Annotated in this window: 196 protein-coding genes, 6 pseudogenes and 2 riboswitches (1 of these 204 only partly in view); of the genes and pseudogenes, 121 read left to right on the forward strand and 81 right to left on the reverse strand. The window is 71.4% G+C overall.

The genetic code is table 11. The features are described 5' to 3' along the window. Positions 1–17: 17 nt before the first annotated feature. Positions 18–518 carry an ATP-binding protein gene (locus ABR737_RS27615; protein ID WP_350253115.1) on the reverse strand — a complete coding sequence of 167 codons (501 nt, stop codon included), beginning with the start codon at positions 516–518 and terminating at the stop codon, positions 18–20. 205 nt (positions 519–723) lie between these two features. On the opposite strand from ABR737_RS27615, the gene ABR737_RS27620 reads away from it, so the two are divergent. After that, positions 724–1608: a helix-turn-helix domain-containing protein gene (locus ABR737_RS27620; protein ID WP_350253117.1), complete on the forward strand. Its 885-nt coding sequence runs from the start codon at positions 724–726 to the stop codon at positions 1606–1608. After that, entirely contained in the window at positions 1605–1799 is a 195-nt protein-coding gene (locus ABR737_RS27625; RefSeq protein WP_350253118.1) for a DUF397 domain-containing protein, read from the forward strand. The genes ABR737_RS27620 and ABR737_RS27625 overlap by 4 nt, the downstream gene beginning before the upstream one ends. A gap of 96 nt (positions 1800–1895) precedes the next feature. Here ABR737_RS27625 and ABR737_RS27630 read toward each other — a convergent pair whose 3' ends face one another. The 3 genes from ABR737_RS27630 to ABR737_RS27640 are packed head-to-tail and all read right to left on the reverse strand — an operon-like array spanning position 1896 to position 3861. Beyond that, positions 1896–2747 (reverse strand): helix-turn-helix domain-containing protein, encoded by an 852-nt coding sequence (locus tag ABR737_RS27630; RefSeq protein WP_350253120.1) that lies wholly within the window; start codon positions 2745–2747, stop codon positions 1896–1898. A gap of 24 nt (positions 2748–2771) precedes the next feature. Continuing rightward, the gene (locus tag ABR737_RS27635; protein ID WP_350253122.1) at positions 2772–3302 is read right to left on the reverse strand and encodes a DUF6879 family protein; all 531 of its coding nucleotides are present in this window, start codon (positions 3300–3302) and stop codon (positions 2772–2774) included. 25 nt (positions 3303–3327) lie between these two features. Then, positions 3328–3861 (reverse strand): DUF6879 family protein, encoded by a 534-nt coding sequence (locus tag ABR737_RS27640; RefSeq protein ID WP_350253123.1) that lies wholly within the window; start codon positions 3859–3861, stop codon positions 3328–3330. A gap of 467 nt (positions 3862–4328) precedes the next feature. Between ABR737_RS27640 and ABR737_RS27645 the strand changes: the two genes are divergently transcribed. Together ABR737_RS27645 and ABR737_RS27650 are read left to right on the forward strand one after the other, a co-directional pair. Further along, entirely contained in the window at positions 4329–4499 is a 171-nt protein-coding gene (locus ABR737_RS27645; RefSeq protein WP_350253125.1) for a hypothetical protein, read from the forward strand. Between the two features lie 372 nt (positions 4500–4871). Next, a complete protein-coding gene (locus ABR737_RS27650) occupies positions 4872–5279 on the forward strand; it encodes a hypothetical protein (RefSeq protein WP_350253127.1) in 408 nt (135 codons plus the stop codon). Positions 5280–5360: 81 nt separating this feature from the next. Here the strand turns inward: ABR737_RS27650 and ABR737_RS27655 are convergent, their stop codons facing one another. Continuing rightward, positions 5361–5978, reverse strand: a complete 618-nt coding sequence (locus ABR737_RS27655; protein ID WP_350253128.1) for a GOLPH3/VPS74 family protein — start codon at positions 5976–5978, stop codon at positions 5361–5363. Between the two features lie 232 nt (positions 5979–6210). Further along, positions 6211–7137, reverse strand: coding sequence for a LysR family transcriptional regulator (locus tag ABR737_RS27660; protein ID WP_350253130.1), 927 nt, complete (start codon positions 7135–7137; stop codon positions 6211–6213). 180 nt (positions 7138–7317) lie between these two features. Here ABR737_RS27660 and ABR737_RS27665 point away from each other — a divergent pair, with 180 nt between their 5' ends. Further along, positions 7318–8220, forward strand: coding sequence for an EamA family transporter (locus tag ABR737_RS27665; RefSeq protein WP_350256940.1), 903 nt, complete (start codon positions 7318–7320; stop codon positions 8218–8220). Positions 8221–8410: 190 nt separating this feature from the next. After that, the gene (locus ABR737_RS27670) at positions 8411–9520 is read left to right on the forward strand and encodes an NAD(P)/FAD-dependent oxidoreductase (protein ID WP_350253132.1); all 1110 of its coding nucleotides are present in this window, start codon (positions 8411–8413) and stop codon (positions 9518–9520) included. Here ABR737_RS27670 and ABR737_RS27675 read toward each other — a convergent pair. Beyond that, positions 9462–9740: a Tn3 family transposase gene (locus ABR737_RS27675; RefSeq protein ID WP_350253133.1), complete on the reverse strand. Its 279-nt coding sequence runs from the start codon at positions 9738–9740 to the stop codon at positions 9462–9464. The two genes, ABR737_RS27670 and ABR737_RS27675, sit on opposite strands and share 59 nt — an antisense overlap. Before the next feature lie 210 nt (positions 9741–9950). Here ABR737_RS27675 and ABR737_RS27680 point away from each other — a divergent pair, with 210 nt between their 5' ends. From ABR737_RS27680 to ABR737_RS27700, 5 genes are all read left to right on the forward strand, one after another. Beyond that, complete coding sequence (locus tag ABR737_RS27680) at positions 9951–10778, forward strand: TIGR03084 family metal-binding protein (protein WP_350253134.1); 828 nt, start codon at positions 9951–9953, stop codon at positions 10776–10778. Positions 10779–10969: 191 nt separating this feature from the next. Continuing rightward, positions 10970–12646: an acyclic terpene utilization AtuA family protein gene (locus ABR737_RS27685; RefSeq protein WP_350256941.1), complete on the forward strand. Its 1677-nt coding sequence runs from the start codon at positions 10970–10972 to the stop codon at positions 12644–12646. Next, positions 12643–14241, forward strand: coding sequence for an acyl-CoA carboxylase subunit beta (locus tag ABR737_RS27690; RefSeq protein ID WP_350253135.1), 1599 nt, complete (start codon positions 12643–12645; stop codon positions 14239–14241). The genes ABR737_RS27685 and ABR737_RS27690 overlap by 4 nt, the downstream gene beginning before the upstream one ends. A 7-nt stretch (positions 14242–14248) precedes the next feature. Then, complete coding sequence (locus ABR737_RS27695; protein ID WP_350253137.1) at positions 14249–16291, forward strand: acetyl/propionyl/methylcrotonyl-CoA carboxylase subunit alpha; 2043 nt, start codon at positions 14249–14251, stop codon at positions 16289–16291. A 131-nt stretch (positions 16292–16422) separates the two neighbouring features. Beyond that, positions 16423–17586 carry an acyl-CoA dehydrogenase family protein gene (locus ABR737_RS27700; RefSeq protein ID WP_502964512.1) on the forward strand — a complete coding sequence of 388 codons (1164 nt, stop codon included), beginning with the start codon at positions 16423–16425 and terminating at the stop codon, positions 17584–17586. 33 nt (positions 17587–17619) lie between these two features. Here ABR737_RS27700 and ABR737_RS27705 read toward each other — a convergent pair whose 3' ends face one another. The 3 genes from ABR737_RS27705 to ABR737_RS27715 all read right to left on the reverse strand — a co-directional run bounded on the left by ABR737_RS27705 (position 17620) and on the right by ABR737_RS27715 (position 19171). Further along, positions 17620–18102: a hypothetical protein gene (locus ABR737_RS27705; RefSeq protein WP_350253140.1), complete on the reverse strand. Its 483-nt coding sequence runs from the start codon at positions 18100–18102 to the stop codon at positions 17620–17622. Between the two features lie 209 nt (positions 18103–18311). Next, positions 18312–18809, reverse strand: a complete 498-nt coding sequence (locus ABR737_RS27710) for a hypothetical protein (RefSeq protein ID WP_350253142.1) — start codon at positions 18807–18809, stop codon at positions 18312–18314. Next, complete coding sequence (locus tag ABR737_RS27715) at positions 18803–19171, reverse strand: ATP-binding protein (protein ID WP_350253143.1); 369 nt, start codon at positions 19169–19171, stop codon at positions 18803–18805. The genes ABR737_RS27710 and ABR737_RS27715 overlap by 7 nt, the downstream gene beginning before the upstream one ends. Positions 19172–19481: 310 nt before the next feature. Here ABR737_RS27715 and ABR737_RS27720 point away from each other — a divergent pair, with 310 nt between their 5' ends. The 5 genes from ABR737_RS27720 (at position 19482) to ABR737_RS27740 (ending at position 24032) form a co-directional block, all read left to right on the forward strand. Continuing rightward, entirely contained in the window at positions 19482–20339 is an 858-nt protein-coding gene (locus tag ABR737_RS27720) for a helix-turn-helix domain-containing protein (RefSeq protein WP_350253145.1), read from the forward strand. After that, entirely contained in the window at positions 20336–20551 is a 216-nt protein-coding gene (locus ABR737_RS27725; RefSeq protein ID WP_350253146.1) for a DUF397 domain-containing protein, read from the forward strand. Before ABR737_RS27720 ends, ABR737_RS27725 begins: the two co-directional genes overlap by 4 nt. 471 nt (positions 20552–21022) lie before the next feature. Beyond that, the gene (locus ABR737_RS27730) at positions 21023–22648 is read left to right on the forward strand and encodes a 4-coumarate--CoA ligase family protein (protein WP_350253147.1); all 1626 of its coding nucleotides are present in this window, start codon (positions 21023–21025) and stop codon (positions 22646–22648) included. Next, a complete protein-coding gene (locus ABR737_RS27735; protein ID WP_350253148.1) occupies positions 22645–23415 on the forward strand; it encodes an enoyl-CoA hydratase family protein in 771 nt (256 codons plus the stop codon). Before ABR737_RS27730 ends, ABR737_RS27735 begins: the two co-directional genes overlap by 4 nt. Beyond that, a complete protein-coding gene (locus ABR737_RS27740; RefSeq protein WP_350253150.1) occupies positions 23403–24032 on the forward strand; it encodes a TetR/AcrR family transcriptional regulator in 630 nt (209 codons plus the stop codon). The genes ABR737_RS27735 and ABR737_RS27740 overlap by 13 nt, the downstream gene beginning before the upstream one ends. A 339-nt stretch (positions 24033–24371) precedes the next feature. Here the strand turns inward: ABR737_RS27740 and ABR737_RS27745 are convergent, their stop codons facing one another. Next, positions 24372–24908 (reverse strand): allene oxide cyclase barrel-like domain-containing protein, encoded by a 537-nt coding sequence (locus ABR737_RS27745; protein WP_350253151.1) that lies wholly within the window; start codon positions 24906–24908, stop codon positions 24372–24374. A 107-nt stretch (positions 24909–25015) separates the two neighbouring features. Between ABR737_RS27745 and ABR737_RS27750 the strand changes: the two genes are divergently transcribed. Continuing rightward, positions 25016–25915 (forward strand): LysR family transcriptional regulator, encoded by a 900-nt coding sequence (locus ABR737_RS27750; protein WP_350253152.1) that lies wholly within the window; start codon positions 25016–25018, stop codon positions 25913–25915. Positions 25916–25968: 53 nt separating this feature from the next. Next, positions 25969–26118, forward strand: coding sequence for a hypothetical protein (locus ABR737_RS27755; RefSeq protein ID WP_350257164.1), 150 nt, complete (start codon positions 25969–25971; stop codon positions 26116–26118). Positions 26119–26151: 33 nt separating this feature from the next. Here ABR737_RS27755 and ABR737_RS27760 read toward each other — a convergent pair whose 3' ends face one another. After that, the gene (locus ABR737_RS27760; RefSeq protein ID WP_350253153.1) at positions 26152–26601 is read right to left on the reverse strand and encodes a hypothetical protein; all 450 of its coding nucleotides are present in this window, start codon (positions 26599–26601) and stop codon (positions 26152–26154) included. A gap of 302 nt (positions 26602–26903) precedes the next feature. Further along, positions 26904–28007: a citrate synthase 2 gene (locus tag ABR737_RS27765; RefSeq protein ID WP_350253154.1), complete on the reverse strand. Its 1104-nt coding sequence runs from the start codon at positions 28005–28007 to the stop codon at positions 26904–26906. Positions 28008–28420: 413 nt separating this feature from the next. On the opposite strand from ABR737_RS27765, the gene pdxH reads away from it, so the two are divergent. Both pdxH and ABR737_RS27775 read left to right on the forward strand, forming a co-directional pair. Continuing rightward, positions 28421–29110: a pyridoxamine 5'-phosphate oxidase gene (gene pdxH / locus ABR737_RS27770; protein WP_502964383.1), complete on the forward strand. Its 690-nt coding sequence runs from the start codon at positions 28421–28423 to the stop codon at positions 29108–29110. Between the two features lie 577 nt (positions 29111–29687). Further along, entirely contained in the window at positions 29688–31166 is a 1479-nt protein-coding gene (locus ABR737_RS27775; RefSeq protein ID WP_502964513.1) for a PAS domain-containing protein, read from the forward strand. A 13-nt stretch (positions 31167–31179) separates the two neighbouring features. On the opposite strand, the gene ABR737_RS27780 is transcribed toward ABR737_RS27775, so the two are convergent. Beyond that, a complete protein-coding gene (locus tag ABR737_RS27780; RefSeq protein WP_350253157.1) occupies positions 31180–31947 on the reverse strand; it encodes an SIS domain-containing protein in 768 nt (255 codons plus the stop codon). Positions 31948–32166: 219 nt separating this feature from the next. Here ABR737_RS27780 and ABR737_RS27785 point away from each other — a divergent pair, with 219 nt between their 5' ends. Together ABR737_RS27785 and ABR737_RS27790 are read left to right on the forward strand one after the other, a co-directional pair. Then, positions 32167–32859: an iron-dependent transcriptional repressor DtxR gene (locus tag ABR737_RS27785; RefSeq protein ID WP_350253159.1), complete on the forward strand. Its 693-nt coding sequence runs from the start codon at positions 32167–32169 to the stop codon at positions 32857–32859. A gap of 496 nt (positions 32860–33355) precedes the next feature. Beyond that, positions 33356–34231: an alpha/beta fold hydrolase gene (locus tag ABR737_RS27790; protein WP_350253161.1), complete on the forward strand. Its 876-nt coding sequence runs from the start codon at positions 33356–33358 to the stop codon at positions 34229–34231. A gap of 160 nt (positions 34232–34391) precedes the next feature. On the opposite strand, the gene ABR737_RS27795 is transcribed toward ABR737_RS27790, so the two are convergent. The 3 genes from ABR737_RS27795 to ABR737_RS27805 all read right to left on the reverse strand — a co-directional run bounded on the left by ABR737_RS27795 (position 34392) and on the right by ABR737_RS27805 (position 37809). Next, positions 34392–36035: a GumC domain-containing protein gene (locus ABR737_RS27795; RefSeq protein ID WP_350253163.1), complete on the reverse strand. Its 1644-nt coding sequence runs from the start codon at positions 36033–36035 to the stop codon at positions 34392–34394. Next, a complete protein-coding gene (locus ABR737_RS27800; RefSeq protein ID WP_350256943.1) occupies positions 36032–36811 on the reverse strand; it encodes an ABC transporter ATP-binding protein in 780 nt (259 codons plus the stop codon). The genes ABR737_RS27795 and ABR737_RS27800 overlap by 4 nt, the downstream gene beginning before the upstream one ends. Positions 36812–37125: 314 nt before the next feature. Next, on the reverse strand, positions 37126–37809 hold the full coding sequence (locus ABR737_RS27805; RefSeq protein ID WP_350253165.1) for a bifunctional DNA primase/polymerase: 684 nt from the start codon (positions 37807–37809) through the stop codon (positions 37126–37128). Positions 37810–38258: 449 nt separating this feature from the next. Here ABR737_RS27805 and ABR737_RS27810 point away from each other — a divergent pair, with 449 nt between their 5' ends. Continuing rightward, on the forward strand, positions 38259–39653 hold the full coding sequence (locus tag ABR737_RS27810) for an NsdA family TPR-like regulatory protein (protein WP_350253166.1): 1395 nt from the start codon (positions 38259–38261) through the stop codon (positions 39651–39653). A 326-nt stretch (positions 39654–39979) separates the two neighbouring features. Continuing rightward, entirely contained in the window at positions 39980–41770 is a 1791-nt protein-coding gene (locus ABR737_RS27815) for a hypothetical protein (protein WP_350253168.1), read from the forward strand. Positions 41771–41839: 69 nt separating this feature from the next. Here the strand turns inward: ABR737_RS27815 and ABR737_RS27820 are convergent, their stop codons facing one another. Beyond that, positions 41840–43192 (reverse strand): ABC transporter substrate-binding protein, encoded by a 1353-nt coding sequence (locus ABR737_RS27820; protein ID WP_350253169.1) that lies wholly within the window; start codon positions 43190–43192, stop codon positions 41840–41842. 117 nt (positions 43193–43309) lie between these two features. Between ABR737_RS27820 and ABR737_RS27825 the strand changes: the two genes are divergently transcribed. Continuing rightward, on the forward strand, positions 43310–43822 hold the full coding sequence (locus ABR737_RS27825; RefSeq protein ID WP_502964514.1) for an SCO4402 family protein: 513 nt from the start codon (positions 43310–43312) through the stop codon (positions 43820–43822). 32 nt (positions 43823–43854) lie between these two features. Further along, positions 43855–44736: a formyltetrahydrofolate deformylase gene (gene purU, locus ABR737_RS27830; protein ID WP_350253171.1), complete on the forward strand. Its 882-nt coding sequence runs from the start codon at positions 43855–43857 to the stop codon at positions 44734–44736. Positions 44737–45052: 316 nt separating this feature from the next. On the opposite strand, the gene ABR737_RS27835 is transcribed toward purU, so the two are convergent. Beyond that, entirely contained in the window at positions 45053–46390 is a 1338-nt protein-coding gene (locus ABR737_RS27835; protein WP_350253173.1) for a zf-HC2 domain-containing protein, read from the reverse strand. A gap of 137 nt (positions 46391–46527) precedes the next feature. After that, positions 46528–47103 (reverse strand): annotated as a pseudogene (locus ABR737_RS27840) (sigma-70 family RNA polymerase sigma factor); the annotation flags it as partial. 463 nt (positions 47104–47566) lie between these two features. Between ABR737_RS27840 and ABR737_RS27845 the strand changes: the two are divergent. Further along, positions 47567–47941: an STAS domain-containing protein gene (locus ABR737_RS27845; protein ID WP_159471014.1), complete on the forward strand. Its 375-nt coding sequence runs from the start codon at positions 47567–47569 to the stop codon at positions 47939–47941. 13 nt (positions 47942–47954) lie between these two features. Here the strand turns inward: ABR737_RS27845 and ABR737_RS27850 are convergent, their stop codons facing one another. The 4 genes from ABR737_RS27850 to ABR737_RS27865 all read right to left on the reverse strand — a co-directional run bounded on the left by ABR737_RS27850 (position 47955) and on the right by ABR737_RS27865 (position 52167). Further along, positions 47955–49310 carry a sensor histidine kinase gene (locus tag ABR737_RS27850; RefSeq protein WP_502964384.1) on the reverse strand — a complete coding sequence of 452 codons (1356 nt, stop codon included), beginning with the start codon at positions 49308–49310 and terminating at the stop codon, positions 47955–47957. 95 nt (positions 49311–49405) lie between these two features. Then, complete coding sequence (locus ABR737_RS27855) at positions 49406–50068, reverse strand: response regulator (protein WP_350253175.1); 663 nt, start codon at positions 50066–50068, stop codon at positions 49406–49408. 336 nt (positions 50069–50404) lie between these two features. Then, a complete protein-coding gene (locus ABR737_RS27860; protein WP_350253176.1) occupies positions 50405–50716 on the reverse strand; it encodes a hypothetical protein in 312 nt (103 codons plus the stop codon). Positions 50717–50952: 236 nt separating this feature from the next. Continuing rightward, positions 50953–52167 (reverse strand): helix-turn-helix domain-containing protein, encoded by a 1215-nt coding sequence (locus ABR737_RS27865; protein ID WP_350253178.1) that lies wholly within the window; start codon positions 52165–52167, stop codon positions 50953–50955. 240 nt (positions 52168–52407) lie between these two features. Between ABR737_RS27865 and ABR737_RS27870 the strand changes: the two genes are divergently transcribed. Beyond that, positions 52408–53100 (forward strand): HAD family hydrolase, encoded by a 693-nt coding sequence (locus ABR737_RS27870; protein WP_350253180.1) that lies wholly within the window; start codon positions 52408–52410, stop codon positions 53098–53100. Positions 53101–53206: 106 nt separating this feature from the next. Here ABR737_RS27870 and ABR737_RS27875 read toward each other — a convergent pair whose 3' ends face one another. Beyond that, positions 53207–54253 carry a hypothetical protein gene (locus ABR737_RS27875; protein ID WP_350253181.1) on the reverse strand — a complete coding sequence of 349 codons (1047 nt, stop codon included), beginning with the start codon at positions 54251–54253 and terminating at the stop codon, positions 53207–53209. A gap of 307 nt (positions 54254–54560) precedes the next feature. On the opposite strand from ABR737_RS27875, the gene ABR737_RS27880 reads away from it, so the two are divergent. The 3 genes from ABR737_RS27880 (at position 54561) to ABR737_RS27890 (ending at position 60592) form a co-directional block, all read left to right on the forward strand. Further along, the gene (locus tag ABR737_RS27880; protein WP_350253183.1) at positions 54561–56747 is read left to right on the forward strand and encodes a serine/threonine-protein kinase; all 2187 of its coding nucleotides are present in this window, start codon (positions 54561–54563) and stop codon (positions 56745–56747) included. 172 nt (positions 56748–56919) lie between these two features. Further along, entirely contained in the window at positions 56920–58668 is a 1749-nt protein-coding gene (locus ABR737_RS27885) for a succinic semialdehyde dehydrogenase (protein ID WP_350253184.1), read from the forward strand. Positions 58669–58816: 148 nt separating this feature from the next. After that, positions 58817–60592, forward strand: coding sequence for a GMC oxidoreductase (locus ABR737_RS27890; protein WP_502964515.1), 1776 nt, complete (start codon positions 58817–58819; stop codon positions 60590–60592). A 1182-nt stretch (positions 60593–61774) separates the two neighbouring features. On the opposite strand, the gene ABR737_RS27895 is transcribed toward ABR737_RS27890, so the two are convergent. Further along, positions 61775–62092 (reverse strand): chorismate mutase, encoded by a 318-nt coding sequence (locus ABR737_RS27895; RefSeq protein ID WP_350253187.1) that lies wholly within the window; start codon positions 62090–62092, stop codon positions 61775–61777. Between the two features lie 251 nt (positions 62093–62343). On the opposite strand from ABR737_RS27895, the gene guaA reads away from it, so the two are divergent. Together guaA and ABR737_RS27905 are read left to right on the forward strand one after the other, a co-directional pair. After that, entirely contained in the window at positions 62344–63930 is a 1587-nt protein-coding gene (gene guaA, locus ABR737_RS27900) for a glutamine-hydrolyzing GMP synthase (protein WP_350253189.1), read from the forward strand. A gap of 235 nt (positions 63931–64165) precedes the next feature. Then, a pseudogene (locus ABR737_RS27905) lies at positions 64166–64957 on the forward strand (class II aldolase/adducin family protein); the annotation flags it as partial. A gap of 122 nt (positions 64958–65079) precedes the next feature. On the opposite strand, the gene ABR737_RS27910 reads toward ABR737_RS27905, so the two are convergent. Next, on the reverse strand, positions 65080–65835 hold the full coding sequence (locus ABR737_RS27910; RefSeq protein ID WP_350253190.1) for a bestrophin-like domain: 756 nt from the start codon (positions 65833–65835) through the stop codon (positions 65080–65082). Here ABR737_RS27910 and ABR737_RS27915 point away from each other — a divergent pair. From ABR737_RS27915 to ABR737_RS27925, 3 genes are all read left to right on the forward strand, one after another. After that, on the forward strand, positions 65834–65989 hold the full coding sequence (locus ABR737_RS27915) for a hypothetical protein (RefSeq protein ID WP_350253192.1): 156 nt from the start codon (positions 65834–65836) through the stop codon (positions 65987–65989). The genes ABR737_RS27910 and ABR737_RS27915 overlap by 2 nt on opposite strands. A gap of 873 nt (positions 65990–66862) precedes the next feature. Next, positions 66863–68140: a hypothetical protein gene (locus ABR737_RS27920; RefSeq protein ID WP_350253193.1), complete on the forward strand. Its 1278-nt coding sequence runs from the start codon at positions 66863–66865 to the stop codon at positions 68138–68140. A 350-nt stretch (positions 68141–68490) separates the two neighbouring features. Beyond that, positions 68491–69039, forward strand: coding sequence for a TQO small subunit DoxD (locus tag ABR737_RS27925; protein ID WP_350253194.1), 549 nt, complete (start codon positions 68491–68493; stop codon positions 69037–69039). Between the two features lie 56 nt (positions 69040–69095). On the opposite strand, the gene ABR737_RS27930 is transcribed toward ABR737_RS27925, so the two are convergent. Further along, the gene (locus ABR737_RS27930; RefSeq protein ID WP_350253195.1) at positions 69096–70316 is read right to left on the reverse strand and encodes an alpha/beta hydrolase family protein; all 1221 of its coding nucleotides are present in this window, start codon (positions 70314–70316) and stop codon (positions 69096–69098) included. Positions 70317–70441: 125 nt separating this feature from the next. Between ABR737_RS27930 and ABR737_RS27935 the strand changes: the two genes are divergently transcribed. After that, the gene (locus ABR737_RS27935) at positions 70442–71830 is read left to right on the forward strand and encodes an ArsR/SmtB family transcription factor (protein WP_350253196.1); all 1389 of its coding nucleotides are present in this window, start codon (positions 70442–70444) and stop codon (positions 71828–71830) included. Here the strand turns inward: ABR737_RS27935 and ABR737_RS27940 are convergent. Together ABR737_RS27940 and ABR737_RS27945 are read right to left on the reverse strand one after the other, a co-directional pair. Continuing rightward, positions 71757–71984 carry a hypothetical protein gene (locus ABR737_RS27940; RefSeq protein ID WP_350253197.1) on the reverse strand — a complete coding sequence of 76 codons (228 nt, stop codon included), beginning with the start codon at positions 71982–71984 and terminating at the stop codon, positions 71757–71759. The two genes, ABR737_RS27935 and ABR737_RS27940, sit on opposite strands and share 74 nt — an antisense overlap. Further along, positions 71981–73564 (reverse strand): PspC domain-containing protein, encoded by a 1584-nt coding sequence (locus ABR737_RS27945; RefSeq protein WP_350253199.1) that lies wholly within the window; start codon positions 73562–73564, stop codon positions 71981–71983. Before ABR737_RS27945 ends, ABR737_RS27940 begins: the two co-directional genes overlap by 4 nt. A 250-nt stretch (positions 73565–73814) precedes the next feature. Here ABR737_RS27945 and ABR737_RS27950 point away from each other — a divergent pair, with 250 nt between their 5' ends. From ABR737_RS27950 to ABR737_RS27965, 4 genes are all read left to right on the forward strand, one after another. Further along, on the forward strand, positions 73815–75764 hold the full coding sequence (locus ABR737_RS27950) for a serine/threonine-protein kinase (protein WP_350253201.1): 1950 nt from the start codon (positions 73815–73817) through the stop codon (positions 75762–75764). A gap of 110 nt (positions 75765–75874) precedes the next feature. Continuing rightward, positions 75875–77176, forward strand: a complete 1302-nt coding sequence (locus tag ABR737_RS27955; RefSeq protein WP_350253202.1) for an ATP-binding protein — start codon at positions 75875–75877, stop codon at positions 77174–77176. A gap of 197 nt (positions 77177–77373) precedes the next feature. Continuing rightward, entirely contained in the window at positions 77374–78087 is a 714-nt protein-coding gene (locus ABR737_RS27960) for a LuxR C-terminal-related transcriptional regulator (RefSeq protein WP_350253204.1), read from the forward strand. Between the two features lie 183 nt (positions 78088–78270). Then, positions 78271–79395, forward strand: a complete 1125-nt coding sequence (locus ABR737_RS27965; RefSeq protein WP_350253205.1) for an alpha/beta hydrolase — start codon at positions 78271–78273, stop codon at positions 79393–79395. A gap of 38 nt (positions 79396–79433) precedes the next feature. Here ABR737_RS27965 and ABR737_RS27970 read toward each other — a convergent pair whose 3' ends face one another. Beyond that, positions 79434–80633, reverse strand: coding sequence for a C40 family peptidase (locus ABR737_RS27970; protein ID WP_350253207.1), 1200 nt, complete (start codon positions 80631–80633; stop codon positions 79434–79436). Between the two features lie 325 nt (positions 80634–80958). Here ABR737_RS27970 and ABR737_RS27975 point away from each other — a divergent pair, with 325 nt between their 5' ends. After that, a complete protein-coding gene (locus ABR737_RS27975; protein WP_328385051.1) occupies positions 80959–81312 on the forward strand; it encodes a hypothetical protein in 354 nt (117 codons plus the stop codon). A gap of 261 nt (positions 81313–81573) precedes the next feature. On the opposite strand, the gene ABR737_RS27980 is transcribed toward ABR737_RS27975, so the two are convergent. Continuing rightward, positions 81574–82725: a C40 family peptidase gene (locus tag ABR737_RS27980; protein ID WP_350253208.1), complete on the reverse strand. Its 1152-nt coding sequence runs from the start codon at positions 82723–82725 to the stop codon at positions 81574–81576. A gap of 8 nt (positions 82726–82733) precedes the next feature. After that, a riboswitch (cyclic di-AMP (ydaO/yuaA leader) is annotated at positions 82734–82917 on the reverse strand. 290 nt (positions 82918–83207) lie between these two features. Between ABR737_RS27980 and pcrA the strand changes: the two genes are divergently transcribed. Continuing rightward, on the forward strand, positions 83208–85670 hold the full coding sequence (gene pcrA, locus ABR737_RS27985) for a DNA helicase PcrA (RefSeq protein WP_350253210.1): 2463 nt from the start codon (positions 83208–83210) through the stop codon (positions 85668–85670). 162 nt (positions 85671–85832) lie between these two features. Here the strand turns inward: pcrA and ABR737_RS27990 are convergent, their stop codons facing one another. Then, a complete protein-coding gene (locus tag ABR737_RS27990; RefSeq protein ID WP_350253211.1) occupies positions 85833–87782 on the reverse strand; it encodes a peptidoglycan DD-metalloendopeptidase family protein in 1950 nt (649 codons plus the stop codon). A gap of 249 nt (positions 87783–88031) precedes the next feature. Further along, positions 88032–89084: an esterase/lipase family protein gene (locus tag ABR737_RS27995; protein WP_502964385.1), complete on the reverse strand. Its 1053-nt coding sequence runs from the start codon at positions 89082–89084 to the stop codon at positions 88032–88034. A gap of 375 nt (positions 89085–89459) precedes the next feature. Here ABR737_RS27995 and ABR737_RS28000 point away from each other — a divergent pair, with 375 nt between their 5' ends. Then, a complete protein-coding gene (locus ABR737_RS28000) occupies positions 89460–89918 on the forward strand; it encodes a cobalamin B12-binding domain-containing protein (protein WP_350253213.1) in 459 nt (152 codons plus the stop codon). Between the two features lie 215 nt (positions 89919–90133). On the opposite strand, the gene ABR737_RS28005 is transcribed toward ABR737_RS28000, so the two are convergent. Both ABR737_RS28005 and ABR737_RS28010 read right to left on the reverse strand, forming a co-directional pair. Then, positions 90134–91900: a DUF5691 domain-containing protein gene (locus tag ABR737_RS28005; RefSeq protein WP_502964386.1), complete on the reverse strand. Its 1767-nt coding sequence runs from the start codon at positions 91898–91900 to the stop codon at positions 90134–90136. Positions 91901–92177: 277 nt separating this feature from the next. Beyond that, a complete protein-coding gene (locus ABR737_RS28010; protein ID WP_350253216.1) occupies positions 92178–93572 on the reverse strand; it encodes an SWIM zinc finger family protein in 1395 nt (464 codons plus the stop codon). A gap of 167 nt (positions 93573–93739) precedes the next feature. On the opposite strand from ABR737_RS28010, the gene ABR737_RS28015 reads away from it, so the two are divergent. The 5 genes from ABR737_RS28015 (at position 93740) to ABR737_RS28035 (ending at position 101461) form a co-directional block, all read left to right on the forward strand. Continuing rightward, positions 93740–94894 carry an ATP-binding protein gene (locus tag ABR737_RS28015; RefSeq protein ID WP_350253217.1) on the forward strand — a complete coding sequence of 385 codons (1155 nt, stop codon included), beginning with the start codon at positions 93740–93742 and terminating at the stop codon, positions 94892–94894. Then, the gene (locus tag ABR737_RS28020) at positions 94891–97539 is read left to right on the forward strand and encodes a DUF5682 family protein (RefSeq protein WP_350253218.1); all 2649 of its coding nucleotides are present in this window, start codon (positions 94891–94893) and stop codon (positions 97537–97539) included. The genes ABR737_RS28015 and ABR737_RS28020 overlap by 4 nt, the downstream gene beginning before the upstream one ends. Continuing rightward, complete coding sequence (locus ABR737_RS28025; protein WP_350253220.1) at positions 97536–98840, forward strand: VWA domain-containing protein; 1305 nt, start codon at positions 97536–97538, stop codon at positions 98838–98840. Before ABR737_RS28020 ends, ABR737_RS28025 begins: the two co-directional genes overlap by 4 nt. Before the next feature lie 134 nt (positions 98841–98974). Next, entirely contained in the window at positions 98975–99850 is an 876-nt protein-coding gene (locus tag ABR737_RS28030) for a hypothetical protein (RefSeq protein WP_350253221.1), read from the forward strand. A 93-nt stretch (positions 99851–99943) separates the two neighbouring features. Then, entirely contained in the window at positions 99944–101461 is a 1518-nt protein-coding gene (locus tag ABR737_RS28035; protein ID WP_350253223.1) for a hypothetical protein, read from the forward strand. A gap of 309 nt (positions 101462–101770) precedes the next feature. On the opposite strand, the gene ABR737_RS28040 is transcribed toward ABR737_RS28035, so the two are convergent. Beyond that, the gene (locus tag ABR737_RS28040; protein WP_350253225.1) at positions 101771–102646 is read right to left on the reverse strand and encodes a peptidoglycan-binding protein; all 876 of its coding nucleotides are present in this window, start codon (positions 102644–102646) and stop codon (positions 101771–101773) included. An 857-nt stretch (positions 102647–103503) separates the two neighbouring features. Here ABR737_RS28040 and sucC point away from each other — a divergent pair. Beyond that, the gene (gene sucC / locus ABR737_RS28045; RefSeq protein ID WP_350253226.1) at positions 103504–104679 is read left to right on the forward strand and encodes an ADP-forming succinate--CoA ligase subunit beta; all 1176 of its coding nucleotides are present in this window, start codon (positions 103504–103506) and stop codon (positions 104677–104679) included. A gap of 20 nt (positions 104680–104699) precedes the next feature. After that, positions 104700–105584: a succinate--CoA ligase subunit alpha gene (gene sucD / locus ABR737_RS28050; RefSeq protein WP_350253227.1), complete on the forward strand. Its 885-nt coding sequence runs from the start codon at positions 104700–104702 to the stop codon at positions 105582–105584. Between the two features lie 181 nt (positions 105585–105765). Here sucD and ABR737_RS28055 read toward each other — a convergent pair whose 3' ends face one another. After that, positions 105766–106863: an RNA polymerase sigma factor gene (locus ABR737_RS28055; protein ID WP_350253228.1), complete on the reverse strand. Its 1098-nt coding sequence runs from the start codon at positions 106861–106863 to the stop codon at positions 105766–105768. 123 nt (positions 106864–106986) lie between these two features. Between ABR737_RS28055 and ABR737_RS28060 the strand changes: the two genes are divergently transcribed. Beyond that, positions 106987–108654, forward strand: a complete 1668-nt coding sequence (locus ABR737_RS28060; RefSeq protein ID WP_350253229.1) for a cell division protein PerM — start codon at positions 106987–106989, stop codon at positions 108652–108654. A 39-nt stretch (positions 108655–108693) separates the two neighbouring features. Here ABR737_RS28060 and ABR737_RS28065 read toward each other — a convergent pair whose 3' ends face one another. Next, a complete protein-coding gene (locus ABR737_RS28065) occupies positions 108694–109608 on the reverse strand; it encodes a hypothetical protein (protein ID WP_350253231.1) in 915 nt (304 codons plus the stop codon). 245 nt (positions 109609–109853) lie between these two features. Between ABR737_RS28065 and purN the strand changes: the two genes are divergently transcribed. Then, the gene (gene purN / locus ABR737_RS28070) at positions 109854–110510 is read left to right on the forward strand and encodes a phosphoribosylglycinamide formyltransferase (RefSeq protein WP_350253232.1); all 657 of its coding nucleotides are present in this window, start codon (positions 109854–109856) and stop codon (positions 110508–110510) included. Next, positions 110507–112096 carry a bifunctional phosphoribosylaminoimidazolecarboxamide formyltransferase/IMP cyclohydrolase gene (purH, locus tag ABR737_RS28075; RefSeq protein WP_350253233.1) on the forward strand — a complete coding sequence of 530 codons (1590 nt, stop codon included), beginning with the start codon at positions 110507–110509 and terminating at the stop codon, positions 112094–112096. The genes purN and purH overlap by 4 nt, the downstream gene beginning before the upstream one ends. Positions 112097–112284: 188 nt before the next feature. Here purH and ABR737_RS28080 read toward each other — a convergent pair whose 3' ends face one another. Next, the gene (locus tag ABR737_RS28080) at positions 112285–112857 is read right to left on the reverse strand and encodes a hypothetical protein (RefSeq protein ID WP_350253234.1); all 573 of its coding nucleotides are present in this window, start codon (positions 112855–112857) and stop codon (positions 112285–112287) included. A gap of 111 nt (positions 112858–112968) precedes the next feature. Then, a complete protein-coding gene (locus tag ABR737_RS28085) occupies positions 112969–113733 on the reverse strand; it encodes an RDD family protein (RefSeq protein ID WP_350253236.1) in 765 nt (254 codons plus the stop codon). Positions 113734–113974: 241 nt separating this feature from the next. Here ABR737_RS28085 and ABR737_RS28090 point away from each other — a divergent pair, with 241 nt between their 5' ends. The 6 genes from ABR737_RS28090 (at position 113975) to ABR737_RS28115 (ending at position 120754) form a co-directional block, all read left to right on the forward strand. Next, positions 113975–114829, forward strand: a complete 855-nt coding sequence (locus ABR737_RS28090; RefSeq protein WP_350253237.1) for a bifunctional methylenetetrahydrofolate dehydrogenase/methenyltetrahydrofolate cyclohydrolase — start codon at positions 113975–113977, stop codon at positions 114827–114829. An 89-nt stretch (positions 114830–114918) separates the two neighbouring features. Beyond that, on the forward strand, positions 114919–115347 hold the full coding sequence (locus ABR737_RS28095; protein WP_350253238.1) for a DUF3017 domain-containing protein: 429 nt from the start codon (positions 114919–114921) through the stop codon (positions 115345–115347). A 555-nt stretch (positions 115348–115902) separates the two neighbouring features. Beyond that, positions 115903–116817 carry a helix-turn-helix domain-containing protein gene (locus tag ABR737_RS28100; RefSeq protein ID WP_350253239.1) on the forward strand — a complete coding sequence of 305 codons (915 nt, stop codon included), beginning with the start codon at positions 115903–115905 and terminating at the stop codon, positions 116815–116817. After that, positions 116814–117788 (forward strand): helix-turn-helix domain-containing protein, encoded by a 975-nt coding sequence (locus ABR737_RS28105; RefSeq protein WP_350253240.1) that lies wholly within the window; start codon positions 116814–116816, stop codon positions 117786–117788. Before ABR737_RS28100 ends, ABR737_RS28105 begins: the two co-directional genes overlap by 4 nt. 240 nt (positions 117789–118028) lie before the next feature. Beyond that, entirely contained in the window at positions 118029–119216 is a 1188-nt protein-coding gene (locus ABR737_RS28110) for a helix-turn-helix domain-containing protein (RefSeq protein WP_350253242.1), read from the forward strand. 545 nt (positions 119217–119761) lie between these two features. Next, positions 119762–120754 carry a malate dehydrogenase gene (locus ABR737_RS28115; RefSeq protein WP_129294595.1) on the forward strand — a complete coding sequence of 331 codons (993 nt, stop codon included), beginning with the start codon at positions 119762–119764 and terminating at the stop codon, positions 120752–120754. Between the two features lie 125 nt (positions 120755–120879). Here ABR737_RS28115 and ABR737_RS28120 read toward each other — a convergent pair whose 3' ends face one another. Further along, positions 120880–121209 carry a hypothetical protein gene (locus ABR737_RS28120; RefSeq protein ID WP_350253244.1) on the reverse strand — a complete coding sequence of 110 codons (330 nt, stop codon included), beginning with the start codon at positions 121207–121209 and terminating at the stop codon, positions 120880–120882. A gap of 39 nt (positions 121210–121248) precedes the next feature. On the opposite strand from ABR737_RS28120, the pseudogene ABR737_RS43990 reads away from it, so the two are divergent. The 6 genes and pseudogenes from ABR737_RS43990 to ABR737_RS28145 all read left to right on the forward strand — a co-directional run. Beyond that, positions 121249–121380, forward strand: a pseudogene (locus tag ABR737_RS43990) (helix-turn-helix domain-containing protein); the annotation flags it as partial. Between the two features lie 39 nt (positions 121381–121419). Continuing rightward, the gene (locus tag ABR737_RS28125) at positions 121420–122166 is read left to right on the forward strand and encodes a DUF5753 domain-containing protein (RefSeq protein ID WP_502964516.1); all 747 of its coding nucleotides are present in this window, start codon (positions 121420–121422) and stop codon (positions 122164–122166) included. Continuing rightward, positions 122084–122266: a DUF397 domain-containing protein gene (locus ABR737_RS28130; protein ID WP_350253247.1), complete on the forward strand. Its 183-nt coding sequence runs from the start codon at positions 122084–122086 to the stop codon at positions 122264–122266. The genes ABR737_RS28125 and ABR737_RS28130 overlap by 83 nt, the downstream gene beginning before the upstream one ends. Positions 122267–122413: 147 nt before the next feature. Continuing rightward, complete coding sequence (locus ABR737_RS28135; protein WP_350253248.1) at positions 122414–124264, forward strand: AbeC-like domain-containing protein; 1851 nt, start codon at positions 122414–122416, stop codon at positions 124262–124264. Next, on the forward strand, positions 124251–124625 hold the full coding sequence (locus tag ABR737_RS28140; RefSeq protein WP_350253250.1) for a hypothetical protein: 375 nt from the start codon (positions 124251–124253) through the stop codon (positions 124623–124625). Before ABR737_RS28135 ends, ABR737_RS28140 begins: the two co-directional genes overlap by 14 nt. Positions 124626–124627: 2 nt before the next feature. After that, complete coding sequence (locus ABR737_RS28145; RefSeq protein ID WP_350253251.1) at positions 124628–125611, forward strand: serine/threonine kinase C-terminal domain-containing protein; 984 nt, start codon at positions 124628–124630, stop codon at positions 125609–125611. Between the two features lie 34 nt (positions 125612–125645). Here the strand turns inward: ABR737_RS28145 and ABR737_RS28150 are convergent, their stop codons facing one another. The 3 genes from ABR737_RS28150 to ABR737_RS28160 form a co-directional block, all read right to left on the reverse strand. Further along, positions 125646–125855: a DUF5988 family protein gene (locus ABR737_RS28150; protein WP_164992965.1), complete on the reverse strand. Its 210-nt coding sequence runs from the start codon at positions 125853–125855 to the stop codon at positions 125646–125648. 80 nt (positions 125856–125935) lie between these two features. Beyond that, positions 125936–126490, reverse strand: a complete 555-nt coding sequence (locus ABR737_RS28155; RefSeq protein ID WP_502964517.1) for a Uma2 family endonuclease — start codon at positions 126488–126490, stop codon at positions 125936–125938. A gap of 136 nt (positions 126491–126626) precedes the next feature. Further along, positions 126627–127457 (reverse strand): hypothetical protein, encoded by an 831-nt coding sequence (locus ABR737_RS28160; protein WP_350253255.1) that lies wholly within the window; start codon positions 127455–127457, stop codon positions 126627–126629. A 213-nt stretch (positions 127458–127670) separates the two neighbouring features. Here ABR737_RS28160 and ABR737_RS28165 point away from each other — a divergent pair, with 213 nt between their 5' ends. From ABR737_RS28165 to ABR737_RS28190, 6 genes are read left to right on the forward strand one after another with little or no spacing between them, the layout of a single operon-like run. Continuing rightward, the gene (locus tag ABR737_RS28165; RefSeq protein WP_350253256.1) at positions 127671–129179 is read left to right on the forward strand and encodes an aldehyde dehydrogenase family protein; all 1509 of its coding nucleotides are present in this window, start codon (positions 127671–127673) and stop codon (positions 129177–129179) included. Positions 129180–129238: 59 nt separating this feature from the next. Continuing rightward, the gene (locus ABR737_RS28170) at positions 129239–130780 is read left to right on the forward strand and encodes a GMC family oxidoreductase (protein ID WP_350253258.1); all 1542 of its coding nucleotides are present in this window, start codon (positions 129239–129241) and stop codon (positions 130778–130780) included. Then, positions 130780–131907: a quaternary amine ABC transporter ATP-binding protein gene (locus ABR737_RS28175; protein ID WP_350253259.1), complete on the forward strand. Its 1128-nt coding sequence runs from the start codon at positions 130780–130782 to the stop codon at positions 131905–131907. The genes ABR737_RS28170 and ABR737_RS28175 overlap by 1 nt, the downstream gene beginning before the upstream one ends. Next, entirely contained in the window at positions 131907–132077 is a 171-nt protein-coding gene (locus ABR737_RS28180) for a hypothetical protein (protein ID WP_350253260.1), read from the forward strand. The genes ABR737_RS28175 and ABR737_RS28180 overlap by 1 nt, the downstream gene beginning before the upstream one ends. Further along, a complete protein-coding gene (locus ABR737_RS28185) occupies positions 132074–134071 on the forward strand; it encodes an ABC transporter permease (protein ID WP_350253261.1) in 1998 nt (665 codons plus the stop codon). The genes ABR737_RS28180 and ABR737_RS28185 overlap by 4 nt, the downstream gene beginning before the upstream one ends. A gap of 2 nt (positions 134072–134073) precedes the next feature. After that, positions 134074–135066, forward strand: a complete 993-nt coding sequence (locus ABR737_RS28190) for an ABC transporter substrate-binding protein (protein WP_350253263.1) — start codon at positions 134074–134076, stop codon at positions 135064–135066. 646 nt (positions 135067–135712) lie between these two features. Here the strand turns inward: ABR737_RS28190 and ABR737_RS28195 are convergent. Beyond that, positions 135713–136687, reverse strand: a complete 975-nt coding sequence (locus tag ABR737_RS28195) for a quinone oxidoreductase family protein (RefSeq protein ID WP_350253264.1) — start codon at positions 136685–136687, stop codon at positions 135713–135715. 166 nt (positions 136688–136853) lie between these two features. On the opposite strand from ABR737_RS28195, the gene ABR737_RS28200 reads away from it, so the two are divergent. Then, a complete protein-coding gene (locus ABR737_RS28200; protein ID WP_350253265.1) occupies positions 136854–137183 on the forward strand; it encodes an ArsR/SmtB family transcription factor in 330 nt (109 codons plus the stop codon). Positions 137184–137267: 84 nt separating this feature from the next. Here the strand turns inward: ABR737_RS28200 and ABR737_RS28205 are convergent, their stop codons facing one another. Continuing rightward, positions 137268–138605, reverse strand: coding sequence for an MFS transporter (locus ABR737_RS28205; RefSeq protein ID WP_350256946.1), 1338 nt, complete (start codon positions 138603–138605; stop codon positions 137268–137270). Between the two features lie 189 nt (positions 138606–138794). Further along, positions 138795–139643, reverse strand: coding sequence for an oxidoreductase (locus tag ABR737_RS28210; RefSeq protein ID WP_350253266.1), 849 nt, complete (start codon positions 139641–139643; stop codon positions 138795–138797). Between the two features lie 116 nt (positions 139644–139759). On the opposite strand from ABR737_RS28210, the gene ABR737_RS28215 reads away from it, so the two are divergent. Then, entirely contained in the window at positions 139760–140674 is a 915-nt protein-coding gene (locus ABR737_RS28215; protein WP_350253268.1) for a LysR family transcriptional regulator, read from the forward strand. Positions 140675–140691: 17 nt separating this feature from the next. Here the strand turns inward: ABR737_RS28215 and ABR737_RS28220 are convergent, their stop codons facing one another. After that, positions 140692–141801, reverse strand: a complete 1110-nt coding sequence (locus tag ABR737_RS28220) for an aminotransferase class V-fold PLP-dependent enzyme (protein ID WP_350253270.1) — start codon at positions 141799–141801, stop codon at positions 140692–140694. A 127-nt stretch (positions 141802–141928) separates the two neighbouring features. Next, a complete protein-coding gene (locus tag ABR737_RS28225; RefSeq protein WP_350253271.1) occupies positions 141929–142942 on the reverse strand; it encodes an NADP-dependent oxidoreductase in 1014 nt (337 codons plus the stop codon). Positions 142943–143054: 112 nt separating this feature from the next. Between ABR737_RS28225 and ABR737_RS28230 the strand changes: the two genes are divergently transcribed. Both ABR737_RS28230 and ABR737_RS28235 read left to right on the forward strand, forming a co-directional pair. Beyond that, on the forward strand, positions 143055–143642 hold the full coding sequence (locus ABR737_RS28230) for a TetR/AcrR family transcriptional regulator (RefSeq protein WP_350256947.1): 588 nt from the start codon (positions 143055–143057) through the stop codon (positions 143640–143642). A 942-nt stretch (positions 143643–144584) separates the two neighbouring features. Further along, positions 144585–144830: a hypothetical protein gene (locus ABR737_RS28235; protein WP_350253273.1), complete on the forward strand. Its 246-nt coding sequence runs from the start codon at positions 144585–144587 to the stop codon at positions 144828–144830. A gap of 224 nt (positions 144831–145054) precedes the next feature. On the opposite strand, the gene ABR737_RS28240 is transcribed toward ABR737_RS28235, so the two are convergent. Together ABR737_RS28240 and ABR737_RS28245 are read right to left on the reverse strand one after the other, a co-directional pair. Then, positions 145055–145291, reverse strand: a complete 237-nt coding sequence (locus ABR737_RS28240; RefSeq protein WP_350253275.1) for a hypothetical protein — start codon at positions 145289–145291, stop codon at positions 145055–145057. Between the two features lie 323 nt (positions 145292–145614). Next, positions 145615–146493, reverse strand: a complete 879-nt coding sequence (locus ABR737_RS28245; RefSeq protein ID WP_350253276.1) for an NAD-dependent epimerase/dehydratase family protein — start codon at positions 146491–146493, stop codon at positions 145615–145617. 212 nt (positions 146494–146705) lie between these two features. On the opposite strand from ABR737_RS28245, the pseudogene ABR737_RS28250 reads away from it, so the two are divergent. Continuing rightward, a pseudogene (locus tag ABR737_RS28250) lies at positions 146706–146802 on the forward strand (IS5 family transposase); the annotation flags it as partial. A gap of 23 nt (positions 146803–146825) precedes the next feature. Here ABR737_RS28250 and ABR737_RS28255 read toward each other — a convergent pair. Together ABR737_RS28255 and ABR737_RS28260 are read right to left on the reverse strand one after the other, a co-directional pair. Beyond that, positions 146826–146993, reverse strand: coding sequence for a hypothetical protein (locus ABR737_RS28255; protein WP_350253278.1), 168 nt, complete (start codon positions 146991–146993; stop codon positions 146826–146828). Between the two features lie 50 nt (positions 146994–147043). Continuing rightward, entirely contained in the window at positions 147044–147697 is a 654-nt protein-coding gene (locus ABR737_RS28260) for a TetR/AcrR family transcriptional regulator (RefSeq protein WP_350253279.1), read from the reverse strand. A gap of 211 nt (positions 147698–147908) precedes the next feature. Between ABR737_RS28260 and ABR737_RS28265 the strand changes: the two genes are divergently transcribed. Continuing rightward, a complete protein-coding gene (locus ABR737_RS28265; RefSeq protein ID WP_350253281.1) occupies positions 147909–148676 on the forward strand; it encodes an SRPBCC family protein in 768 nt (255 codons plus the stop codon). Positions 148677–148722: 46 nt separating this feature from the next. On the opposite strand, the gene ABR737_RS28270 is transcribed toward ABR737_RS28265, so the two are convergent. Together ABR737_RS28270 and ABR737_RS28275 are read right to left on the reverse strand one after the other, a co-directional pair. Further along, positions 148723–149982: an MFS transporter gene (locus ABR737_RS28270; protein ID WP_350253282.1), complete on the reverse strand. Its 1260-nt coding sequence runs from the start codon at positions 149980–149982 to the stop codon at positions 148723–148725. A gap of 62 nt (positions 149983–150044) precedes the next feature. After that, positions 150045–150308 carry a GNAT family N-acetyltransferase gene (locus ABR737_RS28275; RefSeq protein WP_350253283.1) on the reverse strand — a complete coding sequence of 88 codons (264 nt, stop codon included), beginning with the start codon at positions 150306–150308 and terminating at the stop codon, positions 150045–150047. Between the two features lie 194 nt (positions 150309–150502). Here ABR737_RS28275 and ABR737_RS28280 point away from each other — a divergent pair, with 194 nt between their 5' ends. Then, complete coding sequence (locus tag ABR737_RS28280; protein WP_350253284.1) at positions 150503–151663, forward strand: trypsin-like serine peptidase; 1161 nt, start codon at positions 150503–150505, stop codon at positions 151661–151663. A gap of 109 nt (positions 151664–151772) precedes the next feature. Here ABR737_RS28280 and ABR737_RS28285 read toward each other — a convergent pair whose 3' ends face one another. Beyond that, positions 151773–152288, reverse strand: coding sequence for a putative immunity protein (locus ABR737_RS28285; RefSeq protein ID WP_350253285.1), 516 nt, complete (start codon positions 152286–152288; stop codon positions 151773–151775). A 66-nt stretch (positions 152289–152354) separates the two neighbouring features. Here ABR737_RS28285 and ABR737_RS28290 point away from each other — a divergent pair, with 66 nt between their 5' ends. After that, positions 152355–152684 (forward strand): hypothetical protein, encoded by a 330-nt coding sequence (locus ABR737_RS28290; RefSeq protein ID WP_350253286.1) that lies wholly within the window; start codon positions 152355–152357, stop codon positions 152682–152684. 9 nt (positions 152685–152693) lie between these two features. On the opposite strand, the gene pdxR (ABR737_RS28295) is transcribed toward ABR737_RS28290, so the two are convergent. Next, positions 152694–154148 carry a MocR-like pyridoxine biosynthesis transcription factor PdxR gene (gene pdxR / locus ABR737_RS28295; RefSeq protein ID WP_350253287.1) on the reverse strand — a complete coding sequence of 485 codons (1455 nt, stop codon included), beginning with the start codon at positions 154146–154148 and terminating at the stop codon, positions 152694–152696. 46 nt (positions 154149–154194) lie between these two features. Between pdxR (ABR737_RS28295) and ABR737_RS28300 the strand changes: the two genes are divergently transcribed. Then, complete coding sequence (locus tag ABR737_RS28300; RefSeq protein ID WP_350253288.1) at positions 154195–154743, forward strand: carboxymuconolactone decarboxylase family protein; 549 nt, start codon at positions 154195–154197, stop codon at positions 154741–154743. 166 nt (positions 154744–154909) lie between these two features. Here the strand turns inward: ABR737_RS28300 and ABR737_RS28305 are convergent, their stop codons facing one another. Further along, entirely contained in the window at positions 154910–155641 is a 732-nt protein-coding gene (locus ABR737_RS28305) for an isocitrate lyase/PEP mutase family protein (RefSeq protein WP_350253289.1), read from the reverse strand. Positions 155642–155658: 17 nt separating this feature from the next. Next, positions 155659–156201, reverse strand: coding sequence for a carboxymuconolactone decarboxylase family protein (locus tag ABR737_RS28310; protein ID WP_350253290.1), 543 nt, complete (start codon positions 156199–156201; stop codon positions 155659–155661). A 47-nt stretch (positions 156202–156248) separates the two neighbouring features. On the opposite strand from ABR737_RS28310, the gene pdxR (ABR737_RS28315) reads away from it, so the two are divergent. After that, positions 156249–157703, forward strand: coding sequence for a MocR-like pyridoxine biosynthesis transcription factor PdxR (gene pdxR, locus ABR737_RS28315; protein WP_350253292.1), 1455 nt, complete (start codon positions 156249–156251; stop codon positions 157701–157703). A 130-nt stretch (positions 157704–157833) separates the two neighbouring features. On the opposite strand, the gene ABR737_RS28320 is transcribed toward pdxR (ABR737_RS28315), so the two are convergent. Then, entirely contained in the window at positions 157834–158379 is a 546-nt protein-coding gene (locus ABR737_RS28320; protein WP_350253293.1) for a GNAT family N-acetyltransferase, read from the reverse strand. A gap of 426 nt (positions 158380–158805) precedes the next feature. Here ABR737_RS28320 and ABR737_RS28325 point away from each other — a divergent pair, with 426 nt between their 5' ends. The 3 genes from ABR737_RS28325 (at position 158806) to ABR737_RS28335 (ending at position 167351) form a co-directional block, all read left to right on the forward strand. After that, positions 158806–165540, forward strand: a complete 6735-nt coding sequence (locus tag ABR737_RS28325; RefSeq protein WP_350253295.1) for an Ig-like domain repeat protein — start codon at positions 158806–158808, stop codon at positions 165538–165540. Positions 165541–165728: 188 nt separating this feature from the next. Further along, entirely contained in the window at positions 165729–166145 is a 417-nt protein-coding gene (locus tag ABR737_RS28330; RefSeq protein WP_350253297.1) for a hypothetical protein, read from the forward strand. Positions 166146–166160: 15 nt separating this feature from the next. After that, entirely contained in the window at positions 166161–167351 is a 1191-nt protein-coding gene (locus ABR737_RS28335) for a glutathionylspermidine synthase family protein (protein ID WP_350253298.1), read from the forward strand. A 91-nt stretch (positions 167352–167442) separates the two neighbouring features. Here the strand turns inward: ABR737_RS28335 and ABR737_RS28340 are convergent, their stop codons facing one another. Beyond that, positions 167443–168783 carry an FAD-dependent oxidoreductase gene (locus ABR737_RS28340; protein ID WP_350253300.1) on the reverse strand — a complete coding sequence of 447 codons (1341 nt, stop codon included), beginning with the start codon at positions 168781–168783 and terminating at the stop codon, positions 167443–167445. A gap of 136 nt (positions 168784–168919) precedes the next feature. Between ABR737_RS28340 and ABR737_RS28345 the strand changes: the two genes are divergently transcribed. The 3 genes and pseudogenes from ABR737_RS28345 (at position 168920) to ABR737_RS28355 (ending at position 170489) form a co-directional block, all read left to right on the forward strand. Beyond that, positions 168920–169636, forward strand: coding sequence for a PadR family transcriptional regulator (locus tag ABR737_RS28345; RefSeq protein ID WP_350253302.1), 717 nt, complete (start codon positions 168920–168922; stop codon positions 169634–169636). Between the two features lie 193 nt (positions 169637–169829). Further along, entirely contained in the window at positions 169830–169985 is a 156-nt protein-coding gene (locus tag ABR737_RS28350) for a hypothetical protein (RefSeq protein ID WP_350253303.1), read from the forward strand. Between the two features lie 43 nt (positions 169986–170028). Continuing rightward, positions 170029–170489, forward strand: a pseudogene (locus tag ABR737_RS28355) (DUF6879 family protein). A gap of 139 nt (positions 170490–170628) precedes the next feature. Here ABR737_RS28355 and ABR737_RS28360 read toward each other — a convergent pair. Further along, positions 170629–171141 carry a DUF6879 family protein gene (locus ABR737_RS28360; protein ID WP_350253304.1) on the reverse strand — a complete coding sequence of 171 codons (513 nt, stop codon included), beginning with the start codon at positions 171139–171141 and terminating at the stop codon, positions 170629–170631. Positions 171142–171293: 152 nt separating this feature from the next. After that, positions 171294–171650 (reverse strand): hypothetical protein, encoded by a 357-nt coding sequence (locus ABR737_RS28365; protein WP_350253306.1) that lies wholly within the window; start codon positions 171648–171650, stop codon positions 171294–171296. Positions 171651–171921: 271 nt separating this feature from the next. Between ABR737_RS28365 and ABR737_RS43995 the strand changes: the two are divergent. Both ABR737_RS43995 and ABR737_RS28370 read left to right on the forward strand, forming a co-directional pair. Continuing rightward, a pseudogene (locus tag ABR737_RS43995) lies at positions 171922–172014 on the forward strand (hypothetical protein); the annotation flags it as partial. Next, complete coding sequence (locus ABR737_RS28370; RefSeq protein WP_502964387.1) at positions 171987–173180, forward strand: NsdA family TPR-like regulatory protein; 1194 nt, start codon at positions 171987–171989, stop codon at positions 173178–173180. The pseudogene ABR737_RS43995 and the gene ABR737_RS28370, both read left to right, overlap by 28 nt. Before the next feature lie 54 nt (positions 173181–173234). Here ABR737_RS28370 and rocD read toward each other — a convergent pair whose 3' ends face one another. Beyond that, complete coding sequence (gene rocD / locus ABR737_RS28375) at positions 173235–174440, reverse strand: ornithine--oxo-acid transaminase (RefSeq protein WP_350253308.1); 1206 nt, start codon at positions 174438–174440, stop codon at positions 173235–173237. A gap of 130 nt (positions 174441–174570) precedes the next feature. After that, positions 174571–174662: riboswitch (ZMP/ZTP riboswitch) on the forward strand. Between the two features lie 41 nt (positions 174663–174703). Here rocD and glyA point away from each other — a divergent pair. Beyond that, positions 174704–176005, forward strand: a complete 1302-nt coding sequence (gene glyA, locus ABR737_RS28380) for a serine hydroxymethyltransferase (protein ID WP_350253309.1) — start codon at positions 174704–174706, stop codon at positions 176003–176005. Between the two features lie 148 nt (positions 176006–176153). Here glyA and ABR737_RS28385 read toward each other — a convergent pair whose 3' ends face one another. Continuing rightward, positions 176154–177479, reverse strand: a complete 1326-nt coding sequence (locus ABR737_RS28385; protein ID WP_350253311.1) for a cytochrome P450 family protein — start codon at positions 177477–177479, stop codon at positions 176154–176156. Between the two features lie 247 nt (positions 177480–177726). Between ABR737_RS28385 and trpS the strand changes: the two genes are divergently transcribed. From trpS to ABR737_RS28400, 3 genes are all read left to right on the forward strand, one after another. Beyond that, positions 177727–178737: a tryptophan--tRNA ligase gene (gene trpS, locus ABR737_RS28390; RefSeq protein WP_350256948.1), complete on the forward strand. Its 1011-nt coding sequence runs from the start codon at positions 177727–177729 to the stop codon at positions 178735–178737. 205 nt (positions 178738–178942) lie between these two features. After that, the gene (locus tag ABR737_RS28395) at positions 178943–179527 is read left to right on the forward strand and encodes a 2'-5' RNA ligase family protein (protein ID WP_350253313.1); all 585 of its coding nucleotides are present in this window, start codon (positions 178943–178945) and stop codon (positions 179525–179527) included. A gap of 370 nt (positions 179528–179897) precedes the next feature. Continuing rightward, positions 179898–180941 carry a YihY/virulence factor BrkB family protein gene (locus ABR737_RS28400; RefSeq protein WP_350253314.1) on the forward strand — a complete coding sequence of 348 codons (1044 nt, stop codon included), beginning with the start codon at positions 179898–179900 and terminating at the stop codon, positions 180939–180941. A 135-nt stretch (positions 180942–181076) separates the two neighbouring features. Here the strand turns inward: ABR737_RS28400 and ABR737_RS28405 are convergent, their stop codons facing one another. Then, positions 181077–182546: a D-alanyl-D-alanine carboxypeptidase family protein gene (locus tag ABR737_RS28405; protein WP_350253315.1), complete on the reverse strand. Its 1470-nt coding sequence runs from the start codon at positions 182544–182546 to the stop codon at positions 181077–181079. Between the two features lie 10 nt (positions 182547–182556). On the opposite strand from ABR737_RS28405, the gene ABR737_RS28410 reads away from it, so the two are divergent. From ABR737_RS28410 to ABR737_RS28450, 9 genes are all read left to right on the forward strand, one after another. Continuing rightward, entirely contained in the window at positions 182557–182847 is a 291-nt protein-coding gene (locus ABR737_RS28410; protein ID WP_350253316.1) for an SCO4848 family membrane protein, read from the forward strand. Positions 182848–182869: 22 nt separating this feature from the next. Further along, a complete protein-coding gene (locus ABR737_RS28415) occupies positions 182870–184390 on the forward strand; it encodes a metallophosphoesterase (RefSeq protein WP_350253318.1) in 1521 nt (506 codons plus the stop codon). Between the two features lie 267 nt (positions 184391–184657). After that, a complete protein-coding gene (locus tag ABR737_RS28420; RefSeq protein WP_350253319.1) occupies positions 184658–184969 on the forward strand; it encodes a hypothetical protein in 312 nt (103 codons plus the stop codon). A 56-nt stretch (positions 184970–185025) separates the two neighbouring features. Continuing rightward, a complete protein-coding gene (locus ABR737_RS28425; protein ID WP_350253320.1) occupies positions 185026–186453 on the forward strand; it encodes a hypothetical protein in 1428 nt (475 codons plus the stop codon). A 117-nt stretch (positions 186454–186570) separates the two neighbouring features. Beyond that, positions 186571–187755: a S8 family peptidase gene (locus tag ABR737_RS28430; RefSeq protein ID WP_350253322.1), complete on the forward strand. Its 1185-nt coding sequence runs from the start codon at positions 186571–186573 to the stop codon at positions 187753–187755. 290 nt (positions 187756–188045) lie between these two features. Beyond that, complete coding sequence (locus ABR737_RS28435; protein WP_350253324.1) at positions 188046–189242, forward strand: S8 family peptidase; 1197 nt, start codon at positions 188046–188048, stop codon at positions 189240–189242. A 266-nt stretch (positions 189243–189508) separates the two neighbouring features. Continuing rightward, positions 189509–190063: a hypothetical protein gene (locus tag ABR737_RS28440; RefSeq protein WP_350253325.1), complete on the forward strand. Its 555-nt coding sequence runs from the start codon at positions 189509–189511 to the stop codon at positions 190061–190063. 253 nt (positions 190064–190316) lie between these two features. Beyond that, positions 190317–190838: an FBP domain-containing protein gene (locus ABR737_RS28445; protein ID WP_350253327.1), complete on the forward strand. Its 522-nt coding sequence runs from the start codon at positions 190317–190319 to the stop codon at positions 190836–190838. A gap of 176 nt (positions 190839–191014) precedes the next feature. Further along, entirely contained in the window at positions 191015–191854 is an 840-nt protein-coding gene (locus ABR737_RS28450; RefSeq protein WP_350253329.1) for a hypothetical protein, read from the forward strand. Between the two features lie 25 nt (positions 191855–191879). Here the strand turns inward: ABR737_RS28450 and ABR737_RS28455 are convergent, their stop codons facing one another. The 5 genes from ABR737_RS28455 to ABR737_RS28475 form a co-directional block, all read right to left on the reverse strand. Next, positions 191880–192653 (reverse strand): succinate dehydrogenase iron-sulfur subunit, encoded by a 774-nt coding sequence (locus ABR737_RS28455; RefSeq protein WP_129294548.1) that lies wholly within the window; start codon positions 192651–192653, stop codon positions 191880–191882. After that, positions 192653–194407, reverse strand: coding sequence for a succinate dehydrogenase flavoprotein subunit (gene sdhA, locus ABR737_RS28460; RefSeq protein ID WP_350253331.1), 1755 nt, complete (start codon positions 194405–194407; stop codon positions 192653–192655). Before sdhA ends, ABR737_RS28455 begins: the two co-directional genes overlap by 1 nt. A 20-nt stretch (positions 194408–194427) precedes the next feature. Beyond that, complete coding sequence (locus tag ABR737_RS28465) at positions 194428–194913, reverse strand: succinate dehydrogenase hydrophobic membrane anchor subunit (RefSeq protein WP_350253332.1); 486 nt, start codon at positions 194911–194913, stop codon at positions 194428–194430. Between the two features lie 6 nt (positions 194914–194919). Next, positions 194920–195300, reverse strand: coding sequence for a succinate dehydrogenase, cytochrome b556 subunit (gene sdhC / locus ABR737_RS28470; protein ID WP_030066793.1), 381 nt, complete (start codon positions 195298–195300; stop codon positions 194920–194922). A 216-nt stretch (positions 195301–195516) separates the two neighbouring features. Continuing rightward, positions 195517–196065, reverse strand: coding sequence for a 2-oxo-4-hydroxy-4-carboxy-5-ureidoimidazoline decarboxylase (locus ABR737_RS28475; RefSeq protein WP_502964388.1), 549 nt, complete (start codon positions 196063–196065; stop codon positions 195517–195519). Between the two features lie 379 nt (positions 196066–196444). Here ABR737_RS28475 and ABR737_RS28480 point away from each other — a divergent pair, with 379 nt between their 5' ends. The 3 genes from ABR737_RS28480 to ABR737_RS28490 all read left to right on the forward strand — a co-directional run bounded on the left by ABR737_RS28480 (position 196445) and on the right by ABR737_RS28490 (position 200877). After that, positions 196445–198157, forward strand: coding sequence for a beta-N-acetylhexosaminidase (locus tag ABR737_RS28480; protein WP_350253333.1), 1713 nt, complete (start codon positions 196445–196447; stop codon positions 198155–198157). An 819-nt stretch (positions 198158–198976) separates the two neighbouring features. Beyond that, positions 198977–199825, forward strand: coding sequence for an RNA polymerase sigma factor (locus ABR737_RS28485; RefSeq protein ID WP_350253335.1), 849 nt, complete (start codon positions 198977–198979; stop codon positions 199823–199825). Further along, complete coding sequence (locus tag ABR737_RS28490) at positions 199825–200877, forward strand: hypothetical protein (protein WP_350253336.1); 1053 nt, start codon at positions 199825–199827, stop codon at positions 200875–200877. The genes ABR737_RS28485 and ABR737_RS28490 overlap by 1 nt, the downstream gene beginning before the upstream one ends. Before the next feature lie 287 nt (positions 200878–201164). Here the strand turns inward: ABR737_RS28490 and ABR737_RS28495 are convergent, their stop codons facing one another. After that, positions 201165–202040 (reverse strand): L,D-transpeptidase family protein, encoded by an 876-nt coding sequence (locus tag ABR737_RS28495; RefSeq protein ID WP_350253338.1) that lies wholly within the window; start codon positions 202038–202040, stop codon positions 201165–201167. 134 nt (positions 202041–202174) lie between these two features. On the opposite strand from ABR737_RS28495, the gene ABR737_RS28500 reads away from it, so the two are divergent. Next, a complete protein-coding gene (locus tag ABR737_RS28500) occupies positions 202175–203773 on the forward strand; it encodes an acyl-CoA mutase large subunit family protein (protein WP_350253340.1) in 1599 nt (532 codons plus the stop codon). A 57-nt stretch (positions 203774–203830) separates the two neighbouring features. On the opposite strand, the gene ABR737_RS28505 is transcribed toward ABR737_RS28500, so the two are convergent. Continuing rightward, the gene (locus ABR737_RS28505) at positions 203831–204499 is read right to left on the reverse strand and encodes a YdcF family protein (RefSeq protein WP_350253341.1); all 669 of its coding nucleotides are present in this window, start codon (positions 204497–204499) and stop codon (positions 203831–203833) included. Positions 204500–204515: 16 nt separating this feature from the next. Further along, entirely contained in the window at positions 204516–205616 is a 1101-nt protein-coding gene (locus ABR737_RS28510) for a hypothetical protein (protein WP_350253343.1), read from the reverse strand. Positions 205617–205810: 194 nt separating this feature from the next. Between ABR737_RS28510 and ABR737_RS28515 the strand changes: the two genes are divergently transcribed. Beyond that, positions 205811–206023 carry a hypothetical protein gene (locus ABR737_RS28515; RefSeq protein WP_350253344.1) on the forward strand — a complete coding sequence of 71 codons (213 nt, stop codon included), beginning with the start codon at positions 205811–205813 and terminating at the stop codon, positions 206021–206023. Between the two features lie 51 nt (positions 206024–206074). Here the strand turns inward: ABR737_RS28515 and ABR737_RS28520 are convergent, their stop codons facing one another. Further along, complete coding sequence (locus ABR737_RS28520) at positions 206075–206776, reverse strand: FadR/GntR family transcriptional regulator (RefSeq protein ID WP_350253345.1); 702 nt, start codon at positions 206774–206776, stop codon at positions 206075–206077. A 132-nt stretch (positions 206777–206908) separates the two neighbouring features. Here ABR737_RS28520 and ABR737_RS28525 point away from each other — a divergent pair, with 132 nt between their 5' ends. Both ABR737_RS28525 and ABR737_RS28530 read left to right on the forward strand, forming a co-directional pair. Next, on the forward strand, positions 206909–207430 hold the full coding sequence (locus ABR737_RS28525; protein ID WP_350253347.1) for a gluconokinase: 522 nt from the start codon (positions 206909–206911) through the stop codon (positions 207428–207430). 55 nt (positions 207431–207485) lie between these two features. Next, positions 207486–208883, forward strand: a complete 1398-nt coding sequence (locus ABR737_RS28530; protein WP_350253349.1) for a GntT/GntP/DsdX family permease — start codon at positions 207486–207488, stop codon at positions 208881–208883. 51 nt (positions 208884–208934) lie between these two features. Here ABR737_RS28530 and ABR737_RS28535 read toward each other — a convergent pair whose 3' ends face one another. Beyond that, entirely contained in the window at positions 208935–209924 is a 990-nt protein-coding gene (locus tag ABR737_RS28535) for a DMT family transporter (RefSeq protein ID WP_350253350.1), read from the reverse strand. Positions 209925–209993: 69 nt separating this feature from the next. On the opposite strand from ABR737_RS28535, the gene ABR737_RS28540 reads away from it, so the two are divergent. Then, a complete protein-coding gene (locus ABR737_RS28540; protein WP_350253352.1) occupies positions 209994–210614 on the forward strand; it encodes a TetR/AcrR family transcriptional regulator in 621 nt (206 codons plus the stop codon). A gap of 62 nt (positions 210615–210676) precedes the next feature. Here the strand turns inward: ABR737_RS28540 and ABR737_RS28545 are convergent, their stop codons facing one another. Beyond that, positions 210677–212257, reverse strand: coding sequence for an FAD-dependent monooxygenase (locus tag ABR737_RS28545; RefSeq protein WP_350253353.1), 1581 nt, complete (start codon positions 212255–212257; stop codon positions 210677–210679). 37 nt (positions 212258–212294) lie between these two features. Here ABR737_RS28545 and ABR737_RS28550 point away from each other — a divergent pair, with 37 nt between their 5' ends. Next, entirely contained in the window at positions 212295–212969 is a 675-nt protein-coding gene (locus ABR737_RS28550) for a TetR/AcrR family transcriptional regulator C-terminal domain-containing protein (RefSeq protein WP_350253355.1), read from the forward strand. Positions 212970–213049: 80 nt separating this feature from the next. Here the strand turns inward: ABR737_RS28550 and ABR737_RS28555 are convergent, their stop codons facing one another. Genes ABR737_RS28555 through ABR737_RS28565 form a run of 3 tightly spaced genes read right to left on the reverse strand, consistent with a single transcriptional unit; the run spans position 213050 to position 216560 of the window. Then, positions 213050–214231, reverse strand: coding sequence for an acyltransferase family protein (locus tag ABR737_RS28555; protein ID WP_350253356.1), 1182 nt, complete (start codon positions 214229–214231; stop codon positions 213050–213052). After that, complete coding sequence (locus ABR737_RS28560) at positions 214228–215583, reverse strand: polysialyltransferase family glycosyltransferase (protein ID WP_350253357.1); 1356 nt, start codon at positions 215581–215583, stop codon at positions 214228–214230. Before ABR737_RS28560 ends, ABR737_RS28555 begins: the two co-directional genes overlap by 4 nt. Further along, positions 215583–216560, reverse strand: coding sequence for a glycosyltransferase family 2 protein (locus ABR737_RS28565; protein WP_350253359.1), 978 nt, complete (start codon positions 216558–216560; stop codon positions 215583–215585). Before ABR737_RS28565 ends, ABR737_RS28560 begins: the two co-directional genes overlap by 1 nt. A gap of 187 nt (positions 216561–216747) precedes the next feature. Here ABR737_RS28565 and ABR737_RS28570 point away from each other — a divergent pair, with 187 nt between their 5' ends. From ABR737_RS28570 to ABR737_RS28610, 9 genes are all read left to right on the forward strand, one after another. Continuing rightward, complete coding sequence (locus tag ABR737_RS28570; RefSeq protein WP_350253361.1) at positions 216748–218082, forward strand: DUF6716 putative glycosyltransferase; 1335 nt, start codon at positions 216748–216750, stop codon at positions 218080–218082. 56 nt (positions 218083–218138) lie between these two features. Then, positions 218139–219362, forward strand: coding sequence for a cytidylyltransferase domain-containing protein (locus ABR737_RS28575; protein ID WP_350253362.1), 1224 nt, complete (start codon positions 218139–218141; stop codon positions 219360–219362). A gap of 89 nt (positions 219363–219451) precedes the next feature. Continuing rightward, positions 219452–220381 (forward strand): N-acetylneuraminate synthase family protein, encoded by a 930-nt coding sequence (locus tag ABR737_RS28580; RefSeq protein WP_350253364.1) that lies wholly within the window; start codon positions 219452–219454, stop codon positions 220379–220381. A gap of 30 nt (positions 220382–220411) precedes the next feature. Continuing rightward, complete coding sequence (locus tag ABR737_RS28585; RefSeq protein ID WP_350253365.1) at positions 220412–221623, forward strand: hypothetical protein; 1212 nt, start codon at positions 220412–220414, stop codon at positions 221621–221623. Between the two features lie 149 nt (positions 221624–221772). Continuing rightward, on the forward strand, positions 221773–223044 hold the full coding sequence (locus ABR737_RS28590; RefSeq protein WP_350253366.1) for an amidohydrolase: 1272 nt from the start codon (positions 221773–221775) through the stop codon (positions 223042–223044). Between the two features lie 277 nt (positions 223045–223321). After that, positions 223322–224353 carry a BMP family lipoprotein gene (locus tag ABR737_RS28595; RefSeq protein ID WP_350253367.1) on the forward strand — a complete coding sequence of 344 codons (1032 nt, stop codon included), beginning with the start codon at positions 223322–223324 and terminating at the stop codon, positions 224351–224353. Positions 224354–224613: 260 nt separating this feature from the next. After that, a complete protein-coding gene (locus ABR737_RS28600; protein ID WP_350253368.1) occupies positions 224614–226233 on the forward strand; it encodes an ABC transporter ATP-binding protein in 1620 nt (539 codons plus the stop codon). A gap of 56 nt (positions 226234–226289) precedes the next feature. Beyond that, positions 226290–227423 (forward strand): ABC transporter permease, encoded by a 1134-nt coding sequence (locus ABR737_RS28605; protein ID WP_350256950.1) that lies wholly within the window; start codon positions 226290–226292, stop codon positions 227421–227423. Continuing rightward, positions 227420–228183, forward strand: partial view of an ABC transporter permease gene (locus ABR737_RS28610; RefSeq protein ID WP_350253369.1) — the 5' portion only. The gene runs 517 nt beyond the window's last position; the window shows 764 of its 1281 coding nt (coding positions 1–764); the start codon lies at positions 227420–227422; the stop codon falls past the right edge of the window. The genes ABR737_RS28605 and ABR737_RS28610 overlap by 4 nt, the downstream gene beginning before the upstream one ends.

Genomic DNA, 228183 nt, shown 5'->3' on the forward strand with positions numbered 1-228183 from the left:
AGCCGTGCCGGTTCCGGTTACGGTGCCGGTGCCGGGCACGGTGCCGAGGTATCGCCTGCCGCCAACTCGGCGGCCAAGGCAGCCGACTCGGCCAACTCGACCCACACGGTCTTTCCGGTGTCGTCCCGGTCGACGCCCCAGCCACTTGCCAAGGCGTCCACCAGCACTAATCCACGCCCACATTCCTCGTCCTCCTTGGCCTCGTTCATCACGGGCAGTTCGTCGCTCGCGTCCCGCACCTCCAGCCGGAGGCGGCCGCCCGTCCAGGCGAACCGGACGCCGACCTCCGAGGCGGCGGGCGCCTGTGCCTGTGCCCGTACGGCATTGGTGACCAGCTCGGACAGCAACAGCTCAGCGGAGTCGGCCAGTTCGCCACTGATACGCCAGCTCCGAAGCTGGCGGCGTAGCGCTGCCCGGGCGCGGGCGGCACTTCGGTCATTTCCGGGTAACAGGTGGGCCGCGGCAGCCGCCGGGACGGGTGTGAGCCGTGTTGCTGCTGGTCGGGCGCGTGTGGACATAGCTATCCCCTGGGGAGCGCGACTAGAGAGCCCGCAGCATGGAACAGCGCAGCGTGACGGGCTGGCACTTACCGTGACAGTCGGGGCGGCCCCGCTGCAAGAAGTTCTCGGGAATTAATTCCCACGAGGGACAGCCTCAAGATCGAGGTTGCAGGGCGGAGTGGGGCAACTGGAGACTGGGCCCACCGTCTACAGGAGGCCAGGGGTGACGAGTCAACGAGTGGGCGAGGGACGAAAATCCACCGTCCTTGGCAGGAAGCTCGGCGGGGAACTGCTGAAGCTCCGTGACGCGAAGGGGTTGACTCAACCTCAGGCCGCACGGCATCTCACGGCTACACAAACGAAGATTGCCAAGATGGAGCGCGGATTCTCGCCCGTGCGCGATCCCGACCTACACGCTTTGTGCGACCTGTACGGACTGGATCGGGTCGGTCTCGAGAGAGAACGCCTGATCGCGCTAGCCAAGACGGACCGTGAACGCCGTCGGGCAAAAGGCTGGTGGGAGGAGTACACGGACCTGGGCGACCTGCTGGAGTACATCCAGCTTGAGGCCGGGGCATCCAGGATCCGGACGTTCCAGAACCAACTGGTTCCAGGCCTGCTGCAAACGCCGGAGTACGCCCGTGCGGTGGCCGTGGCGGACGACGCATGGGAAGACCCCGACGAAGTCGACCAGTTCGTTGCTGCGCGGATCAGTAGACAAGCCCGGCTTACCAACGACAGGCCGCTGGAACTGTGGGCGGTGCTCTCCGAAGCCGTCCTGCGCCAGCAGGTCGGGGGAGCGGCGGTCATGCGGGGTCAGCTGGAGCGTCTTCTTGAGGTGTCCGCCATGCCCAACGTCAAGCTTCAGGTGTGGCCGTTCGAGGCGGCCGCGCATGCAGCGATGAGCGGTCCCTTCGTGATTGTTGGCTTCGAAGAACCGGCTTCTCTGGACGTTGTCTACCTGGAGACTGCTGGATCTCGGCTGTGGCTGGAGCGCGAAGAGGACGCGCACAGGCATCGAGGGCTGTTCGATAGCGTACGAAGAATCGCGCTGTCTCCTGAAGACACCCGTGTACGGCTCACCAGCTTGCTGAAGGAGAACCGGTGACCACATTCAGGTTTTATAAGTCCAGCTACAGCGGTTCGCAGGGTGAGTGCGTGGAAGTGGCCCGCAACGTCCCGCAGCTCATGGCCATACGCGACAGCAAAAACCCCGCTGGCCCGTGCCTCATAGTGGGTGCCAGCGCTTGGGCCTCGTTCATGGAAACGCTCAAGACGGGCGACTCGACGGTCCTCTGAGGCTTTCGCCGAGCCCCTGGCGGGCACGAGCACACGCAAATGATGCAATTGCTCCGGACCAAGCTCTTGGCCCGCCACTTGCCGTCGTTTGAGGCCTCAGCGCAAGGCCTCAAGCGCCTTCAAAATGAGCTCCCGTGCCTCCGCGCCATACACGGCCATGCAGCGTAGCTGCTCGAAGGCCTTCAGGTAGAGGGCGATTTCGGAGGGCTGGGTGATGTTCACCTGTGCGGACATCAGCTCGACCGATACAAGGGTGTCGTCATAAACGCTGAACAACTCTTGTGGCCACAGAACTCGTTCACTCGTCGCCATGGGTATGACGCCGAGTGACACAGACGGCAGTGCGCCGGCAGTGAGCAGGTAGCCCAACTGCGCGGCCATCGCGTCAGGAACCCCAAGTTGGTAGTAGAGGACCGCCTCTTCGACCAGCAGCACGAAACGATGCCCCGGCTCGTGGATGATCTGCGAGCGTTCCAAGCGTGCTGCCGCTGCTTCGTCGGCATCATCGGGAACTTCGAGAAGACGGGCGTTGGTGCTGAGTACGGCCCGCGCGTACCCCTCTGTCTGTAGCAGTCCGGGTACCAATGTCGGAGAGTAGACACGGAACAGGGCTGTTGACCGGAACAGCTGTACGTAGCTGTCCTGCAGCTGCCGCAGTCCGGTGCGCACCCGGTGTCGCCACTCTGTGTACAGGGACTCGGCATGTATGGACGCCGCTATCAGGTCCGGAGCCTGGTCGACGGCGTCACAGGCGCGACACCACAGCCGAATGTCCGTCGGCGAGGGGGGCGTCTTGGCGTTTTCAATACGGGAGGTCTTGGAGTGGTGCCAGCCACACCGGTCAGCCAGCTCGGTGACCGTTAGCCCTGACTCCTTCCGGAGGTCGCGTAGCTTCCGCGAGACCGTTTGGCGCGCGGCTTGGGCTGAGGAGGAGGGGGATGTGGGCATGAGCTGGCTCGTCCGGTGCTTCCTTTAGCCGATCTCGTATTGGTCGTGCGGTATGGCTCTTGCCCACACCGTTTCGAAGGCATCGGCGCAGAGCTTGGCAGCTGCTGCGTCGTTGGACTCCTCGTGGACCGTCACGTCACCATCCCCAGCGAAGTGGTTCCAGCGGATCAGGTGGTCGTCGAAGAGCCAGAAGTCGTTGCCCGGCAGGGCGATGTCGGAGGCGCGGCGGCGAGGCAGCCACCGAACCTGCTCGCCGGCATTGATGTTGACGGTGGCCCCGGCGTGCATGTACCGAATGGAGTCGGATACGGGTTCGGATACGATGCGCGCTCTCCGGATCGTGACGCCGCGCGCAACGGCCTGGGAGACCACGTCGACCCAGGACTTCCAGTATTCCGATCCGGGGTCCATCTCTCGCTGGCCTGTGCGCTGCCAAGTGGCGAAGCCTTCCGTCTCTCCGCTCACATTGTAGAAATCCCGCATCTGCAGGAATACGGCGGAGTGCTGCGCGGACTCCATGAGTTCGCTAAAGCTTGGCACCTTCACGTCCTCCAACGACGGTTGTGCAGTGCTCTGGAAGTTAGTGAATCGCGTATTCGTCGTGAGGAATGGCTCGGTCCCACACTGTCTCGAAGGCGTCACTGCACTGCTTGACGATTCCGGGCTCGGTGCGGAGTTCCATCGGCGGCTCAGCCCAAACTCCATCGCCGCTGAAGTGGTTGAACAGAACCGACTCCCCATCGAAGATCCACAGGTCGCAGCCGGGCAGCATCAGGTCGACTGCGCGGCGGCGGGGCAGCCAACGGACCAGCTCGCCGGCGTGCACGTTGACGCTCGCCCCGGCGTGCTCGTAGCGGATGTAGTCGGTGACGGGCTCGGACACGATGCGGGCTCGGCGTACGGTGACGCCGCGCGCGGTGGCTCGCGAGACCAGATCGACCCAGGGTGCCCAGTAGGCAGAGCCGGGATCGGCATCGCGCATACCGGTGGCTTTCCAGTGGTTGAAGTCGTCGGCCTCGTCGCCCACTCCGTAGACATCCCGCATCTCAAGATGCATGGCGGAGTGCTGCGTGTCTTCCATGAGGTCTTTAAAGCTTGGCTCGTTCTGCGGCATCGCAGGCCTCCCTCAGTGTGGGCACGAGGCGTACGGGGATACGGATCACCGTCTCGTGCGCAGGAACTCCCTTGACGTGCCCCGGCGCGGAATGCTCCACGCACTGGGCTCGTGTCTCGTCGTCAGCGATGTAGCTCTGAAGCACGATGTCGGCGTTCGCTAGGTCGACCCAAGCTGTGGGCGAGCCGTTAGTCCCCGTATTGGGGTCAATGCCGATGAACTGTAAGGCCATTACCGTCCTCCGCTCCCAGCTGTGCGCTGATGTGCATCACGATTGCGAGCTGCGCGCGTCTGGTCAAGACCGAAAAGTAGCCAACTCACCTGTAGGAGTGGCTGTATGCACATCTGTGCACATTGATGGCGAGGTGTACGCGAAATCTCTAGCGTCGTCATCCGGCGCAGCCTTACCCCTTGGCCGGATGTGTGAGCCGCGCTTGGTCTCAACGACGCCCGATGGAGGCATCTGCATGCGCACCCCTGGATCTCCGACCACGCCCGCGGCGACGCAGAAGTGCAGCGAGTGCCGGGAGCTTGAACGCGGCTGGAGGCAGGCCGAAGCGGCGCGGGATCTCAGCAGGGTGACCGACTTCAACGTCCTGATCGTCCGGCACCGGATGTCGCACCGGGCGGAGCCGTAAACGGGAGCGGGCAGCTGTGAAAACTCCCGCCCCGGCCGCCATTCCCTGGCAGGACACGGCCGGAGCGGGTGGGCCCACGAGGGGCCCTCGCAAGTGCACGACGGCGTGCGGACCGACCGCGCGGCGACTTGGCACCTGAGGAGAGCACCATGCGATACCGCCTCGATCCGGTCAAGTACGGCGGCGATGAGGACGACAACCAGGGCGGCAACCCCAACGGGGGTTGTGGCGACGGGCAAGGCTGCGGCCGCCAGTAGCTAGTGGGATCGGGTGGCCCTCGTCCCGTGAACCGGGCGAGGGCTGCCCGTTCGGACCAGTCAGTGCAAGTTCGGACCAGTCAGTGCAGGTAAGGCGTTCGCAGCAGGGAGAGAGATGCCCGGACCTCATCACCACGCCTATGTCTGGCTCGGCAGCGGCGATGTGCTCGTGAAGCCGGGCGACGCGCACCGGCGCCCCGGCCACCCGGAATTCCGTTCCGCCCAGGTGATGCCGCTGGAGTGCGCGGACTGGCTGCTGAAGCCGGCCTCCCGGATCGAGGCGACGTTCGACGAGCCGAAGGAGGGGGCCGACTGGTATGCGGATCAACTCGCTCGGTACGCCGTCCTTTTCGTCGGCTCGTACCCGGAGGGGTTGTCGCACGAGGAGACCGTGCGGGCGCTGGCGGCCGGTGAGGACCGGGTCGGTGGGTGGTGGGTGTCCGGCGGCCGATTTCTCTCGGTCAATCTGATCGCGTGCAGTCCGCATAGGGTACGGCCGGATTATGGATGCCCGGGGCGGTAGGTGGTAGTGGGAAGGGGGCAGTTCGGCAGGCCGTTCGTGCGCCGGTGCGGCTGACCGGGCACGGCGTTCGTGCGGTCGTCGTCAGCCGCCCGGGCCGCGCCAGATGTTGCTGAAGGCCTCTTCGTCGATGGCTCGTCGTTGGCGTTCGAATTCCAGCTCGTTCACGGCGTCGGCGACGGTGGCGAGCACGGTCTCCACCGCGGCGTCGTCCACGTTCCCGGGTTCCTCCGTCCACTCTCCGCGGATTTTGAGGGTCGCCGCGAGGCCGGCGAGGACGGGCTCGCCCGCGGTCCAGCGGCTTGCCGCGCCGCGGCGTGCGGGCGTGTCGGCCAGTGTCATCCGGCCGCCGGAGCGGAAGGGGATCCAACGGCTGCGGGGCTGCCGAGTGAGCTGGCCTTCGGCCTCAAAGGCGGTCAGGTAGGCCGTGGACAGGCCGCGGCCTCTGCGCCACAGCCAGTCTTCGACGGACTCGTACGGCGGTTGTTGGTCGAGTGATGACGCGGCCTCGTCCATGAGGCGGTCGGCCACGGCCGGCCGGTAGCCCGGCACGATGCGGTCGACGTCCAGGCTGATGGCTTGCGCCTCCAGGAGGTCGATCAGCTCGGCGCCCGCGAGCGCGAGCGACAGATTGCCGCGCTCCAGAGTGCGACTGGATTCCATGTCCATGGCGACGAACATGAGGTCTCGCGGTGTGGTCATGAAGGGCTCCACGTCAGGGCATCAGGAGCATGCGCACGAGCAGGTGCAGGAACTCGCTTCGGCATCAGGAGTGGCGCGTCGCTCGACGACGGGCCCCGGCATCCGGTGCGGCGCCGGGTGGGTCCCTCAGCCCGCCGGTGAGCGTTCCTCTTCCTACGAGCTTATGGAGCGAAGGCGGTAGCTGCATCCCACGGGGATCGGGATTCGGGCCGCGGGGAGGGGCGGCGGCTCCTCAGTCGGTGCCGGTGCCGGTGCCGGTGCCCGTGCCCGTGCCGGTGCCTGCGCGCCGCGCGTCTCCGCCCGCCATCCTCCCCATGACCTCGTGGGCCAGCCTGACCAGGTCCGGGATCCGCGGGTGCCCCGGGCCGTCGCGCCAGGCGATGACCACCGGGACGGGCGGGGCGTCGGTCAGGGGGACGTAGGCCATGGACGGGTGGGGGTGCATTTCGGCGGTGGCGGAGGTGGTGACGCCCACGGCGCGGCCGCCGGTGATGGCGGCCAGCCAGTCGTCGGTGTTGCCGATGGTGATCGTGGAGGCGGGGCGGGCCGCTGCGGGCCACAGGTCGAGGGTGGTGGTGCCGGAGACGGTGTTGAGGGCGATGGTGCGGTCCGTCAGCTCGGTGAGAGAGAGGGCGGTGCGGTGGGCCAGCGGGTCGTCGGCGGGGAGGCCGGCGACCCTGGGCTCGGTGGTGAGCTGGTCGGTGATCAGGCCGGGGGCGCGGACCTCGCCGCGCAGCAGGGCCGCGTCCACATCGCCGCGGGCGAGACCGGCCGTGCGGTCGTCGATGCGGAGGAGTTCGAGCGGGGTTCCCGGGTGCTCCTCGTGCCAGCGGCGCAGCAGTGCGGTGGTGTCCGTACCGGCGGCCGACCAGGCGTGGCCCAGGCGCAGCGGCCAGGCGGTGTGGGGTGCGTGGCCGAGGGCCCGGTCGAAGGCGGTCACCGCGATCGCGGCCTGGTCGCGGAAGGAGACGCCGTCGGGGGTGAGCGCGAGGTGGTGGGTGGAGCGGTCGACGAGGTGGAGGCCCAGTTCCTGTTCCAGCTGGCGCAGGGTGCGGGAGACGGCCGGCTGGGTCAGGTGCAGGCGCTCGGCGGCACGGGTGATGCTCAGGGTGTCGGCGATGGCGAGAAAGCAGCGGAAATGACGCAGCTCGATGCTCATGCGTGCGGAGCATAACAACAGGGGAAAAGGCATTTCACGGACCGGAAGAAGGCCCCGTAGCGTGGTGGCGTGAATGCATCGCCCGAGAGCCCCGATGGCCGTACCCCCGCCTCTCCCGTCCACACCGTGTCCGCCGGTGACGACGGGGGGATTCCGCACCCCGTGCCGCCCTCGCCCGAGGTGCTGACGGCGGAGGCCCAGGCCCAGGCGCAGGCCGGGGCCGCCGGGGCGTCGGGTGCGCGCGGGCGGCTCGTGTCGGTGGCGCTGGTCATCGGCGGGATCGTCTCGCTGCAGTTCGGCTCGTCGGTGGCGGTGCTGCTCTTCCCGCGGGCCGGTGCGCTGGGCGTGGTCACCCTGCGGCTGGTCGTCGCCTCGCTGGTGCTGCTGGTCGTCTGCCGTCCCAAGGTGCGCGGCCACTCGCGGGGGGACTGGGCCACGGTGCTCGCCTTCGGCGTCGCACTGGTCGGGATGAACTCGCTCTTCTACCAGGCGATCGACCGCATCCCCCTGGGGGCCGCGGTCACCCTGGAGTTCCTTGGGCCGCTGGTCCTGTCGGTGGCGACCTCCCGCAGGCTGCTGAGCCTGGTGTGGGCGGCGCTGGCGCTCGGCGGTGTGGTGCTGCTGGGACGCGAGGGTTTCGACGGACTCAACCTCACCGGCGCGGCGTGCGCGCTGGCGGCCGGCGGCCTGTGGGCCGCCTACATCCTGCTGTCCGCCCGTACGGGACAGCGCTTCCCGCAGGCGGACGGGCTGGCGCTGGCGATGACCGTTGCGGCGCTGCTCAGCCTGCCGTTCGGCATCGTCAGCGCGGGCGCCGCCCTGCTGAACCCGGTCACGGTGGGGCTGGGCGCCGCCGTCGCCCTGATGTCCTCCGTCATGCCCTACACCCTGGAACTGCTCGCCCTGCGCAAGCTCCCGGCCTCCGGCTTCGCCGTGATGATGAGCCTGGAGCCGGCCGCCGCGGCCACCGCCGGGTTCCTCGTACTGCACCAGGCGCTGGGCTGGGCCGAGGTACTGGCGATCGGGCTGGTCGTGGTCGCGAGTGTGGGGGCGGTGCGGAGCGCGGGGGCGGGCTCGCACTGAGCGCGCCCGCCTGCGAGGACACGTACGAGGACACGTACGAGGACACGTACGAGGTCGCCGCGGACGAGCGCGGGCTGCTCATCCTTGACTGCCTGTCCCGTTCGTAGCGCTACCCGTTCCCCATGCTTGGGTGCTAGACACGGGAGTTCACCCGTGATCTGGGAAAGGGGCGTTCGTGAGGAACGAGTCCGTGAAGCCGCCTGAACGTGTTGCTGTCATCGGAGTGGGAATCCTCGGAGCCTGCGTGGGCTGGAACCTGTCCCGGCACGGCGCCAAGGTGGTCTTCATCGACGCGGGCCAGCCAGGCGAAGGCGTCACCAACTGGTCTTTCTCGTGGGTCAACGCCAGCAACAAGACCGAGCGCACGTCCTACTTCGCCCTGAACGTCGCGGGCATGGCAGCGCACCGTGAGCTTGTCAGGACCATCGGGCCGGACTCCTGGTGGTATCCCAACGGCCACCTGCGCTGGGCAGACGATCCCGCGGCGCAGGCGAAGCTCCTGAAAACAGCCGAACTGCTGGCCGGCTGGAACTACCGGGCCGAGGTGTACACGGGGGCCGAGGTGCGCCGCCGCCTCGAACCTGCTCTCACGATGCCCGGCGAGGTTCCCGTCGTGTTCTACCCCGACGAAGCCTGGGTGCACGGACGTCATCTCGTCAGCCGCCTGGTCGGCCAGGCCGTTGCGTCCGGTGCCGAGCTGCGGTCCGGTGCCACCGTCTGTGACATCGGCACCGGTGCCGACGGGAGCATCCGGACAGTTGCGCTGTCCGATGGGAGCCGTCTCGACGTCAACACCGTCGTGAACGCGGCAGGACCCAGCGCCTCCCACGTCGCCGGGCTCATCGGACGGCACTTGCCGATGCGCCGGGAACCCGGCGTCGTCACCCGGATCGGCTGTGCTCAGGTCCCGGTTCGCCGGGCCATGCACGCTCCTCACATCGAGATCCGGCCTGACGGAGACGCTTCGGTGGTCCTCCACAGCCGCGAGATCGACGCGCTCATCGACTCAGGTGAAGAGCCGGCGCAACTCGCGCGGATGCTCCACGAATCGGCGCGGCACGTCGTTCCCGAGCTCGGCAACTCCCGCATCGCACAGACACGGGTAGCGGACCGGCCCCTCCCGGCCGACGCATTCCCCTCGGTGGGAGCGGTGCCGTCTGTACCGGGCTATTACGAGGCCGTTTCCCACAGCGGCATCACGCTCGGGCCGGTAATCGGCCGGCTGCTTGCTTCGGAGATCCTCAGCGGGAAGAGCGACGAGTTGCTTGCGGACTTCCGCCCGGAGCGGTTCCCTGGGTGACAGTTCGGGCAACGCCCCCGCCCGGTCGGCGTCCGCCCCGGGCGGCGAAGGCGGCATGCACCAGCTTGGTGACGGCGACCCGCAGGTTGTCGACGGTGATGAAGTGCCGGCGCACGCGCCGCAGCGCCGCCTCGCTCTCTCCGTGCTCGCCGGTCGCCACGATCGCGCGGATGCCCAGGTTCGTGCCGAGCCCGAAGAGCGCGAGCAGCAGACCTCGCACCGTGGGTCAGAGAGAGGAGATCGGGGCCTCGAAGGCGTTGATGTAACAGAAAATCATGCAGGCGTGCTTGATTGTTTCTGTCGGCGCTGCCACGCTCGGAGCGCACCGCACCCGCACCACACCGACGGGCCGCTGCCCTGTGCCGCGGCCGTCGTCGCATGCCAACACGCCCTGCTGTTACGGCAGTCGCGTCGATGAGGGGAGTGTCGCGTGTCCGATCCCGGCGCCGTACTGGCCGATCTCAGGGCGGAGAGCGAGGAGTTGGACGCGCTGGTCGCCGGGCTGCCGGCGGAGCGCTGGGCGGCCCCGACGCCCGCCGAGGGGTGGACCGTCGCCCATCAGATCGCCCATCTCGCCTGGACCGACCGGCAGGCCCTGCTGTCGGCCACCGACCCGGAGGGGTTCGCACGGGCCGCGCGGGACGCGCTCGCCTCGCCGCTGACCTTCGTCGACGAGGCTGCCGAGGCAGGGGCGAAGGTGCCGCCCGCGGAGTTGCTTGCCGGCTGGCGCGGCGGCCGCGAAGAGCTGCTGCGGGCGCTGGCCGCCCGTCCGACGGGCGAGAAGCTGCCCTGGTACGGCCCGCCGATGAGCGTCGCCTCGATGGCCACCGCCCGGCTGATGGAGACCTGGGCGCACGGCCAGGACGTGGTCGATGCGCTGGGTGTCACCCGGCGGCCCACCGCCCGGCTGCGGCATATCGCCCGGATCGGGGTGCGGACCCGTAACTTCGCCTATGCGACGCATCAACTCACCCCGCCCGACGAGGAGTTCCGGGTCGAGCTGCGGGGGTCGGACGGCACGGTGTGGGAGTACGGGCCTGCGGACGCCGGGCAGCGGGTGACCGGGGACGCGCTGGAGTTCTGTCTGCTGGTGACCCAGCGGGCGCACCGTGCCGATCTGCCGTCCCTGCGGGCCGAAGGAGCGGACGCGGAACGATGGCTGGAGATCGCCCAGGCCTTCGCGGGCCCGCCGGGCAAGGGCCGGGAGCCGTCCGGGGAGGACCATCAGGGGACATCCGGGAAGGGCGCCACCTCGTGAGCGACGGCAGCCCCGCACGCGGCCCGCACCCCACCGCAAACACCCCACACCTCACCGCAAGCACCGAACCCCCCACCGCAAACACCCCACACCTCACCGCAAGCACCGAACCCCCCACCGCAAACACCCCGCACCCCACCGCACATACCCCGCCCCCCTGCCCCCTCGGCGCCGACCCCGCCACCCTCCGCATCGGCAACGCCTCCGGTTTCTACGGCGACCGCTTCGATGCGCTGCGCGAGATGCTGACCGGCGGCCCCCTGGATGTCCTGACCGGCGACTATCTCGCCGAGCTGACCATGCTGATCCTCGGCCGGGACCGTCTGAAGGACCCCACGCGCGGCTACGCCAAGACCTTCCTGCGGCAGTTGGAGGACGGGCTCGGGCTGGCCGTCGAGCGCGGGGTGCGGATCGTCGCCAACGCGGGCGGGCTGAATCCGGCCGGACTCGCCGATGCCGTACGGGAGTTGGCGGACAAGGTGGGGGTGTCCGTCCGTGTGGCGCATGTGGAGGGTGATGATCTGCTGGCGCGCGGGGGATGGGGCGAAGGGGTGCTGACCGCCAACGCCTACCTGGGCGGCGGGGGGATCGCGGCGTGTCTGCGGGCCGGTGCTGATGTGGTGGTGACCGGGCGGGTCACCGATGCCGCGCTGGTCAGCGGCGCGGCCCAGGCGCACTTCGGCTGGCGGCCCGGGGATCTGGACCGGCTGGCCGGGGCGGTGGTCGCCGGGCACGTCCTCGAATGCGGTGCCCAGGCCACCGGCGGCAACTACTCCTTCTTCGGCGCCCATGACCTGCTGCGGCCCGGCTTCCCGCTGGCCGAGATCGCCGCCGACGGCAGCGCGGTGATCACCAAGCACCCGGGGACCGGCGGCGCGGTCACCACCGGCACGGTCACCGCCCAACTGCTGTACGAGACTTCCGGCGCCCGCTACGCCGGGCCCGATGTGACGGCGCGGCTGGACACCGTGCGGCTGACGGAGGACGGGGCGGACCGGGTCCGGATCAGCGGGGTGCGCGGCGAGGCGCCGCCGCCGACCCTCAAGACCGGGCTGACCCGCCTCGGCGGCTGGCGCAACGAGGTCACCTTCGTCCTGACCGGGCTCGACGTGACGGCCAAGGCCGTGCTGGTCCGCCGGCAGATGGAGGCGGCCTTCGACGCGGCGGGCAACCGGCCCGCCGAGGTGCGCTGGACGCTGGCCCGCACCGACCACGAGGACGCGGAGGTCCAGGAGGAGGCGAGCGCCCTGCTGCGGCTGGCGGTGCGGGACGCCGACCAGGACGCGGTGGGACGGGTGGTCAGCGGCGCCGCGGTCGAGCTGGCGCTGGCCAGTTACCCCGGCTTCCATGTCACCGCGCCGCCCGGTAAGGGCACCCCGTACGGGGTTTTCGAGGCGGTGGCGGTGGATGCGGCCGGGGTGGGGCACGTGGCCGTACTGGCGGACGGCACCCGGGTCGCCGTCCCACCGGCCTCCGCAACGCGGGAGGTGGAGAGACCGCCCGATGCCCGGCTCCCCGAGCCGCTGCCCGCCGGGGCTACCCGGCGCGGGCCCCTCGGGCTGGTCGCCGGTGCCCGCAGCGGTGACAAGGGCGGCTCGGCGAACGTCGGCGTGTGGGCCCGCACCGACGAGGCCTGGCGGTGGCTGGCGCACGAACTGACCGTCGAGCGGTTCCGGCAGCTGCTGCCGGAGGCCGCCGAGCTGCCGGTCGACCGGCACGTACTGCCGAATCTGCGAGCGCTCAACTTCGTCGTCGACGGGCTGCTCGGCGAGGGCGTCGCGGCCCAGGCCCGGTTCGATCCGCAGGCCAAGGCCGTGGGGGAGTGGCTGCGCGCGCGGCACATGGACATACCGGAGGTGTTGTTTTGACCGTGCTCGCAACCGGGCTCGACACGGCGGGAGACGAGTACGCGGAGCGCCGCGAGGCGATGCTCGCGAAGCTCGCGGACGTCGAGGCCGAACATGCCAAGGCGACCGCGGGCGGCGGCGAGAAGTACGTCGCCCGGCACCAAAAGCGCGGCAAGCTGCTCGCCCGGGAGCGGATCGAGCTGCTGCTCGACCCCGATACGCCGTTCCTGGAGCTGTCGCCGCTCGCGGCCTGGGGCAGCGACTACCAGGTCGGCGCCTCGGTGGTCACCGGCATCGGCACCGTCGAGGGCGTGGAGTGCCTGATCACCGCCAACGACCCGACGGTGCGCGGCGGCGCCAGCAACCCCTGGTCGCTGAAGAAGGCGCTGCGGGCCAACGAGATCGCCTCCGCCAACCGGCTGCCGGTGATCTCGCTGGTCGAGTCCGGCGGTGCCGATCTGCCCAGCCAGAAGGAGATCTTCATCCCGGGCGGGGCGCTCTTCCGTGACCTCACCCGGCTGTCGGCGGCCGGCATCCCGACCGTCGCCGTCGTCTTCGGCAACTCCACCGCCGGCGGCGCCTACGTCCCCGGCATGTCTGACCACGTCATCATGGTCAAGGAACGCGCCAAGGTGTTCCTGGGCGGCCCACCGCTGGTCAAGATGGCGACCGGCGAGGAGAGCGACGACGAGTCGCTGGGCGGAGCCGAGATGCACGCCCGCACCTCCGGGCTCGCGGACTACTTCGCGGTGGACGAGCCGGACGCGCTGCGCCAGGCCCGGCGGGTGGTCGCCCGCCTCAACTGGCGCAAGCCGCAGCCCGATCCAGGACCCGCGGCGCCACCCGCGTACGACGAGGAAGAGCTGCTGGGCATCGTCCCCGGCGACCTCAAGGCCCCCTTCGACCCCCGTGAGGTCATCGCCCGGATCGTGGACGGCTCGGACTTCGACGAGTTCAAGCCGCTCTACGGGCCGAGCCTGGCGACCGGCTGGGCCGAGCTGCACGGCTACCCGGTCGGCATCCTCGCCAACGCCCAGGGCGTGCTCTTCAGCGCGGAGTCCCAGAAAGCCGCCCAGTTCATCCAGCTGGCCAACCAGCGCGACATCCCCCTCCTCTTCCTCCACAACACCACCGGCTACATGGTCGGCAAGGAGTACGAGCAGGGCGGCATCATCAAACACGGCGCGATGATGATCAACGCGGTGTCGAACTCGAAGGTCCCGCACCTGTCCGTCCTCATGGGCGCCTCGTACGGCGCCGGGCACTACGGCATGTGCGGCCGCGCCTTCGACCCCCGGTTCCTGTTCGCCTGGCCGAGCGCCAAGTCCGCCGTCATGGGACCCCAGCAACTGGCCGGCGTGCTCTCGATCGTCGCCCGCGCCTCGGCCGCGGCCAAGGGGCAGCCCTACGACGACGAGGCGGACGCCGGCCTGCGCGCCATGGTCGAGCAGCAGATCGAGTCGGAGTCGCTGCCGATGTTCCTGTCGGGGCGGCTCTACGACGACGGTGTCATCGACCCGCGCGACACCCGGACCGTCCTCGGCCTGTGTCTGTCCGCCCTCCACAACGCGCCGGTCGAGGGCGCGCGGGGCGGCTTCGGCGTCTTCCGGATGTGAGGCAGAAGTGATCCGTTCCCTCCTTGTCGCCAACCGCGGCGAAATAGTCCGGCGGGTCTTCCGCACCTGCCGTGAGCTGGGCGTCTCCACCGTCGCCGTGCACTCGGACGCGGACGCGGACGCCCCGCACGTCCGCGAGGCGGACACCGCCGTACGGCTCCCGGGCGACGCCCCGGCCGACACCTATCTGCGGGGCGATCTGCTGGTGCGGGCCGCGCGGTCCGCGGGCGCCGACGCGGTCCACCCCGGCTATGGCTTCCTCTCCGAGAACGCCGCCTTCGCCGCCGCGGTGACCGAAGCCGGCCTGGTCTGGATCGGGCCGCCACCCGCCGCCATCGAGGCCATGGCGTCCAAGACGCGGGCCAAGGAGCTGATGGCCGGGGCCGGGGTGCCGCTGCTGGCCCCCGTCGAGCCCGCACAGGCCACCGAGGCCGATCTGCCGCTGCTGGTGAAGGCGGCGGCGGGCGGTGGCGGCCGCGGTATGCGCGTGGTCACCGAACTGGCGGCACTGGAAGAGGAGTTGAAGGCTGCCGCTGCCGAAGCGGCATCCGCGTTCGGCGACGGGGAGGTGTTCGTCGAGCCGTATGTGGTGGGCGGGCGCCACGTCGAGGTGCAGATCCTCGCCGATGCGCACGGGACGGTCTGGACGCTCGGCACCCGCGACTGCTCCCTCCAGCGCCGCCACCAGAAGGTCATCGAGGAGGCCCCGGCCCCCGGGCTGTCCGACGAGCTGCGCACCACCCTCCATCAAGCGGCGGAACAGGCCGCCCGCGCCATCGCCTACCGGGGCGCGGGCACCGTGGAGTTCCTGGTCTCCGCGGACGGACGCGCGTACTTCCTGGAGATGAACACCCGCCTCCAGGTCGAACACCCGGTCACCGAGGCGGTCCACGGCCTCGACCTCGTCGCCCTCCAACTGCGCATAGCCGAGGGCCGCCCCCTGGACGCCGAACCGCCGCGCCCGCACGGACACGCAGTGGAGGCACGGCTGTACGCGGAGGACCCGGCGGCCGGCTGGCAGCCGCAGACCGGCACCCTGCACCGCCTGGAGCTGCCGGAAGGCGTCCGCCTGGACTCCGGGGTGACCGACGGCGACACCATCGGCGTCCACTACGACCCGATGCTCGCCAAGGTCATCGCCTGGGCGCCCAGCCGGGACGAGGCCGTGCGGAAACTCGCGGGCGCCCTGGAGCGGGCCCGTATTCATGGCCCCGTCACCAACCGCGACCTGCTCGTACGCTCCCTGCGCCACCCGGAGTTCACCGACCCCGCGGCGCTGGACACCGGCTTCTACGACCGCAACCTCCCCGCACTGACCAAGGCCGCCGACACCGGGGCGGACATCTTCGCGCTCGCCGCGGCCCTCGCCGACGCCCACGGCCGCTCCCGCTTCGGGGGCTTCCGCAACGTCCCCTCCGGCCCGCAGGTCAAGACCTACGCCTGCGCGGGCACCGGCACCACCGCCGGCACAGGCGCCGGATCCGGCACCGGCACCGCGTACGAGATCCGCTACCGGCTCGGCCGCGACGGGCTGTCGGCCGAGGACTTCCCCGGCGTCCGGCTGCTCGCCCTGGGGCCGGACGAGGTGGTGCTCGAAGTCGACGGCCTGAGAAGGCCGTTCGCGGTCGTCCGTTACGGCGACCGGGTCCACGTCGACGCGCCCCCCGCTCCCGGCGGGTCCGCCACCGCGCCCGCCTCCTACGCCTTCACCGCCTTGTCCCGCTTCCCCGACCCCACGGCCCGTACGGAGCCGGGATCTCTGCTGGCACCGATGCCCGGCACGGTCGTACGGATCGCGGAAGGCCTCACCGAGGGCGACCGGGTCGAGGAGGGCCGGCCCCTCCTCTGGCTGGAGGCGATGAAGATGGAACACAAGATCACCGCCCCGGCCGCCGGCACCCTCACCGCACTGCCCGTGCGTACCGGGCAACAGGTCGAGGTCGGAGCCCTGCTGGCGGTCGTGGCCGAGACGACGGAGACGACGGAGACGGCCGAGACGGCCGAGGCGGCCGAGACGGCCGAGGCGGCCGAGACGGCCGAGGCGGGCTGACCCACCGCACCGCATCGCACCGCACCTTCCGACCTCCCCCCGACATCCCCCCCCGGGCATCCCCCGGACCTCCCCCCGACCTCCCCCCCGACCTCACCCACCGCACACAAGGAGCCGTCATGAGCAGTGCCATGAGCAACCCTGTGATCGAGACCGAGGAACAGCGCGCCCTGCGCGACGCCGTCGCCGCGCTCGGCAAGCGCTACGGCCGCGACTACGTCACCCGCGTCGTGGCCGAGGGCACGCACACCGACGAACTCTGGGCGGAGGCCGCCAAGCTGGGCTACCTCGGCGTCAACCTCCCCGAGGCGTACGGCGGGGGAGGCGGCGGCATCGTAGAACTCTCCCTCGTCCTGGAGGAGTTGGGCGCCGCCGGCTGTCCACTCCTGATGCTGGTCGTCTCGCCCGCCATCTGCGGCACGGTCATCGCCCGCTTCGGCACCGAGGAGCAGAAGCGGACCTGGCTGCCCGGCCTCGCCGACGGCTCCCGCAAGATGGCCTTCGGCATCACCGAGCCGGACGCCGGGTCCAACTCGCACCGCATCACGACCACCGCCCGCAAGGACGGCACGGACTGGGTCCTCAACGGCCGCAAGGTCTTCATCTCGGGCGTCGACATCGCCGATGCGACCCTGATCGTCGGCCGCACCGAGGACGCCCGCACCGGCCGCCTCAAGCCAAGCCTGTTCATCGTGCCGCGCGAGACCCCCGGCTTCGGCCGCAGCCCGATCGCGATGGAACTCGCCGCCCCGGAGAAGCAGTTCGCACTGACCCTGGACGAGGTCCGGCTGCCCGCCGAGGCGCTGGTCGGCGACGAGGACGCCGGACTCCTCCAGCTCTTCGCGGGACTCAACCCGGAGCGGATCATGACCGCCGCTTTCGCCCTGGGAATGGGCCGATACGCCCTCGGCCGGGCCCTCGACTACGCCCGTACCCGCCAGGTGTGGAAGGAGCCCATCGGTGCCCACCAGGCCCTCGCCCACCCTCTCGCCCAGGCCCATATCGAGCTGGAACTCGCCCGGTTGATGATGCAGAAGGCGGCGCACCTCTACGACGCGGGCGACGACATGGGCGCGGGCGAGGCCGCCAACATGGCCAAGTACGCGGCAGCCGAGGCCGCCGTCCACGCCGTCGACCAGGCCGTCCACACCCTCGGCGGCAACGGCCTCACCCAGGAGTACGGCCTCGCCTCCCTGATCACCGCCGCCCGGGTGGCGCGAATCGCCCCGGTCAGCCGCGAAATGATCCTCAACTACATCTCGCACCAGTCACTGGGCCTGCCCAAGTCGTACTGAGTACGCCATGCTGCCGGTGCCGGGCCGGCGCCCTCAGACACCGCGCTCCGCCCCACCCGGCCATACGACATCAACCGGCAGCCCGGCATCGCGGGCCAGCTCCACGGTGTCGGCGGTGCCGCCCTTCCCCGTGGAGGGCACGCCGTCCCACACCGCCACAAGCCGGTCGGCCCGCTTGAGCAGTTCGCTGTTGGCCGCTCCGTACGCTTCCCGGTTCGCCGTGTCGTACGGCATGGTCACCACGTCGGCAGCAGCGGCCAATCGGTCAAAGGCAGCGGCATGATCGGGCTTGACCTTCGCCTGCCGGTAGTCCAGCGAGGGCAGGACGACGACCAGACGCCCGCCGGCTTCGACGACCGCCTCGGCGAACAGGGTGTCGGAGCCGCGTGCCAGGCAGGTGACCCCGGTCAACTCGCCCGCGCGGTGCTCACGCAGCAGTTTCCGCAGTGCCTCCTGCACCAGGGGCACAGTGCTCTCGGTGAGGTCCATGTGGCCGGTAACGGCGATGGTGGTCATGCTCTCCGTGTCTCCCTACGTTGCCAGCAGCTCGCGGATGCGATCCCGGGCCTCGCGGAGCGGTCCGGTGGCGTCCCTGCCGACCGTATCTGGGGAAGGGGTGTCGGGGCCGTTTGCGTTTCAAGCATGGGGAGGCCCCGGCCAACCCGGGGGTGGCCGGGGCCGGAGGCCGCGGAAGGTGGAACGTTGGCGTCGCTGACCCGGCCGGTCTAGGGCCGACTACCGACGCGCGCGGATGCGGCACCCATGAGGGCCCGCCCGTTAGCCATCGAGCGCGAGAGGCACGCCTCGACGGCATCCCGGCCGACGCCTGCCGGGATCGGGTCGAGGCAGAGCGTCACGCACGCGTGCCCACCGCGGGCGACCAGCTCGCGCCACTGCGCCGATGGTTTGGGCACTTCGAGTACGAACATCGGGTGACCGTAGTCAAGGGCTGTGATGCGCCCGCCGATCAGCAGGCGATCACCGATGTCCGGTACGAGTTCGTCGAGGTGCGACAGCTCCATCGCATCGGCCATACCCAAGAGGCCGTCCTCGACGGTCTCGCGCGTCTCGACCAGAGGCCGCGGGGAGGGATGGCCAATCAGCAGCCATGGAACGGCATCCTCGACATTTCGCACGCACTCGATCCACGTCGACACGACAACGCGGGCGATGAACCCGGGGCCCGGTATGGCCCGGACGGGGCGTGGAGTGACGGTCAACACGCCACCTCCGCCCACACGATTTTGCCGAACGGCCGGTCGTCGACACCCCACCGCTTTGCAAGGGCGTCCAGGATGAATAGGCCACGACCGCGGGCCCGAGTGACGGACTCGGGCTTGTACTCGGGGCGTTTGCGGCGCGGGTCGTGGACCTCGACCCGCACCAGTTCGATCGTGGGCACGATGACGACGAGTACGGAGTCGCCCGGTTCGGTCCCGTAGCGGTAGGCGTTCGTCACCATCTCGGAGGTGATGAGCCGTACGTCGTCGACTGTCGACTCGGCGAGGTTCGGGGTGTGTTGCGCCAGGACCTCGGAGACGAAGCGACGGGCCGCGGTGGGTGCTTCTGGGCTACTGGGGATCACCGCCTGTCTCGGCACCTCGGACGGCGGGTGACAGCACGCTTCCTGTAATGCATAAGGCCGCATGGTCGCCATGCAAACTCCCTACAGGCAGTGCCAAGCAGCGCAGCGCTTCGTGACGCCAACGGCTGGCACGGTCACTTTTCGTCAGATCAGAGTGCTCTCCTTCACATCTGATGTGCAACCCCCTCAAGGGTGAAATGAGAATTTGCATATGGCCGCGAGATTGCCCGTCGTACTGGGGGTTTGCCAGGTGACATGGTTGGAGTCCAAGCGGCAGACTGTCGGCCAGGACTCAGGAATGGAGGGGTACGTGAGCGCACCAACGGTCCGCCGACGCAGGCTCGGCACCAAGCTGCGCGCGTTGCGGGACGCCCTCGACCTCAAGCTCGAAGAGGTCGCCGAGAAGTCGGCCGGCCGCATCAACGTTCCCAAGCTGTCTCGCATCGAGACTGCCCGGAGCGCGGCCAAGCCGGCCGACGTTGAGATGTTGCTCGATCTGTACGGCATGGACGACGAGGAGTTGCGCGCCGCCCTGCTCGCCCTCACGCGCGAGGGCGCACGGCGCGGGTGGTGGCACAGCTACCGCGGCGTAGTGTCTCCGGTCTATGAAGACTTGATCAGCCTCGAGGCTGAGGCGACGAACATTCGTACATGGCAGATGGGTGCCATTCCCGGGCTGTTGCACACGGGCGAATACGCTCGGGAGATCATCACGGCAACGGCGATGTCGGCCGCTGTCGAGGGCAGAATCGATGCTCTGGTCGAGGTGCGTCTCGCACGCCAAAGCGTGCTGACTCGTGAACAGCCGCTCGATCTGTGGGCGATCATCGCCGAGGGCGCGCTACGTACGCGTGGCAACGGCGAGGGTGTGATGCACGATCAGCTGTCGCGTCTGCACTCACTGAGCAGGCGACCCAACATCAACATTCAGATTCTGCCGACGGACTCGCCACCCCACGTTGGGCAACTGGGGTCGTTTTCGGTCCTCGGATTCGAGGGGCATCCAGACCTCGATGTCGTCCACACGGAAAGCCTGACCTCTGCCCTCTACGTGGAGGAACGGGAACAGGTGGGCGTCTACCAGGACGCTTTCGAGCGACTGCGCGCAGCAGCGTTGCCGGTCGAGGCATCCGCCGATCGCATCGCAGAGATAAGGGATCAAGTATGAGCCACATTGACGACGCCTCGACGCTTGCCGTGGACTGGTGGAAGTCGTCGCGGTCCGACACCGGTGCACAGTGCGTCGAGTTCGGCATCGTCGACGGCGAGTCGGTCGCGGTGCGGGACAGCAAGAACCCGAACGGGCCCGCGCTGCTGCTGAGCCGCACTCAGGTGGCCGGCTTCGTTGACGCGGTCAGCGAGGGCCGGTTCAAGCAGTAGTCGAACAGCAGTGATGGAACGGCCTGTCCCGGGGTATTCGGGGCGGGCCGTTTGCCGTACTGGTGCCGTGGAGCCTACGGGACGGGATGGCCGTCTGGAACGTGATGGGGCGGGACCTTGGCGTGCGCGGCAAATTATGCAAGCACGCTTGATTGTTCTTGGTGTCGCTGTCACTCTCTGAAGGCCGCTAGTGCAGTGCCGCGAGGGGATGGAACTCATGTGCGCAGGAGTCCCTTTAGAGACGCCGAACCACATCCGGTGCGGAACCGCGTCGGTCAGCCGCGAGACGGTTCTCCCTCACGTCTCGCACCGGTCACTGGGACTGCCCAAGTCGTACTGAGTGCGCCATGCTGCTGCTCGTGCCGGCCGGCAGCCGAAGACCGTCCGAGCGGCCGACGGGGCGGACCTGTACCGCCCCGCCCGTACCCGCCCCGCCCCGCCGCACCCACCCTCGAAGGGAAAGGCCCCGGCATGGTGTCCCACGCGTCCCACGCTTCCCACGCGTCCCCCGCGTCCCACGTGTTCCGCAGCGAGTACGCCGACGTCGCGCCCGTAGAGCTGCCGATCCACGAGGCCGTCCTCGGGCGGGCGGCGGAGTACGGCGACCGGCCCGCCCTGATCGACGGCCTCGACGGCACCACCCTCGGCTACGACCGGCTGGACCACTTCACCCGCAGGCTCGCGGCCGCCCTCGCCGCGGCCGGGGTCCGCAAGGGCGAGGTGCTGGCCCTGCACAGCCCGAACAGCGTGCTCTTCCCCGTCGTCTTCTACGCCGCCTCGCGCTGCGGGGCGGCGGTCACCACCGTCCATCCGCTGGCCACCGAGGGCGAGTTCGCCAAGCAGCTCGGCGACTCCGGAGCCCGCTGGATCGTGACCGTATCGGGGCTGCTGGACACCGCGCGCGCCGCCGCACAGCAGGCCGGCGGGATCGCCGAGATCTTCGTCTGCGACCGGGCCGAGGGCCACCGCTCCGTACAGGACCTCGTCGCCTGCACCGACCCGGAACCGTCCGTCATCCTCGACCCGGCCGACGACCTGGCCGTCCTGCCCTACTCCTCCGGCACCACCGGCACCCCCAAGGGCGTGATGCTCACCCACCGCAGCATCGCCACCAACCTCGCCCAGCTCACCCCGCTGGTCTCCAGCGGCCCGGGCGACCGGGTGCTGGCGGTGCTGCCCTTCTTCCACATCTACGGGCTGACCGCCCTGATGAACGCCCCGCTGCGCAACGGCGCCACCGTCGTGGTGCTGCCCCGATTCGACCTGCGGCAGTTCCTCGCCGCGATCGAGAAGCACCGCATCACGGCCGTCTACGTCGCGCCCCCGATCGTCCTCGCCCTCGCCAAACACCCGCTGGTCGCCGACTACGACCTCTCCTCCCTGCGCTACCTCGTCTCCGCCGCGGCGCCCCTGGACGCCGAGCTGGCGGCGGCCTGCTCCCGGCGGCTCGGCCTGCCGCCGGTCCTGCAGGCGTACGGCATGACCGAGTTGTCGCCGGGCACGCACTGCGTCCCTCTCGACGCACCGAACCCGCCGCCCGGCGCCGTCGGCAAGCTGATCCCCAACACCGAGATGCGCCTGGTGTCCCTGGCGACCGGCGAGGACGTGCCGCCGGGGGAGAGCGGCGAGGTCCTGATCCGCGGCCCGCAGGTGATGAAGGGCTATCTGGGGCGGCCGGCCGAAACCGACGCGATGATCGATCCCGACGGCTGGCTGCACACCGGAGACGTCGGGCGGACGGACGACGACGGCTGGCTGTATGTCGTCGACCGCGTCAAGGAGTTGATCAAATACAAGGGCTACCAGGTCGCCCCCGCCGATCTCGAAGCGCTGCTGCTCGGGCATGACGCCATCGCCGACGCGGCGGTCATCGGCGTCGTGGACGCGGACGGCAACGAGGTGCCCAAGGCGTTCGTGGTCCGGCAGCGGGGGGCCAGCCTGAGCGAGGACGAGGTCATCGCGTACGTTGCCGATCAGGTCGCCCCCTACAAGAAAGTGCGCCGCGTGGAATTCCTGGAGAGCGTGCCGCGCGCCACCACCGGAAAGATCCTGCGGCGCGAACTGCGCGCCAGGGAAAGGAGTTCGACGCCCCGATGACCGACGCACCCGCCACGCCCCTGATCCCGCGCTCCCACGAGCACGGCATCACCACCCTCACCCTGGACTCCCCGCACAACCGCAACGCCCTCTCCACCCGCCTGGTCGCCGAACTCGGCCAGGCCCTCGCCGACGCCGCCGCCGACGACGCCACCCGCGCCGTCGTGCTCACCCACACCGGCGGCACGTTCTGCGCCGGCGCGGACCTCTCCGAGGCCACCGCGGGCGCCGCGACGGACGGGCCGCTCGGCCTGGCCCGGCTGCTGCGCAGCATCGTGGCGCTGCCCAAACCGGTCGTCGCCCGGGTCACCGGACACGCCCGGGCCGGGGGCCTCGGCCTGCTCGGCGCCTGCGACATCTCCGTGGCGGGCCCGGACACCACCTTCGCGTTCACCGAGGCCCGACTCGGCCTCGCCCCCGCCGTCATCTCCCTGCCGCTGCTGCCGCGGCTCGACCCGCGCGCCGCGGGCCGCTACTACCTGACCGGCGAGAAGTTCGGCGCGGCGGAGGCGGCCAGGATCGGCCTGGTCACCCTCGCGGCCGACGATGTCGACAGCGGCCTCGCCCCCGTACTGGACGGGCTGCGCAAGGGCTCACCACAGGGCCTGGCCGAGTCGAAGAAGCTGGTCACCGCCGAAGTGCTGGCCGCCTTCGACCGCGACACCGAAGCGCTCGCCGAACAGTCCGCGCGGCTCTTCGGCTCCGCCGAGGCCCGCGAGGGCATGACCGCCTTCCTGGAACGGCGGGCCCCGGCATGGGCGCGGTGACCCCGGCCCGCGGCCCCAAACAGCCCCAGCAGGAACGCAGCCGCGCCACCCGCCTCAAACTGCTGGAGGCCGCCGTCTCCTGCCTCGCTGAGCGCGGCTGGAGCGGCAGCACGGTCTCCGTGGTCGCCGAGCGCGCGGGCGTCTCGCGGGGCGCGGCGCAGCACCACTTCCGCACCCGCGAAGACCTCTTCACGGCGGCCGTCGAACACGTCGCGGAGAAGCGGCAGGGCGCGGTCAAGGCCGTCGCCCGCAATCTGCCGCCGGCCGGCTCCGTGGCCCGCACCTGGATCATCGTCGAGGAGCTGGTCGGCCTCTACACGGGCCCGCTGTTCCGCGCCGCGCTGCACCTGTGGGTCGCCGCCTCCGACGAGGAGCAGCTACGCGACCGGGTCACCGCCCTGGAGGCCAAGGTCGGCCGCGAGGCGCACCGCACGGCGGTGGCCCTGCTCGACGCCGACGAGACCGTGCCCGGCGTACGGGAAACCGTCCAGGGCCTGCTCGACATGGCCCGCGGCCTGGGCCTCGCCAACCTGCTGACCGATGACAAGACCCGTCGCGACCGGGTCGTCGAGCAGTGGGCGAAGATCATTGACGCCGTGCTTGCCCCTGCCGGGTAGGGCGCCTTCCCCCGTTGGCGTCTCGCCGTTGCTCCCCCACTGCCTAAAGGGCGTGGGAGGTACCCCCAACGGCGGCCGGGCCCGTCGCGCGGGGCCGTACGTGGCGACGGCTCCGGTGCGTCTTCGGCCCGTGCCGGCAGACGGGCCACCGGCACTTCGCCCGGTGGAGCCGGGACCGAGCCCGGCTCCACCGCGTCCCCCTCGACGCGGTCGGCACCCGCGGAAGATATCCGTGTCCTGGCCGGCGCATTCGTCGGCATCGCTGTGGCAGAGATCAAACCAGTCATCGCCCGACGCGGCTCGCCTCACGGCTCCGGGCTCGGGAATTCGCTGCACATATCAGTGCAAGATTTCGGCCCGCAACCTCTCATTCGGCGTCGCGATGTCCCAGTAGCGAGCTGTACCCCGCGCATTGCTGTAGATGCCCGTGCCGCCGGTGATGGCCATGTCCAGCGAGCTTTTTCCGCTGCCCCAGAGCGACTGCATTGTCAGAGAGCCGCGCTCAAGTTCTATCGTGATCAAGCACTGCATCGTGAGGTCTTTGCCATTGATGTGAACGACCTGACACGACCCGCCTCCACGTCCGACTCTGCGGCCGTTCCTTATGACGGTGCCGGAGTAGACGTCCATATCGCCCAAGCTTGGCCCTGCCGGGCCGAGATCAGTAGTCGCGTGCTGATCGTTCTGAATCTTGAGTTCGAGGACATCGGCTTGTCCCCCTTCCGGGGTATCGGCGTCTGCGCTGCCAACAGCACAGACGCCGACCAGAGCGGTGACCAGCGATACCGCAAAGAGCTTTATGAGCGCCGCTCTTGGGTTGCTGTTCCCCCGCTCCCCCCGACGCACGCCAGCGGTTCCCGGACTGCTGGTAACCATGGTGGTTTCTCCTCGCTGTGATCTCTGTATGCGAACACCTCGACGCTATGACTGGTGAGTTATCTTGTCTAAGATCAATATCGCTATGGCGGCATAGTTTCGGAGGTATGGTGGAGCTGAACTCGCTCAGGCAATTCCTGGCGGTGGCCCGGCTGGAACACCTCAGCCGGGCAGCCGACGAACTGCACGTCGCGCAGCCGTCGCTGAGTCGCACCATCGCCCGGCTGGAGAGCGAATTGGGTGCACCGCTTTTCGACCGGAGCAATCGGCTCCGGCTGAACGACGCGGGCAAGCTCTTCCGTGATCACGTCGAACGCGCTCTCGGTGAACTCCAGGCCGGACAACGCGCCGTCGCCGAGGCCACCAGCGACGGCCTGGGCACCGTGAGACTGGCGTCGGAAACCTTCCTCACCCTCACCGGCCCACTGGCGGCCTACAAGCGCGCCCATCCCGCTGTCGAAGTCGAGCTCCACTGGTCGCCGGCCGAGGACATGGCCCGCCGCCTGCGGGGCCAGGATGTCGACCTGTGTGTCGCTTCGCAGCCGATCCACGCCGAGGGCCTGGAAACAGTGCCACTGTTCGACGAGGCAGTGGGGGTGGGCATGCCACTCGATCATCCACTTGCAGGCCGTACGTCCGTGAGCATCCACGAACTCGCCGACCAGCCCTTCGTCACCGCCCGCGAGGGACACTGGCTACGCCGACTGCTCGATCAGCTCTTCGCCGCCCGAGGCCTCACCCCGAAGATCGTCTGCGAAAGCGACGAGCACAGCGCTATCGCGGACCTGATCAGCGCGGGACTCGGCATCGCTCTCGTTCCCTCGTTCGCCCGCCCCAAGGCCACACGTACTGCCCTCGCCTGGATACCCGTCGACAGCCCCGACTGCCGTCGCACGGTAACCCTGTGCTGGGGCGCAGGCAGCCACCTGCCGACCGCCGCCCGGCTGATGCGCACCACCCTCACCAGCTGGAACTGGAGTACCGGCAAGCCCGAGGAAAAGCGCTGAAGACCCGTTCCGGCCTCAGTTGCCCACGACGGCTTCCCGCTCGGGTCGCAGTCGTGAAGGCCTGTGAGACGGTCGGCAAGAGCAGCCGCAGCTGTGGAGCGGGCAAGGAGATCAACGGCCGCAAACGGCATCTGGTTCTGGTCGCCCGCCACCAGTCCCATGCTGCCGCGTACATCAAGGCGCTCCCCCCAGGCAACGGTTAGCTGCTCTTGGGCGTGACCGGGCTGAAGAGGGTGCTACCGGCGATCCCACCAGGCGGGCAGCTCCGGGACGTCGAGCAAGAACCCGCGCCGCCGACCGGGCAGCACGCCGATCGCCGACTCGGCGCGGTGGCGACGCTGGAAGTCGCGGGCGCCCTCGCCGTTCCGCTCGGAGAACCGAAAGGCCTTGCTTGCCTCGTGTGTGCGTCCGTTGCTGGGCTCCGTCCAGGCCACCTTGAGCCGCACCGTCCAGTGGCCCGGGCCCCGCGGGTTCTTGGCAAACGAGGTGCGCGCCGCGACGACCCTCCCCTCCAGGGCCGGGCCGGAGCGGCGCAGCCGTCGCAGGTGCCGGTGGTGCGCGAGGTGCAGCAGCCTGGTCCAGCCGATGACGGCGGCAGCAGCTCCGCCGATGCCGACCAGCGGGATCGCCGTGTCCACGGCGGCCGGGTCACCGGTCAGTGACCTTGCGAGGACGGCGGCAGCCATCGCGCCGAGAACAAACCCGACGAAGGGCGCGACAACCGCTCCCACCACCAGGAGCGCGATCCGGACGATCCGCAGGAGAGGCGATCCTAGTTCTCGCCCTCCCCGGCCGACTCCCGCCCGAGCAGCCACGTTCGCCCCCCCCACCAGCCTTTCCCGTCCCTCACCGGCACCCGACAGCCCCGCGCAGCGGACCCGCCCGCCGCTGGGGGTACCTCCCACGCCCTTTAGGCAGTGGGGGAACAACGGCGAGCCCAACCACGGCGAGACAGCCGACAACGTGGGACAACAGCCAAGCGCAGCGGTCAGCGAGGGGCGATGTCCCCGAACCCCGCGATCTCCTCCGGGCCGCGCGCCGCCGGCCCCACATACCGGGCCGACGGCCGGACCAGTCGGCCCGTCCGCTTCTGCTCCAGGATGTGCGCGCTCCAGCCGGCCGTACGGGCGCAGGTGAACATCGAGGTGAACATGTGCGCCGGGACCTCGGCGAAGTCCAGGACGATGGCCGCCCAGAACTCGACGTTGGTGGCCAGCACCCGGTCGGGGCGGCGGCTGCGCAGCTCCTCCAGCGCGGCCTTCTCCAGGGCCTCGGCGACCTCGAAGCGCGGGGCGTTCAGGTCCTTGGCGGTCCGCCGCAGCACCCGCGCCCGCGGGTCCTCGGCGCGGTAGACGCGGTGGCCGAAGCCCATCAGCCGCTCGCCCGCGTCCAGCGCCCGCCGGACGTACGCGGAGGCGTCGCCGGACCGTTCGATCTCCTCGATCATGCCGAGGACCCGGGACGGCGCGCCGCCGTGCAGCGGACCCGACATCGCGCCGACCGCGCCGGACAGCGCGGCCGCCACATCCGCGCCCGTGGAGGCGATGGACCGGGCGGTGAAGGTGGAGGGGTTCATGCCGTGCTCGGCGGCCGAGGTCCAGTAGGCGTCGACGGCCTTGACGTGCTGGGGGTCGGGCTCCCCGCGCCAGCGCTTCATGAAGCGCTCCACGACGGTCTCCGCCGTGTCGATCTCCTTCTGCGGCACCATCGGCAGGCCCGGCCCGCGCGCCGACTGGGCCACGTACGACAGGGCCATCACCGCGGCGCGGGCAAGGTTGTCACGGGCCGTCGCCTCGTCGATGTCCAGCAGCGGCTTCAGGCCCCACACGGGCGCGAGCATGGCGAGCGCCGACTGCACATCGACCCGGATGTCACCGGAGTGCACGGGAATCGGGAACGGCTCGGCGGGCGGCAGACCCGGGTTGAAGGCCCCGTCGACCAGCAGCCCCCAGACATTTCCGAAGGACACCTTCCCGACGAGATCTTCGATGTCGACCCCGCGATAGCGGAGCGAGCCGCCTTCCTTATCCGGTTCGGCGATCTCCGTCTCGAACGCGATGATTCCCTCGAGTCCGGGTACGAAGTCGGACATCAGGCAGCTCCTCAAAATGGGGACGGCAAACGGTCCGTGACCGGCTGCCGTGCGGTCGAGTCTTAGGCGTGCGGTGCGGTGCCGGCGCGGTTACGCGGCTGCGCCGGGCAGCTCGCGGTCCGTACCGGTCACGCCGGTGATGCCCCGCCAGGGCGTGGGTCACGCGGCGGTCTTGCCCGCAGTGGGTCGGACCGCGGGCGGGCAGGTGCGGTGTGGTGCGTCCCATCGGGCCGGACGGACACGATAGCTCTCCCCGTCCGGAGGCCACAGTGGGGCGCTCCCTCATTCTGGGGGGTCTCCCACCTGTCAGGAGGGGTGAGACTCGGCACAACGGTCGATCCGCCGACGGGAGGGTTACGCCAGGTCGACGAGGGGCAGACTTCCGCCCTTCCCGGCTGACCGCGCCGGATCCGATGCTGCAAGATGAGGCCGTGCACCCAGCCGACGCGCCTCATGCCGAGACCCCCGATCCCTCCTCCATGCGTGCGCACTACCGCGCCGAGGGACTGGTCGAGTCCGACCTCGCCGCCAGCCCTTACAACCAGTTCGCACGCTGGTTCAAGGACGCGACGGTGGCCGGTCTGCACGAGCCGAATGCGATGGTCGTCTCCACGGCGGACGCCGACGGCCGGCCGAGTTCACGGACCGTGCTCCTCAAGGCATTCGACGACCGCGGCTTTGTGTTCTTCACGAACTACAACAGCCGGAAGGGGCGCGAACTGGCCGAAAATCCAGCCATTTCGCTGCTGTTTCCGTGGCACCCGCTCGCCCGCCAGGTCGTGGTGACCGGCGTCGCGGAACGCATCGGCCGGGACGAGACCGCCGCCTACTTCCGCACCCGCCCGCACGGCTCCCAGCTCGGCGCCTGGGCCAGCGACCAGTCCGCCCCCGTCGCCTCGCGCGCGGAACTGGAGCGGGCCTACGAGGAATTGGCGGCCCGCTACCCGGAGGGCGAGCAGGTGCCGGCGCCCCCGCACTGGGGCGGCTACCGGATCGCCGCGGAAACGGTCGAATTCTGGCAGGGCCGGCTCAACCGTCTGCACGACCGGCTGCGGTATGTGCGCGAGCACGAGTCCTGGCGGGTGGAGCGCCTGGCGCCCTGACGCCGGGGCCCGGGGCCCGAGCCCCGGGGCGCAGGCCCTGGAGGGCCTGGACGACCTGGGGACCTGAGGGGCCTTGAGGACGCGGCGAGCGGGGGGAACGGCGTGGGGAACGCAGACGACCCGCGGGCTGTTTCCTCCGCGCTCGGTGGCGCAGAGGGCCGGTCGGACGAACCGGCAGCCCGCGGGTCGGGTGACTGCTTGGGATTGGCCGGCTGCGCATCTGCAGTATGCGCTGGTCCGGCGCTGCACTTCGGGTGAAGCGACGGGCCGCTAGCCCGCAGCCACCTCACGCGTCCGGTGCGAAATCATTGGCCGAACCACCTCCCTTCTCGTGTGCTCCACACATTAGGAAGACGGTCGGCCGCACACAAGGGAATTTCCCGTTAGCAACGATTTCCGCAAACCGGCTGTGGGGTGTGTCACGTTCCAGTTGAATGTTCCCAGGTGGAGCACGTGCGGCCGGGTTTCGTAAGGGGTGCCAGTGACTGCTTCGTCAGCTTCTTCCGCCTCGTCGGCGGCCCGCTGGTCCGCCGACGAGGCCGATGACTCGGGTCTGCTCGCCGCGCTCCTGGACGGGATGGACGCCGCCCTGGTCGCCTTCGCCGCGGACGGCACGGTCACCCACTGGAACCACGAAGCCGAACGCATCCTGGGGTGGACCACCACCGAAGCCGTCGGCCGTACGGGTCTGGCCGGCTGGGCGGTCCGCAAGGAGGACGCCGACGGGATCGACGCCGCACTCACGGCCGCCATGCGCTCCCCGGGCCGCCAGGTGCAGGAGTTCGCCCTGCTGACCAAGGACGGCCACCGCGTGCTCGTCCGCACCCAGGCCTCCGCGGTCCGCGGGCCCGACGGCCGGGTCGCGGGGGTGTACTGCGCCTTCAGCGAGGTGCACACCCAGATGGACCTGGAGCGGTCCATCGCGCTCAGCGAGGCGCTGTTCGAGGACGCGTCGTGGGGCGTGGTGCTGATCGACGCCGATCTGCGGCCCGCGGTCGTCAACGCACACGCCGCCCGCGCCCTGGGGGTGGGGCGCACCGCCCTGCTGGGGCGTCCCCTGGGCGAGCTGCTGGCACAGGGCGTCGAGGAGCTGGAGTGCGCCCTGCAGCACGTCCTCGCCGAGGGCGCGCCGCCGGCCGTCGCCGAGCTGTGGGTGACGCTGCGCTCCGAGGAGGCCGAGCTGCCGCGCCGGTGCTGGCGCAGCGGCTTCGTCCGGCTGGCCTCCCCGCTGGCGGAGGAGCCGGTGCCGCTGGGCGTGGCCTGGCTCTTCCAGGACGTCACGGCCGCCAAACGCGCCGAGCAGGACAGCTCCCTGCTGCGCTTCCGCGCCCATCAGCTCCACCGGGCCGGGCGGGCGGCCGCGGAGTGCCCTGACCCGGCCGAGGCCGCCGCGGTCCACCTCGACTTCGCCCTGGCGGGCTTCGCCGACCACGGCCTGGTCGACCTCGCCGCGACGCCCGCACCCCAGCCGTACGGGGCGGTCGCCGAGGACCCCTCCCCGTACGAGGACACCTCCCCCTACGAGGACACCTCCGATGCCGCGCCTGATGCCGCGCCCGATGTGGAGTCCGACGCCGAGCCCGCAGCCGAGGCCGCAGCGGAGGCCGAGGCGTCCGACGTGGACGGCGCCGGGCGGACGGCGGATTCCCCGGCGGCCACGAGCCGGCGTCCGCGGCGGTCCGCACCCCGGCTGGTGCGGACGCTGGCCTCCCCGGCGGGCTCGCCCGGTCCTTCGGAGCGGCTGCCGGCGACCGGGATCCCCACGCCGTACGTGCCGGGGCATCCGGCGCTCCAGGCGTACGAGCGGGGCGGTTCGGTGCGTACCAGCGCCGGTCCCGCCTCGTCGGAGGGCTGGGCGGCCGCCCGCAACTGGCCGGACGGCACCGTGCACGGGCTGTGTGTGGTGCTGCGCAGCCGGGGTCGCACGCTCGGTGTCGTGACGTTTCTGCGGGCGCCCGCGCGCCGCCCCTTCGACCGCGCGGACGCGGACTACGCGGAGGAGGTCGCGGCCCGGATCGCCGCGGCCCTCGACCTCGCGGGCGCGGCCTCGCTCTGAAGTGGGCTGTCCTCTACTGCCGGTAAAAGATCCGGTCCGCGTACTCGCTCATCACCCGGGCGTTCCAGTCGTGCCCGCCGTCGACGTTCCCCGAGCGCAGCAGCGGCGGGTCGATGCCCCGCTCGGCGAGGGTGCCCGCGGCCGTCGCCACCATGGCCTGCATGATCGCGCTGGTGACGACGGTGGAGGCGGGGGCGAACGGCGCGTCGATGCCCGGCAGGGTCAACTCCGCGTCGCCGACCGGGATCCGACTGTCCAGCACCAGGTCGCAGTGGTCCTTGAGGAAGCCGCCGGAGGCATGCCGGGACGTGGTCGTGTCCGCATAGGCCACCGACGTCACGCCGATGACCTTGATGCCGAGGGCGCGGGCGTTCCTCGCCATCTCCACGGGCAGCGCGTTCCGGCCGGAGAGCGAGATGATCACCAGCACATCGCCCGCCTCCAGCGGACTGGTGTCCAGGACGGCCCCGGCCAGCCCGTCGACCCGCTCCAGGGCGCTGCCGAGCGTCGCGGGCCGTACGTCCACGCCGACGACACCCGGGACGGACAGCAGATTCATGATCGCCAGGCCGCCCGCGCGGTAGACCGTGTCCTGCGCGGGGAGCGAGGAGTGCCCGGCGCCGAAGGAGAAGACCCGGCCGCCCGCCGCGACGGCGTCCGCGATCAGCTGCCCGGCCGCGGTGATCCGGTCGCCCTCGTCGTCGCGGACCTGCCGCAGCAGGTCGATCGCGGCGTCGAAGTACTTCCCGGCCAGCCGGTCGCTCCGGTCGCTCTCAGCCATGGACGCGGGCCCCTCTCGTCACGGCCGGGCCGTAGGGCGCGGCGCACGGCGCATCTCGTCGTATCTGATCAGTGGCGCGGATCACGTTGCGGTCCGGACCAGCGCCCTGTCAATACGGCCGTGGGGGGGGGGCTGCTCCGGAGACGAGGAGGCACCGTTGTCGGTGGGATGCGTCAGAATTGAGTTCAGGGCCACCGCACCACACATCGAGGGGCACGCATGTCCGGACTGATCGACACCACGGAGATGTATCTCCGCACCATCCTCGAACTCGAAGAGGAAGGTGTGGTGCCCATGCGCGCCCGCATCGCGGAGCGGCTTGAACAGAGCGGCCCGACGGTGAGCCAGACGGTCGCGCGCATGGAGCGGGACGGGCTGCTGACGGTCGCGGGCGACCGGCACCTGGAGCTCACGGAGGAGGGCCGCCGGCTGGCGACGCGGGTGATGCGCAAGCACCGCCTCGCCGAGTGCCTGCTCGTCGACGTCATCGGGCTCGAATGGGAGCAGGTGCACGCAGAGGCCTGCCGCTGGGAGCACGTGATGAGCGAGGCGGTCGAGCGCCGCGTCGTGGAGCTGCTGCGGCATCCGACGGAGTCGCCGTACGGCAACCCCATCCCGGGGCTGGAAGAGCTCGGCGAGAAGGCCGGGGGCGACCCGTTCCTGGACGCCGGGATGGTGAGCCTGATGGATCTGGACGCCGGGGCCGAGGGGAAGACGGCCGTGGTGCGCCGGATCGGCGAGCCGATCCAGGCCGACGCCCAGCTGATGTACACCCTCCGGCGGGCCGGTGTGCAGCCGGGCGCGGTGGTGAGCGTGACGGAGTCGTCGGGCGGGGTGCTGGTCGGCAGCAGCGGCGAGGCCGCGGAGCTGGACTCCGAGATCGCCGCCCATGTGTTTGTCGCCAAGCGCTGAAAGCAGTTTCAGCCTCTTTCCTTTCGGCGCTTCCGGCCGAAGCCTCCCCGCGAGCCCGCTGAACTGCGCCGATGCGCCGCTCAGCGGGCTCGGCAAGTTCTTTCCGGTTGAACGGACTTGTGCGAATCCGTGCGATACGGCCGGTCTCGTGTCACGCTGACGCATGGCCATGCATCGGCCTGTCCTGGCCGGGGAGGGGGCTCGGATGCACCCACAAATGACGGAGACAGTCAGGGCCCCGGCGCTGCGAGCAGCCGGGGCCCTGCCTCCCCATGTCCCCCACCCAAGACCCGGAGCCCCGAGCTCCCAGGGTCTTCCCCCACGGGCCCCCTTCCCGGTAGGGCCCGCCTCCCGGCAGATGTCTCCCCGTGGCGGACGCGGCCAATCCTTGAGTGAGGTCACTCGAACGAGGGGTATTGCGCGCCGAAACGGCGCGTTCGAATAGGGGTTCGATAGTGTGGAGCTGCTCAAGGGACGATTGGGGGTGCCAAGGCACATGGTGCAGCGCATCGATGTCACAGGGGCCGGCGGTGTAGGCCTCGCCGCCTGGGAATTCACCGACCCGCCCAAGATCGGCGGCGGGCTGGAGGAGAGCGAGCAACGGCCTGGCGTACTCCTGCTCCATGGCCTGATGGGCCGCGCCTCGCACTGGGCGGCCACCGCGCGCCGGCTGAGCGCGCGTCATCGTCCCGTTGCGCTGGACCAGCGGGGCCACGGCCGCAGCGAGAAGCCCGCCGAGGGGCCCTACGACCGCGAGGCGTATGTCGATGACGCCCTCACGGCCATCGAGCAGCTGGGCCTCGCCCCGGTCGCCCTTGTCGGGCACGCCATGGGTGCCCTGACGGCGTGGCAGTTAGCGGCCCGAAGACCGGATCTGGTCAGTGCGCTGGTCATCTGCGATATGCGGGCCTCGGCGCTCGGGGCGGCCTCGCAGCACGAGTGGACCGAATGGTTCCGGTCCTGGCCGCTGCCGTTCGCCACCCTCGCGGATGTCCGCAAGTGGTTCGGCGAGGACGACCCGACCCTGGAGCGGCCCAGACCCGCCCGCGGCGAGTTCTTCGCCGAGGTGATGGCCGAGCGTGCCGACGGCTGGCGCCCGGTCTTCTCCCGCCGGCAGATGCTCACCGCCCGCGAGACCTGGGTGCATGACGCTCATTGGGAAGAGCTCGCCCAGGTCTCCTGCCCGACCCTCGTCGTCCGCGGCCTCGATGCCGAACTGGGCCGCGCCGAGGCCATGGAGATGGTCCGGGTGCTGCCGCGCGGCGCCTACGCCGAAATCCCCGACGCCGGCCATCTGCTCCCCTGGGAACAACCCGACGCCTGGTGCGCCGCCATCGAGCCCTTTCTCCGTACGGCCACGATGCCCGGCTGAGAGGCGGATGGCCCGCGCGGCAAGGCGTTGCAGCGCTGCGGCGCGGGCCATGTGCTCCTCGACGGTAGGGACGGGGGAGGGGCGCGCCAGTCGGCCCGCCCCCGTCCGGCCCGCCCCCCGTCCCAGCCCGCCCCGCCCCGCCCCGTCCGGCGTGTGTTTCTCAGGCCTTGCTGACCGCCACCAGGATCTCCGGCAGCCGCCGCGCCACCCGGGGCGCCGCCATCCGGAGTCCCAGCTCCGCGATGCCCACGCCGTAGACCGCGCCGACCGGCAGCAGCACCCACAGCAGGGTGTGCAGACCGGCGACATGCAGCCAGATGGTCAGGCCCAGCAGCGGCGCGCACAGCACGGCGCCCACCAGCACCCCGCCGAAGAGACTGAACCAGGCGATCGCGCCCTGTCCCGGCGCGACGTTCTTGTTGCCCTCCGAGGGGATCGAGTACGGGAAGACCGCCGACGACAGCGCCCCGGTCGCCATGAGCGCACCCAGCACGGCCAGCGAGAGCCCGTACACCTCCGCGAAGTCCGACCACGGCCCGATGACGGCGGCGGTGCCGGCGACGACCAGCGTGACGTACGGGACGGCCACCAGCGCCAGCGCGCAGGCCCGCGCCCGCAGTTCCCGGTAGGCGTCCCGCGGGGTGGCGATCGTCGAGGCGACCATCCAGAACGCCGAGGTGTCCTGCCCGAACTGGTTGTACATCTGCGACCCGAGCAGCGCCGACGCCGAGAACGACGTATAGATGCTGCCGTTGCCCTGCGCGGCCGAGACGGCCGGCAACAGCAGGCCGACGCCGAGCGCGGTCGCCCACGCCATCTTCGACTTGGGGTCGCGCCAGGCGTAGCGCAGCGTCCGGAGCATGACCGCGCCGGTCCGCCCGTCCGGCAGCAGCCGCCCGAGTCCTCGCTCCCCCGTGCCGGCCCGGCGTGCGCTGTCCTTCTCCACTGCCTGGAGGGTCGAGGAGTCCGGGGCCGTCATCAGGGTGGTCAGGGTGCGCTGCCACCACCACAGCAGCAGGACCAGGGCCAGTGCCGCCAGCGCCAGGCCGGCCAGCGCCCGCCCGTACGCCCCGTGTCCGGCGTCCTCGACGGCGCTGACCGCCGAGGCCGGCGGCACCCAGCGCAGCACCTCGCCCACCGGCTCCAGTACGGACAGGCCGTCCGGCCGGCCCAGCTTCTGGGCGGCGATGTTGATGGCCTGGGCGCCGAGGGCGATGAACAGGCCGCCGAGTACGGCGAGATCACGGCCACGGCGGCTGGTCAGCAGCCGGACCGACGCGGTGGCGACCGCCCGTGCCAGCGACACGCACACCAGCACCACCAGGACGACGGCCACCACGCCCACGGCCGCGGCGGCCGGGCCGTCGGCGACCGCGATCACCGAGCCGGCCGCCAGCGCGAGGGTGACGACCGGGCCGATGCCGACGAGCGAGGCCACCAGCAGCGACACGATCAGGGGCCGCGGCCGCAGCGGCAGCATCACCAGCCGGGTCGGATCCAGCGTCTCGTCGCCCGTGGGGAAGAACAGCGGCATCACCGCCCAGCCCAGGGTGAGGATCCCGGTGAGAAGGACGACCAGCGCGCCGGCATGCGCGGTGCCGCGCAGCGCGACCAGCCCCAGCACGACACCGGCGGTGAACAGCAGGCCGACGATGACGGACAGGACATACGCCAGCGCGCGCCCGGTGGACTGCCGCAGCCCGTTGCGCAGCAGCGACAGCTTCAGCCGGACGAAGACGCCGGTCAGGGAGGGGGAGGGGGCGGCGCCCTGTCCTGCAGCCGCCACGGCGGATTCGGTGCTCATCGGGCGCCGCCACCGCCCAGCCAGTCGAGGTCGGCGCCCGGACCGCGGTCCCGTGCGCCGACGAGTTCGAGGAACGCGTCCTGCAGGGAGGGCGCCGCGCCCCGTACCTCCGCGAGCGGGCCGTCCGCACGGATCCGCCCGGCGGCGATCACCGCGACCCAGTCGCACAGCGACTCGACCAGCTCCATCACATGGCTGGAGAAGATCACCGTCGCCCCGGAGGCGGTATAGCGCTCCAGCACTCCGCGGATGGTCTGCGCCGACACCGGGTCGACGCCCTCGAAGGGCTCGTCGAGGAAGAGGATTTCGGGGTTGTGCAGCAGCGCCGCCGCCAGCCCGATCTTCTTGCGCATACCGGTGGAGTAGTCCACCACCAGCTTGCGCTGCGCGCCCGCCAGATCGAGCACTTCCAGCAGCTGCCCGGCCCGCTTGTCGACCTCGTCGCCCGGCAGGCCGCGCAACCGGCCTATATATCCGAGGAGTTCGCGCCCGGAGAGCCGTTCGAAGAGCCGCAGGCCCTCGGGCAGCACCCCGATCCGGGACTTGACGGACACCGGGTCCTGCCAGACGTCCTGCCCGCCGATCTCGACCAGTCCGGCGTCCGGTCGCAGCAGACCGGTCACCATGGAGAGGGTGGTGGTCTTGCCGGCGCCGTTGGGGCCGACAAGACCGATGAAGCGCCCGGCCGGCAGCGTCAGATCGATGCCGTTGACGGCGATCTGCTCGCCGAACTTCTTCCACAGCCCCTGGATGCGCACGGCGGGCGGGCCGGCCACGGCGTCCCCGGGGGGCCCGGCCGCCCCGCCCGCGGAAGCGGCCGAGGGTGGCTCCGTCGGTGCCGACCCGGCCTGCCGGTCGAGGTGCGGATCGACGCGCCGACCGGTGTGCGGATCACGGTGCTGATCGAGATGCTGCTCGATGTCTTCCGGCTCGTTCGCCACCGGCCCTGCCCTTCGACGTCCCCGCAGAGGCCGTCCTGGCCCCCGTCAGGGACCCACGATACGACCGGGTACGGGAGGCCGCCGGGCGATCGGCGCCCCCGGGTCAGTGGACGCGGCCGCTCCGGATCAGCGGACCCGGCCGGTCCGGATCAGCGACCCCGGGCCGCGACCGCGTCCCGCGCGCAGGCGTACGCGAGCGGGCTGATCAGTTCCTCGGCGTCCGGCAGCCAGCGGTTGGCGGCGGTGGGGCGGCGCGCCCACTGCACCGAGCCGTGCGCGCCCACCCGGGTCGGCGGCGCGGCGATGTACTCGCCCTCGCCGCGGCAGATCAGATCGAGCGCGGCCGGCGCCCAGCCCAGGCTCCGTACCAGCGCCGGGACCTTCACCGAGGCACCGGGAAGGACGAGAAAGAGCATTCGCCGGCCGGGGGTGCGGGTCACCGGTCCCAGCGGCAGCGCCATCCGTTCCATACGGGCCAGCGCCAGACAGCCCGCGGTCTCGGGGACATCCAGCGCCTCGAACGCCCGGCCCGTCGGCAACAGGATCGAGGCCCGCGGCTGCTTGCCCCACATCCGGCGGACGGCGGTGGCGCTGCCGGTGGCCTGCCCGGCCCAGCCGGGGGCGGTCGGGTGCGCGCCGGGCGCCGCGCAGTCACCGGCGTCGCACGAGCAGCGCAGCGTGTCGCCGTCGTGCTCCAGCCATGCGCCGGGGAACACGTCCCAATGCCGTTCCTCCGCGTAACGCACCGCAGTTTCGAGCAGCTCCTCGCCGCGCCGCCCGCCGCGCTGCCCGGGGATCTGCGAGGTACCTGTGACTCCTATGGTCTCTTCCACGTTGAGGACAACTTCCGGTGTCACCAAGGGTTACGGCCGGAGGGAAGGCCCCCCGGCGCATCGTTACCGCCCGTGGGGCGCATGGGTGCACCGGTGGGGGCGCATATGCGGGCGGGGCCCGGGGAGCGGGTAGCCACCTGCCTGACGGGCGGAGAGGCCGCCCGGCGGCAGGCCGAAGTGCACCCGGGGGAGCCCGGCACGGCGGCGCCGCGATCTGTGCACGGCACCGCGCACCCTCCCTACTCGTGAACGAGCGCTGCGCACCGAGGATGCTCCGGACAGGGCCTAAAACGCTCACAAGTGAGCATCCGCTGCAAAGTGCGTATCACTCCGATCTCTCCTATCGCGCATATCCCGGATCTCTCGGATATCCGGCATATTCACGGGGAATCGATCACGAGGAACGGCGTTCGCCGGTGAACGCACAGCGGTACACAGGGGGTACATGCATGGCCGCCAGGCCACTCGTCGCACGACAGCCCAACGAACGGCTGCAGACGCTGATCCAGGAAGCCGCCTGTTCCAACGCGGGGCTCGCCCGCCGCGTCAACATGTGCGGGGCGGAGCACGGTCTCGACCTCCGCTACGACAAGACCTCCGTGGCCAGATGGCTGCGCGGGCAGCAGCCGCGGGGCCGCGCTCCGGCCGTCATCGCGGAGGCGCTGGGGCGCAAGCTGGGGCGCACGGTCACCATCGACGAGATCGGGATGGCCGACGGCAAGAACCTCGCCTCCGGGGTGGGGCTGCAGTTCTCGCCGACCGTCCTCGGGGCCATCGAGCAGGTCTGCGAGCTGTGGCGCAGCGACGTCGGGCGGCGCGACTTCCTCAGCGGTTCCACGGTCGCGGCCTCCGCCCTGGTCGAGCCCAGCCGCGACTGGCTGATCACCGGAGCGGACAGCCAGGTCGCCCGGAACGCCGGTGCCCGGGTCGGGATCTCGGACGTCGAGGCGGTACGCGCCATGACCACGGCGCTCAGCGAACTCGACCACCGCTTCGGCGCCGGGCACGTCAGGCCCGTCGTCGTGCACTACCTCAACAGCGTGGTCTCGGGGCTGCTGGCCGGTTCGTACCGCGAGTCCGTCGGGCGGGAACTCTTCGCCGCCGTCGCGCGGTTGACCGAACTCGGCGGCTATATGGCCGTCGACACCGGCCAACCAGGCCTCGCCCAGCGCTACTACATCCAGGCGCTGCGGCTGGCCCAGGCGGCCGGCGACCGCGGCTACGGCGGCTACGTCCTGGCCGCGAGCATGAGCCACCTCGCCGCCTCGCTCGGCAATCCCCGGGAGATCGCCCAGCTCGCACGCGCCGCCCAGGAGGGTGCCCGGGGCCATGTCACCCCGCGCGCCGAGGCGATGTTCTGCGCGGCGGAGGCGCGCGGGCACGCCTTGATGGGCGACGGCCGGGCCTTCCAGGTGGTGGCAGGGCGGGCGGTCGCCGCGATGGAGCGCGCCGACGCATCGGCCGAGGCGGGCGACGACCCGGTCTGGATCTCGCACTTCGACCAGGCGTATCTGGCCGATGAACTCGCCCACTGCCACCGCGACTTGGGGCAGCCGGGCCCCGCCGGACAACGGGCGCAGGAGGCGCTGGACGGGCACCCGGAAGGCCGGGCGCGGCGGCGGGCCATCGGTCTGCTGCTGCTGGCCGGTGCCCAGGCGCAGCAGCGGGAGGTGGAGCAGGCCTGCCATACGGGCACCCAGGCGGTGGAGCTGCTGAGCGGGCTGCGTTCGGACCGCGGGGCGGAGTATCTGGAGGACTTCCAGCTGCGTCTGGAGCCCTTCCGGGACGAACCGGTGGTGCGGGAGTTCAGCAGCCGGCTGGAGCTGCGGGCCACGGCGGCGTGAGCGGCGCCGCGGGAAGCGTGCACGGGGCCTCACCGGGGGAGTGGCGGCGGCACGGCGGAGGGGCGGCCGCCTCGTCGTGAGGCTTCGTTGCGCAGCTTCGTCCTACGGATGTGCGGCGTCGTTGTACGGCATTGCCGCGTCGTTGTGCGGCTTTGTTGTACGGCGTCGGGTATGTCGTACACCGTCGGGCGGGCCGCGCACCGGGCCCGCCCGGTGCGTTCCGGGGGCGGATCGGGGTGGTGACCAGGCGACGTGGTCGAACGTTGCTGCGACCCGGTAGCGTGCAGCCGACGATTCCGTAGGTCTGCACGTTGGTAGGAGTCACGGTGACGCAGAGCGGACAGGGTCACGACCCGCAGAATTCTGCGGCCGGTCCCGCGCGAGAGGGCATTGTGCTGCCCGCCAACGGTGAGCCGTGGGTGCCCGACCAGCAGGCCGCACCGCCGGCCGGGCAGCCGTGGGGCCAGCCCTGGGGGCCAGGACCGCAGTCCGCGCCCGCCCCCCAGCAGGGGTACGGCGAGGCGCCCGGCCAGTACGGCGAGGCGCCCGCCCCGCAGCAGGGGCAGACGTACGGCCAGGGGTACCAGCAGGCGCATGCCCAGGGCCAGGGGCAGCAGGGATACGGCCAGGGCCCGCAGGGGTACGCCCCGGAGCAGGGGCAGCACCCCCAGGCTTCCCAGGCGCCCGCCCCGCAGCAGCCACAGCAGACGCAGGGCGGCCAGGGCTTCCCGGCGCCGCCCCAGGGGCAGCCTCCGGTGCCGCCGCTCCCGCCCTCGATGCCGCAGCAGGCGCCCCAGCCGCCTCAGCAGGCCCAACAGCCGCAGCAGACCCAACAGCAGCCTCAGCAGCAGTACGGGCAGCCGCCGCAGCCGCCGCAGGGCCCGTCCGGAGAGCTGGTGCGGGCGACCCCGCAGACCGGTGCGCCGCTGCCGCCCGCCGCGGGTGACGCGGAGGCCACCGCGCTCATCCCGCCCTTCGGCACGCAGCCCGGCTTCGACGGGCAGCCCGGCGGCCCCGGTGCCGCGCCGCTGCCGCCCGAGGCGGGCGCACGGCCCGAGACGCCCGACGAATCCACCACGATGCTGCGCGCCATCAAGCCGAACGGGGTCAGGCCCCAGGGCCAGGCCCAGCCGATGCCGCAGTCGCAGCCGATGCCCGGTGCCCAGGGCGCGGGCGACGCCGAGGCCACCCAGCTCATCCCGCCGGTCGGCGCCGCCGCACCGCCCCCGCCGCCCGGCGCGCCGTACGGCGTCCGCCCCGGTGGGCCCGGCGACCGTGCCACCCCCGCCGAGTTCGACGGCCTGTTCCGCGACGGGCCGGGCACACCCGGCCAGACCGGCGCCCCGGACTCCACCGCGCAGCTGCCCCGCTTCGAGGACCCGGGCCGTCCGCCGTACGGCCAGGGGCACCAGGGCCAGCAGTTCCCGCCCGGCGGCGGCTACGACCAGCAGGCCTCGTACGACGGCGACGGCGGCGGCCGCCGCAAGCTCGCCCCGGCCGTGATCGTCGGCATCGTCATCGTGGCGCTCGCGGGGGCCGGCCTCGGCCTCGGCTGGGCGCTGAGCGGGGGAAGCGACGAGAGCACCGCGAAGAAGCAGGACGCCGGAGCCGGTACGACGAAGGCGGCCAAGGATTCGGAGCAGCCGAAGCCGTCCGCCGACCCGGCCGAGGCGCAGGCCAAGGGCCTGGACGCGCTGCTGGGCGACAGCAACAACAGCCGTTCCTCGGTGATCGGCGCCGTCAACAGCATCAAGTCCTGCAGCAACCTCGGCGGCGCGGCCAAGGACCTGCGCGCGGCGGCCGGCCAGCGCAACGACCTGGTGAAGCGGCTGCAGCAGCTGCCCGTCGACAAGATCCCCAACCATGCCCAGCTGACCGCCACGCTGACCAAGGCCTGGCAGTCCTCGGCGGCCGCGGACAACCATTACGCGGCCTGGGCCGGCCAGGTCGGCAGCAAGAAGGGCTGCCACAAGGGCAAGGCCCGGCTCAGCAGCCAGACCGCCCAGGGCAATGCGGCCAGCGGCCAGGCGACCACGGCCAAGAAGCAGGCGGCACAGATCTGGAACCCGCTCGCCAAGAAGTACGGCCTGACGGAGCGCCGCCCCGAACAGCTCTGATCAGGGGCAGGGGCAGGGGCAGGGGCAGAAGCAGAGGCAGGGTCGGCGGCAGCGGCAGCGGCAGCGGTATCAGCTGTCCGTGTGCCGCCGCTCCAGCGTCTTGGTGACATTCACGAAGCCGTCCTGGGCGGCGGTCAACTCGCCGTCCCTGACGACCTGGTAGGTCACCATCCCGTTCACGATGCGCGGGAAGTCCTGGACGGCGAGCATGTCGTCGTCCCGCCAGCGCAGCTTCGGGGTGAGCCCGCCGGTGTCGATGGCGTGGTCACCGCGGTCCAGCGTGGTCTGCAGGGCGTGCGGGGTGATGTCGTCCACGCCCGCGTCGTCGAGCTGCCCGATCAGGGCGCGCAGCACGGTGTAGGCGATCCAGGTCGTCTGGACGCCCTGGTCGGCCGGGTCGATGCGGTTGTCGTCGAAGGCGAAGTCGTTGATCACCTTGCGCATCGGCTGCCAGCGCGGATCGTGCGCGACCGGGTACCAGCCGGTGATGTCCGCGTCCTCCAGCGGCCCGGCGCTGCCGCCCGTACGGTTCAGCAGCGACTGGCCGACGCTGCCCAGGACGGAGGCGACCCGCACCTGGGGACGGTCCTCCTGCAGCCGCCGGAACGAGTCGAAGAACGCGTCCGTGTGGTCGCCGAGCGAGGCGGCCACACAGGATCCCGGCGCCTTGCCGCCGGCCGCCGAGGTGCCGTGGACGGCCGGGTCGCCACCCACGCCGTCCAGCGCGCGGTTCACCTCGGACGAGTAATCCGTGCCGTCCTCGGGCGCCTTGATGTCCTTGGCCGGGTGCCGGTGGCCGCTTTGGAGGCCGGAGTTGAGCAGGGACGGCATCTGGTCGCCCTGGATGGTGTCCGGCCGCACCAGCGCGACGCGCGAGCAGTCGTGTGCCAGCTGGCGGCCGTTGCCGGCGAGCAGGGAGGCCTGGCCGCCGTTGACCGGGTAGGACAGCGGGCTCTCGAACTCCTCGTCCGAGGCCCCGTAGCCGCCGATGAAGGGGATCCCCTTGACCTCCAGCGGCGACATGAACGAGCGGCCGAACTGGCTGTACGAGCCGACGACGGCGACGGCGCCCTCGCTCACCGCGCGCTGGGCGCAGTGCGCCGCGGTCACCGAGTCGTTCTGCTCGTTGCAGGTCAGCACCTTCAGATGGTGGCCCCGGATACCGCCCCGGGAGTTGACCCAGCGGGCGTAGGCCTGCGCCATGGCCGGCATCCCCGGCATATTGGTCGCCTTGGTGCCCTCGGGAGCCCAGGTCATCACCGTGATCGGCGCCTTGTCCCCGGAATCCTCCGCCGCCCCGGCGGGCGAGCCGCAGCCCGAGAGCAGCGACGCGAGGACCGCCGTACACGCCGCCGCCGAGGCGGTGGCGGCCGCGGGAACCGAGGAGAAGGGGCGGGGGAGGGGGCGTCGCCGACCGGTCATGGCACAGCAGCCTTCCGTCTTGCCCGGAACGGGCTGGTGACGACGAGGCAATGGATGGTGACGTAGAGGTGAACTCCGGGGGGCTGCTTGAGATCGTTGGTGAAGAACGTACGATCGATTGCTGTGCAAGGTTCGGAGAAGTCTTCCCGTCGCGGCCGCCGCTCGACCACCATGGGTGGTATGCCACTCAACGACATGCCGTGGTGGCGCTGGCGCAGCAATGTGCGTTCCGCGCTGCACATGCTCTCCGACCCCGCTTTCCAGCAGGAGGCCTGGCTGGCCGGCCTGCCCGGGTACGGAGATGTCACCGACGCCGTCTACCGCCTCGTCGAGGACACCTGGCTGGACAACTGGTCCGCCGAGAAATACGTCGGCACGATCTTCCGGGACTCCCGGGAGGCGCAGCTCGTCGACGCCGCCGTGCTCCGCGTGCTGCGGATCATGCACCAGGTCGGCGCGGACGCTCCGGTGGCCGCCTACCTGGAGCACCAGGGCTGGCCGGAGGCCGTGCACGCGGCCCGGGAGGCCCATGTGCAGCTGGCGACGGCGGACGGCGAGGACCCCGACACCGCGCCGCGCTCGCTGGAGGTGCTGGCCATCATGACCGGTCAGGCGGAGGCCCCGGCCTGACCTGCCCGGAAGGTGTGCGACCCTATGAGGTCATGAGCGAGTCGCAGCCCACCCAGCACGATCAAAACGATCAGTACGTCCTCACCCTGTCCTGCCCGGACAAGCAGGGGATCGTGCACGCCGTGTCCAGCTACCTCTTCATGACCGGCTGCAACATCGAGGACAGTCAGCAGTTCGGCGACCACGACACCGGGCTGTTCTTCATGCGGGTGCACTTCAGCGCGGACTCCTCGGTGAGCGTCGACAAGCTGCGGGCCAGCTTCGCGGCGGTGGGCGACTCCTTCGGCATGGACTGGCAGATGCACCGGGCCGACGAGAAGATGCGGATCGTCCTGATGGTGTCCAAGTTCGGGCACTGCCTCAACGACCTGCTCTTCCGCTCCCGGATCGGCGCACTGCCGGTCGAGATCGCGGCCGTGGTCTCCAACCACACGGACTTCGCCGAGCTGGTCGGCTCGTACGACATCCCCTTCCACCACATCCCGGTCACCCGCGACACCAAGGCCCAGGCCGAGGCGCGGCTGCTGGAGCTGGTGGAGGAAGAGAACGTCGAGCTGGTGGTGCTCGCCCGCTATATGCAGGTGCTCTCCGACGACCTGTGCAAGGCGCTGTCCGGCCGGATCATCAACATCCACCACTCCTTCCTCCCGAGCTTCAAGGGCGCCAAGCCGTACCACCAGGCGCATGCCCGCGGGGTAAAGCTCATCGGTGCCACCGCGCACTACGTCACCGCCGACCTCGACGAGGGCCCGATCATCGAGCAGGAGGTCGAGCGCGTCGGCCACGGCGTCACGCCGGACCAGCTCGTGGCGATCGGCCGGGACGTGGAGTGCCAGGCGCTGGCGCGGGCCGTGAAGTGGCACAGCGAGCGCCGGGTCCTGCTCAACGGCAGCCGGACGGTCGTCTTCGCGTAGGCACGTCTTTCGACCGCCGCGGCATTCCCGCTCATGCGGAACACTTTCCGCCGTGGCATCCCGCCGACGCGGAGCACCTTCCGCCGTGGCATCCCGCCAACGGGGGACATCTTCCGCCGTGGGATACCTGCCCACGCGGAGCACGCTCCGTCGTGGCACCCCGACCACGCGGAATACCCCCCGCACCTCTCACGTTGTGGCCCCGAGGGGGCGCTCGGGCCCCCTACGGGAGCTGTTCGACCGCCCCCTACTGGGGCCCCGGAGCCCGTCAGCCCCGGAGCCCGTCGTGCCCGGCGCCCGTCAGGCCGTCCGAACCCTAGAGCCGGGACAGCGACGCGGTCGCGAAGAGCACATCGCGGATCGCGTCCCGCTCGCCGTTCTGTCCGGCCGCGGCCTCCTCGGGGGAGATATGGCCCGCGGCCAGCTGGCAGAACTCGGCACTGTCCAGGGCGATATGGGCGACGGTGCGCTCCGGGGTGCCGAGCGCGGCCGGTGAGTCCAGGGCTATGTACCAGTGCCCGCCGCCGTTGCCTTCGACCTCCAGATGGAGCGTACGGCCCGGGGCGCCCGCCTCGACCAGCCGCTGCGGCGGCGCGGCCAGCCCGGCCCGCCGGCGGTCGGCCAGCGCGCTGGGCAGCAGCCGGGCGGCGAGGTCGACCATCAGGTGGAGGTGCGCCGACGCCGGAGGCTCGTACGGATAGTCCACCGCCTCCGCGATGTCCCCGGCATGCACCCAGCACTCGAAGGCGCGGTCCAGGAACGCATCGTGCAGCGTGAGCCGGAAGTCCCCGTACGGCACGGCGAGCTCGGCCACCTTGTCGCCGGCGAACGACACCTGCCGTATCAGCGCATAGCTCTGGTCACGCCAGGGTGCGCGCAGGGCGAGCGGACTCTGCTCCTCGGCCGGCGTCCGCCAGAACGTTTCCGTACGGATCAACGGATTCGGGGTGCCCGGCGGGGCGGTCGTGCCGAGCGGGTCGGGCAGCCCGAGAGCCGTCGCGACCAGGCCGTCGACCGCCATCAGATGCCCCATGACACCGGCGACGGTGGACTCCCGCTCGACCGGACGCTCCCCCTCGAACCAGCGCAGCCGCACCGGAGCGCGCCACTCCGCCTCGCCCATGTCACGCAGCAGCGCGTCCAGTTTGGCGGTCTCCGCGTCGTACGGCGTCGCCCACTCGGGCACCGGGATACGGGCCGGGCGGCGGCCCAGGCAGCCCTCCAGCACCCGGGAGCGCAGCAGCGGATCGAGGTCGAGGCTGTCGGCGGGGTGCAGCAGCCCGACGGCATCGCGCAGCCGCAGTGCTTCGTCCGCACAGGAGGCGCAGTCGGTCAGATGCGACTCGACCGCGGCCGTCTCCTCGGTGGAGCAGGCCGACAGCGCCCAGGCGCCGAGCAGCGACTTGAGGACCCGGTGCGGCGGGCCGGCCGCCGGCGCAGGGAGCGGGACGGCAGCGGGCAGCTCGGTCACGGGCTCGGCTTCCGGTTCGCGGGGGCCGCCGCCGGTGTCCTGCACCGGGTCGCGGGCGGGTGCCGGCAGGTCGTCCGGGAGGGGGCCGTGATCCTCGGCCGCGGTGCGCGGTGCGGGTATCCGCGGCCGTTCGCCGGGGTTGCCGGGCAGCTCGCGGCCGTCCCATTCGTCCGGGCCGTTCACCGGGACCGTCCGTTTCCCGGGCCGCCGGGCGGTGCGGAGGTCCCCGGGCCGGAGTGCGGGGAGTGCGGCGGGCGCGCTCCACGGGGAGTGCGTGGCGCCTGCGACCCATGGGACGAGGCGGGTGCGGAGCGCGGGGCAGGTGCGGAGCGGTGGGCGGGCGGCAGGGCCTGGTGCTTGTGCGCGGTGGACAGCAGTTGCAGGCCGAGGCGGAGGCGGCGCCGGGCCTCGTCCTCGGTGACGCCGAGGTCGGCGGCGGTCTGGCGGTAGTCGCGGCGCTGGAAGTACGCCAGCTCCAGGGCGGCCCGCAGGGGCGCGGGCATGGACGTGACGATGAAGTCGGCGCGGGCCGCGGTGGAGGCCTCGCGGATCTTCTGCTCTATTTCGGCGGGCGCGGGGGCGTCGGTTCCGCAGTCGCGCGCCGAGGCCGCCTCGGCCTGGCGCAGCCGCTGGACGGCCTGATGGTGGGTGACGCCGGCGACCCAGGAGCGCAGCGGGCCCTGCTTGGGGTCATAGGAATCCGGGTGCTCCCAGATGTAGCCGAACACCTCACGGGTCACGCGGTCGGCGGCGTCCTCGTCGTCCAGGACGCGGTAGGCGAGGCTGTGCACCAGAGAGGCGAAGCGGTCGTAGAGCTCACCCAGCGCGGCCGCCTCGCCGTGGGCGAGCCGCTGCTGCATCCGCCTGTCCCACCGCGGTGGGGCGTCGTGTCCCATCGGATCCCCATCCCTGCCCGGCGCCTCCGGGCTCACACCTCAGCCGTCACTCCTGCATCCGCCTGCCCGGACCTGTGTGCACCGTCACGGGGCCCGCCGTGCCCTCGAATGTAATGCGCGGGTCTGACAACGCACGCTCCTTTGCGGCAAACCGAGCCCTGAGGGGTACGGGGATGGTAAAGCCCTGACGGACCGGTGCCCTGGCTTTGTGGCGATAATGCCCGATCGCAGTGGATCGATGCGGATCGTTCGTGCCCGTATGGGGCCATGTGTTATCCGTGTGTGACCGGATCTCGGCAAAGAGCTGCACCCTTCGGGGCATAGCCTTAGGCGTACTGCCTGTTGTGCCAAGGATTCGGAAGAGTTTCAGGGGAGAGGGGCCGGGCAGTCGAGCGGGGAAGGATGAGTTCCGGATGCGGTCCGTATTCATCCGGTACGAAAGCGAGCGAAAGGCTTCGAGCGCGTGTCGTTGAAGGTGGCAGAGGACGAAAAGGGCCCCTGGGCCGTACTCCAGGTGTCCGGTGAGATGGACCTGGTCACCTCACCGGCGGTGCGCCAGCATGTGCACGACGCGGTGGCGGACGGGCGGAGATCCGTGGTGCTCGATCTCTCCGAGGTGCGGTTCTGCGATTCCAGCGGTGTCGGCGTACTGATCGCCGCCCGTCGGCTGATGCGCTCCTGCCAGGGGCGGCTGCGGCTGATCCTCCCCGCCCAGGGCGCGGTGGACGGCTCACACGTCAACCGGGTGCTGGCCGCACTGGGCGTGCGCCGGCTCTTCGAGGTCTACCCGGACCTGCGCACCGCCGTCGACGAGGCCGCCGCGCCGCTCTCCGCCTGACGTCTGCGCCTCTTCACCCCCGCTCCGTACGGGAGTTCCCGTACGGGAATTCCGCCCGTACGACGAAGCCGCCGTCGGAGGTGCGCCGCGCCTCCAGCGTCCCGCCGAGGCTCTGTGCGCGCTCGCGCAGCCCCACCAGGCCGTGTCCGCCCCCGGGAAGCGCGGGGACCGTCGCCGTCGCGTCCGGCGGCCCGTTGCGTATCTCCACCCGCAGCCCGCGCGCCGTACGGCTCCCGTCGGCCGTCTCCGCCCCGTCCGCCGCCCCTGCCCCGTCGGCCGCGTCCGTCCCGTACGCCGCCTCGACCCCCTCCGTCGCCGGGCCCCGGACCGTGTCCACCGGATCCACCCGCACCCGCACCCGCGCCCCCGGAGCATGCTTGCGGATGTTGGTCAGCGCCTCCTGGACCGTGCGGAAGGCCGCGCGCTCCACCGTCTTCGCGCCGCTCGCCCCGCCGGCGCCGGCCACCACTCCCCGCTCGTACGTCACATCCAGCGCGCTCATCTCGATCAGCCGCGGCAGCTCCTCCAGATCCGGCTGCGGGGCCAGCCCATGCGCCTCCGCCGCCTCACCGCCGTCCGCCCGCAGCACGCCCACCATGTGCCGCAGCTCCTCCAGCGTCCGTACGGACAGCTCCCGGATGGTCCTGGCACCCGCACGCGCCTCCGCGTCGTCCGTGCTCACCTGCACCGCCCCCGCCTGCAGGCTGATCAGGCTGACCTGATGGGCCACCACGTCATGCATCTCACGGGCCAGCCGGGCACGTTCGGTGGTCTTGACCCGGTCGGCGAGCAGCCGGTCCTCACGACGCAGGCTGCGGGTCAGATCCTCGACGCGGGAGGCCAGCTCCTGACGGGTGCGCACCAGCAGCCCCAGGGCGATGGGCGCGGCCGAGGTGACGCTGGCGTCGATCAGTACCAGGGTGTTCTCCCGGTACGCGGTGAGTTCGAAGTCGGAGATCGGATACGGGAAGAAGTGCGCGGCGATCAGCAGCAGCGCACAGCCGCCGAGCAGCGCCCGGCCGGGCCGGCGGGCGGCCAGGGTGTAGAGCGCGATCATCGGCGCGAACCAGATGTAGCCGATGTAGAGCCCGGGAAGGGTGAAGAGGAAGACCAGCAGCGGGAAGCGACGGCGCACCAGCAGGGCGGCCGCCGCCGCCATCGAGACGCCCACTTCCAGGTCGAGTTCGACGCCGTTGACCAGCATCGCGTCGGCGATCGCCAGCAGAACGGGGACCGCCAGCGGAGCGGCCTTGCGCAGCCGCCGCCCGACCGGTCCGCGGGTCGGCGCCCGCCCCGTGCCGAGGCCGGGCGACGGCGCGCCCCGGCCGGACGTCCCCCGGCTGCCGGTCGCCCGCGGGCCGGACGCCACCGAACCGTTACGCCTGCCGGTCCCTCTGCCGGTCGCCCTGTCGGTCCCTCTACCGGTCCCTCTGGCGTTCCCCCTGCGCCTCCCGCCCCCGGTTCTCACCACGCCCCCCGGGGGGCGCCCGCCACCAGACCGGCCCGGTCGGCGACGATGGCTGCCTGGATGCGGTTGATCCCGCCCAATTTCCCCAGCAGGGCGCGCACATGGTCCTTGACCGTACTGGGGGCGAGCCCCATCCGGTCGGCTATCTGGGCGTTGGCCAGGCCCTTGCCGAGCAGGGCCAGCACCTCGGACTCCCGCGGGGTCAGCCCGCTCACCGCCCGGTTCGCGGCGGCCTGGTCCTCGGCGGTCAGATAGCCCCCGATCACCGCACGGGTGACCCCGGGATCGAGCACACTGCCGCCCGCCGCCAGCGTCCTTACGGCCCGTACGAGTTGTTCCGGGTCGGAGTCCTTGAGCAGAAACCCGGCCGCGCCTTCGCGCAGCGCCGCCGTCAGGTACTCCTGGGCATCAAAGGTGGTCAGCATCGCCACCACGGGCGGCTGCGGGGCGGCGCGCAGCCGGCGCAGGACGGTCAGCCCGTCCACGTCCGGCATCCGGACGTCCAGCAACACGACATCGGCTGCACACCGCAGCACGGTCTCCACGGCCTCGGCGCCGCTGCAGTCCGCGACCATCTCGATGTCCGGGGCGGTCCCCAGGATCATCCGCAGTCCGGATCTGACCAGCCGCTCGTCGTCCACCACAGCGACACGGATCACCGGCCGCCCCTTTCTCCTTCGCGCCCATTCGAGCCAGCAAAACCGCCCGGCGTCGCGCGATTCCGCTTCCCTGCCGTCCGGGCCCGCCCTGTGGCGGCCCCGGACCCCCGCCGAGCGGCGGGGGTGAGCCCGCGACCTCTGGAGGATGCCGCGGGGAGGCCCCCGCGGGCAGAGTTGTTCACATGCTGCACCACTGAAGAGGCCACAGGCCCAAGACGCGTTGCAGTTCACATCGGCGGCCGCCGCGACCCCCACACGCGGCGGCCGCTTCGTGCGTGCGGGGGCGTTCCGGAGGGGGATCTCCCCCGCACGCCCGGCAAGCGGCCTGGAGCCTTCTTAAAACCCCAGGTCAGACGGGGTGTCGTCGTCGGCCGGCCGTGCGCCGCGACTCTGCGCGACCCGTAAGGCGTCCTGCAGCGCGGCACTGAGTTGGGCCGACAAAAACCGCAACTGCCGCGCATCCACCGCCGGGTCGTCGATGAGCATCCGCGCGTGGTCCAGCAGCCCCGCCCCCATCCTGAGTTGCAACGCCTCGATCTGATCGGCGCGCCGGGAGAGCGGACTGTCGTCCCGGTCCGTGAGGAGATAGCAGGGTTTGCCGTCCTGACCGGTCCAGGGGAGCAGCCGGGGGGTGGCGGGTGTGCTCATCGGGCGCCCTCCGCTTGCGCGTTCTGCCGGTGCGGTCGGAGGGGGATGCGGAGGGCGGTACGGACGGGGGGAGCGTGGGTCACGTCGACCTGCTTTCGTGGGGTCGCATGGCCCCGGGCGGTTCGCGACGGCCGCGGGGCCCGTCGTTCTTGACGGTGCGGCAACGCTAGGCAAGGGCCTGCGACCCGGACAGTGACGTGCTGTGCCACTTTTCGCCTCTGCTGGGACGCCCTGTCCTACCCGTCGACATCGAGGCGGTCGGCCAGCTCCGTGAGCGGTGAGGTGCGTCGGCGTTCGCGGTGGCGGAGGTCGGCCACCAGGCGGCGGCTCGTGGAGTGGTAGCGCATCCATTCGGGGGCGGTGCGCTCGGCGGCGAGCAGCGCCTGCAGCGCGCCGTCGTCCTTGTGCAGATCGGTGAAGGCCAGGGCGCGGTCCACGTGGAACCGCGCGCGCCAGGTCGGGGGCAGCGTGTGCAGCTCGGGTACGGTGCGCGCCGCGCGCAGTGCCTCGGCGCTCTCCTCCATCTCCACCAGGAAGTTGACCCTGGCCACGCCGACGTTGGTCGGGCCGAACGGCGTCGCGTAGTCGAGACGGTCCGTGCCGATCCTGGCCGCTGCCGCGCTCGCCATCGCGAGCAGATCCCGTACCGCGTCGCGCCGGTCCAGGCGGACCGCGGCCGTTGCCGCACGGAGCAGCAAAACTCCCCACAGGGCCAGTTCGAGCGGTGGGGAGCGGAATCCCGGCTCGATGCGTTCGGCGGCGTTCAGCGCGACGCGTTCGGCGTCGGCCAGCCGCCCCTGTTTGGTGAGCACCCAGGCAAGGGTGGAGAAGCCGGCGGTCTCCAGGTGAGGATCGTCCCCCTGGGCCGCCGCTGTCATCGACCGTTCCAGGGCGGTGAAGGCGGCGTCCTCCTTGCCCAGTGCCGTCAGCGTCGTGGCGGCGACCTGATAGGCCTCGGCCAGGACCGAGTGGGCCGCGGCAGCCTCGGCCCCGGTGGTGGCGCGGGCGGCCGCCTTGGCATCCCTGATCAACTGCGGCAGCAGCGCGCCGATTTCCGCCATCCGTCCCTCGCGGCGAATGTGTTCCGTCGAACGCAGGGAGGCCTGCAGCGCCGCGATGCCCGGCGGGTCCTCGGGGTCCGGATCGTCGCCCAGGAGGTCGGACACGGGCGAGACGGCCTGGCGCAGCGCCAGTACGGAGGGCTGTTCGCCCTCACTGCGCACCTCGAAGGTGGCAGGCTGCCCGACGAGCGCGGACGGCTCCACGTCCAGGGCTCTGGCCAGCGCGTTGAGCGTCGTGAGCCGCGCTGTGCGGCGTACGCCCTGCTCGAGCTTCCGGACGGTGTCGACGCACAGGCCCGCCCGCTCGGCGAGGGTCTCCTGCGTCAGCTTCCGGCGTGCGCGCAGCCGGGCGATGCGCTCACCGATGCCGGGCTCCTCGGACAACTCCATGGCCACCCCCGCGAGAAGGACGTACCGACCACGCTACGCCCGTGCACGGTGCCCACGCCCCCGGGTGCCCTCGTTCCGGGGAGCCCGGCCTGATCGGCTGACCCCATGGCACGCGAGGTGTATCCCGGGCACATCACCTGAGACGCGGGGCGCGAAGCCGACGGCGAACACGGCCATTTCTGCCCGATTCCGGGCAGAAAATCTGGACGTTTCGGAGGGTTCGCTCTAGTGTGATCGCTCATGATCAAGGACATCCGTATGCGTCCGCTCCCCACCGACGCCGAGGCCGTGGTCTTCGACTGCGACGGGTTGCTGGTCGACACCGAGGCCTGCGCGACCGTGGCGGAAACGGCCATCTTCGCGGCGCACGGCCATCCCTTCGGACCGGAACAGAAAGCCCTGGTCATCGGCCGCACCGTGGAGGCCGCCGGAGAGGCCATGGCGCAGTACTTCGGGCGCCCTGACGCCGGTGCCGAACTCGCCGCCGAACTCCTCCAACGGGTCCGCAAGGAGCTGTCCCGAGGCGCCGCGGCCCTCCCGGGGGCAAAAGACCTGGTGCGCGCCTGCCGGGCGGCCGTCCCCGTCGCCGTGGCCAGCAACAGCCCTCGCGAACTGCTCGACGCGGCGCTGCGGTCGGCCGGCCTCGCCGACTGCTTCACCCACTCGTTCGCCGCCGACGAGGTGCGTTCCCCCAAGCCCGCACCGGAGCTCTACCTCACGGCATGCGCGGCACTCGGTGTGGCCCCGGAGCGTTCCGTCGCCTTCGAGGACTCGGCCACCGGCATCGCCTCGGCGCGTGCTGCCGGGCTCTACGTCGTGGCCGTACCGTCCCTTCCGGGAGCCGACCTCGACCACGATTGGCTGGCCGGCAGCCTGGCCGACCTCGAATTGCGGGACTGGGCCAGGGGGCTGGGTCAGGAAACCGGGGTGTGACACCGCCGGCTGACCCGGCCTCTTCGAGCCCGCACACAACGCTGCTGCACGGCGCGTCCGCTCAGGTCCTGGACGGCGCGCATGCGCCGCCTGCGCACGGCGCCCCCTACAGACCCCCGCCCCGTCCCACCGCCGCCGCCCGCAACCCCTCCGTCCGCAGAGCGCCGTACGTGCCGAAGCCGCGGCCGGTGGCCAGGACGACCACCGAGGTCATGGCCGCCAGGGCGTAGGCCGTCGTGGCCAGCGACAGGGCGCCCTGCGGGGTCTCGAAGGAGCGGTTGAAGAAGTCCGTCACCGTCAGCAGGACGACCGTCCGCACGGTGATGTACAGCTCCAGCGCGGCGAACACCAGGAGCGCGCCGCGCACTTCCCGTCGTCCGTTTATGGCCAGCACCCCGAGGACGAGGAGGGCGAGCACCGATCCGACGGTGGTGAACGGGCTGGGCGCCGCCAGGTCGAGGGTGCCGAGCACCGAGCCGTCGACCGCGTCATGCAGGTAGTGGCCCAGGTCCCCCTCGGGGGTCGTCAGATCGCTGACGAGCCAGCCGGTGCGTGCCAGGCACATCAGCAGGAACAGCACCCCGCAGATCCGGGACGGGCGGCGCCGCCAGGTTTCCGGGCCGTCCGCCGCCGGGGTGGACGGGTGACCGCCGCGCCGGCGCTCGGTGGCCGGGAACATCGTGCACAGCACGACCAGCGCCACCACCAGCCCCAGCCCACGGGTGGCGAGCACCCAGCCGCCCAGCGGGTCGTGGCCGTACAGGTCGCGGTAGGCGGCGTCGAAGAGGCCCACGCCCTCCCGCAGGGAGACGGCGAGCAGCACCCAGCCCGACAGCAACGCCGCGGAGCGCGCCACCCGCCGCCGGGCCAGAGCCAGCCCGGCGATCACCAGGAACCCGACGGTGATGGCCCATTCGTACGGGCCGAGGATCTGGGTCGTGGGGGAGGCGCCCGGGTTGAACAGGCCCTCCAGGAAGTCCCAGACGTTGCCGTCCCCTTGGGTGATGCCGTAGGCGGTCCAGGCGAGCAGCACACCGGAGTAGAGGGCGAGGGCCGCGGCGGTCGTGCGGTAGGCGGCGCCGTGCTCCGGGGCGGCCCGGCCCGGATCGGGGCCCGGACGGACATCCACCGTTCCACCGTCCTGCATCACCATGACCGACCCCCGATCCGCTTCTCGTGGCCACCGCACCGGTTGTTCCCGTACGACAGCCTCACTGTGTCAAGGACGGTGGAAGAGCAGGTGGAGGTTCCACCCCGTGTGTCGTGCGGTCCGGGGTTCCCGGCGGTCTGCCCGACAACTGCCTCCCATGGGGGCAGTGCGGCAACTGCCCCCGCAGGACGGGGGATCACGGTGCGCCGGGCCGGGGGGGGGGCCGGGTCGGCGCTGGGTCCCGGGCGACCTTGGCCGGTCCCCGAGGTGACGCCCTTCCGGTGGGGGACCGGTGCGGGAAGATGGGCCCATGGGGATCTTCGGGGGCGAGGGCCGGCTGATCGGTGGCCGGTACCGCCTGGGAGTACGGCTGGGCCGTGGCGGTATGGGGACGGTCTGGCGCGCCACCGACGAGCTGCTGGCCCGCCAAGTCGCGGTCAAGGAACTGCACTTGGACGAGGGCGAGGACGAGTGCGTGGAGGGCGGGGCGGCCGAGGGCGCGAGCGGGCCGGAGCCGCGGGTGCAGCGTGAGCGGGCGATGCGGGAGGCGCGGACGGTCGCCGGGATCAAGCACCCGAATGTGATTGTCGTGCACGACGTCGTCGAGCAGGACGGCCGGCCGTGGATCGTGATGGAGCTGGTGGAGGGCCCGTCGCTGGCCGACCGGCTGCAGAGCGGCGGGCCGGTCGCGCCGCGCGAGGCCGCCCGGATCGGTGTCGCGCTGCTGGGCGCGCTGCGGGCCGCGCACACCCGCGGGGTGCTGCACCGCGACATCAAGCCCGCCAACGTCCTGATGGAGTCGGGCACCGGCCGGGTCGTGCTCACCGACTTCGGCATCGCCCAGGTCCCCGGTGTCACCACGCTGACCGACACCGGCGGCTTCGTCGGCTCGCCCGAATACACCGCGCCGGAACGGATGTCAGGACGCGGCACGGGGCCCGAGGCCGATCTCTGGTCGCTCGGGGTGCTGCTGTGCGCCGCGCTCAGCGGAGCCTCGCCGTTCCACCGCGACTCGTTGGGCGGTGTGCTGCATGCCGTGGTGTACGAGGACATCGAATTCCCGGAGGCCGCACGGGCGTTGCGCGCCGTCGTCGAGGGGCTGCTGGAACGCGATCCGGAGCGCCGGCTCGGGGTCGCCGAGACGGAGCGGCTGTTACGGGGCTATCTGCGGTCGGGCCGCTCTCCGGAGCGGGGGGCGGGCGACCAGGGGGCCGGTCGCGATCACGGTCTTGGTCGCGGGGGCGGTCGTAGGGGTGGTCCCGGGGGTGGTCACGACGGTGGCCATGATCGCGGCCACGGTCACGGTCACAGCTACGGCCACGGCCGCGCGGGTGAGGGGAGTGGCGGGGCCGTGGGCCGCGCCGCCGAGGCCGTGGCGGGGGTGAGCGGGCCGCCGGGACCGGCCGGGCCCCGCCCCGGGGGTCCTCATGCCCCGCACCACCCCGGGCCCGACGCCCACGCCTCCCCGTACGACGGGCCCGGCGACGGCCTGCCGGGTGAACATCCGCCGAGTGAACACCGGGCAAATGAACACCCGCCCAGCGAGGACCCGTTGGCCGCCGGCACGCCCTCCCCGGCCCCCTCCGGCCCCGGCCGTACGTCCTCCGGAGACGAAAGCGGGAGCGGAGACGGCGGTGAAGGCGGCGGTGAACACGGTGGTGCAGTCGCCAGGCAGCCGGCCGCCCGCGCGGGCGGGCGCGCAGGCGGCCGGGCCCCGGTCGCGCCGATCCGTGCCGCGCTCGACGACCGGGCGCTGGCGGCGGCCGCCCGGCCGCACACCGGCCGGCTCCGCACCGCCCTGCTGGTGGCGCTCGCGGCGGTGGTGATCGGCGGCGCGGGCGCGGGCCTCGCCGTCCTGCTGATGCACCGGAACGGGAGCGGCGGCCCAACCGGCGGCCCAATCGGCGGCGCAACCGACGGCCGGTCCCCGCAAGCTTCGGACGCGGGGCGGGGGCCGGGACCGGGACCTGCGCGGACTCCCGGCTCTGGCCCCGGCACCGCACAGCCCACCGTCACGGTCACCGCGCCGCCCTCCCGGCCCACCGGCACGATCCCCGCCGGCTACCGCCTCGTCCACGACCCGGGCGGCTTCGTGCTCGCCGTACCGGACGGCTTCATCCGCTCGTACGAGAACGGCCGCGTCTACTACTCCTCGCAGGGGAGACGGTTCCGGATCGGCATCCAGCTGCAGAAGCGGGTGCCGGACGGACCGCTGGGGGCGATGCGGACGGCGGACGCGGAGGGCCCCGCGCACTACCGCGGCTACCGTCAGGGGCGGGTCACCGAGACCACCCACAACGGGCTCCGGGCCGGGCGCTGGGAGTTCGTCTGGGACGGCGGTGCGCAGGACGGCGGCCCCCGCTGCACCGACGACCTCAGCTGGGACGAGGGCGGCCGGATGATCGACGTGTGGATCTCCTCCCCGGCCGGCGCGCGCACCGAGGCCGCGCGGCACTTCGACACCGCGCTCGACGCGTTCCGGCTGACCGGGGCGTGACCGGGGCCGTGACCCGGGGCGTGACCGGGGCCGTGATCGTGTGACCCGGGGCCCCGGTCCTCCCAGACCAGCCCCCTTGCGGCCAGCGGACACTGGCGTGATGGTGCGTACGGAGTGAAAACTCATTACTCCCGGGTACACAAAGCGTCCGGGGAGGAATACGCTCGCCGACATGACGGACTCGCAGGACACCGGAACAGCCTCCGCCGAGGCCCCCGCCGCGACCCCGGAGGTCACCGCCCCGGAGGCCACCGCCCCCGAGGCGCCCGCCAAGACTCCCGCGGCCGCCGAGACTCCCGCGGCCGACGAGGCCCCCGCCGCGCCCGCCGCCCCCGCCGACGGCAACCCGGTCGCCGCCACCCCGGCGGGCGCCCGTACCGCGGCGGATGTGGTCACCCCCGAACTCGCCGCCCGGCTCACCCGCGGTGTGGTCGGCGCGGGCCGCACCGCCAACCACAGCCCGTTCACCGGCGAGAAGCTGGCCGACCTGCCCGAGTCCACCCCCGAGGACGTCGCCACCGCCTTCGAGCGGGCCCGCGCCGCCCAGGAGCGCTGGGCCAGGGTCCCGGTCAAGCAGCGCGCCGCGGTCCTGCTCCGCTTCCACGACCTGGTGCTGCGCCGCCAGGCCGAAGTGCTCGACCTGATCCAGCTGGAGACCGGCAAGGCGCGGCTGCACGCCCATGAGGAGGTGCAGGCGGTCACCGTCACCGCCCGCCACTACGGCCGCAAGGCCCATGCCTACCTCAAGCCCAAGGCCCGCACCGGCGTCGTACCGACCCTCACCAAGGTCACCGAACTCCGCCAGCCCCGGGGCGTGGTGGGGCAGATAGCCCCCTGGAACTATCCCTTCGAGCTCTCCGTGGGCGACGCCCTGCCGGCCTTCGTCGCGGGCAACGCCGTCGTCATGAAGCCCGACACCGAGACCGCGCTGACCGCGCTGTGGGCCAGGGAACAGCTCATCGAGGCCGGGCTGCCGGAGGACGTCTGGCAGGTCGTGCTGGGCGAGGGCCCGGTCGTCGGCCCCGCCGTCGTCGAGCACGCCGACTACGTCTCCTTCACCGGCTCGACCCGTACGGGCCGCGAGGTCGCCCAGGGCGCCGCCGCCCGGCTGGTCGGCGTCTCCCTCGAACTCGGCGGCAAGAACGCCATGCTGGTGCTGAAGGACGCCGACGTGGAGAAGGCCGCCGCCGGCGCCGTCCGCGGCTGCTTCGCCTCCGCCGGCCAGCTGTGCATCTCCATCGAGCGGCTGTACGTCCACGAGTCCATCGCCGACGACTTCCTCCAGCGGTTCGCCGCCCGGACGAAGGCGATGCGGCTGGGCAACTCCCTCGCCTACGGCGCCGACATGGGCTCCCTGGTCGGCGAGCGCCAGCTGGAGACCGTCACCCGCCATGTCGAGGAGGCCGTCGCCAAGGGCGCCCGGCTGGTTGCCGGCGGCCGCCCCCGCCCCGATATCGGCCCGCTGTTCTACGAGCCGACCATCCTCGACGGCGTGCAGGCCCCGATGGCGGTCTGCGACGAGGAGACCTTCGGCCCGGTCGTCTCGATCTACCGCTTCAGCGACGAGGACGAGGCGGTGGCGCTCGCCAACGCCACCCCGTACGGGCTGAATTCCAGCGTCTGGACCAAGGACGGCCGCCGCGGGCGCGCGGTCGCCGCCCGGCTGCGCACGGGCACGGTCAACGTCAATGAGTCCTACGCCGCCGGATACGCGAGCGTGCAGGCGCCGATGGGCGGCATGGGCGACTCGGGCCTGGGCCGCCGGCACGGCTCCGAGGGCATCCTCAAGTACACCGAGGCGCAGACCGTCGCCCATCAGCGCCTGATGCCGCTGGCACCGTCCTTCGGCATGACCGACGAGAAGTACGCACAGTTCATGACCCGCAGCCTGCGCGCGATGAAGGCGTTCCGACTCCGCTAAAACTCAGCAGGGAGAGCCAGTGCCCCAGGAGAACTCTGCCCGGAACCAGGACGCGAACGGCGGCCGGGACGCCCAGGACGGCCAGGACGCCCAGGACGCCCAGGACGGCCGGGACGGCCATGACGACGACCACGGCTACGACTACGACGTGCTCGTCGTCGGCTCCGGCTTCGGCGGCTCGGTCTCCGCGCTCCGGCTGACCGAGAAGGGCTACCGCGTCGGCGTCCTGGAGGCCGGCCGCCGCTTCACCCGGCAGACGCTGCCGAAGAACTCCTGGGACATCCGCAACTACCTGTGGGCCCCGGCGCTCGGCTGCTACGGCATCCAGCGGGTGCATCTGCTCGGCAACGTCATGGTGCTCGCCGGAGCCGGGGTCGGCGGCGGCTCGCTCAACTACGCCAACACCCTCTACGTCCCGCCGAAGCAGTTCTTCGAGGACCAGCAGTGGGGCCACATCACCGACTGGCACGCGGAGTTGACGCCGTACTACGACCAGGCCAAACGCATGCTCGGGGTGCGTCTCAACCCGACGATGACGCCCTCCGACGTCCACCTCAAGGAGACCGCCGAGAAGATGGGCGTCGGCGACTCCTTCCACTTTGCGCCGGTGGGCGTCTTCTTCGGGGACGGCCGGGACGCCGTCAGCGGGGAGGAGGCGGACGGGGCGTCGAAAACCGCGCCGGGTACAGAGGTCCCCGACCCGTACTTCGGCGGCAAGGGCCCCTCCCGTAAGGCGTGCACGGAGTGCGGGGAGTGCATGACCGGCTGCCGGCACGGCGCCAAGAACACCCTCAACGAGAACTACCTCCACCTCGCCGAGCAGGCAGGGGCCGTGATCCACCCCATGACCTCGGTCGTCACCGTCACCGAGGACTCCCGCGGCGGGTTCGCCGTCGCCACCCTGCCCACCGACAACAAGCGCACCGGCCGGGGCCGCACCTTCACCGCCCGCCGGGTCGTCCTCGCGGCCGGTACGTACGGCACCCAGACCCTGCTGCACAAGATGAAGGACAGCGGACTGCTCCCCGGCCTCTCCGGCTGGCTCGGCGAGCTGACCCGTACCAACTCCGAGGCGCTGGTGGGCGCCCAGACCGACAACCGCCGCTACCGCAAGCGGCACGGCGCGGAGAAGGCCGACTTCACCAAGGGCGTGGCGATCACGTCGTCGATCCACCCCGACGAGAACACCCACATCGAACCGGTGCGCTACGGCAAGGGCTCCAACGCGATGGGGGGCATGACGATCCTCCAGGTCCCCTACCGGCCCGCCGGACGCGTCGCGGGCTGGTTGGGCAACGTGGCCCGCCACCCCTGGCTGGCGCTCCGCTCGCTCTCCAACCGCCGCTGGTCGGAGCGGACCATCATCGGCCTGGTCATGCAGTCCCTCGACAACTCCCTGACGACGTACCGGAAGCCGAAGGGGCTGGGCAAGGGCCTGCTCACCGCACGCCAGGGGCACGGGGCCCCAAACCCGAATCAGATTCCCGAGGCCACCCGGGCGGCGACGCTGCTGTCCGAGGAGATCAACGGCTTCGCGGGCTCCAACATCGGGGAGCTGATGGGCACCCCGCTCACCGCGCACTTCCTGGGCGGCTGCCCGATCGGCGAGGACGCGGACCACGGCGTCCTCGACCCGTACCACCGCCTCTACGGCCACCCGGGCATCTCGGTCGTCGACGGCTCCGCGGTCTCCGCCAACCTCGGCGTCAACCCGTCCCTGACCATCACCGCACAGGCCGAGCGCGCGATGTCGCTGTGGCCCAACAAGGGCGAGCCGGACCCGCGCCCCGCCCCTGGCCGGGCCTACCGGCGGCTGGCGCCCGTCGAACCGGTCCGCCCCGCGGTCCCTCCCCAGGCCTTCGGCGCACTGAACCTCCCGTTCCTGGCCGTCCCGCCGGTGCCACCGAAGAAGTCCCTGACGTAGGGGCGGGCCCGGCGGAACGCATGCGGAGGGCGGGTACGGAAGACGACGAAGGCGCACGGCAAGCGACGGAAGGCGCCGGGAGGGGACGGCAGGCGTACTGGGGGCAACGGATCGCATACGGCCATGGCCGAAAGAAGTTGCCCCTTCAACAGGAAGCCTGCCGTGATGCCGATCGCTTCCGTCACAGCAGCCTCACAGGAGAGTCACCACAGCCGCACGGCCACCCCATAGGCGTCACGAAGACAGGGCGCAGAACCGGGCTCGGCGACGGCCGTGCGCCGGGCGTACTCCCCCCCACAGCGAAGGGCCCCGGATACCGTCCGCGAGGGGGGTTGCGGACGGCCACGGGGCCCTTTGCTTTCGGTGCCGGCGTCAGGGCAGCGCCGGCACCGACGGGCGGCGCTGGGGGGGGGGTAGCGCCGCTGGCTTTTGGGTGGTGCGCGAGGGTGCGAATGCTGCGGTGGTCGGACCAATGGCAGTGGAAAAGTCCGTACCGGATACGGCAGGTCGTTCGTCAAGCATCGTCCTGGATGCGCCTCACCTGGCGCAACCTTTTCGACCGGATGCGGTCGGTCCCGGGCGTCCCCAGGACCGACCACCCCATCGGATGTGACCGGGCTGCTGTCCCCTGCTGTCCGGTCACGGCTCCGGAGCGAGGTCCCACGACGCGGGCCGCGGCTGGCGGCCGGCGTCTCATCGCTCCGGGTTTCCGCCCGTGAGGCGGCGTCTACGCGTAGTCCTGCAGGCCGCGCCTGGCTGGCGTGGCACCGGGAACAACGAAGCCTCGCGGCGGCCGGTCACGCGCCGTACGGGTGAGTCGGCAACCGAACGCAGATCCGGCAGCTGCGCCGGGGCGCGTGTGCTTCGTCACGCGCCCCGGCCGGCCGCGAAACCGACCACATACCGTCCAGAACCAGCCACGGCAGCATGGCCGGCTCTGATCCCCGCCGCCTCTGATCCCCGATGCCGGACCGCCGGAACACCGGCCGGAGCCGCGCCGGCCACTCCCGGCAGCCGGCCGCTCCCGGCAGCCGGCCGCTCCCGGCAGCCGGCCGCTCCCGGCAGCCGGCCGCTCCCGGCAGCCGGCCGCTCCCGGCAGCCGGCCGGGCCCCGCCGGGGGGCTCTCGCCTCCCGGCCTCGCCTATCGGCCCTGGCCTCCCGGCCCCCGGCCTCCCGTCCGCCTCAGATCTGCCCCCGGGACAGCTCCAGCAGGGTCATCGCCAGCGCGGTGCCCGGCTTGCCGAGCTGGTCGCGGTAGTGGGCAAGGATCTCCATCTCGCGGGAGAGGTTCACCCGCCGTCCGCCGGAGGAGAGGCGTTCGCGCTGGATGACGGCCGAGACGGCCATCCGTTCCTGGACGAGGCCGATGATCCGGCCGTCGAGATCATCGATCCGCTGCCGTGCGTCCTGGATGACCCCGGCCGCCTCCGGCGTGTGGGCGCCGGTGGGGGTGTCGTTGCCGGGGGCGGGAGCGGGGGCGGTGGTGGTCCGAGGGCTCATGTCCGTATCTCCTGGGGTGAGTGGCCCCGGAGCCGATGATCGGTCCTGACAGACGCAGACGCCCCGGACCATTTCGGCCCGGGGCGCCTGGGAAGTTGCTTGTCAGTGGATCAAGCAGCACGACCATGGCAGCCGGACGGGCCGGTGCCATAGGTAAAGACGAAGGTCAGCTGCTTGGACATGGGGCCAAGTATGAGCCCGTTAGAATCGAAAGTCCAACCCCTGCTCCACACCGCCGGAAGGCCGCCGAAGTGCCATCAGCGCCCCCTGCCGCTGCCCCGGACGTCGTCCTCGTAGTCGACTTCGGCGCACAGTACGCCCAGCTCATCGCCCGACGGGTCCGTGAGGCCCGGGTCTACAGCGAGATCGTGCCGTCCACCATGCCGGTGGCGGAGATGCTTGCGAAGAACCCGAAGGCGATCATCCTCTCCGGCGGTCCCTCGTCGGTCTACGCCGAAAGCGCCCCCAGCCTGGACCGCTCGCTGTTCGAGGCCGGGGTTCCGGTCTTCGGCATGTGCTACGGATTCCAGCTCATGGCGACCGCCCTCGGCGGCACCGTCGACAACACCGGCGCCCGGGAGTACGGCCGTACCCCGCTGACCGTCTCCCGCCCCGGATCCACCCTCTTCGAGGGCACCCCCACCGAGCAGTCGGTGTGGATGTCCCACGGCGACGCCTGCTCGGCCGCGCCCGAGGGCTTCACGGTCACCGCGTCCACGGACGTGGTGCCGGTCGCCGCCTTCGAGAACGACGAGAAGAAGCTCTACGGCGTCCAGTACCACCCCGAGGTCATGCACTCCACGCACGGCCAGCAGGTCCTGGAGCACTTCCTCTACCGCGGTGCCGGCATCGAGCCGAGCTGGACCACCACCAGCGTGGTCGAGGAGCAGGTCGCCGCGATCCGCGCCCAGGTCGGCACCAAGCGCGCCATCTGCGCGCTGTCCGGCGGCGTGGACTCCTCGGTGGCCGCTGCCATCGTGCAGAAGGCCATCGGCGACCAGCTGACCTGCGTCTACGTCGACCACGGCCTCCAGCGCAAGGGCGAGTCCGAGCAGGTCGAGAAGGACTTCGTGGCCGCCACCGGCGTCCAGCTGAAGGTCGTCGACGCCGAGGAGCGCTTCCTGACCGCGCTGGCCGGGGTCAGCGACCCCGAGCAGAAGCGGAAGATCATCGGGCGCGAGTTCATCCGCGTCTTCGAGCAGGCCCAGGCCGAGCTGGTCGCCGAGGCCGGCGCCGAGGGCGAGGAAGTCGCCTTCCTGGTCCAGGGCACGCTCTACCCGGACATCGTCGAGTCCGGCGGCGGCACGGGCACCGCCAACATCAAGTCGCACCACAACGTCGGCGGGCTCCCCGACGACATCGAGTTCCAGCTCGTCGAGCCGCTGCGCCAGCTGTTCAAGGACGAGGTCCGGATGGTCGGCTCGGAGCTCGGCCTGCCGGACGAGATCGTCCACCGCCAGCCGTTCCCCGGCCCCGGCCTGGGCATCCGGATCGTCGGCGAGGTCACCAAGGAGCGCCTGGACCTGCTGCGCGAGGCCGACGCCATCGCCCGCGAGGAGCTGACCGCGGCCGGTCTGGACCGCGAGATCTGGCAGTGCCCGGTGGTCCTGCTCGCCGATGTCCGCTCGGTCGGCGTCCAGGGCGACGGCCGTACGTACGGCCACCCGATCGTGCTGCGCCCGGTGTCCTCCGAGGACGCGATGACCGCGGACTGGACCCGGATGCCGTACGAGGTCCTGGCCCGGATCTCCACCCGCATCACCAACGAGGTCGCCGACGTCAACCGCGTCGTCCTCGACGTCACCAGCAAGCCCCCGGGCACCATCGAGTGGGAGTGATCCCGCCCGTCGGGTGATCCCGCCCCTCTGGTGGTCCCACCCGTCGTGGGGAGTGATCCCGCCGACTGCCTGATGATGCCGCCGCTCGGACCGACCGAGCGGCGGCATCGTCGTGTCGGCGGCCTGCAGGATTCTGCGGGCCGGGGCATTCCCACCGGCCCCAGCCCTGGTTACCTGCGGTAGTGGAAGGTAGCTTCCGCATCGAGCATCAAGTGCCGTACGTGCCAGGAGGAGAGCCGCGATGCCCGAGCCGACCCCGATACCCACCGATCAGCTGCAGTTCGCGATGCCGCCGACGCACCAGACCGTCGAGGACGAACGGCGACACCGTAAGGAGCGCCTGGTCGTGGCGCTGCGCCTGTTCGGGCACTACGGCTTCGAGGAGGGCGTCGCGGGCCATATCACCGTGCGCGACCCGGAGTTCCCCCACTGCTTCTGGGTCAATCCCTTCGGCATGTCGTTCCGGCACCTCACGGTCAGTGATCTGCTGCTGGTGAACGCGGAGGGGAAGGTCATCCAGGGCCGCCACCACGTCAACCAGGCGGCGTTCGCCATCCACGCCCAGGTCCACCAGGCCCGGCCCGATGTCGTCGCGGCCGCCCACAGCCACTCCACGTACGGCCGGGCACTGTCCGCGCTGGGGGAGCTGCTGGACCCGATCACCCAGGACGTCTGTGCGTTCTACGAGGACCATGCGCTCTTCGACGACTACACGGGCGTGGTGGTGGACGAGGCGGAAGGCCGGCGGATCGCGGCCGCCCTCGGGCCGCACAAGGCGGTGATCCTGCGCAACCACGGCCTGCTGACGGTCGGCGACTCGGTGGACGCGGCGGCGTGGTGGTTCGTCACGATGGAACGCTCCTGCCAGGTCCAGCTGACCGCGAAGGCCGCCGGCAAACCGGTACTGATCGACCACCACAACGCCGTCCGCACCCGCGAACAGCTGGGGAACGACCTGGTGGCCTGGATCAACTACCAGCCGCTGTACCAGCAGATCGTGCGCAGCGAGCCGGATCTTTTCGGATAGGGCGGGCTCGGTGGCGGGGTCGGCGACAGGGTCGGCGGCCGTTCCGGTGGCAGGCTCTTCCGGATCGCCGTCCGGCCGGGCCCTGCGGTGCGGGCGGCCGTCCCGCAGGGCCCGGGGCCGTCTCACGGGTGCGGGAACAGATCGAAGAACGGTGCGGCGGCGGCGAGGCCCCGGCTGTAGGGCGCGTCGAAGTCCCAGACGAGGAACAGCAGGAAGGCGATCAACGCGCTGAAGAGTCCGGCCATCAGCAACTCCCGCCCCGAGCGCCGGATCTGCAGGGTGAACATGACGCCGATCGAAATGGCGCCGCCGATGATCAGCCCGAACCACACCACGCCCGGAAGCGTCGAACCGGCCGCGTCCGCACGGGCGGAGCGGGCGCCGTCGGCCACCGCGACCTGGTCGACGAGGGGCTGGTAGGACTGCCCTTCGAAGTCGTTGCGCGGGCGGTAGTCGGTGACATCCGCCCGGACCTTCGTCAGCAGTGCGGTGCCGCGGTCGGTCAGTTCGCCCTTCTCGGCCATGACCGGCCATTCCTTGTGCACGACGTAGGACACATAGGTGCCGACGTCCGAGCGGATGCGGTCCCGGACCGGCGCGGGGTAGGCCCGGGCCCGCGCGCTGACCTCGTGCAGCGCCTGCGCCTCGGTCCGTACGGTGTCCTCGGCCGCGCTCCTGGCCTCCCAGACCCCGGCGATGGCCAGGCCCAGCACGATCGCGTACACCACCCCCACCATCATCGTCAGATACTCGATCACATCAGGCGTTTCGGTCGGGTCGTCGTCCTCGCTGATCCGGCGTTCCTTGAGGACGGTGATGGTCAGGACGACGCCACAGGCGGCGACCATGGCGAGGGTCAGCACCAGCCATTGCGACATGGAGACCTCCTACGAGGAACGGCGCCCGGCGGAACCGGACGAGCTCGAACGGGGACGGAGGGCGGCTCCGGCCAATACGGCCGGGGCGGTGATCAGCAGAGTCGTGGTGACCATGGAGCGCCCGGCGCGCGGTTTGTGGGACACCGGCGCATAGCTGCGGGGCAGGGCGGGCGGAGGTGACGCCGGGCGGCTGACGACCGGCTTGGGTTTGGGCTTGGGCTTGGGCTTGGGCGCCGGCTCGGGCGGCGGGGCCACGGGGCGTGCACGGGGTGGGGGCGGTGGAGGCGGCGGGGGTGGTGGTGTCGGCCGGGGTCTGGGCGCGGGCGGCCGTGGGGGCGCGGGCTTCGGGCTCGGTGGGCGGGGCGCCGGCTTGTGGGAGGCCGGGGGCGGGGGCTTGGTTTCGGTGCAGGGGAAGTGCCAGTGGCGGGGCATGGGGAAGCCGGTCGGTACGTCCACGGGGGGCGCGGTACCGGCATAGGCGCAGTTGTCGCCGGTCGGCGCGCGGTGGTGGCGGTCATGGGCGGTTGCCGTCGGCGCGCCGGCGAGCAGTGCGGCGGCACCGGTCAGGAGCAGGAGCGTGGCGGTGGTCAGAAGCACGGCGCCCAGGCGCAGGATGCCGCCGCGTTTGCCGAGTTCGCCGCGTCTGTCAATGCCGCGGTGCGATCCATGAGGTCGGTGTATTTGGCACACGGCGAGAGCTTGCGCAGCGCGTGGACCACTCAGCCGTCGCCGTGCCCCGGTTCGCCCGAATAGGGGACGCGCCGGGTTTTCGGGGTCGGCTGCCGGTCAGGTGTGCGTAAGGGCGGGCAGAAGTCTGCGAACACCGGTACGGAGCTACCGGGCGCGTGCGACGGCACGGGGCGCGCCGTTTTTCGTACGTCAACGCGCCGATGCGCCCGCCACCCGTCACCAACTGGACGTTTGATATCCGCCCCGGCCACCTGGGGCACAATTCGCCTTTGCAGACAACAAGTTGGCGGCGAGGCGGCGGGCGGTAACGGACGTGTCGGTTGAGGCGGCGGGCAGGATGGCCGGAACGGGCGAGCCGGGGGACGGCGCGGAGCGTGCCGCCGGTGGCGAGTGCCAGTGCGGGCGGTGCCCGCACGGCGCCCGTACGGGGCACCGGCAGGCGGTCGCCGCATTCATCGCGCTGCGCGAGGACTTCGCCGCCGGGCACGGGGTGCCGGCCGGGCTCGCCCGCTCCGCCGGCGCCGCCCGCCAGTGGGTCTCCGATGAACTGACGCTGTCCGCACGGGAGGTGGCCAAGCGGGGCGTTGCCGAAGGGGCCGCCTGGCTGGCGTCCGTACGGTGGCGCACCCTGCTCGTCGTCTGGGGCGCGGTGATCGCGCTGCTGCTCGGGCAGGCGCTGACCGCCATCGGCGGTGGCTGGACGGCGTCCCGTACGGCGGGGCTGCTCGCGGCCGTCGTCCTCGCGCTGGGCCTGACGGCGGCGGCCTGGTGGCACCGCGCGCACGGCGGGGCGCTGGCGCCGCTGATCGGCGAGGACGGACGGCTGTCCACCTCGCGGACGGTGGCGGCGGGCTGGGCGGCCGCGGTGCTTTTCGCCGTGCTGACGACGGCCGTGCAGCTGGCGGCGGCCGCCGGGCCGGGGGAGCGGCGGGCGCTGCTCCAGGGCCTGGAACTCGCCCGGTCGGGTGCCCTGTTGACGACGCTCGCCGTCGGGTGCGGGGTGGCCGTGGTGGCGTACGGGCTGGTGGCCGCGCGGGTCCGGTCGGGGCGGTTGCAGAAGGTGCCCGCCCAGCGGCCGCGGGCCGCCGACCTGCTGGCGGACGACGCGGGCCGGGGCAGCCTCCTGGATGTGCAGTACGTCCTGGTGAATGCGGCCGTGCTGGTGTGCGCCCTGGTGCGGCTGGCCGGGGAGCCGGGGCACCTGCCGCAGCTTCCTTGGGGGCTGGTGGTGCTCCTCGCCCTCTCCGGGGCGACCTATCTGTGGGGGAAGGCGGTGGCGGGCGGGCGTCCGGTGATCCTCTCCGTCGTCCGCTCCCGCGAGCTGGGTGATCTTGCCGCGCCGGTCCGTACCGGCGACGACATCGAGATCCGCGGCGCCGGCTTCGTTCCGCCGGGCGCCGGGACACCCGACCGGCTCGCCCGGACCGTCGTGCGGATCGGCGATGTCCACGTCCCCGTTCCCCTGGTTCCGGTGGCCGGCGGCTTCGCCAATCCGACGGACGGGGTGCTGACCGTCCCCGTGCCGGTCGATGTCGAGCCGGGGCGGGTGACGGTCCGGGTGATCACGGCGGCGGGCGTGGAGTCGAACGGTTACCCGGTCGACGTGCTGGACTGAGGTCCACGGTGGGTGGGGCGGCCGGGGCGTCGTGGGGCCGGGCGTGGCGGAGCCGGGGTGGGGCGGGACTGGGGAATGCGGCGGGCCCGGGAGAGCGTGGCAGGGCCGGGGTTTGTGATGCGGCTCCGGGGAGTGTGGTGCGGGTCCGGAGAGTGTGGAACGGCCTTCCGAGGGCGGCTGGGGCGGTGCGGCATCGCCCGGGCGGCCGCTGGGTGATGATTTTGTGTGCCGCAGCCGCCCGAAGTGCATCGGTCCGTTGAACCTCTCGCGTACGTGCGTACGTATCTCCCCAGGAGGCGTGGGCGGGGGCACAATCGTCTGCGCCCGGAGGCAACGGAGAGGCGGACGTCATGGTTCACGCGAATCGCACGATCGGTGCCGAATTGGGGGGAGTGGCCGTTGAGGGCTCCGGCGTCGCCGGGCTGCGGGGGCGGCTGGCGCGCCATGCGCTGCTGCCGTTGCGGCTGTTTCTGGGGGCGACCTTCCTCTATGCGGGCATCGACAAGCTGATGGACCGGTCGTTCCTGGCGGCCAGTGGTGCGGGATCGATCGGTGAGACGCTGCGCCAGGTCCATGACGCGGCGGCGCTGCCGCAGCTCGTGGACCTCGCGCAGCAGAACCCGGTCGGCTTCGGCTACGCCATCGCGGCGGGCGAACTGGCGGTGGGCCTCGGAACCCTCGTCGGCCTGCTGGGGCGGCTGGCGGCGCTGGGCGGTGCGCTGATTTCGCTGTCCCTGTGGCTCACCGTGAGCTGGGCGACCACTCCGTACTACTACGGCAACGACCTCGCGTACCTGATGGCCTGGGTCCCGCTCGTACTGGCCGGCACCCCGCGGTTCTCCCTGGACGCGGCCTGGGCCCACCGCCGCAAGCGGCATGGGACGCAGTTGTTCGGCTAGCGAGAAGCCGGGACGCCGCGGTCCGGCCAGGACGCCGCTGTCCGGCCGGGGAGTACCTATGCTCCGGGCAGATTGCGCTCGAAGAACGTGAGGACGGGGTCGCGCACCATGGGTACCGAGCGCGCCGGGTCGAGCGCGCCCACCATCTGGTCGCGGCCTTCGGCGGTCATCAGGCCGTCCGCCTGGAGCTGGGGCACCAGGGCGGCGAAGTCGCTGAACACCCAGTGCATCGCGTCGTCGATCTGCCGTCGGCGGGTGCGCCGTCCCGGGTGGTCGAGCATGGCCGACCAGGAGCGGTCGATGTCCGCGTTGCGGAAGCCGTCGGTGCCGAGCAGGAGCATCGGCCGGTTCATTCCGTACCGTGCCACGGGCAACAACGGCGCCGGCTCGCCGGGTTGGTCCGGCGGACAGGCCAGGTAGCCTTCCAGGTTGACCACCGCGCGGATCCGGCGGTCCTCGTACGCGGCCTGGGCAGCGGCCGTGCCGCCCGCCGAGTGCCCGTACATGCCCACCCGTGTCAGATCCAGCGCTTGCGGGAGGTGCCGGGGCAGCGGGCGGCCGGCGGTGTCGGGATGGTGCCCGGCCGCCAGGAGCTCAAGCTGGTCCAGGACGAACCGGATATCGGCGAGGCGAGCGTCGATCATGGTGCGGTAGACGTCCGGCTGTGTCCAGGGGTTTGTGCGGAACACCGTCGTGCGGATGCGCTTGCGCCGGTAGCTCGTGGTGACGGGGAACTGCACGGCGCAGGCGTCTCCGGGGTGGTCGATCGACACCACCACGTAGCCCCGGCTCGCCAACTCCTCGGCGACGTACGTGCCGAGGGTGCGCGGGTCACCACCGCCGGGACTGTAGAGCACGACAGGCCGTCGTGTGGCCTGAGCGGGTGCGCCCGCGTGTGCATGGGTCATGGTGGCGGCCCAGTCCACCCCGGCGGACGGCAGCTGCGGGTTGCTCCGGGGGGCGATCCGGGCGAAATGCGCTGCTGTCCTCGGGGGCATCTGCGGTGTGATCGGGTAGCGGCCGCCATCCGCCCGCGCGGCGGGATAGAGCACCGTCACCATCACCTCGCGGACGGGGATGGACGGGTCCCACGGGTCGCGTCTACCGGTATCGACGAGGTAGAGCGTGGTCGCCCCGAGTGGATGTGGCCCGGTCGGCGCCGGCAGCCGCAGGGCCGCTCCCTCCGCCGGCCGTTCCCGCCCCCGTACCGCGGCTCGTGCGATGCCGCCGCCCGAAAGCAGCAGCGTGCCGGCCGCCAGGGCGGACCTGGCAACCATCCGGCGACTCACGCCTCTTGACGAAGATGAAGACTCCATGCCCCGGATGCTCGCGCCCGGCGGCGGGCACGGGCGATCTTTTAGGCTCTGCCTGAAACCATGGCGGCGTTGTGGCAGGGGGAGTAGTGATCCGGATCCACCTCACCGTCGCCGATGCCGCCCGCATCCGCTTCGCGCCCCGGCCCGCACCGCTGCAGGAACTGAACGCCGCCCTGTCCATGGCGTGCGGCCGCGACAGCGATCTGCTCTTCGGCCACTGGCGGGGGCGGCTGCTGCGCTCCCTGCCCGACGCCGTGCTTCCGCTGAGGGACCTCGTGCCTGCCGGACGGGCCCCCGGGTTCCTGGACGTCTTCCGCGACACGCTGCAAGAGGGGTTCGACGCCGCCCGCTCCTGGCGCCCGGAGCTGGTCCGCGCCGAACTCGAGCGCGTTTACGCCGGCGTCCCGGACTCTTCTCCGCCTCCGCCCTGGGTCCGCGACCTGCACCGGGGCGACGCGGACGCCTGGCAGATCCTCAGCCGCGCGCAGCAGGCCGCCTTCGAGGCCGTGCTGCGACCGGTCTGGCCGGCCGTACAGGACCTGCATCACGCGGAATTCACCCGCCACGCCGTGACCGTCGCGGAACACGGCATCGGCGCCGCCCTCACCGCCCTCGTCCCCGGCTCCCGGCTGGTCGGCAGCGTCTGGGAGCTGGACGCGCCGGGCAGTCTCGACATCAGGCCGGACGGCGGCCGTGGTCTGCTGCTCCTGCCCACCTTCCACTGGACCGGCCATCCCCTCGTCTCCGACCTGCCCGGCCACCCCGTGGCCGTGACCTATCCGGCCGGCCCCGGCCTGCCGCTCCCGTCCGCACGCGAGAACTCACTGCCCGAGGTGCTCGGCCGGACGCGCTTCGCGATGCTCCTGCTCCTCGAACACGAGCACACCACCAGCGACCTGGCCCGGCGGCTCGGCGTCAGCAACGCCACCGTCTCGGTCCACACCACCGCCCTGCGCGGCGCGGGCCTGATCACCACGTGCCGGGCCGGGCGTGCCGTCATCCACCACCGCACCCCCTGGGCAACCTCCTCGTGCACCGTGCACAGAGCCGGGTCTGACCGTCGGGCCAACTTTGACCGGGCCAGCTTTGACCGCGGGGCCGGCTCTGACCGCCGGACCGGCTCTGACCGCCGGGCGGCGCCGGGCGCCGGGCCGTATCCGGCGCGAGGCTGCACCTGCTCCGGCCTCTGCCTCCGCAGGGGGATTCATCGGTCCGTACCTGCCGGTTGGCGAGATCTGCCGGTTGGCGATGCGGCCTGGACGCCAGGCACCTGCGGCAGCAGTTCGAGCGACGTCCCCGGACAACAGGCCCAGGGCCGCCGGGGCGGGCGTTCGTGTCGTGGCGGAGTGGGGCGGTCAGGGGTGGCGTCACGGCGGTCACGGGGGGGCGTCATCACGGGGGTCAGGTGTGCGGCAGGGGTGGCGGGTCGGGGTGCGGGGTGTTGCGGCGGGTTGTGGCCCGGACGGCGGCGGTGATGCCGGAGAGGATCAGGCCGACGGGTAGGGCGAGGAAGAGCCAGAGGCCGGGGGCCTGCCAGAGGCCGACGGCGTCGAGGCCGTAGCCGGTGCCGATGGTGAGGGCGGTGAGGCCCGCGATCAGCCGAGCCGGTTCGAAGCTATGGCGTTTCACTCGGGGGCTCCCTCGGGGGTGGGGGCGGTCAGCGGTGCGGGGACCCATGGTGCGGAGGCCGACGGGGTACGCGCCGACGCTGCCGAGGGGGTGAGCAGGGATGACGCGGGCGCCGACGGTGAGGGGGCCGAGGGTGAGGAGGCCGATGGGGTGGGGGCCGACGGGGCGGGGGCCGAAGGGGAAGAGGCCGGTGTCGCGCGCTCGATGGCGACCTGGCCCGCGCCGAGGGCGAGGTCGAGATCCAGCGAGCCGCGCGGCTTCTCGCCCTTCTTGAGGCCGTCGGCGGGCAGCGTGATGGTCCGCTGGTCGCCTCCCGCCGAGAAGTCCACGTTGCGCGGCGATTCACCGGGCAACTGGATGTCGCCGAAGCCGAGGGAGATATGGAGGTGGGTGGTGACACCGTGCGGCAGCGTCACCTGGAGGCGGCCGAAGCCCACCCGCGCGCTGGTGTGGACCGTACGGCCGTCCTTGAGGGGCAGGGCTCCGAGGTCCAGCCGCCCTTCCCCCGAACCGACCTCGTAGTGCGGCCGGACGGCGCCGATGGTGGCGGGAGTCCAGGTGCGCTGCTGCCAGTCGGTGGTGAGGTTGTCGGGCAGTGCCGTCGCGGCCGCCAGCAGCACGGTCGTGCACACCACCATGAAGACCGTGCCGCCGCCCGTCCGCCCATACCAGGCGCTGAGGACGAGTCCCAGGCCGAAGACGGCCAACGCGCCTGCCAGCCCTGCCTGGAGGGCGGGCGCGAAGCCGTCCTGGTGGGAGACGGTGAGGGCCGTGGCGCCTCCGGCGAGCAGCGCGAGCAGGAACGTCCAGCCGCCGATCGGGCGGCCGCTGGGGCGAGTTCGGCGCGGGGCGGGGGCGGGCGGTGCGCCGTACGGTGATGGGCCGGGCGGACTGCCGGCGCCGGGCCAGGAGCGGGATCGGTCAGCAGCCGTCGCGCCCGCGCCGTGGTCGGGGCGGTAGGTGATGTCCAGTGGGAGCGGGGTGTTCTCGGGCCCCCACAGATAGCCCGGGCCGCCTGCCTCCCTGGAGCGCTGGTTGCGCCACCAGGACGGACTGGCCGGCACCGGGGGCGCCGTGGTCTCGGGCGGGGCGTCGGCGACGGCCTGGGCGGTGGCGGCGTCCACCGACTCCGGGCCCTTGGCCTCCATCTCCCGGCGCCGCCGGGACCAATGGGCGGAACCTGCCGCCGCCAGCGTCAGCATGATGGCGAACGACATCATGCTGCCCTTGGCGAGGGTCGTCAGGAACAGTCCGCAGCCGACCAGCGCGAAGAGCAGGGCCGTCAGGGCCGAGCCCTCGACCCGGCCGGAGAGCAGCTTGCGGCCCTCGTTCTCGTTCTCCCCGTCGAGGGGGATGAGCAGCCAGGCGAAGCCGTAGACGATGAGGCCGAGACCGCCGACGGAGAGCACGGCGAGCACGATCCGGAAGATCACCGGGTCGAGATCCCACCGGCGGCCCAGCCCGCCGCACACCCCGCCGATCACCTTGCGCCGCCGGCTGCGGCGCAGCGGGGCCTGCGGCGAAGTGGGGCCGACGGGGTCGGAGGGCGCCGACTCGTCGACGGGGGCTGCATCGTTCATGGACCCATGGTGACAAGCGCGGCGCGCTCCGGGCATCAGTGGAAACCCTGGCAGATCCCTGAGATCCCCGACGGCGGCCCCGATATGCCCCCGGGGGGTCCCGAAACCCCTCGTGCCTTCGTATATGCCCCTCCGCTTAGGCATCGGACCGGAACACGCGTGCGGACAAGCGGTGGGCGGAGCCCGTTCCACCGGCATGGGCGACTATCGTTGCCCCCTGAATACGTACGGGTTTCCGGAGGGGCGTGCGGTGACGGAGGCGGCGTCGGTGGACGAGGGGCGACTGGTCGCCGGGCGGTATCGCCTGGTTGAGCGGATAGGCCAGGGCGGTATGGGCACCGTCTGGCGGGCCCGCGATGAGGTCCTTGGGCGTCAGGTCGCGGTCAAGCGTCTGCATGTGGCCCCGTATCTCGAAGCGGACGAACTGGCGAGGCGCTACGAGCGCACCACTCGCGAGGCGCAGGCCGCCGCACGCATCAACCACCCCAATGTGGTGGGGGTCCACGACGTCGTGGACGACGCCGGCATGCCGTGCATCGTCATGGAGTACGTCCCCTCGACGACCCTCGGCGATCTCATCAAGGAGGCCGCGCGGCAGGACAGTTCGGTCACGCCGCGCGAGGCCGCCCGTATCGGACGCGGCATGGTGGCGGCGCTGCGGGCCGCACACTCCGCCGGTGTGCTGCACCGTGACGTCAAGCCGGGCAATGTGCTGCTCGGTGAGGACGGCCGGGTCGTGCTCACCGACTTCGGCATCGCGGTCGCCAGTGGTACGTCCACGCTCACCAAGACGGGCGAGCTGGTGGGCTCCATCGACTACTTGGCGCCCGAGCGGGTCAGAAGCGGTCGCCCGGGTCCCGCCTCCGACCTGTGGGCGCTGGGCGCGACGCTCTATCAAGCGGTCGAGGGGCGGCCCCCGTTCCGGAAGGACACCGCGGTCGAGACGGCGTACGCGATCGCCATGGATCCGCTCGAGGCGCCGCGCAGCGCCGGGTCGCTGAGCCCGCTGATCGAGGCGCTGCTCGCCAAGGAGCCGGCCGACCGCCCGACGGCCGAGGTCGTCGAGCAGGCACTGCGGGCCGTCGAGGCGGAGGCGGAGACGGCGCTGCACGGCTGGCCGACGCTGGCACTGGGCACAGCCGGACGCGGGGAGGCGGAACCGGCCGCGTCCGGCGAGCAGTCGGAGGCACCGACGCGTCAGGTGCCGCATACGGGCGCGACGGGAGACACCTCGGGTGGCACCGGGACCGGGACTGGGACCGGCACCGGTACCGGCGTCGGCACGGGGACGGGCACCGGCACCGGAACCGGCACCGGGACGCGCGCCGCCACGGCCACGGGCCTGCGCGCGAACACGGGTTCGGGTACCGGCATCGGCACGGGGACGGGCGTCGGCTCGGGTACCGGCCCTGGCACCGGCACGTCGGGTACGGATCTCGGCGGCGGCGCCGTCACCGGCCCCATGGCTCTCCCGGACGGGGCCGGCGGCGGACGGGCCGACGGGAACCGGACGGAAGCGCTGTCCGGCGGCAAGGCCTCCCGTAAGGGGCGTGCCGCCCGGGCCGTGATCTGGAGCGTCGTCGGGGTGCTGTTCGCCGGGGGAGGTGCGGGCACGGCCTGGTACCTGATGCGCCATGACGACTCCGGTGTGGCACAGAGCGCCTCCGACAAGGGCGCACCGAGTATTCCCAGCGCGCCGAAGAACACCCTCGGACCGCCGCCGCCCCTCCCCGACGGCTACCGGACGGCAAAGGAGTCGGCGCTCGGCGTGACCATCCCGGTACCCAAGGGGTGGAGGCGCATTGTCAAGGACGGCGGCCGGCAGATCGTCTATGCCTCGGGGGCCTCCGAGGCGGAGGACACCGAGCGCGCCCAGCTGACCCTGAGCGTTCTGGACTTCTCCTCGCCGGATCAGGTGCAGCACTTCAAAGACGTCGAGGTGGAGTTCAAGAAGATCTACCCCATCTACTCGCGGCTGCGGATGCAGCCGACGACCTTCCAGGACGATCCCGCCGCGATCTGGGAGTCCACCTTCCAAGGCCGGGCCCGCCCCTTCCGGGCGATCGACCTCGGGTTCGGCCGTGAGGGCGGCAAGGAGTACGCGATCTACGTCTCCGCGCCGGAAGCCGACTGGACCAAGTTCGAGAAGGTCTTCGAGGTGGCGAAGGACGGCTTCCGCAGGACCGACCCGAAGAGCTGAGGCCGGCCGGCGGAGCAGCGGGCGGCAGCGACGAGGGGGAGAAACGTCAGGGACGGGTTCAGGGTCGTCCCTGATGCCCCGGGCCCCGGCGCCGTGTGACGATCGGGGGCATGACCACCGCTCCGCCCCGCGCCGAATCGGGCTACGCCCCGGCGCCGGACCCCGATGAACCGCCCGTGCGCAAGCTGTACCGCAGCGCCGACGGCCGGTTGCTCGGCGGTGTCGCGCGCGGTCTGGCGGGGCATCTCGGGCTGCCGGTCTCCTGGGTGCGGATCGTCTTCGTGGCCCTGTTCCTGGCCGACGGCATGGGCGCCGTGCTGTATGCCGCGTTCTGGTTCTTCGTCCCGCTGGGCGTCGGCGGTGTGGACCGCCGGTACCCCGCCGCGGCGGCCGGCGGGAAGTGGGCGCTGCGGCGGCACAAGCCCGACAAGGGCCAGGTCTTCGCGCTGATCGCGCTGCTCATCGGCAGCGCGATCGTCGCCTCCAGATTCCAGCTGGGCCAGGCCAAGGGCTATGTCTGGCCGGTGCTGCTGATCGGCGCCGGTGTCGCCCTGGTGTGGCGCCAGGCGGACAACTCCCGCCGGGCGCAATGGCTTGAGCTCGGCCGCCGCAAGGGCGTGCTGCCGGTGGTGCGCGGCGCGGCCGGTGTGCTGCTGGTCGGCGTCGGGGTGACCGGCATCGTCGTGCTGCAGGGCTCGGTGCGCCATCTCGGCTCGGTGCTGCAGGCCTCGCTCGCCGTCGTCGTCGGCATCGCGCTGCTGGCGGGCCCCTATCTCGTGCGGATCACCCAGGACCTCTCCGAGGAGCGGCTGATGCGCATCCGCGCCCAGGAACGCGCCGAAGTGGCCGCCCATGTCCATGACTCCGTCCTGCACACCCTCACCCTGATCCAGCGCAACGCCGAGGACCCCCGGGAGGTGGCGCGGCTGGCCCGCGCCCAGGAGCGGGAGCTGCGCGCCTGGCTCTACAAACCCGAAGGCCGCGGCAAGGAGGAGGACGAGGAACCGGCCACCCTGGCGGAGGCGGTCCGTGCGTCCGCCGCCGAGGTGGAGGACGACCACGGTGTCCCCATCGAAGTCGTGATCGTCGGCGACTGCCCGCTGGACGACACTCTCGGCGCCCAGATACAGGCCGCACGCGAGGCGATGGTCAACGCCGCCAAGTACGGTGGCGAGGGCGGTGCGGTGCAGGTGTTCGCCGAGGTCGAGGGCCGTACGGTCTTCGTCTCGGTGCGCGACCGCGGACCCGGATTCGACCTGGACGCGGTCCCCGAGGACCGGATGGGCGTACGGGAGTCCATCATCGGCCGTATGGAGCGCAACGGCGGTACGGCCCGGCTGCGTTCCGCCCCCGAGGGCGGCACGGTCGTCGAGCTGGAGATGGAACGCCCGACGACGGAGGGCGGCACATGACCGGCCGGGCAGGCGGTAGCCGGTGGCGGCACACGTCGGCCGGCCGGGCGGTAGCCGGTGGTGGCCACATGACCGGACCGGTCGAACGGCGGCCGGTGACGGCGGCGCGGGACGGAGCAGGAGACGGAGCACGGGACGGAGCAGGGGGCGAAGCACGGGATGATGGCCGGGCAGACATCGAGGGACGGGCGGAAGAGATGAGCAGCGAGGGCGCACAGCAGGGCGGGACCGGCGGCGAGGCGGACGGGGGCCGGACCGTACGGGTCGTGCTGGTCGACGACCACCGGATGTTCCGTACGGGCGTCCAGGCCGAGATCGGCGAAACCGCCCGCACCGGCGTCGAGGTGGTCGGCGAGGCGGCCGATGTCGACCAGGCGGTCACGGTCATCACGGCCACCCGCCCCGAGGTCGTCCTCCTGGACGTCCACCTCCCCGGGGGCGGCGGTGTCGAGGTGCTGCGCCGCAGCGCCGCGATGATGGCCGACGCGGAGCGCCCGGTCCGCTTCCTCGCGCTCTCCGTCTCCGACGCGGCCGAGGACGTCATCGGCGTCATCCGCGGCGGCGCCCGCGGCTATGTCACCAAGACCATCACCGGCACGGACCTGGTCAACGCGGTCTTCCGGGTCTCCGACGGCGATGCGGTGTTCTCCCCGCGGCTGGCCGGCTTCGTCCTGGACGCCTTCGCCTCCACGGATGCCCCGCCGGTCGACGAGGACATGGACCGCCTCACCCAGCGCGAGCGCGAGGTCCTGCGGCTGATCGCCCGCGGCTATGCGTACAAGGAGATCGCCAAGCAGCTCTTCATCTCCGTGAAGACCGTGGAATCCCACGTCTCCGCGGTGCTGCGCAAGCTCCAGCTCTCCAACCGCCATGAGCTGACCCGCTGGGCGGCGGCCCGGCGGCTGGTCTGACCTGCACCACCGCCGCGCGCCCGGGAACGGGCCGCCGGCGGACGGGGTCGTAAAGAACGGCCAAAGACGGGCAACCAGGCCCACGCGGATCACCATCTAAAGGCGCGGAGAGGCTCACTGCCGAAGGCGGGGCCGGAACCATCCCCACGTCCTTCGCGTAGTTGTCCTGGAAACGAGATCCCGATGAGCCTGACGGGCACGCCCTTCTTCCTCACCTCGATCCTGCTGTTGATCGTCGCCTTTGTGCTGCCGTTCGCCCTGTGGGGCCGAATAACCGGGCCGCCCCTGCTGCGCAGCCTCGGCCGGCTGCTGATGCTGCTGTTCGCCCAGGTCACGGCCATCACCGTGGTCTTCGTCATGGTCAACAACGCCAATAATCTCTACGACACCTGGGGCGATCTGCTCGGCACCGGCAGCCATATCGAGGAGGCCCGGAACCTCGGCCCCGACGGCATGGGCGGCCGGCAGATCAAGAACGAGCCCAAGCAGCTCCAGCGGTTCCGCCCCGCCGACGACCCCAAGGTGGGCCCGGGCGTGCAGATGACCGACCTCAGGGGCCGGATCTCGGGCGTGCAGGGCGAGGTGTACGTATGGCTGCCGCCGCAGTACAACGACCCGGCCTACCGCAACAAGAAATTCCCCGTGGTCGAGCTGCTGCCCGGCTACCCGGGCTCGGCGAAGACCTGGCTGGGCTCCCTGCGGGTGGCCGATCAGCTCCGGCCGATGATGCTGAACGGCCAGGTCAAGCCGGCCATCCTGGTGTCACCGCGGACCGACGTCTTCCCCGGCGCCGACACCGGCTGCGTCAACATCCCCGGAAAGGTCAACGCCGACAGCTGGCTGACCGTCGATGTCCGCAAGATGATCGTGGACAACTTCCGGGCCGGCAGTACGGCGGACTCCTGGGCCCTGGCCGGCTATTCGGCGGGCGCGCACTGCGCCGCCAAGCTCGCCCTGTCCCACCCGGACCGCTACCGCGCCGCGGTCGCCATGTCCGGCTACAACGACCCGGCGCTCGAACGCGATTCGCTGGCCGGCAAGGACCCCAAGCTGCGCGTCGAGTCCAACCCGATGCACATCCTGAAGTCCGCCAACGCCGCGGGGAAGCCGCCGCGTACGGCCCTGTACGTGTCGGGCGCGGCGGGCGACGGCTACCAAGCCGGCCTCGGTCTGCGGCAGTTCGCGCGGTTCCCGACGACGGTGAACGTCCACCAGATCTCGTCGGGCGCCGGCGGCCACACCATGAAGGTGTGGGAGCACCAGGTACCGCAGGTCTTCCGCTGGCTGGGGACTGAGCTCAGGTCCTGAGCGCCCGGCCCGCCCGGCGCGCCCGGCCACGGCGGCCCCTACGCCGGCCGGGTCGCCGCCGCGAACGGCATCTGGTCGATCGGCGCGATCCGCACCGGCGCCCCCGGATGCGGCGCGTGGATCATCTTCCCGTCCCCGATGTAGAGCCCCACATGGCTGATGCCGGAGTAGAAGAACACCAGGTCACCGGGGGCGAGTCGGGACCTGTCGATACGCGGTCCGGAGCTGATCTGGGTGTAGGTCGTACGGGGCAGCGACACCCCGCCCGACTTCCAGGCGGCCTGGGTCAGCCCCGAGCAGTCGAAGCCGGCCGGGCCCGTCGCGCCCCAGATGTACGGCTTGCCGAGGGCGGCGTAGGCGTAGGCGACGGCCCGCGCGGCCCGGGGGTCGGGGGCCTGCGCCGCAGCTTGCGCCGCAGCCGTAGCCGCGGCGGCTCCCGGACCGGCCGGGACCTTGCCGGGGAGACCGCCCCCGTGCCCCGTCCCGCGGCCCTGGCCGGCGCCGCCGTGCGCAGCGCCGCGGCCCGCCATCCGCTGCCGTTGCTCCGCGGTGAGCTGGTTCAGCAACTGCTCGGCGGCGCCCAGCTTGTGGACGACCGTGACCCGGTGCTTCTTCAGCGCCGCCTCGGTGTCCGCCAGCCGTTGTGCGGTGTCCTCGGCCCGCCGCTGGACCTGCCGTACGCTGCCGAGCCGGCGCGCGTACCCGGCCACCGCGGTCGCCTGGTGGCTGCCCGCCCGTTCCAGGACCGCGGCGCCGTCCAGATAGCGCTGCGGGTCCGCGGAGAGCAGCAGCCGTACGGTCGGGTCGACGCCGCCGGAGCGGTACTGGCTCGCGGCCACGGTGCCCAGCTCGCTGCGGGCGGCGTTCAGTTCCGCGGTTCGGCGGGCGGCCTCGTCCTGCAGCCTGCTCAGCTCCTCGCGTGCGGCGCCGGCGGCTTCCTTCGCGCCGTTGTAGCTCTGCGTGGCCACCTCTGCCTCCTGGTACAGCGCGTTGACCCGGTCCTTGACCCGGTCGGGGGTGAGCCGGTGAGCGGCCTGGCCGGCGCCGTCGGCAACGGCGGTGACCGGGGCGGCGGTGGCGGCTTCCGCCTCCGCCGGAGCGAAGCCGGTGGCGGTGGCGGCACCCGCCAGGGCCAGGGTGGCGGCCGTGCGGGCGGTGCGTGCGCTGCGTGCGCCGCCGGTGAGCGCGGCGAGCGGATGCTGCCGCGGCTTGCGGTGCGAGGCCACGGTGGCCGTCACTTCCTTCCCTTGGTGCCCGCGGGCCCGGCGGCGGTCCGTCACGAGGGAACGGACCGCCGTCGCACCTCACGGCGGGGCGGCCGACAGGACGCCGGTGGGAGGCCGGCGAGGGCGGGGAGTCGACCGCCTGGAGGAGGACGCTAAGCCTGGGTGTTGCGGTGATGAGTCCACTTGCCCGGGATTGTTCGCTTTCGACCGGGGGTGGTGCGCGGGTGACCATGGCGCCACGGCCACGCGGCCGGGACCGGGCCCGGCCTGACCGAAGCGGCGATTGTGGGCGCCCTGCCTGAAGGGCCGTGCTATGCGGCGGCTACGATCCAGCACTATGGACGTAGTAATCAATCTCTTCGTCGGCCTGCACATCATCGGCATCGCCTCCCTGCTGGGCGGCTTCCTGACCCAGATGAAGGCGATGGGCGCGGGCACCGCCCGTTTCGTGCCGGCGATGCTGCACGGCGCGCTGACGATGCTGGTCACCGGCATCGTGCTGGTCGGCCTCAACCAGGCCGAGGGCCACAGCCTCAACACCATCAAGCTCGGCATCAAGATGGCCGTTCTGGTGGTCATCCTGGCGCTGGTCTACGTCAAGCGGGACGACGAGAAGATCGCCCCGCCGCTCTTCGGCGCGGTCGGTGCGCTGACGGTGGCCAACATCTTCATCGCCGTGCTCTGGACCTGAGCGGAACGGCGGACGCCCCGCGAGCCGGGCTCGGGGCGCAGGCCAGGGCGGCGGCACCCCGTGGCAGGGCTCCGGCCGCCGGCCACAGCGACGTGCCCCCGCGAGCAGGGCTCCGGGCGCCGACGCACAGGCCCCTCAACGGCACACCGCGCGGTCGTCGCACTCCTCAGAGGGGAGGCGACGGCCGCGCGGTGGCGTGTGGGGGGTGGCCGTGGGGGGTGGCCATGGGGGGTGGTCTGGCGGGGAAGCGAAGGCCGGGCCTCAGCCCGGGCGGACGCTCCCGTAGATCGGCATGTAGTAGATCGACTCCTCCCGGACATTGGCGCCCGGGTGCGGGGCGTGGATCATCTTGCCGCCGCCTATGTACATGCCGACATGGCTGATGTCGTCATAGAAGAAGACCAGGTCACCGGGCTTGAGGTCCTTGGTGGCGACCCGCTGGCCGGTCTTGACCTGGTCCCAGGTGGTCCGCGGCAGCTTGACGCCGGCCGCCTTCCACGCCGCCTGGGTCAGTCCCGAGCAGTCGTACGAGCTGGGCCCGGTCGCGCCCCACACATACGGCTTGCCCATCTGGGAGCGGGCGAAGGCGAGCGCCTTCTCGGCCTGGGCGGAGGACGAACCCCCGGTCGAGCCGCCGTTGTCGGAGCCGCCGCCGGTCTGGCCGCCGGACGGGCCGCCCCCGTCGTGCTGCTGCCGGCGCTCGCGCTCCTGCTGCTTGCGGGCCGCCTCCTCGGCCTTGCGCTTGGCCGCCGCCTCCTTCTGGCGTTCCAGTTCCGCCAGCCGCGCCTTCTCTTGGGCGGTCAGCCGGGACAGCAGCTGCCGGGCCTCGGTCAGCTTCTGCTGGACGGACTGCTTGGACTCCTTGAGCGAGGCCTGCGACGTCTGCAGCCGCTCCAGGTCGCGGGTCGCCTCCGCCCGCTGCCGGGCGGCCGCGGCCTGCTGCTCCTGGTAGTCGGAGACGGCCTCCTTCTGGCGCCCGGTCAGCCGCTCCATGAGGTGGCTGCGGTCGAAGAACTGCTGCGGGTCCTTGGCGAGCATCAGCTGCGCCGTCGGGTTCATGCCGCCGGTGCGGTACTGCGCCGCGGCGAAGGTGCCCAGCCGGCGCCGGGCCTCGTTCATCTTCTCGGCCCTCTTGGCGGCGGCGTCGAGCAGGCCGTCGACGCGGTCCCGCTGGCCGTCGGCGTGCTCCTTGGCGGCGTTGTACTTCTGGGTGGCCACCTCGGCCTGGTGGTAGAGGCCGTCGACCTTCTGTTTGACCTCTTCGATGCTGGGTTTGGGCGCCCGGGGGGCCGCGTCGGCGGACTGCGAGAGCAGCGTGGCCGAGGCGAGGGCGGCGGTGGTGAGCCCGACCGCCGTACGCCGTCCTCCGGGCGAGGTGAGAATGCTGGTGCGCGGCTTGCGATGCGACGCCAAGGCCGGCGACTCCTTCCGTGGACCGCCTACCGGGTTAGCTGTCGGGTTCGGGCGGTGTCGCTGACGGAAGGCTTGCCCTACGGTCCGGATCTCCGCTGGCGACGGCTGTCCGGATCGATTCACCCCGGTGGTGCTGGTGGGTCCCCGGCTCCGGGTGCCCGAAGGCAGGGCCGGACTCGGCGTGGGCGGCCCGTGCGGACGCTGTCGTCCACGGGGAGGCGGGCTGCCTGAGCGAGGACGTTAGCCAACTCGTGTGGCTCCTGTGAAGGCTGATGTTCGATATGCCCGAAACCTTTTTGTGACCTGAACGCGATGCGGGGGTTGTCATGGCAGATGTCGGATTCGGGTAGACGAGCCGCCGACCGGTTTGCGAGCGCCCCGGACGCCTGACCTGCCGCGGTGCCACCGCCCGCGGCGAAAGCGGGCCGCAATCGGCTACTGGGCCGCGGGCTGTCAGTGCGGCCGCCTAGACTCGGTGGGCGATGAGCAGCCTCTTTGACGACAGCTTCCTGGCGGACCTCGGCCACAAGGGCGAGGAGGAACCCCCTCCGCCCCCCGAGGACGAGCACGGCCCGGCCCCCGAGGAGATCCCTGCCGACCTCTTCGGCGGGAGGTTCGACGCGCCCCCGCCCAGAGAGGCGTATTACCGCGACGGTGCCGCCCGCCCCGCCCTCGACCCGGCGACGCTGCTGGAAGGGCTCAACGACGAGCAGAAGGCCGCCGTGGTGCACACGGGCGGCCCGCTGCTGATCGTCGCCGGTGCCGGCTCCGGCAAGACCCGGGTGCTCACCCACCGCATCGCTCATCTGCTCGCCGAGCGCCATGTCCACCCCGGCCAGATCCTCGCGATCACGTTCACGAACAAGGCCGCCGGCGAGATGAAGGAGCGCGTCGAGGAGCTGGTCGGCCCGCGCGCCAACGCCATGTGGGTCTCCACCTTCCACAGCGCCTGCGTCCGCATCCTGCGCCGCGAGTCCAAGCAGTTGGGCTTCACCTCCTCCTTCTCCATCTACGACGCCGCCGACTCCAAGCGCCTGATGGCCCTGGTCTGCCGCGATCTGGACCTGGACCCCAAGCGCTACCCGCCCAAGTCCTTCAGCGCGAAGATCTCCAACCTCAAGAACGAGCTCATCGACGAGGAGACCTTCGCGGGGACGGCCGCCGACGGATTTGAGAAGACGCTGGCCGAGGCGTATGCGATGTACCAGGCGCGGCTGCGCGAGGCCAACGCCCTGGACTTCGACGACATCATCATGACGACGGTCAATCTGCTCCAGGCCTTCCCGGACGTCGCCGAGCACTACCGCCGGCGCTTCCGCCATGTCCTCGTCGACGAGTACCAGGACACCAACCACGCCCAGTACACCCTCGTGCGTGAACTGGTCGGCCCCGGCACGGCCGAGATGCCCGCGGCCGAGCTGTGCGTCGTCGGTGACGCCGACCAGTCGATCTACGCCTTCCGCGGCGCCACGATCCGCAACATCCTCCAGTTCGAGGAGGACTACCCGGACGCGACCACGATCCTGCTGGAGCAGAACTACCGCTCCTCGCAGACCATCCTGTCCGCCGCCAACGCCGTCATCGAGCGCAATGAGAACCGCCGCCCCAAGAACCTCTGGACCGACGCCGGCGCCGGCCCCAAGATCACCGGCTATGTCGCCGACACCGAGCACGACGAGGCGCAGTTCGTCGCCGACGAGATCGACCGGCTGACCGACGCCGGTGACGCCAAGGCCGCCGAGGTCGCGGTCTTCTACCGCACCAACGCCCAGTCCCGCGTCTTCGAAGAGATCTTCATCCGGGTCGGACTGCCCTACAAGGTCGTCGGCGGGGTGCGCTTCTACGAGCGCAAGGAGGTCCGCGATGTCCTCGCCTATCTGCGGGTGCTCAGCAACCCCGAGGACACCGTCCCGCTCCGCCGCATCCTGAACGTCCCCAAGCGCGGCATCGGCGACCGCGCCGAGGCGATGATCGACGCCCTGTCGCTGCGCGAGAAGATCACCTTCCCGCAGGCGCTGCGCCGGGTCGACGAGGCGTACGGCATGGCGGCCCGGTCCGCCAACGCCGTCAAGCGCTTCAACGTCCTCATGGAGGAGCTGCGCACCATCGTCGAGTCCGGCGCCGGACCCGCCACGATCCTGGAAGCGGTCCTGGAGCGTACGGGCTACCTCGCCGAACTCCAGGCCTCCACCGACCCCCAGGACGAGACCCGGATCGAAAACCTCCAGGAACTCGCCGCCGTGGCCCTGGAGTTCGAGCAGGACCGTGGCGAGGACAATCCGGGCACGCTCTCCGACTTCCTGGAGCAGGTCGCGCTGGTCGCCGACTCCGACCAGATCCCGGACGAGGACGAGGAGGGCAGCGGCGTGATCACGCTGATGACGCTGCACACCGCCAAGGGCCTGGAGTTCCCGACCGTCTTCCTGACCGGCCTGGAGGACGGCGTCTTCCCGCATATGCGCTCGCTGGGCCAGACCAAGGAGCTGGAGGAGGAGCGCCGGCTGGCCTATGTCGGCATCACCCGCGCCCGCGAGCGGCTCTACGTCACCCGCTCGACGATGCGCAGCGCCTGGGGCCAGCCCTCGTACAACCCGCCCTCCCGGTTCCTGGAGGAGATCCCGGCCGACCACCTGGAGTGGAAGCGCACGGGCCCGGCGACGCCGTCCGCGTCCATGGGCGGCCTGTCGGCGGGCGGAGGCGGCGGCTTCGGCTCCACGCTCTCGTCGTCGCGCGCCAAGGGCCCCAGCGGCTTCGCGACCCGCCGCGCCGGCGACCGTCCGGTGGTCTCCCTGACCATCGGCGACCGTGTCACCCACGACAGCTTCGGGCTCGGCACGGTCGTCGGCGTCAAGGGCAGCGGCGACAACGCCGAGGCGACGATCGACTTCGGCGGCGAGAAGCCGAAGCGGCTGCTGCTGCGGTATGCGCCGGTGGAGAAGCTGTAACGGGGGCAGCGCGGGCCGGGTGACGGGGATCGTCACCCGGCGGAACGGCCCAAGACGGCCCAAGACGGCCGGAGCGGCTGGAACGGCTCGACACGGTGGAACGCCGTCACGATTGAACGGCGGCACGGTGGCACGCCGGTCGGTGCGGGTGGAGGCGGTGCGTCAGTTCGGGTTGAGGCCGTGATCGCGCAGCCACGGCTGCGGGTCGACCGCCGCGCCACCGCCGGGGCGCACTTCGAAGTGCAGATGCGGTCCCGTGGAGTTGCCGGAGTTACCCGAATAGGCAATCTGGTCACCGGCCTTGACCGACCCGGACCGGATCTTGGTGCTGCTCAGATGGCAGTACCACGTCTCGGTGCCGTCGGGCGCGGTCACGATCGCCATGTTCCCGTAGGCGGAGTTCCACTGGGTGCGGATGGTGCCGTCGGTGGCGGACATGACGGGAGTGCCGTAGCTGACCGGGAAATCGATGCCGGTGTGCACGGACATCCAGTTCACACCGGCCTGGCCGAAGGTGGCGCTCAGCCCGTGCTGGGTGACCGGCAGGACGAACTTGGGGCGGGCGGCCTCCTTGCGGGCCGCCTCCTCCACCTTGCGCTTGCGCTCCTGCGCCTGGCGCTCCTTGAGGTCGATCCGCTCCTGGGTGCGGCTCGCCCGGTCGCGGAAGTCGTCGGCGCTGGCGCTGAGTCCGGCGAGCTGGGTGTCGAGCTTGTTGTTGGCCGCGGACGGTTTGACGGCGCCCGCGTCGGGCGCGGCCTGGGCGGTCGCCTCGCTCTTGTCGTCCCCGGTGAATCCGGTGACGGACGCGGCGGCCACCGCGCACACGCCCATGGCGGCGACCGAGGGGACGGCGACGGTCAGCAGTGCCGACCGCTTCACCGGGCGCTTCCGGCCGCGGCCACGGACGACCCTCCCGGCGTCCGGTCCGGCGACCCGCCGTGCGGTGGGGGCCGCGGCGGTGACCGGCATGGCCTGCGTCATGGCGTCCGCCACGGCAGTGGCATCGCCGGTGCCGGTGGCGCCGTCGGAGCGAGGGGCCCAGCCGGGGGAGCCGCCGTCGGTCCCGGGCCGGCCGGCCTCGAAAACGTCGGTCTCGAAGGCGCCGGCGTCGAACTGCTGGGTGTCGAGCTGACTGACATCGAGCTGACCGACGTCGAGCTGAGTGAAGTCGAGCTGACCGGTGTCGCCCTGACCTGTGTCGCCCCACCCGGTGGTGTCCCACTGGACGGTGTCGTTCGGGGGCGGGCCGGCCTGGGCCGGGATGCCGGCGATCAGGTTCCGGTCCGTGGTGGGCCAGATCGCCGTGGCCTCGTAGCTCGCGGCCTCCTGGAGGGCGGTCTCCTGAAGGGAGGCATCCTGGAGAGCGGTGGCTTGCAGGCCGACGGCCTCGAAGCCGCCGGTGGACTCGAAGTCGCCGGGGGTCTCGTATGCGCCGGTGGCGTAACTCCCGGTGTCATACGTGCCGGTGGGGTAGCTCCCGGTGTCGTACCCGCCGTGCCCGTAGGCGGTGGCTTCGTATGCGGCGTTCCCGTACGTGGTGGCTGCCGTGTCGTAGGCGGGCGACGCGTACGCGGCCGGGTCCTGCGCCGGGGAGTCGTACGAGGTGTGCGCGTACGGGTCGTAGCCCGCGGCGGCCGGGTGCGGGTCGGCGGCGGGGTAGGAACCGGTCTCGTAGGCGCCGGTCTCGTAGGAACCGGTGTCCCACTGCGCCGAGGCGTAGCTGCCGGTGTCGTAGCTGCCGGTGTCATAGGCACCGGTGGCGTAGCCGTCGCCCGCCGCGTACGCGCCTGTGTCGTGGGCACCCGTGTCGTATGCACCGGTGTGGAAGGTGCCCGTGCCATAGGCGCTCATGCCGTAGGCGCCCGCGCTGTGGGTACCGGTGTCGTACGTCCCGGTGCTGTAGCTGCCGGTGTCGTAAGTACCGGTGTCGTACATACCGGTCTCGTACGAGCCGGGGAGCGAGCCGAAGAGCGGGTCGCCGTCGCCGTATTCGGCGTTGCCCGACGGGGAGTGCTGCTGCCCGTAGGAGTCGTAAGCGGGATAGTGCGCATACGAGGCGTCGGAAGCGGATCCGGTCGGGAGCTGAGCCCCCGATGGGTGACGGTCGTTCACCAACTTCTCTTTCGCCTCGGCAGCAGGAGAATTAGCGGCGACTGTACCCGGCGGTACACGGCGGCGACAATCTTCAACAGGTTTTGGGCTCGGCGAGACCGGGCATTTGGCCGCCTTTCGGCAGTCCCCATGCGAGCTCTTGGCGCCCCGTTCGATGCTTGTTCGACAACGCGTCAAGATCAGGCAGCCACTGCGGCGCCGTTTCGGCGTCGCGCGGGACGGGTGTCGGGCCATCCTCACCGGCCGGGGTCAGGCCACCGAAATGACGTCCGCGGCTCCTTCCGCGGTCTGTGCCGAGGTCAGCGCCTCGCGTATGCCGGCGGCGACGGTGCCGCTGACCGGTAGCGCGAGATGTCCGACACCGGCGACATGCACGTTGTCGGCATGCAAATCCGGATGATTGATTCTGGCCGTCGTGGCAGGGACCATCACCCGGTCTTCCTCGCTCCAGAAAGCGACAAAGTGCGTCCGGCAATGCGGCGCCGGAAGCGACAACTCCGTAATCACCTCCGAATCGGGGCGCATTTGGCGGACGATCGGGTGCGCCGACATCAGGGGGGCGATGGCGGTGCCGGAGTGCGGGGTGCCGAGCGTGATCAGCGTACGGACGTGGGTGTCGCCGCCGAGCCGCTGCACGTAGTAGCGGGCGATGAGCCCGCCCAGGCTGTGGCCCACGAGGTCCACCCGGCGATGCCCGGTCCGCGCGCACACCTCCTCCACATGGCGGCTCAGCAGCTCGGCCGCCTTGCGGAGATCACAGGTCAGCGGCGAGTAGTTGAGCGCTTCGACATGACGCCAGCCGTGCCGGTGCAGCGAGCGGCGCAGCAGCAGGAAGACCGAGCGGTTGTCGATGAAGCCGTGGAGCAGGAGGACCGGCGGATGGGCCCGGCCCTCGGTCGGCAGCATCGACGGCGCGCCGGGGGCGGGCTGCGCGGTCTCCGGTGCCGGGTGTCCGTCCGGGGTCCCCGCGGCGGGGTGCGGTGCGGGCGGTGGCACGGGTCGTTCCCGGGAGATGCCGGTGGGATAGAGGAGGAGGTGGCCGGCGAGAACCGCCAGCTCCACGGCCGTGCTGCGCAGGAGCAGGGGAGAGGCGTGGGTGGGGAGCCGGCGTGCGTGCCGGAAGGGCGCGGCGAAAAGGCGCGCGAAGAGCAGGGGTGCAGAGACCAGGGGAGCGGAGATCAGGGGTGCGGAGAGAAGGGGAGCGGAGCGAAAGAGTGCGGACAGGAGCGGTGCGGAGCGAAGGGGTGCGGACAGGAGCGGTGCGGAGCGAAAGGGTGTGGAGAGAAAGGGCAGGGCCTGCATGGCCGACCTCCCGAACGGCACGCGGGAGGCGGCTTCGACCCCCGTATGCCCTCGTGGGAAGCCATGAGCAGCGACGGCGGGCATGCGGCGTACCCGCCCTGATGCGCGCCCGGCGGCGCGGTGGCCCGGCTGCGACTCCCCGAGCGCCCGCCCCGCGCGTACGGATCCGCCCGGCCGGGGCGGTACGACACGCGGAACACGGCGCGTAGCGAACGTGTCCCAGGTGTGATTTCCCCCTCCCCGGATGTCACGAAACGGCTGGGTACGGGATGCTGGCGATAACGTTCGTTCACGCTCGTGGCCGCCGGATCGCGGTCGCGCGATCGGTTGTCGGCTCGGCGGCACCACAGTGCCGTGCATGGCTTGGAGGCAGTGATGAGTGTGGCTCGGCATGACGGAGCGCAAGCGGGAAGCCAGGGCACGGCGGGCAGGTCGGGTCCGATCCGTGTGGTCGTGGCCAAGCCGGGCCTGGACGGGCACGACCGGGGTGCCAAGGTCATCGCACGTGCGCTGCGCGACGCCGGTATGGAGGTGATCTACACCGGGCTGCACCAGACCCCGGAGCAGATCGTCGACACCGCGATCCAGGAGGACGCCGACGCGATCGGGCTGTCCATCCTCTCCGGCGCGCACAACACCCTCTTCGCGAAGGTCATCGCCCTCCTGGAGGAGCGCGACGCCGCGGACATCAAGGTCTTTGGCGGCGGCATCATCCCCGAGGGCGACATCGCCCCGCTCAAGGCGCAGGGCGTCGCGGAGATCTTCACGCCGGGCGCGACGACCGCCTCGATCGTGGAGTGGGTCAACGCGAATGTGCGCTCGCTGGCGGTCTGAGCCGTAGGGCAGGTCTGAGCTGCGGGTCGGGCCTGGGGCACGGAGCAGGTCTGGGTCACGGGTCAGGCCTGAGGCACAGGGCAGGTCTGGGTCACGGGTCAGGCGTGAGCCACAGGGCAGGCCTGAGTTGCGGGACAGCCGGGTGGCGAGGGTGGCCGGGCCGGACCTGCCTGCCGGGGCGCTGGCAGGTCCGGAGCGGAGGGGCACGCGGAGGGTCATGGGGCGAGGGGCTGTCGTGTGGCCCGGACCGGGCCGTGGGCCGGGGTGGTGTTAGGGCGGCCGGTGCCGGTGCCGGTGCCTGTGCCTGTGCCGCTGTCGCCCGTGCCGTCGTGGCCGGTCGGTTCCGGGGCGAGTTCCGCCTGCATGGTGGCGCGCAGGCGCAGGGTGCCGACCAGGCGCTGGAAGGCCTCGGACCAGTAGCCGCCGGAGCCGGGTGAGGCACCTTCCGGCTCGTCCGTGACGGCGGTGAGCATGGCGAGGCGGTCTGCCGCCGCCGGGTCCAGACAGCGCTCGGCCAGGCCCATCACCCCGCTGAAGCTCCACGGGTAGCTACCCGCGTCCCGGGCGATGTCCAGCGCGTCGACGACGGCCCCGCCGAGCGGTTCGGCCCAGGGGACCGCGCACACGCCGAGCATCCGGAAGGCCTCCGACAGTCCGTGGGCCGCGATGAACTCCGCGACCCACCGGGCGCGTTCGGCGTTGGGCAGTACGGTCAGCAGCTTGGTCAGGTCCCGCGACGAGCCGGCCGGCGCGACCTCGGCCGCCTGGGACGGAGCGCCCGGCGCACCCAGCAGCGCCCGCGCCCAGTCGGTGTTCCGCTGGCGCACCGCGGCGCGGCACCAGGCGTCGTGCAGCTCCGTCCGCCAGTCGTCGCCCACCGGCAGCGCGACGATCGCCGCCGCGTCGCGGCCCCCGAAGCGGGCGTGCCATCCGTCCAGCGGGGCCGCCTCCACCAACTGGCCCAACCACCAGGACCGTTCGCCCCGCCCGGAGGGCGGCTTGGGCGCCACGCCGTCCCGCTGCATCCCGGCATCGCACTCGTGCGGCGCCTCCACGGCGATCGCCGGTGCGCCGGCCGTACGGTCCAGGCCGACGCAGGTGTGCGCGCGCTGCGCCATCCGGGCCGCGAGGGCGGATCCGGGCAGCGTGGAGAGCAGTTCGGCGGCCGTGGCGCGGACGTTCCGGCTGCGGTCGGACAGCGCCTGTTCCAGGAAGGGCTCATCAGCCGTCGAGAGCCCGTCGCGCAGCGAGTCGAGGAACATCAGACGGTCCTCGGCCCGCTCCGTGGGCCAGGTCGTGGACAGCAGTGCCAGGCCGGCCCCCGGGTCCTGGCGGCGCAGCGCGGTCAGCAGGGCGACCCGCTCGGCGAACAGGCCCTCCTCCCACCGGCGTCGTACGCCGTCGGGGCCATTGGGGCCATTGGGGCCATTGGGGCCATTGGGGCCGTTGGGGCTACCGGTGCCGGTGCCGGTGCCGTTGTCGCCGTCGTTGCCGGAGAGCTCGGCCGGGCCGCCGATCCCCCGGAGCGCGAACTTCCACTCCGCGTTGAGCCGCGCCAGCCACAGGGCGCGCGGCCCCGCCAGCGCCAGCGTGGCGGGACGCAGGTCCGTACGGGCGCGGGCCGCGTCGAGCAGTGCGGGCAGCAGCGCCTCCGGGGCCCGGTAGCCGTACTCACCGGCGGCGGCCAGCCACTGGGGGAGCAGTTCGGTGAGGTCAGGGGCCGTGCCGCGGCGGCTGCCGCCGCTGCCACCGCGGTCGGCGAGCAACAGGGCCAGCCGGCGGCGCGCGGCGGGCGGCAGCGGAGGCCGCGGGTCGGCCGGGGCCGGGGCGGGCCGTTCGCCGGCCGGGGCGGGGCGCAGCGCGGCACGGCGGCGCACCGTGCTCACCGCGGCCGCGTCCAGCAGTGCGGCCGCGGCACCCTGCCCGGAACGCACCGCCACCGGCGGCGTCCGCCGCTCGGTCCCCAGGAGCGCGGCGCTCACGAGATCGGCCCAGGGGGCCGGGGCGGTCGGGGTGGGGGCGGGAGAAGGAGGCGTGGCGGATGCGGATGTGGATGTGGATGTGGGTGCGGAGGCATGGGCCGGGACGGGAATGGGGGAGGTGGATGAAGCGAGTGACGTGGATGAAGCGGGTGAAGTGAGTGCAGTGGTCCTGGTGATGGTCGTCATGCCCTTCCTCCGGGATCGGTGGTGGACGGTGTGTGCGGCCGGCGGGGGACGGGGGTGAGGGGGCTGGTCGGCGGTGTGGTGGGGGGCCGGGTCACAGGGACACCGGGGCCGGGTCCCAGGCGGTCAGCGGCAGGAAGCCGCGGTGGCCGCATTCGCCGAAGACCGTGATCGGCGCCCCGCCCGATATGGCGGCCAGCTGCCACAGGCTCGTCTGTGCCGGACCGCGCGGGTCCAGTGGCAGTGCCGACTCCCCGTCCGCGTCGGCTAGTTGCCAGCCCTTGCCGTCGCGGCCGGGGATCGGGGTGACCTCGGCGAGCACCACCGGCCAGGAATCCAGCCACGGGTCGTCGCGCAGAGCGTCGCCGTACGCGGCCAGGGCGGCGTCGATACCGCAGCCCGACGGCACCGGACCCGGGACCGCGGGGGCGTGCCGCTCGCCCAGGGCGGCGCGCAGCGGGCGGGCGCCGGGGTAGTAGGCGAGGTCCGCATCGAGCACCAGACCGGGGGGCAGGGCCAGAGCCGGCGGGCGGTGGGCCCCGCCGCCGAAGGAGAGGTGCAGCGCCATCCGGCCGGTCCGCTCGCCCCGGAGGAAGATTCTGCGGGTGGTCAACGTGCCGTCATCGGTGTCCTGTTGGGCGAGCACCAGCCAGCGGTCCCGGACCGTCGCCGCCTCAGGGCCGGTCAGCAGGTCCGCCGCCTCCGTGGTCAGCCCCACGCGGGAGCGGACCGTCGCCGCGAGCGGGGCCGGCAGCCGCTCGATGCCGAGGAACCCCTGGTCGAGGAGGTGCAGCAGGGCGCACTCCTCCAGCAGCCGGGCCGGCCAGTCCGGACCGGACGCCATGACCGCACTCAGCTCGCGCACCCGCGAGGCGAGTCCGGGCGCCTGGGCGTCGACCATGCGGGCGGCCGTCTCGCCCCAGGAGCCCCCTCCGCCACCGCCTGGCCGGGAGGTCTCCCCGTCGGTGCGGCCGGCCGAGGCCAGCCCCGACTGGAGCAGATCCTCCAGGCGCTGCTCCAGCTCCGTCGCACCGGCGCCGATCCGCTGCATCCGGCGCTCCGCGCGCCGCTTGGCGGCCTCCGGGTCGGCAGGCGCCCGCGAGGGAGCGCCGCCGCCCGGGCCCTGGCCCGCGGACCGCTCGGCGCGCTCCCGGCGTCCGGCCAGCCACTCGCCCGCCCACGACGCCGGTTCCCCCACCGTCACCTCCCGGCCGTCGCCCGCCCAGAGCAGCAGCAGCCCCAGCGCGTGCTTGCACGGAAATTTGCGGCTCGGGCAACTGCACTTGAAGGCCGGGCCGTTGAGGTCCACGACCGTTTGGTACGGCTTCTTGCCGCTGCCCTTGCACTGCCCCCACACCGCGCTCGCGTCCGCGCCCGTTTCCGACCACGGACCCGGCGCCGCGAGCTTGCCGCCCGCCCTGCGCGAGGCCTCGTCAGGCGCCAGCGCGAGCACCTGATCCGTCGTCCAGCGTTCCCCCTGCGGATTCATGTCTTCGACGCTACGACGCCCCACTGACAATCGCCGCGGATCGCGATGAACTCGCAGGCCAGGATGGGTTTTCGGGGGATTGTCAGTGGCGTGGTGCAGGCTTGATTCCGCAAGCGGCCGCAGGGATTTCGCCGTCCCGGCCGCACACGTTGCGACGAGGGGGAACCATGTCCGAGAACAGCTTCACGACGACGGACGACGAGACCGATGCGAACGGCGGGACGGCGCCGCAAGGCGGGGGCGGCCAAGCGCTGCGACCGCACGCCGAGGACAGTTTCGCGGCGGAGTTGAAGGCCCTCGCGGCGGCCGACGACCGGCCGCGCCCGGAGCGCTGGCGGCTCTCGCCGTGGGCGGTCGCGACCTACCTCCTCGGCGGCACCCTCGCGGACGGCACGGTCATCACACCCAAGTACGTCGGCCCGCGCCGGATCGTCGAGGTCGCCGTGACGACCTTGGCGACGGACCGTGCACTGCTCCTGCTGGGCGTGCCCGGCACCGCGAAGACCTGGGTGTCCGAGCATCTGGCGGCGGCCGTCAGCGGCGACTCCACCCTGCTGGTCCAGGGCACGGCCGGCACCCCCGAAGAGGCGATCCGCTACGGCTGGAACTACGCCCAGCTGCTCGCCAACGGCCCCAGCCGCGAGGCGCTGGTGCCCAGCCCGGTGATGCGCGCGATGGCACAGGGCATGACCGCACGGGTCGAGGAACTGACCCGCATCCCCGCCGACGTCCAGGACACGCTCATCACGGTCCTGTCGGAGAAGACCCTGCCCATCCCGGAGCTGGGGCAGGAGGTGCAGGCCGTCCGCGGCTTCAACCTGATCGCCACCGCCAACGACCGCGACCGCGGCGTCAACGAACTCTCCAGCGCGCTGCGCCGCCGCTTCAACACCGTCGTCCTGCCGCTGCCCGCCACCCCGGACGAAGAGGTGGACATCGTCTCGCGCCGGGTCGAGCAGATCGGGCGCTCGCTGGATCTCCCGGCCGGTCCTGAGGGGCTGGACGAGATCCGCCGGGTCGTCACGGTCTTCCGCGAGCTGCGGGCCGGCCTCAGCTCCGACGGCCGCACCAAGCTCAAGTCGCCGTCCGGCACCCTCTCCACGGCCGAGGCCATCTCGGTGGTGACGAACGGGCTGGCGCTGGCCGCCCACTTCGGGGACGGTGTGCTGCGCGCCGGGGACGTGGCCGCGGGCATCCTGGGGGCCGTGGTCCGCGATCCGGCGGCGGACCGGGTCGTATGGCAGGAGTACCTGGAGACCGTGGTGCGCGAGCGCGACGGCTGGAAGGACTTCTACCGCGCCTGCCGTGAGGTGAGCGCATGACCGGGCCGGTACTGCTCGGGGTGCGGCACCACGGCCCTGGCTCGGCGCGGGCGGTGCGTGCCGCCCTCAACCAGTGTATGCCGGACGCGGTCCTGATCGAGGGGCCGCCGGAGGCGGACGCGCTGGTGCCGTTGGCCGCCCAGGAGGGGATGCGCCCGCCCGTCGCGCTGCTCGCCCATGCCACGGACGATCCCGGCCGCGCGGCGTTCTGGCCGCTGGCCGAGTTCTCCCCGGAGTGGGTGGCGATGCGCTGGGCACTGGAGCACGGCGTCCCCGTCCGCTTCATCGACCTGCCCGCGGCGCACTCCCTGGCGATGGGGGACGGCGAGGGGGCGGTGTCCGGTGAGGGGCCAGTGACTGGTGGGGGGCCGGCGGCCGGCGAGGACGCGGTGACCGGTGAGGGGCCGGCCGACGGCCTTCCGGCCGATGGGCCTCCGGCGAACGGGCTTCCGGCCGACGGGCCCCCGGCCGACGGGCCCCCGGCCGCAGGACAGGCGCAGGAAGAGCTGCCCGCCGAGGCCGAGGTGCGGGTCGATCCGATCCGGGTGCTGGCCGAGACGGCCGGGTACGACGATCCCGAGCGCTGGTGGGAGGACGTGGTCGAACACCGCGGGGGCGCGGGAGGAGCAGGGGCCGGAGGGGGCGCCGGTGCGGATGCGCTGGCTCCGTTCGCGGCCCTCGCCGAGGCGATGGGGGCGCTGCGCGAGGCGTACGGGGACGGCGGCCATGACCGTGATCCGGTGCGCGAGGCCCATATGCGGCTGCGACTGCGCGCCGCCCGAAAGGAGTTCGGGGACGATATCGCCGTGGTGTGCGGTGCCTGGCACGTACCGGCCCTGGCGCGACGCACCACCATGGCCGCCGACCGGCAGCTGCTCAAGGGCCTGCCGAAGGTGAAGGCGGCGGTGACCTGGGTGCCCTGGACGCACCAACGGCTCTCCCGCCACAGCGGCTACGGCGCCGGTATCGCCTCACCGGGCTGGTACGGCCATCTCTTCGGCGCCCCCGACCGCCCCGTGGAACGCTGGCTGACCAAGGTCGCCGGGCTGCTCCGCGAAGAGGACTACGCGGTCTCGTCGGCGCATGTCATCGAAGCGGTGCGGCTCGCCGAGGGGCTGGCCACGGTACGCGGCCGCCCGCTGGCCGGACTGACGGAACTGAACGACGCGGTCCGGGCCGTGATGGGGGATGGCTCCGATGCGCCGTCCTCGCTGATCCACGACCGGCTGGTGGTGGGGGAGGTGCTGGGCGAGGTTCCCCAGGATGCCCCCGCGGTGCCGCTGCAACGGGACCTCACCCGCAGCCAGCGCACGCTGCGGCTCAAACCGGAGGCCCCGGAACGGGAACTGGCGCTGGACCTGCGCAAGGAGACCGACGCCGGCCGCAGCCGCCTGCTGCACCGGCTCCGGCTGCTCGGCATCCCGTGGGGCGAGCCCGAGCGCTCCCGGGGCGGCACCGGCACGTTCCGGGAGACCTGGCGGTTGCGCTGGGAGCCCGAACTGTCGGTGCGGGTCGCGGAGGCCGGCATCTGGGGCACGACCGTGCTCTCGGCCGCCACGGCCAAGGCCGCGTCCGAGGCGTCCGGGGCGGCCACGCTCGCCGAGGTCACGGCGCTCGCCGAGCGCTGCCTGCTGGCCGGACTCCCCGACGCCCTCCCGGTGGTGATGCGCGCGCTGTCGGACCGTGCGGCGCTGGACGCGGACGTGGGCCATCTCGCCCAGGCACTCCCCGCCCTCGTACGGTCCGTGCGCTACGGCGATGTGCGCGGCACGGACGCCGCGGCGCTGCGCGAGGTGGCGACGGGCCTGGCCGAGCGCGTCTTCGTCGGACTGCCCCCCGCCTGCCTGGGGCTGGATGCCGACGGCGCCGCCGACATGCGCCGCCACCTCGACGCCACCCACCAGGCCGTCGGCCTCCTCGGCCAGCCACAGGCCAGGCCGCAGACCGGGCCGGAGCCCGGACCGGAGCCCGGACCGGAGCCCGGGCAGCAGACCGGGCCGGAGCCCGGCCCACAGCCCGGCCCACAGCCCGGCCCGCAGCACCTGCGGACGCGGTGGGCCGGGGTGCTGCGGGCCGTGAGTGAACGGGACGCCGTACCGGGCCTGATCCGCGGGCGGGCGGCCAGACTCCTGCTCGACGAAGGGGAGTTGGGCGACGGGGGAGCGGAGCGGCTGATGGGGCTCGCCCTCTCGCCGGGCACCCCGCCCACCGACGCCGCCGGCTGGATCGAGGGATTCGTCGGCGGCGGGGACGGCGGCATGCTGCTGGTCCACGACGAACGGCTGCTCGCGCTGGTCGACGGCTGGCTGACCGGTGTGCCGGACGCCGCGTTCACGGACGTTCTGCCACTGCTGCGGCGGACCTTCGCGGAGTACGAGGCCGGTGTCCGGCGCACCCTCGGCGAACTGGTCCGTCGCGGCCCCACGGCCCCGTCCCGCCACCCGGCCGACGGCACGCCGGACGCCGCCGCCAACGGCTTCGGCCCCGGCCTGGACCGCGACCGCGCCGCGGCCGTCCTCCCCACCCTGCGCCTGCTGCTGGGGATCGGAGCGCCCGGCTTCGCCGACGAGCCCGGCGAGCGGCCGGACGACGACCCACCGGACACCACCCGACCGGCCGACGACCTCACGGGGGCACGGACATGACCCACCCGACACCGGACAACCTGACGACGACGGATACGACCACCGCCCCGGCGACAGCAACGAGCACGACTGCGGCCCTGGCGAGCGCAACGCACACGACTGCCGCCCCCACGACTGCCGCCCCCACCGGCGCCCCCACCCCCGAGGCCGAACGGCTGCGCCGCTGGCGGCTGGTGCTCGGTGGTGGCGGTGCGGACGGTACGGGGTGTCAGCTTCGGGGGCGGGACGCGGCGATGGACGGGGCGCTCGCCTCGCTCTACGGCCGGGAGAAGGGCAGCGGCGGCACGGCACCCGCCGGCAGGCGCTCGGCGGGGCTCGGGGCTTCGGCGCCCGGGGTGGCGCGCTGGCTCGGCGACATCCGTACGTACTTCCCGTCCTCCGTGGTGCAGGTGATGCAGCGGGACGCCATCGACCGGCTGGGGCTGTCCGCACTGCTGCTGGAGCCGGAGATGCTGGAGGCCGTCGAGGCGGATGTGCATCTGGTGGGCACGCTGCTCTCGCTCAACAAGGTCATGCCGGAGACCACCAAGGAGACCGCCCGCGCCGTCGTCCGCAAGGTCGTCGAGCAGTTGGAGAAGAAGCTGGCGCAGCGCACCCGCGCCACCCTCACCGGCGCACTGGACCGCTCCGCCCGGATCAGCCGGCCGCGGCATCGCGACATCGACTGGAACCGCACGATCCGGGCGAACCTCAAGAACTACCTCCCGGAGTACCGCACGGTCGTCCCCGAGCGGCTGATCGGCTACGGCCGCGCGGCGCAGTCGGTGAAGAAGGACGTGGTGCTCTGCATCGACCAGTCCGGCTCGATGGCCGCCTCGGTCGTCTACGCCTCGGTGTTCGGCGCGGTGCTCGCCTCCATGCGGGCCCTCGACACCCGGCTCGTCGTCTTCGACACCTCGGTCGTCGACCTGACGGACCAACTGGACGACCCGGTGGACGTCCTCTTCGGCACCCAGCTCGGCGGCGGCACGGACATCAACCGTGCGCTCGCCTACTGCCAGTCCCGCATCACCCGCCCCACCGAAACCGTCGTCGTCCTCATCAGCGACCTCTACGAGGGCGGCATCCGGGACGAGATGCTGAAGCGGGTCGCCGCGATGAAGGCGTCCGGCGTGCAGTTCGTGACCTTGCTGGCGCTCTCCGACGAGGGGGCGCCCGCCTACGACCGCGACCACGCCGCCGCCCTCGCGGCCCTGGGCGCACCGGCGTTCGCCTGCACCCCGGATCTGTTTCCGGACGTGATGGCGGCCGCGATCGAGAAACGGCCGCTGCCCATACCGGACATGGCGGAGCAACGGTGACAGGAACCCCCGGGGGACTTGCGTGGCACCTGGCTGCTCATGCAAGGATCAGGCCATCGCTCGATCGCCCGCGACGCGCGTGACGCCGAGGCCGCATGCCCCGGCTGTCCCCGTCCGTAGGGGAAGGTCCCTCCTTGTCTGCTGTGCTCGCCCTGCCTGCCGCCGTGCGCCTCCCGCGCACCGTGGCCGCGCGGCGTGCGCTGCTGGCCGGGCTCTTCCTGGTGGGCTTTGTCGCCCTCGGCTTCGCCTTCGGTCCCGGCGCCCATGCCGACGACCGCACGGGCAGCGCGGACCTGACCGGGGTGGCAACCCCGGCCAAGACCGCGGCCGAGGCGTCCGGTCCGGACCGGGCCGCCACCCGGGACGGGGCGGCGAACGGGCTGTCCGGCTCCAGGGCCGCGCTCCAGCGGCAGGGCAACGCGTCCGGCGCGAAGCTCGCCGAGCACACCCACCCCGCGTCCGGCGCGGTGGCCAAGGCCGTACGTCCCGCCGCCGAGCAGGCCGCGCCGGTCACCGACCGGATCACCGAGCCGGTGAACCGTGTCGTACGGGAGGTCGGGGACTCGGCAGGCGCCGCGCTTCCCGTGCACCTCCCCTCCGGCGAGCACACCGGAGGCTCCGGAGACGGCGCCACGCATCAGCACGGCCGTACGCCGGGCGACGCTCAGCCGGCCGGTCCGCGGACCGCTGACCAGGCTGCCGGCCCGTCCGCCGCGCCGTCGTCGGATGTCGCCGACTGCCTGCACAAGACGGCGGCCGAGCACCCCTCGGCCGCCGCCCACGATCAGCACGCCCCGGGCCGCAACGGCCTTCCGGGACAGTGCCCGCAGGCTCCGGTGGCGCCTGCCTCGCACACCGCCGGTGACGGCCACGGTCCCCGTGGCGGGGACCAGCACGCCGCCGCCCCGGCGGACCCTCTGCGCTTCCGGCTCCTGCCCGGTGGCGTCCGCACGGCCGATGGCGCTCCGACGCGTCGGCGTGCCGAAGAAATCCTCGAATTCCCGGGCTAGGGCAGACCGCTCCGCGTCTGTAACTGACCTGCCGCGCGGGGGCGGGACAGGTCTGCCCTTTCACCCCTCCTGAATTCGAAGGACTTCACCTCCATGCGCTCGAACATTCGCCGTTCCATCGTCGTTGCCACCGCCGCCACCGGTCTGTGGGCCCTGGGCTCCGTCGCCGCCAACGCCGCCGAGCTGCCCGTCGGCTCGGACCTGCCGGCCGCCGGCACGGTGACCGACACCGCGAAGCAGCTGCCCACCGGTGACGTGTCCGGCACCGTGACGAAGACGGCCAAGACCGTCACCACGACCGCCAAGAGCGCCACCACGACCGCCAAGAAGACGGCGGGCAAGGCCACCGGTGCCCTCGGCGGCGACGCGACCACCCAGGACCTGCCCACCGGCACGCTGCCGCAGGCCGGCGACCTGACCGGTGTGGTGGACGGCGTGCGGAAGCAGGCCCACGGCGCCGGCCTGCCGAAGACCGGTGAGGTGCGCAAGGCCGCCGACCTGAAGAAGGCCAAGAAGGCCGCCAAGGCCGTCAAGAAGGCCGCCCAGGCCGCCGACCTGGGCAAGGCCGGCCGCCTGGCGAAGGGCACGCTGCCCTCCGTTCCGTCGCTGCCCGCCACCCCGGGCGTCCCGTCCGCCCACCTGCCCGGCGGCCTGCCCCAGGGCCTGCCCGGCACCCCGGCGCTGCCCAAGGCCCCCGCGCTGCCCAAGACTCCGGGCTCGGTCGACAACCTGCTGGCCGGTCTCGCCGGTGCGGGCGTCCGTCCCGAGCAGCTGACGAAGCCGGTCCAGGGCGGTCTGGCCACCGCCCGTCCGGTCGTCGGCAAGGCGGCCTCCGACGCGCTGCCGCCCGTCGCCCGCCGGGTCGTCGTCAAGGTCGTGCCGGTCGCGCAGGGCGCGGTCGGCGGTGCCGGTCACCTCGCCGGTGACGCGGCCGGCCAGGCCACCCCGTTCGTGATCACGGTCGGCGGCCAGGCGCAGCTGTTCGCACAGGGTGCGGCCGGTGACGCGGTGCCCTTCGCCCAGGGCGTGGCCGGCGACGCGGTCCCGTTCGCGCAGGGTGCGGCCGGTGACGCGGCGCCGTTCGTCCAGGGCAAGGCGACCGACACCGTGGCGTTCGCCCGGGGCGCGGCCGCTGACGCCACCCCGTTCGCGCAGGGTCTGACCGCCGTTGTCGCGACCGACGCGCAGGGCACCGCAGGCCAGGCCGTCGCCGGTGTACGGGACCTGGCCCCGGTGAAGTCGGTGCCGGCCGTTCCCGCCGTTCCGTCCGTTCCCGCGGTGCCGGCCAACGTGACCGACGCCGTCCCGGCCGTTCCGGCTGTGCCCGCCGTCCCGGCCAACGTGACTGACGCCGTGCCGGCCGTCCCCTCCGTCCCCTCCGTCCCGTCCGTCCCCGCGGTGCCGGCCAACGTGACCGACGCGCTCCCGTCCGTTCCCTCGGTCCCGTCCGTTCCCTCGGTCCCGGCCGTCCCTGCCAACCTGGCCGACGCCGTTGCCGCCCCGGCCGCCCCGGCCCTCCCGGCCGTGCCCGCCAACCTGGCCGACCTGACCAACGCCGCCAACATCCCGGCGCTGCCGGCCCTCCCGGCCCTCCCGGTCCAGGCGGTCTGAGGCCTCAGGCCGACACCACCGGACCTCGGCCGCGGCGGCGGCCGAAGCCGGAACACCCATGAACAGCCGGGCGGACCTCTGTGGGGGAGGGCCGCCCGGCCTTGGTGTTTTCCACCGCACCACGGCACCACCGCACCACGGCACCACCGCATCGCCGCATCGCCGCATCGCCGCACCAACGCATCACCGCACCAACGCACCGCTCCCGCCCCGCGGTGCGCCAACGGCTCGGAAGGAGACAGACGTTGGGCTCTGCGCCGGGCTCCGTTGGCTCTGCCTCGGGCTACGTCGGCGGGCCTACGTGCTGGGCTATGCGCGCGGCACCCGCAACCGATCCCAGCTGACCTGCCCCGGCACCCCGTCCGCGTCCTTGCCGTGGAAGCCGAGCTTGCGCTGCCAGGCCGCGTACGACTTCCGGTCCGCCTCGGTCCACTCCGGACCGGGGCCGATTTCGTAGTGGCCGCAGTCCTCGGCCACCAGTCGTTCCCCCATCGCCGTGATCACCGGGCTGCGGGTCCCGGACCGGAAGAAGTCGTGGCCCGGGAACGGCTCGTACGCCGGCTGCTGCGGCTCCGGTGAGCCCTCCGCCGGCTTAGCCAGCCGCTTCTTGATCCGGCCCCGCAGGTCGTTCATCGCGACGCCCCGCGGATCGACCTTCCCCGGCTGCCACTCGAGGTGCCCGATCACCGAGCGTTCGCTCCAGCCGTGCGCCCGGCAGACCGCCGCCGCGGCCTTCTCCATGGCGACCTGCTGCTCGGTGGGCCAAGGGTCCTTGCCATCCCCGAGGTTGATGCATTCGAAGCCGTAGAAGTACCGGTTGCCGTCGGTGTCCGCGGCGTTGTCCGGCGGCAGTGGCGCATCCTCGTTGATCACCGCGCGCAGGACGTCGGCGTCACCGAGCCCGGCGTGGTTGGCGCGGCCGTTGCCGACGAGATGGACCTCGCCCGCTTTGTCGATCACGCCGTGGCACAGCGGCCCCGGCAGGTCGGTACGCCCGTCGTAGCAAAGGTCCACCGAGCTGTCGGTGCCCTGGGTGGCGGTGTGATGCATCATCACGCCGTGCATCGGTCCCCAGGGGCCCTTGGAGTTCCGGTTGTGCTCGCGCCAGTCGCGGACCTCGTGGACCACCAGGCCCTCGTCGCGCAGCGCCGCGATCAGCTTGCTCGCGGTCAGGGGAGTGGCCATCGGCCCATACCTCCTACGTCGACCGCGGCTTCGGCCGCCGCGGTGGTCTGTGCCCTGCTCGGCACCGGACCCGCCGCGCCGTACGCCGCTTCCGGTGCCGGGTGTGCGGGCGCCGGGAAATCGAGAAAGGGGGAGCGGGGCCAAGCCTGAAGTGTGTGACTCCTGATTCGTAGGTATCCGTTGTATCCGTAAGTGCTTCAAGGCAGTGTCTGCAGCGGGAAGTTGAAGGGTCAAGAGGCCTTTCCGAACCCGCCTGCGGCGACCTGGCGGCCTGAAGGCCTTGAGGTATCGAGGCCTGGAGGTCTCGCGACCTGAAGGTCTCGAGGTCCGATGAGCGCGAGTGGCGGCTCCTTCTCCCACAGATTCCCGTGTCATCGGAACCGGAATCGCCGGAGGCGGGGCGCACAGAGGCGTAGCGGGAGGAGGCCGCGGCGATGCGCGACGTGAGCGCGCACGCCGAGTGACAACGGGCCCGTCGCACGGCGCGGCCGACTGCCCCGACGGCAGGGCCGGCTACCCCGACGCTCAAGGTCGTCGGGACGGTCGGAAAAGGCCCGCGGCAAACCACCCCACCGCAATCCAGCTCACGACAAACCGGCCGACGACATGCAGAAATCCCGAGAAGGCGTAACTTGGCCAAAAGATCTGTGATGGTAATCACCGCTGGAGTGTGATCTGCGATTTAGGGCCGCACGTCCTCCGGCGATAACCTGCGGGACGGACATGCCGCGTATCCGGTCACCGTGTACGCCTCCCTCAGTGACAGCGCCGTCACGTTGCCCTTCGCGGCACGCCCATCGCAGACGAACGAACCGCGATCACTACGGCGATTCTGAGAAGACAAGGGACGGACGCGCGTGGACCTGTTCGAGTACCAGGCGAGGGACCTCTTCGCCAAGCACGGTGTACCGGTGCTGGCCGGTGAAGTCATCGACACGCCTGAGGCGGCGCGCGAGGCGACCCAGCGGCTGGGCGGCAAGTCGGTCGTCAAGGCGCAGGTGAAGGTCGGTGGCCGCGGCAAGGCCGGCGGCGTGAAGCTGGCCACCAGTGAGGACGACGCGGTCGAGAAGGCCGGTCAGATCCTGGGCATGGACATCAAGGGCCACACGGTCCACAAGGTGATGATCGCCGAGACCGCTCCGGAGATCGCCGAGGAGTACTACGTCTCGTACCTCCTCGACCGCACCAACCGCACCTTCCTGGCCATGGCCTCCGTCGCCGGCGGCATGGACATCGAGGAGGTCGCGGCGACCCGGCCCGACGAGCTCGCGAAGGTCCCGGTCGACGCCAACGAGGGCGTCACGATCGAGAAGGCCCGCGAGATCGTCGCCCAGGCGAAGTTCCCGGCCGAGGTTGCCGAGCAGGTCGCCGAGGTCATGGTGACCCTGTGGAAGACCTTCGTCGCCGAGGACGCGCTCCTCGTCGAGGTCAACCCGCTCGCCAAGGTCGCGAGCGGCGAGGTCATCGCCCTCGACGGCAAGGTGTCCCTGGACGAGAACGCCGAGTTCCGCCAGCCGGAGCACGAGGCCCTGGAGGACAAGGACGCAGCCAACCCGCTCGAGGCTGCTGCCAAGGCCAAGGGTCTGAACTACGTCAAGCTCGACGGCCAGGTCGGCATCATCGGCAACGGCGCGGGTCTCGTCATGAGCACCCTGGACGTCGTCGCCTACGCCGGCGAGAACCACAGCAACGTCAAGCCCGCCAACTTCCTCGACATCGGTGGCGGCGCCTCCGCCGAGGTCATGGCGAACGGCCTGGAGATCATCCTCGGCGACCCGGACGTCAAGTCCGTCTTCGTCAACGTCTTCGGTGGCATCACCGCGTGTGACGAGGTCGCCAACGGCATCGTCCAGGCCCTGGAGCTGCTCAAGTCCAAGGGCGAGGACGTCAACAAGCCCCTGGTCGTGCGCCTCGACGGCAACAACGCGGAGCTCGGTCGCGAGATCCTGTCGAAGGCCAACCACCCGCTGGTGCAGCGCGTGGACACCATGGACGGCGCGGCCGACAAGGCCGCCGAGCTGGCTGCTAAGTAAAGGACGAGGACACAACAACCATGGCTATCTTCCTGACCAAGGAAAGCAAGGTCATCGTCCAGGGCATGACCGGTGCCACTGGCATGAAGCACACCAAGCTGATGCTCGGTGACGGCACCAACATCGTCGGCGGTGTGAACCCGCGCAAGGCCGGCACCAGCGTCGACTTCGACGGCACCGACGTGCCCGTCTTCGGCTCGGTCGCCGAGGCGATGGAGAAGACCGGCGCCGACGTGTCCGTGCTCTTCGTGCCGCCGGCCTTCGCCAAGGCCGCCGTCGTCGAGGCGATCAACGCCGAGATCCCGCTGGCCGTCGTGATCACCGAGGGCATCGCGGTGCACGACTCCGCCGCCTTCTGGGCGTACGCGAAGGCCAAGGGCAACAAGACCCGGATCATCGGCCCGAACTGCCCCGGCCTGATCACCCCCGGCCAGTCCAACGCCGGCATCATCCCGGGCGACATCACCAAGCCCGGCCGCATCGGTCTGGTGTCGAAGTCCGGCACGCTGACCTACCAGATGATGTACGAGCTCCGTGACCTCGGCTTCTCCTCGGCCGTCGGCATCGGTGGCGACCCGGTCATCGGCACCACGCACATCGACGCCCTCCAGGCGTTCGAGGCGGACCCCGACACCGACCTGATCGTGATGATCGGCGAGATCGGCGGTGACGCCGAGGAGCGTGCGGCCGACTTCATCAAGGCCAACGTCTCCAAGCCGGTCGTCGGCTACGTCGCGGGCTTCACCGCGCCCGAGGGCAAGACCATGGGCCACGCCGGCGCCATCGTCTCCGGCTCCTCCGGCACCGCACAGGCGAAGAAGGAGGCCCTGGAGGCCGCCGGCGTCAAGGTCGGCAAGACCCCGTCGGAGACCGCGCGGCTGGCCCGCGAGATCCTCGGCGGCTGACTGCCTCCCGGCGTCGTTGCCGGAAGGGATGTACATCGTCCTTGACGGCCGCCATCGATACCGCCGGACCCTCGCCCTCGTGGCGCCTCGCCCCCGCGGTGGAAGAATCTTCCGCCGCGGGGCGCTCGGCGAACGGGGCAGGGTCCGGCGGTGTGCGTTTGGGGGGACTTTGAAGACGCCCCTAGGGGACGTCCGGCGTCAGGCGGGCCTCCCGGAGCCGCTTCCGTACCGCGGCATTGCCCTGTTTCTTGACGTCCGCGCCAGGGTGGCCGGTGGGCGAGGCGTGATGGTGCCCGGCGGGTGACGAGCCACGGTGCCCGGTGGCCGGCGCGCCACGGTGCCCCGTTGCCGGCGTGCCACGGTGTCCGGTGGCCGGCGCTCCGCGGTGCCCCGTGGGTGAGACGACGGCGTGCGGCGCGGTCGCCAGGGGCCTGTCCGGCGGCGGCGTGGAGTGGTCCGGCGTCACGAGCATCATCACCACGGCCGCCAGCGCGAACCCTCCGGCCAGCCCGAACGCCGCCCGTGTGGTCCGCAGATCGCTGCGTTCGGCGTCGCTCCGTACGCGCTCCGCGGCCGTCGGCGTCACCTGCTGCGCGGCCGTCAGCGCGGTGAGCCGGGCCCGCAGGATCTCGCCCTGCCGCACCGGCGGGTGCCCGTCGAGCCCCAGCTCCGGCAGCCGCTCGGCGACCCGTTCCCGCGCATGCGTCAGCCGCCCGGCCGCGGCCGGGGTACTCGCTTCGAGCTCTGCCGCCATGTCGTAGAGCCCCAGCCCGACCCCGTCGTGCAGCAGCAGCGCCCGCCGGTAGGGGGCGGGCAGCCGCAGCACTGCCGTCAGCAGCGCACGGTCCGCGGGCTCGCCGGTCTCATGGAACTGCCGCGGTTTCCGGGCGGTCCGCAGTCCGGGACACAGCCGGTGCCACGGCGTCAGCGCGTACTCGTACGCGGCCGCCCGCACCCACCCCGCCGGATCCGGGTCCACCGCGACCTGCGGCCAGTGCTGCCAGGCGCGCCGGAACCCCTGCTGCACGGCCCGCCGCGCGAGCCACGGCCGCCCGGTGAGGAGATAGGTCTGCCGCATCAGCGCTGCCGCGTGCCGGGTGTGGAGGTCGTCGAAGGCGGCGGTGGCCTGCTCGGGCCGGGGCATCGGGCGCCGGATCACCCGGCGCTGGTTCATCTCGGGCCGGGCCGTCTCGGGCCGGTTCGTCTCGGGCCGGTTCGTCTCGGGCCGGGGCAGCCCGCCCCGGGGCATCCCGTCCGGGGGGATCTCGCGCCGGTTCATCGGGTCGTCTCGCGCTGGGTCATACAGAGCAGTGTGGAAAACCGGCATTGCCGGATGCAGCGCGACACGTCGGGCATTTCGCCAGTGCCGGGAGGAAACGCCTCTTGTTGGCAGCATGGCCGCGTGAGCCAGTTGACCGAGCGTGGCCCCACCTTGTCCTCGCACGGCCGAGCCGCCGCGCAGCGCTCGTCCGCGATCGGCGCGGCCTTCCTCGGCGGCGTGACGGCCGCCGGCCTCGGCCTCGGCGCGCTGGCGGTCGCCGTGCTGCTGCTCTGGGTCGCCTCCCCCGAGCCCGACAGCGGCCCGTCCCGGGCCCTGCACCTCGCCGCCGACCTGTGGCTGATGGCGCACGGCGGCGCCCTTGAACGCACCACGGGCCACTCCGCCGCCCCGGTCGCCGTGACCCCGCTGCTGCTCGCCGTCCTCCCCGTCTGGCTGCTCCACCGGGCCGCCCGCCACACCCTGGCGACCGCGGCCGACGCGCGTACCGGCCTCGGCGTGGTCCCCGGCACGGGCCCTGGCACGGGCCCCGGCAACGCTGCGGACGCCACCCTGGCGGTGGTGCCGCGCACCCTTCTCGGTGCGCTGCTCACCGGCTATCTGCTGATCGCGGCCGGGGCGATGGTCTACGCCTCCGCCGGGCAGCTGAGCGCCGAGCCGCTGAGCGTGCTGGTGTCCGTACCGGCCACCGCGCTCGCCACGCTCGCCGGAACGGCCTGGTTCCTGCTCCGGCATCCGGGTGCCGACCTGCTGCCCGCCTGGGCGCTGCGGGCCGGGGCCGCGGTGCCGGGCGGTCTGCGCAGCCTGCTCGGCGGCCCCCGGTTCGCCGTCGCGGCGCGCGCCGCCGGTGCCGCCCTCAGTGCGCTGCTGGTGTCCGGCGCCCTGCTCACCCTGCTCTCCCTCGGTCTGCACGCGGGCCGGGTGCGCGACGACCTGCTCCACCTGGCGCCCGACTGGGCGAGCCACGCCACGGTGCTGCTGCTGTGCCTCGTCCTGCTCCCGAACGCGGCCGTCTGGGGCGCCGCATACGCCCTGGGGCCGGGTTTCACGGTCGGCGCGGGCAGCACGGTCGGCCCGCTGGCCGCCTCGCCGCCTTCGGCGCTGCCCCGGCTGCCGCTGCTCGGCGGGCTGCCGGAGGCCGGCCCGGGAACCCCGCTGACCTGGGCGGTGGTCGTGGTGCCCCTGGTCGCCGGGGCACTGCTGGCCCGCTCGGTCGCCCGCTCGGTGACCCGCCCCGTGCCGGCGCCCGGTGCCCCGGGACACCCCTGGTCGTGGTGGACGACGGCAGGTGCGGCAGCTCTGGGGGCCGGTCTCTGCGGCGTCGTCACCGCAGTGCTCGCGGGCCTTTCCGGTGGCGCACTGGGCACCGGAGCGCTCGCCGCATTCGGCCCGAGCTGGTGGCGTACGGGCCTCGCGGCAGCGGGCTGGACCGCCCTGACCGGCGTCCCGGGCGCGATCGCGCTACGGGCCTGGTGGCTGCGGGCGGGCCGACGGGGTCAGGAGGAGGACACCTGCCCGGGCGCCAAGGCGGGGGGTACGGGCACTGCGACGGGTGCCGGCATCGCGACCGGCCGCGGCGGGGCGACGGCCGAGGGCGGGGGAGCCGAGGGTGGTGGCGCCGTCCCCGGCCCCGCAGGGGCCGATGGCAAGCACACCGTTCCCGGCCCCGGCTCGGGCTCCGGCGTAGCTGATCCCGGCCCCGATGACCGCACGGCCACGGATCCGGCGACTCCCACGGAGCCGGCAGCCGCCACGAAACCGGCCACCGCCCCCGTCACCCCGAACGGCTGACCGGCCGCACCCCGCCGTCGCCCCCGCCGCTGCCTCCGCCTACTGCTGCGCGCTCAGCAACGGCCGCAGCTGCGGCGGCAGCAGCTTCTCGCAGGACTTGCCCGCCGACTGGGTCAGGGCGTCGTTCACGCAGGTGAAGTAGTCGCGGTAGACGATCTGCACGGTGAAGGTCGCGGCCACCATCACCAGCGCCAGCGAGGCGATCACCAGGCCCGAGACCGCCGCGGTGACCTGCGGCCGGGTGCTGCCCGGCGAGGCCGGGGCACCGGGCTGTGCGCCCGGGGCGGACGGGGCGGACGGGGCGACGGGGGCGGGGCGGCCCTCCATGGCGGCGGTGGTGGCTGCGGCGTCGGCCTTCGCCGTGCTCGGCTTGGCGCGCAGCGAGCTGACGCCCCAGTACAGCGCCAGCGCGCCCAGCAGCAGGGCCACCTCCGGCAGACCGAACAGCACGCAGAAGAACGACCAGAGCCCGCCGAGCAGGGCGAAGCGGGCCCGGCGCTGGGCCGGGTCGGTGGGGTCCCAGCGCAGCCCGCCGGGGTTGCCGGGGCCACCGGGGCCGTTGCCCTGCTGGCTGTTGCGGTTGCCCGGCCGGGTGCCGAAGCCGCCGCCCTGCCGCCCCGGCTGCCGGGGGCTCCACTGGCTGCCCCAGCCCGGCGCCGACTCGTCCTGCGACGGCCGGTCCTCGTCGCCGTCGCCGTTGCCGTCCGCGCCGTGCGGGCCGGGGTGGCGCGGGCGCCACTCCTGATCGGGTGCGTCGGCCGGCGGCGGGGCGAAGGGGTTGTTGTCCTGGTCGGAGTCCGGGGAGTGCGGGGCGGCGGGCTCCGGGGACGAGGACGACGGCTTGCGCTCACGCGGCAGCAGCACCATCCCGGGGGAGGTGGTGGGCTGGGGGAACCACCCAGCGGTAGCCGGGGGAGGGAGCAGGAGGGCCGCGCGGCGGCGTCGGTCCGTCATCTGGAGTGTGTCTTCCCCTTGTCTCGTCCGTACGCGGGCCGTCACGACGGGCGCCCGGTTACCACGAACTGCATGCAGTCTTAGGCCTGACGCTACCTCCCGTGCCCGCCCCCGTCCCGTGGGGGCCGCGCGGTGTGCCGGTATCGTTGCTGACGGTCGGCGCCTTCGTAGGGTTCCCCGGATCTGCGGTACCCGCAGTCTTGTACGACCACACAAAGCACGCGAGATCGGAAAAGAGCCCCGCCGTGGCTTCCTCCCCACCCCCCGCCCCGTCCGCCGAGCCCGGCCGCCCGGCCCGCATCGTCGTCCTCGTCTCCGGTTCCGGAACGAACCTGCAGGCGCTGCTGGACGGCATCGCCGACCTGGGCCCGGAGGAGTACGGCGCCGAGATCGTGGCCGTCGGAGCCGACCGGGGCGCCATCGCGGGCCTGGAGCGCGCCGCGGCCGCCGGGCTCCCCACGTTTGTCTGCCGGGTCAAGGACTACGACAGCCGCCCGGACTGGGACGCCGCGCTCACCGAGGCGACCGCCGCGTACGAGCCCGATCTGGTGGTCTCGGCCGGTTTCATGAAGATCCTGGGCAAGGCGTTCCTTGCCCGCTTCGGCGGCCGCACCGTCAATACCCACCCGGCGCTGCTGCCGAGCTTTCCCGGTGCCCATGGCGTGCGCGATGCGCTCGCGTACGGCGCAAAGGTCACCGGATGCACCGTCCACTTCGTCGACGACGGTGTCGACACCGGCCCGATCATCGCCCAGGGCGTGGTCGAGGTCCGGGACGAGGACGACGAATCCGCGCTGCATGAGCGCATCAAGGAAGTCGAGCGATCGCTGCTCGTCGAGGTCGTGGGGCGCCTGGCCCGGCACGGCTACCGCATTGAGGGACGAAAGGTACGTATCTCGTGACCGCCACCGAAGGTACGCAGCGGCCCATCCGCCGCGCGCTGGTCAGCGTCTATGACAAGTCCGGGCTGGAGGAGCTGGCCCAGGGGCTGCACGCGGCGGGCGTCCAGCTCGTCTCGACCGGGTCGACGGCCGCGAAGATCGCCGCGGCCGGGGTGCCGGTCACCAAGGTCGAGGAGCTGACGGGCTTCCCCGAGTGCCTGGACGGCCGGGTCAAGACCCTGCACCCCAAGGTGCACGCCGGCATCCTGGCCGACCTCCGCCTGGAGGACCACCGCCGCCAGCTGGCCGATCTCGGTGTCGAGCCGTTCGACCTGGTGATCGTGAACCTCTACCCGTTCCGGGAGACCGTCGCCTCCGGCGCCACCCCCGACGAGTGCGTGGAGCAGATCGACATCGGCGGCCCCTCGATGGTCCGCGCCGCCGCCAAGAACCACCCGTCGGTGGCCGTGGTCGTCAACCCCGCCCGCTACGGCGATGTCCTGGAGGCCGTCACCGGCGGCGGCTTCGAACTGGCTCAGCGCAAGCGGCTCGCGGCCGAGGCCTTCCAGCACACCGCGGCCTACGACGTGGCCGTCGCCTCCTGGTTCGCCGATGCCCGCGGCGGAGCCGCTGATGACTCCAGCGCGGCCGCCGACGACTCCGCCTTCCCCGAGTTCCTGGGCGCCACCTACGCCCGCAAGAACGTCCTGCGCTACGGCGAGAACCCGCACCAGGGCGCCGCGCTGTACGTGGACGGCAGCGGCGGACTCGCGGAGGCCGAGCAGCTGCACGGCAAGGAGATGTCGTACAACAACTACACGGACACCGACGCCGCGCGCCGGGCCGCGTACGACCACGCCGAGCCGTGTGTGGCGATCATCAAGCACGCCAACCCGTGCGGTATCGCGGTTGCCGCGGACGTCGCCGAGGCGCACCGCAACGCGCACGCCTGTGACCCGCTGTCCGCCTTCGGTGGCGTCATCGCCGTCAACCGCCCGGTCTCCGTGGCGATGGCCGAGCAGGTCGCCGAGATCTTCACCGAGGTCATCGTGGCCCCCGGCTACGAGGACGGCGCGGTCGAGATCCTGGCCCGCAAGAAGAACATCCGGGTGCTGCGCTGCCCCGACGCGCCGTCCAACCCCGTCGAGGTCAAGCCCGTTGACGGCGGCGCCCTGCTCCAGGAGACCGACCGGCTGCAGGCCGAGGGCGACGACCCGGCGAACTGGACGCTGGCCAGCGGGGCCGCACTGCCCGCCGACGAGCTGGCCGAGCTGGCCTTCGCCTGGCGCGCCTGCCGCGCCGTGAAGTCCAACGCCATCCTGCTCGCCAAGGACAGCGCCACGGTCGGTGTCGGCATGGGCCAGGTCAACCGCGTGGACTCCGCGAAGCTCGCGGTGCAGCGTGCGGGTGAGGAGCGGGCGCGCGGCTCCTACGCCGCCTCCGACGCCTTCTTCCCGTTCCCCGACGGCTTCGAGGTGCTGGCCGAGGCCGGCGTCAAGGCCGTGGTCCAGCCGGGCGGTTCGGTCCGCGATGAACTCGTCGTCGAGGCCGCCGCGAAGGCCGGCGTGACGATGTACTTCACCGGGACCCGGCACTTCTTCCACTGAGCCCGAGGCTGGGCCCGAGTCCGAGGCCGAGCCTGAGTCCGAGGCCGAGCCGCCGGAGCCGGCGCGAAGGGCCGCACCCCAGCCGGGGTGCGGCCCTTCGCGCTGCATTCGTGCGGTAACCGAAACGGTAAAGCGGTAACCGACGACGTCAGGAACTCAGCAACTCAGCAACTCAGTAACTCGGCAACTCAGTAACGCGGCCTGTTGAACCAGTACTTGCTCTCATCCTTGGAGATGAAGGCGATCACCATGATGCCCAGGATGGTGTGGACCAGGCCGAGCGGGAAGGTGCACAGGCTCAGGATGAGGGTGCCGACACCGAAGACGATGCTGCCCACCCGGACCCCGTTGCCCCCGTTGCCGAACTGCAGGGCCAGCGTGACCGCGAGCACCGTGAAGATCACGATGAGCACGATCACCGCGATCAGCAGGCCCTTGCTGATGTTGATAGCGGTGGCGTCCTCCGCGGCGGAGTACGGCGAGACATCGTGCGCGGCCTTGCTGACGCCGCCCAGCCCCGCCACGGCGATGATCAGGCCGATGAGGTTCAGACCGGTGAGCACGAACATGACCACCCGGGCGGCCTTGACCCCGCCGGGCATCGCCACCGGGTACTGCGGTTGCATACCGGGCATCCCGCCGCCACCCGGGTACGGCCCGTACGGGGCCGGCTGCGGTGGCTGTGGCTGCTGCTGCGGGTAGCCGTAATGGGGTTGTTGGCCCGGCGGCGGACCGTAAGGATTCTGTGGGGGATAACTCACGAGCGTGTCCTTCATGCGACGTGAACGGAGCCGCGAAGGCCCCGGTCGCGCAGGGGCGAAGGGGCCTTCACGGAGTGGTACACCTCGGGCCGGGGTGGCACCCCCAGCCGCCTACTGGGTCTTGACGACCACCGAGCCCACGGCCTTGTCGGCGAAGGTCTGGGACTTGTCGTCCCACAGCGGCCACAGCCAGCCGACGTAGCACGCGATGCTGTCGAGGAAGTGCGCCAGGCGGCGGACGAAAGCCATGCCGAAGCCGAGCGGCTGACCGGTGTCCTCGCGGACCAGCCGGATGTTCATGGCCTTCTTGCCCACCGTCTGGCCCTTGTTGCCTTCCTGGATGAGCATGAAGATGCCGCCCGCCATGATCGCCAGGGCGGCGATGACGATCAGGATGAAGGCGATGGCCGGCGGGCCTGCCGAGGACGCTTCCGCCCGGCAGTTGTAGTCGTCGTAGGCGCAGCTGTTGATCTTGCTCGTGGAGGAGGCGATCATGCCGAACCCGATCGCGTACAGGATGCCGGGTACCAGGGCCACGATCAGGCCGTCGATGAGCGTGGCGCACAGCCGCGCACCCCAGCTCGCGTAACCCGTCGGCATGCCCATGGGCTGGCCGTAGGGGGCCGCCGCCTGCTGCGGGTAGCCGTACGCCTGCTGCTGCGGGACCTGCTGCTGGGGGTAGCCGTAGGGCTGCTGCGGGGCCTGCTGCGGGGCCTGCTGCGGGGCCTGCTGGGGGTATCCGTAGCCGGGCTGTCCCTGCGGCGGGACCGGGGGCTGCTGCCCGTACGGACCCTGCGGCGCCTGCGGCTGCTGCCCGTACGGGCCCTGCGGCGGCTGCGGCTGGCCGTAGGGGTTGTTCGGGTCGCCGAAACTCATCTGCTGTTTTCCTCCGTTGGGTGACTGGGGCACGACGCGGCGTGACTCGGAGGAAAAACAGGTTTCACTGGCCACCCCCCGACAAAGCCTGCGGCACTGTGCGTCAATCCTTCTAGTTGCCCATTCACTCTGTCCAGTCAAGACCCATGGCTGTTGTGCAAGTGCAATGATCAATTCCGGCCATGGACGCCCCGCATGCCCTGATTGGAACGCCGCCGCCCCCATCCGCGAAGATGGGGGTATGACTGCCCAGATCCTGGATGGCAAGGCCACCGCAGCCGCTATCAAGTCCGAGCTCACCACCCGCGTCGAAGCGCTGAAGGCCAAGGGCGTGCAGCCCGGTCTCGGCACCCTCCTGGTGGGCGACGACCCGGGCAGCCGCTGGTACGTCAACGGCAAGCACCGTGACTGCGCCCAGGTCGGCATCGCCTCGATCCAGCGGGAACTGCCGGAAACCGCCACCCAGGAGGAGATCGAGGCGGTCGTCCGGGAGCTGAACGAGGACCCGGCCTGCACCGGCTACATCGTCCAACTCCCGCTCCCCAAGGGCATCGACGCGAACCGTGTCCTGGAGCTGATGGACCCGGCCAAGGACGCCGACGGACTGCACCCGATGAGCCTGGGCCGCCTGGTGCTCGGCATCGAGGGGCCGCTGCCGTGCACCCCGTACGGCATCGTCCAGCTGCTGCGGCGCCACGACGTCGAGATCAAGGGCGCGCATGTGGTGGTCGTCGGCCGCGGCATCACCATCGGCCGCCCGATGCCGCTGGTGCTCACCCGCAAGTCCGAGAACGCCACGGTGACCCAGTGCCACACCGGCACCCGTGATCTGTCCGCACACCTCAAGCAGGCCGACATCATCGTCGCCGCGGCCGGTGTGCCGCACATCATCAAGCCCGAGGACATCAAGCCCGGTGCGGCGGTCCTGGACGTCGGCGTCAGCCGCGACGAGGCCGGCAAGATCGTCGGCGATGTGCACCCGGGCGTCGCCGAGGTGGCCGGCTGGGTCGCCCCCAACCCCGGCGGCGTCGGCCCGATGACCCGCGCCCAGCTGCTGGTCAACGTCGTCGAGGCCGCCGAGCGCGCGGCGGGCTGACCCCCACGGGATCTGAGACCCTGTCCCTGAGACATCTGAGACGCTGTCCCTGAGACAGACGGATCCGGACACCGAAGGGACTGCCAGTCATGGGTGCCGAAGCGCACGCGGACGGAGCCGGCGAGCCACAGCGCGCCTCGCGCCGTTTTCCGACGCTGACCCGCGACACCGCCCGGCCGGAAGGCGGCGGACGGGCCGCCTCGGGCGGCTTCCCCGCGCCCGCCCGGCAGTGGCCGCTGCTCAGCGTCATGGGCGGGGTCGCGCTCGGGCTGCTGCTGGTGGCGCTCGATGCGTTCCGTATCGGGTCGATTGTGATCGGGCTCTCCCTGCTGGCCGGCGCGGTGCTGCGGTGGGCGCTGCCGTCGGTCGGGATGCTGGCCGTGCGCTCCCGCTTCACCGATATGGCGACGTACGGGGGGCTCGGCTTCGTGATCGTGATGCTGGCGCTGATGGTGCAGCCCAAGCCGTGGATCCACATCCCGTTCCTGGACGACATCGTTCACTTCACCGTGTGGTAGGGCGATCTCCCCGGCCGACCCGGTAGACGTACCGGCCGATACGACGCGATGACGGCGGCCCGCTCTCTCCTCAGGGAGAGAGCGGGCCGCCGCTGTGCTGTGCGGAGGCGGGTGTCGTGCGAGGTCGAAGGCGGTCGTGCGAGTTCGTACGGGGTCGGGCGAGGCCGTACGCGGTCGCCCGAGGCCGTACGCGGTCGTGCGGGGTCGTACGAGGGGGCGGGCGGCGCGCGGAGTACGGCGGGCGGCGCACGGATGACGGTGGAGGCGTCGCGGGGCGGGCCGTGCGGCCCGGGGAGTGCCACCGGCCGTGCTTCCGCCCGCCGGTGTGCGGCGCGCGGCGGCCGCCGTCTGCGGACACCGTGGGATGTCCCGGCTGTGACCTGCGGGGACGTCGTCGGAGTGGACGCCACGGTGGGACGGCGAAGGCGGCGGCGGGGCGGTCCGGACAGCGCGTGGAAAGTGTGAAAAGTGGGAACGGTGGTGGTGTCCGCGCCATCATCGGCGGCACAGGGGGCTCATGGCCTCGGGGGAGAACGAACGCGTATGGGGTGGAACATGTCGCGTTGGAAAGGGCTGCCCGAATCGCTGGACCACCGGGTGCGGTACCTGATCGTCCAGTTACGGAGACTGAAGGACCACAGCGGGCTGAGTCTGGCCGCGCTCGCCGCCAGGACCTCGTACAGCAAGTCGTCCTGGGAGCGCTATCTCAACGGCAAGAAGCTGCCGCCGCGGGATGCGGTGGAGGCGCTGGCGCGTATCTGCGAGGCCGATGCGACCCGGCTGCTGGCACTGCACGAGGTCGCCGCCCAGGCCTGGCACGCGGAACGGCCGCAGGCGGAGGCGGGAACAGGGTTGGAGGCAGGGGCGGAGGCAGGGGGGGAGCGGGACGAGGCAGCCGTATCCGCTGTGCCCGCTGTACCTGCTGCATCTGCTGAACCTGCTGCCACCGCCGTACCGGCCGCACCCGCCGCATCGGCCGCACTCGCCCCACCGGCCGTACCCGTCGCGGCCCCGGCCGGTCGCCAAGTGCCGCTCGGGCCGCTGGCGCTGGGGGTCCTGGCCGTGCTCGTCATGGCCGGTGCGGTGCTGCTGGTCGGCCGTCTCTGGGAGGACGCCTCCGGGATAGGCAGTAGTGGTGCGGACGTCGTGCCGGCCGTCAGCGGGACCGGTGCCGCACCGACCTTCACCCACCGGCCGGGGGAGGTCTTCGCCTGCTCCGTGCAGCGCCGGGCAGGTGCCCTGTACGCCGGGCACAGCCACACCGACACGGCGATCCTGGACCGCGGCGCGACCGGCTGGGACGTCGTCGAGGCGCAGTGTCTGCTGCACCGCCAGGGCGAGGACCCGGGCGTGGTGGACGGCATCGTCGGCGGGAGGACCCTGCGTGCCGTCAAGCGTCTGCAGGCCCGGTCCGGGCTGCCCACGGACGGGATCGTGGGGCCCGACACGTGGAAGGCGCTGCGCCGGTGAGCGGGCCCGGCGGCGAACCGGGGGAAGGCGTGGAGGGCTCCCGACTGGCCGTACGCATGCGGGAGTTGAGGGCCCGTACGGGGCTCACCTTGGCCGGTCTTGCCGAGCGGACGCCCTACAGCAAGTCGTCCTGGGAGCGCTATCTCAACGCGAAGAAGCTGCCGCCGCGGGGCGCGGTCGAGGCGCTGTGCCTGCTGGCAGGGGAGCCGTCCGGAGGGCTCGTGGCGCTGTGGGAGCTGGCGGATGCGGCCTGGAGCGGACGCGGCCGGCCGGACGGGTCCGGGAGGGGACCGGACGGGGCCGAGAGCGGGCCGGACGGAGCAGGGAGTGGGCAGGACGGAGCCGGGAGCGCGGCGCGGCGCCGGGGCGCTGACCCGGACCGCGGCATGTCACCGGACCGGCGCACGTCACAGGCCCCGGCCCCGGCAAGCCCCGCGGCCGGTGCGCCGTCCCCGTGGCTGCCGCAGCGCGTAGTGGCCGTAGTGGCCGTAGTGGCCGGCGCCTGTGTCGGCCTGGTGGCGGTCGGGGCGGCGGCGCTGGTCTTCGGGGTGGGAGCGGGGGGAGCGGGGGGTGTGGGGACCGGCCCGGGGAAAGGTGCCGCGCCCGTGCCCTCCGAGGCGACCGGGTGCCGGGCGAGGGCGTGTGACGGCAAGGATCCGGAGTCGATGTACTGCGAACTCCCCGAGCTGGTGGTGACGCCCGTGGAGCGCACCGCCGCCCGCGGGGAGCATGTGCAGATCCGTTACGGCAAGGCTTGCGGCGCGGCCTGGGGACGGCTCCGCAACGGCCGGGTCGGGGACCGTCTGGAGGTCTCGGTGCCGGGGGCGCGGCCGCGGTCGGTACGGGTGGTGGACCGGTTCGACGCCGAGGGGTATCTCGTCACGCCGATGGCGGCGGCCCGCGGACCCGAAGGCATCCGTCTGTGTCTCTATCCGGCGGGCGGCGGGGCAGGGGAATGCTTCGCACCGTAGGGCCCTGAGGGGATTGCGCGGGCTGTTCTTGTCAGTAAACGTACGGAACTCGTGCAGAGTCCGGTCGAAATGCGACACTGCGGGGGCCACGGGGTGTACGGGTGGGTGACCTGTGCCCGGACGCTTCTGTGCGCCCGCGCACGTGAACTGCCGTCCTGACCGGGGGCATCCGTGCGGGGAGCAAGGAGGGCGGGCCGGGGGAGCCGCTGTCGCACGTAAGCGGGGGGATAGGGGGAGGCAATGCCTCGCTGGAAGGCGCTTCCGGAAGAACTCGATCCGCAGGTAGCGGAGTTCACCGGTCAGCTGCGCAGGCTCGTGGACCGCAGCGGGCTGAGTGTGGCCGCCGTCGCGGACCGTACGGGCTACAGCAAGACGTCCTGGGAGCGGTATCTCAACGGGCGGCTGCTGCCGCCGCTGCGCGCGGTGGTCGCGCTCGCCGAGGTGACCGGCGCGCAACCGGCGCATCTCACCACGCTGTGGGACCTGGCCGAACGGGCCTGGAGCCGGGCGGAGATGCGGCAGGACGTCACCATGGAAGCGATCAGCGTGGCCCAGGCGCGCGCCGCCCTGGGCGAGTTCGGCACGGAGCCGGCCCAGGCCGCGCCGGCGACGAAGCCCGCAAAGGCCACCAAGGTCGCAAAGAGCGCCAAGGCCGCGAAGGAAGCCGGGGCGGCGAAGGAAGCCGGGGCGGCACAGGCCAAGGGTGCGAAGCCGTCGCAGGCGGCCGGGCCGCTGACGGAGCCGCTGACGGTGCAGTGGCCGCAACAGCCGCGCCTGGACCTCCCGTCGAGCGCCGACTTTCCCGCCGAGCAGATGGCGGCGGCAGCGGGCCACTCCCCGGCGCCGGCCGCCTCACCTGCCGCGCCCGCCAAACAGCGCGCCCGCCGCGGCCGGACGGCCGTGTTCGTCGCCGGTGCGGTCGGCGCGCTGCTGGTGGCCGGTGCCGCCGTACTCCTGCTGAAGCCGGCCGACGGACCGTCCACGAAGCCGGCGGCCGCCCCCTCGACCTCGACCGAGCCGAGCGCAAAGCCGGACCTTCCGGCCGGAGTGCACTGCACCGGCGAGGGCTGTGTGGGCAAGGACCCGGAGAAGATGGGCTGCGGCGGGACGCATGCGACCACCCCGTCCCGCGGTCTGGCGGGGCGTTCGGTGATCGAGGTCCGTTACAGCTCGGTCTGCCATACCGCCTGGGCGCGGATCAGCCGTGCGGCCAAGGGCGACCAGGCCACCATCAGCGCCGGCGGCCACAGCGCCACGGCGCAGGCCGAGCGGGGCGGCGACGCGTACACCCCGATGGTCGCGGTGTCCGGGGACCCGGCGAAGGTCGCGGCCTGCCAGACGACCATGGCGGGTGCCAAGAGCTGCGCCCGTCCGGTTTCGGCCAGGCCAGCCGGGCAGGCCACCGGGGCCACCCAGACGGTCCGCTAGGCAACCGCCGGGTATGGCCGACGGGTCCCGCCGGCCATACCCGCTGGGAAGCGGGCCGGGCGACCGGCAGGACACCGGCCCGCCCGCCCCGCTTCCCGCCCGGGATCACCCTCCCCGGAAGCTGTCCGAAATTCAGGGGGCATGCCCTCCGGGATCTCGGGCAGACGACGGTTACCCCCCCACGGGTGTGGCACAACCTGGCGGTCGCCCGCACTCCCCCCTCTTGAGCGGGCGGCCGCCGCCCCCTTCCTGCGGAACCCGCGCGGAGCACCCACCGCGCCGGGTGAGCGAGCCCCTAGGGGCAGCCGTACGGGTAGCTGTACGGGCAGCCCTACGGCCAGTCGTACGGCAGCCGTACGGGCGCCCCGGAAGCACCCGGTGAGGTGTTCCACACCGGCCCGTCGCTTGCACCGGGCGGGGGTCCGATAGCCTGACGGCCGGGTCTCTCGATACCAAGAGACCCGGATAGCTGGGCAGGGACACCCACCGCCACCCATGGTGGTCCAGGGGCTTGCCCCCGGAAAAACACCGCGCAGGAGATCGCCATGACCCGCACTCCCGTCAATGTCACCGTCACCGGCGCCGCCGGCCAGATCGGTTACGCACTCCTCTTCCGCATCGCTTCCGGTCATCTGCTCGGCGCGGACGTGCCGGTCAAGCTGCGCCTTCTGGAGATCCCACAGGGTCTGAAGGCCGCCGAGGGCACCGCCATGGAGCTGGACGACTGCGCCTTCCCGCTGCTGCAGGGCATCGACATCTCGGACGACCCGAACGTGGCCTTCGACGGTGCGAACGTCGCACTGCTCGTCGGCGCCCGCCCCCGTACGAAGGGCATGGAGCGCGGCGACCTCCTGGAGGCCAACGGCGGCATCTTCAAGCCGCAGGGCAAGGCCATCAACGACCACGCCGCGGACGACATCAAGGTTCTGGTCGTCGGCAACCCCGCCAACACCAACGCCCTGATCGCCCAGGCCGCCGCGCCGGACGTACCGCGCGAGCGCTTCACCGCGATGACCCGCCTGGACCACAACCGCGCGCTGTCGCAGCTCTCGAAGAAGACCGGCACGCCGGTCTCCGAGATCCGCAAGCTGACGATCTGGGGCAACCACTCCGCCACCCAGTACCCGGACATCTTCCACGCCGAGGTCGCGGGCAAGAACGCCGCCGAGGTCGTGAACGACCAGAAGTGGCTGGCCGAGGACTTCATCCCGACCGTCGCCAAGCGCGGTGCGGCGATCATCGAGGCCCGTGGCGCGTCCTCCGCCGCCTCCGCCGCCAACGCCGCCATCGACCACGTCCACACCTGGGTCAACGGCACCGCCGCCGGCGACTGGACCTCGATGGGCATCCCCTCGGACGGCTCCTACGGCGTCCCGGAGGGCCTGATCTCCTCCTTCCCCGTCACCACCAAGGACGGCAAGTACGAGATCGTCCAGGGCCTGGAGGTCAACGACTTCTCCCGCGAGCGCATCGACGCGTCCGTGCAGGAGCTGGCGGAGGAGCGCGAGGCCGTCCGCGGTCTCGGCCTCCTCGGCTGACCCCACGCCGCGGCCGCCCCACCCGGGCAACGCCGCAGCACCGACGAGCCCGTACGGCCTGCAACGGCCGTGCGGGCTCGGTCATGTGGTGGGCCGGTCATACGGACTTGATCACTGGGGCCCGGTCATCCCTCCGCCGCCGCGGGCAGCCGCGCGCCCCGGCTGTCGGCGACCCGCAGCACATTGCCGAAGGCCTGCGTGGTCGCCCGCAGCGCCAGCCGCAGCGCATGCTCCCCGGCCCTGCCGTCGTCCAGTACGGCCACCGCGCCCTTGAGGACATCGGCACCGTCACACAGCTGCTCCGCCTCGATCTCATCGGCCAGCCGGGACAGCACACCCCCGGTCCCGTCCGTCCCGTCCGCCGACAAGAAGCAGGGCTTCCCGCCCTCGCCCTCCCACGGCAGCAGGCGCAGCCCCGGCAGGTTCGCGGGGACGGCATCCCGGTCGTCACTCATGCTCAATGACTCCCAGAGGTTGGTTGCGCGAGAAGGCGGTTCACGCAGGAGGAGTTGGCGAACAAGATCCCGTGCGACCGTTCGCAGGTGGCCCGCGTGGAGGCGGGCACGCGCGTACCGCAGGAATCCTTCGCCAGGCAGTGCGACGAACTGCTGCAGACGGGCGGGGTGCTGCTGCGGTTATGGGGGCGGATCGACTGGTACCCCGAGGTGCAGCATCCGGACTGGTTCGAGCGTCGGGCGGAGATGGATGCCGAGGCGGTGGCGCTGCGGGCTTATCAAGAGCAGGTGATTCCGGGTCTCTTGCAGACTCCTGAGTACGTCCACGCGCTGTTCAGTCGCCGCACCACGAGGGCTGAAGTCGTGGAGGAGCGAGTCTGGGCGCGACTGAGCCGACAGCAGCGCTTCCTGGCGGTCAACGGCCCGTTGTACGTGGTCGTTCTGGATGAGAGCTGCCTGCGCAATGTCGTGGGGAGTCCGGCAGCCATGCGCGGCCAGTGCGCGCACTTGCTGAGGGTCGGGCAGTACGCCAACATCCGCGTTCAGGTGGCCCCGGCTGACCGTGCCGAGGTTCGGCGCCCCAAAGCCTCCATGGCCCTGATCACGTTGCCCGACGGGGAGTGCTGGCTCTACTCGGAGTCGCTGGAGCGTGGCCATTTCCACGATGATCCGGCCGCCTTCGCCCGCCACAGCCAGACCTATGATGTGCTCAGGGCGGATGCTCTGTCAGCCCCAGAATCCGCCGCTCTGATCGGCTACTTCATGGAAAGGTACGGGGACCATGAACAAGCACCAGCTGAGCACACCGATATGGGTCAAGAGCAGCTACAGCCACGACGACGGCGGCAACTGCCTCGAAGTGTCGCTCCCTTGGATGAAGAGCAGCCACAGCGACAACAACGGCGGCAACTGCATCGAAATAGCCCCCGGTATCCCCGACGCCGTCCCCGTTCGTGACAGCAAGGACCCGCACGGCCCCGTACTGGTCTTCCCTACGGGTGGCTGGTCGTCCTTCGTCGCGGCCCTCAAGGACGGGGAGTTCCCCGCGGCCGTCTGACCCGCGGCGACCTTCGGTTATCGCGCTGACACGGAGTGCTCCGTTCCCCTATGCTGCGGCTTCTGTACCGCCGCGGACGGAACCGGCAGCCCTGCTGCCCAACAGTCGTGCGGTGATGACTCGTTGGTGTGGTGATGGGGGAAGCCGATGACTCGGTCAGATGTGCCTGCGCAGCCCGGTGAACCCGGCGGTCCGCAGGGGTTGCGGAAGGGGGCCGACGGCACTCCGCCGCCGGCGCAGCTCCCCCCGGTCCCGCCGGGCGCCAGTGAGGCCACCCGGCTGCTGTGCGCCGGTACGTACATGGACGACACCTTCCGTGACGCGGTCATCGACGAGCTGTACGTCCACGAGGAGCGGTTCGCCGCGCCCTCCCTGGGCATCGACGCCGCCCGCGTCCTCGCCCACGCGCTGCGCGCCAGACGGCTCCAACTGGGCTGGGCGGCGGCGATTCTGCTGGTGTGGATCGTGGCCCTTCCGCTGACCTCCGGTCTCGCGGCGCTCTACCTCATCCCCGTCGTCCTCATGGCGCTGGGCCGTGTGGTCCGCCGGGCGCCGGTCCCGCAGTGGGCGGCCCGCTTCCTCTCCTTCGTCCTGCGCTGGTACGGCCGGCTGACGCTCGCCTTGCTCTATGTGTCGCTGCTGGTGACGGCGTTCGGCGCCGGGATCGGCATCATCGGCGCGGGGTGGCCGTTCTCGGAGCTGCTTCCGGACGGGCTGCGCTCCCTGACGAGTGGCGGCTCGGGCGCATCCGGCGCCTTCTACGACGGCGGCCTCGGCAGTGCGTACGGCGGCGCGTACGGCAGTGCCGGCGCACTGGGCGGCATCCTGTTCGCGGTGTGGGTCGCGCTGCTGCTGCCGCTGGCCGTGGCCGCGCTGGTTGCGCTGCAACGCGGGCAGTTCGCCCGGGTGCTGGCGGGCGAGCTGTCCCGGGAGCGCTTCCCGGACGTCATGTCCGACCCCGCCGAACGGGCCGAGGGCCACCGTTTCCAGCGGCTGCGGGACCGGGTGCGGATCGAGCAGCACGGGCCGCTGGTGATGTACCGGGCCGCCGACCCGTTCTGCGGCGCCGGCTACCCGTACAAGACCTGGTCGCTGTCGGTGGAGCTGAGCCCCCGGACGGACCGGGAGGCCGAACCGCTGGACAACGGCGCCATCCTGGCCCGGATCGTGCCGCTGGTGGCGGCGCTGCGGGTGCCGTCGCCGCACGGTTCGCCCCAGGTGGCGGCCGCGGTACGCGACCGGCTGCGCGCGCTGGAGATCGACGAGTGCGTGTTCCTGCCGGCCGAGGGGCTGCCGGCCCGCGAGGCGGCGCCGTACACGCCGGAGGGGTTCGAGCAGCACCGTGCGCGGGCGGTGGAGGAGGGCGGCGAGACCCGCCGGCACTTCCTGCGCATCCGGGTCGGCGGCTGGAACGAGGGCGTTGTCACCACGCTGTTCGTCCGGGTGCACACCCAGGGCGGGATGCTGATGCTGGAGGTCGCGCCGCATGTGCTGTGGCCGCTGCGGCAGCTCTTCCAGGACGCCGACCGGATCGCCCACCAGTACCGTCACCACCACCACTTCGGCAAGGTCGTGTGGGCGCTGACCCGCACGCCCAGCTCCGCCGGACACGCCCTCGCCACCCTGCTGCGCGGACTGCTGTCGGTCTGGCGGCTGGCCGTCGGGGGGCACGGCGCGGCGCTGCCCGAGGGCCCCGGCGCCTCCGTACGCGAGCTGGGCTCCTTCGGGGAGTCCTCGCTGTTCCAGGACATGGATGTGGCCCGCTATCTGAAGACCATTCAGCAGCGGGTGGCGGCCGGGGTGACCACGGCACTGCGCGAGGCCGGCTACCAGACCGACGAGTTCGAGCAGCGGATCGTGCATGTCGCCGAGGGCGGCGTCTACGTCGAGTCCGCACAGGGCGCCGTCGGCATCGGCGACCACAACACCATCACCCACCACTCCACCACCCGGCGCGGCGCCGAGACGAAGGGAAGTGCCCAGCGTGGCAACGGCTGACGAGCGCGGCAACGGCATCCACATCGGCAGCGTCCGGGGTGCCTTCGCCATCGGCAACCACAACACGGTGACCCATAACGAAGGCGCGGCCGTGCCCGCGGGGGACCCGGCGCAGGAGGAACTGCTGCGCGCCGTCCGCGCACTGCGCGACGATCTGTCCCGGGCGGTGGAGAGCCCGCAGATCACGGCCCTGAGCGGGGAACTCGCCGAAACCGAAACGGAGATCGCGGACACCGGCGCGGCGGGCCCCGGCCGGCTGGCCCGGCTGCGTGCGGCGCTTGCGGACGCCGGGGCCGTGGTGGGGCTGCTGGCCTCCGGTACCGCGGTGAGCCAGGCGGTCGCGGCCCTGGTGGGAGGCTGACGATGAAGCGCGGCGGGCAGGCCCGCTGGAACGACGAGACCCAGAGCTGGGAGAAGGGCACCCCGGCTCCCGCGCCCTACACGGGCCCGATGCCGCCCCGGCCGTCCTTCACGCCGTCGGCCACGCCGTCGGTGGGCGGGGCAGCGACGGGCGGGGCACCGGCAGGCGGGACTGCGACGGGCGGGGCACCGGCGGGTAGCGTCCCCTCGCCCGTCACCGACCCGCTCGCCGCCCCCGCCTACGACCCCGAACCGCTCTTCGCCCCCGACTCGCTCTACGCCCCTGCGCCGGTCGCCGAGCCCGCCCCCGGGTTCCGGCACCGCACGGCTCTGGTCGCCGGTGCGGCGGTGGCCGTGATCGCGGCGGCGGCCGGCGGCGGCTATCTGATCTGGGGCCACACCGGCGACGACCCGGCCACCGCCCGCCCGGCGGCCCGCACCAAGGCCACCGCCTCGCAGAACACGGCCTCCGCCCCGCCCTCCGGTGAATCCTCCGGTGCCACGGACGGCACCAAGACCCCCACCCCCCTCTCCACCGAGCTGCCCGACGGCTACCGCCTCGTCCACGACGAGAAGGGCTTCACCCTGGCCGTCCCCGGCACCTGGAAGCGCAGCGAACGCAGGACGGGGGTGTTCTACACCGCTCCGGACGACCGCGGACTGTTGCAGATCTTCGAGGTCAACGAGCCGGACACCACCCCGTACGAGGCGCTGGAGACGGCGTCGCGGGGGCTGTCCGGCAACCCCGGCTACAAGGAAATAAGCCTCGAACCACTGGGGTACCCGGGACCGGGCGTCGACGCCGCCCAACTGGTCTATGCCTATGACAGCGAGCGTCTGGGGGAGCGGGTCAAGGTCGTCGACTGTGCCTTCACCGCCGCCGACGGCCGCCAGTTCGCCGTACTGGTCCTGGGCCCCGAGGCCGACTGGCCGGAGCAGGAGGAAACCCAGCAGAACATCCTGCGGAGCTTCGTCCCCGGCCGCTGAGCGCTGCGCCCGCCCGCCGGGCCGGGGGCGGGGACTACCCGGGCAGCTCCGTCCGCTCCCACCACTCGTAGACGGGCAGGGCCCCCTCGGCGGTGTGCTTCTGCCGGCTGGTGGCCCGGAAGTGTTCATAGCCGTTCCGGAACGGGATCTTCAGCTCGGCCCCGGGAGGATCGACCGGCACGATCCGCTCGGGAAGCTCTTCGGGGCCGCCTTCGAGCACCGCTTTCGCCGCTGTGTCAGCCATGCCTGCATTGTCGTCCGCCCCGCCGCCCCCGGCCCCTCCGGTTCGGCAGCCCGGGTGACGACGCCGGGCGGTCACCGGGGTCAGTCGCGGGGGAATTCCTGGGTGGAAAGGGTGAGGTCGGCGAAGCTGCCGGTCAGATCGATGGGCTCGCCGTATTTGAGGGTGACGTCGATCATGTAGTCGTCGCCCTGCGGGCGGGTGAAGACGTGGCAGCAGCCGAGATAAGGGTCGACGATCACATAGACGGGGACTCCGGCGGCGGCGTAGGCCTTCTTCTTCGGGCCGTAGTCATTCGCCGCGGTGCCCTGGGAGATGACTTCGGCGATGAACTCGACATCCTGGTAGCGCCAGCGGCCCAGCTCGTCCTTCTCGGCATCGTCGGCGAACTTGGCGACGTCCGGGGCAAAGCCGTTCAACTTGCCGGGGAAGTCGATCCGTACATCGGAGGTGACCGGGGCGTCGATCCCGAAGCGGTCCTCCAGCGCCCGCACGATCCTGCGGATGGTCTGCCAATGGACGTCCCGCTGCGGCGCCATGTGCACGTTCCCCTCGACGATCTCCACCTTGTAGCCCTCGGGGATGTGCATCTGCTCCAGCCGCTCGAACAGGTCGTCCAGCTCGCCGCTCTCGGCCATCTCGGTCCTGTCGGTCAGTTCGATGGTCACCGTGCCGCTCCTCCCCACTGCCGCGCGGGCGCGGGCAGCCGCACGGTTCAACGATACGTATGTACGAACGGTTACGTACCGCGCACGCGGCAGGGAGAGGGTCGGGTCACGCCCCCTGCGAATCCTTCAGCCGCTTCTCCAGTACGGAGATATCGGCCGTGTCGCCGGGGGCGGGGGTCTTGGTGGAGACGGGGGTGTCGTAGTTGCTGAGCAGGATGACGCCGGAGCGGTGGTCGAGCTCGGCGGTGAGTTTGCGGGGGTAGTGCTTGCCGTCGATGGCCACGTAGAGGGTCTGCACGGCTCCCTTGGCCTTCTTGATGACGGGCAGGACGCGGGTGCCCTCCTCGGTGGTCGGCCGGCCCTTGGTGAGGGAGACCGAGGGCGCGTGTGAGGGCGCGTGTGAGGGGGTGCTGCCGTGGCCGGACGAGGGCTTTTCCGGGGTCGAGGCCGATTTCTGGAATGCCTTGAGGTCGCAGGCGGCGGACAGGTTCCGCAGGAACGAATTCTTCGTCGTGCCGTGCAGGAACGTGTTCTCGTACTTCGCCGCGGCTTCCTCGCCCGATTTGCCGGGCAGCTGGCCCTTCCAGAAGGCCGCGTCCGGCTTCATCCAGACCTGCTTTCCGCGCTTGATGAGTTCGACGCTGCCGGACTCGCCCTTACTGATGGCGCCGGTGCAGTTACCGGCGCGGTCGAGGGTGAGGTCGAGTTTGGTGGGATCAGCACTGGTCTGTGTGCGCAACCGCAGGGATTGCGCGCCGACCAATTGCTGGAGGGCGTCATCGGCGATCTGCTGGGCCGATTTGTTTGCGAGATCGCCTTCGCCGCCGTCCGAGGTATCGGCCGCCGCTGCGGCCGTGGTGCAGGTGATTCCGGCTAGCAGGGTCACGCTGCAGGTCAGAGCCGCGGTGACAGAGGCGGCACGCCGTCTGCTGGTCATCTCGGTACCTCCGGTCCCGAGGGAACATCCGCCAGGTACATACGGCTATTCAGGGTACGTTCCGGGACATTCCGCCGCACATTCAGTGAGTCGAGTCACTTTCCATGAATGTTTGGGCATAGATACGCGGCTTCAGGGGAGGGGTCCCCGTTGCTGGTGACGCCAGTGGTTGCACCAGTGGGAACAAGAACGGTAACTGGAAGGCAGAACGACGTGTCGTCAATCGAGACCATTCACGTAGACGGGGTGTGGCTCCCGGCCGCAGCCGGCGAAACGCGGGAGGTCCTCGACCCCGCCGACGCGACGACGCTCCAGCTGGTGTCCGAGGGGAGTGCCGAGGACGCCGACGCGGCGGTCGCGGCCGCCCGCCGGGCCTTCGATAACGGCGCGGGCGCCTGGCCCTGTACGGCCGTCGCCGAACGTTCCGCGCTGCTGCGCCGGGTCGCCGACCTGCTGCAGCGCGACCGTGAGGAGATCGCCCTCATCGAGAGCCGGGACACCGGCAAGACGCTGGAAGAGGGCCGGGTCGACGTCGACGACGTCACCAACGCCTTCCGCTACTTCGCCGACCTGGTGATGAACGAGAGCGGCGGCCGGGTCGTCGACGCCGGATCGCCCGATGTGCACAGCATCGTCGTGCACGAGCCGGTCGGTGTCTGCGCGCTCATCACGCCGTGGAACTACCCCCTGCTGCAGGCAAGTTGGAAGATCGCGCCGGCCCTCGCGGCCGGCAACACTTTTGTGATCAAGCCCAGCGAGGTCACTCCGCTGTCGACCGTGCACCTGATCAAGCTGCTGGTCGAGGCCGGGCTACCGGCCGGGGTCGCCAACCTCGTCACCGGCGCGGGCCTGCCGGTCGGCCAGCGGCTGGCCGAGCACCCGGACGTCGACCTGTTCTCCTTCACCGGTGGCCTGGTCAGCGGCACGAAGGCGGGCGCGGCCGCGGTCTCCGGCGCCAAGAAGATCGCGCTGGAGCTGGGCGGCAAGAACCCCAACGTGGTGTTCGCCGACGCCTGCGCCACCGACGAGGGCTTCGACACCGCCGTCGACCAGGCGCTGAACGCCGCCTTCATCCACAGCGGCCAGGTCTGCTCGGCCGGTGCCCGGCTGATCATCGAGGAGTCGGTGCGCGACCGCTTCGTCGCCGAGCTCGCCCGCCGCGCCGAGAAGATCAAGCTCGGCCGGGGCACCGAGGACGGCGTCGAGTGCGGCCCGGTCGTCTCCCAGCAGCAGCTCGACAAGGTCGAGGCGTACGTCGCCTCCGCGCTCGCCGAGGGTGCCCAGCTGCGCTGCGGCGGCGCCCGGCCCGAGCCGTCCGACGTCCGCCCGGCCACCGGCTACTTCTACGCGCCGACCGTGCTCGACGGCTGCCACCGCGAGATGAAGGTGATCCGCGAGGAGACCTTCGGGCCGATCCTGACGGTCGAGACCTTCACCACCGAGGACGAGGCCGTGGCGCTCGCCAACGACACCGAGTACGGCCTGGCCGGCGCGGTGTTCTCCGGCGACACCGCGCGCGCCCGCCGGGTCGCCGCCCGGCTGCGGCACGGCACGATCTGGATCAACGACTACCACCCCTACCTCCCGCAGGCGGAGTGGGGCGGCTTCGGCAAGTCCGGCATAGGCAGGGAATTGGGCCCCGCAGGTCTGGACGAGTACCGCGAGAGCAAGCACATTTACGAAAACCTCCGGCCGGAGCCGGTGCGCTGGTTCGCGGGCTGACACCCCGCCCCGTCACAGCACCACCCGCACCACGCACGTTGTAAGAAGGAGCACCCCCAATGCCTGTGTATGACTATGTCGTTGTCGGCGGCGGCACCGCCGGTTCCGTCATCGCCTCCCGCCTCACCGAGGACCCGGACGTCACCGTCGCCGTCATCGAGGGCGGTCCGACCGACATCGACCGCGAGGACGTCCTGACGCTGCGCAAGTGGCTCGGCCTGCTCGGTGGCGACCTGGACTACGAGTACACGACCACCGAGCAGCCGCGCGGCAACTCGCACATCCTGCACAGCCGCGCCAAGGTCCTCGGCGGGTGCTCCTCGCACAACACCCTGATCTCCTTCAAGCCGCTGCCGTCCGACTGGGACGAGTGGGAGGCCGCGGGCGCCACCGGCTGGAACGCCGCGCAGATGGACCCCTACTTCGGCAAGCTGCGCAACAACATCGTGCGGGTGGCCAAGAAGGACCAGAACGAGATCGCCAGCGACTGGATCGAGGCCACCAAGACGGCCCTCGGCGTCCCCGAGGTCGTCGGCTTCAACGACCGGCCCTTCGACGAGGGCGTCGGCTTCTTCGACCTCTCCTACCACCCGGAGAACAACAAGCGCTCCTCCGCGTCCGTCGCCTACCTCCACCCGCACATCGAGGCCGGCGACCGCCCGAACCTCACGCTGATGCTGGAGACCTGGGCGCACAAGCTGGAGCTGGACGGCACCACCGCCAAGGGCGTCCACGTCCGCACGAAGGACGGCGAGGAGGTCTACGTCGAGGCCGCCCGCGAGGTGCTGGTGTGCGCCGGCGCCGTCGACACCCCGCGGCTGCTGATGCACTCCGGCATCGGGCCGCGGGGGGACCTGGAAGCGCTGGGTCTGCCCTGCGTGCTCGACCTGCCGGGCGTCGGCGAGAACCTGATCGACCACCCCGAGTCGGTGATCGTCTGGGAGACGAACGGACCGATCCCGGGCAACTCCGCGATGGACTCCGACGCGGGTCTGTTCGTCAAGCGGGACCCGGAGCACAAGGGCCCCGACCTGATGTTCCACTTCTACCAAATCCCGTTCACCGACAACCCCGAGCGGCTGGGCTACGAGCGCCCCGAGCACGGCGTGTCGATGACGCCGAACATCCCCAAGTCCCGCTCCCGCGGACGGCTCTACCTCACCTCCGCCGACCCCGAGGTCAAGCCCGCCCTCGACTTCAAGTACTTCGAGGACGAGGGCGACTACGACGGCCGGACCCTCGTCGACGGCATCAAGCTGGCCCGCAAGGTCGCCCAGGCCGAGCCGTTCAAGAAGTGGCTCAAGCGCGAGGTCTTCCCCGGCCCCGAGGTCACCGACGACGCGGAGATCAGCGAGCTGGTGCGCAAGGCGGCCCACACCGTCTACCACCCGGCCGGCACCTGCAAGATGGGCGCCGCCGACGACCGGCTGGCCGTGGTCGACCCCGAGTTGAAGATCCGCGGGCTGGCCGGCATCCGTATCGCCGACGCCTCCGTCTTCCCGACGATGCCCGCCGTCAACCCGATGCTGGGCGTGCTCATGGTGGGGGAGAAGTGCGCCGAACTGCTTCAGAAGGCTCCGACCCAAGGAGGTGATGCGTGATGGCTACCACCGCCGCCGGCGCATCCGAGATACCCAACGCCCGCACTCCCGAGTCCGCCTCCGACGCGGACGGCCGTGAGGTCGTCTTCTCCGTCCGTCACCTCTGGAAGGTCTTCGGCCCCAAAGCCGAGCGCATACCCGAGGACACCTCGGTCGCCAAACTGAACGTCCAGGAGCTGCGGGACCGGACCGGCTGTGTGGCCGCCGTCCGCGACGTCTCCTTCGACGTCCACAAGGGCGAGGTCTTCGTCGTCATGGGCCTGTCCGGCTCCGGCAAGTCCACCCTCGTGCGGTGTCTGACCCGGCTGATCGAGCCGACCAGCGGTGACCTGGAGATGGACGGCGAGGACGTCCGCGCCATGGACCGCACCGCGCTGCGCGAGCTGCGCCGCCGCCGCGCCGCCATGGTCTTCCAGCACTTCGGCCTGCTGCCGCACCGCACCGTCATCGACAACGTCGCCTACGGCCTGGAGATCCAGGGCATGGGCAAGGCGGAGCGCCGCGAGAAGGCCAACGAGGTGGTCGACAAGGTCGGCCTGGCCGGGATGGAGAAGCGCCGCCCCGGCCAGCTCTCCGGCGGCCAGCAGCAGCGCGTCGGCCTGGCCCGCGCGCTCGCCGTCGACCCCGAGGTCCTGCTCTTCGACGAGCCCTTCAGCGCGCTCGACCCGCTCATCCGCCGCGACATGCAGGAAGAAGTCATCCGCCTGCACCGCGAGGAGGGCCGGACGATGGTCTTCATCACCCACGACCTGAGCGAGGCGCTGCGCCTGGGCGACCGGATCGCCCTGATGCGCGACGGCGAGATCGTCCAGCTCGGCACCCCCGAGGAGATCGTCGGTTCCCCGGCCGACGACTACGTCCGCGACTTCGTCCGCGACGTCCCGCGCGAGCAGGTGCTGACGGTGCGCCGCGCGATGCGCCCGGCGGAGGACGGCGAGGCCGACCAGGGCCCGGCGCTGGCCCCCGACACCCTGATCTCGGACGCCATCGAGGCCGTCGTCCGCTCCGGCGGCGCCGCCCGCGTCGTCGACGACGGCCGCTGCCTGGGCATCGTCGACCACGCCTGCCTGCTGAGCGTGGTCGCCCGCGTCGACGAGGGCCCCCGGCAGGATGAGGTGGCCGCCTGATGTACGCCGCCACCACCCACCGCGGCGCCGTGCGCGCCGTCGGTTCCAGAGCTCCCGCGGCCACGCCGCGGACCCGGCTGCGCGCCACCCTGCTGCGCCACTGGCGTGAGGCCCAGCGCTGCGCCGCCCTGAACATGCCCACCGGCACCGTGAAGCGGGGGCGAGCATGAGCTTCTTCTCCACGCCTCCCCTTGCGACGCGCCCGCTGAGCGACGCCGTACGGCCCGGCCCCCTGCGGGCCGTACTGCAGATGCGCGCCCTGAGCAAGCTCCTGCTGCTCGTGCTCGCCGCGGCGGTCCTCGTCCCGCTGCTGCAGGCCAAGTACGGCGCCGCCTGGCCGTCGTCGCTGACCGTCGACGTCTCCGGCCCGCTCGGCAAGACCAGCGACTGGATCATCGACAACCGCGACAGCCACTGGCTGTTCGTCTACTTCCTCGGTCACCTCAGCAACGCCGTGGTGATCTCGGTACGCGCCGTCTACCTGCTGCTGCTCGCGCTCGGCTGGACCGGCGTCACGGCCGGCGTCACGCTGCTCGCCTGGCGGGTGGCCGGCCCGCGCATCGCCGCCACCGCCCTGATCTCCTTCCTGGTCAGCGGCCTGCTCGGCATGTGGGTCCCCACCATGCAGACATTCGCGCTGATGGTCGTGGCGGTCGTCGTCTCGGTCGCGGTCGGCGCCCTGCTGGGCCTGGCGGCCGGCCTCTCCGAGCGCCTGTTCAGGATCCTCCGTCCGGTCCTGGACACCATGCAGGTGCTGCCTGCCTTCGCCTACCTCCTCCCCGTCGTGCTGGTCTTCGGCATCGGTGTCCCCGCCGCGCTGCTGGCCACCGTCATCTACGCGGCTCCGCCGATGGCCCGGCTGACCGCACTCGGCCTGCGCGGCGCCGACCCCGGCGTCCTGGAGGCGGTCTCCTCGCTCGGCGCCACCGGACGGCAGCGGCTGCTGACCGCCCGGCTGCCGCTGGCCCGTAAGGAACTCCTCCTCGGCGTCAACCAGACGATCATGATGGCGCTCGGCATGGTCGTGATCGCCTCGATGATCGGCGCCGCCGGCCTCGGTGACCGCGTCTACCAGGCGCTCGCCTCGGTCGACGTCGGCGCCGCGCTCTCCGCCGCCATCCCGATCGTGCTGCTGGCCATCGTCATGGACCGCACCACGGCGGCGGCCGGTGAACGTCTCGGCGCCGGCGCCGCGGCCACCGGCCCGAAGTGGCTGCGTGGCTGGCAGGCCTGGACGGGCGTCGCGGCGGTCACTGCCGTCCTCGCCCTCGTCGGCCGGCTGTCCGGCTCCCTGATCTGGCCGGACGCCTGGGCCGTTGACCTGGCCCGTCCCGTCAACGACTTCAAGGAGTGGATGGTCGATCACCTCTACTCCGGTGTCCCCGTCGTCGGCGGCACCGCCGACTGGGCCGCGCACTTCACCGACTGGGTCCTCAACCCGCTGCGGGACGGCCTGACCGCGCTGCCCTGGTACGGCACGCTGCTCATCGTCGCCGCGCTGGCCTGGGTCATCGGCACCTGGCGCACCGCCCTGACCGCCGTCCTCGCGATGGCCGCCATCGGTGTGCTGGGCGTCTGGAAGCCGTCGATGAACACCCTCTCCCAGGTCATCGCCGCCCTGGCGGTGACCCTGGTGCTGGGCTTCGGCGTCGGCATCCTGGCGGCGGGCAGCAAGCGCTTCGAAGCGATCCTGCGCCCGGTCCTGGACGTCATGCAGACCATGCCGCAGTTCGTGTACCTGATCCCGGTCGTCGCGCTCTTCGCCGTGGGCCGCGCCCCGGCCGCCGCCGCTGCCGTGGTCTACGCCCTGCCGGCCGTCATCCGCATCACCACCCAGGGCCTGCGCCAGGTGGATCCCTCCGCCATGGAGTCCGCCCGCTCGCTGGGCGCCACCCGCTGGCAGATCCTCCGCCAGGTCCAGCTGCCCCTGGCCCGGCCCTCGCTGCTGCTGGCCGTGAACCAGGGTGTGGTCATGGTCCTCGCCGTCGTCATCATCGGCGGCCTGGTCGGCGGGGGTGCCCTCGGCTACGACGTCGTCACCGGCCTCGCCACCGGAGACCTGGGCCTCGGCCTGGTCGCGGGTGTGGCCATCGTGTGCCTGGGCCTGATGCTCGACCGGGTCACCCAGCCCACGGAACGCCGCACGACGGGGAAGGGAGCCTGACCATGTCCCGTAAGCGCACCATGATCATCGGGGCGGCCGCACTGGCCGGCACGGCGGTCCTCTCCGTCTCCTTGTCCTCCTGTGGCAAGGCCGACATGACCAAGCAGACCTCGCCGTTCGCGGCGGCCAAGGGTTCCAAGTCGGTCACCCTCTCGGTGCAGACCTGGGTCGGCGCCCAGTCCAATGTCGCGGTCGCCAAGTACCTGCTCGAGCACAAGATGGGCTACCACGTCGACACCGTCCAGGTGGACGAGATCCCTGCCTGGGACGCCCTCAGCCAGGGCCGGGTCGACGCGATCCTGGAGGACTGGGGCCACCCCGACCAGGAGAAGCGGTACGTCAAGGACAAGAAGACGATCACCGCGGGCGGCGGCAACGGCGTCACCGGCCACATCGGCTGGTTCGTCCCCAAGTACTGGGCCGACAAGCACCCCGAGGTCAAGAACTGGAAGAACCTCAACAAGTTCGCCAAGCAGCTCCGTACGTCGGAGAGCGGCAACAAGGGCCAGCTGATGGACGGTTCGCCGTCCTACGTCACCAACGACAAGGCGCTGGTGAAGAACCTCAAGCTGAATTACGAGGTCGTCTTCGCGGGCTCCGAGGCGGCGCAGATCACCCAGATCCAGCAGTTCGCCAAGCAGAAGAAGCCCTTCCTGACGTACTGGTACGAGCCGCAGTGGCTCTTCAACCAGGTGCCGATGGAAGAGGTCAAGCTGCCCAAGTACACCGACGCCTGCGCGGCCAAGGGCGCCAAGGACCCCAAGTCCATCGACTGCGCCTATCCGACCACCCCGCTGCAGAAGTTCTTCAACACGGAGTTCGCCAAGAAGGGCGGCAGTGCCGCGGCGTTCCTGAAGAACTTCAAGTGGACCAAGGACGACCAGAACGAGGTCTCCGAGTCCATTGCCTCGAGCGGTCTGTCCGCCGACGAGGCGGCCAAGCGCTGGGTGGACAAGCACCCGGACGTCTGGAAGAAGTGGCTGCCCAAGAAGTAACCGCTACAAGGGCATAGCCGCCACAAAGGAACAGCGGATCTCGCGGGCAGTCGCACGGTGTGTGCGACTGCCCGCGAGGGCGTTTCGGGCCGGTGCTCTCCGGTGCTTCCCGGTGCTTCCCGGTGTTCTCTGGTGCTCTCTGGCGCTCCCCGCTGCCTCTGCCGGGTGCCGACGGGCCCCTACCCGTTCGGGTGTCGCGGGGGCCTTACTCCTTACCCGTTCGGGTGGCGGGCGGCGAACCGCCGCGCGGCGCGGCGGCAGGCGCAGAAGGCTGGGCAGCCGTCACCGACGAAAGGCCCGCCATGCCGCTCTCGCCGATCTGCCCCACGCCCGACTGTGACGACGTGCTGTGGAAGGACACCACGCACACCGACACCGACTGGGACAACTGGCGCTGGTGGTGCTGCCGTTGCGACAAACAGTGGTACCCGACAGCAGAACAGCTCCAGGAGTACCGCTACGGAGCTGCCGGCAGACCACACCCCTCCGCATATCGGAACCCGAGACCGGCGGCGCGGCGGTAGGAGGTCTGCGCGGCGGTAGGAGGCCCGTCCGCTGCGCGGGCGGAGGCCGGGTGACCGGGGCGCCGGGGCTCCGGGGCGCTGGGGGCGGGGCGCCGGGCGCTAAGGGGGTGTCCCCTCTCGTGTCACCCCACCCGCAACAGCAGCTTCCCGGTGCTCTTGCGGCTGCCGAGGAGCCGGTGCGCCCCGGCAGCCTCGGCGAGCGGGAACTCCGCCGTCACGGGGAGTTCCACGCCCCCTTCGGCGACCGCACCGAAGGCCCGCCCGGCCAGTGCGCGCAGCGCCTCCGGCGCCGTCCGGGCCAGCGACAGGATGGAGAACCCCGCGACCGAGCGCCCCAGGGGGTAGAGCTCGGGCTGGCCCACCTGCCACGGCTCGGCGGAACTCGCATTCCCGAACGACACCAGGCGGCCGAAGACCGCAAGTGCGTCCAGGCTGCGCCGGAAGGTGTCACCGCCGACGGGGTCCAGGGCGAGATCGACGCCCCGTCCGCCCGTGGCGCGCCGCACCTCCTCGGGGAAGTCCGGGCCGACGAAGACCTCGTCGTAGCCGTAGGAGCGGGCGTGCTCCGCCTTCGAGGCATCCGAGACGACGCCGTGGACGGCACCCGCCCCGGCCGCCTTCGCCAACTGGCCGGCCACCGTGCCGATGCCGCCCGCCGCGCCCTGCACCAGCACGGTCTCGCCGGCCCGCAGCCGGCCCACCTCGTGCACCAGGGCGTGCGCGGTGGGCAGCACCGTCGGCAAGGTGGCCGCGGTGCGCAGGCTCATCCCCTGCGGCAGCGGGAACACGCTCGCCGCGGTGGCGACCACGGTCTCGGCGTACGCGCCGCCGTCCGTGAGCGCAGCGACCTCCTGCCCCGCCCGGAGCCCGTCGACGCCCGTGCCGACCGCGCGGATGCGCCCGGAGACTTCCAGGCCCGGCCGGAAGGGCAGGAACGGTACGCGGTAGCCCTCGGCGCGGGCCTTGAGGTCGGCGAAGTTCACCCCGGTGTAGGCGACATCGATGCTCACCTCCCCGGGCCCCGGCTCGGGGACGCCGGTCTCCACGACCCTCAGGACCTCGGGACCGCCGTACTCCTGGAACTCCACCGCACGCATGACCGCACACGCCCCTCACGAGTGTTCAATAGAAAGCGAACACTCCGACTGTATGATCTGAATCGAACACTCCGCAAGGGGGCCGGACCCAGGGGGCAGGCGGCCGCTCTCAGAGGGCCAGGCGTCCAGCAGGCCAGAGGGCCGAGGAGATCGAGGAGATCGAGGAATGCCGGACCGCAGCAGTCACCGCGCCGAACCGGTGCACATCCACCCCGAGGACGTCCCCGTCGAGACCGCCCTCGCCGCCCTCGCCGACCCCGTACGACTCCAGCTCGTCCGCGAGTTGGCCGGCTCCGCCGACTGGTCGCACAGCTGCGGCAGCTTCCGTGTCGAGGTCGGCAAGGCCGCGCTGAGCCACCACTTCGGCGTACTGCGCGCCGCGGGCCTGGTGGAACAGCGCGACCAGGGACCCAAGCGCCTCAACCGCCTGCGCCGCGAGGAATTCGACGCCCGCTTCCCGGGGCTGCTCGGGCTGGTGCTGCGCGAGGAGGGGTAGGGCGGGCCGCCGGGCCGACGGGCCGCCGGGCCATCGGACCGCCAGGCCACTGGCTCGCCGGGCCAGGCCGGCAGTAAGTTGGCCTCACGCCTGCTCGTTCCGGCGCCTGTTCCGCGGCAGTGTGAGCGTCGTCCCCGCCGTCAGTACGAGCCCGGCCGCCGCGAGCAGCATGCTCCACCGCATTCCGGCCAGGAACGTGTCCGCCCCCGCCACCAGCGCCCCGAAGACCGCCACCGCGATCGCTCCGCCGACCTGGCGGCCGGTGTTGAGCACGGCGGACGCGGTGCCTGCCCGGTCCGCGGGCACCGCGTCGAGCAGCATGGCGGTCAGTGCCGGCACGGTCAGTGCCCCGCCGAGGCCGACCGGCACCATCAGCGCCGCCACCGCCCACACCGGGGTGTGCGCGCCGACCCCGAGCAGCGCCAGCAGCCCGGCCGCGCCGACCAGTTGTCCCGCCACCATCGGCACCCGCGGGCCGAACCGCGCGGCCAGCTTCGCCGAGACCAGGTTCACCACGGCGACCAGCGCCGTCATCGGGATGAACATCAGGCCCGCGTGCAGCGCCGACTGCCCGCGCTCCTGCTGGAGATACAGGCTGAAGAGGAACACCCCTCCGTAGTAGGCGGCGTTGAGCATGAAGCCGACCACCAGGGACACCGCCACCACCCGCGAGCGGAACAGCGGCAAGGGGAGCATCGGGTGCGCGCCCCTGGCCTGCGAGGTGAGGAAGGCGGCTGCCGCGGCGGCGGCCACCATCAGCGACGTCACCACGAGCGGCCGGCCGAAGCCCTTGTCGCCGCCCTCGATCACGCCGTATGTCAGTGCGCCCATCGCGACCACCGCCGTCACCTGCCCGACCACGTCCAGCCGTGCGGGCAGCCGCGGGGAGGCCGGCACCCGGGCCAGCAGGGCGAGCGCCAGCAGGCCCGCCGGGAGGTTGACGAAGAAGATCCACCGCCAGCCCACGGTCGCGGTGAGCGCCCCGCCGAGCACCGGCCCGGCCGCCACCGCGACCGCGCCGCCCACGGTCCAGACGGCGATCGCCTGCGCCCGCTTCGCCTGGTCGGGGAAGCCCTGCCGGACCAGCGCCAGCGACGCCGGCATCATCACCGCTGCCGCGGCCCCCTGCAGCAGCCGCGCGGCCACCAGTACAGCGAGGTTGGGCGCCAGGCCGCACGCGGCCGAGGCCAGCGCGAAGAGCACCAGCCCGCCGCCGTACGCCTGCCGGGCCCCGATGCGGTCGGAGAGGGCGCCGGCGGAGAGCATCAGGGCGGCGAATATCAGCGTGTATCCATCCACCATCCACTGCAGGCCGGACATGCCGCCGCCGAGGCTGCGGCCGATGTCGGGCAGCGCGACGGTGACGATCAACGCATCCAGCGAGATGAGGAAGAAGCCGAGCAGGGCGGCGCCGAGCACCATGGTGGATCCACCCCGGGCCACCGCCGTCGCATCCGCTGCGGCGCCGGCCGCAGCGGAGGACGTGAGCGGGGGCTTGAGTGAGGGCTTGAGCGGGGATTGCATCTGGGCACTCCTGAGACACCTTGAGGTGTGCAAGCGAGACGGGAGGTGGGAAGTGGCAGGCTTGCTGCCGTCAGCTCCTTGTTGCCGTCACCCCGATGTGTCGAAGTCGGTCCCCCGGGAGACCTTCTCCCACGCGGCGAGCTCGGCCCGCACCGAGTCCAGGTGCCCGACGAGGAAGTCCACCGCGTCGCCGCCGAGGGCGAGCCGCAGCGGGGTTTCCTCGGCGTCCAGGGCCAGCCGGATCGCCGCCGCGGCCTTCACCGGGTCCCCGGGCTGGGCGCCGTCGCCGTCCTGCGCCAGCTTCCGGGTGGCGCCCACCTTCTCCGCGTACGCCGGGTGCTCCTGGGAGAAGTAGGCCGCGCCCTTGCCGAACAGGTTGGTGCGGAACGCGCCGGGCTCCACGATCAGCACCTTGATGCCGAACGGTGCCACCTCGTCGGCCAGTCCCTCCGACAGCTGCTCCAGCGCCGCCTTGGTCGCGCTGTACGCGGAGAACCCGGCGAAGGACAGCTGTCCGCCGAAGCTGCTGATGTTCACGATCGATCCGCTGCCCCGCTCCCGCATCTGCGGAAGCAGCGCCCGGGTCAGCCGCGCCGGGCCGAACACGTGCAGCTCGAACAGGTCGCGCAGCTCCCGGTCGGTGGTCTCCTCGAACGCCCCGACCTGCGTGCGCCCCGCGTTGTTCACCAGCACGTCCACCCGGCCGTAGCGAGCCAGGACGTCAGCGGCCACCGCGTCGATCCGCTCGCCGTCGGTCACGTCCAGGCCGATCGCCTCCACCCGGTCGGGGTGCGCGGCGACCAGGTCGGCCAGCGCCTCGGTCCGCCGGGCCGTGCCGATCACCGTGTCGCCGGCGGCGACCGCGGCCTCCGCGATGGCCCGCCCGAATCCGCTGCTCGCACCGGTGACCAGCCAGACCTTGCCGTGCTCTGTCATCTCTTCGTCTCCCCGTCGCTCTCGTCAACTGCCGCCCGGGGCCTGCCCGGTGACAGCTCTCATCCTTCGCCGGAATACGGGGCCACGTCCAAGACCTGTCGTGATAGCTATGAGTTATGGATGTCCATGGGCGCGATCTGCGCTACTTCGCCGCTGTCGCCGAGGAGTTGAACTTCACCCGGGCCGCCGAGCGGCTGTTCGTCTCCCAGCCCGCGCTCAGCAAGCAGATACGGATGCTGGAGAAGCAGGTCGGCGCGGATCTGTTCCACCGGGACCGGCGGGCGGTGCGGCTGACCGGGGTGGGCGAAGCCCTGCTGCCGCACGCCCGCGGGATGCTGGCCGCCTGGGAGGCCGCCGAGGCGGCGGTGGAGGAGGCGAGTGCCGCCGAGCTGCACACCCTGGTGATCGGCATGTCCACCAGCCCGGGTCGCGGGCTGCTGCCCGCGCTGCGCACCCGGCTGGTCTCCCGGTATCCGCAGGCACGGCCCGTCCTGCGGCAGGTCAACTGGGCCGACCCCAGTGCCGGGTTGGCGGACGGCTCCAGCGATGTCGCCTTCGTCTGGCTGCCGCTGCAGGACGGCGACCGCTACCGGCACGCAGTGGTGGCCCAGGAACCACGCCTGGTGGCACTGCCGCAGGGACACCCCCTGGCGGCGCGGGCAGCAGCCGATGGCGAGGGGGCGGTGGACTTCACCGAACTCCTCGACGAGCCGTTCCTCGCCCTCCCCTCCGAGGCCGGCCCGCTGCGGGACTACTGGCTGGCCCTGGACGCCCGGGACGGCCGCGCGCCGCTGATAGGCGGGGTGGTGGGCAGCGCCGAGGAGACGTACGAGGCGGTCGCCAACGGCCAAGGCGTGGCACTTCTGGCCACCGGCAACGCCCCGCTGGTCGTCCGCGACGAGGTGATCGCCGTGCCGGTCCGCGGCATCTCCCCCTCCCGTCTGGCGGTAGCCGCCCGCCGGGACGACGAGCGGCCCTTGGTGGTGGCCTACCTGGCCGCGGCGGCAAAGCTGGTAGTCGGCACCTCCTGAACGGGGCGTGCTGGTCGTCAGCTCGGAAGCAGTTCCGTAAGCCTGTCGAGGACGGCATCGACCTCGGCTTCGGTCAGCGGTACGAGTTCGAGGAGCAGCCGTTCCTCGTCCTGCCGGTCGGACATGACCCAGATCGACGGTGAGCCGGTCCGCAGTGCTTCGGCCAGGTCGGCCGCGTTCGTGCCCGAGACGGCGGGGTGCACCTCGATCTCGGCGCGCCGGAACGGCAGCCCGGTGGGATCCGGGACGGAGGTGGCGGTGAGGCCCCGCAGGGCCCCGGCCCGTTCGACGAAGTCCGTCACCTTGTCCGCCTGCTGCCGCCGCCATGCCGCCATGTCCCTCTCCTGCCGGGCCTCGAGCGCCGCGAGGACACCGACGACGGCTTCCTTGCTCGCCTTCATCGGACGGCCGATGCCCCGTTCCTGCGCCCGGACCGCCGCCACCGGTCCGGTACGGCCCACCACCAGCCCCGCCGTCGGGGATCCCAGGTACTTCTGCCCGCTGACGGTCACCAGGTCCGCCCCCGTGCCCAGCAGTTCCGCGACCCGGAGATCCTGAGCGGCACCGTCGATGACCGCGGGCACCCCGCGACGGTGCGCCGCCGCCACCGCTTCGGACAGCGTGGCACCGGTCCCGCGGACGAGGCGGGACGACACCAGCAGCAGGCACGCGACGTCCGGACGCGCGAGGCCGGCCTCCAAGTCCGCGAGCGTGCACGCCGCTTCGGTTCCCACGCGCACGGGGGCCGCACCCGCCAGCCGGACGGCCTGCTCGATCGGGTGCCCGTAATTGACGGCGTGTCCCGCCGGGAGGAGCACCGCCGCAGGCATGTCCGTCGTGTCCGGCAGGGCCGCGATGCGCTCGGGAGAGCTGCCCGTCATCGAGGCCGCGACCGCCAGGGTGATCGCCGACGCCGTGCAGTGGACCACCGTCCCCGCTTCGGCCCCGGCGAACCGGGCGAGGGCCCGGTCGGCCGCCGCTTGCAGTTCCGCCATCACGAAGAACCCTGACAGGGCCTCGGCGACCGCGGCGGCGACGGCCCCGCCGCTGCGCGAGACACCCAAGGGGGTGAACGGCCCCCGCGCGTTGATGACCGACGTAAGACCGTACTTGGCATGCAGATCCATGCACGCCATCCTGCCCTCGTAAGTGCCCCTGGGCGCCTGGCTCCTGGCTCCTGGCTCCTGGCTCTTGGCCCGTGGCCCCCTGACACCGGACCGTGTGCGCACAGCCACATGATCGGACCGATAAGTCCTAAGCGACTGTGAGTACGATCTTGCCCCGGATGTGGCCTCGGGCGGCGCGTTCATGCGCCGCCGAGGCGTCCGTGAGCGGGAATGTGCTGTCGATCGCGGGGCGGACCGTGCCTGCGTCCAGGAGGCGTGCCAGTTCGGCGAGTTGAGCGCCGTTCGACCGGACCTGAGTGCCCGTTACGGTGACGCCCAGTTTCTCGTTCTCCGCGTCGTCGAACTCGCCGAAGTACACCGGGTAGAGGGATCCGCCGCGTTTGAGGGTGCGCAGGAAGCGCCTGCTGTGGGGGCCTCCGACGGTGTCGAGGACGAGATCGATGTCTCGGGCGGCCTCCTCGGGCCGCTCCTTGGTGTAGTCGATGAACTCATCGGCGCCGAGCTCGCGCAGGAACGTCTCGTGGGGGCCGGAGGCCACGGCGATGACGCGGGCTCCCTTCCACTTGGCCAGTTGGAGAGCGAGGTGTCCCACGCCTCCTGCCGCGCCGTTGATGAGCACCGTGGTCTCGCTGCCGAGCGCCATCGGGTGGTGCCGGGCCTCCTGGAACGGAGAGGGGTGGTCGTGCCCGAGCTCGATCAAGAACTGCCATGCCGTCAGCCCCGACATGGGCAGAGCCGCGGCGTGCACGTGATCGACGCCGGCCGGCTTGCGGGCGAGGTCGGAGGCCGGCGCGGTGACGTACTGGGCGTACGCGCCGCCCTGGAGGGCGACGGGGAAGCGCAGCAGGCCGAATACCTCGTCCCCGGCCGCGAAGTCGTGGACATCGGCGGCGATGGCCTCCACGGTGCCGGAGACGTCGGTGCCCGGAATCAGGGGAAGCTCGAACGGCGGCTTGAACTCGGCAGGCACGTCGGGCATTCCCTCGCGTACATACCAGTCGGGAGGGTTGAGGCCGACCGCGTGCACCCGGATGAGGACCTCACCCGGCCCGGGCTCGGGTACCTCCACCTCATCTACGCGCAGTACCTCGGGGCCGCCGTACTCGTGCAGCCGGATCGCCTTCATGGTGTTCGCCGGCATCGGTTTCTCCTGGTTTTCCCTGGCGGATACACTGAGTGGATCAGTGATCCGTTTATCCGGATCACTGGAACGAATATATGGACCACTGATCCGGATAGTCAAGAGGGTGCAGATGCGGGCAGACGCCAGGAAGAATCGTGATCACTTGCTCGCCGTGGCGAGCGAGGCCATCGCCGAGCAGGGCGTCGATGGTTCGATGCGCGACATCGCGCGCAGGGCCGGCGTCGGACTCGCGACGCTGCTTCGCCATTTCCCGACGCGCGAGGCGCTGCTCGATGCCCTGCTCCGTACGAGCTTCGACGAACTGACGGTCAAGGCTGCCGAGCTCGAAGCGTCGAGTTCCCCTGAAGATGCTCTCGTTTCCTGGCTGCGCGACTGCGTCACGTGGACCACGACCTATCGGGGCGTGACCGTGCTGATGGCAGCCGCCATCGAAGACCCTGAGTCCGCACTCCACGCTTCGTGCGTCACGTTGCGCGCAGCCGGTGCGCGCCTCCTGGCACGCGCCCAGGCTGCGGGCGCGGCACGCACCGACATCGACGGCGCCGACTTGTTTGCGCTGGTGGCGGCGCTCGCGTGGCTCGGGGATCAGCCCTCGCTCGCGCCAGGCGCCGACCGCCTCTTCGGGGTTGTCGCGAGCGCGATCCTGACGAGCGCAGGTCGCGACGGACAGCCGCATGACCGGATGGGCGAGTCCTAGGGGGAGACGCTTCTCAGGGGGAGGCACCTCCTAGGGAATCGAACCCTTGACCTACGCATTACGAGCACGTTAGGGCCTGTGCTGCGGCGTGTTGCTGGGTGACCCGTGGTGTCGTTTTCGCAGGTCAGAGCACACATTCCAGTCCCGCTGTTCGCGCCCTGTGTTGCACTGTTCAATGGCGTCCGCGCTCCCCTTGCGCTCCCCTGTGAGCGGAGGTTCGCCCTTAGCCGCTCCTCAGTCCGACGCCACGAGGCGCCCGGCTGACGCGGTTGCCCTCGACACAGCCCCTCGCGTCCCGGCGGCGGGCCGCGGCAGCGGCGTCGTGTGCGTGGCGGCTGTCGTCGTCGCGGAGTTGACGAGCCACGCCGCCGCGCCTGGGCAGGTGTCCGGACGTAGCTTCCGCTCATGGATGCGACGAGGCGGGAGCTGCTGTTGCCGAACACGCTGCGCATCGAAGTCGCGGACCTGTGGGCGAATGGCGACCCGCCCTGTCGGCTCCGGTGCTGCCGGCGGCCGAAGGCTCCGGGCGAGGCCACGAGCCCGTTCCCGTCACGTACTTCGTGGCGCGCTGCGGCGTACTGGATCAGCCGCCATCGGGCCAGACGGTGTGGGCGGAGATCGACCTCTGAACTCCCGGAGCAGCCGAGCGGGTTCCGCTTCGGCCTCGGGCCGGCACGCGGGGAATCGACTCCGGCTGGTCAGTTGTAGCTCTGTAACAGGGACCGCGAGCACTTGGAGTTCCACCCGTTCGCGTGATCGACTACTCAGTGCCCGAGAGGAACTTGAAGCGCAACGCGACGCTTTGCCACGGTCGGACACGACTCCGGCCGACCGCGGGGCCGGTCCGATCCAGCCGCGCTCCGCGAGTAACGGGCCCGTGCGCCGCAGAGGCGCGCATGCACCACTGCACGTTTGCACGTATGCACGTAAAGGAGAGAAAACATGCGCAAGTTCCAGCGCGCAGCAGTCGCCGCCGCCGGCATCCTGGCCTTCTCCGGCCTCGGCGTCGGAGCCGCCCAGGCCGCCGACCTCCCCTCGATGGACACGCAGGGCGACGCCGCGACGGACTGCTTCACGAAGGAGACCCAGCAGCTGGTGGACGAGGGAGTGGGCCACCACGTCACGATCGTCCACTGCGAACGCGAACCCCAGAGCCCGGGCAGCATGCTGGTCTTCTACCGGGGCTGAGTCCGAGGCGGGTCACCTCCGGCCCTCTCCACCGAGGCCCCGGTCTCCTTGGCTGCGCGCACGTCGGAGAACCGGACGCCGCACCCGCACCGGACGTTCCGTCGACGTGACGGACGAAGGCGGCTCTTCCACCCCCTGCGCGGGGGCCGGAGGGGCCGCCTTCGTGTTGCTCGGTGCCGACGGTGACAAGGGAGCGCAGCAGCGCAGGTCGCTACTCTCCAGCCTCACCCACTCGGAGGGCAACCAGGCATGATCGGCACGTCGCAAAGGGAACACATCGTGGCTTCGGCATCTGTTGATAAGGGCCACCACAGCAGCGAAGCGGTACCGAGCACTGCTGCCAGGTCAGAGTGGCGAGCTTGCTGGATGCCGAGGGTGACGCTGGCGACGTTGCCGTTCTCCGGGACGGTGACCACGAGCCGGCCCTCGGGAACTCCTGCCAACTCGGTGAACCGCTCCACGTAGGCACCGTCACCTGATGGACGAGAACGTGCCGGAAGTCCTCCCACTCCAGGCCCGTACGGTGTTGCACCCGGTCCAGCAAGGAGGTGCCGACCTTTCCGAACACGTCGCGCAGTTCGGCGCTGTCGCCGTGGAAATAGGTGTGCTCATCACCGCGCGGGTGGCGGGCCCGCCGCCGAAGATGCCGCCGACGGGTGAGGTTCGGAGCGCGTCTCGGAGTCGACGTTCGGAAGCCAGCGGGTGCGCGGTTGTTCACTGGTGCTGAAGCAATGGAGGCGCAGGGTGACGCTGACTGTTGTCCAGGACCTGCGGCAGGCCCTGCTCAGGGCTGGGCGGCCGACCACTGTCTGAACGAAGCAGGCAGTGCCGCCAGGACATCGCTCTCCTGCGGGGTCCACACCAACGCGCCGCCGGCGGAGGAGGAGTCGATGACCTCGTCACGGTCGAACACCCGGTACACCGGCTTCTCGTCCTCGACCGGGGCGAAGGCGAGGGCGGCGGTGCTGCCGACCGCCCGGGCGGCGGCTTCGACGACAGCCAGCGGGGCCGTGGGGTGTGCGTCGGCCAGCAGGTAGGTGCGCCCGTCGTGTTCCTTGGGCGCACGCAGGACCGCCGTGTACGCGCGCGCCAGGTCCTCGACGTGAATCCAGGACCACACCTTGTCCCGTCGTCCCCGGTGTACCGGCCCGGAGGATCGGGCCTCGCGGAACCAGTCCCCGACGATCGAACTGCGCGCATCGCCGCCGTGCACCATGCCCGGCCGCAGCACGGTGTGCGGCAGCCCGGCACTGCGTAGTTCGGCTTCCAGGCCGGCGCGGAGGTTACCGTTGTCGACGGGGGTCTGCGGCGTCAGCACCGCGTGGGCGTGCTCACCGTAGACCGAGCAGCCGGTCGTATACACCAGATGCTGGCGGCGGCCGGCGTCGGCGAGAGCGCCAAAGAGAGCACGATCGGCGCCGACGGGGTCGTCCGGGTCGAAGGCGGTGTGGACCACGGCGTCCGCACCGGCGAGCATCCTGCTGAGCACGGCACGGTCCGCGAGACGCCCGCGCAGCGGCCGGACACCAAAGTCCTGCAGCGCCCTCGCCCTGTCCGAGCCCGGATCCCGGGTGAGGGCAAAGACCTCATGACCCGCCTCGGCCAGAGCAACCGCAACAGCTCGCCCGACATAACCAGTTGCCCCTGTGATCAGTACACGCATCCCAAGAGGCTAACCGGTACCCCGGCAGCCTCCGCGGTCGCCGGGCAGCAGCCTGCCGACTGCAGCGACCAACCACGCCCCTCGCCGCAAGGTAGCTCTTCACCCCCACAAGGCCCCCTCCAAAGTGGCGCTCCAGCCCGCAGACTTCGCCGTCACAGGACACCGGGTTCCCGCCGAAGAACGCCCGGAAATTCTGAAACCAAACACAGACCGGGACCAGCGGATTCACGCGGATCCCGAAACGCTGGGCAGCCGAGCGGACCCACGGCTGGCTGATGCTCCACCGACGCCTGGCCCGCGACTATGAAGTCCCCCGAGGCTGCTATGTCGTGTCAAGCAGCTTGGTCGAGGTCTTCAGTGCTCGGACGGGTCCTTCGTTCGAGGATCTTGAAGAGCTGTCGGCCGATGACGCGCTTGAGGCAGCGCTGTGCGTCACGGGAGCTCTTTCCTTCGCTGGTGCGGCGGGCGACGTAGGTCTTTGTGTCTGAGTCGAGTCGCATCCTGATCAGCGTGATCGTGGGGTCTCCCTGGTGCCGCGCCGTGTGCGGCTTCAGGGCCGGGGTGCCAGCAGGTCGTTCAGTTCGGCCTCGAAGAGCAGGGCGGGGTCGAGGTTCATGCCGGTGAAGTGGCCGGCGAGTTCCAGGGACAGGACGCCGTGCAGGCGGGTCCAGAAGGTCAGGAACCGGTGGAGGGCTTCGGGCGGGGCGGGGTGGCCGGCGGCCCAGTCCCGGTGGTCCTCCAGGTAGGTGCCGAACGGTGTGGTGGCGCCGTCCGGGGCGAGCGCCGCGCACGCGTCGACCAGGGTCGTCATGATCTCGGAGGAGAGGGCGGTGGTGTCCTCGGGCGCGTGGTAGCCGGGGATGGGGGTGCCGTAGACGAGGAAGTACCGCTGCGGGTCCGCCAGGGCCCAGTCGCGCAGGGCGTGCGCCAGACCGGCCAGGTCGGCGTCGTTGGCGGAGGCCGTGCGGAAGGTTTCGGCGAGGCTTCGGTATGCCTCCCGGACGAGTTCGGTGATCAGGTCGTCGCGGCTGGCGAAGTAGCGGTAGAGCGCCGGTCCGCTCATGCCCATCTGCTTGGCGATCGCGTTGAGGGAGAGCGCGGACGCCCCCGCCGTGGCGATCTGCTCCCAGGCGCGTTCCGTGATCTCCGCCCGCACCTGGGCCCGGTAGCGCTCCCGCGGGGTGTTCGCGCCCGTCGTCGCCATGGCCTGTCACCGTCCCCATTCATCGTCTGGCTACATCTTCAAGACTTGGTTAGAAGCTATCACGCACGTCATTGACCTGGCGTTCCGTGAACGTTATAACTTCTAACGAAGGCGTGAAGCTGTAGTTCTGGTGGGTGTGTGGTGCGCGGTACGGCCGCGCGACCTGCCGGGCAGGCAGCGCTCACGCCCCCGACCGACAGAGGGGAACTCCATGTCCGGCTTCCGCAGCACTGACCACCGCAGTACTGACCACCGCAGCACCGGGATTCGCAGGGCCGGTTTACGCGCCACCGGCTTCCGCAGGACCGGTGCCCGCGGCGCCGGCGTCCGCGCCGCCCTGTTCGCCGTCCCGCTCACCCTCGCTCTCGGCCTCCTCGGCACCGCCGCCGTGCCCGCGGGGGCGGCCGGCCCCCACCCCTCCCGCACCACTCACCCCTCCCACCCGTCCCACCCCGGCACGTCCCTCACCTGCCGGGGGAAGGGCGTCGACCCCGACGCCCGCGTCCGCCACCGGACCGAGACCGTGATCCACGCCCCGCTGCGCCGCATCTGGAAGCTGCAGACCGACGTGGAGCACTGGCCGTCCTGGCAGGCCCCCGTCGAGACCGCGAAACGCCTCGACCACGGTCCCTTCCGCAAGGGTTCGGCATTCCGGTGGACGACCCCGATACCCCCCAACCCCTCAACTCCCGCTACCGGTCTCGAGATCACCTCGACCGTCCAGCAGCTCAAGCGCCACTCCTGCCTGCGCTGGACCGGCCCCGCGATCGGCGAAGGGCTGCGCATCGACGGTGTCCACGTATGGAACTTCACCGAGGTCAAGGGCGGCGTCCGCGTGAGCACCGAGGAGACCCACGCCGGCGCCCAGGTCGAAGCGGACGTGCCCACCGCGACCAAGATCCTGCGCGAGGGCCTGGAGGCATGGCTGCGCAACCTGAAGTCCGCCGCCGAGGCCCGGGTTCACCACCCGCAGCACTGACCCGTGAGCCCGGGCCGCGCCCGCTACCGGCCGCCGGCCGCTCTGGTCATGCCTGCTCCCCGGCGGGCCCCCCGACGGGCTCTCGAGGGGCGGCCTGCGGGGCGGGCGTGCGGCGGGGCAGGAGGAGGGGCGTGGTCAGGAGGAGCGCACCGGCGAGGGTGATGGCGGTGCGGGTGCCGATGAGGCCGGCGAGCAGTCCCCAGCACGCCGTCATGGCCGCGGTGGTGGTGCTGCTCGTGATGGACCACGCCGACAGGGTCCGGGTCACGCGGTCGGTGGCGGTGTGGGCGAGCCGGTAGGTGGCGAACACCGGCGTGAAGATCCCCATGCACAGGATCAGGCCGAACTCGACAACGATGATGAGCGCGAGTCCCCAGGGGCCGGGGCCGATGAACCCCAGCCCCAGGGACCAGCACGCCCGCAGGGTGCCGGCGGTGAGCAGCACCCGGTGCTGTCCGAACCTCGTGACCAAGGGCCGGGCGAGCCGCGAGCCGACGAGACCACCGATGCACGACACGCCGAAGGCCAGGCCGTACTGCCACGGCGCAAAGCCCAGGTCGTGCAGGAGGAGGACGGTCAGCAGCGGCATGGTCGCCATGATCAGCGCGTTCACCAGGCCGGTGTTGAAGAACAGCGGTCGCAGGTGGGGGTGGCCCAGGATGTAGCGCCAGCCCTCAACGACATCGGCCATGGTGAAGCGTTGCGCGGGGCGGTCCGGCGGCTGCGCTTCCCGGCCGCCGATCGCCTTGATCCCCAGTGCGGAGAGCAGGAAGCTGACCGCGTTCGCGACCACCGTCGTCAACGGCCCGAACACCCCGATGGCGACACCTCCCAGGGGCGGACCGAGCGCGGTCGCCGTCCAGGTCGTGGTCTCGAACCTGCCGTTGGCCACCAAGAGGTCGTCGGGCCTCACCAGGGCCTTCAGGTACGCGCCGCTCGCGGAGGTGAACAGGATGTTGGCAGCCGCGACGATCACCGAGACGACGACGAGCTGGGCGAAGCTCAGCCTGCCGAGCGCGTACGCGGCGGGCACCGTCAGCAACGCCGCGAACCGGAGCAGGTCCATGCCCACCATGACCGGCCGCTTACGACGGAACTCCACCCACGGTCCCAGCGGGATCGCGATCAAGGCCCCCACCGCCAGGCCTGCCGCGGACAGCACGGACACCTGTGCCGTGCCGCTGTGCAGCACCAGGACGGCGATGAGCGGGAACGCGTCGAGCGAAAGCCAGGTCCCGGCGGCGCTGGCGGCGAACGCGGCCCACAACCATCCGAACTCCCGGCCCAGCGACTGCCGGTATCTCATTCCTGGCTCCGTCCCACCCGATTCCCCCGGTTCCCCCGATTCCCGTCAGGAGCGAGCTGCCATCAAACAGCATGCGGAGCCGACTCGGGCCATGACTGCGGCATGGGGAGAGTTCGTGGACTCACGACGGGAGCGACGGGACGGGCGGGAGCAGCAAGCGGGGCTCCGGGGTGGGGACCGGGCTCTTCGAGGAAGTCGGGCAGGGTCCGTTCCAGGACCTGCGACCGCGGTACCGGCCGTCCGGTGTCGATGAAGTGCATGACCTCGGGATCGCCGTGCAGCGCGACCAGCAACTCCGCGTCGTCCGGCCTGAACCGGCGGAGCACGAGCCGGTCCGTCCGGACCGGGGGAGGCGAGGGTGGCATCGCGTACGTCCCGTCCTGTCGTCCGCCGGGGCGCCGGGACCTGGCTGCCCGGCCGTCTGGGCGCCACGGCATAGTAGAGCGCAGCCCGATGAGGGACATGACAATTACGGCGCGCCGTCTGCCCGGCGCCGCCGCTTATCAGGGGGACTTGTTCCATGCCATCCATCCGCCGCTCCACCGCCGCGGCCGCGGCACTGGTCGCGCTGCTCACGGGCACCGTCACCGCCTGCGGCCCCAGTGACGACAAGGCCGCCGCTTCGGGTGCCGCCGACCAGAAGGGTCAGGGTGGCGAAGGGATCCAGATCCCCAAGGGCATGCCGACCAGCCTGGACGATCTGAAGAAGTGGAAGGACGGCGGCTGGCAGAACTGGGACAAGTGGGCCCGTAAGGCTTCGGATTTCGCCAACCCGGTCATCAAGGACCACTGGAAGACGGACCGGCTGGCCAAGGCGAAGAACTCGCCCGAGATCGGGGTGCAGGCCACCGGCGCGGGCAGCGAGTTCGACGCCACGGACCCCGAGCCGCAGCCGGTCACCGCCGAGCAGGTCGCCCGCCCGTACCACCAGCACATGGCGCCGGTCGGGAAGATCTTCTTCGACAGCCCGAAGGGCCCGATGGTCTGCTCCGGCACGATCGTCGAGGACCCCGCGCACCCGGGCAAGTCCAACCTGGTGTGGACCGCGGGCCACTGCGTGCACTCCGGCAAGCAGGGCGGCTGGATGCGCAACGTCGTCTTCGTGCCGTCCTACAACGACAACGGCGCGGCGATGAACCAGGTCAGCGGCGCCCCCTCCCAGCAGGTCACCCCGTACGGCCGGTTCTGGGCCGACTGGATCACCACGTCCGGTGAGTGGATCAACATGGGCAGCCAGCACACCGGCAACGGCGGCTCCGCCTACGACTTCGCGGTGCTGCACGTGAAGCCGGAGAACGGCGGCGGCAAGTCGCTCCAGGAGACCGTGGGGGCCGCCGCCCGGGTCGCGTTCGACACCCCCTCCGCCGACCGCATCGCCTCGCTGGACGCCTTCGGCTATCCGGCAGCGCCGCCGTTCGACGGTGCGCGCATGATGAACTGCCCGGGCCGCCCCGGCCGCCTCGTCATGCAGGAGGGCACGCCCGCCATGAACCGCATCGGCTGCAACATGACCGGCGGCACCTCCGGCGGCGGCTGGTTCGTCAACCACGGCGGCAAGCTGACGCTGGTGTCCAACACGTCGATCAGCTCCAGCAACCACACCTGGCTGGCGGGCCCGCACCTCGGCCCGGAGGCGGAGCGGGTCTTCAACGACATCAGCCGGAAGTTCGCGAACCGGTAGTCCGCGAGGACGTCGCCCCAGGACCCAGACCCTCGGCCCCCAGCTCGCCTTCGAGCTGGGGGCCGAGGGGTTCAGAGCGAACGACGGTCCCCCCGGAACCGCCGCGCGCTCAGCAGTCGAACACCGACCAGCAGATGTCGTTCCGCAGCCGCTGGTCGTCGAGTACGAGCTCCCGGATCTGCTCCGGGAGCTGGTCACGCTGCCACTGGCACTCGCGCCGCCCGGCGGCCTCGGCCTCGCCTTCCGGCGCGGCAGCACGTGCGGCCTTGATCGCATAGGCGGCCGCACCGAGCTCGTGCGCGGCGACGTGTGCGACGGCCCCGGCCTGGCCGGCGGCGTACGCGGCATGCCGTGCCGCACCGCGCAGGTCCCGGGCCGCGCCCATGGCATGGCCTCCCGCCGCGCGCGCCTGCATCATCTTGACCTCGCCACGCACCCAGGCGCGGGCATGCTCGATCGCCTGACGCGGCCTCGGGTCCTCGGGCCGGTCCGACGCGAAGAGGTCAAGGACGTGCTCCGCGCAGGATGCCGCCCATAGGGCGAGGAGGTGGTGATCCGCATCGGTGAGGGTCCCACCGCGGCGGATCGTCACGAAGCGAGGGTCCCGGACCTTGGGGAGGATCATGGCTGGCGCCCCTTCTGCCGGCATCCGCCCCCACCCGAGGGCGCATCCCCGCGCAAAATGATGCAGGTGAGCAGATTATCCGAGCAGGTGCAGAGCGCGGTTCCCCTTTGGCACGAACATCTCCGGGCCCCCTTCCCCGCCGGCCTGCGAGGTGCCGAGTCCGAGCCCGGGGGTACGGACCTGGTGTTGCTCGACGCGGACACCGCAGGCTGCGTGCTGACGTGGCTCAACAACGGCGGCACCCTCGACCCCGAGCGCACGCGCACCCTGCGGAGCCGCATCGACGACCTGGACCGGGTCATCCCTGAGATCACCGAGCCCGCAGGAATGCAGTACTACCAGCGCTTGCGCCGGCTTGCCCTGTTCGTCTCGGCGACCCTCCCCGGCGATGGCTGAAACAGCTGCTCAGCCTTCGGAGACCAAGGCCAGACGCAGCGCCTCCAGGGCGCCGGAGAAGGCGCTGTCGCTGGGCGTCGCGTAGCCGATGACCAGGCCGTGGCGGGCCGGCATGGTGGCGGCGGGGTGGCGGTAGCCGGAGAGGCCGTCGAGGGCCAGGCCCTGCCGGCGGGCGGCGCGCAGGGCCCGCTGCTCGTCCGACTCGGTCGCGTCGTCGGGGAGTTGGAGGACGGCGTGCAGGCCGGCGGAGAGGCCGGTGACGGTGAGGTGCGGGGCGTGGGTGGTCACCGCGTCGACCAGTTGGTCGCGGCGTCTGCGGTAGCGCTGACGCATCCGGCGGATGTGCCGGTCGTAGGCGCCGTGGGTGAGGAATTCCGCGAGGGTGAGCTGGTCGGTGACGCCCGCCCAGGCCTCGCGCTCGCCCTTGGCCTCCAGTACGGCGTCGACGAGGCGGTCGGGGAGCACCATCCAGCCCAGGCGCACCGCGGGGGACAGGCTCTTGCTGACCGAGCCGATGTAGACGACGTGGTCGGGGTCGAGGCCCTGGAGGGCGCCGACGGGCTTGCGGTCGTAGCGGAATTCGCCGTCGTAGTCGTCCTCCAGGATGAACCCGCCGGTGGCGCGCGCCCAGTTGATGGCGGCCGCCCGGCGGTCGGGGTGGAGCGGTACGCCGGTGGGGAACTGGTGGGCGGGGGTGAGGAGAGCCGCGCCCAGGCCGTCGAGCCGTGCCAACTGTGCGGTTTCGGCGCCGTGTTCGTCGAGGTTGAGGGGGTGGGTGCGGAGGCCGGCGGTGGTCAGGAGGTGGCGGTGGAAGGGGAGGCCGTAGGACTCGACGGCGAGGGGGCCGGGGAGGACGGCGGGCAGGAGCAGGCGCAGGGCGTGGGCGAAGCCGGAGCAGATGATGATGCGTTCGGGGTCGGTGCGCACGCCGCGGGTGCGGGCCAGGTAGTCGGCGAGCGCGCGGCGCAGTTCGGGGCGGCCACGGGGGTCGCCGGGGCCGAAGGCGTCGTGCGGGGCGGCGGTCAGCGCACGGCGGGCGGCGGCCAGCCAGGCGGTGCGCGGGAAGGACGCGGCGTCCGGCTGTCCCTGGAGGAGGTTGTGCGGGCGGCGGGTCGCCGGGGCGCGGTGGACCGGGGCGCGGGTGGGCGTCAGCGGCTCCGGCCTCCCCCGGATGTTGTCCGGGAGGTGCCCCTGGGCGACGCGGGTGCCGGAGCCCTGGCGGGCGCTCAGCCAGCCTTCCGCCACCAGTTCGGCGTAGGCGTCGGCGGCGGTGTTACGGGCGATGCCGAGGTCGGCGGCGAGCGAGCGGTAGGGCGGCAGGCGGGTGCCGGGAGCCAGGCGGCCGGACCGTACGGCGTCCCGCAGCGCCCGGATGAGGACGGCGCGGCGGCTGCCGGGTCCGGTCAGCTCCAGATGCAGATCGGCGCCCAGACTCTCGGCAGAATTGACCCATGATTCCGGCATGGAAATGCACCCTACAGCCGGTCGCCTGCTCTTCTAGATTGAAGACATGACGAATACAGCGCAGGTCAGCGAAGCGGGCACGGGGAACTCGGTGGACGCGGGGAACTCGGCGGGCACGGGGGACCCGGCGGAGGGGGCGGCGATCCGCAGTCCCCGGGTCAATTTCGCCAAGGCCGCCCCGAAGGCCTTCAAGGCCCTGATCGGCTTCGATGCCGCTGCGCGGGAGGGCCTGGACCCCACCCTGGTCGAACTGGTCCAGATCCGTTCCTCGCAGCTCAACAAGTGTGCGTACTGCCTCCATATGCACACCTCCGACGCCCGCAAGGCCGGCGAGAGCGCGGAGCGGCTGCACATGGTGGCCGTCTGGGAGGAGGCGGCGCACTTCTTCACCGCGAAGGAGCGGGCGGCGCTGGCCCTCACCGAGGCCGTGACGCTGGTCGCCCAGGGAGGAGTGCCGGACGAGGTCTACGAGCATGCCGCCCGCCACTTCGAGGAGGCGGAGCTGGCCCGGCTGCTGGCGCTGATCTTCACGATCAATACGTGGAACCGGATCGCGATCAGCACGGGGAAGGTGCCGGGGACGGACGAGCGGTAGCGGCACGGCGGGCTCGGCACGCGTGGGCCCGGCACTCGCGGGCCCGGCACTCACGGGCGGGCCGCCGGCCGGGTGCGGGCCGTCAGCCCCCGCAGACCGTCAGCCCCGCCGCCTACCAGCCCCCGCCGCCTACCAGCCCCTGCCGTCTACCAGCCCCCGCCGCCCGTCACCCCTCCGCCGCCAGTTCCTCCCGCAGTTGCTCCGCCATCCCCGCCACCGCTGTCATCGCCCGGTGCTGGAGACCGGGGCCGAAGGTGACCCGGGCCGCGCCGAGGGCGCCGAGTTCGCGCGGGGTGGGACCGTCCGGTGTCACCACGGCATTGACGGGGAGGCCGATACCGGCGGCCAGCGCGGCCAGTTCCGGGGGCGGGGCGAGGATCGGATAGACGCAGTCGGCGCCCGCGGCCGCGTACATCCGGCCGCGCCGGACCGCCTCCTCGGTGCCGCGGACACCGTGCAGATAGGTGTCGATCCGGGCGTTGAGCACCAGTGCCTCGCCGGCCTCGGCCCGGACCGCGGCCAGCCAGTCCGCCTGCTCCAGCGGGTCCCGCAGGGCGCCGGTGGCAGGGTCGGTGTCCTCCAGGTTGCAGCCCACCGCCCCGGCGTCCATGAGGCGGCCCACCAATTCCTTTGCGGACAGCCCGTATCCGGCCTCCACATCGGCCGAGACCGGGATGTCCACGGACCGCACGATCCGTGCGACGGCCGCGAACATCTCGTCGGCCGGCGTCCGGCCGTCCTCGTATCCGAGAGAGGCCGCGATGCCCGCACTGGGGGTGGCGAGCGCCGGGAAGCCGGCGTCCGCGAACACCCTTGCACTGGCCGCGTCCCAGGGGCCGGGGAGGACCAGCGGCAGCCGGGGCCCGTGGTGCAGCGCGCGCAGCGCGGTGGCTGTCACGGGGCGGTCCTCGGCGGTCATGCCTGTCCCGGGGCCATGCGGGTGGACACGCCGAAGCGGTTCCAGGCGTTGATGGTGGTGATCAGCGCGATCAGGTGGGCCAGTTCGGCCTGGCCGAAGTGGCCGGCGGCGCGGTCGTAGACGGCATCGGGAACGAAGCCCTCGGTGAGCAGGGTGATGGCTTCGGTGAGGGCGAGTGCGGCCTGCTCCTTGGGGGAGTAGAAGTCGGCGGCCTCCTCCCAGGCGTTGAGGAGGTAGATCCGCTGCTCGGTCTCGCCGGCCGCACGGGCGTCCTTGACGTGCATGTCGAGGCAGAACGCGCAGTGATTGAGCTGCGAGGCACGGATCTTCACCAGCTCGACCAGCGCCGGGTCGAGGTCCTTCTTCGCCGCCACCTCCAGCGCGATCATGGCCTTGTAGACCTCCGGCGCGAGCTTCGCCCAGGGCAGGCGGGGGCCGTGCCGGTGTTCGGGCTGCGCCGCCTGAGGTGTCTGTGCGGCCTGAGCTGCCGAAGTGGTCGGTGTGGGCTGTGCTGTCTGCTGAGCTGTCTGTGGCGTCATGTCTACGACGCTACGACGGCAATGGCATGGCTGTATGGTCCATTTCCATGGAGAATTCCTGGGCCACTTTCGGGCGGGATCTGCACCTGGACCTCACCGGTCCCGGCGGTCTGCGCGCCGCGCTGCTGCGGGCGCTGCGGGACGCCGTACGGTCCGGCCGCCTGGCCCCCGGCACCCGGCTGCCCTCCTCCCGCTCGCTCGCCGCCGACCTCGGCATCGCCCGTAACACCGTCGCCGACGCCTACGCCGAACTGATCGCCGAGGGCTGGCTCAGCGCCCGTCAGGGCTCCGGCACCCGCGTCGCCGAGCGGGTCCTGCCGCGGGCCACGCCCACCGCCCGGCGCGCCCCCGGCCCATCCGACGCAGCCCGCGCGGTCGGCCCGGCCGGCCGCGCCGACCGGCCGCGCTTCGCCCTCACCCCGGGCACCCCCGACGTCTCCGCCTTCCCCCGCACCGCCTGGCTGGCCGCCGCCCGCCGTGCGCTGGCCACCGCCCCCAGCGAGGCCTTCGGCTACAACACCTCCCACGGCCGCCCCGAGCTGCGTACCGTCCTCGCCGACTACCTCGCCCGCGCCCGTGGCGTACGCGCCGACCCCGACCGCATCGTCATCTGCGCCGGTTTCATGCAGGGGCTGGCCCTGCTCAGCCGCGTCCTGGGCACCGGGCGGCTGGCCGTCGAGTCGTACGGCCTCGACTTCCACCGCGCCGTCATCACCCGCGCGGGCCTGCGCACCGTTGCGCTCCCCGTGGACGAACGCGGCGCCCGCACCGACGAGCTGACCGCCCTCGACGACGTACGCGCGGCCCTCCTCACCCCCGCCCACCAGTTCCCCACCGGCGTACCGCTCCACCCCGACCGCCGGGCGGCCGCCATCAACTGGGCGCGCGCCACCGGCGGGTTCATCCTGGAGGACGACTACGACGGCGAATTCCGCTACGACCGCAAGCCCGTCGGCGCCCTCCAGGGCCTCGACCCCGACCACGTCGTCTACCTGGGCACCGCGAGCAAGAGCCTCGCCCCCGCGCTACGGCTCGCCTGGATGGTGCTGCCGGAACGCCTGGTCGATCCGGTGCTCGCCCTCAAAAGCACCGGCGAATGGCAGTCCGGGGCGCTGGACCAGCTCACTCTCGCCGAGTTCCTGTCCTCCGGCGCCTACGACCGCCACCTTCGCGGTATGCGGCTGCGCTACCGACGCCGCCGCGATCAACTGGTGGCCGCCCTGGCCGACCACGCACCCCAGGTCCGTGTCTCCGGCATCGCCGCCGGCCTGCACGCCGTACTGGAACTCCCGCCCGGCACCGAACAGGCCATCCTCCGGGCCGCCCGCCGGCAGGGCCTCGCCCTGGACGGCCTGAGCCGCTACCACGACCCGACCGCCCCACCGGCCTCCCGCGACGCACTGGTAGTGGCTTACGGCACCCCGCCTGACCACTCCTTCGCGGGAGCCGTGGACGCCTTGCTCAAGGCGCTGCCATCAGGGGAGCTGCCATCAGGGGAGTAGGAGGCGGGGACGGCGGAGGACGGGAGGAGCGGCGAGGCCGTACCGGACACGGACACGGACACGGGCACGGGCACGGATGCGGATACGCATACGGATGCGGGATACGGGCTAACGGCACGGGCCCCCGGGATCACAACTCCCGCACGAACGACACCCGGTCGAGCCCCGGCCCGTCGTAATCCTCGTGCACCGGTACGCCGTGCTCGTCGCACCGGTCGCCCGGCTCCAGCCGGAAGCCCATGCGGGTGTGGTACGCGATGGAGTCGCGGTTGTTGGGGCTGGTGATGCAGCGGACCCGGCTGCGGCCTGCCGCGCGGGCCGTGGCGAAGAAACGGTCGTACAGGGCGCTGCCGATGCCGCCCCTCCGGCCCCGCGGGCACACGCCCACGAAGTGGATGTAGGCGGTCCCGGGGTCCGTCTGGGAGAGGAAACCGATCAGGAAGGCGTGCAGGGTCCCGTCCGGGCGCTCGACCAGGAAGCTGGTGTCGGCGAAGTGCTGCAGAAAGAGGCGCGGTACGAGCAACTGACGCTGCAGCGCGCCCGCCTCGCCCCCCAGGCCACCCCACCACTCGGCCAGGGCCACCTGGAGCCGTGGGTGGTCCGCAGGGGTGGGGCGGCGCAGCATCAGCCCGCCGGGCAGCTGCCCCGGTACCTGGGCACCTTCAGGATCGGTCATGGTCACGTCCTCCGGTCGACGGCACGGCGTCATCGTCAACTGCGCTGTTGTGCAACAGGGTTGCAGGTAGTGCGGAAACAGCTCACGTCCAGGTCCTGCGCCGGTCGCGCGTCACCGGTACCAACACCCGACACCCCCGCGCCCCGCGGCGCGCGCCGCGAGACGCCGTGCGAGCCGCCGCACGCTGGGCCATTCAGGGTAAATGCGCGGAACGGCTATGGCGCGGCGTCATGATTCGCGCGCCTACTGGTGCTATCGACCGGCGGGTTGCCAGCCTGGCGGAGGACATCGGTACCGGATGCGAATTTCCGTCGGGAGTAATTACCGAGCCTGCGCCCCAGGTTGATGCCCACTTCCCGCAGAGCGACATGCACTACGGGGAGCTGAACGGCCCGCCCTCACCACACCCTCCCGGAGGGCCATTCCATGGCACCCACCTTCACCTTGGCATCCGCATCACCAAATCCGGCAGTCTTCGGGCAGCCGGTCACCCTGACCGCCACTGTCATCCCGCTAGGGCTCGGGACACCCACCGGCACGGTCACCTTCGTCGTCACCGGCGGGCCCACCGTGACGGGCACACTCGTGGGTGGCACCGCGACCGTCACCGTCAGCGGAATCAGCGTCGGCTTTCATACCGTCACTGCGACGTACAACGGCAGCGCGCAGTTCTCGCCGTCCAGCGGCCTGGCCTCCGTAACGGTGAACAAGGCGTCGACGACCACGACCGTCACCTCGTCCCCCGACCCGTCGACCTTCGGGCAGCCGGTGTCCATCACCGCCACCGTCGCGCCGGTCGCACCAGGGGCGGGCACCCCGACCGGCACGGTCACCTTCGTCATCGGCGGTGGCGGGGGCGGCACCCTGACGGGCACGCTCTCGGGTGGCACCGCGACCGTCACCACCAGCAGTCTCAGCGTCGGCACACATGCCATCACCGCGACCTACAACGGCAATGCCCAATTCAATCCGTCCGCCGGTACCGACACGCAAACGGTGCAGGCGACCCTGCTGCCGACGACCACCACGGTCACCTCGTCCCCCGACCCGTCGGTCTTCGGGCAGGCCGTGACCTTCACGGCGACCGTTGCCCCCGTCCCGCCCGGTTCGGGCACCCCGACCGGCACGGTGACCTTCGTGATCTCCGGCGGCCCCACACTGACGGCAACGCTCTCGGGCGGCACGGCGAGCGTCACCACCAGCAGCCTCAGCGTGGGCTCCCATACCGTCACGGCGACCTACAGCGGCAGCGGCACCTTCGCCGGGTCGAGCGGCACGGACACCCAGACCGTCAACAAGGCGTCCACGACGACCACGGTGACCTCGGCCCCCGACCCGTCGGCGGTCGGCCAGCCGGTGACGTTCACGGCGACGGTGGCCCCGGTCTCGCCGGGCGCGGGCACCCCGACCGGCACCGTCATCTTCGTGATCAGTGGTGGTCCGACGCTGACCGGCACCCTCTCCGGAGGCACGGCGAGCGTCACCACCAGCGCGCTGTCACCCGGTACGCACACCGTCACCGCGACCTACGGCGGCGACGGTAATTTCAACGGCTCCAGCGGTACGGACACGCAGACGGTGGGGCAGGCGTCAACGACCACGGTGGTCTCGTCCTCGCCGGACCCGTCGGTCGTCGGGCAGACGGTGACGTTCACGGCGACGGTGGCTCCGGTTCCGCCGGGTGCGGGTACGCCGACGGGCACGGTCACGTTCGTCATCAGTGGTGGTCCGACGCTGACCGGCACCCTGTCCGGGGGCACGGCGAGCGTCACCACCAGCGCCCTGTCCGCCGGTACGCACACGGTCACGGCGACGTACAGCGGTGACGCCAACTTCACCGGCTCGGTCGGTACGGACACCCAAACCGTCAACCAGGCGTCGACCACCACCACGGTCACGTCCTCGCCCGATCCGTCGGTCGTCGGACAGCCGGTGACGTTCACGGCGACGGTGGCTCCGGTTCCGCCGGGTGCGGGTACGCCGACGGGCACGGTCACCTTCGTCATCAGTGGTGGCCCGACGCTGACCGGCACCCTGTCCGGGGGCACGGCGAGCGTCACCACCAGCGCGCTGTCCGCCGGCACGCATACGGTCACGGCGACGTACGGCGGTGATGCGAACTTCACGGGTTCCAGTGGTACGGACACGCAGACGGTCAATCAGGCGTCGACGACGACCACTGTCTCGTCCTCGCCGGACCCGTCGGTTTTCGGTGAGCCGGTGACGTTCACGGCGACGGTGGCTCCGGTGGCGCCGGGTGCGGGTACGCCGACGGGCACGGTCACCTTCGTCATCAGTGGTGGCCCGACGCTGACCGGCACCCTGTCCGGGGGCACGGCGAGCGTCACCACCAGCGCGCTGTCCGCCGGCACGCATACGGTCACGGCGACGTATGGCGGTGATGCGAACTTCACGGGTTCCAGTGGTACGGACACGCAGACGGTCAATCAGGCGTCGACGACGACCACTGTCTCGTCCTCGCCGGACCCGTCGGTTTTCGGTGAGCCGGTGACGTTCACGGCGACGGTGGCTCCGGTGGCGCCGGGTGCGGGTACGCCGACGGGCACGGTCACCTTCGTCATCAGTGGTGGCCCGACGCTGACCGGCACCCTGTCCGGGGGCACGGCGAGCGTCACCACCAGCGCACTGTCACCCGGTGTGCACACCGTCACGGCGACGTATGGCGGTGACGCGAACTTCACCGGTTCCAGTGGTACGGACACGCAGACGGTCAATCAGGCGTCGACGACGACCACGGTCACGTCCTCACCGGACCCGTCGGTCTTCGGTGAGCCGGTGACGTTCACGGCGACGGTGGCTCCGGTTCCGCCGGGTGCGGGTACGCCGACGGGCACGGTCACCTTCGTCATCAGCGGTGGTCCGACCCTGACGGGCACCCTGTCCGGGGGCACGGCGAGCGTCACGACCGGTGCGCTGTCCGTGGGAACGCATACGGTCACGGCGACGTATGGCGGTGATGCGAACTTCACGGGTTCCAGTGGTACGGACACGCAGACGGTCAATCAGGCGTCGACGACGACCACGGTCACGTCCTCGCCCGATCCGTCGGTGGTCGGGCAGTCGGTGACCTTTACGGCGACGGTCGCTCCGGTCTCGCCGGGCGCGGGCACGCCGACGGGCACAGTCACTTTTGTGATCAGTGGTGGTCCGACCCTGACCGGCACCCTCTCCGGGGGCACGGCGAGCGTGAGTACCAGCGCGCTGTCCGCCGGCACGCACACCGTCACCGCGACGTACGGCGGTGACGCGAACTTCACCGGCTCCAGCGGCACGGACACCCAGACCGTCAACCAGGCGTCGACGATGACCACGGTCACGTCCTTCCCCGACCCCTCCGTGACGGGGCAGACGGTCAACTTCACCGCCTTCGTCGGGCCGGTGTTCCCCGGCGGCGGGGTGCCGACCGGAACCGTCACCTTCGTCATCACCAACGGGGTCACGACGGTGACTCTCAGCGGCACCCTCGACGGCGCCGGCGTCACCACCGTCAGCACCAACGGCCTGGTCACGGCCGGGGTCTACACCGTCACCGCGACCTATGGCGGGGACGCGAACTACACCGGCTCCAGTGACACCGACACCCAGACGGTCAACCAGGCGTCGACCACCACCACGGTGACCTCGTCGCCGGACCCGTCGGTCGTCGGGCAGCCGGTGACGTTCACGGCGACGGTGGCTCCGGTTCCGCCGGGCGCGGGGACGCCGACGGGCACGGTCACGTTCGTCATCAGTGGTGGCCCGACGCTGACCGGGACGTTGTCCGGCGGCACGGCGAGCGTCACCACCAGCGCCCTGAGCGCCGGCAGCCACACGGTCACCGCGACCTACAGCGGCGACGCCAACTTCGCCGGTTCGGTCGGTACGGACACCCAGACCGTCAACCAGGCGTCGACGACCACCACGGTGACCTCGTCGCCGGACCCGTCGGTCTTCGGTGAGCCGGTGACCTTTACGGCGACGGTGGCTCCGGTGGCGCCCGGTGCGGGTACGCCGACGGGCACGGTCACGTTCGTGATCAGTGGCGGCCCGACGCTGACCGGCACCCTCTCCGGAGGCACGGCGAGCGTCACGACGAGCGCGCTGAGCGTCGGCTCGCATACGGTCACGGCGACGTATGGCGGTGACGCCAACTTCACCGGCTCCAGTGGCACGGACACCCAGACGGTCAACCAGGCGTCGACGACCACTACGGTCTCGTCGTCCCCGGATCCGTCGGTGGTCGGTGAGTCGGTGACCTTCACGGCCACTGTGGCTCCGGTGTCGCCGGGTGCGGGTACGCCGTCGGGCACCGTGGCGTTCGTGGTCACCGACGGGGTCACCACGGTGACGCTCACCGGGACCCTGAGCGGCGGTACGACCAGCGTCAGCACCAGCGGTCTGGTGACCGCTGGCGTGTACACGGTTACGGCGACCTACAGCGGTGACGCCAACTTCACCGGCTCGGTCGGTACGGACACGCAGACGGTCGGCCAGGCGTCGACCACGACCACGGTGACGTCGTCGCCGGATCCGTCGGTCGTCGGGCAGCCGGTGACGTTCACGGCGACGGTGGCCCCGGTGTCGCCGGGTGCGGGTACGCCGACGGGCACGGTCACGTTTGTCATCAGTGGTGGCCCGACGCTGACCGGGACGTTGTCCGGGGGGACGGCGAGTGTCACGACGGGTGCGTTGAGCGTTGGTTCGCATACGGTCACGGCGACGTATGGCGGTGACGCCAACTTCACCGGCTCCAGTGGCACGGACACCCAGACGGTCACCCAGGCGTCGACGACCACTACGGTCTCGTCGTCCCCGGACCCGTCCGTGGTGGGTGAGTCGGTGACGTTCACGGCGACGGTTGCTCCGGTCTCGCCGGGTGCGGGTACGCCGACGGGCACGGTGGTGTTCGTGGCGACGGACGGGGTCACCACGGTGACGCTGACCGGCACGCTCAGCGGCGGCACGACCAGCGTGACCACCAACGGGCTGGTGACCGCGGGCGTGTACACGGTCACGGCGACGTACAGCGGTGACGCCAACTTCACGGGTTCGGTCGGTACGGACACGCAGACGGTCGGTCAGGCGTCGACGACGACCACGGTCTCCTCGGCTCCGGACCCGTCCGTGGTCGGAGAAACGGTGACCTTCACGGCCACCGTGGCTCCCGTGGCGCCCGGTGCGGGTACGCCGACCGGCACGGTGAACTTCGTGGCGACGGACGGGGTCACCACGGTGACGCTGACCGGCACCCTCAGCGGTGGCACCACCAGCGTCAGCACCAACGGCCTGGTGACCGCGGGGACGTACACCGTCACGGCGACCTACAGCGGCGACGCCAACTTCACGGGCTCCGTCGGCACGGACACCCAGACGGTCGGCCAGGCGTCGACGACCACCACGGTCTCCTCGGCTCCGGACCCGTCCGTGGTCGGGGAAACGGTGACCTTCACGGCCACCGTGGCGCCGGTCTCGCCGGGGGCCGGCACACCAACCGGCACCGTGGCGTTCGTGGTCACCGACGGGGTCACCACGGTGACGCTCAGCGGGACCCTGAGCGGCGGTACGACCAGCGTGACCACCAACGGCCTGGTGACCGCGGGCGTGTACACGGTCACGGCGACGTACAGCGGTGACGCCAACTTCAGCAGCTCGGTCGGTACGGACACCCAGACGGTCGGCCAGGCGTCGACCACGACCGCGGTCTCGTCCTCCCCGGACCCGTCCGTGGTCGGTGAGACCGTGACCTTCACGGCCACCGTCGCACCGGTCGCGCCAGGGGCCGGTACGCCGACCGGCACGGTGAACTTCGTGGTCACCGACGGGGTCACCACGGTGACGCTCACCGGCACGCTCACCGGCGGCACCACCAGCGTCAGCACCAACGGCCTGGTGACCGCGGGCACTTACTCCGTCACGGCGACGTACAGCGGTGACGCCAACTTCAACGGCTCGGTGGGTACGGACACCCAGACGGTCGGCCAGGCGTCGACCACGACCACGGTCTCGTCGTCTCCGGACCCGTCGGTCGTCGGTGAGCCGGTGACCTTCACGGCCACCGTGGCTCCGGTCGCGCCGGGTGCCGGTACGCCGACGGGCACGGTGAGCTTCGTGGTCACCGACGGGGTCACCACGGTGACGCTGTCCGGCACCCTCAGCGGCGGGACGACCAGCGTGACCACCAGCGGTCTGGTGACCGCGGGCGTGTACACGGTCACGGCGACCTACAGCGGTGACGCCAACTTCACGGCCTCCACCGGCACCGACACCCACACGGTCGGCCAGGCGTCGACGACCACCGCGGTCTCGTCGTCCCCGGACCCGTCCGTGGTCGGTCAGACCGTGACCTTCACGGCCACCGTCGCACCGGTCGCGCCGGGAACGGGCACGCCGACGGGCACGGTCACCTTCGTCATCACCGGCGGCCCGACGCTGACCGGCACCCTCTCCGGGGGGACGACCAGCGTCACGACCAACGCGCTGAACGCGGGAACCTTCCCCGTCACCGCGACCTACAGCGGCGACACCAACTTCGCGGCCTCCAGCGGCACCGACACCCAGACGGTGAATCAGGCGTCGACGACCACCACCGTCGCCTCCTCCCCCGACCCGTCGGTCTTCGGGCAGGCGGTGACCTTCACCGCCACGGTGGCGCCGGTCCCGCCCGGTGCCGGCACGGTGACCGGCTCGGTCGTCTTCGTCATCGACGGCGGTGGGGGCGGCACGCTGACCGGCACCGTCTCCGGCGGTGTCGCCACCGTCACCACCAGCACACTCGACGCCGGTGTCCACAACGTCACGGCGACCTACAGCGGTGACGCCAACTTCTCCGGCTCCAGCGGCACCGACACCCAGACCGTCAACCAGGCAGCAACGACCACCACGGCCACCTCGTTCCCCGACCCGTCCAACTCCGGTGACACGGTCGCGATCCTCGCGTTCGTCTCGGCGGTGGCGCCGGGCAGCGGCGTCCCGACCGGGACGGTCACCTTCACCGTCACCGACGGTGTGACCACCATCACCCTCACCGGCACGCTCGACGGCTCCGGTGTCGCCGCGGTCAGCACCCCGCTGACCACCGGCGTCTACCTCATCACGGCGGTCTACGCCGGTGACACCAACTTCACCGGCTCCAGCGACACCGACACCCAGACCGTCCTGTAACCCTCCGTCCCTCCTTCCGAACAGTGCAAAGCGCCGGGCCGCCCCTGAGAGCGGCCCGGCGTCGTGCCGTCCCCGGTGGTCCCGTGCGGAGGCGGCCGGGAAAGAGGCGTCACCTCATTGCGGCGGTCCCACGGGTGCCGTCTACGCTGGCTGCGCTCCAACAGACGTTCTACGGGGGAAGGCAAGGCATGGCAGAGAAAGCACGTCGGCGGCTGCGGTCGAGCACGGTGATACTGGGCGGAATGGGGGCGCTGGCCGCCGCATTGACGTCCTGCGGCTCCGAGCCCGACAAGCGCTGTGTGGACCGCAACAGCTACGACACCCTCAAGGGCTACCGCATCGTCGACTCCAAGAACTGCTCGGCAGGCGGCAGTTCGTCCTCCGGAAGCAGCAGCACCGGAAGCACAAGCGGCGGATACGGCAAGAAGGGCCGAGGCGGCACCGGGGCCAAGACGCCCGTCGACGGCCAGTGGTACTACGACCCGGACAACGCCGGCGGCAAGTACGCCGACGAGGGCACCTTCAGCAAGACCACGGCCGTCAACCGGGGCGGCTTCGGCTGCTCCGGATCGGGCGGCGGCCGGCACGGCTCCTTCGGCGGCTGAGCGGATCCGAGCGGCATGGAACGCCACACCATCGAACCCCGCCCCGGTTGGCAGCAGACCGTTGAGGCGCAGGGCCTGATCTACCCCCTGACCCGCTACCCGGACGACTCGCTGCGCCCGTACTGGGACGAGAGCGCCTACTACTCCTTCACCCTCCCCGAGGTCGAGGCCCTGGAGGCGGTCGTCGAGGAACTGCACGGCATGTGCCTGGCCGCGGCCGCGCACCTCGTCGAGCACGACCGCCTCGCCGACCTCGGCATCGAGGACCCCCGGCTGGCGCGCCTGGTCGCCGAGTCCTGGCGCCGGCGCGAGGAACTTCCGTCCCTCTACGGGCGGTTCGACCTGCACTACGACGGCAGCGGCCCGGCCAAGATGCTGGAGTACAACGCCGATACGCCGACCTCACTGGTCGAGGCGGCCGGCCCGCAGTGGTTCTGGATGGAGGAGCGCTTCCCCGGCGCCGACCAGTGGAATTCGCTGCACGAGCGGCTGGTGGCGGCCTGGAAGCAGCAGGCCCCGCTGCTGCCGCCGGGTGCGCCGGTGCACTTCGCGCACTCGGCGGGTGACGAGCTGGGCGAGGATCTGATGACCGTCGCCTACCTGGAGGAGACGGCCCAGCAGGCGGGCCTGGAGACGGTCGCCGTCTCGATGGAGGACATCGGCTGGGACCGGCTCTCGGGCCGCTTCGTCGACCAGCGGCTGCGCTTCATGCGGGCCTGCTTCAAGCTCTACCCGTGGGAGTGGCTGGCCACCGACGACTTCGGCCCGTTCGTCCTGGACACCCTCGACAACGGCGGTGGTACGGGCTCCACGCTCTGGATCGAGCCCGCCTGGAAGATGCTGCTCTCCAACAAGGCGCTGCTGGCGATCCTGTGGGAGCTGTACCCGGGGCATCCGAACCTGCTGCCCGCCTACCTCGACGGGCCGCGCGAGCTGGCGCACACCCGTGGCTACGTCGCCAAGCCGCTGCTCGGCCGGGAAGGCGCCGGTGTCACCCTGCACGAGCCGGGCGCCGAACCCGTACTGCGAGGACCCGAAGACCCCTGCTGCTACCAGGAGTTGGCGCCGCTGCCGGACTTCGACGGCAATCGGGTCGTCCTCGGCGCCTGGGTCGTCGAGGACGAGTCGGCGGGCCTCGGCATCCGGGAGTCGGCGGGGCCGGTCACCGACGAGTACGCCCGCTTCCTGCCGCATGTGATCCGCTGAGGCGGCGGCCCGGCGCGGCGGGGGTACCGGATGCGGGCGGCCTTCGCCACGAGGGACCCCGGTCGGGCCGACGGCCGCCGGACGGGCCCCGCTATGCGTCGCGGTCATGGCCGCGGTACTGCTGTGCGGCGGCGGCCATCCTGCGCTTGAGCGGGGGCAGATGGTTGACCACCCGCATCCCGGTACGCATCCCGGCCAGCACCGCGCGGCCGATGACCGGCCTGTGGACCGGATCGCTTCCCCGCATCTGCGCCAGGGACTTCCTGACCGCCTCGAAGCCGTAGTCGATCATCTGCGTCTCGTAGTCGCGGATCGCCGCTATCAGCGGCACTTCGCGGTCGCGGACCGAGACCAGCTTGGTGCACAGCAGCTCGGCATCGCGCAGCGCGGTGTTCGCTCCCACCCCGCGGCCCGGCGTCATGGTGTGGATGGCATCGCCGATCAGGGTGACGTTGCTGGTGGGCCACTGCTCGATCGGGGCAGAGGTGCGGATGTTGAGGGGGAAACAGGTGGACGGGTCGGCCAGCTCCGCCAGTGTGCGCAGCCGGGCGTCCCAGTTGCGGGTGAGTTCGACGGTCAGGTCGTGCAGCTGCCGGCCGTTCATCCGGAGGACGCCGGCGGGCAGGTTCCGGGCCGCGCCGCCGAACCCCAGCATGATGTAGTCGCGGGTGTTGTCGAACTGCAGGCCTGGCCAGGCGTCGAGCAGTGTGGCGTCACTCGCGCCGATGCCCTGGCGGGGCCGGCCCCGCTCGTCCCACGGGAACTGCATGACGTGGACGACCAGCGAGTATCCGCCGGGGGCCAGGAACATGTTGACGCCGTCGATGACCTGCGGGGTCAGCAGCGTGCGGGTCGCGTCGGTGAGCGGCACCTTGCCGGTGATCCCGATCAGGCCGCTGTCCTCCAAGGGGGCATGCGGTAAGTACTGGCGGCGGACCCGGGAGTGGGACCCGTCGGCGGCCACCAGCACGTCTCCGGTGGCCGAGGAGCCGTCCTCGAAGTGCGCGGTGACCGTGCCGTCGGGGTTCCGGTCGTAGCGGGTGAAGACCTTGTCGAAATGGACCAGCTCCTCCAGCCCGGTCAGCAGGACCTGGCGCAGCGTCATCCGGGAAACGGAACGCTCGGCACCCGCCCCGTCCGCGCCCGGCTCGGCGAACCCGGTCAGCGAGAGGACTTCCTTGTACTTCTCGGTGAACATGGTGAAGCGGTCGCCGCTGCGCGCGCAGGTCGCCACGAAGGTGTCGAAGAGCGCGGGGGGCAGCAGACGGCTGAGCGCCCGGCTGCCGTCGGGGTCGATGCCCACCCGGTAGCCCTGGAGCCCGCTGCCGCGTGTGCGGTCGCGCTCGTGGACGGCGCAGCTGATACCGGCCCGCTTCAGGCCGTGCGCCAAGGCCAGTCCGCCGGTGCCGGCGCCAATGATGATCACGTGCATGGATTCCGGTTCCTTCCTCAAGAGGAACGGCTGAGAACCGGGATAGTGGCATGGCGTATAGGTGCAGTGCAACTAATTACGATGCAGCTAGATCTGATGCGACTAGTTGTGATGCTGGTCGGTGTACCGTCGCTCCGTGACCTCGACATTCCGCCGCTCCCCGCTGGCCCTGGCGGTCCTCGGCCTGCTGGAGGCCGGCCCGCTGCACCCCTACGGCATCCAGCGCCTGATCAAGCAGTGGGGCAAGGACCAGGTCGTCAACGTCGGTCAGCGCGCCGGCCTGTACCGCACGATCGCCCGCCTGGAAGACGCCGGGCTGATCGCCGTCGGCAGCACCGAGCGCGACGAGCGTTACCCCGAACGCACCACCTACCGCCTCACCGACGCCGGGCGGGCGGCCGCCCGCCAGTGGATGGCCGAGATCCTGTCGACGCCCCGCAACGAGTACCCGGAGTTCCCCGCCGCGCTGTCCTTCCTGCCGGTGCTCACCCCCGAGGCCACCCAGGACCTGCTGCACCAGCGGCGCGACCGCCTCGCCCGTCGCCTGGCCGAACTCGAGGCCGAACTGGGCGCCGGATCCGGTGCCGGTGCCGGTGCCGAAGCCGGAGCCGCAGTCGGTGCCGAGCGCGACGCCGCACGCCGTGCCGAACACGACCGTAAAAGAGCCCGGGAAGCAGCCGAGCGGCGCGCCCTTCCTCGGGTGTCCCTGGTCGAGAGTGAGTACCTGCGCGCGGTCACCCAGGCCGAACTGACATGGGTGGACGGCATCCTCGCCGCACTGGACGACGGCTCGTTCACCTGGAACCGCGAAGAACTCGACCGGATCGCCGCCACCGCCCGCGACAACACCTGAGGGGCAGCGGACGGCGGGCGGTAGTTGTGCGCGCTGTGGGCCTCGGCGGCGGCGATGCTGCGTTCCGTGGACGTCACCGGTGACTCCGCCGGCGGCCTCCTCAACGAGTGAGAAGGGTGCCATGGCTTTGCACATGCTCGGATAGGACCCGAACTCCCCCGAGGGTAAGTCCGCCACCGTCCATTACGACGACGTGACGGACAAGTACCTGGTCCAGGGCCTGAAGGTGCTGGACGACGAACGACTCTCCCAGTTGGATCTCCCGGACCACGAGACGGTCGTGGAGATCCCCAAGTACATGACGCAGTTCTTTCCGGAGGTACGCGGTGGCGGCCGACCTGACATTTAGCGAGCTGTTCAAGCAGGCCAAGCGCTCAGCCGTTCACCTGGAGATGAGGGACGGGTACATGCGATCCGACCCGCGATTCGTCTCTTGGCGGCAGGACCGCAAAGTGTTCCTGCCAAGAGCGACCCAGCCTCCCGCCCCTGGCTCGCCCTGATGCAAGAGATCACCACGCGTGGTGTGGAAGTCCGTCGTGCTCGGATCTTCTCCGAGCCCATGAGTGACTACCTCCGTTTCGAACACCACCTCACGCCCAGCAACGTAAAGGCCGGCGAGCAGGTGCGCTGGCTGCCACGTCGTAAGGTGTCGGACCTGGCGCTCCCAGGCAATGACTTCTGGCTGTTCGATGACAGCCTTGTCGTGTTCCTGCACTTCACAGGGGATGGCGAGCTGTCACCCGAGGGAGACGAGGAACGGACGACGGAACCAGCCATCGTGCAGCTCTGCTCAACGTCTTTCGAGGCGGTCTGGGAACGCGCAGTCCCGCACGAGGTTTACAGGCCGGTCTGATCCACGAACAGGGCCGAACTCCTCCCTCCGATGCGGACATTCGAACCTGGACCCGGATCTGTGACGCCGAGAGCCAAGCCCCGGACCTCATCGCGACCGGCACGAGGACGTCACGACCGAGTCTTCCAAGTGCGTACCGTCAGACCGGCCGGTACTCCTCGTGAGGAGTCGCCCGTTCCCAGATCGCTTCAAACGCGGATACACAGGCGTGGACCACACCGGGGTCGGTCACCAGCTCTTCACCGGTCATCTCCCCGTCACCGTCGAAGTGGTTGAAAAGCACCGACGAACGGTCGAAGACCCAGCAGTCGTTGCCCGGCAACAGCAACGATGAGGCTTGCCGACGGGGGAGCCAGCGCACCGACTCTCCGGCCTTGACGTTGTGTCCACCGGTGAGCGCGTGCTCGTACCGGATGTAGGCGGAAACGGGTTCCGAGACGACCCGCGCTCGGCGTACCTCCACGCCACGTGCCACCGAGGCCGAGACAAGATCGATCCACCACGGCCATCGCTCGGCGGGGTCGAAGTGGTTTCCGGCAGCCCACTCCTGGTACGCCTCGTCCAGCGCGTATGCGTCCCTGGCCTCGAAGTGCCACGCGCAGTGCTGGGCTGACCGGAACAGCTCCTCAAACGTCGACTCCGCCGTCGCCACCGTTCACCTCCGGGAAGAACTGCATCATGCGCTTCGGGAACTCGATCACGGTCTCATGGCTGGGAACGTCCATCTGCGCCAGACGCTCGGAGTCAGTGACCCGCCACCCTTGCAGGTTCTAAGCATTGACCAATGCCGGCCCGGTGGCCGCCTCATCCGAACGCCTCCGCCGGAAGCCGGGGCCCTTCGCCGTCGGCCTCGTCCGGGGCGTCGTGGGCGAGGGCGGTCAAGCGCTCGCCCCGGCTCTCGGCCACCCGGCGCACGTCGGCAAGGCTTGCGGTCAATTCAACGGCCAGCAGGTGCAGTTCTCCGGGTGTCCACGCCCGTGCGGCAAGCACTTGGCGGGCCTCGTCGATGAGATCGTCGGCCGAACTGAGCTGCTCCTCCTCGATCCGGTCGGCGATGCGGGAGACATATCCGGTCCCGTCGCCTGCCAGGAAGCACGGTTTGCCGTCCGGGCTGGTCCACGGCAGCAGCCGGACGAAGACCCTCGCTGTGGCGTGGGGCAATGTCGTCAACTTCCTTGTAGTTGAGGGCCACGCCCCCGGCCGTCCACCACGTCGCGGGGGTCCTCTCCGTATTGCGAGGAGGGCCTTCCTCGCTCTGGGCAACCGCTCCGCTACGCCCAGCGGTACGGTGGCATCGGAAGCGGCTTTTAAGAGCTTTAAGCGCTCGCGCACATCGGGGAGTTGAGGGCTAGTGGGCACTCGGGAACCGAACCGGCACCTTGAACGGCTATACCGGCAGACCGGCTGGACGTTGCGGCAGTTCGTCCAGGCCGTGAACCGCATCGGCACCGAGCGACGAACCCAGCTCAAGTACCGCGAGCCGTCGGCCCATCAGTGGTGCCAAGGGCACCTGCCGAAGGAGCAGGTCAGACCGCTGATCGTGGAGGCCCTGGCGCGGAAGCTGGGACGTCCGGTCACGCATGCGAGGCCGGATTCCCGTCCCCTGCCAGTAGCTCGGACGCCCCTCCGAGCGCGGTGGAGGGCCTGATCGATCTCGGTAGGGGAGATATGGATCCCTCACGCCGCAGCGTTCTGGGTATAGGGCTCTTTTCCGTTGCGCTGACGGTGCCCAATTGGCCGGATGTGGTGGGACGGATGGAAGCCGTTCAAGCTGGCCCTCTTCAGCGCATCGGCATGCCAGAGGTCGACATGGTCATTGCCATGACCGAACGAGTGTCAGAACTGGATGACCAATTCGGCGGACGCCACGCTCGCCCGATGGCTGCTGCCTTCTTGGTGAACACAGTAGCCCCATATCTACGGGCCGAGGCCTCCGAGCCGGTACGCAAAGCGATGATGTCTGCTGCTGCCGATTTGTGCTATCTCACGGGGTACATGGCCGTGGATGAATGCCTTCATGGCCTTGCGCAGCAGTATTACCTTAAAGCGTTGGAACTTTCCGGAGCGGCAGATGACCACCTGACCTACTGCACAACGCTGCGGGGAATGAGTGTTCAAGCCGTCGATCTGAGGCATGGAAGGCAGGCCATGCGACTGGCTGACTCCGCAGCAGCGGCGTCCCCGCAAGCAGGTCCGCGCATGCGCGCGTTCCTCGCCGGGCAGCAGGCGCACGCTGCCGCTCAAATCGGTGACCACGGTGCCGCTGTGGTCTACCTACGGGAAGCTGAAGCGGCCATGGAAAAGGCTGAATCCCGAGAGAAGGCGTTCGGCTCATACGATCCAGCAGCGCTGAATTACCACACGAGTCAGGTCCGGTACGAACTTGGTGATATGCGCGGCGCTGTTGAAGCAATGCAGCAGTCGGACAAGTTGCGCTACAACGTTTACCGGCGAACCCGCGTGAAAGAACGCTCCATTCTCGCCGAGCGGCAGTTCTCAATCGGCCACCTAGAAGCAGCGTGCGCAACATGGCATCTCGCCTTGGATGATTACCCTTTGGTGCAGTCGGGGCGGGCGGATCAGCGCATGCAAGCAATGTTCAAGATCATCCGCCCCCACCTCAAAACCCCCGCCGCCCGCGAACTTCACGAACGCGCCCGGCTCGTCACCCCGGCCTCACTCCTGGCCTGAGGGCTGCCGCGTAGGAGGACGGCGCACGGCGGCAGCCCGCGTCCGGCCCCGGTCTCACCCCTCCAGCACCCCCCGGAGCTGTTCGAGCCCCCAGTCCAGGTCCTCCTTGCTGATCATCAGCGGCGGGGCGAGCCGGATGGTGGCGCCATGGGTGTCCTTGACCAGCACCCCGCGAGCCAGCAGCCGTTCGGAGATCTCCCGTCCGGTGCCGCGCGACGGGTTGATGTCCACCCCGGCCCACAGCCCGCGGCCGCGTACCGCGTCCACCGCGCCGCCGCCCGCCAGCAGCCCCAGCTCGCTGTGCAGATGTGCGCCCAGCTCCATGGCCTGCTGCTGGAATTCGCCGGTCCGCAGCATCGCGATGACCTCCAGGGCCACCGCGCAGGCGAGCGGGTTGCCGCCGAACGTCGAGCCGTGCTCGCCGGGTGCGAAGACGCCGAGCACCTCGCGCGAGGAGACCACCGCCGAGACCGGCACGACCCCGCCGCCCAGCGCCTTGCCCAGGACGTACATGTCCGGGACCACGTCCTCGTGCTCGCAGGCGAAGGTCCGGCCCGTACGCCCCAGCCCCGACTGGATCTCATCGGCGATGAACAGCACGTTCCGGCTGCGGGTGAGCTCCCGTACGCCCGCCAGATAGCCCGGCGGCGGGACCAGCACCCCCGCCTCGCCCTGGATCGGCTCCAGCAGCACCGCGACCGTGTGGTCGTCGAGGGTGGCCTCCATCGCGGCCAGGTCGCCGTACGGGACGATCTCGAAGCCGGGGGTGTACGGGCCGAAGCCGGCGCGGGCCTCGGGGTCGGTGGAGAAGGAGACGATGGTGGTCGTCCGGCCGTGGAAGTTGTGGTCCGCGACGATGATCTTCGCCCGGCCGTCCGGGACGCCCTTGACCTGGTAGCCCCACTTACGGGCCGTCTTCACCGCCGTCTCGACCGCCTCGGCGCCGGTGTTCATCGGGAGTACCAGTTCCATCCCGCACAGCGCGGCCAGCTGCGTACAGAAGTCGCCGAACCGGTCGTGATGGAAGGCGCGCGAGGTGAGCGTGACCCGCTCCAGCTGGGCCTTGGCCGCGTCGAGCAGCCGGCGGTTGCCGTGCCCGAAGTTCAGCGCGGAGTACCCGGCGAGCATGTCCAGGTAGCGCCGGCCCGCCACGTCCGTCACCCAGGCACCCTCGGCGGTGGCCACGACGACGGGCAGCGGGTGGTAGTTGTGCGCGCTGTGGGCCTCGGCGGCGGTGATGCTGCGTTCCGTGGACGTCACCGGTGACTCCGTTCGGTAGAACCGTGCGGGGCGCGGGCACTGCCGCGTCCCTCTCCATTGTTGCGCCGGCCAGGAGCGGCGGGCCTGCGAAGATCCGCCGGACAGGGCCTGGGGGTGTCCTAGACTCTGCGGTGCGCACCGCGACTGGCGTACGGGGAAACAACCTCGAGGAAGCGGTGCGCGGCCACCATCACGAGGTGCCGCCCCGCCTGGGCACCCCGGGACCAAGACCGGATCACCGATCGACCGCCCCGGAGGACGCCATGTCCCAGCCCCAGCCCCAGCCCCAGTCGCTTCCGCATCCCCTTCCGCATCCCGCGCTGAGCGCCGCCGACCCCGAACTGGCCGCGCTGGTCGGCGCCGAGGAGCAGCTGCAGGCCGACACCCTGCGGCTGATCCCCAGCGAGAACTACGTCTCCGCCGCCGTCCTGGAAGCCACCGGCACCGTCCTGCAGAACAAGTACAGCGAGGGGTACGCGGGCCGTCGCTACTACGAAGGCCAGCAGAACATCGACCGGGTCGAGACGCTGGCCGTCGAGCGGGCCAAGGCCGTCTTCGGCGTGGAGCACGCCAACGTCCAGCCGTACTCCGGCTCGCCCGCCAACCTCGCCGCCTATCTCGCCTTCGCCGAGCCCGGCGACACCGTGCTGGGCATGGCGCTGCCGATGGGCGGTCACCTCACGCACGGCTGGGGGGTGTCGGCCACCGGCACCTGGTTCCGCGGCGTCCAGTACGGCGTACGCCACGACACCGCGCTCATCGACTTCGACGAGGTGCGCGACCTCGCCCGCAAGGAACGCCCGAAGATCATCTTCTGTGGCGGCACGGCTGTGCCCCGCACCATCGACTTCGCCGCGTTCGGGGAGATCGCCCGGGAGGTCGACGCCGTCCTCGTCGCCGATATCGCCCATATCGCCGGCCTGATCGCGGGCGGCGCCCACCCCTCGCCCGTCCCGCACGCGGACGCCATCTCCACCACCACCCACAAGACCCTGCGTGGCCCGCGCGGCGCCATGCTGATGTCCCGGGCGAGCCACGCCAAGGCGGTCGACAAGGCCGTCTTCCCCGGTCTGCAGGGCGGCCCGCACAACCACACCACCGCCACCATCGCGGTCGCCCTGCGCGAGGCGGCCGCCCCGTCCTTCCGTGACTACGCCCATGCCGTCGTCGCCAACGCCAAGGCGCTCGCCGAGGCGCTGCTGGCCCGCGGCTACGACCTGGTCTCCGGCGGCACCGACAACCACCTGGTGCTGATCGACCTCACGTCGAAGGACGTGCCGGGCAAGGTCGCCGCAAAGGCGCTGGACCGGGCCGGCATCGTCGTCAACTACAACACCGTCCCCTTCGACCCCCGCAAGCCCTTCGACCCCTCCGGCATCCGCATCGGCACCCCGTCCCTCACCTCCCGAGGCCTGGGCACGGACCGGATGCCGCTGGTCGCCGAGTGGATCGACCGCAGCGTCCAGGCCGCGGCGAAGGGCGACGAGGACGCGCTGGCGGTGATCCGTACGGAGGTCGCGGAGCTCATGGCGGCCTACCCGGCGCCGGGGCTCGCGACGGGCTGAGGGCCGGGGCCCGCGACGGCCTGGGGCCCGGTGCTCGCTGCGGGCCTGCGGCCCGCGGTGCGGCGGCTCACCGGCTGAGCGCAGGCGGTCTCACCGGCTGACCCGCTTGCTGCCGCACCGGCGCCCCGCCCGGCTCACCGGCCCGTGATCAGCCGGTGAGCCGGACCGGCAGGACGTGGGTGCTGTTGCCGACGAAGCTCGGGTGCGGCGGCAGCTCCGCGTCCGGGACGGCGAGGTCCAGCGCCGGATAACGGGTGAACAGCGCCTCCAGGGCGACGGTCGCCTCCAGCCGGGCCAGTGGCGCGCCCAGACAGTAGTGCGGCCCGTGGCCGAAGGAGAGGTGCCGGGCGGCGGGCCGCCGGGTGACGTCGAACCGGTCGGCGTCGGGGCCGTAGGCGTCCGGGTCCCGGCCGGCCGCGGAGTAGGAGGCCAGCATCGGGGTGCCGCGGGGGACGACCGTGCCGCCGATCTCCAGGTCCCGGACCGGGTAACGGAACGGGAAGTGGGCGACCGGGCTGTCGTAGCGCAGCGTCTCCTCGACCACGTCGTCCCAGGTGGCCCGCCCGTTGCGCACCAGCTCCAGTTGCCCGCGGTCGGTGCACAGGGCGCGCACCGCGTTGGTGATCAGGTTGAGCGTGGTCTCGTGCCCGGCAATGATCATCAGCAGCAGGGTGCCGACCAGCTCGCGGGCGCTCAGCCGGTCGCCGTCCTCCTCCTGGGCGGCGAGCAGCGCAGTGGTCAGATCGTCGCCCGGGTCCGCCCGCCGGGCCTCGGCGACCTGGGTGAGGATGGCGATGATCTCGCGGTGGGCGGCCTGCGCCCCGTCCGCCGTGCTCACGATCAGGTTCGACAGCTCGTGCAGCCGGTCGCGTAACGCGGCGTCCACGCCCAGCAGTTCACAGATCACGCTCATCGGCAGGGGATAGGCGAAGTGCCGCCGCAGATCCACCGTGCCATCGGCCGCGGCGGCCCCCGGCAGCGCGTCCAGCAGCCCGGCCGTCAGCTCCACCACCCGGGGCCGCAGCGCCGCCACCCGCGGCGCGGTGAACGCCTTGGTCACCAGGCCGCGCAGCCGCCGGTGATCGGCCCCGTCGGCGGTGATCATCCCGTCGACGGTGGCGAAGGTGGTCAGCGGCCAGCCGGGCGGCACGGTGCCGTCGTGCAGAGCGGTGAAATGGCAGGCGTCCTTGGCGACTTCGGGGTGGGCAAGGACCTCGCGCAGCACCTCGTGGCGGGTGACGGCGACCGCGGGCACCTCCCCGGGCAGCAGGACGGGGACCACCGCACCGGCCGCCCGCAGCAGCGCATCGGCCGCGGCCCGGCCGGCGCCACCGGGGGCGAGCCGATGCGGCGCCGCGTCGGAGCGTGGGGGAGGGGTGGCGCCGGCCGGGGGCGGGGGACGGTGGGGGTCGGCCCCGGGCGCGGGACGGCGGCGGGTGTCGGCCGGTGGTGCGGGACGGCGGGCGTCGGTCATCGGCGGTCCTCGCAGATCGGGTCGGGGATCCGGGGGAGCACGTAGCACGGAGCCCCTGGCACGGAGCCCCGAGCCACGATTCCAGCTCCCGGCCGCCGCGAACAGGCCGCCTCTGCCCCCGGCGGCGGCCCGCACCACGTTCCGCCACCTTGCGCCGGTCCCCCCTTGCGGACCTGAGACAATCGATGGCATGGCCCTCGATCGCCCGTCCGCCGCTCACGACCACCCTCAGGGGAATGGCTCCGCCATGCAGAGTTCTTCGCGCGTGCTCTCCGGTATCCAGCCCACCGCCGGTTCCTTCCACCTCGGCAACTACCTCGGTGCGGTGCGCCAGTGGGTGGCCCTGCAGGAGTCCCACGACGCCTTCTACATGGTGGTCGACCTGCATGCGATCACCGTCCCGCAGGACCCGGCCGAGCTGCGCCGCAACACCCGGATCGCCGCCGCCCAGCTGCTGGCCGCCGGCCTCGACCCGGAGCGCTGCACGCTCTTCGTCCAGAGCCATGTGCCCGAACACGCCCAGCTCGGCTGGGTGATGAACTGCCTCACCGGCTTCGGCGAGGCGTCGCGGATGACGCAGTTCAAGGACAAGGCCGCCAAGCAGGGCGCCGACCGCACCTCCGTCGGCCTGTTCACGTACCCGATCCTGCAGATCGCCGACATCCTGCTCTACCAGGCCCACCAGGTCCCGGTAGGCGAGGACCAGCGCCAGCACATCGAGCTGACCCGCGACCTCGCCGAGCGCTTCAACGGCCGCTACGGCGACACGTTCACGATGCCGGCGCCGTACATCCTCAAGGAGACGGCCAAGATCTACGACCTCCAGGACCCGTCGGCCAAGATGAGCAAGTCGGCCGCCAGCGCCAAGGGCCTGATCAACCTCCTCGACGAGCCGAAGGTCTCCGCGAAGAAGGTCAAGAGCGCGGTCACCGACACCGACACCGTGATCCGCTACGACGCGGAGAACAAGCCCGGTGTCTCCAATCTCCTCACCATCTACTCCACCCTCACCGGCACCACGATCCCGGAGCTGGAGCAGAAGTACGAGGGCAAGATGTACGGCGCTCTCAAGACCGATCTCGCCGAGGTGATGGTCGAATTCGTCACACCGTTCCGGGACCGTACGCAGGAATATCTGGACGACCCCGAGACGCTGGACTCGATCCTGGCCAAGGGGGCGGAGAAGGCTCGTGCGGTGGCCGCCGAGACCCTCGCCACCACCTATGACCGGCTCGGATTGCTGCCGGCCAAGCACTGACGGCACCGTCCGCGCCCGGCCGGGAGCGGTCCGCACGGCGGGCCGCAACCGGCCGCGCGGACCGCACAGGACCCGGGGCCCCCACCCGTGGGGGCTCCTGTGCCTGCGGACAAGACGGCCGAGGACGCTCCCCGTGAAGGGCGCGTACCCGGCACACTAAGAGGGTGCGCGAGCGCGCCGCACATACGTCAGGAGGGAGAACGCAGTGGGGACCGTAACGCTGGGCGTTTCGATCGCGGTCCCGGAGCCGTACGGCAGCTTCCTCCAGAGGAAGCGCGAGGGCTTCGGGGACCTGGCCGCACCCGGCATCCCCACGCATATCACCCTCCTCCCGCCGACGGAGGCCGGCGCCGACGCGCTGCCCGGCATCGAACGCCACCTCGCCGAGGTCGCGGCCGGCTGCCGCCCCTTCCCGCTGCGCCTGGAAGGCACCGGGACCTTCCGGCCGCTCTCCCCGGTCGTCTATGTGAAGGTCACCGAGGGCGTGACGGGCTGCACCGCCCTCCAGGCCCGGATCCGCGCCGCGTCCGGCCCCTGCGCACGCGAGCTGCAGTTCCCGTACCACCCGCATGTGACCGTCGCCCACGGCATCGACGAAGAGGCCATGGACCGCGCCCAGGCCGGGCTCAGGGACTTCTGCGCGACGTGGACGATCAGTGGCTTCGCGCTCTACGAGCAGGGCCCGGACGCGGTGTGGCGGCTGGAGCGGGAGTACCCCTTCGGCCCGCAGACGGCCGCCGTCCCACGCCAGGCCACCGACCTCTCCCGGCCGCCGGCACCTTCCTGCTGACCGCGGCCGTCCGCTGCTGGAACGGTCGTCCCTGGCGCTTCTGTCGCCTCTGTCGTCCCCGTCGCCCCCGTCGCCCGTGGTGTCTGCCGCGGCCCGCCCCTGCTCCCTTATGGGTGTCCTGCTGCCCCCTGCGGGGTGTCCTGCTGCCCCCTGCGGGGTGTCCTGCTGCCCCCTACGGGGCGTCCTGCTGCCCCCTACGGGGTGTCCCGCCGCCCCCTGCGGGCCGTCCCGCCGCCCGGATACCCGGAGGTCAGGGCGCGTCTTTCCGATCGGCCCGGACGGTTGCCTGACATCCTGCACGGACCGGCGGGCACAAGGGCACGGGGGCAACGAACGCCCGGGACGCCCGGCACCGCACGAGGGGAACGCCATGGACTGGTTGAGCAAACTGCCGGTGATCGGACCGGCCGTCACCTGGCTGATGACCACCCACCTCTGGCGTGCCTATGAGCGGATGCTCCAGGTGCACTGGACCAGGCTCGCCGCCGCGATCACCTTCACCAGCTTCGTCGCGCTCTTCCCGCTGCTCACCGTCACCGCCGCGATCGGCGCCGCGCTGCTCAGCGACGACCGGCTGCACAAGCTGGAGGGCAAGATCGCCGAGCAGCTGCCCGGTATCTCGGGACAGCTCGACATCGCCGCACTCGTCGACAACGCCACCACCATCGGCCTGGTCGCCGGTGCCGCGCTGCTGCTCACCGGCATCGGCTGGGTCGAGTCGCTGCGCGACTGCCTGCGCGCCGTATGGGAGAAGGACAACGAGAAGACCAACTTCTTCCTCGGCAAGCTCCGGGACGGCGTCCTGCTGCTCGGGGTCGGCGGCGTCGCCGTGCTCTCCCTCGCCTGCTCGACCTTCGCGTCCGCCGCGGTGGGCAAGGTGGCCGATGCGATCGGCCTGCCGGAGGGCGGCATCGGCAGCGTCCTGCTCTCGGTCGCCGGCTTCGTCATCGCCGTCCTCGCGGACTTCCTGCTGCTGGCCTACATACTGACCAGGTTCCCCGGCGTCCATCCGCCGCGCCGCGCCGTAGTGGTCGCCGGCCTCCTCGGCGCGATCGGTTTCGAACTGCTGAAGCTGCTGCTCAGCGGCTATCTCCAGGGCGTCGCCTCCCGGAGCATGTACGGCGCCTTCGGCACTCCGGTCGCCCTGCTGCTGTGGATCAACTTCACCGCGAAGTTGCTGGTGTACTGCGCTTCTTGGACGGCCACGGAGGGGGAGCAGCGGGCGGAGGACGACGACCTGAAGAGGCCGGAGGGACCGGACGGGCCGGAACGGCAGGAGGTGCCGGGCGGGCCGGGCGATCCGGAGCGGCGGGAGGCGCCGGACAGGCCGGACAGGGCGGCGGGTCCGGGGGAGCGGGAGCGGTCGGAGGGACGGAAGCGGCCGGAGGGACAGGAGCGCCCCCGGGCGGCCTGACGATCACCCGCCCGTTCCCCCCCCCCGCACCCGCGCAGGTCACTCCGCACCCGCCCCGGGTCACCCGCACCCGCGCAGGTCGCTCGTACCCGCCGGGTCACCCGCACCCGCGCAGGTCATTCACACCCGCCCGGCTCACTTCCCGGACCGGCGGCCCCGCAGCCGCTCCGGCAGCGGCCGGCGCCGGTGCACGGCGAACGCCACGACGCCCAGCAGCGCCAGCACACCGCTGCCGATGCCCACCGCGGTCCACGCGCCGTTCGCAGCGCCGGTGCCGTTCAGCGCCGCCTGGGTGCTCTCGCCCTTGCCCTTGCCCTTGCCCTTGGCGCTCACGGCGCCGGTGCCGTCGTCCTCGCTCCTGGGACCGACGAGCCGGCCGACCGGGTCCACCTTGTCGGCCGCCGCGAAGCCCCAGTCGAGCAGCTTGGCGGCCTCCTTGTAGCCCTCGTTGTGCTCCTTCTTCTCCGGGTTCATGACCGTGACGAGGAGCTTGCGGTCGCCGCGCTGGGCGACGCCGGTGAAGGTCGACCCCGCGTTGGTGGTGGAGCCGTTCTTCACCCCCGCGATACCGGGGTACGGCTTGATGTCGTAATCGCCGCTGAGCAGCCGGTTGGTGTTCTGGATGCCGAACGCCGCCCGCTTGCCGCCCTTGCCCTCCTCACCGGGGAACTGCGCACTGGCCGTCGAGCAGTACTCGCGGAAGTCGGCGTTCCGCAGCCCCTCCCGGGCGAACAGGCTCAGGTCGTACGCGCTGGAGACCTGGCCCGGCGCGTCATAGCCGTCCGGGGTCACCACATGGGTGTCGTTGGCATTCAGTTCCTTGGCCCGCTGCTGCATCTGCGTGACGGTGGCCTTCGTCCCGCCGTTCATCGCGGAGAGCGTGTGCACCGCGTCGTTGCCGGACCGCAGGAAGACGCCCAGCCACAGGTCGTGGACCGTATAGCTCAGGTTCTCCTTTATCCCCACCAGGCTGCTGCCGGCACCCATCCCCGCCAGGTCGGCGGGCTTGACGGTGTGCTTCTCGTTCTTGGGGAACTTCGGCAGCACCGTGTCGGCGAAGAGCATCTTCAGCGTGCTGGCGGGAGCGAGCCGCCAGTGCGGGTTCTTGGCGGCCAGCACCTTGCCGGACTTGGCGTCGGAGACGATCCACGAGCGGGCCGTCAGCGTGTCCGGGCCCGGCAGCTTCGGCGCGCCGGGCTTCAGCGCCACCTGGACGCCGGGGGTGCCCAGCCGGCCCCCGCCGATCTGCGACATCGTCGACGGCGGCGCGGGAGCCTTGGGATCGGCATGTGCGGTGCCGGCCAGCAGCGGGGAGGCCAGCAGCCCGGAGGCGGCGAGCGCGGCGGCGGTGCGCAGGGGGAAGCCGTTGCGCACCGCGCGACCGGCATCGCCGGTCACGGCCGGGGCAGCCGCTGTGGCCGGGGCAGCCGATGCGGTCAGGGCAGCCGTTGTGGCCGGGTCGGTCGGATCGGTCGAAGCCGGGGAAGCCGTGGAGGCGCAGAAGGTCGTCGGCACGTCGGTGAACGTACCCGCCTTTGCCCGGGGCGCCGACAGCACCCCACGGAAGAGTGCCCCTGCCGACCGCCGGATGGAGCCGCTGCCCATACTGGGATGTATGAAGCTCTCTCGCCCCGTGTCCTGGTTCCTGCTCGCCTTCGGGGTGTGGAGCTGGTTCATCTGGATCACTTTCGTCAAAAACCTCTGGAAGGACGGGAGCGGTCTCGCCTTCGACGCCGCGGGTGACCCGACGGCCTATTTCTGGGTCCACCTGATGCTCGCGGTGGCTTCCTTTCTCTTGGGGACGGCGATCGGCGTGATCGGGTTCCGCGGCGTACGGGCCCTGCGCCGCGAGGCCGCACAGGGCACGCCCGACCAGCCCTCCGCCTCCTCCCCGTCCGCCTCCTGACCCACGGGCAGGGGCAGCCGCCGTGATCTTCGCCCTGATCGTGGTCCCGGTCCTCGGACTGTTCTTCGGCGTGCACCGCTACTTGTGGTGCCGGCTCGTCCGCGACACCACCACCCCGCACAGCCGCCTCCGCCGAGCGGGCACCGCTGCCGCCTTCGCCCTCCCCCTGACCGCCCTCGCCGCCCTGCTGGCCGGCCGCGCCGGCGCTCCCTTCCCCCTCCAGCAGGCACTGGCCTGGCCCGGCTTCCTCTGGCTGGCCCTGGTGCTCTATCTCACACTGGCCCTACTGGTGGGCGAGGCGGTCCGCGCAGCGGGGCTCTGGGTACTCCGCGATGACGAGCCGGGCGGGGGGACGGGGTCGGGAATGGGGACGGTGCCGGGCGCGGGGACGCCGTCGCGCGTCGGGGGATCGTCGGGCGTCGGGACACAGTCGGACGCCGGGACATCGTCGGGCACCGGTACACCGCCGGCCGGCGGTACGCCTTCGGACGCAGGGACATTGCCGACCGCCGGTACGCCGGGGGCCGCCGGGACACCGCCGACCGCCGGGCCACCGCCGGACTCCACCCCCACCCCCGCTCCCACCCCCACACCGTCCGCGGACCCGCCCCACCCTCCATCCAGCTCCCCATCCAGCTCCCCATCCCCTCCTCCATCCCCCTCCTCGGCACCTACACTCCTGCCGCCCCGCACCCACGCCCTGCTGCCGCTCGCCGTGCCGCCCCGCCGGCTCTTCCTCGCCCGGGCGGTCGCCGCCGGGGCCACCCTCGCCGCCACGGCCGCCGTCGGCTACGGCACCGTGACCACCCTCCGCGGCCCGGCCGTGAAGCGCGTGACCATCCCCCTGACCAAACTGCCCCGCGCCGCCCACGGATTCCGGATCGCCGTCGTCAGCGACATCCACCTGGGCCCGATCCTCGGCCGCGCTCACACCCAGCGAGTCGTCGAGACCATCAACCGCACCGACCCCGACCTGGTGGCCATCGTCGGCGACCTGGTCGACGGCAGCGTCGCGGACCTCGCCCCGGCCGCCGAACCGCTGCGCGGCCTGCGATCCCGGTACGGGTCATATTTCGTCACGGGAAATCACGAGTATTACTCGGGCGCTACCCAATGGGTCGACCACGTATGTGAATTGGGAGTACACCCGCTGGAAAATGCACGTACGGAATTGCCCGGGTTCGATCTCGCAGGCGTCAATGACCTCGCGGGCCAGACCGAACACGCGGGCCCGGACTACGACTTGGCCCTGAGTGGACGTGATCCCTCGCGCGCCGTCGTCTTGATGGCCCACCAGCCGGCCACCATCCACGACACCGTGCGGTTCGGCGTGGACCTCCAGCTCTCCGGCCACACCCACGGCGGCCAGATGTGGCCCTTCACCTACGTCGCTGCCACCACCAACCCCACCGTCGCCGGCCTGGAGCGCTACGGCGACACCCAGCTCTACGTCACCCGCGGCGCAGGCGCCTGGGGGCCACCGGTCAGGGTGGGCGCACCACCGGATGTCACGGTCGTCGAACTCGCTTCGGCACAGGCATAGTTCGGGGCCGGGTGCCCATGGGTTGATCCGGAAGGGGTGGGTGTACCGCCGCTCGGGTACTGGATAACGGACTGTCTACAAAGTGCGGTCGCATTCCGCCCGGAATCGGACAGATCACGACTTACGATCTTGCTATTTCGGTCGCCAACTCCTTAACCTTTATTGACTTTACGCTGCCCGTCGGCCCTAGCCGTGGCGGCGCCGGAACGGACGGCGCGAGTGAGGTGACGGGGCCGGGCGGGTGTGCGCATAACGGGGAGAGTGGTCATGGGTAAGCACTTCAAGGTTGATCTCGACGAGCTGGACGGTGTCGTCCGTCAGCTCAGGAGCCTTCAGGGCGATATGGCGGAGACCAGCCAGAAGGTCGAGTACGGCACGAACGTCCCGAAATCGGCGTTCGGCGTCAACTTCGGCGAAGCAGAGGAAGTCTCCCGCGCCCATGACCGCATGCAGACGTATCTGAAGGACGTCATCAAGGCACTCCACGACCTCACCCACAACTTCGGCGAGAAGACAGAGGCGAGCCGCGGTGCCTACGAGGACCAGGAGCACGAGACCAAGGCCTCGATGAACGGCTGACCTCCACGGTGGTGCAGGTTTGAGGACGAGAGGGATGACGATGAAGGGGGGCCGCTGTGGTTAGCGCCATGGAGGAGCGCGAGAGCGCTGAGACGAGTGAGAGGCAGCAGGAGGAGGGGGCGCGGGCAAACAAGCTGAAGTCGTTCCAGGGTGAGCGACTGACCCCGCACTCTCCTTCCGACTTCCACCACCACGGCATCGACGCGCTCCGCAAGATGATCGAGAACGCCAAGCCGGAGACGCTCGAAACCGCCGGCGACCACTGGCGCAACTCCGCCGATCTGCTCGGCGGGCACGACGGTCAGGGCGGCGTCCGTAAGAAGTTCATGGATGCCGTCGACCACGCGACGGCGCACTGGGAGGGCTCGGCGGCCGACGCGTTCCGCCAGGAAGCCGTCAAGGTGCTCGGCAAGATCGACAGGACGTACCGGCATGCCCGGAAGGCCGAGGCGTCGCTGATCGGCTCGCGTGAGTCGGGCCCGGAGGTCGGTCTCGCCCACAACCTTCGCCGGGCCATGGAAGCCATGTCGAAGATCCATGACCCGGGCAAGTGGGACAGTTTCACGGACGACAGCGGTGACGACGCCCAGTTCCACCGGGACATGGCGAATCCGAAGATGGACGCCCGCCAGGCGCTGGAGCTCAACCGGGACAAGCTGTCCCTGAGCAAGGAGCGTCAGGTCGAGGCGGTCGTCGTGATGGACGAGCTGGCGAATCACTACTCCTACCGCTCCACCGGTTTTGAAGAGTACGCCGATGACGGCGTCAACGGCGATTGGCCGAGGGAGCCCTCCAACACCCCACACCCGCCCCCGGTGCGGATGCCTGACACGGCCGACAGGCACCACCCGGATCCGTCGTCGGTCACACCGCACCACCCCCATGGTGCGGGTGGCGGAGCCGTCCCGCCCGGATTCGACGGTCCCAAGGTCAGCCGGCCGGACCTCCCGGTCCACACCGGGCTCGACAGCCTGCAGGGCGGCACCATGACGCCGCCGTCGGTTTCCGGTGGCCACAGCGGTGGCCTGCCCGGTGGTGGACATGGCGCGGTCCCCGGTCCGGGCGGCGGTACGGGCGGTGCGATGCCGCCGGGCCCCATCGGCGTGCCAGGCGGCGCCATGCGGTCCGGGGGCGGGCGCGGTGCGCCTGGCGCCGGAGGAATGCGTGGAGGCATGCCGGGCGCCGGTGGCGCGGGCGGCGCCAAGGGTGGGAAGACCGGTGTGGCCGGACGTAGCGGTGCGCAGGCGCGTACGCGTGGCGGCATGGTGGGCAAGCCGGGTGGCCCCGCCGGTGGCGCCAAGCAGGGCGGCGCGGGTCTGCACCGCAGCCGTGGTGGCCAGCAGGCAGGCATGGGTGCCGCTGGAGCCAAGGGCAAGGACAAGAAGGGGAAGGAGCGCACCACCGGTCAGCGCCCCGACTACCTGATCGAGGACGAAGAGACCTGGACGCCGCAACGCAATGTGGCGCCCCGCGTCATCGAGTAGGACACACCGCCACCGTCGTATAGCGGCTGGTGAGGAGTAGCCCCGCGCCCGAGGGTGCGGGGCTTCTCTTCTGATGGAACACTGCCGCCCGGACAGCACAGCGAGAAGGAGCCAAGCATGAGGGTCACCCGAACACTGCGTGCGACGGTGGGTGCCGCGTTGACCGGCGCGCTGCTCATCACCGCGGGTGGTAGCGCCTCCGCAGATCAAACACGCAAAGATCAGTGGCCGTTGGAGGCGTTCGGGGCCGAGCAGCTGTGGAAGGAAGCCACCGGCAAGGGCGTAACGGTGGCTGTCCTGGACAGCGGTTTCCGCGAGACCCATCAGGATCTGAAGGGGCAGTTCCTACCGGAGCCGGACTTCGGCAAAGAAGCTGAGGCTGAAGCCGCGAAAAACCTCAGGGAAGGTGAAACGGACGTTCGCGAGCATGGCACTGCGATGGCGTCGATCGTCGCGGCGCACGGTCACGGCCCGGGTGGCTCCGAAGGCGTCAAAGGACTGGCGCCCGGCGCCAAGATCCTCCCTGTGCCGGTGTTCGGTAAGAGCGGCCAGGCTACCCGTTGGGCCGTGGACCACGGTGCCGATGTCCTGAGCATGTCCTACGGCGGGATGGAGGGCGGCGATCAGTGCAGCTCCATCAACTACGCCATCTCGAAGGGTGTAGTGGTCGTGGCCTCAGTGGGCAACGAGGCCACGACAGACAGGACATTTCCGCCGGCCTGCCCCGGAGTGATCGGCGTCGGTGCGGTTGACCAGTACGGCAAGTCGGCCGAGTTCAACAACTACAACTCCGACACCGACCTGCTCGCACCAGGGGTGAAGACCCCGGTTGCGGATGGCAAGAGCGACGCGGGCTACCGAACCACGCAAGGCAGCTCCCAGGCCGCAGCCTACGTCTCCGCCGCGGCCGCCCTCCTCAAGGAGAAGTACCCCGACCTCACTCCCGGCCAGATCGCCAACCGGCTGGTGAAGACGGCCGGCCTGCCCAAGGACCAGAAGGGCCTCAAGCTCCCGGACGCGCACTACGGCTACGGCTTCATCCAGCCCGGCCCCGCCTTGCGGAAGGACATCCCCGAGGGCTCCAAGGAGGGCCCGCTGCCGATGCCGAAGGGCAAGGCGTCCTCGCAGCTGAACGCCGGCACGCCGGACGCCGATGCGCCGATGGGTGGCAAGGCGGCGCTGAACCAGGCCCTGCTCTACGGCGGTATCGGTCTCGGTGTTCTGGTGGTCGTCGGGGCCGTTGTCGCCATCGTCGTGGCGACCCGTCGCCGCAAGAGCGCCGGCGGCCAGAGCTGGGGCTGAGGCGCCTGTCGCAACCGGCGGGGCGTCACTGCGGTCTGCCGGACGGCGGTTCATCTCTCTTCCGATCTGACGTCTTCCACTGTGGCCGTTCCGTGTGTGAACGCGGCCCTGGTGCTGCATGGCCGTAACTGGTCACGTCTGCTCAACGCAATGTGGCGCCGCGAGTCATCGACCAGGGCGGCGGACGCCGACGACGCTGTCCGCGTGAGGGTGCCCCGCGCGTTCTCGTAACAGAGCACCTCGTCAGACGGTCATCGTCCGCCCGGAACGGAAACCATGAGGAACAAAGCATGAGGGTCACACGAACTCTGCGCGCGACCATCGGTGCTGCGCTGACCGGAGCGCTGTTTCTGGCCACGGGCGGTTCGGCAGTAGCGGACCAAAACAGGGACGCTCAGTGGCCGTTGACCGCCTTCGGCGCCCAGGACATCTGGAAGAAGGCCACTGGCAAGGGTGTCACCGTGGCTGTCATCGAGAAGGCGTTCCGCACTACCCATCAGGACCTGACGGGCCAGTTCCTCCCGGGCAAGGACTTTCCCAATCCGTCGAAGAATGATAGGCGCGGCCCGGTTCTGAAGCCGGGCGAAGACCGTCGCGATCACGGTACGGGAATGGCTGGTCTCATCGCCGGGCATGGGCATGGCCCCGGTGGCTCTGCAGGTATGAAGGGGCTGGCACCCGGGGTGAAGATTTTGCCCTTGACGGCGGACAAGATGAGCCCGAGTGCGACTCGCTATGCGGTGGATCACGGCGCCGACGTCATCAACATGTCTTTCGGGGCGGACCCGAATGCGCCGGATGTGTGTGAATCCATCCATTACGCCGTGGAAAAGGGTGTCGTGGTGGTGGCGGGCGTCGGCAATGATGGGACGCCGGAGGAGCATTTGCCGGCTGCCTGTCCCGGTGCGATCGGCGTCGGTGCGGTCGACGAGTACGGGAAGGTTTGGTCGATGAGTAACTACAACTTCGCTGTCGATCTGCTTGCGCCCGGCGTGGACGTTCCGGTCCTTGGCGGAAAGAGTGATTCACGGTACGGCACGACCAATGGTACTTCCGTTGCCACCGCCTACGTCTCCGCCGCAGCAGCCCTGCTCCGGGAAAGATACCCCGACCTCACTCCGGGGCAAATCGCCAACCGCCTTGTGAAGACGGCCAGTTTGGCCCCTTCCGTGAAAAAGAAGGACCTCAAGCTTCCTGATAATCATTATGGGTATGGCTACATCGTTCCCGAGGCAGCTCTGAACGAGAACATCCCCGCAGGCCCCGCGCAGGGCCCCCTCCTCATGCCGAAGGGCAAGGCGTCCAATTCGCCTGTCACCGCGGGCGTGAAAAATGAAGCGAACCCGAACCCTCCCATGGGTAAGAGTGAAAGGCTCATGATCTTCAGCGGTATCTGTGCCGGTGCGCTGGCCGTCGTCGGGGCCGTTGTCGCCATCGTGGTGGCGACCCGTCGCCGCAAGAGCGCCGGCGGCCAGAGCTGGGGCTGAGGCCGCCTGCCGGAACCGCAGGGTGCGCCACAGCGGGCTGCGGGACGGAGCAGTTTCACCTCCTTCGTCCTGACGGTTTCCGCTGTCACCGCTCCGTGCGTGAATGCGGCCCTGGTGCCACTGGACGCGTCTGCTTTGGAACTGGCCGAGGAATACCGGGATCAGAAGGAGATTGCCATGGCGTACGACTCGGGCACTCCGGCAGTTCTGGATGCTCCTGACATAGCTCAGGTGCTGAAGCCAACCGCCTTGCCCTGGCCCGAATCATGTTCGTGCGTCTGCTGACCAGCGTGTTTCTCGTGGCAGTCGCGGTGGTGACGTCCCGTGTGACAGGGGTGAACTCGTTCTTCCTTGTTTTGCCCATTCCTTTCGGTGTGGGTGTATTCATCCTCACGGTCTACCGCGTCATTCACGGAATCCGTGTCACCCAGTGCGCCAGAGTGCTCCGGGACTATCCCCTGGAGTTCCATCCTCGGGTGATCAAGAAGCGTGAGCGGTGGACTCAGTACGGCAACGTCTTCCAGGTCAAGGTGACAACGCGCGGGCAGCACGGGGCGCCGCTGATGCTGGCGATCAACGCGGCGGGGCATCGGCGTTGGCCCGAAGAGGCGGAAGAAGGCGCGTGGCTTGCGGGTGACCTGCCCTTCGGTGGTGTTCTGGTGGTGCCGGGGAGTAACGCGATGCTGTTCCTGAAGCCGGCGGATTGGGACAAGACCGCGCGGAAACGGGAAGAGGCCGGCGCCGAGCGCATCGCGAGGGCGCAGCGGGCGAAGCTCAACAAGAGGACGACGTACGCGGTGATGATGCGGTCGAGTGTGTGAGCGCCATGAGCATGAGCATCACGTAAGTGCCATGAGCATCATGAGTGTCATGAGCGTCGCGGGCGTGCCGGCTCTTCGGGCCATCGCTGCCCGGTCGGTGCCGTTGCGGCCCCGTTGCGGCCCCGCACGGACCCCGCTGCGGCCGCCCCATTGCGGCCCCCCTGGGCGCCCCGTCGCGGCCCCGTCGCAGCCCCTCCCCGCGGAGAGAAAATGAGGCGACGGCCCTCGTAGCCCGCTGTTAACTTCGGACCCCATGGACCCCGTAGGTGAAAAAGCAATACGTGCCTCGTTCGTGAACTGCTCGAAGGGGGAGGCGAGCAGGATCCATCTGCCGGTGGGGCTGTCCGAACTCCCCTGGGCGGATCTGGACTTCCTGGGGTGGCGCGATCCGGGGGCGCCGGACCGGAGTTATCTGGTTGCGCCGCGGGGCGACGGCATCGTCGGGGTGACGCTGCGGGTGCCGCAGGGTGTGCGGCGGAGCTTTACGAAGACGACGGTGTGTTCGGTCTGTGTGACCGGGCATCCGGGGTCCGGGGTCAGCCTGCTGGCCGCGCGCCGGGCCGGTCCCCTGGGGCGGCAGGGCAATACCGTCGGGACGTACCTGTGCGCCGACCTTGCCTGCTCCCTCTACGTCCGGGGACGCAAGCGGTCCCAGCTCGCCGGGCGGCACGAGGAGACGCTGCCGCTGGAGGAGCGGATTGCCCGTACCGTGCGGAACCTGGACGGCTTCCTGGACAAGGTCCTTGAAGGCAAGGCCCTTGAGGGCGAGCGGTAGTAAATCAGCGCAACTCCCCGCGCAAGTAGACGAGTTGGCTCGGCCGCGGGCGGTTTCGGAAGCTCTCCGGCGGCCGCCGGGATGCTACCCGTGGGTTTCGGTTGCGGCAATCCACTCGTCGGACAGATCCTCGTGTCCACGCCGTGAGGGCGGCGGCGCAAAGGCAGGGGGGCGATGTGCTGCGAGTGCACTTCACCGCGCAGGATCTGGTGCGTACGCGAGTGGCCGACGGTGCCGACCCGCTCTGGGAGACGGTGCTGAGCCTGCACAGCCTGCGGGAGGACCGGACCGATCCGGCGCTGGCGGCCTGGCGGCAGTACGCCGTGCGGCACGGGCCGGGGCCGCTGCGGACGCTGTTCGCGCTGGTCCCGCCCTACGGGTACTTCCCGGACTTCCTCACGCCGGCTGCGTCCCAGTACGGGATCGAGTCCGGTCTGGAGGCCGTGATGAGCACCCCGCGGCAGCGGCTGCGGACCGAGCTGACCCGGCTGTCGGGGCATCGGGCGCTGCCGGGATGGGCGCGCGGCATCGGGGAGGGGGAGCCGGCCGCACTGCGGCAGCTCGCGCGCAGCCTGCGGACGTACCACCATCTGGCGGTGGCACCGGCCTGGCCGCGGATCGCCGAACGGGTGGGCGCGGACCGGGAGTTGCGCAAGCATGCGCTGGCGCAGTCCGGGGCGGAGGCGATGCTGCGGACGTTCGGGGCGCCGATGCGCTGGCGGCCGCCGGTGCTGGAGGTCGGCTACCCGGTGGAGCGGGAGTTGCATCTGCGGGGGCGGGGACTGGTCTTCGTCCCCTCGTACTTCTGCTGTGACCACCCGCTGGCGCTGGTCGACGAGGCGCTGCCGCCGGTGCTCGTCTACCCGGCGCCGCCACCGCCACCGGAACCGGCGGGGGAGACGGCGGGCGGGCAGGCCGAAGGGCCCCGCCTCCGGGGATACGGAGGCGAGGCCCTTCGGGACGTACCGGCTCTGTTCGGCGGCCGGGCCGGAACCCGGGTCGCCGCCAGGCGCTGAGCGGAAGGTGCTCCCGCGCTGCCCGTCAGAAGCGACGGGTGATCAGCGCCCGCTTCACTTCCTGGATGGCCTTGGTGACCTCGATACCGCGCGGGCAGGCGTCCGTGCAGTTGAAGGTCGTCCGGCAGCGCCAGACGCCGTCCTTGTCGTTGAGGATTTCGAGCCGCTGCTCGCCGCCCTCGTCGCGCGAGTCGAAGATGAAGCGGTGCGCGTTGACGATCGCCGCCGGGCCGAAGTACTGGCCGTCGTTCCAGAACACCGGGCAGGAGCTGGTGCAGGCGGCGCACAGGATGCACTTCGTGGTGTCGTCGAAGCGCTCGCGGTCCTCGGCGGACTGGCGCCGCTCACGGGTCGGCTCGTTGCCGGTCGTGATGAGGAAGGGCATCACGTCCCGGTACGCCTGGAAGAAGGGCTCCATGTCGACGACAAGGTCCTTCATCACCGTGAGGCCCTTGATGGCCTCCACCGTGATCGGCTTCTCCGGGTTGATGTCCTTGATCAGCGTCTTGCAGGCGAGGCGGTTGCGGCCGTTGATGCGCATGGCGTCCGAGCCGCAGATGCCGTGGGCGCAGGAGCGGCGGAACGTCAGCGTCCCGTCCAGCTCCCACTTGATCTTGTGGAGGGCGTCCAGGACGCGCTCCTTGGGGTCGATCTCCAGCTGGAAGTCCTCCCAGCTGGCATCCTCCGAGACCTCCGGGTTGAACCGGCGGATCCGGAAGGTGACCGTGATCAGATGCGAAGCGCCGTCCTCGGCCGCGTCCAGTGCCGCGGAGTGCTTGTCGAGAGTCGGGGTGCTCATCAGTACTTACGCTCCATCGGCTGGTAGCGGGTCTGCACGACCGGCTTGTAGTCGAGGCGGATCGACTCTGCGCCGTCTGCGCCCACCTCGCGGTACGCCATGGTGTGCCGCATGAAGTTGACGTCGTCGCGGTTGGGGTAGTCCTCGCGGTAGTGACCGCCGCGGGACTCCTTGCGGGCCAGCGCGGACACGGCCATGACCTCGGCCAGGTCGAGCAGGTTGCCCAGCTCGATGGCCTCCAGCAGGTCGGTGTTGAACCGCTTGCCCTTGTCCTGGACGGACACGTTCAGGTAGCGCTCACGCAGCTCGCCGATCTTCTCGACCGCGGTCTTGATCGTCTGCTCGGTGCGGAACACCATCACATTGGCGTCCATGCACTCCTGCAGCTCCTTGCGGATCTCGGTGACCCGCTCGGTGCCGTTGGAGTCGCGCAGCCGCTCGACCTGGTCGATGACCTGCTGCGCCGGGTTCTCGGGGAGCTCGACGAAGTCGGCGGTGGCCGAGTACTCCGCCGCCGCGATACCGGCCCGGCGCCCGAAGACGTTGATGTCCAGGAGCGAGTTGGTGCCCAGGCGGTTGGCGCCGTGGACCGACACGCAGGCGACCTCGCCGGCCGCGTACAGGCCCGGCACGACGGTGGTGTTGTCCCTCAGGACCTCACCCTCGACGTTGGTCGGGATGCCGCCCATGGCGTAGTGCGCGGTCGGCTGGATCGGGATCGGGTCCGTGTAGGGCTCGATACCGAGGTAGGTCCGCGCGAACTCGGTGATGTCCGGGAGCTTGGCGTCCAGCTGCTCCGGCGGCAGGTGGGTCAGGTCCAGGTAGACGTGGTCGCCCTCCGGACCGCAGCCGCGGCCCTCGCGGATCTCCGTGTAGATGGAGCGCGAGACGACGTCACGCGAGGCGAGGTCCTTCATGACGGGCGCGTACTTCTCCATGAAGCGCTCGCCGTCCTTGTTGCGGAGGATGCCGCCCTCACCACGGGCGCCCTCCGTCAGCAGGATGCCCATGCGCCAGATGCCCGTCGGGTGGAACTGGAAGAACTCCATGTCCTCCAGCGGCAGCCCGCGGCGGTAGGCCGCGGCCTGGCCGTCACCGGTCAGGGTGTGGGCGTTGGAGGTCACCTTGAAGAACTTGCCGGTGCCGCCGGACGCGAAGATGATCGACTTCGCCTGGAAGACGTGGATCTCGCCGGTGGCCAGCTCGTACGCGACGACACCCGCGGACTTCTTGACGCCGTCGACGTCCTGGAGCAGCAGGTCGAGCACGTAGAACTCGTTGAAGAACTCCACACCCTCCTTGACGCAGTTCTGGTACAGCGTCTGGAGGATCATGTGGCCGGTGCGGTCCGAGGCGTAGCAGGACCGGCGGACCGGGGCCTCACCGTGGTTACGGGAGTGGCCGCCGAAGCGGCGCTGGTCGATCGTGCCGTCCGGCGTGCGGTTGAACGGCAGGCCCATCTTCTCCAGGTCGAGGACCGAGTCGATGGCCTCCTTCGCCAGGATCTCGGCGGCGTCCTGGTCGACCAGGTAGTCGCCGCCCTTGATCGTGTCGAAGGTGTGCCACTCCCAGTTGTCTTCCTCGACGTTCGCGAGGGCGGCAGCCATACCGCCCTGGGCGGCGCCGGTGTGGGAGCGGGTCGGGTAGAGCTTCGTCAGGACCGCGGTGCGGCTGCGCTTGGTCGACTCGATGGCCGCGCGCATGCCCGCGCCACCGGCGCCGACGATGACGGTGTCGTACTTGTGGATCTGCATGGTTCCAGTCAGCCCCGGCTTCAGGAGATGTTCGGGTCGAAGGTGAAGATCACCAGCGTGCCCAGAAGGACGGTGAAGACCGTCGCGGTGTACAGCAGCATCTTCAGCCAGAAGCGGGTGTTGTCCCGCTGCGCGTAGTCGTTGATGACCGTACGCAGGCCGTTGGCGCCGTGCAGCATGGCCAGCCACAGCATCAGCAGGTCCCAGACCTGCCAGAACGGGGAGGCCCAGCGGCCGGCCACGAACGCGAAGCCGATCTTGGAGACGCCGCCGTCGAGGACCAGCTGGATCAGCAGGTGACCCAGGACCAGGACGACCAGCACGATGCCGGACAGCCGCATGAACAGCCAGGCCTGCATCTCGAAGTTGCCGCGGGAAGCGCTCCCGGTCTTCTTGGTGCGCTTGCGCGGCGGCTCGATGACCGGAGCCGGGTGGTCCACGTCGTAGAGCGAGGCGCCGTCGGTCGCGCCCGCCGTGGCCTCTGCGGAGGTGGTTTCAGCAGACATCTCGCGTCAGCTCCCGAACAGCGTGCGCAGGGTGTGCTGCAGCACGGGGTAGAAGGCACCGGCCATCAGTACGACCCAGACACCGACGACTGTCCACAGCATCTGCTTCTGGTACTTCGGGCCCTTCGACCAGAAGTCCACGGCGATGACCCGCAGGCCGTTGAGCGCGTGGAAGAGGATGGCGGCCACCAGGCCGTACTCCATCACGTTGACGATCGGCGTCTTGTATGTCGCAACGACGTTGTCGTACGCCTCGGGGGAGACGCGTACGAGAGCGGTGTCGAGGACGTGTACGAACAGGAAGAAGAAGATGAGGACGCCAGTGACTCGATGAGCCACCCAGGACCACATGCCTTCCCGGCCGCGGTACAGCGTTCCAGCCGGCACGGAAAAACCCTCCGGGAGCGGGGATTGGGGCCTGCCGGCTTCTCTGTCGGTCGGCCCGGCCGGGTACGGTCCACCGGCCCTGGCCATCGTAGCGACGTGCTGTCGGTTCCTTGCGCCGGGGTCCTTAGGTGTGATCAAACAGGCACCAACGGGCTATCACGCAGGAACGAACCGGAATTTTCCCGGTCAAACGCCGCGATCCGTTATCGCGATCCGTTACCGCTCGGAGCTCATCAGCCGGATCAGCCGGCCGCGGGCCAGCCGGCGCAGCTCGTCCGCGGCGACCGCCCGCTCCTCGTCCGGCTCATTGCCCAGCCGGGTGCGGATGCCGGACAGCACCTGGTCGAGCAGTTCCTCGTCGCGGTAGCCGTCCAGGCAGATGACGAAGACATGACGGAAGCGCCGCTCGTACTCGGCGTGGGCGGCGCGCAGCGCGGTGTGGGCGGCGAGGGTGCCGGGCCCGCGGGCGCCGACGAGCGGCTGCGGGGAAAGGGACTCCTCGGCAAGCGCCTCGTCCAGCTCCACTGCGGTCAGGTCGTAACAGGCCTCGTCGGAGGCGGCGAGCAGCGACTCCGGATCCGGGTACGGGCGGTGCGCGGCCACCCGCTCGGCCCAGCGGCGGCTGCCGCAACAGCTCAGGAGCGCGGCCAGGGTGTCGTCCCGGCTGAGGGCGTTGAAGCGGCCGAGCCCGATGTCCTCACGGCGGGGGCGGGGCAGGGCGGAGCCGGGGGCCCGTGACGATATGCCGCACCACGGGGGCTGCACAGGACGCAGCGTCGTCGGCCGGGCGGCCGGGGTGTCACCGGACAGCGTGGGCTCCTCGGACGGATGCGAATGGATCTCTTCGACGGGTGCGGGACGGACGACTGACGGAAGCTGGGGGAAGCGGACCGAAGCCGGGACGCGAAGCGGCGGCGGATGTGACGGTGGTGCGTGTGACCACGACACCCCGGCGGTATCCGGTGGTTCCGGGAGGGCCCTGTGAAGCGGGTGACGACTGGAACCGCCACGCTAACGACGCTTGTCGTTCGCTGTCCGAAGGATGCGCGAATTTCACCCGGATGAGAGAGCTTTCGCGCGTTCAGTGGACGACCGGCTCCACGCACCTGGCAATGCCTTCGCCCCGAAAAGTGAGGATTGCACGATGTCGAACCCGATGCGGCCGCCGCGCGCCCCGCGGCCCTCGGCCTTGCTGCGCCCCCTGACGAGCCCCCGGGCGCGGACGGGCCCGGCGGCCCGGCCCGCGCTGTCGGCCGCGGCCCTCACCGGTGCGCTGCTGCTCGCCGGCTGCTCCGGCACCGCCGACACCGAGCCGCCCGGGAGCACCAGCGCCAAGGTGAACCCCTCGCCCTCCGCCGCCCCGACATGGGCGCCGGTGACCGGAAAACCGCAGGTCATCCCCGCAGTGCGGGAATTCCATCAGGCCGACGGGCGCGGCTGGCGCCCGTCCAAGGGCGCCCGTGTGGTGGTACCGGCCGGCGAGAAGAGCAATGTCGCCGACGAGGCCCAGCGGATGGCCAACGACCTCGGCCTGGGCATCGTCTACGGCGACCAGGAGGTACGGCCCGGCGATGTCGAGGTGAAGCTGACGGGCAAGAGCAGCGACAACAACGTCCCCGTGAAGAGCGCCGCCGACGAGGCCTACACCCTCAAGGCCGCCGGGACCAAGCTCACTCTCACGGCCCCCACCGACGCCGGAATCTTCTACGGCACCCGCACCGTCAAGCAGGCCGTACGCGCCGGCGGCGGACTTCCCGAGGGCACCATCGACGACCGGCCCGACCGCCCCCAGCGCGGGATGTCGCTGGACAACGCCCGCAAGCCGTTCTCCCAGAACTGGATCGAGGCCCGGCTGCGGGAGATCGCCGACCTCAAGCTCAACCAGTTCCAGCTGCACTTCTCCGACGACCAGGGCTTCCGCATCCAGAGCGACACCCATCCCGAGATCGTCTCCGCCGACCATCTCACCAAGGCCCAGGTCCGCCAGATCATCGCGCTCGCGCGCACCCTGCACATCTCCGTGGTCCCCGAGCTGGACTCGCCCGGCCACCTGGGCGCCGTGCTGGACCACTATCCCGCCCTGCAGCTGCGCAACGTCCAGGGCCGGGTGATCCCCGGGGCGATCGACATCTCCAACCCCAAGTCCGCCCCGCTGATCGACTCGCTGCTGAAGGAGATGAGCGAGCTCTTCACCAACCCCAAGGGCGCCCCGGCGTACTGGCACCTGGGCGGTGACGAGTACCAGGCGCTGATGTCGTCCTCTCCCGCCACCAAGTACCCGCAGCTCGCGCGGGCCGCGAAGCAGAAGTACGGCTCCCGCGGCACCATCGAGGACCTGACGACCGGCTGGCTCAACGACCGGCAGAAGACCGTGGAGGCCAAGGGCAAGAACCGCATCGAGGCCTGGAACGACGGCTTCTTCGCGGGCGGCGTCGTGAGCGCGCCCAAGAGCCGGATGGTCGATTACTGGACCGGCACGGAAGCCGGCAAGCGTGATCCCGCGGAGTACTTCCACGAGGGCCGCAACGTCATGAACTTCAACGACGCGCTCCTCTACTACGTGCTCGGCGAGCCCAACCAGTTCACCTATCCGACCGGTCAGCGGATCTACCAGAGCTGGACGCCGATGGTCCTGCGCGGCACCCGGCCGGTGGCGGTGCCCGCGAGCATGACGGGCCCGGACCGCCTCCCCGGGGCGCGCTTCGCGATCTGGTGCGACCGTGCCCAGGCGCAGACGGTGGATCAGGTGGCGGCCGGGATCCGGCTGCCGCTGGCGGCACTGGCGCAGAAGACCTGGGACCCGCGGACGCCTGCTCTGTCCTGGGCGGAGTTCAAGGCGCTGGCGGGCCGGGTGTGAGACCGGGTGCGGAGACCGGGCCGAGAAAGCACCCGGTAAGAAACGGGTGAGAGAAAGCGAGGACGGCCGGGGCCGCCACCCCCCACAGGAGAGGCCCCGGCCGTCGTTCGCGAAGAGCCTGTGACGGCCCTCTATCCGGTACAGCGCCAGACGGCGCGAAAGCGTCACACGGGGTACGGGGAGGGGTACGGCTAGTGGTCCGGATGCGGGCCGGAAGGGGGCCGGGAGCGGGGTCAGCAAGAGTCCCGGCGCGGGGTCAGCAGGGGGCCTGGCGCGGGGCCGCCGGTGGTCTGGACGCAGGGCCGGACAGGCCCGTAACGTACGGTTCCGCGCTGGTCGCGCACGGTTCCGAGGCGTCGGGGCGTGGCTGGAAAAGGCCGTCATTCCGGGGGGTCCCGCGGTTCCGTCCCGGGGTTCCCTCGGTTCGGTCCTGGGGTTCCCGAGGGGTTCGTTCCGGGAGTTCCCCAGGGGGCCGTGCGGGAGCTTTCGACGAGGCCGTGCGCGCCCGCCCGCCGGAGCGCCGGCCGCCCGGTGTCCTGTTCCACCCGACTCCGTCGCAGGGGCCGGCGCACCCGTCCCGGGTTCGGATCGTTCGCCCGTACGGGATACGGTCTGCGGGAACATCCGGGTTACCAGCGGTTTCCGGCCTGCCGCGGCCGGCGCAGCACGGTGGCCCGACCCGGCTCCGGCACGGTACGGACGGGCGCCGCCCGCTCGAACGACGCCGGAACGGGGAAGCAAGGCCGGTGGTACGGCGAGCGAAGCAGAAATGCAGTAAGGACCGGGCGGCGGACATTCCGCGTGCGACAGGATGGACCCGTGCGAGGGGACGACATTCAGCCGGACGACCGTCGGCTGACGGTGGCCGTGCAGGCGGCACAGGGCGGTGACGAGGCGGCGTTCCGTACCGTCTACCGCGCCGTACATCCCCGGTTGTTGGGATATGTACGGACCTTGGTGAGCGAACCGGACGTGGAGGACGTCACGTCCGAGGCCTGGCTCCAGATCACCCGCGACCTCTCCCGCTTCAGCGGTGACGCCGACCGGTTCCGCGGCTGGGCCGCCCGTATCGCCCGCAACCGCGCCCTCGACCACATCAGGATGCGCGGCCGGCGCCCGGCGATCGGCGGCGACGAGAGTGAGCTGGCCGACACCCCCGGCGCGTCCGACACCGAGGGCGAGGCCTTCGAAGCCCTGGGCACCGGCCGCGCCATGCGGCTGATAGCCGGGCTGCCGCAGGACCAGGCCGAGGCGGTGGTGCTCCGGGTGGTGGTCGGACTCGATGCCAAGAACGCCGCGCAGGTGCTCGGCAAACGGCCCGGCGCGGTGCGCACCGCCGCACACCGCGGACTGCGGCGGCTCGCCGAGCTGATCGGCGACGGGCCGGACCGGAGCCGGGACGGACATCAGGACGGACGCCCGGACGGACCTCGGGACGGAGGCCTGGATGGTCGGCGGGGAAGCCGGGGCAGTGGCCTGGGCGGTGGCGAAGACGGGGCCGACCAGGGGGAAGGAGCCCCCTCGCGGCGGCCCGCGCCGGGCCCGCCCGGCGGTGGCGGGACAATGAACGGAGTGCCCGTACAGGGCAGAAGACGCCGCGACGGCGTGGCGGAATCGTACGCACCGGGTGTGACGGAAACGGCCGCACGAACGCAGAAGGACATGTGATGGCCGACGACCGGTACAACTGGCTCGACAAGGACACCGCGGAGCAGTTGCTGCGCGGTGAACCGGTCAGTGCCCGGCACGGCGACGGTGCACGCGAACTCGAACAGCTCCTGGAGGCCGCCGCCGCGGTCGCCGCCAGGACACCCGAAACCGGCCGGCTGCCCGGTGAAGACGCGGCCCTCGCGGCATTCCGCCAGGCCGCCCGCCGCGGCTCCGGCGCCCGCCGGCGCACCGCCGCCGACCCGTTCCCGGACGGCGTGCACACCGCCCACACCGCGGACCTCACCGAACGCACCCGGCTCGGCCGCCCCTTCCGGCGCGGCTTCGCCGTGGCCCTCGCGGCCTGCGCCATCGGCGGCGTCGCCGTCGCGGCCGGTACCGGCGTCCTGCCCAGCCCCTTCCGGGGCGGCGACCCGGCACCTGCCTCCAGCGTCTCCGCCGCCGAAACCCCCCGGCCGTTCCGCACCGGCGAACCCGGCGCCGAGACCGACGGCACCACGGCGCAGACCCCCGATGCCACCCCCGGCCGGCCGGGCACCCGGCCCTCCGATCCCCCCAAACCCGGCACCAGCCCCGGCGCCGGGACAAGACCCGGCGGCACCCCGAGCGGCGGCACGGGGCGCGACCACGGCAAGCCCGGCGGCAAGGCGACCGATCCCGGCCGCGGGGGCACGAAGAACCTTCTGCTCTCCCTCTGCCAGAACTACGAGTCCGGCAAGCGCGGCACCATGGACCGCGACATGCTGCGGCGCCTCGAAAGCAAGGCCGGCGGACCGGACAAGGTGCACGCCTTCTGCCGTGCCTACCTGGCGCGGTACGCGACCGGCGGCGGCTCGGGCGGCGACGACGGTCTCGTCGGCGGCATCGGCGGCGACACCGGCGGATCTGACGGATCCGGCCAGAGCAGCGGCGGGAAGGGCGGCGACGAGGACGACGAAGGGCACCCGGCCCAGCCGCCCGCCGGCACGTCCAGCCCGGCACCCGCCCCCTCGGCAACCGCCCCCGACGGCGGAAACGCCACGCCCAGCGGAACCGGCGACGGCCCGGTGTGACGTTTTTTGAACCCGTGACGCAGTAATAAGTGAGCCGACTGGTCATCGGCTGCGCGACGAGCCGGGGTTCCCCCCGTACCTACGGCTCAGCGCATCTGGCGCGGGCGGGGCACGTTCCCCCGGCCCTGCCCGCGCCCCTCTCTTTGCGCCTAAACCGGCGCCACCCCTCTTTGCGCCTAAACCGGCGCCGCTCTCGCGGAGGTGGCTGAGCCGGGTGGGGGTTGCTCAATTTTCGCTTCGGTCAGAGAGCGTGGTTGTGCCCCGCGGGAAGTTGAGGGGCGGCGGGGCTAGTGAAAGACAACCACCTTGGTGCCCTTCCTGGCTGTGTGGAACAGGGTGGCGATCTTGGTCTTGTCGCGGACGTTGACGCAGCCGTGTGAGGCGCCGCGGTAGCCGCGGGCGGCGAAGTCCGCGGAGTAGTGGACGGCCTGGCCGCCGCTGAAGAACATCGCGTACGGCATGGCCGTGTGGAAGAGCGTCGAGACGTGATGGCGGCTCTTGAAGGTGAGCGCGAAGACGCCCTCGCGGGTGGGGGTGTACTGCGAGCCGAAGCGGACATCCATCGCCGAGACGACCCGGCCGTCGACCATCCAGGTGAGCGTGTTGCTCCGCTTGCTGATGCAGATCACCCGGCCCGTCATACAGCGCGGGTCGGGGGTGCCGACCGGCCTGGTGGTGGGCGGGTAGAGCTCGGTGTGCGACGGCGTGCGGGTGCGGGACCGCAGCGCCCGCCAGGCCGTGGGCTGCACGGTGCCCGTACGGGGCAGGCCCTGCCGCTGCTGGAAGGCGCGGACCGAGGTCGCGGTCACCACGGCGTAGTAGCCCGTCGGGGAGCGGTCGAAGAGGCCCAGTTGGGCCAGCCGCGCCTGGAGTTCGCGGACCTGCGCGCCGCGCGAGCCGGTTGCCATGAGCGGCCGGCCGGAGGGCGGCGTGTGGTGGACGGTGCGGTGGGGGCGCGGCGGGGTGGTGCGCCGGTCCGGGGCGGGGGGTGCGTGATGGCCGAGCGGCGGGGGAGCGGGGGAGGTGGGGGCGTAGCGGGCGCCCGTGCTTCGGGGCGAACCGGCCCCGCTGACCGTCACCGGGCGGCAGCCCATCGCCAGCGCCGCCACCACCAGCACCGCGGCCACCGCAGGCGCCGTACGTCTTCCACTGCTCCGCTGCATGCGCAACCCCCGGATCTCGGCGGCCCGACCGGCCCTCGGAGACTCTTCCCAGCGCTGCGGGACGGCGAACCTGCGGGCATGCTGTGAGCACGGCGTATCCCCGATGCCGGTCACCCAGCGGGAGGCGTACACCCATGGCGCACGAGTCGGGAAGTGAGCGGTACAACGAGAGCGGCCTGCCGATCGAGCCGGTGTACGGGCCCGGGGCGCTGGCGGGCTGGGACCCGGAGCGCAGCCTCGGCGCGCCCGGCAGCTACCCCTTCACCCGTGGCGTGTACCCGTCGATGTACACCGGACGGCCCTGGACGATGCGGCAGTACGCCGGCTTCGGCACCGCGCGCGAGTCCAACGCCCGCTACCGGCAGCTGATCGCCCACGGCACCACGGGCCTGTCCGTCGCCTTCGACCTGCCGACGCAGATGGGCCACGACTCGGACACCCCGATCGCCTCGGGCGAGGTGGGCAAGGTCGGGGTGGCCATCGACTCCGTCGAGGACATGCGGGTGCTGTTCGGCGGTATCCCGCTGGACAAGGTGTCGACATCGATGACGATCAACGCGCCCGCCGCGCTGCTGCTGCTCCTCTACCAACTGGTGGGGGAGGAGGAAGGGGTGACGGCGGACCGGCTGAACGGGACCGTGCAGAACGATGTCCTCAAGGAGTACATCGCGCGGGGGACCTATATCTTCCCGCCGCAGCCGTCGTTGCGGCTGACCGCGGACATCTTCCAGTACTGCCGGGCCGAGATCCCCCGGTGGAACTCCATCTCCATCTCCGGCTACCACATGGCCGAGGCGGGTGCCTCGCCCGCGCAGGAGATCGCCTTCACCCTCGCCAACGGCATCGCCTATGTGCGGACCGCCGTGGCCGCCGGGATGGATGTCGACGACTTCGCGCCGCGGCTCTCCTTCTTCTTCGTCGCCCGTACGACCCTGCTGGAGGAGGTCGCCAAGTTCCGGGCCGCGCGCAGGATCTGGGCCCGGGTGATGCGGGAGGAGTTCGGCGCGAAGAACCCCAAGTCGCTGATGCTGCGGTTCCACACCCAGACGGCGGGAGTGCAGCTCACCGCCCAGCAGCCGGAGGTGAACCTCGCGCGGGTCACCCTCCAGGGACTCGCCGCCGTGCTCGGCGGAACCCAGTCGCTGCACACCAACTCCTTCGACGAGGCCATCGCCCTGCCCACCGACAAGTCCGCCCGCCTCGCGCTGCGTACCCAGCAGGTGCTCGCCTACGAGACCGATGTGACCGCCACCGTCGACCCGTTCGCCGGTTCCTACGCCGTCGAGTCGATGACGGACGACGTCGAGGAGGCAGCCGTGGCGCTGATGCGGCGGGTCGAGGACATGGGCGGTGCGGTGGCCGCCATCGAGCGGGGCTTCCAGAAGGAGGAGATCGAGCGCAACGCCTACCGCCTGGCACAGGAGACGGACGCCGGCGAGCGGGTCGTGGTCGGCGTCAACCGCTTCCAGCTCGACGAGGAGGAACCGTACGAGCCGCTGCGCGTCGACCCGTCGATCGAGGCCCGGCAGACCGAGCGACTGGCCGTCCTCCGGGACCGCCGCAACGCCCGTGCCGTCTCCACCGCTCTCGACGACCTCCGCAAGGCCGCCGAGGGCACGGACAACGTCCTCTACCCCCTGCGCGAGGCCCTGCGGGCGAGGACGACGGTGGGCGAGGTTTGCGATGCACTGCGAGAGGTCTGGGGGACGTATGTGCCTACGGATGCGTTCTGAGGGGGTCTCGGCTGCTGAGGCGGCCGGGTCTCGGATGAGTCCGGTCCACACGTAAGTTCAGGGAGTGAGGAGACGGCTGGTGAAGCCGTCACGGATGAGGGCCTCGTAGGCGGTATGCACGTCCTCCGGGACGTCCTGCTCGATGGCGAATCCGAGACGTGGATATTCGATGACCCGCTGCAGGTCGCCGACGAGCTGATGGACGACGAGTTGGTCGTCGCCGATCGTCTTCAGGTAGTCATCGAACTCCAGTGGCACCGAGGCGCAGATCGCCTCGACCTCGGGCCACACCTTGCGGGCAGTGGCATAGGCACGTCGCTCCATATAGGGCATGGAGACCAGCAGCACGGTCTTCGGTGTGATCCCGGCGGCAGTCAGGACCTCCCGGGAGAGGGTGATGTTCTGCCCGGTGTTCCTCGCGCAGGGCTCCAGCAGCACCGCATTCGCAGGCACTCCGAGAGCGAGCGCATGCTCTCGGAAGTGCACCGCCTCACCGCGGGGGAAGCGTTCGGGGGCTGTGGGGTTGGAGCCGCCGGAGAACACCAGGGCCGGGAACAGACCGGCCCGGTACAGCTCGGCGCAGAAGGCCGGGACACCAAGGTCGTGGCTCCCCAGGCCGATGGCGACGTCGGCGGGCCGCACCGCGTGGTGCATCTGGTGGTGGTCCCAGATCAGCTTGGCCTGCTGCCGCTGGTCTTCGGTGATGGCCCGCTCGTTGTCCGTCACTCGCGTCTCTCCCTGTTCACCGTCGCCGGAGGCCAAAGGCCCCCTCGCTCGTCATCCGGATGCCCTCGATACTGCGGAGCTGGTGACTCAGGCCGAACGTGGCGGCCAGCTTCGCGGCGTCGGCGAGCACCTGCAGCCCATCATCCCGGGTGGCCGGGTCGGACAGCAGGATGTGACCGTGGGCGGTGTCCAGCCGGACCTGCTGCATGGGCGAGTCGGTTGTTCCGGTGCTGCGGGCGATGTCGATGAAGTGCAGGGCCTGGGTGAGGTCACCGACCCCGCGGTGGGCCAGGGCGAGTTTCTGGTGGGCGACGGACCAGTCGTCGGGCTCGGCCAGGTCCTCGAACTCGCGCGTCGCGGCGAGCATGACCCTGGCGGCATAGTCGTTGTTGCCGTCCTTGCTCAGCGCGGTGCCCACCCACAGCCGGGCTCTGGCCCGGTCACGGCGGGAGAGCCTGTCGTCGACGGCCAGGGCCTCGTAATGACGAGCGGCCGTCTCCAGCTTGCCGGACATCTCGGCGACCACGGCGAGGGACAGGTCGAGCTGGGCGATGCGACGGGGGATGTCGAGCTGCACGAACAGCGAGCGGGCGTCGGCATAGGAGCGCTGGGCCGACAGCGGGCCGAGGACGGCTCCTTGGTCTCGCTGAAGATCGCCCATCAGTGCTGTCGAGCGGGCGAACAGGTACATGCCCTTGTCGTCCAGCCCGGTCGGTGGGAAGCGTGTCAGCCATCGGTTCAGCAGGTTGTCGGCGAAGCCGAAGTTCTGGCGCGAGAGGGCTACGACGGCCCGGTCCAGGTCGTCGGTCCACGTTTCGTACTCCCAGACCCGGGGGCCGCTGGTGGTGATGCGCCTGCCGCTGCCCTGGCCGGGTCGGCCGGCCTCGGACAGGAATGTCTCGAAGCGCAGGTGCGCGGCGGCGTCCGAGCGAGCCAGGGCGGTGTCCAGGACGGCCTGGGTGTCCTGCCGAGGTTCCGTTGCGACCAGCAACTTCTCCCACTTGGAGATGGTGCGGATGCCGACGCCCAGGTGTTGGGCGAAGGCGCGGACGCTCAGCCGGAGTGCGAGACGTAATGCCCGGGCTTCCAGGCCGGTCCAGTGGTGCACGGTCGCCACGCGTCGCTCCCTTCCGTCCGCCATCGAAGCACGAGGTCGCCCAGTTCCTTCGCTGACGCCAGCCGGCGGTCTCTGCGACTCCGTCCCCGCGACGCAGGGGCCGCCCTGGGGGCCCACGCCGACCAGGTGCCCCCATCGACGGTGCGGACACGGCAGCTTGTGACCGTCGCGTGTGCCTGAGTCAGACTGGGGGCATGTCGTCACCCCGCCGGGCGTGCCCCGTTTGCACCCGAGAGATCGCCGTTGTCGGCGGGCGCTTCGCTCGCCATGACCCGCCCGGGCGGCGGACGGTGCTGGAGCTGATCTCCTGCCCGGGGTCGCGCAAGATCGCGCCGATGATGGCGCCGGCGGAGAAGCTGTTTGACCCGGAGGAGCCGCCGATCCCGGGGCAGCAGCCGTTGTTCTGAGTCGGGGGCCGACGGGCCTTCGGGCCGGGGTGACTCCGACCCGGTGGGCAACTACGGCGCCAGCACGTCCAGTTCGGCCATGGCGCCCGTGGTGATCTCGCGGGTCAGGGACTCCGCCCGTGCCGCGTCGCCGGTGCGTACCGCCTCGGCGACCTGGACATGGAGGGTGACCGCGGCCGGGTCGGGGTCGGTGAACATCACATGGTGCTGGGTGCGGCCGGTCAGGACTGCGGCGACCACGTCGCCGAGCCGGGCGAACATCTCGTTGCCGGAGGCGGTGAGGACGACCCGGTGGAAGGCCGTGTCGTGGACGAGGTAGGCGTCGAGTTGCTGGCCGCGTGAGGTGGCGACCATGCCCATGGCCTGTTCGGTGAGTTCGGCGCACTGCGCGGGGGTGGCGTGCCGGGCGGCGAGGCCCGCGGCGACCGGTTCGATCGCCGAGCGCAGCACGGTCAGCGAGCGCAGCTGCCGGGGGCGGTCGCGGCCGGCCAGCCGCCAGCCGATCACCCGCGGGTCGTAGACGTTCCACTCCTCGGTGGGCCGGACGGTCACCCCCACCCGGCGCCGGGAAGCGACCAGCTGCATGGATTCCAGTACCCGGATCGCCTCGCGGATGACCGTGCGGGAGACGTCGAAGCGCTGCTCCAGTTCGTCCGTGCGCAGGACCGTGCCCGGAGGGTAGTCGCCCGCGGTGATCGCGGGCCCCAGGGACTCCAGTACACGGGCGTGCAGTCCCTTCCCCTCGTTTTCCATGGGGCAAGCTTACGTTCCCGCACCCCGGCCAATTAAGTATGACGTTTGCATCACAGGCTCTTGAATACGTCGTACCTAATGGGTTTCAGTGGGGGCCGCACGAGGTCGATGAAGACAGCGAGGTACCACGGGATGAGCACCCCCGACGTGATCGTCGTGATGGGCGTGGCCGGCACCGGCAAGACCACCATCGGCCCGTTGGTGGCCGACAAACTGGGCGTTCCGTACGCCGAGGGTGACGACTTCCATCCGCCGGCCAATATCGCCAAGATGTCGGCGGGCATCCCGCTGGACGATGAGGACCGCGGCCCGTGGCTCGACGCCATAGGAGCCTGGGCACACGAGCGCGCCGAGCACGGCGGCGGTGTGGTCAGCAGCTCCGCGCTCAAGCGCGCCTACCGCGACCGGCTCCGGGCAGCCGAACCCCGCATCGTCTTCCTGCACCTCACCGGCGATCGTTCGCTGATCGAGGAGCGGATGGCCGAGCGCAAGGGCCACTTCATGCCGACCGCACTGCTGGACTCCCAGTTCGCCACGCTCGAACCGCTCGGACCCGACGAGGCCGGCGTCGAGGTGGAGGTGTCCGGCACCCCGGAGGAGATCGCCGACCGCGCGGTGGCGGCACTGCGCGCGATGGACCCGCCGGGCGCATAACCCCCGCACCCCCACAGCACCCCCCTTCCCCCTCCGTCCAACCAAGGGAATCGCCGTGACTCATCTCAGCGTCGAGATGCTCGCAGCGGACGCGACCGAGCCGATAGCCTCGGCCGGCCACGCACAGCTGGGCATCGCCGTCCTGGCCGGCATAGCCGTCATCGTCCTGCTCATCACCAAGTTCAAGCTGCACGCCTTCCTGTCGCTGATCATCGGTTCGCTGGTGCTCGGCGCGGTGGCCGGCGCCCCCCTCGACAAGGTCATCACCAGCTTCTCGACGGGGCTGGGCACGACCGTCGCGGGCACGGGCGTGCTGATCGCGCTCGGTGCCGTCCTCGGGCGGCTGCTCGCCGATTCGGGCGGCGCCGACCAGATCGTCGACACGATCCTGGCCAAAGCAGGCCGGCGGGCGATGCCCTGGGCGATGCTGCTGATCGCCGGGATCGTGGGGCTGCCGATCTTCTTCGAAGTCGGCATCGTGCTGCTGATCCCCGTGGTGCTGCTGGTCGCCAAGCGCGGCAACTTCTCGCTGATGCGGATCGGTATCCCCGCCCTGGCCGGCCTGTCCGTCATGCACGGGCTGATCCCGCCGCACCCCGGCCCGCTCGTCGCGATCGACGCCGTCAAGGCGAACCTCGGCATCACCCTCGCGCTCGGCGTCGTCGTCGCCATCCCGACCGCGATCGTCGCCGGTCCGCTCTTCTCCCGTTACGCGGCCCGCTGGGTGGACATCCAGCCGCCGGAGAAGATGGTGCCCGAGCGCGCCTCCGACGACCTGGTGAAGCGGCCCGGCTTCGGGATCACCGTGGCCACCGTGCTGCTGCCGGTGGTGATGATGCTGGCCAAGGCGCTGGTGGACATCGTCATCGACGATCCGGAGCACACCGTCCAGCGGGCCTTCGATGTCATCGGCTCCCCGCTGATCGCGCTGCTGACGGCCGTGCTCGTCGCGATGTTCACGCTGGGCCGGGCGGCCGGGTTCACCCGTGGCCGGATCGCCACCACCGTCGAGAAGTCGCTCGCCCCGATCGCCGGGGTGGTGCTGATCGTCGGCGCGGGCGGCGGCTTCAAGCAGACGCTGGTGGACTCCGGCGTCGGCCAGATGATCCTGGACATCTCCAAGGGCTGGAACATCTCCGCGCTCCTGCTGGCCTGGCTGATCGCGGTCGCCATCCGCCTTGCGACCGGCTCCGCGACGGTGGCCACCATCTCCGCCGCCGGGCTGGTCGGCCCGCTCGCCGCGGACATGAGCACCACCCATGCCGCGCTGCTGGTGCTGGCCATCGGGTGCGGGTCGCTGTTCTTCAGCCATGTCAACGACGCCGGATTCTGGCTGGTCAAGGAGTACTTCGGGATGAGCGTCGGCCAGACGCTGAAGACCTGGTCGGTGATGGAGACGCTGATCTCGGTGGTCGGGATCGTCTGCGTACTGCTGCTGTCGCTGGTCCTTTAGCGGCCCTGGTCGGTCCGTCGGACCGCTGTCCCCCTTATCTCTCCGGACGGTTCACCGTCCCGGGCGCCCCACCCCCCTCAGGTGCCCGTCCCCGGCACGAGGCCGTACGAGCGGATGTCCGCTGGTACGGCCTCGTGCGCGTGCGGGCGAAGTCCCGGCGGGGGGTGCGGCCGAGGGGGTGGCACCGCGTCGTACGAGGGCGACCGCCGCGAGGCCGAGCGCGAGTCCGGCGGCGGTCTGCGGGCCGAAGGGTTCGCCGAACATGGCGGCGCCCCACAGCGCGGTGACCGGTGCCATCAGGAACATCAGGGTGTTCACCTCGGTGACGCCGACGCGGCGGAGGATCAGCCAGTACAGCCCGTACCCGCCGAAGGTCGACAGCACCACCAGCCAGCCGACCGCGACCCAGAACGAGGGCGCGGCGGGCGGCTGTACGGTGCCGGTCGCGGCGGCGAGGGCGGTGAAGAGGACGGCGCTGGTGGTGCAGTGGACGGTCATCGATACCGAGGGGGCGACCCGGGTGCGCGAGCGGCTCTCCAGGAAGGTGGCCGCCACCAGCGAGGACATTCCGAGGAACGGGACGAGGTAGGCCCACCAGGGCACCTCCGCGCCGGACGCCGCGTCGGCCGTGGTGACCAGGGCGACGCCGCCCAGGCCCAGGCACAGCCCGAGCCACTGCCGACGGGAGACGTACTGGCGCAGCAACGGCCCGGCGAGCGCCCCGGCCACCAGGGGCTGGGTGCCGTCGATCAGGGCCGTGGTGCCGCTGGAGACCCCGAGCTGGATCGCGGAGTAGACGGTGAAGAGATAGCCGCTCTGCGAGAGTGCGCCGACGGCGGCCTGCCGGGTCAGGTCCCGAGCCGTCAGGTCCCGCCACGAGGCGCGGGCCGCGGTGGCCGCCACGAGGGCGAGGGCGGCGGCGAGCGGCAGGAACCGCCACATCAGAAGCGTGGCCGTGGGCGCGGTGCCCGCGCCCAGCTTGGCCCCGATGAAGCCGGAGCTCCAACAGAGCACAAAGGCGGCCGAGAGCAGGAAGCGCATGCCGTCCCCCTTCGGTAGACCGATCTGTATACCTCTCCTTTCACTATACAGATCGGTATACTTTTTGGCATGGGTACTTCGCAGACACGTACTTCGCAGACGCCCCGGCGGATCGCCATGACGCCCGCCGCGCGCCGCGCCCTGGCGGCCGCCGAGCGGCTGTTCTACGAGCGCGGCATCCATGCCGTCGGGGTGGATCTGATCGCGGCCGAGGCCGGGGTGACGAAGAAGACCCTCTATGACCGGTTCGGCTCCAAGGAGCAGATCGTCGTGGAGTACCTCGCGGACCGCGATGAACGCTGGCGGGCCTTTCTGGCGCCGTACCTCGACGCCGCGGAGCCGTCGCCCGCTGCGGGGATCTTGGCCGTCTTCGACGCCTCGCGCGCCTGGTCGGCCCGGCACAGCGGCAAGGGGTGCAGCATGGTCAACGCCCATGCCGAGATCAGCGATCCGTCCCACCCCGCGTACGCGATCATCGCCGCGCAGAAGCAGTGGATGCTCGCGCTGTTCACGGACCTGGCCGGGGCCGCAGTGCCGGTGCCCGGCCGGGCCGAGCGGCTGGGCCGGGCGCTGATGCTTCTTCACGAAGGGGCCCTGGTCGCCCACGGCCTGGGCATCTTCCCCGACCCGATCGGTCAGGCCCGCGACGAGGCGGAGGTGCTGCTCGCCGCGGCGGGGGTGGAGGTGTGAGTGCCGGCCTCGGGGGTGCGGCCACGACCTTCGGCCGCCCCCCCCGCGTCGGCCGGTGGCGTTCAGCAGGCTGCCGGCACCGCGTCCGCGCCCGCGCCGAGGTACGTCCCCAGGGCCTCGGCCACCTGCGCCGTCGCGTCCCCGGGCGGGGCGGCGAGGGCGAGGTAGCCGTCGGGGCGGATGAGGAGGACGGCCGGGTCCGGGCCGTAGGCGTCGCGGATGTGGCCGTCGGTGTCGATCAGGTCCGGGGCCGGGCCGCCGACGCGGACGAGACGCAGCAGGGCCGGATCGGCGGGCAGCGCACTGTCGTCGATGCCGGTGCCGCCCAGGTCGAGCAGGGTGAAGTGCGGGCCGCGGAAGGCGTCGAAGAGCCGGGTGGGCGTGCCGTCGGCCGTGGTGCACGGGGCGTCGGGGGCCCGGTCGCCCGCGGCGGGAGTGCCCTCGGCGAGGTCCGTGCGCAGCTCCCGCGTGAGCGGGCTGTCGGGGTAGCCGATGCCGAGCTGGTGGAGGTCCCGGCCGCGCCGCAGCGTACGGGAGCGGTGCAGCCGGGTGCTGGTGTCGAGGATGCTCTCGGCGATCGGGCGGCGCTCGGTCTCGTAGGTGTCGAGGAGGCTGTCGGGGGCGCCGTGCCGCAGCACCTGGCCGAGCTTCCAGCCGAGGTTGTAGGCGTCCTGGACGCTGGTGTTCAGGCCCTGGCCGCCCGCCGGGGAGTGGATGTGCGCGGCATCGCCGGCCAGGAAGACCCGGCCGGTGCGGTAGCGCTCGACCAGGCCCGCCCGGGGGCGGAAGAGGGAGGACCACAGGACCTCGCCGATCTGTGCGGCGTCGAGGTGGGTGTGCGCCGCGAGTTCGGCACGGACCGTCTCGGGTGAGGTGTCCGGTGTGCCGTCGAAGCCCCCCGCGATCATGGTCTGGAAGTAGTCGGTGCCGGCCAGCGGGAGAAGGCCCGCGAACCCGCCGGTCGGCGAGTCCCAGCGGTGCCAGTGGTCGCGGTCCAGGCCGTCCACCCGGAGGTCCGCGAGCAGCACGGCGACCGGTTCCAGCTCCGGGCCGCTCATCTTGATGCCGAGCGCGCGGCGTACGGTGCTGCGCCCGCCGTCGGTGGCGACCAGATAGGCCCCGTGGACGGTGCGCTCCGCCCCGTCGGCGTGCTGCAGACGGGCCGTCACACCGGCCGAGTCCTGGTCGAACGCGGTGAGTTCGGTGCGGAAGAGCGCGTCACCGCCGAGCTCCTGCAGCCGCTCGTACAGCAGCTCCAGGTTGCGGAACTGCGGCAGCATCAGGGCGTTGGAGTACGGCGTGGCGGGCGCCGGGTCGACCCGCTCGATCATCTCGGTGACGTCGACGATTTCGCCGTTCTCCCAGCGGGCGGTCTTCGGGTAGAGGCCGCCGGCCGCGAAGGCCGCGTCCAGCAGCCCGAGGTCGTCGTAGACCTCCTGGGTGCGCGGCTGCACGCCGGTGCCGCGGGCGCCGGGCGAGAGGCGGTCCTGCCGCTCGACGAGCAGGGCGCGCACACCGCGGCGGGTGAGGTCGATGGCCAGGGCGAGGCCGGTCGGGCCCGCGCCGGCGATCAGTACGTCGACCGTCGTGCCGTCGTCGGGCAGGGCGGCGCCAAAGGTTTCCTTAACGTTGTTAAGTGCCATGTCCCGAGGATGCCTTTAACGGTGTTAAGTTGTCAACATGGTTTCGCGCATTGACCGGAAACGAGTCGTGGACACCGCACTGCGGCTGCTGAACGAGGTCGGCCTCGACGGGCTGACCCTGCGGGGCATCGCCAAGGAGCTGAACGTTCAGGCCCCCGCGCTGTACTGGCACTTCAAGAACAAGCAGGAACTGCTGGACGAGATGGCCACCGAGATGACCCGGCGGATGGCCGGGAGCCTGGACGGCGGGCCGGCCGCGGGCCCGTACGGCGGCACCTGGCAGGAGATGCTGCTCGGCAGCTGCCGGACGATGCGCCGCGAACTGCTCGGCTACCGCGACGGCGGCAAGGTCTTCAGCGGCACGCGGATGACCGACGGCGCCGCCACCGGGCCGCTCGACTTCGTGATGACCTGCCTGACGGAGGCGGGCTTCACCCTGGATGCGGCCGTGCGGGCCTGGTGGACCGCGTACAACTTCACCGTGGGCGTGGTGATCGAGGAGCAGTCGGTCCACCCGGTGCCCGGACAGCGGGAGATTCGCGACCCGGCCTATGACCAGTCCGAGCGTGAGCGGCGGATCGGGGCGGAGTATCCGCTCGCGGCGCAGGCCGGCCGGGAGATGTTCGGCGATCTGGAGCAGGGCTTCGAGGCCGGGCTGCGGATCATCGTCGCGGGGATCGAGGCCACCGTGGGCCCGGACGCGGCGGGCTGATCCCGCCGCGGGCCGGTCGCCCGCGGCGCCGCGGAGGCCGGCCGTCCGGCCTCAGCGCCACGGAGGCCGGCCGCCCGGACTCAGCGCCGCGGGTCGATCGACCGCTTCAGAACAGGCGTCAGCGGACGCTCGACGAAGCGGTGCAGCACCCACGCGAGCAGCAGCATCAGCGCGACGGTCAGCAGCAGCGTCGCGTACGACGGCAGCCCGAGGCCGTGGTGCAGTGCGCGCACCACGACCCAGCCCAGGTGCTCGTGGACGAGGTAGAAGGGGTAGGTCAGTGCGCCCGCGACGGTGAGCCAGCGCCAGTTCGCCCAGTGGAGCTTGCCCAGGGCGACCGCGGCGACCAGGGCGAACCCCAGGGTGACCACGGCGATGATGCCGGCCGTCGAACGGTAGGAGAACGCGGTGGCCGACGGTGCGTGCCACAGCCCGGCGACCGCGTAATGCTGGCCGATCAGCCAGCTGACCAGCACGATCGCCCAGGCGATCGGGTCGCGGGCGCCATAGCGGTGCAGCAGGTACAGGCCCACTCCGCCGATGAAGAACGGGGCGTACTCGGGCATCAGGACGGTGTCGAGGAAGGGCTGGTGGGCGGCCTGCGCGAACGCACCGGCCAGCGTCCAGCCCGCACAGAAGAGCACCACCCGGCCGCGGGTGGCACCGGGCAGGATGACGCAGAGCGCGAAGAGGGCGTAGAAGCGCATCTCCGCCCAGAGGGTCCAGCACACCCCGAGCACCCGGTCCACGCCCAACGGCTGCTGGAGCATGGTCAGGTTGGTCAGCACCTCGCTGGGCGGCAGCGCCTTGTAGGCGACCCAGGGAAGCGCGAAGACCGCGGTGACCAGCAGGATCGCGGCCCAGTACGCCGGATAGAGGCGGGAGACGCGGGAGGCTACGAACGCGCGCAGCGTCCGGCCCCAGCCGCTGAGGCAGATGACGAAGCCGCTGATCACGAAGAAGATCTGCACGCCCAGGCAGCCATAGGCGAACAGGGGCGCGGCGGTGGGGAATTGATGGGCGGGCGAACCGCCCCAGGCCTGGGATATCTCTCCGTTGCGGCCCCCGAAGTGGTACGCGGCGACCATCAGCGCGGCGAGCAGCCGCAGCCCGTCCAGGGCGCGCAGTCGCGACGGTCCTCCGCCGGCCTTGCGGGCCGGGGCGACCCCCGCGCTGCGCACCGGTATTGCAGGCTCCGGGGCGGTGGTGACGGGATCCGGCGCGACGGGCGGCGCGCCGGTCGTCAGCTGAGGCGCGCTCATCCGAATGCGGCCCGCTTCTTCAGCCGCCGCTGCACCGCACGCGCCCGGCGCGCGACCTTACGGACGGTGGCGTTGCGCGGCAGGAACGACAGCTGGGAGGGGATCGCGCCGGGCAGCGCCAGCGCGGTCAGCCGGCGGCGCTTGAAGTAGCGCCAGGTGACCGGGTCGAGGTGCGCCGCGAGGTAGCGCTCGGCGGCCGGCCGCAGCTCCGGATAGATCTGGTGCTGCATCGCATAGCCGACCGCGGCGACCAGACCCTCGATGCTCTCGGCGGAGGCGAAGGCGCGCGGGCGCTCGCTGCGGTCGCCCAGGTCGGGCACCAGCGCGTCCACGATCGTGACCGGGACGCGGTTGCTGTTCTGGTACGGGGTGAGCCGTTCCAGCAGCAGGCCGGTGCCGGTCCGCGCGGTCGGCAGACCGTAGAACGTGGCCGCCGTCAGCAGCGCGGTGGAGAAGCAGCCGACGACCAGCGCGGGCCGCATCCGCTGGTAGAGCACTTCGGCCAGCACCGGGGTGTCCAGCACGGTCAGCGCGACCTCCAGCTTCGCGGCCTCCCGCTCCAGCAGCCGCGACCAGCGGGCCGGCGCGGACGGGTGCGGTTTGAAGACGATCTCGCGGTGGCCGCGCTCGGCGGCGCCGCGCACCATCCGCACATGCAGCTCCTCTTCCTCCTCGGGAGTGAGGATGCCCAGCGCGGAGAGGTACTGGCCGAGCAGCAGCGCGGCGCCCTCCGGGGCCGCCACCTCGCCACTGGCATCACAGAGTTCGGCCAGCACCTTGGTGAAGGCGTCGGCCGGAACGGTCTGCGGCGCGACGTCGAACTCGGTGAGCAGCAGCGGCGTGAGGCCCGGTACCAGGTCCAGGTGCAGCAGCCGGTTGATCCGGGTGCCGATCAGCGGGTCGAGCTTGTTGCGGGTGGGCCCGTAGCTCATCAGGCCGTCGGCGTAGACATCGATCGGCGCGTCCGGGAACAGCTGGGCGACCGCCAGCGCAGGGTTGACCTGGATGGACTCCACGACCAGCTCGATGCGGTCGTCGCCCAGGCCCCACAGCAGCCGCAGATGCCGCTCCCACAGCGGGACGTCGTCCGCGCGGGGCGACCAGCCGCCGGGGTGGAACGGGCTGATCGTCTCGTTCCACGACAGCACCCGGTCGAAGCGGCCGCGCAGCCGCTCGAAGCCGGGCATGGTGTCCAGCGACGCGGTGGTCTCCGGGGTCGTGGCGTTGTTGCTGAGCAGCAGCAGGCGGCGGTCGGCCGGGGCGAAGCAGTCGGCGTCCATCGCGGCGGCGAGCGTCGCCGCACCGTAGAGCGTGGAGGCCAGGAAGATCTGGGTACGCGGGCGGGTGGACATCAGGCGGCGACCTCCGCCGGGACAGGGCGACGGCGCAGCCGCCGCAGCCGGGACGCGCGCTGCACATCCATCGAATCCAGGGCTTCCTTCAGTACGTCCTGCGGCATGCGTTTCATGGCCGCGGCGCTCATCGCGCGCAATTTACGGGCGACCTGCGGTTCGAAACGTTCGATCGAACCGAGGTGGTGGGAAATGATCGCGCAATAGGTGCGCACCGCCTTCGGCAGCAGAAGATCGGCATCGCGGTCCTGCGCCGTTTCCTCGATCACCTGATCGAAGGCGCGAATGAAGTCCAATTGCCGCACATCTCCGATCTGGGTGAGTGAGGACGCCACTCCGCGCCGGTAGAAAACACCGAGCTGCCCGACCACGGCCATGGACTTCGCCTCGCGGTGCAGCCGCCAGATCCACGGGCGGTCCTCCGCGGTGCGCAGCCCGTCCCGGAAATGCAGTACCCCCTCGTCCAGCAGCCGGCGGTGGTACATCCCGGCCCAGGCGAAGGCGTAGTCGACGGAGGTGGAGCGGTCGGCGGGCAGGATCACCTCGCGCGGGTCCAGCACCACTCCGCGCCGGCCGTGCGGGACACGGTGGACGCTGCGGGCGCGGGCGGTGCACTGGACGTGGTCCGTGCGGACGAAATCACACCCCAACTCCTCCATTGCCGCGAGGAGTTGGGGGTAGTAGCCGGGGGCGAGCCAGTCGTCACCGTCCAGGAAGGTGACGTACTCGCCGCGGGCCTCGTCCAGGCCGGTGTTCCGGGCGGTGGCCAGGCCGCCGTTCTGTGCGTGCCGCAGCACTCTGGCACCCGGCAGCTCGCGCTCGGCGCGCGCAAGAATCTCCGGGGTCTCGTCGCGGGAACAGTCGTCGACGAGCAGGAATTCAAAATCTTCGCGGGCGTTGGCCGCCAGGCTTTTCAGGGTGTCGGGCGCGTATGTCTGCACGTTGTAGAACGGCACGATGACGGAGAGCTTAACCACCCGGGTGACGTTAGGTGCGCGGGCGGCATTCGTCTTTACCGGGTGCAGGCCTCAAGGTGAACGAAGAATGGCGGGATGGTTAACCAGGTCGACAATCGGGCTGGTTAGCCATTCGTCGACCCGCTGTTAACCCTTTGTTGCGACCCAGTTGGCCCGCCAAACGGAATGGCTTCCTAGCGTCTGGGACGTGCCATCACGTACCCACTCTTCGCCGCGGGTCGCCGTACTCGCCGACTCGGATACCCGATGGAAATGGGGCGCTTTGACAGCGTACCGAATCCAATCGGACATCCGGCTCGACGGCTACCTTCTCCGCGGCCGCGCCACTCCCACGGTCCGACAGCTCGACGAGGTCGGTGCCCGTGCGGACGCGCTGCGCGAAATCAGGGGCGTCGACTTCGTCCGGTCCGTCGACCGTACGCGCTACGACGTCGTCGTGCTGGCCTGTGTCGGCGGTGCGGTGCAGGCGATGCTGCACGGCCTCGGCCGCGCCTGGCGGGGAGCCGAGACCCGCCCCGTCGTCGTCACCGGCTATGTCGGTGTGGTCTACGAGAAGCTTGCCGACGGGCTGCTGCTGCGGCACGGCGCGGATGTCGTCCTCGCCAACTCCCGGCACGACGCGGACCGGTTCCGCGAGGTCTACCGCGGGGTCGGCGCCGACGACGGCAGCGTCGTCGAATGCGCCCTGCCCTTCCTCGGCGGCGACCGCTACCGCCGCGACGGCGTAACCGGCGGGCAGCGCCCCTATACCGTCGTGTTCGCCGCCCAGCCCTCCGTCCCGGAGAGCCGCGCGGACCGGACCTACCTGCTGCGCCGGGCCGCGGAGCACGCCCGCAAGCACCCGGACCGCGAGGTGCTGATCAAGCTCCGCAGCAAGCCGGGCGAGCACACCACCCACATCGAGGAACTGCCCTACCAGAAGCTCGCCGCCAAGGCGCCCGGCAAACTGCCCGCCAACTGCCGCCTGGTGTACGGCAACATGGGCGAGGTCCTGGACCGCACCGACCTGATGGTGACGGTCAGCTCGACCGCCGCCCTGGAGTCGCTGCACCGCGGCATCCCCACCGCCGTCCTCACCGACCTCGGCATCCGCGAGGTCCTGGGCAACCACCACTTCCTCGGCTCCGGCTGCCTCGCCTCCTGGGACGAGCTGGACGCCGGACACCGCCCGGAGCCCGACGCGGACTGGCTCGCCCGGCAGGGCGTCGCCGCCCACGGTGACTACGAGCAGGCCTTCGACGCCGCCCGCGCCCGGGTCACCGCGCTGCGCACCGCCGACCGGCTGCCGCCGATCGCCCCGTACTACACACCCCGCACCGCCCCCGGCTACCTCCCCGGCATCCTCGCCCGGCACGGCCTGGACGCGCACGGCGAGCCGATCGCCGGCTACGCGGACGCCCCCGAGGAGACCGGCGGACTGCGCCGGGTCGCCCGCGAGACGGTCCGCGAGGCCGCCCGCGGCGCCTACCGCCACGGCGTCCAGCGCGTCGCCCCCGCCATCCGCCGCTGGGGGCAGCTGTGACCCTCCCGCCGCCCGCCCGCCCCCGGAGCCCGCACGGCCCCCGGAAGGAGCCCGAAATGCCGCCGAACCCGCAGAGCAGCCCGCCGACCGTGGTGGCCGTCATCCCCGCCCGCGGCGGTTCCAAGGGCGTGCCCGCCAAGAACCTCGCCGCCGTCGGGGGCGTGCCCCTGGTCGCCCGCGCGGTCCGCGAGTGCCGCGCCGCCCGCCTGGTCACCGATGTCGTGGTCTCCACCGACGACGCCGGGATAGCGGCCGCGGCCCGCGGCGCCGGAGCGGTCGTCGTGCAGCGCCCCGGCGACATCGCGGGCGACACCGCCACCAGCGAGGCCGCCGTCCTGCACGCCATGGACGCCTACGAGGCCGAGCACGGCGCCCGGGTCGACACGGTGCTGCTGGTCCAGTGCACCAGCCCCTTCATCGTCCGCGAGGACATCGACTCGGTGGCCGCCGCGGTCGTCGAGGGCGGCGCCGACAGCGCGCTGACCGTGGCACCGTTCCACGGCTTCGTCTGGCGCGACGCCGAACCCGCGGTGGACGGCGCGACGGCCACCGACGGCGGCCACGGCGTCAACCACGACAAGTCCTTCCGGCCGCGCCGCCAGGACCGCCCCCAGGACCTGCTGGAGACCGGCGCCGCCTACGCCATGGAAGCGGCCGGCTTCCGCGCCGGCGGCCACCGCTTCTTCGGCCGCACCGAGCTCGTGCGCACCGACCCCGCCCGGGTGCTGGAGATCGACGACCCGCACGACCTGGCCCGCGCCCGCGCGCTGGCCCCGCTGCTGGACGCCCCCCGCCCCGGCGCCCTGCCGACCAGGGACGACATCGACGCCGTCGTCCTCGACTTCGACGGCACCCAGACCGACGACCGGGTGCTGATCGACGCCGACGGACGGGAGATTGTCGCGGTCCACCGCGGCGACGGCCTCGGCGTCGCCGCCCTGCGCAGGGCCGAGCTGAAACTGCTGATCCTGTCCACCGAGACCAACCCGGTCGTCGCCGCACGGGCCCGCAAGCTGCAGGTGCCCGTCCTGCACGGCATCGACCGCAAGGACCTCGCCCTCAAGCAGTGGTGCGAGGAAGCGGGCATCGCGCCCGAGCGCGTGCTCTACGTCGGCAACGACGTCAACGACCTGCCGTGCTTCGACCTCGTCGGCTGGCCCGTGGCGGTCGCCGGGGCGCACGACGTGGTGCGCGGCGCGGCTCGCGCGGTCACCGCGACGCCCGGAGGCAGCGGCGCGATCCGCGAGATCGCCGCCTGGCTGCTGGGCCCGTCCCTGTAACCCACCCGAAGACCCCCTGCACACCCCTGATCAACCGCTCACCCTGTTCCACCCGCACACCCCCTGATCAACACGAAGGAATCCTCCCCATGAGCAACAACTCCCGCCTCCGCACCCTCGGCTCCCGCGAGGCCGGCCCCGGCCGCCCCGTCTACGTCACCGGCGAGATCGGCATCAACCACAACGGCGACCTGGAGAACGCCTTCGCGCTGATCGACGCCGCCGCCGACGCCGGCTGCGACGCCGTCAAGTTCCAGAAGCGGACCCCGGAGATCTGCACCCCGCGCGACCAGTGGGACATCGAGCGCGACACCCCCTGGGGCCGGATGACCTACATCGACTACCGCCACCGCGTGGAGTTCGACGAGGACGGCTACCGCGCCATCGACGAGTACTGCAAGAAGCGCGGCATCGCCTGGTTCGCCTCCCCGTGGGACGTCGAGTCCGTCGCCTTCCTGGAGAAGTTCGACGTGCCCTGCTACAAGGTCGCCTCCGCCTCGCTCACCGACGACGACCTGCTGCGCGCCATGCGCGCCACCGGCCGCACCGTCATCCTCTCGACGGGCATGTCCACCCCCAAGCAGATCCGGCACGCCGTCGAGGTCCTGGGCAGCGAGAACATCCTGCTCTGCCACGCCACCAGCACCTACCCGGCCAAGGCCGAAGAGCTCAACCTGCGCATGATCAACACCCTGCAGGACGAGTACCCCAACGTCCCGATCGGCTACAGCGGCCACGAGACCGGTCTGCAGACCACCCTCGCCGCGGTCGCCCTCGGCGCCACCTTCGTCGAGCGCCACATCACCCTCGACCGCGCGATGTGGGGCTCCGACCAGGCCGCCTCCGTCGAGCCCGGCGGCCTGACCCGCCTGGTCCGTGACATCCGCACCATCGAGGAGTCCCTGGGCGACGGCGTCAAGAAGGTCTACGAGAGCGAGCTCGGCCCGATGAAGAAGCTGCGCCGCGTCACCGGCGTGGTGGCCGAGGCCGAGGCCGGCGCCGAGCCGGCGGCGGTCTGACGGACACCGGGCGAACCGACGGGAGCGATGGTGAGCTCACCTGAAGGGACCCGCGCCGGGTCCGTCACACCTGGCGCCGAGGTCCCGCCCCAGGAGACGACGGGTTCTCCCGCCCGTCGTCTCCTGGGGGTGCCCCGGCAGCGCCCCCGGCCCGCACGCACCGGCGCCGGACCGGAAGCCGCCGCCCGGGACGCCGGCACCCTCGCCTTCGTCGAGAGCCCGGTGCAGCTGCTGAACACCCTGGAATGGGCGTACACGGCACAGGCCACCGCGCTCACCGTCGTCGTGCTCTCCCCGCAGGACCCGATGACCCGCGGACAGCTGCGCCGGATGGCCGAACTCGCCCGCGACGAAGGCCATACGGTGCGCTGGGAAGAGGCCCGCGGCGGCCCCACCGCGCCGATGCGCACCATCGGCGGGCTCACCCCGCTGCTGCGCCGCGCCCGCCGGATCGTCATCGGCGACCCGTTCTCCCGCTACGTCCAGCTGCTGCTCACCCTCACCAGGGCGCGCGATCTGGTCGTCGTCGACGACGGCACCGCCACCATGGAGTTCATCTCCCAACTCGCCCGCGGTGAACGGCTGGTGCGCTGGCACCGCAACGGCAGCGGGCGCGGGGCGAGGGACCTGGCCTTCGCGCCGTTCTCGGCCACCGCCCGGCGCCGGCTCACCCCGGCGCCCGAGGGCGGCCGGCGCACCGTCGGCCTGTTCAGCTCGATGCCCGTCGAGGCACTGCCGGGCGTCGAGGTCACCAGCAACGAGTTCGCCTGGACCCGCGGCCGCTTCGGCCCGCCCCGGCTCACCCGCGCCGCCGACATCGTGGGCACCTCGCTGGTGGAGACCGGGGTCGTGGACGCCGACCGCTACCTGGCCGCCGTCGCCGCCCTGGCCCGTACGCACGGCGCCACCCGCTACTTCGCCCACCGCAAGGAGAGCGCGGACAAGCTGCGCCGGCTGGTGGCGGAAACCGGGCTGGAGATCGTCCGCCCCGACCTGCCACTGGAACTGATCGCCCGGCGCGGCCCCATCGGACGGCTGATCGTCAGCTTCCCCTCCACCGTCGTGCACACCCTGCCGCTCGCCCTGCTGGGCACCGAGGTCAAGGTCGCGGTCTGCGACATCGACCCGGAGTGGCTGACGGCCCACGCCTCACCGCGCGCCCAGGGCTTTCTCGACGGGGTCACCGGCACCGCCCGCGACGTGCAGCGACTGCCGTACACGCAGCGGGTGGCCACCGGCTGAGGGCCGGCGCCGCCGCGCAGAAAGCCCTACTGCATACCCTTCGCATAAACCGTCCATGCGCCGAGCGGCCTAGATTTTCTTCCCCTAACGGGCTGAACTTTTGTTGATCGAGGGACAGTTGCCCCATCCAGGGCCGTAACCTTCCACAGGTGAACCACTCGATCTCCCGCGATGCCGGCACCGCCCGTACTCCCGCCGGGGACCAGCTCCCCGGTGCGCTCCCCGACGCGCTGCGCGACGAACTCGGCCTGTTCCGGCGCGACTTGCACATGCACCCCGAGCTCGGCAACCAGGAGTTCCGGACCACCGCGGCGCTCAAGGAACGGCTGGAGCGGGCCGGCCTGCGGCCCCGGGTACTGGCCACCGGCACCGGCCTGATCTGTGACATCGGCACACCGGCCGCGACGGCGGACGGACGCGCGCTCGCCGCCGACCCCGCCCGCCCCCTGCTGGCCCTGCGCGCGGACATCGACGCCCTGCCCATCCCGGACACCAAGACCGTCGACTACGCCTCGACGGTCCCCGGCCGCGCCCACGCCTGCGGCCACGACGTCCACACCACCGTCGTCCTCGGCGCCGGCCTGGTCCTCGCCGAGCTCGCCCGCACCGGCGCTCTGCCCCGCCCGGTCCGCCTGATCTTCCAGCCCGCCGAGGAGGTGCTGCCCGGCGGCGCCCCCGACGCGATCGAGTCCGGCGCCCTGGAGGGCGTCGGCCGGATCCTCGCCGTGCACTGCGACCCGCGCGTCGACGCCGGCCGGATCGGGCTGCGGGTGGGGGCGATCACCTCCGCGTGCGACCGGCTGGAGGTCGGACTCGACGGCCCCGGCGGCCACACCGCCCGCCCGCACCTGACCACCGACATGGTCACCGCCGCCTCCCGGGTCGCCCTGGACGTCCCGGCGCTGCTGTCCCGCCGGGTCGACGCCCGCGCCGGCCTCGCCGTCACCTGGGGCCGCCTGGCCTCCGGCCACGCCTGCAATGTGATCCCGCAGCACGCCGAGCTCTCCGGCACCGTCCGCTGCCTCGACCTCGAAGCCTGGAGGCAGGCCCCTGACCTGGTCCATGCCGCGATCGACGAGATCGCCACCCTGCACGGCGCAAAGTCGCAGATCACCTACGTCCGCGGGGTCCCACCGGTGGTCAACGAGCCGGTCACCGTCCAGCTGCTGCACTCCGCGATGGCCGCCCGCCGCGGCGAGGGCGCCATCGAGGACACCGAGCAGTCCCTCGGCGGCGAGGACTTCTCCTGGTACCTCGAACACGTCCCCGGCGCCATGGCCCGCCTCGGCGTCCACCCGCCCGCCGATACCACCCGCCGCGACCTGCACCGCGGCGACTTCGACGTCGACGAACAGGCCATCAAGGCCGGCGTGGAACTCTTCACCGCGTGCGCGCTTCTTGACGGGGACCTTCCGGACTGAGCCCACACCGCCCGGGACCGCTCGTGGCGGTGCTGCCCGGCTCTGCCCCCTCGGGCCGGTCCCTATAACCGTCCACTGACCCTTAAGAGCGGATATCAGCCCGTTTCGGCAGCCAGCCGGGACGGGCTTCGCATATCGGCCGCCCCCGGTTCCCCGACGTGCCCTACGCCTCGAATCGGTAACGTCCACGCAGTGGAGGGTTTTGCGCCAGGTCTACGCGCGTTAATCTCCCACAAGCCAGCGCCAAAGGGGGCGCTTAGAGCGAAGGGAAGGCCCCGTGCGTCGGGTCATCAGGATTGCCGCCGCGGCTACCGCCACCACGTGTCTCGCGTTCACCGCCACCGCGTGCGGACAGAGCTTCGCCGAGGCCAATCGCGCCAAGCACGCGGGCGTCGGACTGGCCTTCGACATCGGCGGCCGGGACGACCACTCGTTCAACGAGGCGGCCGCCCGCGGTACCGAGAACGCCCGGAAGAAGCTGGGCGTCAACGTCAAGATGCTCACTGCCAAGAACGGCGAGACCGAGGCGGACCGCGAGCAACGGCTGTCGTCCTTCGCCGAGGCCGGTTACAACCCGGTCATCGGCGTCGGCTTCGCCTACAGCCAGTCCGTGCAGAACGTCGCCAAGGACTTCCCCGATACCAGCTTCGGTGTCGTGGACGCCGTGCCGCAGGGCAAGAACGTCGATGCCATGGTCTTCGCCGAGCACGAGGGCTCCTACCTGGCCGGCGTCGCCGCGGCGCTGAAGAGCAAGACCCACAAGGTGGGCTTCATCGGTGGCGTGAACAACGCACTGATCCAGAAGTTCCAGGCCGGCTTCGAGCAGGGCGTACGCGACACCGACCCGAAGGCCAAGGTCGTCTCGCAGTACCTCTACCCGAACAACGACAAGGGCTTCAACGACCCGGCCGCCGCCAAGGCCAAGGCCGCGGGCATGACCGACAGCGGTATCGACGTGATCTACACGGCGGCCGGGCAGTCGGGCGCCGGCTCGATCGAAGAGGTCAGCAAGCACAAGGGCGTCTGGGCGATCGGGGTGGACTCCGACCAGTACCAGCAGCCCGGTCTGGCGAAGTACAAGAGCCACATCCTGACCTCGGTCGTGAAGAACGTCGATGTGGCCGTCTTCGACCTGATCAAGAGCTACGAGGACCACAAGCCGCTGACCGGCATCCACGCCTACGACCTCAAGCACCAGGGCGTCTCGCTCGCCACCTCGGGCGGCTTCATCAAGGACATCCAGCCGCAGGTCGACGCGGCCCGGAAGAAGATCATCGAGGGCAAGGTGAAGGTCAAGGAGACGCCGTAGTCAGACGCCGTGACCAGGCGCCGTAGTCAGGGACGACGATCCACCCCGGGGAGCCGAAGCGCCGGCCCCGGGGGCGGTCCCCGCGTCCCCCTGTGACCTTCCGGTCCCGCTTTCTCGTTCTTCCTCGTTCTTCGTCCTTTCCGCACCGTCATCCCCGAGGGGAGTGCGCCATCAACGCAGCATCCACGAGCAGTGGCCGGGCCGTCCCGGACGCCCCCGCTGTAGAACTCCGCGGAATCACCAAAAGGTTCCCCGGCGTCGTGGCCAACCACGACATCCACCTCACCGTGCGCCGCGGTACCGTCCACGCCCTCTGCGGCGAGAACGGTGCCGGCAAGTCCACCCTGATGAAGATCCTCTACGGCATGCAGAAGCCGGACGAGGGCACCATCGAGCTGGACGGCGAGCAGGTCACCCTGCACACCCCGGGCGACGCCATCGCCCGCGGCATCGGCATGGTCCACCAGCACTTCATGCTGGCCGACAACCTCACCGTCCTGGAGAACACCGTCCTCGGCGCGGAGAAGCTGCACGGCATCGGCGCCGGCGCCCGCGCGAAGATAGCGGAGCTCTCCGACGCCTACGGGCTCCACATCCGGCCGGACGTGCTGGTCGAGGACCTGGGAGTCGCCGACCGACAGCGGGTGGAGATCCTCAAGGTCCTCTACCGCGGCGCCCGCACCCTCATCCTCGACGAGCCGACCGCCGTCCTGGTCCCGCAGGAGGTCGATGCGCTCTTCGACAACCTGCGCGAGCTCAAGTCCGAGGGCCTGACCGTCATCTTCATCTCGCACAAGCTGGGCGAGGTGCTGTCGGTCGCCGACGACATCACCGTCATACGCCGCGGGACGACCGTGGCGTCGGTCGAGCCGTCCGCGACCACGCCCAAGCAGCTCGCCGAGCTGATGGTCGGCAGCGAACTGCCGTCCCCGGAGACCCGCGAGTCGACCGTCACGGACGAGGAGATGCTGCGCGTACGCGATCTCCACCTCTCCGCGACCGACTCCGACGGGGTGGTCCGCACCGTTCTGGACGGCATCTCCTTCACCATCCACAAGGGCGAGGTGCTGGGCGTCGCCGGTGTCGAGGGCAACGGCCAGGCCGAGCTCGTCGAGGCCGTCATGGGGACCCGCACCCCCGACCACGGCACCGTCACCCTGGACGGCACGGACCTGTCCGGGGCCTCCACCCGCGCCCGGCGCGAGGGCGGCGTCGGCTACATCCCCGAGGACCGCCACCGCCACGGCCTGCTGCTGGAAGCCCCGCTGTGGGAGAACCGCATCCTGGGCCATGTCACCGAGCGGCCCAACAGCAAGGGCAAGCTGCTCGACCTGGCCGGTGCCCGCAAGGACACCGCGCGCATCGTCGCCGAGTACGACGTGCGCACCCCCGGCATCGAGGTCACCGCGTCCTCGCTCTCCGGCGGCAACCAGCAGAAGCTGATCGTCGGCCGCGAGATGAGCCACCGGCCCAAGCTCCTGATCGCCGCCCACCCCACCCGCGGGGTCGACGTCGGCGCGCAGGCGCAGATCTGGGAACAGATTCGCGAGGCGCGGCGCGAGGGCCTGGCGGTGCTGCTGATCTCTGCCGACCTGGACGAGCTGATCGGGCTGTCCGACACTCTGCGGGTGATGTACCGGGGCCGGCTGGTCGCGGACGCGGACCCCGCCGTCATCACCCCGGAGGAGTTGGGCTCCGCCATGACCGGTGCCGCCAGCGGCCACCTCACCACGTCGGAAGACGGCGCGCCGGAAGACCGCGCGTCCCAAGACGGCGCGTCGGAAAACGGAGCGTCGGAAGACGGCGCGTCGGAAAACGGTGCGTCGAACGGAGCCGACGAGTCGAACGGCGCCGGCGAGCAGGGCGGTGACCAGAAGTGAGCACTTCCACGAACAGCTCCACCAAGGGCCCCGCCACGAACCCCGCCGTCAAGGCCATCGCCAAGAGCGCCACCCGCGACAAGGTGATCCTCGCGATCGCCGCGCCCGTCCTGGCCATCGTCGCCGCGATAGTGATCTCGTCCCTGGTGTTCCTCGCGTCCGGCGAGAACCCCTTCCGGGCTTACGGGATCATGGCCGACTACGGCCACTACAGCGACAGCCAGGTCTGGATCATCAACAAGGCGGTGCCGTACTACCTTTCGGCGCTGGCGGTGGCCATCGGCTTCCGGATGAACCTCTTCAACATCGGCGTCGACGGCCAGTACCGCCTGGCGGCCTTCGCGGCCGCCGCGGTGGGCGGGGCCATCGCCCTCCCCGGCGCGATCCAGATCATCCTGCTCATCGTCATCGCGATGCTGGTGGGCGCCCTCTGGTCGGGCATCGCGGGTCTGCTGAAGACCACCCGCGGCGTCAGCGAAGTGATCACCACGATCATGCTGAACGCCATCGCCGCCTCGATCATCGGCTACTTCCTGCAGGACGGCCGCCTCGCCATCAAGGACGGCAACCTCCTGCACACCAAGTTCCTCCCGGAATCCAGCCACTTCTTCTCCTTCCCGACCCACCCCAAGCCGGTCTACGGCTTCGTGGTGATCGCGGTGCTGGCCGGCGCGCTGTACTGGTTCGGCATCAACCGCACCCGCTTCGGCTTCGACCTGCGCGCCGTGGGCGCCTCCGAGTCGGCCGCCGAGGCCAGCGGTGTCAGCGTCAAGCGCATGGTCGTCAGCAGCATGCTGCTGTCGGGTGCCGCGGCCGGCCTGGTCGGCATGCCCACCTTGCTCGGCGAGTCCTTCCAGTACGGTACGGACTTCCCGGCCGGCATCGGCTTCACCGGTATCGCCATCGCCCTGCTCGGCCGCAACCACCCGGTCGGGATGGCCTTCGGCGCCCTGCTGTGGGCGTTCCTCGACCGCACCGGCTCCCGCCTGGAGTTCGAGGGCTACGCGCAGGAGATCGTCGGCGTCATCCAGGGCGTCATCGTGCTCTGCGTCGTCATCGCCTACGAGATCGTGCGCCGCTACGGGCTGCGCCTGCAGCAGCGCAAGGTCGGCGAGGAGCTGGCCGCCCTGTCCCGCACGGCCAACACCGACAAGTCTGACAAGAGCGACAAGCCGGAGGTGTCGGCGTGAGTACGGACCTCAAGACCGCGACGAAGCTCGCGGTCCCCGGGAAGAGCGGGCGGCGCAAGCTGACCTACCCCTGGATCCTGCTGATCATCGCCGGCGCGCTGGTCGCGCTCTCCGTCCTGCGGGCCGTCACCGGCACCGCTGACCTCACCTCCACCGGCCAGTTCGGCGCCGCACTGAGCGCCGCCGTGCCGATCGGCCTGGCGGGCCTGGGCGGCCTGTGGTCCGAGCGGGCCGGCGTGGTCAACATCGGCCTCGAAGGCATGATGATGCTCGGCTCGTTCGCGGCCGGGTGGGTCGGCTGGGAGCACGGCCCCTGGGCCGCGGCCCTGGCCGGCATCGCCGGCGGCGCGCTCGGCGGCCTGATCCACGCCGTCGCCACCGTCACCTTCGGCGTCGACCACATCGTCTCCGGCGTCGCGGTCAACATCCTGGCGCTCGGTGCCACCCAGTACCTGGCCACCCTGTGGTTCGGCCAGGAGGGCAGCGCGGCAATGGCCGCCGGCGGCAACGACAAGCAGTCCCCGCCGATGCCCGACATGCCGAGCTTCACCGTCCCCGGCCTGTCGGACTGGCTCAACTCCCTCGAGGGCCACCACTGGTTCCTGGTCTCCGACGTCGCCGGCATCCTCGGCGCGGCGGTCACCAACGTCTCCTGGCTGACCCTGCTCACCATCGGCCTGTTCGCCGGCACCTTCTACCTGCTGTGGCGCTCCTCGTTCGGTCTGCGGCTGCGCTCCTGCGGCGAGGCCCCGGTCTCGGC

Origin of the sequence: Streptomyces sp. Edi2 (assembly GCF_040253635.1) — a bacterium.
Classification (GTDB): Bacteria; Actinomycetota; Actinomycetes; order Streptomycetales; family Streptomycetaceae; genus Streptomyces.

Excerpts from the sequence above, each read along its gene's own strand:
- ABR737_RS28515 (WP_350253344.1), top strand. The coding sequence starts at position 205,811 with ATGTCGTCACCCCGCCGGGCGTGCCCCGTTTGCACCCGAGAGATCGCC.
- ABR737_RS28320 (WP_350253293.1), bottom strand. The coding sequence starts at position 158,379 with ATGACCGATCCTGAAGGTGCCCAGGTACCGGGGCAGCTGCCCGGCGGG.
- ABR737_RS28405 (WP_350253315.1), bottom strand. The coding sequence starts at position 182,546 with ATGGGCAGCGGCTCCATCCGGCGGTCGGCAGGGGCACTCTTCCGTGGG.
- ABR737_RS27740 (WP_350253150.1), top strand. The coding sequence starts at position 23,403 with ATGGGCGCGGTGACCCCGGCCCGCGGCCCCAAACAGCCCCAGCAGGAA.
- ABR737_RS28325 (WP_350253295.1), top strand. The coding sequence starts at position 158,806 with ATGGCACCCACCTTCACCTTGGCATCCGCATCACCAAATCCGGCAGTC.
- ABR737_RS28095 (WP_350253238.1), top strand. The coding sequence starts at position 114,919 with ATGGGTGCCGAAGCGCACGCGGACGGAGCCGGCGAGCCACAGCGCGCC.
- ABR737_RS28280 (WP_350253284.1), top strand. The coding sequence starts at position 150,503 with ATGCCATCCATCCGCCGCTCCACCGCCGCGGCCGCGGCACTGGTCGCG.
- ABR737_RS27810 (WP_350253166.1), top strand. The coding sequence starts at position 38,259 with ATGGCCGCCAGGCCACTCGTCGCACGACAGCCCAACGAACGGCTGCAG.
- ABR737_RS27705 (WP_350253140.1), bottom strand. The coding sequence starts at position 18,102 with ATGACCACCATCGCCGTTACCGGCCACATGGACCTCACCGAGAGCACT.
- ABR737_RS28265 (WP_350253281.1), top strand. The coding sequence starts at position 147,909 with ATGTCCGGCTTCCGCAGCACTGACCACCGCAGTACTGACCACCGCAGC.
- sdhA (WP_350253331.1), bottom strand. The coding sequence starts at position 194,407 with ATGCAGATCCACAAGTACGACACCGTCATCGTCGGCGCCGGTGGCGCG.
- ABR737_RS28130 (WP_350253247.1), top strand. The coding sequence starts at position 122,084 with ATGAAGAGCAGCCACAGCGACAACAACGGCGGCAACTGCATCGAAATA.
- ABR737_RS28480 (WP_350253333.1), top strand. The coding sequence starts at position 196,445 with ATGTCGAACCCGATGCGGCCGCCGCGCGCCCCGCGGCCCTCGGCCTTG.
- ABR737_RS28170 (WP_350253258.1), top strand. The coding sequence starts at position 129,239 with ATGCCTGTGTATGACTATGTCGTTGTCGGCGGCGGCACCGCCGGTTCC.
- ABR737_RS28525 (WP_350253347.1), top strand. The coding sequence starts at position 206,909 with ATGAGCACCCCCGACGTGATCGTCGTGATGGGCGTGGCCGGCACCGGC.
- ABR737_RS28015 (WP_350253217.1), top strand. The coding sequence starts at position 93,740 with ATGTCCGAGAACAGCTTCACGACGACGGACGACGAGACCGATGCGAAC.
- ABR737_RS28465 (WP_350253332.1), bottom strand. The coding sequence starts at position 194,913 with ATGTCTGCTGAAACCACCTCCGCAGAGGCCACGGCGGGCGCGACCGAC.
- ABR737_RS27880 (WP_350253183.1), top strand. The coding sequence starts at position 54,561 with ATGGGGATCTTCGGGGGCGAGGGCCGGCTGATCGGTGGCCGGTACCGC.
- ABR737_RS27775 (WP_502964513.1), top strand. The coding sequence starts at position 29,688 with ATGGACGCCGCCCTGGTCGCCTTCGCCGCGGACGGCACGGTCACCCAC.
- ABR737_RS27895 (WP_350253187.1), bottom strand. The coding sequence starts at position 62,092 with ATGAGCCCTCGGACCACCACCGCCCCCGCTCCCGCCCCCGGCAACGAC.
- ABR737_RS28180 (WP_350253260.1), top strand. The coding sequence starts at position 131,907 with ATGTACGCCGCCACCACCCACCGCGGCGCCGTGCGCGCCGTCGGTTCC.
- ABR737_RS27860 (WP_350253176.1), bottom strand. The coding sequence starts at position 50,716 with ATGAGCACACCCGCCACCCCCCGGCTGCTCCCCTGGACCGGTCAGGAC.
- ABR737_RS28110 (WP_350253242.1), top strand. The coding sequence starts at position 118,029 with ATGCCTCGCTGGAAGGCGCTTCCGGAAGAACTCGATCCGCAGGTAGCG.
- ABR737_RS28490 (WP_350253336.1), top strand. The coding sequence starts at position 199,825 with ATGGCCGACGACCGGTACAACTGGCTCGACAAGGACACCGCGGAGCAG.
- ABR737_RS28185 (WP_350253261.1), top strand. The coding sequence starts at position 132,074 with ATGAGCTTCTTCTCCACGCCTCCCCTTGCGACGCGCCCGCTGAGCGAC.
- pdxH (WP_502964383.1), top strand. The coding sequence starts at position 28,421 with ATGCTGCAAGATGAGGCCGTGCACCCAGCCGACGCGCCTCATGCCGAG.
- ABR737_RS28155 (WP_502964517.1), bottom strand. The coding sequence starts at position 126,490 with ATGGCCGAGAGCGGCGAGCTGGACGACCTGTTCGAGCGGCTGGAGCAG.
- ABR737_RS28065 (WP_350253231.1), bottom strand. The coding sequence starts at position 109,608 with ATGACGGACCGACGCCGCCGCGCGGCCCTCCTGCTCCCTCCCCCGGCT.
- ABR737_RS28300 (WP_350253288.1), top strand. The coding sequence starts at position 154,195 with ATGACGAATACAGCGCAGGTCAGCGAAGCGGGCACGGGGAACTCGGTG.
- ABR737_RS28210 (WP_350253266.1), bottom strand. The coding sequence starts at position 139,643 with ATGACAGAGCACGGCAAGGTCTGGCTGGTCACCGGTGCGAGCAGCGGA.
- ABR737_RS28495 (WP_350253338.1), bottom strand. The coding sequence starts at position 202,040 with ATGCAGCGGAGCAGTGGAAGACGTACGGCGCCTGCGGTGGCCGCGGTG.
- ABR737_RS27885 (WP_350253184.1), top strand. The coding sequence starts at position 56,920 with ATGACGGACTCGCAGGACACCGGAACAGCCTCCGCCGAGGCCCCCGCC.
- ABR737_RS27645 (WP_350253125.1), top strand. The coding sequence starts at position 4,329 with ATGCGCACCCCTGGATCTCCGACCACGCCCGCGGCGACGCAGAAGTGC.
- ABR737_RS28195 (WP_350253264.1), bottom strand. The coding sequence starts at position 136,687 with ATGCGTGCGGTGGAGTTCCAGGAGTACGGCGGTCCCGAGGTCCTGAGG.
- ABR737_RS28175 (WP_350253259.1), top strand. The coding sequence starts at position 130,780 with ATGGCTACCACCGCCGCCGGCGCATCCGAGATACCCAACGCCCGCACT.
- ABR737_RS28115 (WP_129294595.1), top strand. The coding sequence starts at position 119,762 with ATGACCCGCACTCCCGTCAATGTCACCGTCACCGGCGCCGCCGGCCAG.
- ABR737_RS27750 (WP_350253152.1), top strand. The coding sequence starts at position 25,016 with ATGGTGGAGCTGAACTCGCTCAGGCAATTCCTGGCGGTGGCCCGGCTG.
- ABR737_RS28245 (WP_350253276.1), bottom strand. The coding sequence starts at position 146,493 with ATGCGTGTACTGATCACAGGGGCAACTGGTTATGTCGGGCGAGCTGTT.
- purU (WP_350253171.1), top strand. The coding sequence starts at position 43,855 with ATGAGCGAGTCGCAGCCCACCCAGCACGATCAAAACGATCAGTACGTC.
- ABR737_RS28330 (WP_350253297.1), top strand. The coding sequence starts at position 165,729 with ATGGCAGAGAAAGCACGTCGGCGGCTGCGGTCGAGCACGGTGATACTG.
- sucD (WP_350253227.1), top strand. The coding sequence starts at position 104,700 with ATGGCTATCTTCCTGACCAAGGAAAGCAAGGTCATCGTCCAGGGCATG.
- ABR737_RS27735 (WP_350253148.1), top strand. The coding sequence starts at position 22,645 with ATGACCGACGCACCCGCCACGCCCCTGATCCCGCGCTCCCACGAGCAC.
- ABR737_RS28025 (WP_350253220.1), top strand. The coding sequence starts at position 97,536 with ATGACCCACCCGACACCGGACAACCTGACGACGACGGATACGACCACC.
- ABR737_RS28400 (WP_350253314.1), top strand. The coding sequence starts at position 179,898 with ATGGACTGGTTGAGCAAACTGCCGGTGATCGGACCGGCCGTCACCTGG.
- ABR737_RS28000 (WP_350253213.1), top strand. The coding sequence starts at position 89,460 with ATGAGTGTGGCTCGGCATGACGGAGCGCAAGCGGGAAGCCAGGGCACG.
- ABR737_RS28535 (WP_350253350.1), bottom strand. The coding sequence starts at position 209,924 with ATGCGCTTCCTGCTCTCGGCCGCCTTTGTGCTCTGTTGGAGCTCCGGC.
- ABR737_RS28100 (WP_350253239.1), top strand. The coding sequence starts at position 115,903 with ATGTCGCGTTGGAAAGGGCTGCCCGAATCGCTGGACCACCGGGTGCGG.
- ABR737_RS28190 (WP_350253263.1), top strand. The coding sequence starts at position 134,074 with ATGTCCCGTAAGCGCACCATGATCATCGGGGCGGCCGCACTGGCCGGC.
- ABR737_RS28455 (WP_129294548.1), bottom strand. The coding sequence starts at position 192,653 with ATGAGCACCCCGACTCTCGACAAGCACTCCGCGGCACTGGACGCGGCC.
- ABR737_RS28420 (WP_350253319.1), top strand. The coding sequence starts at position 184,658 with ATGGGTAAGCACTTCAAGGTTGATCTCGACGAGCTGGACGGTGTCGTC.
- pdxR (WP_350253287.1), bottom strand. The coding sequence starts at position 154,148 with ATGCCGGAATCATGGGTCAATTCTGCCGAGAGTCTGGGCGCCGATCTG.
- ABR737_RS27965 (WP_350253205.1), top strand. The coding sequence starts at position 78,271 with ATGAGCCTGACGGGCACGCCCTTCTTCCTCACCTCGATCCTGCTGTTG.
- ABR737_RS27730 (WP_350253147.1), top strand. The coding sequence starts at position 21,023 with ATGGTGTCCCACGCGTCCCACGCTTCCCACGCGTCCCCCGCGTCCCAC.
- ABR737_RS28580 (WP_350253364.1), top strand. The coding sequence starts at position 219,452 with ATGAGCAACAACTCCCGCCTCCGCACCCTCGGCTCCCGCGAGGCCGGC.
- ABR737_RS28575 (WP_350253362.1), top strand. The coding sequence starts at position 218,139 with ATGCCGCCGAACCCGCAGAGCAGCCCGCCGACCGTGGTGGCCGTCATC.
- ABR737_RS27995 (WP_502964385.1), bottom strand. The coding sequence starts at position 89,084 with ATGCAGGCCCTGCCCTTTCTCTCCACACCCTTTCGCTCCGCACCGCTC.
- ABR737_RS27870 (WP_350253180.1), top strand. The coding sequence starts at position 52,408 with ATGATCAAGGACATCCGTATGCGTCCGCTCCCCACCGACGCCGAGGCC.
- ABR737_RS28160 (WP_350253255.1), bottom strand. The coding sequence starts at position 127,457 with ATGACCAGCAGACGGCGTGCCGCCTCTGTCACCGCGGCTCTGACCTGC.
- ABR737_RS28340 (WP_350253300.1), bottom strand. The coding sequence starts at position 168,783 with ATGCACGTGATCATCATTGGCGCCGGCACCGGCGGACTGGCCTTGGCG.
- trpS (WP_350256948.1), top strand. The coding sequence starts at position 177,727 with ATGCAGAGTTCTTCGCGCGTGCTCTCCGGTATCCAGCCCACCGCCGGT.
- ABR737_RS28310 (WP_350253290.1), bottom strand. The coding sequence starts at position 156,201 with ATGACGCCACAGACAGCTCAGCAGACAGCACAGCCCACACCGACCACT.
- ABR737_RS28225 (WP_350253271.1), bottom strand. The coding sequence starts at position 142,942 with ATGCCGGCGAACACCATGAAGGCGATCCGGCTGCACGAGTACGGCGGC.
- ABR737_RS28035 (WP_350253223.1), top strand. The coding sequence starts at position 99,944 with ATGCGCTCGAACATTCGCCGTTCCATCGTCGTTGCCACCGCCGCCACC.
- ABR737_RS27640 (WP_350253123.1), bottom strand. The coding sequence starts at position 3,861 with ATGCCGCAGAACGAGCCAAGCTTTAAAGACCTCATGGAAGACACGCAG.
- ABR737_RS27700 (WP_502964512.1), top strand. The coding sequence starts at position 16,423 with ATGAGCAACCCTGTGATCGAGACCGAGGAACAGCGCGCCCTGCGCGAC.
- ABR737_RS27630 (WP_350253120.1), bottom strand. The coding sequence starts at position 2,747 with ATGCCCACATCCCCCTCCTCCTCAGCCCAAGCCGCGCGCCAAACGGTC.
- ABR737_RS28215 (WP_350253268.1), top strand. The coding sequence starts at position 139,760 with ATGGATGTCCATGGGCGCGATCTGCGCTACTTCGCCGCTGTCGCCGAG.
- ABR737_RS28335 (WP_350253298.1), top strand. The coding sequence starts at position 166,161 with ATGGAACGCCACACCATCGAACCCCGCCCCGGTTGGCAGCAGACCGTT.
- glyA (WP_350253309.1), top strand. The coding sequence starts at position 174,704 with ATGTCCCAGCCCCAGCCCCAGCCCCAGTCGCTTCCGCATCCCCTTCCG.
- ABR737_RS27910 (WP_350253190.1), bottom strand. The coding sequence starts at position 65,835 with ATGTCGCAATGGCTGGTGCTGACCCTCGCCATGGTCGCCGCCTGTGGC.
- ABR737_RS27655 (WP_350253128.1), bottom strand. The coding sequence starts at position 5,978 with ATGACCACACCGCGAGACCTCATGTTCGTCGCCATGGACATGGAATCC.
- ABR737_RS27745 (WP_350253151.1), bottom strand. The coding sequence starts at position 24,908 with ATGGTTACCAGCAGTCCGGGAACCGCTGGCGTGCGTCGGGGGGAGCGG.
- ABR737_RS27915 (WP_350253192.1), top strand. The coding sequence starts at position 65,834 with ATGGAGACCTCCTACGAGGAACGGCGCCCGGCGGAACCGGACGAGCTC.
- ABR737_RS28020 (WP_350253218.1), top strand. The coding sequence starts at position 94,891 with ATGACCGGGCCGGTACTGCTCGGGGTGCGGCACCACGGCCCTGGCTCG.
- ABR737_RS27780 (WP_350253157.1), bottom strand. The coding sequence starts at position 31,947 with ATGGCTGAGAGCGACCGGAGCGACCGGCTGGCCGGGAAGTACTTCGAC.
- ABR737_RS28260 (WP_350253279.1), bottom strand. The coding sequence starts at position 147,697 with ATGGCGACGACGGGCGCGAACACCCCGCGGGAGCGCTACCGGGCCCAG.
- ABR737_RS27820 (WP_350253169.1), bottom strand. The coding sequence starts at position 43,192 with ATGACCGGTCGGCGACGCCCCCTCCCCCGCCCCTTCTCCTCGGTTCCC.
- ABR737_RS28540 (WP_350253352.1), top strand. The coding sequence starts at position 209,994 with ATGGGTACTTCGCAGACACGTACTTCGCAGACGCCCCGGCGGATCGCC.
- ABR737_RS28500 (WP_350253340.1), top strand. The coding sequence starts at position 202,175 with ATGGCGCACGAGTCGGGAAGTGAGCGGTACAACGAGAGCGGCCTGCCG.
- ABR737_RS28555 (WP_350253356.1), bottom strand. The coding sequence starts at position 214,231 with ATGAGCGCGCCTCAGCTGACGACCGGCGCGCCGCCCGTCGCGCCGGAT.
- ABR737_RS28440 (WP_350253325.1), top strand. The coding sequence starts at position 189,509 with ATGTTCGTGCGTCTGCTGACCAGCGTGTTTCTCGTGGCAGTCGCGGTG.
- pcrA (WP_350253210.1), top strand. The coding sequence starts at position 83,208 with ATGAGCAGCCTCTTTGACGACAGCTTCCTGGCGGACCTCGGCCACAAG.
- ABR737_RS28520 (WP_350253345.1), bottom strand. The coding sequence starts at position 206,776 with ATGGAAAACGAGGGGAAGGGACTGCACGCCCGTGTACTGGAGTCCCTG.
- ABR737_RS27865 (WP_350253178.1), bottom strand. The coding sequence starts at position 52,167 with ATGGAGTTGTCCGAGGAGCCCGGCATCGGTGAGCGCATCGCCCGGCTG.
- ABR737_RS28285 (WP_350253285.1), bottom strand. The coding sequence starts at position 152,288 with ATGATCCTCCCCAAGGTCCGGGACCCTCGCTTCGTGACGATCCGCCGC.
- ABR737_RS28200 (WP_350253265.1), top strand. The coding sequence starts at position 136,854 with ATGCCGGACCGCAGCAGTCACCGCGCCGAACCGGTGCACATCCACCCC.
- ABR737_RS28430 (WP_350253322.1), top strand. The coding sequence starts at position 186,571 with ATGAGGGTCACCCGAACACTGCGTGCGACGGTGGGTGCCGCGTTGACC.
- ABR737_RS28410 (WP_350253316.1), top strand. The coding sequence starts at position 182,557 with ATGAAGCTCTCTCGCCCCGTGTCCTGGTTCCTGCTCGCCTTCGGGGTG.
- ABR737_RS28545 (WP_350253353.1), bottom strand. The coding sequence starts at position 212,257 with ATGGCACTTAACAACGTTAAGGAAACCTTTGGCGCCGCCCTGCCCGAC.
- ABR737_RS28085 (WP_350253236.1), bottom strand. The coding sequence starts at position 113,733 with ATGAGTTTCGGCGACCCGAACAACCCCTACGGCCAGCCGCAGCCGCCG.
- ABR737_RS28055 (WP_350253228.1), bottom strand. The coding sequence starts at position 106,863 with ATGAACCGGCGCGAGATCCCCCCGGACGGGATGCCCCGGGGCGGGCTG.
- ABR737_RS28230 (WP_350256947.1), top strand. The coding sequence starts at position 143,055 with ATGCGGGCAGACGCCAGGAAGAATCGTGATCACTTGCTCGCCGTGGCG.
- ABR737_RS27955 (WP_350253202.1), top strand. The coding sequence starts at position 75,875 with ATGACCACCGCTCCGCCCCGCGCCGAATCGGGCTACGCCCCGGCGCCG.
- ABR737_RS27765 (WP_350253154.1), bottom strand. The coding sequence starts at position 28,007 with ATGTCCGACTTCGTACCCGGACTCGAGGGAATCATCGCGTTCGAGACG.
- ABR737_RS28205 (WP_350256946.1), bottom strand. The coding sequence starts at position 138,605 with ATGGTGCTCGGCGCCGCCCTGCTCGGCTTCTTCCTCATCTCGCTGGAT.
- ABR737_RS28090 (WP_350253237.1), top strand. The coding sequence starts at position 113,975 with ATGACTGCCCAGATCCTGGATGGCAAGGCCACCGCAGCCGCTATCAAG.
- ABR737_RS28270 (WP_350253282.1), bottom strand. The coding sequence starts at position 149,982 with ATGAGATACCGGCAGTCGCTGGGCCGGGAGTTCGGATGGTTGTGGGCC.
- ABR737_RS27760 (WP_350253153.1), bottom strand. The coding sequence starts at position 26,601 with ATGGCTGCCGCCGTCCTCGCAAGGTCACTGACCGGTGACCCGGCCGCC.
- ABR737_RS27725 (WP_350253146.1), top strand. The coding sequence starts at position 20,336 with ATGAGCCACATTGACGACGCCTCGACGCTTGCCGTGGACTGGTGGAAG.
- ABR737_RS28120 (WP_350253244.1), bottom strand. The coding sequence starts at position 121,209 with ATGAGTGACGACCGGGATGCCGTCCCCGCGAACCTGCCGGGGCTGCGC.
- pdxR (WP_350253292.1), top strand. The coding sequence starts at position 156,249 with ATGGAGAATTCCTGGGCCACTTTCGGGCGGGATCTGCACCTGGACCTC.
- ABR737_RS28235 (WP_350253273.1), top strand. The coding sequence starts at position 144,585 with ATGCGCAAGTTCCAGCGCGCAGCAGTCGCCGCCGCCGGCATCCTGGCC.
- ABR737_RS28040 (WP_350253225.1), bottom strand. The coding sequence starts at position 102,646 with ATGGCCACTCCCCTGACCGCGAGCAAGCTGATCGCGGCGCTGCGCGAC.
- ABR737_RS28385 (WP_350253311.1), bottom strand. The coding sequence starts at position 177,479 with ATGACCGACGCCCGCCGTCCCGCACCACCGGCCGACACCCGCCGCCGT.
- ABR737_RS27790 (WP_350253161.1), top strand. The coding sequence starts at position 33,356 with ATGGTGCAGCGCATCGATGTCACAGGGGCCGGCGGTGTAGGCCTCGCC.
- ABR737_RS27945 (WP_350253199.1), bottom strand. The coding sequence starts at position 73,564 with ATGAACGATGCAGCCCCCGTCGACGAGTCGGCGCCCTCCGACCCCGTC.
- ABR737_RS27975 (WP_328385051.1), top strand. The coding sequence starts at position 80,959 with ATGGACGTAGTAATCAATCTCTTCGTCGGCCTGCACATCATCGGCATC.
- ABR737_RS28150 (WP_164992965.1), bottom strand. The coding sequence starts at position 125,855 with ATGGCTGACACAGCGGCGAAAGCGGTGCTCGAAGGCGGCCCCGAAGAG.
- ABR737_RS28010 (WP_350253216.1), bottom strand. The coding sequence starts at position 93,572 with ATGAATCCGCAGGGGGAACGCTGGACGACGGATCAGGTGCTCGCGCTG.
- ABR737_RS27875 (WP_350253181.1), bottom strand. The coding sequence starts at position 54,253 with ATGGTGATGCAGGACGGTGGAACGGTGGATGTCCGTCCGGGCCCCGAT.
- ABR737_RS28560 (WP_350253357.1), bottom strand. The coding sequence starts at position 215,583 with ATGTCCACCCGCCCGCGTACCCAGATCTTCCTGGCCTCCACGCTCTAC.
- ABR737_RS28550 (WP_350253355.1), top strand. The coding sequence starts at position 212,295 with ATGGTTTCGCGCATTGACCGGAAACGAGTCGTGGACACCGCACTGCGG.
- ABR737_RS28445 (WP_350253327.1), top strand. The coding sequence starts at position 190,317 with ATGGACCCCGTAGGTGAAAAAGCAATACGTGCCTCGTTCGTGAACTGC.
- ABR737_RS27925 (WP_350253194.1), top strand. The coding sequence starts at position 68,491 with ATGGTTCACGCGAATCGCACGATCGGTGCCGAATTGGGGGGAGTGGCC.
- ABR737_RS27615 (WP_350253115.1), bottom strand. The coding sequence starts at position 518 with ATGTCCACACGCGCCCGACCAGCAGCAACACGGCTCACACCCGTCCCG.
- ABR737_RS27920 (WP_350253193.1), top strand. The coding sequence starts at position 66,863 with ATGGCCGGAACGGGCGAGCCGGGGGACGGCGCGGAGCGTGCCGCCGGT.
- ABR737_RS27930 (WP_350253195.1), bottom strand. The coding sequence starts at position 70,316 with ATGGTTGCCAGGTCCGCCCTGGCGGCCGGCACGCTGCTGCTTTCGGGC.
- ABR737_RS28220 (WP_350253270.1), bottom strand. The coding sequence starts at position 141,801 with ATGGATCTGCATGCCAAGTACGGTCTTACGTCGGTCATCAACGCGCGG.
- ABR737_RS27650 (WP_350253127.1), top strand. The coding sequence starts at position 4,872 with ATGCCCGGACCTCATCACCACGCCTATGTCTGGCTCGGCAGCGGCGAT.
- ABR737_RS27960 (WP_350253204.1), top strand. The coding sequence starts at position 77,374 with ATGAGCAGCGAGGGCGCACAGCAGGGCGGGACCGGCGGCGAGGCGGAC.
- ABR737_RS28135 (WP_350253248.1), top strand. The coding sequence starts at position 122,414 with ATGACTCGGTCAGATGTGCCTGCGCAGCCCGGTGAACCCGGCGGTCCG.
- ABR737_RS28435 (WP_350253324.1), top strand. The coding sequence starts at position 188,046 with ATGAGGGTCACACGAACTCTGCGCGCGACCATCGGTGCTGCGCTGACC.
- ABR737_RS27795 (WP_350253163.1), bottom strand. The coding sequence starts at position 36,035 with ATGAGCACCGAATCCGCCGTGGCGGCTGCAGGACAGGGCGCCGCCCCC.
- ABR737_RS28255 (WP_350253278.1), bottom strand. The coding sequence starts at position 146,993 with ATGCGACTCGACTCAGACACAAAGACCTACGTCGCCCGCCGCACCAGC.
- ABR737_RS27785 (WP_350253159.1), top strand. The coding sequence starts at position 32,167 with ATGTCCGGACTGATCGACACCACGGAGATGTATCTCCGCACCATCCTC.
- ABR737_RS28145 (WP_350253251.1), top strand. The coding sequence starts at position 124,628 with ATGAAGCGCGGCGGGCAGGCCCGCTGGAACGACGAGACCCAGAGCTGG.
- ABR737_RS27660 (WP_350253130.1), bottom strand. The coding sequence starts at position 7,137 with ATGAGCATCGAGCTGCGTCATTTCCGCTGCTTTCTCGCCATCGCCGAC.